At 70.4% G+C, this 195,032-nt stretch carries 179 protein-coding genes and 1 other RNA gene; 113 read left to right on the top strand and 67 right to left on the bottom strand.

The genetic code is table 11. From position 1 onward, the window contains the following. Positions 1-244 precede the first annotated feature (244 nt). On the bottom strand, positions 245-466 hold the full coding sequence (locus AC1ROY_RS25785; protein WP_493151779.1) for a hypothetical protein: 222 nt from the start codon (positions 464-466) through the stop codon (positions 245-247). A 196-nt stretch (positions 467-662) separates the two neighbouring features. After that, entirely contained in the window at positions 663-1,505 is an 843-nt protein-coding gene (locus AC1ROY_RS25780) for a CatB-related O-acetyltransferase (RefSeq protein ID WP_493151778.1), read from the bottom strand. 512 nt (positions 1,506-2,017) lie between these two features. Here AC1ROY_RS25780 and AC1ROY_RS25775 point away from each other — a divergent pair. From AC1ROY_RS25775 to AC1ROY_RS25685, 19 genes are all read left to right on the top strand, one after another. Beyond that, the gene (locus tag AC1ROY_RS25775; RefSeq protein ID WP_493151777.1) at positions 2,018-3,094 is read left to right on the top strand and encodes an ABC transporter substrate-binding protein; all 1,077 of its coding nucleotides are present in this window, start codon (positions 2,018-2,020) and stop codon (positions 3,092-3,094) included. Between the two features lies 1 nt (position 3,095). After that, the gene (locus AC1ROY_RS25770; RefSeq protein ID WP_493151776.1) at positions 3,096-3,905 is read left to right on the top strand and encodes an ABC transporter permease; all 810 of its coding nucleotides are present in this window, start codon (positions 3,096-3,098) and stop codon (positions 3,903-3,905) included. Continuing rightward, positions 3,902-4,792 carry an ABC transporter permease gene (locus AC1ROY_RS25765; RefSeq protein WP_493151775.1) on the top strand — a complete coding sequence of 297 codons (891 nt, stop codon included), beginning with the start codon at positions 3,902-3,904 and terminating at the stop codon, positions 4,790-4,792. The genes AC1ROY_RS25770 and AC1ROY_RS25765 overlap by 4 nt, the downstream gene beginning before the upstream one ends. Before the next feature lie 3 nt (positions 4,793-4,795). Then, positions 4,796-6,889, top strand: a complete 2,094-nt coding sequence (locus tag AC1ROY_RS25760) for an acetate--CoA ligase family protein (RefSeq protein WP_493151774.1) — start codon at positions 4,796-4,798, stop codon at positions 6,887-6,889. Next, entirely contained in the window at positions 6,886-7,686 is an 801-nt protein-coding gene (locus AC1ROY_RS25755) for an enoyl-CoA hydratase/isomerase family protein (protein WP_493151773.1), read from the top strand. Before AC1ROY_RS25760 ends, AC1ROY_RS25755 begins: the two co-directional genes overlap by 4 nt. 4 nt (positions 7,687-7,690) lie before the next feature. Continuing rightward, complete coding sequence (locus AC1ROY_RS25750) at positions 7,691-8,767, top strand: ABC transporter ATP-binding protein (protein WP_493151772.1); 1,077 nt, start codon at positions 7,691-7,693, stop codon at positions 8,765-8,767. Then, a complete protein-coding gene (locus AC1ROY_RS25745; RefSeq protein WP_493151771.1) occupies positions 8,764-10,128 on the top strand; it encodes an LLM class flavin-dependent oxidoreductase in 1,365 nt (454 codons plus the stop codon). Before AC1ROY_RS25750 ends, AC1ROY_RS25745 begins: the two co-directional genes overlap by 4 nt. Next, the gene (locus AC1ROY_RS25740; protein WP_493151770.1) at positions 10,125-10,958 is read left to right on the top strand and encodes an alpha/beta hydrolase; all 834 of its coding nucleotides are present in this window, start codon (positions 10,125-10,127) and stop codon (positions 10,956-10,958) included. Before AC1ROY_RS25745 ends, AC1ROY_RS25740 begins: the two co-directional genes overlap by 4 nt. Before the next feature lie 11 nt (positions 10,959-10,969). Beyond that, on the top strand, positions 10,970-12,121 hold the full coding sequence (locus AC1ROY_RS25735) for an LLM class flavin-dependent oxidoreductase (protein WP_493151769.1): 1,152 nt from the start codon (positions 10,970-10,972) through the stop codon (positions 12,119-12,121). A 142-nt stretch (positions 12,122-12,263) separates the two neighbouring features. Continuing rightward, positions 12,264-13,613, top strand: coding sequence for an LLM class flavin-dependent oxidoreductase (locus AC1ROY_RS25730; RefSeq protein WP_493151768.1), 1,350 nt, complete (start codon positions 12,264-12,266; stop codon positions 13,611-13,613). A gap of 31 nt (positions 13,614-13,644) precedes the next feature. Next, positions 13,645-14,670, top strand: a complete 1,026-nt coding sequence (locus AC1ROY_RS25725) for an ABC transporter ATP-binding protein (RefSeq protein WP_493151767.1) — start codon at positions 13,645-13,647, stop codon at positions 14,668-14,670. Then, positions 14,667-15,737, top strand: a complete 1,071-nt coding sequence (locus AC1ROY_RS25720; protein WP_493151766.1) for an ABC transporter ATP-binding protein — start codon at positions 14,667-14,669, stop codon at positions 15,735-15,737. The genes AC1ROY_RS25725 and AC1ROY_RS25720 overlap by 4 nt, the downstream gene beginning before the upstream one ends. Positions 15,738-15,751: 14 nt before the next feature. After that, positions 15,752-17,257, top strand: a complete 1,506-nt coding sequence (locus tag AC1ROY_RS25715) for an ABC transporter substrate-binding protein (RefSeq protein WP_493151765.1) — start codon at positions 15,752-15,754, stop codon at positions 17,255-17,257. A gap of 21 nt (positions 17,258-17,278) precedes the next feature. Further along, the gene (locus AC1ROY_RS25710; protein ID WP_493151764.1) at positions 17,279-18,226 is read left to right on the top strand and encodes an ABC transporter permease; all 948 of its coding nucleotides are present in this window, start codon (positions 17,279-17,281) and stop codon (positions 18,224-18,226) included. Positions 18,227-18,228: 2 nt separating this feature from the next. Next, on the top strand, positions 18,229-19,104 hold the full coding sequence (locus tag AC1ROY_RS25705) for an ABC transporter permease (RefSeq protein ID WP_493151763.1): 876 nt from the start codon (positions 18,229-18,231) through the stop codon (positions 19,102-19,104). 68 nt (positions 19,105-19,172) lie between these two features. Next, positions 19,173-19,634, top strand: a complete 462-nt coding sequence (locus AC1ROY_RS25700; RefSeq protein WP_493151762.1) for a MarR family winged helix-turn-helix transcriptional regulator — start codon at positions 19,173-19,175, stop codon at positions 19,632-19,634. A 393-nt stretch (positions 19,635-20,027) separates the two neighbouring features. Further along, entirely contained in the window at positions 20,028-20,537 is a 510-nt protein-coding gene (locus AC1ROY_RS25695; protein WP_493151783.1) for a (2Fe-2S)-binding protein, read from the top strand. A 2-nt stretch (positions 20,538-20,539) separates the two neighbouring features. After that, entirely contained in the window at positions 20,540-21,517 is a 978-nt protein-coding gene (locus AC1ROY_RS25690; RefSeq protein ID WP_493151761.1) for an FAD binding domain-containing protein, read from the top strand. Continuing rightward, complete coding sequence (locus tag AC1ROY_RS25685) at positions 21,514-23,721, top strand: xanthine dehydrogenase family protein molybdopterin-binding subunit (protein WP_493151760.1); 2,208 nt, start codon at positions 21,514-21,516, stop codon at positions 23,719-23,721. The genes AC1ROY_RS25690 and AC1ROY_RS25685 overlap by 4 nt, the downstream gene beginning before the upstream one ends. A 33-nt stretch (positions 23,722-23,754) precedes the next feature. Here AC1ROY_RS25685 and AC1ROY_RS25680 read toward each other — a convergent pair whose 3' ends face one another. After that, a complete protein-coding gene (locus AC1ROY_RS25680; protein ID WP_493151759.1) occupies positions 23,755-24,606 on the bottom strand; it encodes a LysR family transcriptional regulator in 852 nt (283 codons plus the stop codon). 101 nt (positions 24,607-24,707) lie between these two features. On the opposite strand from AC1ROY_RS25680, the gene AC1ROY_RS25675 reads away from it, so the two are divergent. Beyond that, a complete protein-coding gene (locus tag AC1ROY_RS25675; protein WP_493151758.1) occupies positions 24,708-25,706 on the top strand; it encodes a zinc-dependent alcohol dehydrogenase family protein in 999 nt (332 codons plus the stop codon). An 85-nt stretch (positions 25,707-25,791) separates the two neighbouring features. Here the strand turns inward: AC1ROY_RS25675 and AC1ROY_RS25670 are convergent, their stop codons facing one another. Beyond that, positions 25,792-27,255: an ATP-binding protein gene (locus AC1ROY_RS25670; protein ID WP_493151757.1), complete on the bottom strand. Its 1,464-nt coding sequence runs from the start codon at positions 27,253-27,255 to the stop codon at positions 25,792-25,794. 236 nt (positions 27,256-27,491) lie between these two features. Between AC1ROY_RS25670 and AC1ROY_RS25665 the strand changes: the two genes are divergently transcribed. Next, on the top strand, positions 27,492-28,403 hold the full coding sequence (locus AC1ROY_RS25665) for a helix-turn-helix domain-containing protein (protein WP_493151756.1): 912 nt from the start codon (positions 27,492-27,494) through the stop codon (positions 28,401-28,403). An 11-nt stretch (positions 28,404-28,414) separates the two neighbouring features. Here the strand turns inward: AC1ROY_RS25665 and AC1ROY_RS25660 are convergent, their stop codons facing one another. Then, complete coding sequence (locus tag AC1ROY_RS25660) at positions 28,415-29,434, bottom strand: alpha-hydroxy acid oxidase (RefSeq protein ID WP_493151755.1); 1,020 nt, start codon at positions 29,432-29,434, stop codon at positions 28,415-28,417. Between the two features lie 270 nt (positions 29,435-29,704). Here AC1ROY_RS25660 and AC1ROY_RS25655 point away from each other — a divergent pair, with 270 nt between their 5' ends. From AC1ROY_RS25655 to AC1ROY_RS25645, 3 genes are all read left to right on the top strand, one after another. Continuing rightward, on the top strand, positions 29,705-31,966 hold the full coding sequence (locus AC1ROY_RS25655) for a TonB-dependent receptor (RefSeq protein WP_493151754.1): 2,262 nt from the start codon (positions 29,705-29,707) through the stop codon (positions 31,964-31,966). 144 nt (positions 31,967-32,110) lie between these two features. Then, complete coding sequence (locus tag AC1ROY_RS25650; protein WP_493151753.1) at positions 32,111-32,797, top strand: Fe2+-dependent dioxygenase; 687 nt, start codon at positions 32,111-32,113, stop codon at positions 32,795-32,797. Positions 32,798-32,845: 48 nt separating this feature from the next. Further along, the gene (locus AC1ROY_RS25645; protein ID WP_493151752.1) at positions 32,846-33,391 is read left to right on the top strand and encodes a recombinase family protein; all 546 of its coding nucleotides are present in this window, start codon (positions 32,846-32,848) and stop codon (positions 33,389-33,391) included. A gap of 34 nt (positions 33,392-33,425) precedes the next feature. On the opposite strand, the gene AC1ROY_RS25640 is transcribed toward AC1ROY_RS25645, so the two are convergent. Then, the gene (locus AC1ROY_RS25640; RefSeq protein WP_493151751.1) at positions 33,426-36,332 is read right to left on the bottom strand and encodes an ATP-binding protein; all 2,907 of its coding nucleotides are present in this window, start codon (positions 36,330-36,332) and stop codon (positions 33,426-33,428) included. A 137-nt stretch (positions 36,333-36,469) separates the two neighbouring features. On the opposite strand from AC1ROY_RS25640, the gene AC1ROY_RS25635 reads away from it, so the two are divergent. The 5 genes from AC1ROY_RS25635 (at position 36,470) to AC1ROY_RS25615 (ending at position 44,236) form a co-directional block, all read left to right on the top strand. Continuing rightward, on the top strand, positions 36,470-38,416 hold the full coding sequence (locus AC1ROY_RS25635; protein ID WP_493151750.1) for an alpha/beta hydrolase domain-containing protein: 1,947 nt from the start codon (positions 36,470-36,472) through the stop codon (positions 38,414-38,416). Between the two features lie 261 nt (positions 38,417-38,677). After that, positions 38,678-40,726 carry an ABC transporter ATP-binding protein gene (locus AC1ROY_RS25630; protein WP_493151749.1) on the top strand — a complete coding sequence of 683 codons (2,049 nt, stop codon included), beginning with the start codon at positions 38,678-38,680 and terminating at the stop codon, positions 40,724-40,726. A 13-nt stretch (positions 40,727-40,739) separates the two neighbouring features. Then, the gene (locus tag AC1ROY_RS25625; RefSeq protein ID WP_493151748.1) at positions 40,740-41,693 is read left to right on the top strand and encodes an ABC transporter permease; all 954 of its coding nucleotides are present in this window, start codon (positions 40,740-40,742) and stop codon (positions 41,691-41,693) included. Between the two features lie 11 nt (positions 41,694-41,704). Next, positions 41,705-42,604 carry an ABC transporter permease gene (locus AC1ROY_RS25620; RefSeq protein WP_493151747.1) on the top strand — a complete coding sequence of 300 codons (900 nt, stop codon included), beginning with the start codon at positions 41,705-41,707 and terminating at the stop codon, positions 42,602-42,604. Between the two features lie 36 nt (positions 42,605-42,640). Continuing rightward, complete coding sequence (locus tag AC1ROY_RS25615) at positions 42,641-44,236, top strand: ABC transporter substrate-binding protein (protein WP_493151746.1); 1,596 nt, start codon at positions 42,641-42,643, stop codon at positions 44,234-44,236. Between the two features lie 46 nt (positions 44,237-44,282). Here AC1ROY_RS25615 and AC1ROY_RS25610 read toward each other — a convergent pair whose 3' ends face one another. Further along, positions 44,283-44,930 (bottom strand): GntR family transcriptional regulator, encoded by a 648-nt coding sequence (locus AC1ROY_RS25610; protein WP_493151745.1) that lies wholly within the window; start codon positions 44,928-44,930, stop codon positions 44,283-44,285. A 161-nt stretch (positions 44,931-45,091) separates the two neighbouring features. On the opposite strand from AC1ROY_RS25610, the gene AC1ROY_RS25605 reads away from it, so the two are divergent. From AC1ROY_RS25605 to AC1ROY_RS25590, 4 genes are all read left to right on the top strand, one after another. Further along, entirely contained in the window at positions 45,092-46,213 is a 1,122-nt protein-coding gene (locus tag AC1ROY_RS25605) for a CaiB/BaiF CoA transferase family protein (RefSeq protein WP_493151744.1), read from the top strand. 178 nt (positions 46,214-46,391) lie between these two features. Continuing rightward, complete coding sequence (locus AC1ROY_RS25600; protein WP_493151743.1) at positions 46,392-47,612, top strand: CaiB/BaiF CoA transferase family protein; 1,221 nt, start codon at positions 46,392-46,394, stop codon at positions 47,610-47,612. Next, positions 47,609-48,805 carry a thiolase family protein gene (locus tag AC1ROY_RS25595; RefSeq protein WP_493151742.1) on the top strand — a complete coding sequence of 399 codons (1,197 nt, stop codon included), beginning with the start codon at positions 47,609-47,611 and terminating at the stop codon, positions 48,803-48,805. The genes AC1ROY_RS25600 and AC1ROY_RS25595 overlap by 4 nt, the downstream gene beginning before the upstream one ends. Before the next feature lie 5 nt (positions 48,806-48,810). Beyond that, positions 48,811-49,221: a Zn-ribbon domain-containing OB-fold protein gene (locus AC1ROY_RS25590; protein WP_493151741.1), complete on the top strand. Its 411-nt coding sequence runs from the start codon at positions 48,811-48,813 to the stop codon at positions 49,219-49,221. 1 nt (position 49,222) lies between these two features. Here the strand turns inward: AC1ROY_RS25590 and AC1ROY_RS25585 are convergent, their stop codons facing one another. From AC1ROY_RS25585 to AC1ROY_RS25560, 6 genes are all read right to left on the bottom strand, one after another. Further along, on the bottom strand, positions 49,223-50,185 hold the full coding sequence (locus AC1ROY_RS25585; protein ID WP_493151740.1) for an antibiotic biosynthesis monooxygenase: 963 nt from the start codon (positions 50,183-50,185) through the stop codon (positions 49,223-49,225). Then, positions 50,182-52,902: a molybdopterin-dependent oxidoreductase gene (locus tag AC1ROY_RS25580; RefSeq protein WP_493151739.1), complete on the bottom strand. Its 2,721-nt coding sequence runs from the start codon at positions 52,900-52,902 to the stop codon at positions 50,182-50,184. Before AC1ROY_RS25580 ends, AC1ROY_RS25585 begins: the two co-directional genes overlap by 4 nt. After that, positions 52,899-53,714, bottom strand: a complete 816-nt coding sequence (locus tag AC1ROY_RS25575) for an FAD binding domain-containing protein (protein WP_493151738.1) — start codon at positions 53,712-53,714, stop codon at positions 52,899-52,901. Before AC1ROY_RS25575 ends, AC1ROY_RS25580 begins: the two co-directional genes overlap by 4 nt. A gap of 10 nt (positions 53,715-53,724) precedes the next feature. Continuing rightward, positions 53,725-54,825 carry a hypothetical protein gene (locus AC1ROY_RS25570; protein WP_493151737.1) on the bottom strand — a complete coding sequence of 367 codons (1,101 nt, stop codon included), beginning with the start codon at positions 54,823-54,825 and terminating at the stop codon, positions 53,725-53,727. A gap of 189 nt (positions 54,826-55,014) precedes the next feature. Continuing rightward, positions 55,015-55,875 (bottom strand): alpha/beta fold hydrolase, encoded by an 861-nt coding sequence (locus tag AC1ROY_RS25565; protein WP_493151736.1) that lies wholly within the window; start codon positions 55,873-55,875, stop codon positions 55,015-55,017. Further along, positions 55,872-56,846 carry a Bug family tripartite tricarboxylate transporter substrate binding protein gene (locus AC1ROY_RS25560; protein ID WP_493151735.1) on the bottom strand — a complete coding sequence of 325 codons (975 nt, stop codon included), beginning with the start codon at positions 56,844-56,846 and terminating at the stop codon, positions 55,872-55,874. Before AC1ROY_RS25560 ends, AC1ROY_RS25565 begins: the two co-directional genes overlap by 4 nt. A 224-nt stretch (positions 56,847-57,070) precedes the next feature. On the opposite strand from AC1ROY_RS25560, the gene AC1ROY_RS25555 reads away from it, so the two are divergent. The 5 genes from AC1ROY_RS25555 (at position 57,071) to AC1ROY_RS25535 (ending at position 62,148) form a co-directional block, all read left to right on the top strand. Further along, a complete protein-coding gene (locus AC1ROY_RS25555; protein ID WP_493151734.1) occupies positions 57,071-57,880 on the top strand; it encodes an aspartate/glutamate racemase family protein in 810 nt (269 codons plus the stop codon). A 2-nt stretch (positions 57,881-57,882) separates the two neighbouring features. Then, on the top strand, positions 57,883-58,848 hold the full coding sequence (locus AC1ROY_RS25550; RefSeq protein WP_493151733.1) for a Bug family tripartite tricarboxylate transporter substrate binding protein: 966 nt from the start codon (positions 57,883-57,885) through the stop codon (positions 58,846-58,848). A 288-nt stretch (positions 58,849-59,136) separates the two neighbouring features. Further along, positions 59,137-60,303, top strand: a complete 1,167-nt coding sequence (locus AC1ROY_RS25545) for an aminotransferase class V-fold PLP-dependent enzyme (protein WP_493151732.1) — start codon at positions 59,137-59,139, stop codon at positions 60,301-60,303. 16 nt (positions 60,304-60,319) lie between these two features. Next, a complete protein-coding gene (locus AC1ROY_RS25540; RefSeq protein WP_493151731.1) occupies positions 60,320-61,132 on the top strand; it encodes an IclR family transcriptional regulator in 813 nt (270 codons plus the stop codon). Beyond that, a complete protein-coding gene (locus AC1ROY_RS25535; protein WP_493151730.1) occupies positions 61,129-62,148 on the top strand; it encodes an amino acid ABC transporter substrate-binding protein in 1,020 nt (339 codons plus the stop codon). The genes AC1ROY_RS25540 and AC1ROY_RS25535 overlap by 4 nt, the downstream gene beginning before the upstream one ends. Before the next feature lie 101 nt (positions 62,149-62,249). Here the strand turns inward: AC1ROY_RS25535 and AC1ROY_RS25530 are convergent, their stop codons facing one another. After that, positions 62,250-63,164: a LysR family transcriptional regulator gene (locus AC1ROY_RS25530; protein ID WP_493151729.1), complete on the bottom strand. Its 915-nt coding sequence runs from the start codon at positions 63,162-63,164 to the stop codon at positions 62,250-62,252. A gap of 180 nt (positions 63,165-63,344) precedes the next feature. Between AC1ROY_RS25530 and AC1ROY_RS25525 the strand changes: the two genes are divergently transcribed. From AC1ROY_RS25525 to AC1ROY_RS25515, 3 genes are all read left to right on the top strand, one after another. After that, positions 63,345-64,793, top strand: a complete 1,449-nt coding sequence (locus AC1ROY_RS25525) for an FAD-dependent oxidoreductase (RefSeq protein ID WP_493151728.1) — start codon at positions 63,345-63,347, stop codon at positions 64,791-64,793. Next, positions 64,793-65,557 (top strand): SDR family oxidoreductase, encoded by a 765-nt coding sequence (locus tag AC1ROY_RS25520; RefSeq protein WP_493151727.1) that lies wholly within the window; start codon positions 64,793-64,795, stop codon positions 65,555-65,557. Before AC1ROY_RS25525 ends, AC1ROY_RS25520 begins: the two co-directional genes overlap by 1 nt. A gap of 86 nt (positions 65,558-65,643) precedes the next feature. Beyond that, positions 65,644-66,561, top strand: coding sequence for a LysR family transcriptional regulator (locus AC1ROY_RS25515; RefSeq protein ID WP_493151726.1), 918 nt, complete (start codon positions 65,644-65,646; stop codon positions 66,559-66,561). A 165-nt stretch (positions 66,562-66,726) separates the two neighbouring features. Here AC1ROY_RS25515 and AC1ROY_RS25510 read toward each other — a convergent pair whose 3' ends face one another. The 13 genes from AC1ROY_RS25510 to AC1ROY_RS25450 form a co-directional block, all read right to left on the bottom strand. Continuing rightward, positions 66,727-67,707 carry a Bug family tripartite tricarboxylate transporter substrate binding protein gene (locus AC1ROY_RS25510; protein WP_493151725.1) on the bottom strand — a complete coding sequence of 327 codons (981 nt, stop codon included), beginning with the start codon at positions 67,705-67,707 and terminating at the stop codon, positions 66,727-66,729. 145 nt (positions 67,708-67,852) lie between these two features. After that, complete coding sequence (locus AC1ROY_RS25505; RefSeq protein WP_493151724.1) at positions 67,853-69,247, bottom strand: MmgE/PrpD family protein; 1,395 nt, start codon at positions 69,245-69,247, stop codon at positions 67,853-67,855. Positions 69,248-69,252: 5 nt separating this feature from the next. Continuing rightward, positions 69,253-70,236: a Bug family tripartite tricarboxylate transporter substrate binding protein gene (locus tag AC1ROY_RS25500; RefSeq protein ID WP_493151723.1), complete on the bottom strand. Its 984-nt coding sequence runs from the start codon at positions 70,234-70,236 to the stop codon at positions 69,253-69,255. Positions 70,237-70,265: 29 nt separating this feature from the next. After that, positions 70,266-71,237 carry an electron transfer flavoprotein subunit alpha/FixB family protein gene (locus AC1ROY_RS25495; RefSeq protein ID WP_493151722.1) on the bottom strand — a complete coding sequence of 324 codons (972 nt, stop codon included), beginning with the start codon at positions 71,235-71,237 and terminating at the stop codon, positions 70,266-70,268. Beyond that, the gene (locus tag AC1ROY_RS25490) at positions 71,234-72,034 is read right to left on the bottom strand and encodes an electron transfer flavoprotein subunit beta/FixA family protein (RefSeq protein WP_493151721.1); all 801 of its coding nucleotides are present in this window, start codon (positions 72,032-72,034) and stop codon (positions 71,234-71,236) included. Before AC1ROY_RS25490 ends, AC1ROY_RS25495 begins: the two co-directional genes overlap by 4 nt. 12 nt (positions 72,035-72,046) lie before the next feature. Then, positions 72,047-73,417 carry an FAD-dependent oxidoreductase gene (locus AC1ROY_RS25485; RefSeq protein WP_493151782.1) on the bottom strand — a complete coding sequence of 457 codons (1,371 nt, stop codon included), beginning with the start codon at positions 73,415-73,417 and terminating at the stop codon, positions 72,047-72,049. Continuing rightward, positions 73,417-74,931: an FAD-dependent tricarballylate dehydrogenase TcuA gene (gene tcuA / locus AC1ROY_RS25480; RefSeq protein ID WP_493151720.1), complete on the bottom strand. Its 1,515-nt coding sequence runs from the start codon at positions 74,929-74,931 to the stop codon at positions 73,417-73,419. Before tcuA ends, AC1ROY_RS25485 begins: the two co-directional genes overlap by 1 nt. Positions 74,932-75,127: 196 nt before the next feature. Then, positions 75,128-75,709, bottom strand: a complete 582-nt coding sequence (locus AC1ROY_RS25475) for a cysteine hydrolase family protein (protein ID WP_493151719.1) — start codon at positions 75,707-75,709, stop codon at positions 75,128-75,130. 29 nt (positions 75,710-75,738) lie between these two features. After that, positions 75,739-76,716: a Bug family tripartite tricarboxylate transporter substrate binding protein gene (locus AC1ROY_RS25470; RefSeq protein ID WP_493151718.1), complete on the bottom strand. Its 978-nt coding sequence runs from the start codon at positions 76,714-76,716 to the stop codon at positions 75,739-75,741. A gap of 15 nt (positions 76,717-76,731) precedes the next feature. Next, on the bottom strand, positions 76,732-77,691 hold the full coding sequence (locus tag AC1ROY_RS25465) for a Bug family tripartite tricarboxylate transporter substrate binding protein (protein ID WP_493151717.1): 960 nt from the start codon (positions 77,689-77,691) through the stop codon (positions 76,732-76,734). A gap of 20 nt (positions 77,692-77,711) precedes the next feature. Next, a complete protein-coding gene (locus AC1ROY_RS25460) occupies positions 77,712-78,527 on the bottom strand; it encodes an aspartate/glutamate racemase family protein (RefSeq protein WP_493151716.1) in 816 nt (271 codons plus the stop codon). Between the two features lie 194 nt (positions 78,528-78,721). After that, complete coding sequence (locus tag AC1ROY_RS25455) at positions 78,722-79,315, bottom strand: RNA polymerase sigma factor (protein WP_493151715.1); 594 nt, start codon at positions 79,313-79,315, stop codon at positions 78,722-78,724. A gap of 108 nt (positions 79,316-79,423) precedes the next feature. Beyond that, entirely contained in the window at positions 79,424-80,338 is a 915-nt protein-coding gene (locus tag AC1ROY_RS25450) for a LysR family transcriptional regulator (protein WP_493151714.1), read from the bottom strand. A 164-nt stretch (positions 80,339-80,502) separates the two neighbouring features. Here AC1ROY_RS25450 and AC1ROY_RS25445 point away from each other — a divergent pair, with 164 nt between their 5' ends. From AC1ROY_RS25445 to AC1ROY_RS25390, 12 genes are all read left to right on the top strand, one after another. Continuing rightward, entirely contained in the window at positions 80,503-80,979 is a 477-nt protein-coding gene (locus AC1ROY_RS25445) for a Cif family virulence factor (RefSeq protein WP_493151713.1), read from the top strand. A gap of 70 nt (positions 80,980-81,049) precedes the next feature. Further along, positions 81,050-81,529, top strand: coding sequence for a hypothetical protein (locus AC1ROY_RS25440; RefSeq protein WP_493151712.1), 480 nt, complete (start codon positions 81,050-81,052; stop codon positions 81,527-81,529). Positions 81,530-81,660: 131 nt separating this feature from the next. Beyond that, positions 81,661-82,491: a 3-hydroxybutyrate dehydrogenase gene (locus AC1ROY_RS25435; RefSeq protein WP_493151711.1), complete on the top strand. Its 831-nt coding sequence runs from the start codon at positions 81,661-81,663 to the stop codon at positions 82,489-82,491. Between the two features lie 22 nt (positions 82,492-82,513). Next, entirely contained in the window at positions 82,514-83,659 is a 1,146-nt protein-coding gene (locus AC1ROY_RS25430; protein WP_493151710.1) for a patatin-like phospholipase family protein, read from the top strand. 4 nt (positions 83,660-83,663) lie between these two features. Beyond that, positions 83,664-84,935, top strand: a complete 1,272-nt coding sequence (locus AC1ROY_RS25425; RefSeq protein WP_493151709.1) for an NAD(P)/FAD-dependent oxidoreductase — start codon at positions 83,664-83,666, stop codon at positions 84,933-84,935. After that, positions 84,932-85,837 (top strand): YeeE/YedE thiosulfate transporter family protein, encoded by a 906-nt coding sequence (locus AC1ROY_RS25420; protein ID WP_493151708.1) that lies wholly within the window; start codon positions 84,932-84,934, stop codon positions 85,835-85,837. Before AC1ROY_RS25425 ends, AC1ROY_RS25420 begins: the two co-directional genes overlap by 4 nt. Before the next feature lie 145 nt (positions 85,838-85,982). Continuing rightward, a complete protein-coding gene (locus tag AC1ROY_RS25415; protein WP_493151707.1) occupies positions 85,983-86,300 on the top strand; it encodes a hypothetical protein in 318 nt (105 codons plus the stop codon). Positions 86,301-86,502: 202 nt separating this feature from the next. Next, positions 86,503-87,384, top strand: coding sequence for an FAD binding domain-containing protein (locus AC1ROY_RS25410; RefSeq protein ID WP_493151706.1), 882 nt, complete (start codon positions 86,503-86,505; stop codon positions 87,382-87,384). 14 nt (positions 87,385-87,398) lie between these two features. Further along, entirely contained in the window at positions 87,399-87,887 is a 489-nt protein-coding gene (locus tag AC1ROY_RS25405; protein WP_493151705.1) for a (2Fe-2S)-binding protein, read from the top strand. Beyond that, positions 87,880-90,288, top strand: a complete 2,409-nt coding sequence (locus AC1ROY_RS25400; protein ID WP_493151704.1) for a xanthine dehydrogenase family protein molybdopterin-binding subunit — start codon at positions 87,880-87,882, stop codon at positions 90,286-90,288. Before AC1ROY_RS25405 ends, AC1ROY_RS25400 begins: the two co-directional genes overlap by 8 nt. 14 nt (positions 90,289-90,302) lie before the next feature. Next, positions 90,303-91,034: an enoyl-CoA hydratase/isomerase family protein gene (locus AC1ROY_RS25395; protein WP_493151703.1), complete on the top strand. Its 732-nt coding sequence runs from the start codon at positions 90,303-90,305 to the stop codon at positions 91,032-91,034. 25 nt (positions 91,035-91,059) lie between these two features. Beyond that, positions 91,060-92,037 (top strand): Bug family tripartite tricarboxylate transporter substrate binding protein, encoded by a 978-nt coding sequence (locus AC1ROY_RS25390; RefSeq protein WP_493151702.1) that lies wholly within the window; start codon positions 91,060-91,062, stop codon positions 92,035-92,037. Here AC1ROY_RS25390 and AC1ROY_RS25385 read toward each other — a convergent pair. Beyond that, positions 92,027-92,953: a LysR substrate-binding domain-containing protein gene (locus AC1ROY_RS25385; protein WP_493151701.1), complete on the bottom strand. Its 927-nt coding sequence runs from the start codon at positions 92,951-92,953 to the stop codon at positions 92,027-92,029. The genes AC1ROY_RS25390 and AC1ROY_RS25385 overlap by 11 nt on opposite strands. A gap of 129 nt (positions 92,954-93,082) precedes the next feature. Between AC1ROY_RS25385 and AC1ROY_RS25380 the strand changes: the two genes are divergently transcribed. The 9 genes from AC1ROY_RS25380 to AC1ROY_RS25340 all read left to right on the top strand — a co-directional run bounded on the left by AC1ROY_RS25380 (position 93,083) and on the right by AC1ROY_RS25340 (position 102,754). After that, complete coding sequence (locus AC1ROY_RS25380) at positions 93,083-93,997, top strand: LysR substrate-binding domain-containing protein (protein WP_493151700.1); 915 nt, start codon at positions 93,083-93,085, stop codon at positions 93,995-93,997. Between the two features lie 69 nt (positions 93,998-94,066). Next, a complete protein-coding gene (locus AC1ROY_RS25375; protein WP_493151699.1) occupies positions 94,067-95,386 on the top strand; it encodes an NAD(P)/FAD-dependent oxidoreductase in 1,320 nt (439 codons plus the stop codon). A 3-nt stretch (positions 95,387-95,389) separates the two neighbouring features. Further along, positions 95,390-96,526, top strand: coding sequence for a M24 family metallopeptidase (locus tag AC1ROY_RS25370; RefSeq protein ID WP_493151698.1), 1,137 nt, complete (start codon positions 95,390-95,392; stop codon positions 96,524-96,526). A gap of 10 nt (positions 96,527-96,536) precedes the next feature. Continuing rightward, positions 96,537-97,778, top strand: a complete 1,242-nt coding sequence (locus AC1ROY_RS25365) for an NAD(P)/FAD-dependent oxidoreductase (protein ID WP_493151697.1) — start codon at positions 96,537-96,539, stop codon at positions 97,776-97,778. A gap of 38 nt (positions 97,779-97,816) precedes the next feature. After that, the gene (locus AC1ROY_RS25360; RefSeq protein WP_493151696.1) at positions 97,817-98,878 is read left to right on the top strand and encodes an ABC transporter substrate-binding protein; all 1,062 of its coding nucleotides are present in this window, start codon (positions 97,817-97,819) and stop codon (positions 98,876-98,878) included. Positions 98,879-98,880: 2 nt separating this feature from the next. Then, positions 98,881-99,945, top strand: coding sequence for an ABC transporter ATP-binding protein (locus AC1ROY_RS25355; RefSeq protein ID WP_493151695.1), 1,065 nt, complete (start codon positions 98,881-98,883; stop codon positions 99,943-99,945). Between the two features lie 4 nt (positions 99,946-99,949). Next, positions 99,950-100,783, top strand: coding sequence for an ABC transporter permease (locus AC1ROY_RS25350; RefSeq protein ID WP_493151694.1), 834 nt, complete (start codon positions 99,950-99,952; stop codon positions 100,781-100,783). Further along, entirely contained in the window at positions 100,780-101,586 is an 807-nt protein-coding gene (locus AC1ROY_RS25345; protein ID WP_493151693.1) for an ABC transporter permease, read from the top strand. The genes AC1ROY_RS25350 and AC1ROY_RS25345 overlap by 4 nt, the downstream gene beginning before the upstream one ends. A 121-nt stretch (positions 101,587-101,707) precedes the next feature. Then, on the top strand, positions 101,708-102,754 hold the full coding sequence (locus AC1ROY_RS25340; protein ID WP_493151692.1) for an ABC transporter substrate-binding protein: 1,047 nt from the start codon (positions 101,708-101,710) through the stop codon (positions 102,752-102,754). 12 nt (positions 102,755-102,766) lie between these two features. Here the strand turns inward: AC1ROY_RS25340 and AC1ROY_RS25335 are convergent, their stop codons facing one another. The 3 genes from AC1ROY_RS25335 to AC1ROY_RS25325 form a co-directional block, all read right to left on the bottom strand. Continuing rightward, entirely contained in the window at positions 102,767-103,741 is a 975-nt protein-coding gene (locus AC1ROY_RS25335; protein ID WP_493151691.1) for a Bug family tripartite tricarboxylate transporter substrate binding protein, read from the bottom strand. 102 nt (positions 103,742-103,843) lie between these two features. Next, positions 103,844-105,163, bottom strand: coding sequence for an NtaA/DmoA family FMN-dependent monooxygenase (locus AC1ROY_RS25330; RefSeq protein WP_493151690.1), 1,320 nt, complete (start codon positions 105,161-105,163; stop codon positions 103,844-103,846). A 27-nt stretch (positions 105,164-105,190) separates the two neighbouring features. Then, positions 105,191-106,495, bottom strand: coding sequence for an LLM class flavin-dependent oxidoreductase (locus tag AC1ROY_RS25325; protein WP_493151689.1), 1,305 nt, complete (start codon positions 106,493-106,495; stop codon positions 105,191-105,193). Between the two features lie 306 nt (positions 106,496-106,801). On the opposite strand from AC1ROY_RS25325, the gene AC1ROY_RS25320 reads away from it, so the two are divergent. The 7 genes from AC1ROY_RS25320 (at position 106,802) to AC1ROY_RS25290 (ending at position 114,016) form a co-directional block, all read left to right on the top strand. After that, positions 106,802-107,911, top strand: a complete 1,110-nt coding sequence (locus AC1ROY_RS25320) for an extracellular solute-binding protein (protein WP_493151688.1) — start codon at positions 106,802-106,804, stop codon at positions 107,909-107,911. 7 nt (positions 107,912-107,918) lie between these two features. Further along, entirely contained in the window at positions 107,919-108,857 is a 939-nt protein-coding gene (locus AC1ROY_RS25315; protein ID WP_493151687.1) for a 2-hydroxyacid dehydrogenase, read from the top strand. A 1-nt stretch (position 108,858) separates the two neighbouring features. Next, positions 108,859-109,641 (top strand): class II aldolase/adducin family protein, encoded by a 783-nt coding sequence (locus AC1ROY_RS25310; RefSeq protein WP_493151686.1) that lies wholly within the window; start codon positions 108,859-108,861, stop codon positions 109,639-109,641. Continuing rightward, on the top strand, positions 109,638-110,738 hold the full coding sequence (locus tag AC1ROY_RS25305; protein WP_493151685.1) for an ABC transporter ATP-binding protein: 1,101 nt from the start codon (positions 109,638-109,640) through the stop codon (positions 110,736-110,738). Before AC1ROY_RS25310 ends, AC1ROY_RS25305 begins: the two co-directional genes overlap by 4 nt. After that, positions 110,735-111,571 (top strand): ABC transporter permease, encoded by an 837-nt coding sequence (locus AC1ROY_RS25300; protein ID WP_493151684.1) that lies wholly within the window; start codon positions 110,735-110,737, stop codon positions 111,569-111,571. The genes AC1ROY_RS25305 and AC1ROY_RS25300 overlap by 4 nt, the downstream gene beginning before the upstream one ends. Then, positions 111,571-112,362, top strand: coding sequence for an ABC transporter permease (locus AC1ROY_RS25295; RefSeq protein ID WP_493151683.1), 792 nt, complete (start codon positions 111,571-111,573; stop codon positions 112,360-112,362). Before AC1ROY_RS25300 ends, AC1ROY_RS25295 begins: the two co-directional genes overlap by 1 nt. 154 nt (positions 112,363-112,516) lie before the next feature. Continuing rightward, positions 112,517-114,016: an ABC transporter substrate-binding protein gene (locus AC1ROY_RS25290; protein WP_493151682.1), complete on the top strand. Its 1,500-nt coding sequence runs from the start codon at positions 112,517-112,519 to the stop codon at positions 114,014-114,016. Between the two features lie 21 nt (positions 114,017-114,037). On the opposite strand, the gene modD is transcribed toward AC1ROY_RS25290, so the two are convergent. From modD to ubiG, 12 genes are all read right to left on the bottom strand, one after another. Then, positions 114,038-114,886, bottom strand: a complete 849-nt coding sequence (modD, locus tag AC1ROY_RS25285) for a ModD protein (protein WP_493151681.1) — start codon at positions 114,884-114,886, stop codon at positions 114,038-114,040. A gap of 131 nt (positions 114,887-115,017) precedes the next feature. After that, entirely contained in the window at positions 115,018-116,247 is a 1,230-nt protein-coding gene (locus tag AC1ROY_RS25280; RefSeq protein WP_493151680.1) for a DUF2325 domain-containing protein, read from the bottom strand. Continuing rightward, the gene (locus tag AC1ROY_RS25275; protein WP_493151679.1) at positions 116,244-117,677 is read right to left on the bottom strand and encodes an NAD-dependent succinate-semialdehyde dehydrogenase; all 1,434 of its coding nucleotides are present in this window, start codon (positions 117,675-117,677) and stop codon (positions 116,244-116,246) included. The genes AC1ROY_RS25280 and AC1ROY_RS25275 overlap by 4 nt, the downstream gene beginning before the upstream one ends. 592 nt (positions 117,678-118,269) lie before the next feature. Beyond that, positions 118,270-119,850: an ABC transporter substrate-binding protein gene (locus AC1ROY_RS25270; RefSeq protein ID WP_493151678.1), complete on the bottom strand. Its 1,581-nt coding sequence runs from the start codon at positions 119,848-119,850 to the stop codon at positions 118,270-118,272. 212 nt (positions 119,851-120,062) lie between these two features. After that, positions 120,063-120,461, bottom strand: a complete 399-nt coding sequence (msrB, locus tag AC1ROY_RS25265; RefSeq protein WP_493151677.1) for a peptide-methionine (R)-S-oxide reductase MsrB — start codon at positions 120,459-120,461, stop codon at positions 120,063-120,065. 130 nt (positions 120,462-120,591) lie between these two features. Continuing rightward, positions 120,592-121,152, bottom strand: a complete 561-nt coding sequence (locus AC1ROY_RS25260; RefSeq protein WP_493151676.1) for a M24 family metallopeptidase — start codon at positions 121,150-121,152, stop codon at positions 120,592-120,594. Between the two features lie 61 nt (positions 121,153-121,213). Beyond that, positions 121,214-122,209 (bottom strand): aldo/keto reductase, encoded by a 996-nt coding sequence (locus AC1ROY_RS25255; RefSeq protein WP_493151675.1) that lies wholly within the window; start codon positions 122,207-122,209, stop codon positions 121,214-121,216. 76 nt (positions 122,210-122,285) lie between these two features. Next, on the bottom strand, positions 122,286-123,140 hold the full coding sequence (locus AC1ROY_RS25250; protein WP_493151674.1) for a class I SAM-dependent methyltransferase: 855 nt from the start codon (positions 123,138-123,140) through the stop codon (positions 122,286-122,288). 68 nt (positions 123,141-123,208) lie between these two features. Then, positions 123,209-124,186 carry a Bug family tripartite tricarboxylate transporter substrate binding protein gene (locus AC1ROY_RS25245; RefSeq protein WP_493151673.1) on the bottom strand — a complete coding sequence of 326 codons (978 nt, stop codon included), beginning with the start codon at positions 124,184-124,186 and terminating at the stop codon, positions 123,209-123,211. A gap of 8 nt (positions 124,187-124,194) precedes the next feature. Then, positions 124,195-125,439: a metallophosphoesterase family protein gene (locus AC1ROY_RS25240; RefSeq protein WP_493151672.1), complete on the bottom strand. Its 1,245-nt coding sequence runs from the start codon at positions 125,437-125,439 to the stop codon at positions 124,195-124,197. A 31-nt stretch (positions 125,440-125,470) separates the two neighbouring features. Continuing rightward, positions 125,471-126,457, bottom strand: a complete 987-nt coding sequence (locus AC1ROY_RS25235; RefSeq protein WP_493151671.1) for a Bug family tripartite tricarboxylate transporter substrate binding protein — start codon at positions 126,455-126,457, stop codon at positions 125,471-125,473. A 207-nt stretch (positions 126,458-126,664) separates the two neighbouring features. After that, positions 126,665-127,381 carry a bifunctional 2-polyprenyl-6-hydroxyphenol methylase/3-demethylubiquinol 3-O-methyltransferase UbiG gene (gene ubiG, locus AC1ROY_RS25230; protein ID WP_493151670.1) on the bottom strand — a complete coding sequence of 239 codons (717 nt, stop codon included), beginning with the start codon at positions 127,379-127,381 and terminating at the stop codon, positions 126,665-126,667. Between the two features lie 62 nt (positions 127,382-127,443). On the opposite strand from ubiG, the gene AC1ROY_RS25225 reads away from it, so the two are divergent. From AC1ROY_RS25225 to AC1ROY_RS25180, 10 genes are all read left to right on the top strand, one after another. Then, on the top strand, positions 127,444-128,664 hold the full coding sequence (locus tag AC1ROY_RS25225; RefSeq protein WP_493151669.1) for an aspartate kinase: 1,221 nt from the start codon (positions 127,444-127,446) through the stop codon (positions 128,662-128,664). 56 nt (positions 128,665-128,720) lie between these two features. After that, positions 128,721-129,710: an NAD(P)H-dependent flavin oxidoreductase gene (locus tag AC1ROY_RS25220; RefSeq protein WP_493151781.1), complete on the top strand. Its 990-nt coding sequence runs from the start codon at positions 128,721-128,723 to the stop codon at positions 129,708-129,710. Positions 129,711-129,803: 93 nt separating this feature from the next. Continuing rightward, positions 129,804-130,820, top strand: coding sequence for a helix-turn-helix domain-containing protein (locus AC1ROY_RS25215; RefSeq protein WP_493151668.1), 1,017 nt, complete (start codon positions 129,804-129,806; stop codon positions 130,818-130,820). 76 nt (positions 130,821-130,896) lie between these two features. Further along, entirely contained in the window at positions 130,897-132,051 is a 1,155-nt protein-coding gene (gene ispG / locus AC1ROY_RS25210) for a flavodoxin-dependent (E)-4-hydroxy-3-methylbut-2-enyl-diphosphate synthase (protein WP_493151667.1), read from the top strand. Positions 132,052-132,120: 69 nt separating this feature from the next. Continuing rightward, positions 132,121-132,369, top strand: coding sequence for an AbrB/MazE/SpoVT family DNA-binding domain-containing protein (locus AC1ROY_RS25205; RefSeq protein WP_493151666.1), 249 nt, complete (start codon positions 132,121-132,123; stop codon positions 132,367-132,369). Then, the gene (locus AC1ROY_RS25200; protein ID WP_493151665.1) at positions 132,366-132,764 is read left to right on the top strand and encodes a type II toxin-antitoxin system VapC family toxin; all 399 of its coding nucleotides are present in this window, start codon (positions 132,366-132,368) and stop codon (positions 132,762-132,764) included. The genes AC1ROY_RS25205 and AC1ROY_RS25200 overlap by 4 nt, the downstream gene beginning before the upstream one ends. Before the next feature lie 54 nt (positions 132,765-132,818). Further along, a complete protein-coding gene (gene hisS / locus AC1ROY_RS25195; RefSeq protein ID WP_493151664.1) occupies positions 132,819-134,075 on the top strand; it encodes a histidine--tRNA ligase in 1,257 nt (418 codons plus the stop codon). Then, complete coding sequence (gene prfA, locus AC1ROY_RS25190; protein ID WP_493151663.1) at positions 134,072-135,124, top strand: peptide chain release factor 1; 1,053 nt, start codon at positions 134,072-134,074, stop codon at positions 135,122-135,124. The genes hisS and prfA overlap by 4 nt, the downstream gene beginning before the upstream one ends. A gap of 153 nt (positions 135,125-135,277) precedes the next feature. Beyond that, positions 135,278-136,165 (top strand): peptide chain release factor N(5)-glutamine methyltransferase, encoded by an 888-nt coding sequence (gene prmC / locus AC1ROY_RS25185; RefSeq protein ID WP_493151662.1) that lies wholly within the window; start codon positions 135,278-135,280, stop codon positions 136,163-136,165. 165 nt (positions 136,166-136,330) lie between these two features. Next, on the top strand, positions 136,331-136,864 hold the full coding sequence (locus AC1ROY_RS25180) for a DUF4167 domain-containing protein (protein WP_493151661.1): 534 nt from the start codon (positions 136,331-136,333) through the stop codon (positions 136,862-136,864). A gap of 3 nt (positions 136,865-136,867) precedes the next feature. Here the strand turns inward: AC1ROY_RS25180 and AC1ROY_RS25175 are convergent, their stop codons facing one another. Continuing rightward, complete coding sequence (locus tag AC1ROY_RS25175) at positions 136,868-137,092, bottom strand: ribbon-helix-helix domain-containing protein (RefSeq protein WP_493151660.1); 225 nt, start codon at positions 137,090-137,092, stop codon at positions 136,868-136,870. Between the two features lie 49 nt (positions 137,093-137,141). Continuing rightward, on the bottom strand, positions 137,142-138,548 hold the full coding sequence (locus AC1ROY_RS25170) for a class II fumarate hydratase (protein WP_493151659.1): 1,407 nt from the start codon (positions 138,546-138,548) through the stop codon (positions 137,142-137,144). Positions 138,549-138,778: 230 nt separating this feature from the next. On the opposite strand from AC1ROY_RS25170, the gene AC1ROY_RS25165 reads away from it, so the two are divergent. Continuing rightward, positions 138,779-139,036 (top strand): DUF1272 domain-containing protein, encoded by a 258-nt coding sequence (locus AC1ROY_RS25165; RefSeq protein ID WP_493151658.1) that lies wholly within the window; start codon positions 138,779-138,781, stop codon positions 139,034-139,036. A gap of 7 nt (positions 139,037-139,043) precedes the next feature. Here the strand turns inward: AC1ROY_RS25165 and AC1ROY_RS25160 are convergent, their stop codons facing one another. The 3 genes from AC1ROY_RS25160 to AC1ROY_RS25150 all read right to left on the bottom strand — a co-directional run bounded on the left by AC1ROY_RS25160 (position 139,044) and on the right by AC1ROY_RS25150 (position 141,589). Beyond that, positions 139,044-139,442: a VOC family protein gene (locus AC1ROY_RS25160; RefSeq protein WP_493151657.1), complete on the bottom strand. Its 399-nt coding sequence runs from the start codon at positions 139,440-139,442 to the stop codon at positions 139,044-139,046. A gap of 67 nt (positions 139,443-139,509) precedes the next feature. Next, entirely contained in the window at positions 139,510-139,902 is a 393-nt protein-coding gene (locus AC1ROY_RS25155) for a RidA family protein (protein WP_493151656.1), read from the bottom strand. A 37-nt stretch (positions 139,903-139,939) separates the two neighbouring features. Continuing rightward, positions 139,940-141,589 (bottom strand): fumarate hydratase, encoded by a 1,650-nt coding sequence (locus AC1ROY_RS25150; RefSeq protein ID WP_493151655.1) that lies wholly within the window; start codon positions 141,587-141,589, stop codon positions 139,940-139,942. A gap of 97 nt (positions 141,590-141,686) precedes the next feature. On the opposite strand from AC1ROY_RS25150, the gene AC1ROY_RS25145 reads away from it, so the two are divergent. After that, complete coding sequence (locus tag AC1ROY_RS25145; protein ID WP_493151654.1) at positions 141,687-143,963, top strand: DUF3604 domain-containing protein; 2,277 nt, start codon at positions 141,687-141,689, stop codon at positions 143,961-143,963. Positions 143,964-144,049: 86 nt separating this feature from the next. Then, positions 144,050-144,928 carry a Bug family tripartite tricarboxylate transporter substrate binding protein gene (locus tag AC1ROY_RS25140; RefSeq protein WP_493151653.1) on the top strand — a complete coding sequence of 293 codons (879 nt, stop codon included), beginning with the start codon at positions 144,050-144,052 and terminating at the stop codon, positions 144,926-144,928. A gap of 6 nt (positions 144,929-144,934) precedes the next feature. Here the strand turns inward: AC1ROY_RS25140 and AC1ROY_RS25135 are convergent, their stop codons facing one another. Beyond that, a complete protein-coding gene (locus AC1ROY_RS25135; protein ID WP_493151652.1) occupies positions 144,935-145,423 on the bottom strand; it encodes an SspB family protein in 489 nt (162 codons plus the stop codon). A 152-nt stretch (positions 145,424-145,575) separates the two neighbouring features. On the opposite strand from AC1ROY_RS25135, the gene AC1ROY_RS25130 reads away from it, so the two are divergent. Then, complete coding sequence (locus AC1ROY_RS25130; RefSeq protein WP_493151651.1) at positions 145,576-146,730, top strand: NADH:flavin oxidoreductase/NADH oxidase; 1,155 nt, start codon at positions 145,576-145,578, stop codon at positions 146,728-146,730. 152 nt (positions 146,731-146,882) lie between these two features. Here AC1ROY_RS25130 and ssrA read toward each other — a convergent pair. Further along, positions 146,883-147,231: a transfer-messenger RNA gene (gene ssrA / locus AC1ROY_RS25125) on the bottom strand. 114 nt (positions 147,232-147,345) lie between these two features. Between ssrA and thyX the strand changes: the two genes are divergently transcribed. The 4 genes from thyX to AC1ROY_RS25105 all read left to right on the top strand — a co-directional run bounded on the left by thyX (position 147,346) and on the right by AC1ROY_RS25105 (position 150,270). Then, positions 147,346-148,284, top strand: a complete 939-nt coding sequence (gene thyX, locus AC1ROY_RS25120) for an FAD-dependent thymidylate synthase (protein WP_493151650.1) — start codon at positions 147,346-147,348, stop codon at positions 148,282-148,284. Between the two features lie 37 nt (positions 148,285-148,321). Then, entirely contained in the window at positions 148,322-148,909 is a 588-nt protein-coding gene (locus AC1ROY_RS25115; RefSeq protein WP_493151649.1) for an HD domain-containing protein, read from the top strand. Positions 148,910-148,976: 67 nt separating this feature from the next. After that, a complete protein-coding gene (locus AC1ROY_RS25110; protein ID WP_493151648.1) occupies positions 148,977-149,381 on the top strand; it encodes a nuclear transport factor 2 family protein in 405 nt (134 codons plus the stop codon). A 4-nt stretch (positions 149,382-149,385) separates the two neighbouring features. Further along, positions 149,386-150,270 (top strand): ribokinase, encoded by an 885-nt coding sequence (locus AC1ROY_RS25105; protein WP_493151647.1) that lies wholly within the window; start codon positions 149,386-149,388, stop codon positions 150,268-150,270. Here AC1ROY_RS25105 and AC1ROY_RS25100 read toward each other — a convergent pair. Both AC1ROY_RS25100 and AC1ROY_RS25095 read right to left on the bottom strand, forming a co-directional pair. Beyond that, positions 150,257-150,592, bottom strand: a complete 336-nt coding sequence (locus AC1ROY_RS25100; RefSeq protein ID WP_493151646.1) for an MmcQ/YjbR family DNA-binding protein — start codon at positions 150,590-150,592, stop codon at positions 150,257-150,259. The genes AC1ROY_RS25105 and AC1ROY_RS25100 overlap by 14 nt on opposite strands. After that, positions 150,589-151,707 carry an Mrp/NBP35 family ATP-binding protein gene (locus tag AC1ROY_RS25095; protein ID WP_493151645.1) on the bottom strand — a complete coding sequence of 373 codons (1,119 nt, stop codon included), beginning with the start codon at positions 151,705-151,707 and terminating at the stop codon, positions 150,589-150,591. Before AC1ROY_RS25095 ends, AC1ROY_RS25100 begins: the two co-directional genes overlap by 4 nt. 154 nt (positions 151,708-151,861) lie before the next feature. Here AC1ROY_RS25095 and hflK point away from each other — a divergent pair, with 154 nt between their 5' ends. The 3 genes from hflK (at position 151,862) to AC1ROY_RS25080 (ending at position 155,800) form a co-directional block, all read left to right on the top strand. Beyond that, positions 151,862-153,091, top strand: coding sequence for an FtsH protease activity modulator HflK (gene hflK / locus AC1ROY_RS25090; RefSeq protein ID WP_493151644.1), 1,230 nt, complete (start codon positions 151,862-151,864; stop codon positions 153,089-153,091). Further along, positions 153,088-154,080 (top strand): protease modulator HflC, encoded by a 993-nt coding sequence (hflC, locus tag AC1ROY_RS25085; RefSeq protein WP_493151643.1) that lies wholly within the window; start codon positions 153,088-153,090, stop codon positions 154,078-154,080. Before hflK ends, hflC begins: the two co-directional genes overlap by 4 nt. A gap of 106 nt (positions 154,081-154,186) precedes the next feature. Continuing rightward, positions 154,187-155,800, top strand: coding sequence for a Do family serine endopeptidase (locus AC1ROY_RS25080; protein WP_493151642.1), 1,614 nt, complete (start codon positions 154,187-154,189; stop codon positions 155,798-155,800). A 210-nt stretch (positions 155,801-156,010) separates the two neighbouring features. On the opposite strand, the gene serB is transcribed toward AC1ROY_RS25080, so the two are convergent. Beyond that, positions 156,011-156,907, bottom strand: a complete 897-nt coding sequence (gene serB / locus AC1ROY_RS25075; protein WP_493151641.1) for a phosphoserine phosphatase SerB — start codon at positions 156,905-156,907, stop codon at positions 156,011-156,013. A 29-nt stretch (positions 156,908-156,936) separates the two neighbouring features. On the opposite strand from serB, the gene miaA reads away from it, so the two are divergent. The 5 genes from miaA (at position 156,937) to AC1ROY_RS25050 (ending at position 162,471) form a co-directional block, all read left to right on the top strand. After that, the gene (gene miaA / locus AC1ROY_RS25070; protein ID WP_493151640.1) at positions 156,937-157,893 is read left to right on the top strand and encodes a tRNA (adenosine(37)-N6)-dimethylallyltransferase MiaA; all 957 of its coding nucleotides are present in this window, start codon (positions 156,937-156,939) and stop codon (positions 157,891-157,893) included. A gap of 36 nt (positions 157,894-157,929) precedes the next feature. After that, on the top strand, positions 157,930-159,726 hold the full coding sequence (locus AC1ROY_RS25065; protein WP_493151639.1) for an acetolactate synthase 3 large subunit: 1,797 nt from the start codon (positions 157,930-157,932) through the stop codon (positions 159,724-159,726). 4 nt (positions 159,727-159,730) lie between these two features. Further along, positions 159,731-160,246, top strand: coding sequence for an acetolactate synthase small subunit (gene ilvN / locus AC1ROY_RS25060; RefSeq protein WP_493151638.1), 516 nt, complete (start codon positions 159,731-159,733; stop codon positions 160,244-160,246). A 47-nt stretch (positions 160,247-160,293) separates the two neighbouring features. Continuing rightward, the gene (ilvC, locus tag AC1ROY_RS25055) at positions 160,294-161,310 is read left to right on the top strand and encodes a ketol-acid reductoisomerase (RefSeq protein WP_493151637.1); all 1,017 of its coding nucleotides are present in this window, start codon (positions 160,294-160,296) and stop codon (positions 161,308-161,310) included. 93 nt (positions 161,311-161,403) lie between these two features. Beyond that, a complete protein-coding gene (locus AC1ROY_RS25050) occupies positions 161,404-162,471 on the top strand; it encodes a zinc-binding metallopeptidase family protein (protein ID WP_493151636.1) in 1,068 nt (355 codons plus the stop codon). A gap of 7 nt (positions 162,472-162,478) precedes the next feature. Here the strand turns inward: AC1ROY_RS25050 and AC1ROY_RS25045 are convergent, their stop codons facing one another. Beyond that, positions 162,479-163,108, bottom strand: a complete 630-nt coding sequence (locus tag AC1ROY_RS25045) for a TetR/AcrR family transcriptional regulator (protein ID WP_493151635.1) — start codon at positions 163,106-163,108, stop codon at positions 162,479-162,481. A gap of 183 nt (positions 163,109-163,291) precedes the next feature. Here AC1ROY_RS25045 and AC1ROY_RS25040 point away from each other — a divergent pair, with 183 nt between their 5' ends. Further along, complete coding sequence (locus AC1ROY_RS25040) at positions 163,292-164,638, top strand: tetratricopeptide repeat protein (RefSeq protein ID WP_493151634.1); 1,347 nt, start codon at positions 163,292-163,294, stop codon at positions 164,636-164,638. A gap of 1 nt (position 164,639) precedes the next feature. Here the strand turns inward: AC1ROY_RS25040 and AC1ROY_RS25035 are convergent, their stop codons facing one another. Beyond that, the gene (locus AC1ROY_RS25035) at positions 164,640-165,092 is read right to left on the bottom strand and encodes an OmpA family protein (protein WP_493151633.1); all 453 of its coding nucleotides are present in this window, start codon (positions 165,090-165,092) and stop codon (positions 164,640-164,642) included. A gap of 71 nt (positions 165,093-165,163) precedes the next feature. After that, the gene (locus AC1ROY_RS25030; RefSeq protein ID WP_493151632.1) at positions 165,164-165,655 is read right to left on the bottom strand and encodes an OmpA family protein; all 492 of its coding nucleotides are present in this window, start codon (positions 165,653-165,655) and stop codon (positions 165,164-165,166) included. 104 nt (positions 165,656-165,759) lie between these two features. On the opposite strand from AC1ROY_RS25030, the gene AC1ROY_RS25025 reads away from it, so the two are divergent. The 9 genes from AC1ROY_RS25025 (at position 165,760) to AC1ROY_RS24985 (ending at position 178,633) form a co-directional block, all read left to right on the top strand. Continuing rightward, positions 165,760-167,577 (top strand): hypothetical protein, encoded by a 1,818-nt coding sequence (locus AC1ROY_RS25025; RefSeq protein ID WP_493151631.1) that lies wholly within the window; start codon positions 165,760-165,762, stop codon positions 167,575-167,577. Positions 167,578-167,806: 229 nt separating this feature from the next. Continuing rightward, the gene (locus AC1ROY_RS25020) at positions 167,807-169,390 is read left to right on the top strand and encodes a 2-isopropylmalate synthase (RefSeq protein WP_493151630.1); all 1,584 of its coding nucleotides are present in this window, start codon (positions 167,807-167,809) and stop codon (positions 169,388-169,390) included. Positions 169,391-169,643: 253 nt separating this feature from the next. After that, positions 169,644-170,687 carry a rod shape-determining protein gene (locus AC1ROY_RS25015; protein WP_493151629.1) on the top strand — a complete coding sequence of 348 codons (1,044 nt, stop codon included), beginning with the start codon at positions 169,644-169,646 and terminating at the stop codon, positions 170,685-170,687. A 44-nt stretch (positions 170,688-170,731) separates the two neighbouring features. Next, entirely contained in the window at positions 170,732-171,601 is an 870-nt protein-coding gene (gene mreC, locus AC1ROY_RS25010; protein WP_493151628.1) for a rod shape-determining protein MreC, read from the top strand. Between the two features lie 4 nt (positions 171,602-171,605). Beyond that, positions 171,606-172,145 carry a rod shape-determining protein MreD gene (gene mreD, locus AC1ROY_RS25005; protein WP_493151627.1) on the top strand — a complete coding sequence of 180 codons (540 nt, stop codon included), beginning with the start codon at positions 171,606-171,608 and terminating at the stop codon, positions 172,143-172,145. Positions 172,146-172,201: 56 nt separating this feature from the next. Then, positions 172,202-174,067: a penicillin-binding protein 2 gene (mrdA, locus tag AC1ROY_RS25000; RefSeq protein WP_493151780.1), complete on the top strand. Its 1,866-nt coding sequence runs from the start codon at positions 172,202-172,204 to the stop codon at positions 174,065-174,067. A 233-nt stretch (positions 174,068-174,300) separates the two neighbouring features. After that, entirely contained in the window at positions 174,301-175,458 is a 1,158-nt protein-coding gene (gene rodA, locus AC1ROY_RS24995) for a rod shape-determining protein RodA (RefSeq protein WP_493151626.1), read from the top strand. A gap of 150 nt (positions 175,459-175,608) precedes the next feature. Beyond that, entirely contained in the window at positions 175,609-177,027 is a 1,419-nt protein-coding gene (locus AC1ROY_RS24990) for an amidase (protein WP_493151625.1), read from the top strand. Positions 177,028-177,058: 31 nt separating this feature from the next. Then, positions 177,059-178,633 (top strand): ABC transporter substrate-binding protein, encoded by a 1,575-nt coding sequence (locus AC1ROY_RS24985; RefSeq protein WP_493151624.1) that lies wholly within the window; start codon positions 177,059-177,061, stop codon positions 178,631-178,633. Here AC1ROY_RS24985 and AC1ROY_RS24980 read toward each other — a convergent pair. From AC1ROY_RS24980 to AC1ROY_RS24965, 4 genes are read right to left on the bottom strand one after another with little or no spacing between them, the layout of a single operon-like run. Continuing rightward, positions 178,630-179,574 carry an N-carbamoyl-D-amino-acid hydrolase gene (locus AC1ROY_RS24980; protein ID WP_493151623.1) on the bottom strand — a complete coding sequence of 315 codons (945 nt, stop codon included), beginning with the start codon at positions 179,572-179,574 and terminating at the stop codon, positions 178,630-178,632. The two genes, AC1ROY_RS24985 and AC1ROY_RS24980, sit on opposite strands and share 4 nt — an antisense overlap. Before the next feature lie 45 nt (positions 179,575-179,619). Then, positions 179,620-180,021 (bottom strand): type II toxin-antitoxin system VapC family toxin, encoded by a 402-nt coding sequence (locus AC1ROY_RS24975; protein ID WP_493151622.1) that lies wholly within the window; start codon positions 180,019-180,021, stop codon positions 179,620-179,622. After that, complete coding sequence (locus AC1ROY_RS24970) at positions 180,018-180,236, bottom strand: hypothetical protein (RefSeq protein WP_493151621.1); 219 nt, start codon at positions 180,234-180,236, stop codon at positions 180,018-180,020. The genes AC1ROY_RS24975 and AC1ROY_RS24970 overlap by 4 nt, the downstream gene beginning before the upstream one ends. 26 nt (positions 180,237-180,262) lie before the next feature. Further along, a complete protein-coding gene (locus AC1ROY_RS24965; RefSeq protein ID WP_493151620.1) occupies positions 180,263-181,636 on the bottom strand; it encodes a dihydroorotase in 1,374 nt (457 codons plus the stop codon). 132 nt (positions 181,637-181,768) lie between these two features. On the opposite strand from AC1ROY_RS24965, the gene AC1ROY_RS24960 reads away from it, so the two are divergent. Continuing rightward, a complete protein-coding gene (locus AC1ROY_RS24960; protein ID WP_493151619.1) occupies positions 181,769-183,307 on the top strand; it encodes an MmgE/PrpD family protein in 1,539 nt (512 codons plus the stop codon). A 79-nt stretch (positions 183,308-183,386) separates the two neighbouring features. Then, the gene (locus tag AC1ROY_RS24955; protein WP_493151618.1) at positions 183,387-183,794 is read left to right on the top strand and encodes a GNAT family N-acetyltransferase; all 408 of its coding nucleotides are present in this window, start codon (positions 183,387-183,389) and stop codon (positions 183,792-183,794) included. Here the strand turns inward: AC1ROY_RS24955 and AC1ROY_RS24950 are convergent. Next, entirely contained in the window at positions 183,791-184,162 is a 372-nt protein-coding gene (locus AC1ROY_RS24950) for a hypothetical protein (protein WP_493151617.1), read from the bottom strand. The genes AC1ROY_RS24955 and AC1ROY_RS24950 overlap by 4 nt on opposite strands. 152 nt (positions 184,163-184,314) lie before the next feature. On the opposite strand from AC1ROY_RS24950, the gene AC1ROY_RS24945 reads away from it, so the two are divergent. Continuing rightward, the gene (locus AC1ROY_RS24945; RefSeq protein ID WP_493151616.1) at positions 184,315-185,448 is read left to right on the top strand and encodes a bifunctional 2-methylcitrate synthase/citrate synthase; all 1,134 of its coding nucleotides are present in this window, start codon (positions 184,315-184,317) and stop codon (positions 185,446-185,448) included. Positions 185,449-185,854: 406 nt separating this feature from the next. Then, the gene (locus tag AC1ROY_RS24940; protein ID WP_493151615.1) at positions 185,855-186,502 is read left to right on the top strand and encodes a histone H1-like repetitive region-containing protein; all 648 of its coding nucleotides are present in this window, start codon (positions 185,855-185,857) and stop codon (positions 186,500-186,502) included. A gap of 68 nt (positions 186,503-186,570) precedes the next feature. Here AC1ROY_RS24940 and otnC read toward each other — a convergent pair whose 3' ends face one another. Continuing rightward, on the bottom strand, positions 186,571-187,191 hold the full coding sequence (otnC, locus tag AC1ROY_RS24935; protein WP_493151614.1) for a 3-oxo-tetronate 4-phosphate decarboxylase: 621 nt from the start codon (positions 187,189-187,191) through the stop codon (positions 186,571-186,573). Continuing rightward, positions 187,188-188,456 (bottom strand): 3-oxo-tetronate kinase, encoded by a 1,269-nt coding sequence (gene otnK / locus AC1ROY_RS24930; RefSeq protein ID WP_493151613.1) that lies wholly within the window; start codon positions 188,454-188,456, stop codon positions 187,188-187,190. The genes otnC and otnK overlap by 4 nt, the downstream gene beginning before the upstream one ends. A 108-nt stretch (positions 188,457-188,564) precedes the next feature. Here otnK and AC1ROY_RS24925 point away from each other — a divergent pair, with 108 nt between their 5' ends. Together AC1ROY_RS24925 and AC1ROY_RS24920 are read left to right on the top strand one after the other, a co-directional pair. Further along, positions 188,565-188,855 (top strand): hypothetical protein, encoded by a 291-nt coding sequence (locus tag AC1ROY_RS24925; protein ID WP_493151612.1) that lies wholly within the window; start codon positions 188,565-188,567, stop codon positions 188,853-188,855. A gap of 47 nt (positions 188,856-188,902) precedes the next feature. Next, the gene (locus tag AC1ROY_RS24920) at positions 188,903-189,226 is read left to right on the top strand and encodes a hypothetical protein (RefSeq protein WP_493151611.1); all 324 of its coding nucleotides are present in this window, start codon (positions 188,903-188,905) and stop codon (positions 189,224-189,226) included. Here the strand turns inward: AC1ROY_RS24920 and serA are convergent. Together serA and AC1ROY_RS24910 are read right to left on the bottom strand one after the other, a co-directional pair. After that, positions 189,211-190,455 carry a phosphoglycerate dehydrogenase gene (gene serA / locus AC1ROY_RS24915; RefSeq protein WP_493151610.1) on the bottom strand — a complete coding sequence of 415 codons (1,245 nt, stop codon included), beginning with the start codon at positions 190,453-190,455 and terminating at the stop codon, positions 189,211-189,213. The two genes, AC1ROY_RS24920 and serA, sit on opposite strands and share 16 nt — an antisense overlap. A gap of 10 nt (positions 190,456-190,465) precedes the next feature. After that, positions 190,466-191,746: a hydantoinase/carbamoylase family amidase gene (locus AC1ROY_RS24910; RefSeq protein WP_493151609.1), complete on the bottom strand. Its 1,281-nt coding sequence runs from the start codon at positions 191,744-191,746 to the stop codon at positions 190,466-190,468. Between the two features lie 94 nt (positions 191,747-191,840). Here AC1ROY_RS24910 and uraH point away from each other — a divergent pair, with 94 nt between their 5' ends. Next, entirely contained in the window at positions 191,841-192,191 is a 351-nt protein-coding gene (uraH, locus tag AC1ROY_RS24905; RefSeq protein ID WP_493151608.1) for a hydroxyisourate hydrolase, read from the top strand. Between the two features lie 61 nt (positions 192,192-192,252). After that, positions 192,253-192,576, top strand: a complete 324-nt coding sequence (locus tag AC1ROY_RS24900; protein WP_493151607.1) for a hypothetical protein — start codon at positions 192,253-192,255, stop codon at positions 192,574-192,576. 9 nt (positions 192,577-192,585) lie between these two features. On the opposite strand, the gene AC1ROY_RS24895 is transcribed toward AC1ROY_RS24900, so the two are convergent. Continuing rightward, the gene (locus tag AC1ROY_RS24895) at positions 192,586-193,779 is read right to left on the bottom strand and encodes a DUF1501 domain-containing protein (RefSeq protein WP_493151606.1); all 1,194 of its coding nucleotides are present in this window, start codon (positions 193,777-193,779) and stop codon (positions 192,586-192,588) included. Then, positions 193,776-195,032: DUF1800 domain-containing protein (locus AC1ROY_RS24890; RefSeq protein ID WP_493151605.1), on the bottom strand; the 1,257-nt coding region annotated here is incomplete at its 5' end. The genes AC1ROY_RS24890 and AC1ROY_RS24895, both read right to left, overlap by 4 nt.

Below are 195,032 nucleotides of genomic sequence, written 5' to 3'. Positions count from 1 at the left end.
CTTCTCAGCCATCTGCATCGCAGCAGCCGTCATCTTCTGGATCTAATCAATGAGTCCTGAGCCTAGCCGCCCGCGCCCAGCCGACCACGGTCTTGTCGTGCTGGCCCTCAAGCCGCCGGGAGCGGTGGTGCGTCGACACGGCTTAGAGCCGCTCCGGCTTTGCCTCGCTCAGGACCTTGGGTGGAGACCCGCGTCGGGCCATTGCCGTGTCCACCCTCCGTAGGAGCGACCCCTTGCGCTGTCGCTAAAATTCAGGAGGGGCATCTTCGCTTCCGCGCTTTCGCAGCGCTGCAATGAGCATGGCCGCTTCCCCGTCATCCCTCTTCTCGACGACCTCTTGAGCCGCGTTGAGCACACGCTCAAACCCTGGAACGTAGAGAGGTCCTTCCCGCCGCAATTCCAGCATCAGTGCTGCGACGATTTGCATTGCCGCGAAGCCAGCGGGACTGTCGTTCTCTGAAGCCATATCGGAGTTCCTGTTCGCGGAGACACTCCAACTCTGAAACGTTCAGCGCAACTCGTTATTCCTCATCGATTTCTCATTTGCCAGAAAGGCATCGAGGTCGCTTGTGCGGTTGTCGGCACGCTCCCAGATTTCGAGCACGCGTCGACATGGGAGCGGCTTCGATGGTCATGTCGATAAGGGCCAGTGGCTGCCCTGCCTAGACCGCCGAGGTTTGGTCTGGGGCCTTCGAGACATGGCCAGTTATGATCGCATCCTTGATGGTTTCCCAGGAAATGGGCCCGGGATCGTATAAATTCAGATGGCCCTTGGCCTCGTTATCCTCGAATTTTCCAACAAATTTCGCCGGGTTGTGAAGATCGAGTCGCACGAGATCCGTCCAATTATAGCGCCACCATTGCGATGTCAGGAGACGCTCGCAAATGGTATCGTCAAAGCGTTGGCGGATGGCGCGTGCTGGATTTCCACCTACAATCATGTACGGAGGTACATTTTTTGTCACCACGGAGTTTGCTGCAACAATAGATCCCGTTCCTATGTTAATTCCTCTGGCTAAAGTTACGTTTCCTCCGATCCACACATCGTGCTCTATAGTCGGGATTTTCTTTTGTTCCGGAAACGGAAAATCGACATTCGATACACCACTGTCCATCATCGAAATCTGCACGAAAGGAGATCGCGAATCATACGTGATGATTGATGTAGAGACGTGTGTGATCGGATGCTGTCGGCCAAAAATTTGTAAACCTGCTGCTATGGAGCAGTATCTTCCAACACTCATCTCCGAATTTAATTGGGAATAGCTGTAAGAATACGAACCTAAAGTATGCGGATAGGAGAAATTACGAGAAAATGCTGTGTAGGGTTCTATTTTCCCGGCCTTTAACCAGCTAATAACCTGCCGTTCATCTTTAAATGGCTCCCTTTTGATCCGGCGAAAAATCCGAAGATCCTCGAGGGTGCGGGCTAAATTTGCGGTGATCCGAAAATGTAGGAATTTTTCGTCTTCCCTAAAATTTGCCTCTTTAGCGGGATCGTCCATCAAAAGCTCCCAAGCCCAAAATAAATTTCAGTTTAGAGTGAGGCAGAAAGTGGCCATCCAGTCCATATAATAGTTGCGAATATAAAATGTTGGGCACCCAACTCGTGCCCGCCAGCGAGATGCATCGTGACGCCGAGCGCGAGCCGGTCATGCGGAGGAGCCATCGCATGGTGGCTCACCTCCGCGTCAACGACATAACACAGGCGTTCGGCAATCCTCATAAGGACCTGCAGCGCCGCGCAGCGTGGGCCGTAAGCATTCTCCATCGAGGAATGCATCAAAAGCGGACAGCGCGACAGCGGATGACGCCTCTCGATGCAGGGACGCGCACGGGCCGGGCGCCGCTCGCCCGCATGCGGCGTATCGCTTGTGGCTTCGCACTGTCTCGGGATCACTGGCACGCCGATTGCTGAGCCGTTTATCACGCATGCTTGATATCTGGCCTGGCCATGCGTCCCCAGGCCGGCGATCGCCGCAGCGACAGTGAAGCCGCCGACAGGGAGTGTTTCGGGATGTCATCCGCCGCAGACCAAGACCTCGAATCCGGTGCGGTGCGCCCCATGCGCCGCCAGGTGATGGCGGCCGCCGCCGGCCTCGCAACGCTGGCGGCACCGCGGCTGCTGCGGGCACAGGGACGCGTGCTCTACATCAATTCCCAGGGCGGCTCCTGGGAGGCCGCGGCGCGCAAGAACCTCTTCGATCCTTTCACGCAGCGCACCGGCATCGAGATCCGGACCGCACCCGGAGCCTCCTTCGCGAAGCTCGCGATGCAGGCCCGCACCGGCTCCTACGAGTTCGACATCGCCACCATCAACGCGCCCAACGTCGTGCAGGCCATGGCGTCGAACCTGTTGGAGCCGATCGACTTCAACCTCTTCGACCGCAGCGCCGTGCCCGCCGAGCTCGTCTTCGAGAACGCCGTCGGCAACCACGCCTATTCCACGAACATCTGCATCAACACCTCGAAGGTGCCGGCCGGCAGCATGCAGAGCTGGCAGGATTTCTGGGACGTCCAGAAATATCCCGGCCCGCGCTCGCTCGGCCGGACGCTCTCGCAGACCATCGTCTTCGCCCTGCTCGCCGACGGCGTGCCGCGCGACAAGCTCTACCCGATCGACGTGGACCGCGTGTTCCGCAGCCTGGACAGGATCAAGCAGCAGGTGCGCGTCTGGTGGACCACCGGCCCGCAGATCCGCCAGCTCCTCGGCGACGGCGAGGTCGGCGCGGCGGCGATCTGGCACGCCCATGGCGTGGCGCTGGCCCGCACCGGCGCGCCGGTCGAGATCATCTGGAACGACTTCACGCTGGACCGCACCTACTGGATCGTCTCGAAGGGCACGCCGCGCGCCTCCTTCGCCTGGCAGTTCATCAACTTCGCCCTGGAGCCGCGCAACAATGCCGGCTTCTGCATCGACGGCTTCTACGGCCCGCTCAACCCGCGCGCCTTCGAGTTCATCGACGCCGCCGCGGCCGAGACCATGCCCACCAACGAGCGCTACATGCCGCGCGCCATCGAATACGACGGCGCCGAGATGGGCCGCGTCCTGACGCCGATCTCGCGGCGCTTCGACCGGTGGCTGCAGCAGTAGCATGAGCGCGCGCAGCCTGGAGGCGCCGAGCCTCGGCACTGCCGTCGCCGCCTTCGCGGTGGCGGCCTTCATCCTTGCGCCGATCGTCATCATCGTGCCCATGTCCTTCAGCGCGGCGAATTCCTTCGAGTTCCCGCCGCCGAGCTACTGGCTGGGCCATTACCGCACCTACTTCACCGAGCTCGACTGGTTGCGGCCGACCTTCAACAGCTTCCTGGTCGGGCTGATCTCCAGCGCGCTCACGCTGGCAGTCGCCACGCCGGCCGCCTTCGCGGTCAACCGGCGCGAGTTCGCCGCGCGTCGCGCGCTGCAGATCCTGCTGCTGGTGCCGATGCTGGTGCCCAGCATCATCATGGCGATCAGCTACTACGCCGTCTTCGGCCGGCTGAACCTGAACCAGACCTACACGGGCATCATCCTCGCCCACACCTGCGTCTCGATCCCGGTCGTGCTCATCGCGATGTCCGCCTCGCTGCGGAACTTCGACCGCAACCTGGAGCGCGCGGCCATCATCTGCGGCGCGACGCCGGCGCAGACCTTCATCCATGTCACGCTGCCGCTGCTGCGGCCGGCCTTCCTGCTCGCCGGCTTCTTCGCCTTCATCCACTCCTTCGACGAGGCGACCATCTCGCTCTTCATCTCCAGCCGCGAGGCCTCGACCCTGCCGCGGCGGATGTTCTCCAGCATGCATCTGGAGGCCGACCCGGTGGTGGCGGTGGTGTCCACGCTGATGATCGGCATCGCGCTGGCCGTCATGGTGGGCGCCGCACTGCTGCGCCATCGCCAGGCGGCCGTGGAGGCCCGGCGATGAACGCCTCCACCGAAGCGGTCCTGCCCGCGATGATGGGTGCCGCCAGCGAGGCGGCACCGCGCCGGGCCTGGCGCGGCGTGCCGACCTGGGTGCTGCTGTTGCCTGCCATCATCTACCTGATCGTGGTCTTCGGCGTGCCGCTGGCGAACACCTTCTGGATGAGCGTCTCCGAGCCGGAGCTCGGGCCGCAGAACTACGAGCTGATCGCGACCGACCCGATCTACCTGCGCGTCTACCTCCGCACGGTGATCGTCGCCGCGACGGTCACGGTCTTCTGCCTGCTGCTCGGCTATCCGCTCGCCTACTATATGGCGCGCAAGGGCGGGCTGGTGGGCGCGCTGCTGCTGGCCGTCTGCGGGCTGTGCTTCTGGATCAGTTTTCTCGTCCGTACCTATGCCTGGCAGGTGATCCTGGGCAGCCGCGGGCCGGTGACGGCGATCGCGCGCTGGCTGGGCATCGAGCCGCCGCCGGTGCTGCTCTTCACCACGTCAGCCTCGCTCATCGCCATGACGCATATCCTGCTGCCCTACATGGTGCTGACGCTCTACGTCGTGCTGGCGCGGATCGACCCCAACCTGGTCCGCGCCGCGCACAGCCTGGGCGCCAGCCGGCAGCAGACTTTTTGCCGCGTGATCCTGCCGCTCTCGCTGCCGGCGGTGGTGAGCGGCTGCCTGCTGGTCTTTATCTTCTGCGTGGGCTTCTACGTGACGCCGACGCTGCTCGGCTCGCCGCGCGACATGATGATCGCGAGCCTCATCGCCAACGAGGTGGAGAGCACGCTCGACTTCGGCAGCGCCTCGGCGCTGTCCATGGTGCTGCTCGCCGCCATCCTGGTCCTGCTGACGCTCTACGACCGGCTCGTCGGCCTCGACCGGATCGTCCGCTAGCGCATGACCTTCTCCCCCGATCTCCGCTCGCTGCTGGCGCCCCGCAGCATCGCCATCGTCGGCGCCTCGGACCGACCGGGGCCCTCGGGGCGCATCTTCGCCTCGCTCCAGGCGATGGGCTTCGAGGGACCGGTCCATCCGGTGAATCCGGGCCGCGATCGCGTCTTCGGGCTGGCCTGTGCGCCCTCGCTCTCGGCGCTGGGCACGCCGCCCGAGGCCGCGGCGCTCTGCGTGGCGCCGGAGCGCGTGGCCGAGGCGGTGGTCGATGCCGCCGCCGCCGGGGTGAAGGCGGTCGTCTCCTATGCCAGCGGTGTCCAGCGCACGCTGTACCAGGGGCGGCCCTCCATCGAGGTGATCCAGGAGGTCTGCGCCAGCGCGAATATCGCCTTCGGCGGGCCCGACTGCATGGGCGTGCTCAATCCCGCCTCGCACTCGACGCTCTACCTCGGCCAGCTGCTGGACGCGGCGCCGGTGAAGGGCGATGTCGGCCTGATCACGCAGAGCGGCTCCATGGCGATCGGCCTGCTCACGGATTGCCGGCGCTACGGCTACAGCCACGTGATCTCCACCGGCGCCGAGGCGGTGCTGGGCGCCGCGCAGTACCTCGCCGCGCTGGCGGAGGATCCGGACACAAGCGTCATCGCGCTGTTCCTGGAGGCGGTGCGGGACATGGCGGGCTTCACCGCCGCGCTCGACCTCGCCCGCATCAGCGGCAAGCCGGTGGTCGTGCTGAAGGTCGGCAAGGTAGAGGCGAGCCGGCAGGCGGCGCTCGGCCATACCGGCGGCATCGCCGGCGACGCGCGCGTCTTCTCCGCGCTGCTGCGCCGCCACGGCGCGATCGAGGTCGCGACGCTGGAGGAGCTGACCGAGACCATCGTCTGCCTGCGCGCGGCGCGGCTGCCGCGCGGCCGGGGGATCGGCATCGTCAGCCCCTCGGGCGGGCATGTGGAATACGCGCTCGACACGGCGGGCCGCAGCCAGGTCGCGCTGCCGCCGATGCCCGAGGCGGCGCGCGAGGCGCTGACCGGCGTGATCGGGCCCTTCACGGGACCGGGCAATCCGATCGACGCCTGGGGCAACGGCGATTTCGAGACGAACCTCCGCGCCGGCCTCGCCGCCTTCGCGGGCTCCGAGGCGCATGGCGCCGTCGCGCTGATCACCGACACCATGGACGGCCAGCCGACGCGGCCCACGCGCTACGTGGACGCGCTGCTCGACATCTCCGCGGCCTGCGACAAGCCGTTTTTCCTGTTGAGCTCCCGCTTCGGCTTGTTCCGTCAGGAGAATGTGGACCGGCTCTCCGCGAACGGTGCCGCACAGCTCAGCGGCATCGAGCCGGCCCTGCGCGCCATCTCCAAGGCAGCGGCGTGGCGCGAGGCGAGGGCCATGGCACCCCGCCCGGCGGCCGTCTTCCTGCCGGAGCTGGCCGCGCCGGGGTGGCAGCACGAGGTCGCGGCCAAGACCCTCCTGCAACGCCACGGCTTCGCCGTCCCACCGGGCGATCTGGTCGCTCCGGACGGCGATCCCGCGGCGGTGGCAGCCGAGCTGGGCTTCCCGGTCGCGCTGAAGGTGATCGAGGACCGCATCCCGCACCGCACGCCCTATGGCCTCGTCGCGCTCGACCTCGCGGACGCCGATGCCGTGCGCCAGGCCGCCGCGCGCATCCGCGCGAAGCTGCTCGAGCACTTCCCCGACTGCGCCGCCGCTCCTCTCCTCGTCGAGCGCATGACGCCGGCCGGAATCGATCTCTTCCTGGCCGCGAGCACCGATCCCGAAAGCGGCCCCATGCTCACCCTAGGCCTCGGCGGCTTCCTGCTGGAGGCGGTGCGCGACGTCGTCGCGATCCCGCTGCCCTCGCGCGAGGGCGAGGTCGCCTCCCTGCTGGAGGAAAGCGCCGTCGGCCGCTTCCTCGCCTCGGCCTCCGGCGCGATGTTCGGCGGCGTCGGACCCGTGGTCCGCTTCGCCGAGTCGCTGGGTGATTTTTACGCCACCGGCCGCTTCTCCCTGATCGAGCTCAACCCCGTCCGGCTCGTCCCCGGACAGGCGGAGCCCGTCATCCTCGACGCGCTGCTGGCCGTGCAGGCAGGAACCCCATGACCGACACCCTCCTCGCCGAGCCCCATGGCCGGATTCTCGTCCTCACCCTGAACAAGCCCGAGAAGCTGAACGCGCTCGATGCCGGCATGCTGGCGGCGATCGCGACACGCCTGCGCGCCGCCGACGAGGATGACGGTATCTCCGCCACCGTCATCACCGGCGCTGGCGGCCGCGCCTTCTCCACCGGCTTTGACATGACCGGCGGCGGCAGCGCCAGCACCGCGCCGGTGCAGGAACGTCTGCGCGCCAATCTCGAGAGCTTCCTCGCCGTCTGGCACGCGCGAAAGCCCGTGATCGCGGCGGTGGACGGCTATGCGCTCGGCGCGGGCTGCATCCTGGCGAGCCTTTGCGACCTCGTGATCGCCTCCGAGCGGTCGAGCTTCGGCGAGCCGGAAATCCGCTACTGGAACCCCGCCTCCGTCACCATCCTGCCCTGGATCATCGGCATCCGCCGCGCGAAGGAGCTGCTCTTCTTCGGCCGCAAGCTCGATGCGAAGGCTGCGTTCGACTGCGGCCTCGTGAACGAGGTGCTGCCCGCTGAGGGCTTTTTCGATGCCGCACTCGCCGCCGTCCGCCCGCTAACGCATCTCCACCCGGCCGCGCTCGCCGCGGTGAAGCGAGCGGTGAACGGCGGGATGGAGCGCGCCGGCTTCCTGGACGCGCTGCGCGACGGCGTGGATGCCATCGCGCCCCTCTACGGCCAGGACTCGCCCACCGCGAAGGTCTACCGCGCCGAGGTCCTGGCGCGCGGCTTCCGGGACTACATCCGCCACCGCGATGCGCTGCTCGGGAGCTGAAGCGATGTCCCATCTCCACCTGGTGGACGTGTCCAAGCGCTACGGCGGCGTGCAGGCCGTGATCGGCGCCTCGCTGGAGGTGCAGGCCGGCGAGTTCGTCAGCCTTCTCGGCCCCAGCGGCTCGGGCAAGACGACCACGCTGATGATGATCGCGGGCTTCGAGGAGCCGAGCGGCGGCAGCATCCTGCTCGCCGGCCGCCATGTGGAGCACGTGCCGCCCAACCAGCGCGACATCGGCATGGTGTTCCAGAACTACGCGCTCTTCCCGCACCTCACGATTGCCGAGAATGTCGCCTTCCCGCTGAAGGTCCGCCGCCGCCCGAAGGCCGAGGTCGGCGCCGCGGTCGGCCGCGCACTGGCGCTGGTCGGACTCGCGGACAAGGCGGACCGGCTGCCGAAGCAGCTCTCCGGCGGGCAGCAGCAGCGCGTGGCCCTGGCCCGCGCCCTGGTCTACGAGCCGAAGCTGCTGCTGCTCGACGAGCCGCTCTCCGCGCTGGACAAGAACCTGCGCGAGCAGATGCAGATCGAGCTGCGTCGCATCCACCGCCAGGTCGGCATCACCACGCTCTACGTGACGCACGACCAGACCGAGGCGATGACGCTCTCCGACCGCATCGTTGTGTTCAACCGCGGGCGGATCGAGCAGGTCGGCGCGCCGCTCGACGTCTATGCCCGCCCGGCGAGCCGCTTCGCCGCCAGCTTCATCGGCGACAGCAACATCCTGGAGGGCCGCCTCGGCGAGGCGCCGACCGAGCTGCGCGGCGGCGACGGCCTGCGCGTCCTCGCCGGTAATCCCATCCTGCCCGACGGCCAGGGCGAGGCCTGCGTCCTGGTGCGGCCCGAGGACATCGAGCTCGGCGAGCCGCCCGACGGGCGCCCGGCGAACCGGATGACCGTGCAGGTCACCGGCGTGCTGAACATGGGCGCAGGCATTCTGATCCTGGCGCAGCATGGCGGCCGCGAGATCCGCATCCGCTCTGCCACCTCGGCGCTGTCAGCCGCGCGCGAGGGCGCGCCGCTGCCGGTCTGGTGGGCGCCGGAAAAATCCTGGCCCATCCCGCCGACCGGAGTTCCGTCATGAACCGCAACCGCCCGGACCAGATGCATCTCGGGGCCTTCTTCCATCCGACCGGCCACCACGTGGCGGCCTGGCTGCATCCCGGCTCGCAGATCGATGCGGGCACCAACTTCCGGCACTACGTCAGCCTCGCGCAGACGGCTGAGCGCGGAAAGTTCGACCTGATGTTCCTGGCCGACGGTGCCGCGGTCCGCGAGGGCGACATGGAGGCGTTGAGCCGCTGGCCGCAATACCTCGTCTATTTCGAGCCGCTGACCCTGCTCTCCGGCATCGCGGCGATGACAAGCCGCATCGGCCTGGTCGCAACGGCCTCCACCAGCTTCAATGAGCCCTACAACGTCGCCAGAAAATTCGCCTCGCTCGACCACATCAGCGGCGGGCGCGCGGGCTGGAATGTCGTCACGTCAGCGGGCGGCGCGGGCGCGCTCAACTTCAGCCGCGACAGCCACTACGGCCATGACGAGCGCTACGACCGCGCCGTCGAATTCGCCGCGGTGGTCCGCGGGCTCTGGGACAGTTGGGAGGACGACGCGTTCCTCCGCGATCGCGCGACGCAGCGCTACTTCGACCCGGCGAAGCTGCACACGCTGGACCACCGCGGCGAGCATTTTTCCGTGCGCGGGCCGCTGAACGCCGCGCGGCCGCCGCAGGGCCATCCGGTGCTGTTCCAGGCGGGCGGCTCCGAGCCGGGACGCGAGCTCGCGGCCGGCACCTGCGAGGCCGTCTTCACGCCGCTGCACACGCTGGAGATGGCGCAGTCCTTCTACAAGGACGTGAAGGGCCGCATGGCGAAGTACGGCCGGAACCCGGACCAGCTGAAGATCATGCCCGGCCTCAACCCGGTGATCGGCCGCACGACCGCGGAAGCCCACGAGAAGCACCGCTACCTGCAGTCGCTGATCCATCCGAGTGTGGGGCTGGAGCTGCTGTCCAACGCGCTCGGCGGTTACAACCTGAAAAACTGCGACCTCGACGGCCCGCTGCCCGCCGAGCTGGACGGGATGAGCACCGAGGGCGGGCAGACGCAGATGCGCAACGTCCTGGCCTGGGCGCGCAAGGACAACCTCACCATCCGGCAGCTCTACGAGCGATACGCCGGCGCGCGCGGCCAGCGCACCATCCTCGGCAATCCCGAGGAGATCGCGGACCAGATGCAGTCCTGGTTCGAGGCCCATGGCGTGGACGGCTACCTGATCCAGCCGCCCTATCTGCCGGAAGGGCTGGACGAGTTCGTGGACCTCGTCATCCCCGTGCTGCAGGAGCGCGGCGTGTTCCGCGCCGATTACGAGGGCACGACGCTGCGCGAACATCTCGGCCTCGCGCGGCCGGAGAACCGCTACGCGGCGGCGCGGAAGTCGGCATGACCATGGACTGGCGCGACATGACTCCCGAGGCGCTGAGCGCCGCCTACGACAATGCCGGCGCGGTTGAGGGCGCGCGCGCCATCGTCACCGGCTGGGCCGCCGATTCCGCCCTGCGCCGCGAGGAGGCGCCGGCCGGGATGGACCAGCCCTATGGGCCGGGCGAGCGGCAGGCCTGGGACCTCTTCCCCGCCGCCGATCCCAAGGCGCCGTGCTTCGTCTTCATCCATGGCGGCTACTGGCAGATGAACAGCCGCCAGGGCTTTTCCTGCATGGCGGACGGGCTGCGCGCGGCCGGCTGGTCTGCCGCGCTGCCGAGCCACACGCTGGCGCCGCAGGCCAGCCTGACCGCCATCGCCGCCGAGATGCGCCAGGCCATGGACTGGCTCGCCGCCGAAGGCCCGGCGCACGGCATCGCGGGGCCGGTGCTGCTCTCCGGTTGGTCGGCCGGCGGGCACCTGGCGGCGCTGCTGGCTGAGCATCCGCTGGTGACGGCCGTGCTCGCCATCTCCGGCGTCTTCGACCTGGAGCCGATCGCCGGCACCCGCCTGAACACCGCGCTCTCGCTTCTGCCGGAGGAGATCGAGATCCTCTCGCCGATCCGCCGCCCCTCCGTCGCGAAGCCGATCGCGATCGCCTACGGCACCGCCGAGCTGCCGGAGCTGCAACGGCAGTCGCGCGACTTCCACGCCAAGCGCGCCGCCGCCGGACTGCCCGGGCCGCTGCTGCCGGTCGCCGGTGCGGATCATTTCAGCGTGCTCGCCGCACTGCGCCAGCCGGAGGGCGAGCTGGCGCGCGCCGCGCGTGACCTCATGGCAGCCCAAGCCCGATGACGGACCACCCCATGCACCTCACGACATCCCTGAACGGCCATGGCGCGCATCCCGCCGCCTGGCGCGTCGCCTCGCTCCAGGCCGCCCCGGGCCGCGCGCCCGACTACCGGCCGCTGGTCCGGCAGGCGGAGGCGGGCCTGCTCGACGCGGTGTTCTTCGGCCCCTCGGGCGCCACGCCGGCCCACACGCTAGGCGGCGCGGCCGATACGCTCCAGCTCGACCCGCTGCCGCTCATCGCCTCGCTCATCGGGCACACTTCGCGCATCGGCCTCGGTGCCTCGGTCTATCTGCGGCACACCGAGCCCTTCCACACGGCCCGGGCCTTCGCGGTGACGGACCGCTTCTCCGGTGGGCGGACGGCCTTTCTCGTGGACCTCGAGGGCATGGACCAGCAGGAGGCCGACTTCGCGCATCGGCCGCCGCTGACCGAGGCGGAGCAATACGAGCGCGCGGCCGAGTACATTGAGGTCGCGACCAAGCTCTGGGGCAGCTGGGGCGAAGGCGCCATCCTGGCCGACAAGGAGACCGGCTGGTTCGCTGATTCCAGCGTGATCAATCCGATCAACCATGCGGGCCGCCACTTCTCGGTGCGCGGTCCGCTCGTCGCCATGCACCCGCGCCAGGGATGGCCGGTGATCGCGATGCGCGACGCCTCGCCGCCCGGCCTGCGCCTGGCCGCCGCGACGGCCGATGTCTTCCTCGCCTCCTGCCGCACGCTCGACGAGGCACGCGCTCTCTCGGCCAGCCTGCGGCAGCAGGTGGTGGAGGCCGGTCGGGCCGCCGGGGATCTGCGCATCCTGATGTCCGTGATGCCCATCCTCGCGGCATCGCCGGCGGAAGCGCAGCGCCGCGCGGCCTCGCTCGACGTCGAGATCACGCCCGAGCTGGCGCGCTCGCTCGCCGCCCTGCCGGCGGACGCGGCGCCGCGCCGCTTCGTCGGCAGCGTCGACGCCTTTTGCGACGAGCTTGCGGCCTGGCATGCGGCGGGCGTCTGCGATGGCTTCAACATCCTGCCGCCGGTGCTGACCGACGACCTCGCCCTGCTGACGGGCCGCGTCGTGCCGGAGCTGCAGCGGCGCGGGCTTTTCCGCACGCAGCCCGCCGCCGGCACGCTGCGCGAGACGCTGGGCCTGAAGCGCCCGCAGGTCGCGGTGGCGGCATGATGCGCTGGGCACGGGGCATCCGGCCGCATAGCGGCCGGCGCCGCCCAACTCACCTTCCGGCCGGGTGCGCCAGCGGCGCGGCGAAGCCAAGCGCGCGGAGCGCGCGCCCGGCGTCTGAGGGCATAGAAAGGGAGAGCGTGTGATGGCGCAACGCAGGCAGCTTCACCTCGGCCTGTTCACCTATCCGGGCGGGCACCACATCGCGGGCTGGCGGCATCCCTCCACGCCGGCCTCCGGCGTCGCGGAATTCGCCTTCTACAAGGAGATGGCGCAGCTCGCCGAGCGCGGGAAACTCGACCTGCTCTTCGTCGGCGACACGCTCTTCACCCGCGAGAAGGACGGCCGCTTCTTCGGGCGGCAGGCCATCTCCAACCCCGATCCGGTCTCGCTGCTCTCGGCGGTCTCCTCGGTGACGGAGCATCTCGGGCTGGTCGGCACGCTCTCCACGACCTACCACGAGCCCTACGCCATTGCCTCCAAGTTCGCGACGCTCGACCATGTCAGCAACGGCCGCGCCGGGTGGAACATCGTGACCACCTGGGAGGACCGGGCCTCGATGAACTTCAGCCGCGACAAGGCGATGGAGAAGGCCGACCGCTACATCCGCGGCAAGGAGTTCGTGGACGCCTGCACCGCCCTCTGGGACAGCTGGGAGGACGGCGCCCTGCTCGACGACCGCGCCGGCGGGCGCTACCTCGATCCCGCGCGCATCCATGCCGCGAACCACCGCAGCCCGAGCTTTTCCGTGCAGGGCCCGCTGCGGCAGCCGCGGCCGGTCCAGGGCTGGCCGGTGATGGTGCAGGCCGGCGGCTCGCCGCCCGGGCTGGAATTCGCGGCCCAGGTGGCCGAGGCGATCTTCACCGCGCAGACCCGGCTGCCCGAGGCGCAGGCCTTTCGCTCCGGCACCCATGCGCGCATGCGCAAGTACGGGCGCGATCCGGACCAGCTGGTGATCATGCCCGGCCTCTCGCCGCTGCTCGGCTCGACGGAGGAGGAAGCGCAGAAGCTGGAGAAGGAACTGGCCGAGCTGGTGCACCCGGAGGTCGCGATCTGGATGCTGAGCGAGAACCTGAATTTTCCTCTCTATGACCGCGACCCCGGCGATCCCATGCCGATCGCCGAGGTGCGCGCCTGGAAGCGGCCCACGGCCAACACCGACGTGCTGCTCACCACGGCCGAGCAGCAGGGGCTCACCATCGAGCAGACCGCGCGCGTCATCGCCCGCTCGCGCTCGCACCAGAGCTTCGTCGGCACGCCGGAGCAGCTGGCCGACCTCATGCAGCAATGGTTCACGGAGGGCGGCTGCGACGGCTTCAACCTCATGCCGCCCTACTTCCCCCTGCAGCTCCAGGTCTTCGTGGAGCAGGTGGTGCCGATCCTGCAGCGGCGCGGCCTGTTCCGCCTCGACTACGAGGGCAAGACCCTGCGCGAGAACATGGGCCTGAAGCGACCGCCCGGGCGCCACGCCACCGCCGCCGCCTCCGCCGCGTGAGGGCCGGCCTCCACATCACGGCGGAGGTCCGATGCCGGACATGACGGCGCCGGAGGGTCTGATCGGCGTGCCGCAGGCGGAGCCCGTGCTGCAGGTCCGCGACCTCGCCATCGAGTTCGCCTCGCGCGGGCATGTCGTGCCGGCGTTGCAAGGCGTCAGCTTCGACGTGCCGGCAGGCGGCTGCCTTGGCATCGTGGGCGAGTCCGGCAGCGGCAAGAGCGTCAGCTCGCTGGCCGTCATGGGCCTCCTGCCGAAGCCAGCCGCGCGCATCACGCGGGGGAGCATCCGCTTCGAGGGCGAGGACCTGCTGACCCTGGCGCCGGCCGCGCTGCGCGCCATGCGCGGCCGCGCCTTCTCGATGATCTTCCAGGAGCCGATGAGCTCGCTGAACCCCGCCTTCACCGTGGGCGACCAGATCGCCGAGGCGATCCGCGCACATGAGCGCATTGGCAAGCGCGAGGCGCGCGACCGCGCGATCGCGCTGCTGCGCCAGGTGCGCATCCCGTCGCCGGAAAAGCGCTTCGACGAGTATCCGCACCGGCTCTCCGGCGGCATGCGCCAGCGCGTGATGATCGCCATGGCGCTGGCCGGCGACCCGCGCCTGCTCATCGCCGACGAGCCGACCACCGCGCTCGACGTCACGGTGCAGGCGCAGATCATGGAGCTGCTGCGCAGCATCCAGCAGGAGCGCGGCACGGCGATCCTGCTCATCTCGCACAATCTCGGCCTGATCGCCGGCCTCGCGGACCGGATCGCCGTCATGTATGCCGGCCGCGTCGTGGAGCAGGGGCCGGCGGCGCGCCTTCTGACCGAACCCGAGCATCCCTACACGATCGGCCTGCTCGGGGCCGTGCCGCGGGCGGAGCCGGGGGACCGGCCGCTGGTCGGCATCGAGGGCAGCGTGCCCGACCTGCGGCGGCTGCCGCCCGGCTGCGTCTTCGAGCCGCGCTGCCCCTTCGCGGAAGCCGTCTGCCGCGAGAGAGAGCCGGTGCTGCGCGAGCTCGGTCCCGGCCATGCGGCGGCCTGCCACCTGGCCCCGCTGGAGCTGGCCGCATGAGCGCGCCCATGCTCAGCGTGCGCGGATTGCGCAAGCACTTCCCCGTCGGCGGACCCTTCCGTCGCAGCCGCGTCGCGGCGGTGGACGGCGTGAGCTTCGACATCGCCGAAGGGGAGACGCTCGGCCTTGTCGGCGAGAGCGGCTGCGGCAAGTCCACCACCGGGCGGCTGGTGCTGCGGCTGCTGGAGCCGACCTCCGGCAGCGTCGCCTTCCGCGGCGAGGAGCTGATGGCGCTGAGCCCCGCACAGATGATCTCGCGCCGGCGGAACTTGCAGCTCATCTTCCAGGACCCGTTCAGCTCGCTGAATCCGAGCATGACCGTGCGGGAGATCATCGGCGAGCCGCTGGTCGTGCACCGCGTGGACGTGAGGTCGGGTATCGACCAGCGCGTGGCGGAGCTGCTGACCATGGTGGGCCTCAGCCCCGCCCATATGCGCCGCCACCCGCACGAGTTCTCCGGCGGCCAGCGCCAGCGCATCGGCATCGCGCGCGCCCTGGCGCTGGAGCCGCAGCTCATCGTCTGCGACGAGCCGGTCTCGGCGCTCGACGTCTCGGTGCAGGCGCAGATCCTGAACCTGCTGCGCCGGGTTCAGCGGGAGCTCGGCGTGGCGCTGCTGTTCATCTCGCATGACCTGATGGCCGTGCGCTACATCGCCCACCGGGTGGCGGTGATGTATCTCGGACGCCTGGTCGAGGCGGCCCCGACGGAGGCGATCTTCGACCGGCCGCGCCATCCCTACACGCGCGCTCTGCTCGACGCCGTGCCCGCGCCGGAGATCGGCGGCACGCCGCGTCCGGTGCTGGAGGGCGACCCGCCGAGCCCGCTCGATCCGCCCTCCGGCTGTCACTTCCACCCCCGCTGCCCCTACGCCACCGAACTCTGCCGCGCGCAGGCGCCGGAGCTCACCGAGGCCGACGGCCAGGCGGTCGCCTGCCACCATTGGCGGACCCTTCCGCCCTGGCCCGGGCTGAGCCCGGCGCTGACCCGCCCCGTCGGCCCGCGCCTCGCGAGGCTGCTGGAACGGTTCCGCCAACCCGCGGCGCCCCAGGGCGCCCTCACCGAATGATCAAGGAGGCGCGGATGCGCAGCTTACGGACACTGGCCCTCGCGGCGCTTGCCGCCACCTGGGCCCTCGGCGCGGCAGCACAGGGCACGATGCGCATCGGCATCGCCGAGGACCCCGACACGCTCGACCCCACGCTGAACCGCACCGCCGCCGGCCGCCAGCCGATGACGGCCATCTGCGACAAGCTCTTCGACGTGGACACCAATCTCCAGCTCGTGCCGCAGCTCGCCGAGGGCTACGAGGTCGCGGCGGGCAGAATGTCCGTGACCCTCAAGCTGCGCCCCAACCTGCGGTTCCATGACGGCGAGCCGCTGGACGCCGAGGCGGTGCGCTTCAACTTCGAGCGCCACATGACGCTGACCGGCACGATCCGGCGCAGCGAGCTCGCGGCCGTGGCCTCGGTCGAGGTGGTCGATCCGCTCACCGTCCGGATCGCGCTGAAGCAGCCGCAGAGCAACCTCCTGCTCATCGTCCTGGCCGAGCGCGCCGGTATGATGGTCTCGCCCAAGGCGGCGCGCGAGCTCGGCGACCGCTTCGGCTCGCGTCCCGTCTGCGCCGGGCCCTTCCGCTTCGTCGAGCGCGTGCCGCAGGGCCGCATCGTCGTGCAGCGCTTCGACGGCTACTGGAACCGCGAGAACGTGCTGCTCGACCGCATCGACTACATGCCGATCAGCGATTCGACGGTGCGCCTCGCGGCACTCCGCTCGGGCGAGCTGCAGATCGCCGAGCGCCTGACGCCGACCGACATCCCGCAGCTGCGCGGCGATTCCCGCGTCACCGTCGTCTCGGCGCCGGACCTCGGCTACCACAACATCCGCCTCAACTCGAACAACGGCCCGCGCGGGCGGATTTTTCGCGACGTGCGCGTGCGCCGTGCGGTCAGCCTCGCCATCGACCGGCAGGCGCTGGTGCAGGCACTGTTCAACGGCGACTACCTGGCCGGCAACCAGTTCGTGAATCCGCAGAGTCCCTACTACGCGCCCGATCGCCCCGTGCCGGCGCGCGACCTCCCCACCGCGCGGCGCCTGCTGCGCGAGGCGGGCGCGAGCAACCTCACCTTCACGCTCCTCGTCCCCGCCGAGCGCGAGCGGCAGGAGGCGGCGCAGTTCCTCCAGGCGATGCTGGCCGAGGCCGGCATCACCATGAACATCGAGACGCAGGACAATGCCTCGCTGCTGCAGACTGCCCGCCGCGGGCAGTTCGACGCGGCCTTCGCCTTCTGGAGCGGCAGGCCGCATCCGGACGGCAACATCTACTCGCACTACGCCTGCAACGCGCCGCTGAACGATTCGCGCTACTGCAACGAGGAGCTGGACCGCATCCTCAACCGCGCGCGCGAGGCCACCGAGGAGGAGGAGCGCCGCACGTTGTACCGCCAGGCCAACGTGATCCTGGCCGACGACGTGCCGAGCGTTGTGCTATGGCACCGCCGCACCTTCACGGGCGTCAGCACCCGCGTGCAGGGCTTCATCGTGCATCCCGACGCCACGATCCGCGTGATCGGGCTGCGGCTGCCATAGGCGGGCGGGCAGGGCGGGCCGGTGCGTTTCCTCCTCTTCGGCGGCCAGCGCCTGGCGCTGGCCGTGCCGACGCTGCTGATCCTCTCCGTCTTCGTCTTCCTGCTGCAGCACCTGCTGCCGGGCGACCCGGCTGAGGCCATGGCCGGCGAGGATCTCGATCCCCAGGCGCTGGAGGAGGTCCGGCGCAAGTACGGCCTCGATCTGCCGGTCTACGTTCAATATCTGCGCTGGTTCGGCAATGCGCTGCGGGGCGACCTCGGCATGTCGATGCGCAACGACATGCCGGTATTGGACCTGCTCCTCTCGAAGCTGGAGATCACGGCCCAGCTCGCCGTGGTCTCGATGCTGATCGCGGTGGTGATCGGCATCCCGCTCGGCATCCTCGCCGCCTCGCGCAAGGGCACGATCCTGGACGGTCTCGCCAGCCTCTTCGCGCTGACCGGCATCTCGATCCCGCATTTCTGGCTCGGCATCATGCTGGTGCTGGCCTTCTCGGTGAACCTCAACTGGTTCCCCGCCTCGGGCTATGTGCCCTTCTCCGAGGACCCGCAGCGCTACGTGCTCAGCATGGTGCTGCCTTCCATCGTGCTCGGCACGGGCATCGCCGGCGTGCTGATGCGGCACATGCGCAGCGCCATGCTGCAGTCGCTCGGCGCCGACTACATCCGCACCGCCCGGGCCAAGGGGCTGAGCGAGCGCCGTGTCGTCTTCCGCCACGCCTTCCGCAACGCGCTGATGCCGGTGGTGACGCTGGGCGCCATCGAGTTCGGCCAGCTCCTCGCCGGCGCCGTGCTGACCGAGCAGATCTTCTCGATCCCCGGCTTCGGCAAGCTTCTGGTAGATGGCGTGCTCTATCGCGACTACCTGGTGGTGCAGGGGCTGGTGCTGGTCTCGGCGGTGATCTTCGTCGCCGTGAACCTGGTGGCGGACATGCTCTACTTCCTCATCAACCCCCGGCTGCGGAGCTGATCATGTCGCTCACCCTGACGGCCGAGCTGGATACGCCCGAGGAGGGCCGGCTGCGGCGCATCCTCGGCGCCCTGCTGCGCCAGCCCTCCGCGGTGATCTCCGGCCTCGTGATCCTCGCCTATGTGGCGGTCGCCCTGGCCGCGCCGCTGCTGTCGCCCTACGACCCCATGACCTCCAGCTTCCTGCTCGTGCGCAAGCCGCCCTCGGCGCTGCACTGGCTCGGCACCGACGAGGTGGGGCGCGACGTGCTGGCCCGGCTCATCTGGGGCACGCGGTCCTCGCTGCTCGCGGCCGCGGTGCCCGTGGTGATCGCGCTGACCATCAGCGTTCCCGTCGGCGTCGTCAGCGGCTATGCGGGCGGCTGGCTCGACATGGTGATCATGCGCGTCACCGACGCGCTGCTGGCCGTGCCCTTCCTGATCGTGGCGATCGCGATGGCCGCCTTCCTCGGGCCCAACCTCGTCAACGCGCTGATCGCGATCGGCATCGCGGCGCTGCCCATCTTCGTGCGGCTCTCGCGCGCCACTGCGCTCGCCGTCCGGGCCGAGGATTATGTCGAGGCGGCGCGCGCCGTCGGCAGTTCGGCGATGCGCATCGCCTTCCGCCACATGATGCCGAACATGCTGCCGCCGCTGCTGGTGCAGGCCAGCGTGATGGCGGCCTCCGCGGTCATCGCCGAGGCCTCGCTGTCCTTCCTCGGCCTCGGCCAGCAGCCGCCCGCGCCCTCCTGGGGCAGCATGCTCAACGCGGCGCAGCGGCACATGGTGGCCGCGCCCTGGATGGCCATCGCGCCGGGCTGCGCGATCTTCACGCTGGTGATCGCGCTCAACGTCTTCGGCGACGGGCTGCGCGAGGCGCTCGATCCGCGGCGCCGCTGAGGAACGCAGGGGATTTCCTGAACTTGCCATGCCGGCCGGGTCGCGCCGGCTCTTCTGGATGAGGCATCATGAGCGTTCCGCTTTCCCGACCGGCGCCGCCGCCCTGGCCCGTGACGCGGCGTCCGGGCTACCTGATCCGGCGGCTGCATCAGATCCATATCGCGCTCTTCATGCAGATCTGCGGCCGGTTCAACATCACGCCCGTGCAGTACAGCCTGCTGAGCGCCCTCGCCGCGCGCGGCGAGGCGGACCAGACCGTGCTCGCGGGCGATGTCGCGCTCGACCGGACCACGACCGCAGGCGCGCTGCGCCGCCTCGAGGTGAGCCGGCTGGTCCGGCGCTCGGTGGCGGCCAGCGACCGGCGTGCCCGGGTCTGCACCTGCACCGAGGCCGGCGTCGCGTTGCTGCAGGCCATGGAGGGCTCCGCCCGCCTTGCCCATGAGGAGACGGTGGCTCCCCTCGATCCGGAGGACCGGCAGACCTTCGAGCGGCTCCTCCAGCGCCTGGTGGCGGCGCATGCGAGGGCGTGAGGCCGTCCGGGCGGCAGCTTCTCGGGCGGTCGGGCAGGGCGGGTACCGGCCTCCCGCATAGGACGGTGCGGCTCGACGGCGAGGCCGCGCGTCGCCGGAGGTTCCGGTCCCCGTCGCGATATGGCGTCGGCGGGATCCCACGGAACCCGCCCCCCGGGGGATGACGCGCCGGACGATTCCGACAGGCGCCGGAACCCGCCGACAGCATGGGAACGCTCCGCCCGCCTAGGGTCGGCTCCGGACTGCGCGCCGCCCTCCGGCGCGCCCAGCAAGGGAGTGCATCCGATGGACGAGCCGAGCCAGGGTTCGGAGGCGCGCGGCGACGTGGGGGATGACGGATCCTCCGCCGGTTGGTCGCGCCGGGCGTCGCTGCAGATCACGGCGGCCGGGGCGATGCTGGCCGCGGGGGCGCCCCCGGCGCAGGCCCAGCCCGCGCCCGAGGCCGTCACCCTGCGGCTGACCGTCAACGGCCGGCCGCGGGAGCTCGCCGTGGATCCGCGGCTGTCGCTCCTGGACCTGCTGCGCGAGCGGCTGGAGCTCACCGGCACCAAGAAGGGCTGCAACCAGGGCGCCTGCGGCGCCTGCACCGTGCTGCTGGACGGGCAGCGGGTGAATTCCTGCCTGACGCTGGCCGTCATGCAGGACGGCGCCGAGGTCACCACGATCGAGGGCCTCGCGCGCGGCGAGGAACTGCATCCGCTGCAGGCCGCCTTCATCGAGCACGAGGCGCTGCAATGCGGCTACTGTACGGCCGGGCAGATCATGTCCGGCGTCGCCTGCATCGCCGAGGGCCATGCCGGCTCGCCGGAGGAGATCCGTGCCTGGATGAGCGGCAACATCTGCCGCTGCGGCGCCTATCCCGGGATCGTGGCCGCGGTGGCCGACGCGGCAGGGAGGGCCTGAGCATGCTGCCCTTCGCCTATGGCAAGGCCCGGACCGAGGCCGAGGCCTTCGCCGCCGCCCAGGCCGGCGCCCGCTACATCGCCGGCGGCACCACGCTGGTGGACCTGATGCGCGAGGAGGTGGAGCGACCCTCGCGCCTCGTCGACATCAATGCGCTGCCGATGCGCGGCATCCGAGCCGATGGGCAGAACCTCGTGATCGGCGCGCTGGCGCGCATGGGCGAGGTCGCCGCACATCCGGAGACGAAGCGCCTGCAGCCGCTGATCTCGGAGACGCTGGTGGAGGGCGCCTCGCCGCAGCTGCGCAACATGGCCTCGATCGGCGGCAACCTGCTGCAGCGCGTGCGCTGCCCGTATTTCCGCATGCTCGACGCGGCCTGCAACAAGCGCGATCCGGGCACGGGCTGCGCGGCGATCGAGGGGCTGAATGCGGGGAATGCGATCCTCGGCACCAGCGACCACTGCGTCGCGACACATCCGTCGGACCTCGCCGTCTCGCTGGTCGCGCTGGACGCGACGATCCGCCTGCGCGGCCCGGCCGGCGAGCGCGTCCTCCCCGTGGAAGCGCTGTACCGCCTGCCCGGCGACACGCCGCATCTGGAGCACACGCTGCTGCCGGGCGAGCTCATCACCGAGCTGCGCATCCCCGGCGGCCCCCATGCGCGCAAGGCCCGCTACCTGAAGGTGCGCGACCGGTCGTCCTACGAGTTCGCGCTGGTCGCGATCGCGGCGGCGCTGGACATCCAGGGCGGCGTGATCCGCGAGGTGCGGCTGGCCGCCGGCGGCGTCGGCACCATGCCCTGGCGCCTGGGCGCCTGCGAGCGCGCGCTGGCCGGCAGGCCGCCGACCCGCGAGGCGTTCCGACAGGCGGCCGAGCTGGCGCTGGAGGGCGTCCGGCCGCTCGCCCACAACCGATACAAGGCGGAGCTGCTGCCGCGGACCATCGTCCGCGCGTTGGAGATGGCGGGAGAGGTGGCATGAACGTTCCCCTGATCGGCGCGCCGCTGGCGCGCCTCGACGGCCGCGCCAAGGTGACGGGCGCGGCGCGCTACGCCGCCGAGTTCAACCGGCCCGGCCAGGCCCATGCCGTGATCGTTCCCAGCACCGTGGGCCTCGGCCGCGTGGTCGGGCTGCACGAGGCCCCGGTGCTGGCCATGCCCGGCGTGCTCGCGGTGCTCAGCCACCGCAACGCGCCTCGCCTCGCCTACGGCCCGCACAAGGGGCCGATCGACCCGCAATCGGGCGAGCGGCTGCATGTGCTGCAGGACGGTGCGGTGCGCTTCCACGGCCAGCCCGTCGCGGTGGTGGTCGCCGAGACCCTGGACCAGGCCGAGCGCGCCGCCGCGGCGCTGCGCATCGACTATGCGGCGGAGCCGCCGCTGACGGAGCTGCACAAGGGCCAGGCCGTGGAGCCCGACGGCGCCGGCGGCATGCATGGGGACAAGGCGCGCGGCGAGGCGGACGCGGCGCTGGCCGCCGCGCCGGTGAAGGTGGATGCGACCTACGGCATCGCGCGCGAGAACCACAATCCGATGGAGCCGCACGCGACCGTCGCCGCCTGGGAGGGCGACCGGCTGACGCTCTGGAGCAAGAGCCAGTACGTGGTGAACGAGCAGGGCGAGATCGCCGCCATCTTCGGTCTCCCGCCGGAGAACGTGCAGGTGATCTGCCCCTTCGTCGGCGGCGCCTTCGGCACCAGTCTGCGCACCTGGCCGCATGTCACGCTAGCGGCGATCGCGGCGCGGCATGTCGCGCGGCCGGTGAAGCTGGTGCTGACGCGCAAGCAGATGTTCTTCATCACCGGCTACCGCCCGCAGACCACGCAGCGCCTGGCGCTCGGCGCGACGCCGGACGGCAGGCTCACCGCCATCGTCCACGAGGGCATCGGCGAGACGAGCCGCTACGAGCAGTTCGTCGAGCCGCTGACCACGGTCTCCGGCTACATGTACGCCTGCCCGAACCTGCGGCAGCGCTACCGGCTGGCGCCGATGGACGTCTCCACGCCCACCTACATGCGCGGCCCCGGCGAGGCCAGCGGCATCTTCGCGCTGGAATGCGCCATGGACGAGCTGGCGATCCGGCTCGGCATGGACCCGGTGGCGCTGCGCCGGCTGAACGAGCCGGCGATCGACGAGGGGGAGGGAAAGCCCTTCTCCAGCCGCTCGGTCCCGGCCTGCCTGGATCTCGCCGCCGAGCGCTTCGGCTGGGCGCGGCGCGATCCGCGCCCGGGTTCCATGCGCGACGGCCGGCTGCTCCTCGGCTGGGGCATGGCGCTCGCCACCTATCCGGCCTTCCTCTTCCCCGCGAGCGCACGCGCCCGGCTGCTGGCCGACGGCACGGCGGAGGTCGAGGCCTCGGCCGCCGACATGGGGCCCGGGACCTACACCTCGATCACCCAGGTCGCGGCGGAGACGCTCGGCCTGCCGATGGGCCGGGTGCGCTTCAGCCTCGGCCGCTCGGACTTCCCGGTGGCGCCGCCGCATGGGGGGTCGACGACCATGGCCTCGGTCGGCTCCGCGGTGCGCGCCGCCTGCCTGGAGGCGCTGGCCGAGGCGGCGCGGCGCGCGGTGGCCGACCAGCGCTCGCCCGTCTTCGGCGCGGCGCCGGAGGCGGTGGAGTGGCACGAGGGTCGGCTGCGCCGCCGCGGCGACGCCTCGCCGGGACAGGCGCTGGGCGACGTCCTCGCGGGCGGGCCGCCGGTGGACGGCGCGGGCTCCGTCGCGCGCAGCCCGGAGGTGGCCGGGCGCTTCTCCATGCACAGCTTCGGCGCGGTCTTCACGGAGATCGCGATCGACCCGGACGTCGCGACCATGCAGGTGCGGCGCGTGGTCGGCGCCTATGGCGCGGGACGCATCGTCAATCCGCGGCTGGCGACCAGCCAGTGCACGGGCGGCATGGTCGGCGGCATCGGCATGGCGCTGATGGAGCGCACCGCGCTCGACCCGCGCGACGGGCGGCCGGTGAACGCGCATATGGCCGACTACCTCGTGCCGGTGAACCTGGATATCGGCCATCTGGAGGCGCATTTCGTCGAGGAGCACGACCCGCATGTGAACCCGCTCGGCGTGAAGGGCCTGGGCGAGATCGCCATGATCGGCGTGGCGCCGGCGATCGCGAACGCGGTCTTCCACGCCACGGGCAAGCGCGTGCGCGAGCTGCCGATCCGCATCGAGAACCTGCTCTGACCCTTTCGAGGGCGCCAGGCCGTCGCCTCCCGCTCAATTGGCCAGCCGCTCGATCACGAGGTCGAGCAGCCGGCGCAACCGGCGCAGCCGTCGCAGGTCGCGGTGGTAGCCGACATGGGTGTCGCGGCCCGGCGGGGCTTCGCCGAGGTCGATCGCCGTGAGGCCCGGCGTCGCGTCGCCGATTGGCCTGGGCAGCACCGCCAGCCCGGCGCCTTCTTCGCACAGCCGCGCCTGCACCTGCCGGTTGCTGCTGCGCATCGCGACCTCCGCCCGGGGCAGCGCCCGGAGCAGCCAGACGGCGTCGGGCATCTCGGCGAAGGCCGTGTCCATGGTGACGAGGCGCGCGCCCGCGCCGTCGCCGAACCGGGGCGCCGGCATGCCGGGCGGGCCATAGAGCGCATAGGGGATGTGCAGCAGCCGCCGCGAGATCACGTCCGGCTCGTCGAAGGGCCGGATGCGGAAGACCATGTCCGCCTCGCGCCGCGGCAGGCTGTAGAGCCGCGCATCGGTCAGCAGCTCGACGCAGACCTTCGGGTGCCGCCGGCCGAACTCGGCCAGCACCAGCGCCAGCAGCACGGTGCCGAACCACTCGGAGGAGGAGAGGCGCAGCATGCCGTCGAGCTGCGCGTCCGCGCCGGCGAGCTGCCGCGCCAGCGCCAGCGCCTCCTCCTCCATGCGCTCGGCATGGCCGAGGATGGCCTGGCCCTCGTCGGTGAGGACGAAGCCCTGGGCGGTGCGCTGGAACAGCGCCTGGCCGACCGCCGCCTCCAGTGCGCGCAGGCGGCGGCCCATGGTGGGCTGGGTCTGGCCGAGCCGACGCGCGGCGGCGCCGAGCGTGCCCTCGCGCGCGACGGCCAGGAAGATGCGCAGGTCGTCCCAGTCCAAGGTCGGCTCCCTCAAACGAAAATGCATGGAGACCGTGCAGTCTCTTCGATTTCCATGCGGAATGGAAAAGACCATCTCCGCCGCATCAAGGAGCCAGACCCATGACCCATATGATGCAGGCCGCCATCCTCGAAGCGCATGGCGCCCCATTTTACCTCACCGACATCGCCCGCCCGGAGCCCGGCCCGGGGCAGGTCCTCGTCCGTATCGCGGCGAGCGGCGTGAACCCGCTCGACACGAAGATCCACGCCGGTGCCGCGGCGCATGCGCGCCATCCGCTGCCGGCCATCCTCGGCATCGACCTTGCCGGCACGGTGGAGGCGGTCGGCGAGGACGTCGCGCGCTTCCGCCCGGGCGAGGAGGTCTACGGCATGACGGGTGGCGTCGGCGGCGTGCCCGGTTCGCTCGCGGAGTACGCCGTGGTGGAGGCCGACCTGCTGGCGCCGAAGCCCGCCAACCTCTCCATGCGCGAGGCCGCGGCGCTGCCGCTGGTGGCCGTCACGGCCTGGGAGGGGCTCGTGGACCGCATGGAGGCCAGGCCCGGCCAGACCCTGCTGGTGCTGGGCGCGGGCGGCGTCGGCCTGACCGTGCTGCAGGTCGCGCGCGCCCTCGGCCTCACGACCTTCGCCGCGGACGGCGCCTCCAGCCGCGCGGCCGTGGAGCAACTCGGCGCAACCTTCATCGACCGCGACGAGCCCGTGGCGGACTACGTGGCACGGCTGACCGGCGGGCACGGCTTCGACCTCGTCTTCGACACGGCGGGCGGCGCGGCGCTGGACGCCGCCTTCCAGGCGGTGCGCCGCTTCGGACGCGTGACGAGCGCGCTGGGCTGGGGCACGCATGCGCTGGCGCCGCTCTCTTTCAAGGGCGCAAGCTATTCGGGCGTCTTCACCCTGATGCCGCTGCTCACGGGCGAGGAGCGCCGGCACCACGGCGAGATCCTGGAGCGCGTGGGTCGGATGGTCGAGGCGGGGCAGATCGTCCCTCGCCTGGATCCTGCCCGGTTCACGCTGGAGACGGTCTGCGATGCGTACCGGGCGATCAAGGCCGGCACGGCGCGGGGCAAGCTCGTCGTCGAAATCCAGGGCGCGACGGGCTGAGGTGGAAGCGCCTCCCGGCAGTCTGCCCGCGAAGTCTGCCGCGCCGGCGGCGAATGAAGCGGGCGGGCCACGGCTTCCGCTTCGCTCACGCCCACCGCTTCAACTCCTCGGCCAGGCGCATGTTCCGGACCGTGTAGGGCCGCCATCCCGGCGGCCAGGCCTCCGGCTTCTCCACGTGGCCGGCCTCCGCCCCGTCGTGCTCCCGCTGCTTCTCCAGGGCGTAGGCCCGCGTCGTCTCGAGCATGCGCCAGCGCGCGCCGCCCTCAGCCTCTTCCATGATGAGGAGGGACTTCTCCACGAGACCTGACAGCGCGCCCGGCAGGTCGGCCCTGGCCCGGTCCGCGACGACGGCCGCTGCGGCCTGCAGCGAGAAGCTCGCCACGAAGACCGCCACGCGGCGCAGCAGGCACTGCTCGAACTCCTCCAGCAGCCCGTAGCTCCAGTCGAGCGCCGCCCGCAGGGTCTGGTGCCGCGCCGGGGCCGTGCGGCGGCCGCTCGTGAGCAGGTCGAAGCGGCGGTCCAGCCGGGCCAGAACCTCGGCGGTCCCCAGCGTCACCACCCGGGCTGCCGCGAATTCGAGGGCGAGCGGCAGGCCGTCGAGCCGCCGGCTGATGGCCGACAGCGCGCGCAGGCTGTCCTCGGAGGCCTCGAAGCCCGGCCGCAGGGCCTCCGCGCGGGCTATCATCAGCTGGATCGCGCTGTGCCGGAGGATGTCCTCGCGCGCCGTCGACAGGATGGGGGGCATCTCCAGCTGCGCGACGCGGAAGAGGTGCTCGCCTTCGAAGCGCAGCACTTCGCGGCTCGTTGCGATCAGGTTCGCCCGGGGGCAGCGCTGCGCGACCGTCTCGGCGAGCGCGGCGGCGCCCGCGGCGACATGCTCGCAATTGTCGAGGATCAGGATGGGATCGGCATCGGCCAGTACCTTCGCCACCGTCTCCGCGTCGGTCCGCTCGCCCGCGGGTTCCAGGCCGAGGGCTGCCGCCGCGGCGGCAGCAACCCGCGCGGGATCGGTCACGGGAGCGAGGTCGATGAACCAGGCCGCGCGCCCGGAGGCGGCCGACAGCTCCGCCGCCGCCTCCAGCGCCAGCCGCGTCTTGCCGATCCCGCCCGGGCCGATGAGCGTGACGGCGCGGTGCGCGGCGGCGAACTCGCCGAGGCGCTGCAGCGCGGTGGCGCGGCCGATCAGGCCCGAGACGGGGACAGGCAGGTTGCCGGCTCGGCCCTTCCGCAGCGCCGGGCCGTCGAGCAGGCGATACCCCCGCCCCGGCTCCGTCCTCAGCAGTCCTCGGTCCTCGCCGAGCGCCTTGCGGATCGCCGAGACCTGCGCCTGGAGCGCGTTCTCCTCGACGATGACCGGACCCCAGACCCGGGTCATCAGCTCGTCCTTGGTGACCAGGGCGCCTGGCGTTTCGCCGAGGACCCTCAGAATCTGGAAGGCCCGGGCGCCGAGCGGGACCGCGGTTCCACCGCGCCGCAGCTCCTGCCGGTCCCCGTCGATCGTCCAGGGCCCCAGGACCAGGGCCTTCGCGCTGGGTGCGACGGGGCGCATCAGGAGACGGGCATCCGTGCAGTCCTCTCGCCGGGGCGGTCGCCCGGCCGGTCGGGACACTAGGCACGCCCGGCACGGCTCCAAAGTTAAGTATGGTGAATCGGGGAAGGGGCCTCATTCAGCCGCCGGAGTCCGGCTTCACCGGCCGAGCATCCGTTTCAGCAGTTTTCAGCTTCGGCCCAAGGAACTGTGCTCCGGAATCCGGTTGCATGCGCCCTTCGCAGGAGGAGCGTGACATGATCCGCGTCCAGGTGCCGGACGTCATGGTGCCGGCCGCTGTCCGGGCCGGTGGGCTGTCGGAGGAGATCGTGCCGTCCGAGCGCGAATGGCGCCGCCTGCCCGCGGCGGTGCCTCTTCCGGCCGCGCGCATGCTCGCCACGCGCTGGCGCTCCGCCAGCGACGGCGGGTGCGAGGCCGAGGCGGTGAATCCCGGTGAGCGGTTCCTCATCGCGATCGCCCTGCGGCCGCTGGAATGGCGCCTCTCGCTGGACGGCCGCATGGTGCAGGACGGCCTCGCCTCGGCCGGCACCTGCCACCTCACGCCACCCTCGGTCCTGGCCAGCGCCGCCTTCCGCGGGCCCTACGACATGCTGCACCTTCACGTGCCGGGCGAGGTGATCGCCGAGTACGGCGCGGACGGATTGTGGACCGGTCTTCCGCCGGCCCGCGACCCCGTCGTCGAGCGGCTGGGGCGTGCCCTGCTGGAGGCCGGGACGCTCGGCGGGGGCCTGGGGCCGGCCTATGCCGAACATCTCGGCCTGGCCATCTTGGTCCGGCTCGCCGCCGGGGCCGGCGTGCCGGAACGGGAGGGGCCGGGCCTGCCGAAATGGCGCCTGAAGCGCGTCAGGGACTATGTCGAGGCCCATCTGGCGGAGCCGCTGACGCTGGCCGAGATCGCTTCGGTCTGCGGCCTCACGCGGGTGCACTTCGCCACGCAGTTCCGCGTCGCCACAGGCCTTCCGCCGCACGAGTTCGTGCTGCGCCGGCGCATCGAGCGCGCCCAGGAGCTGCTGGGGCGGACCGAGCTCTCCATCCTCGAGGTCGCGCTGTCCGTCGGCTTCCACACGCATTCGCACTTCACCAGCGTCTTCCGGCGCATCGTGGGATGGACACCCAGCGAATGGCGCAGGGCGCAGGCGGCGCTGTAGGCGGGCCTCCCCTATGCTTCCCAGATCACGGAGCGGTCAATCGCGTCCAGGCGGGCGCAGCCCGTCAGCGCCATGGCGATCTCCAGCTCCGTGCGCAGGATCTTCATCACATGCGCCACGCCCACGGCGCCGCCCACCGCGAGCCCGTAGACATAGGGCCGCCCGACCAGCACGGCCTTCGCTCCCAGCGCCAGGGCCTTCAGCACGTCGCTCCCGCGGCGGATGCCGCCGTCCATGAGCACGGGGATGCGCCCCGCCACGGCCTCGGCGACGCGCGGCAGCGCCTCGATGCTGGCCGGCGCCGTGTCCAGCGCGCGGCCGCCGTGGTTGGAGACGATGATGCCGTCCACGCCCTCCGCGACGGCGCGTGCCGCATCGTCCGATGACAGGATGCCCTTCAGCAGCAGCGGCAGCTTCGAGATGGAGCGCAGCCACGCGATGTCCTTCCAGGTGGCCGCCGTGTCGAGCACGCCGCGGAACACCTCGCTCTCATGCGGCTCGGCCCGTGGCGGCGGCGGCGGGGCCATGCCGCGCAGGTTCACCGCCTGGATTCCAGGGGGCAGGCCGAAGCCCGCGCGCTGCTCCCGGTTGCGCAGCGTGACCGGCGCATCGACGGTCAGGACGAGGGCGCGGTAGCCGGCATTCGCGGCGCGCTGGACCAGGGATTTGCTAAACTCTCTGTCATGTTGAAGGTAGAGCTGGAACCAGAGCGGCGAGGTCGCCTGGCGCGCCACCTCCTCCAGCGCGACGCTCGCCTGGGTGCTGACGACCATGCCGGCGCGGATGGCGCCGGCGCCGAAGGCGGTCGCGAGTTCGCCCTCGGGATGCACGAGGCGATGGAAGGCCACGGGCGCCAGCAGCATCGGATAGTCGAAGCTGTCGCCGAAGAGGGTGAGGCGGGTCTCCGCGCCGGCCATATCGGCCAGGACGCGGTTCTGAAGTTTAAGTCTTTCGAAAGCCTCGCGATTCGCGCGCAGCGTCAGCTCGTCGGCCGAGCCGGTGGAGATATAGGCCCAGGCGTTCTCGCCCATGCGCTGGCGCGCGACGGGCTCGTAATCGGCAAGGCTGATGATCCCGGGCGGGATCGGCGAAGACTGGGAAATGGGGATTTTCCTTCGATCGGCGAGCCGCGCCGCGGCGGCGGGACGCTAACGACGAAGGCGGCCCTTCGCAACTTCTGTGGCTTTTTCGGCACGGCTGAGCGGTCATTCATTCTTCGGGAACGTAACGGCGTGTTGCCAATGATTGATTGTGCGTCACAATGAAATTAAGAATCACTTGCAACAAAACCGGAGAGTCGCATGTCCCGTCGAGCCCTGCTGCAATGCAGCGTCTCCCAGGCCGCCTTCACCGCCAGCTTGGCCGTGGCCATCTCTGCCGGGGTGCAGACCCAGGCCCGGGCGCAGACGCCGGCCGCGCCCGTCGAGGTCTCGCCCTCCGTCAACCTTCCCGTCATGGACGTCTCGGGACAGGCGCCGGAGCCGGCCAACACCCTGCAGCGCCCGACCGGCATCAACCGCATGCCCGGCACGGTCCAGGACACGCCGCAGACCATCAACGTCATCCCCCGCGCCCTCATGGAGCAGCAGGGCGTCACCAGCGTGGAGCAGGCGCTGCGCAACGTCCCCGGCATCACCTCCTCGATCGGCGAGGGCAATGGCGGCGTGAACGGCGACCAGTTTCGCATCCGCGGCTTCTCGGCCCAGAACGACGTCTACACCGACGGCCTGCGCGACTTCGGCACCTATCGGCGCGACGCCTTCAACCTGGAGAGCGTCTCGGTGCTGAAGGGCCCCTCGGGCACCGCGTTCGGCCAGAACTCGGTCGGCGGCACGATCAACCTGCAGACCCGCACGCCCTTCCTCGGCAACGCCTACAGCGGCACGCTGACCACCGGCATGGGCCCGATGGGCCGCGGCACCATCGACCTCAACCGGCAGGTCGGCGAGACCTCGGCGATCCGCCTCAACATCATGGGCGACCACACCCAGCAGGTGGACCGCGACGGCGTCTCCTCGGGCCGGTGGGGCGTCGCGCCCTCCTTCGCCATCGGCCTCGGCACGCCCACCACGCTGACCGTGGACTACCTGCACATGCAGGACAACCGCGTCCCCGACTACGGCATCCCGACCGTGACGGCGCCGGGCGCGACCATCGCGCGCCCCGTGACGAGCTACGGCGTGAACCGCCGCACCTGGTACGGCTGGGGCCTCGACCGCGACGACACGACGGTGGACCGCCTCACGGCCCGGCTCCAGCACCGCGCCAGCGACTGGCTCACCATCTACAACGACACCCGTGTGGGCTTCGTGAACCGCAACTTCGCGACCTCGGTGATCGGTTGCAGCACGAGCCCCAACTGCGTCGGCGCGCTCTTCGACGGCAATCCGCGCACCGTTCCGATGGTGCAGGCGGGCGGCGCCGGCAATCCCTTCCACCAGGAGACCTGGGGCGTCCAGAACGTGACCACCGCCGTGGCGCGCTTCACCACCGGGCCCTTCCGGCACGAGGCGACGGCAGGCCTCGACGTCTGGGCGCAGAACGACCAGCGCACGGGCTACGGCATCAACCCCGGAACGCGGCCGACCGTCAGCCTCTTCCAGGGCCGGTACTCCTCTGCGGGCTACAGCGTCGTGCCGGGCACGGGCGCCAATGTCCGCGAGACCGACCAGCGCTACATCGGCGGCTTCCTGACCGAGCGGATGTGGCTGCTGCCGACGCTCTCGGTCCTCGGCGGCGTGCGCGTCAGCAACTATGACATCGAGTACAAGACCTACGGCAACAACGCGGCCGCAACCGTGCTCTCCACCAACCAGACCTTCGCCGACCCGCGCGCGGCCCTGATCTTCGAACCGACGCCGCAGCAGAGCTACTACTTCTCCTACGGCCGCTCCACGAGCCCGGCCGGCTCCTTCATCACCACGCAGCCGGGCTCCTTCAGCGCGGCCAACCAGAGCCTCGATCCGGAACGGAGCACGATCTATGAGCTCGGCGCCAAGTTCAGCCTGCTGAACAACCGCCTCGGCCTCTACGGCGCGCTGTTCCGCGTCGAGAAGGACGGCGCCTTCGTCACCGACCCGATCCTGGGCACGACGACGCAGTCCGGCGACTCGCAGCGCAACCAGGGCGTGGAGATCGGCGTGACCGGCCAGATCACCGACGTCTGGGCGATCAACGCCAACTACACCTACATGGACAGCGAGACGACGCGCTCCTCCACGGCGGCCAATGTCGGGCGCCGGGTGCAGTTCGTGCCGGAGCACGCCGCCGCCATGTGGACCACCTACGAGGCCTTCCGCGGCACGCCCTACAACGTCACGGCCGGCGGCGGCTTCACCTGGCGCAGCCAGGTCTTCCTCAACCCGGCCAACACCGCCGAAGTGGGCGCGAACTTCTCGCTCGATGCCGTGCTGTCGCACACCTTCGGCTCGCGGAACCAGTGGCGGGTGGCGGTGAACGGCTACAACCTCTCCAACGAGCTGAACTTCGACCAGCTCTGGACGAACCGCGTCATTCCCTCCTCGGGGCGGACGGTGCTGTTCAGCCTCTCGGCGGCCTACTAAGGAAGAAGGCCAGGGGGCTCCGCCCCCTGGACCCCCGCCAGGGCTTTATGCCCTGGACCCCAAAACTGATCGAAGGTGCAGGAAACTGAGTTTCCTGCCGGGGTGCTCGAGGGGCGGAGCCCCTCGAAGACAGAGGAAGTTCCCATGCTCGTCACCATCCCCGAGGTCCTCACGCTGGAGGAGGTCCTGCATTGCCGCCGGGCCCTGGAGGCCGCCGCCTGGGCCGACGGCCGCGCCACCGCCGGCGAGCAGTCCGCCCTCGTCAAGTTCAACCTGCAGATTCCCGAGGGCAGCCCCGTCGCGCGCGAGCTCAGCGAGCTGGTCCTGCGCGCTCTCGGGCGGAACGCCATGTTCACCTCGGCCGCGCTGCCCTTTCGCGTCTATCCGCCGATGTTCAACCGCTACGACCTCGGCATGAAGTTCGGCGCACATGTGGACAACGCCATCCGCGTGGTGCCGAACGCCGGCGGCTTCCGCATGCGGGCCGACGTCTCCTCCACGCTCTTCCTCACCGATCCCTCCGAATACGACGGCGGCGAGCTGGTGGTGGAGGACACCTACGGCCACCAGAAGGTGAAGCTGGAGGCGGGCAGCATGGTCGTCTATCCCGCGACCAGCCTGCACCACGTGACCGAGATCACCCGCGGCAGCCGCTGGTCCTCCTTCTTCTGGTCGCAGTCGCTGGTGAAGGACGACGGGCAGCGCGCCTTCCTGCACGAGATGGACCTTGCGATCATCCGCCTGCGCCAGGAGCTGCCGGACGACCATCCGAGCGTGCTCTCGCTGACCGGCTGCTACCACAACCTGCTGCGGCGCTGGTCGGAGATGTGACCTTCGATGGGGAAAGGACGCAGCATCGCCACGCCCCGGAATCGCCGCATGGGCTATGCTCGCGTCGGCATTGCAGGGGAGGAGCTCGACGCCCAGCTCGCCCAGCTCCGTGCGGAGGGCTGCGAGCGCATCTACAGCGAAAGCACGAGCGGTGCCCGGCCCAGCCGGAACGAGCTGCCAAGGATGCTCAGGGCCCTGCAGGCGGGCGACCAGGTCGTGGTGACGCGCATCGATCGTCTCGCCCGTTCCACCGTCGAGCTCTTCGCCATCGTGAAGCAGATCGTGGAGGCCGGGGCATCCTTCCGGTCCCTGGCCGAACCCTGGGCCGACACCAACAGCGACGCGGGCCGGCTCATGCTGGCCATGCTGGGCGCACTCGTCGATGCGGATCGCGACCTGCTTCGCACGCGGATGGCCGAGGGCAAGAGCCGCGCGAGGGCGCGCGGGCAGCACATGGGACGCTATCCCTCCCTCACCCGCGAGCAGCAGCAGGAGGCGCGCCAGCGGCGCTCCCAGGGGGCGACCCTCGCCGAGCTGGCGGAGTGCTACAACGTGTCCAAGGCGACCATCTCCCGGCTCGGCAGAGACACGTGATCCGCCCGCAAGCTGGAGCGGCTCTTCCCGACAGTCAGGCCAGCCTGACCCGCGTCCCCGAGGTGCGGCGCAGCTCCGCCAGCAGCCCCGTCGCGCGACGCAGGTCGGCGGTGCCGTGGCCCTCGCGGAACCGCGCCTGGATCGGGGCCAGGATGTCCAGCGCCCGGGCCGCGTGGCCCTCGCGGCGGAGCAGCGCCGCGAGGCTCGTCGCCGTCCGCAGCGCCCAGGCCAGCGCGCCGCTGCTTCCGGCCAGCTCCAGCGAGCGCCGGAAAAGCTCTTCCGCCTCGTCGGCGCGGGCGGAGTCCCGTCGGAGCAGCACCTCCCCCTGGACCCGCAGCAGCTCGGGCCGGCACCAGCCTTCCCCGCTGCGCGCGGAGAGCACGAGGGCCTGGCCGATCGCCGCCTCCGCCTGGTCGATGTCGCCGAGCTCGGCCAGGGCCATCGCCAGCTCGGCGAGCGCGTTCAGGGTCACCGCGGCCGCGCGGATTCGGCCCAGCATGTCGAGCGCCTCGCGCAGGGCCTCCGCCGCGCCCCGGCCTCCGCCGCGCCGGACGCGCAGCAGGCCCGAGAAGCAGCGCGCGGCCAGGCTCCACCCCTCCAGCCCATGTCCCGCCGACCGCTGGAGCGCGAGGCCGACCATGCGCTCCAGCAGGTCCAGCTCGCCGGCGAAGAGCGACACCGGGCAGCCGCCGAGCACCACCGCGTAGGAGAGCGAGCCCGGGTGGTTGAGCGCGACCGCCTCCTCGACATTCTCCGCGGCCAGGGCCAGGGCCTGGTCAGGATGCCCGCGCAGCCAGAGGGTCTGGGCGAGGGTGCAGCGCGCGGAGATCCGCTGGTCGAACTGGAAGTCGGGGATGTCGGTGCGCGCGACCAGGCCGCCCCCGCCCGCCAGCATCGTCCGGATGTGGCGCTCCGCCTCCTCCAGGCGTCCATAGTAGAAGCAGCTCACGCCCATCAACCGGTGGCTGATCCGGCTGTGGCTCGGATCGCGGGTCACGGCGGAGAGCCGTTCGAAGGCCTCGGCCGTCGCCATCGCCTCGGCGTATTCCGCGTTGTTGCGGTGGCCGGCCCAGAGGCCCCAGAGGCCGCGGGCCTCGTGCCCGGCATCGCCGAGATCGCGCGCGATCCGGACCACCTCCGCCCAGGCCTCGCGCTGCTCGCGGCCGGAGCCGTGGATGTTCACCAGCGCGCCGCCGAGCGCCGCGTGCAGCCGCATGGCCGCGTCCGAAGAGAGCTCCTCCTCCTCCAGCGCGCCGATGGCCCGCTGGGCCCGCATGCGGCACTCGCCGACGAAGGAAAGGTGAAACCACAGCGGGACCGCGGCCACGGTCAGCGCGATTCCCATCACGCGATCGCCTCCGGTGGAGAACGCCCAGTCGAGCGCCGCGCGGACATCGTCGATCATGCGGCCGTGCACTTCCTGCCATTCCGCGGGCGGCGCGGCATCGCCGCGCCGGCCCGCCTCGGACAGCCGCTCCAGGCAATGTTCGGCATGCCGGCGGAAGACGATCTCCGCCTCCGCCTCCGCCATCAGCTTCTCGATCGCGTAGGAGCGCGCCGTGTCGAGCAGCCGGTAGCGCCTGGCGTCCTCCCCTGCCGGAAGGCCCAGCAGGGATTTGGCGACGAGGCCCGCAAGGCCCTCCATGACCGCGGCAGGCGCGAGATCGGGCGCCGAGGCCACACGCTGGGCGGCCTCCAGGTCGAAATGGCTGCGGAAGACGCCGAGCGCGCGGAAGATCCGCTGCTCCTCCGCTGTCAGCAGCCCGTAGCTCCAGTCCAGCGTCGCGCGCAGCGTGCGCTGCCGCGGCGTCGCGGTGCGGAAGCCCTGGCTCAGGAGGGAGAGCCCGTCGTCGAAGCGGGTCAGCAGCTCCGCGAGGTCGAACTGCCCGAGCCGCGCCGCCGCGAGCTCGATCGCCAGGGGGATGCCCTCGAGCCGGAGGCAGAGCTCCGCCGCCTGCCGGGCGCGGCCGGCGTCGAGGACGAAGGTCTCGTCGACCGCCGCCGCGCGCTCCGCCAGCAGCTGGACCGAGGGGCAGCGCAGCAGCTTCTCGATATCGCCGACGGCCCCGGCGTCCGGGAGCTCCAGCGGCGGCACGCGGGTTACCGTCTCGCCGGGGATGCGCAGCGGCTCGCGGCTGGTCGCCAGCAGGCGCAGGTCCGGCGCGGCGCTGAGCAGCTCCGCCGCCAGCCGCGCCGCTTCCTCGACGACGTGCTCGCAGGTGTCGAGCACGATCAGGCATTCCCGCCCCGCGAGGTAGCGCGCGACCTCGCGCCTGGGATCGCCGGAGCTGATGGCGAGGCCGAGCGCCTGGGCCAGCGCCACCGGCGCCAGCATCGGCTCGGACAGGGGCGAGAGGTCGACGAAACAGGCGCCGTCCGCGAAGCGGTCCTGCGCCGCCTGCGCGGCGGCGAGCGCCACCGTCGTCTTGCCGATCCCGCCCGGCCCGACGACGGAAACCAGGCGGCTCTGCCGGAGCTGGGCGTCCAGCCGCGCGATCACCCGGGCGCGGCCGATGATCCGGGCCGGGACGGCGGGGAGGCGGCCCGCCGCCGCCCTATCCGCGGAAGGCGGCGCGGTCACGAGGGGGGCGACGAAGGAATAGCCGCGGCCCTTGGCAGTCGCGATGTAGCGCGCGCCGTTCCGGCCGTCGCCGAGCGCCTTGCGCAGCGCCGTCATGTGGACGCGCAGCGTGTTCTCCTCGACCAGGGTGTCGGGCCAGACGAGCGCCATGAGCTCGGACCGGCCGACGGTTCGTCCGGCCCGCTGCGCGAGCGCGATCAGGATGTCGAGCGCACGGGCGCCGAGCTTGAGCGGCTGCCCGGCGTGCAGCAGCAGCTTCTGCCGGGGCAGCAAGCGGAAGGAGCCGAAGAGCAGGGTGTCATTGGCCTGCGCATCGCCCGCCGCGGATGTCGCGCCCTTGACTGTTCCGATGTCGGCCATGTCTAGGCCCCGAAAACAGCGGAACTTTCCGGCGAGGGCAAGTCTTGCGCGCTGTTCTGCCGCCAGCCGGGGGATCGCAACATTTCTTCCCCCGCAGCGTGCGCCCGGTCTAGCCTGTCCGGAGGAGGAACGATCCAATGCGCATACCTGCCACTGCCCTGGCTGTGGCCGGCGCCTGCATGCTCGCCATGCCGGCCGCGGCCGAGGTCACCCGCTTCGAGCTGACCGGTGCTCCGCAGCCGGCCTTCGAGGGCCGTTCCTTCGGGGATGCGGGCCGCTACGAGCGGCTGACCGCCCGGGCCACCATCGCGCTCGATCCCACCGATCCGCGCAACGCCGTCATCGCCGATATCGCCCTTGCGCCGCGCAACGCGCAGGGCCGGGTGGAGGCCGTGGCCGAGGTGGTGCTGCTGCGCCCGGCCGAGGCTTTCCGGGGTAGCGGCACGCTGCTGGTCGAGGTGCCGAACCGCGGCCGCGAGCTGGCCGGGCAGCTCTATGACGAGGGGCCGGCCAACGGGCTGCTGAGCGGGCAGAACCCCGGCAACGGCTTCCTGCTGCGCCGGGGCCTCACCCTCGCCTGGGTCGGCTGGCAGGCGGACATCGCGCCGGGTACCGCCCTTCGGCTGGAGGCGCCGGTGGTGCCCAACGTCACTGGCCTCTCGCGCGAGGAGTTCCTGTTCGATCACACGACCAGCCCGGTCACGGTGCGGCTGACCTATCCGGCGGCGGGCGAGCAGGGCGCGACGCTCACCGTGCGCGGCCGCTTCGAGGATAACAGGCAGACCCCGGCCGGCCTCTCCTTCCGCTTCCTCGAACCGAGCCGCATCGAGATCACGCGGCCGGCCGGCTTCGACGCCGGCGCGCTCTACGAGTTCACCTACACGGCGAAGGATCCCGTGGTGCAGGGCGCGGCCTTCGCCGCCATGCGCGACGTCGCGGCCTTCCTGACGCGAGAGCGCGGGGAGTCCAACCCCCTCGCGACGAACGGGCGCGTCACGGTGAACCGCGCCATCCTGCATGGCGTCTCCCAGTCCGGCCGCTTCGTGCGGGACTTCCTGTATCTCGGCTTCAACGAGGACGAGCGTGGCCGCCGCGTCTACGACGCGATGCTGCCGCATATCCCGGGCACGCGCCGCACCTTCACCAATGCGCGCTTCGCCCAGCCCGGCCGCAACCCCACGCCGCATGGCGACCGGCTCTACCCGGCCGACCAGTTCCCCTTCACCTACGCGATGACGGAGGACCACCTGACCGGCCGGCGCGACGGGCTGCTGCTGCGCTGCCGCCTGTCCAGCACCTGCCCGCTCATCATGCAGACGGACAGCGAGTACGAGTTCTGGGGCGCCCGGGCCTCGCTGCTGGTGACGGACACGCGCGGCAACCACGTCGAGCTGCCGCCCGAGGTGCGGGCCTATGCCATGACCGGCCATCCGCATTTCTCCGCGGCCAATGCGGTGGCGGCACGGATCGACCGCTGCGCCCTGCCGGTGAACCCGCTGCATGCGGGGGCGCCGATGCGCGCGCTGCTCGTGGCCATGGAGGAGTGGATGCGCGAAGGCGTGGAGCCGCCCTCGACCCGCTACCCGATGCGAAGCCAGGGCACGCTGGTGCCGGCGGCTGGGCTCTATACGGGGATCTCCGCGCTCGGCTACCGCGGCGCCTATGGCCCGGCGCAGCTCGTGGACAACAGCGTCATGCCGCCGGCCGTGCGCGGCGAGTACACGGTGCTGCTGCCGCGCGTGGATGCGGACGGCAATGCCATCGGCGGCGTGCGGAATGTGATGCTGGAGGCGCCGAAGGCGACCTACACCGGCTGGAATCCGCGTGCGGAAGGCTTCGCGCCCGGCGCGCTCTGCTACAACACCGGCGCCGTGCTGCCCTTCGCCGCCACGCGCGCCGAGCGCGAGGCTGTCAGCGATCCCCGGCCCTCGATCGAGGAGCGCTACGCCACCTCCGAAGGCTATGTCGCCGCGGTCCGCGCCGCGGCCGAGCGGCTGGCGGCGGAACGCCTGCTGCTGGCCGAGGATGTCGAGGCGGTGGCCGCCGCGGCGACGGCCGATACCCTGGCGCGGCTGCGCCGCTAGCGTCCAGGACACGACACAGCCGCCGGCCTGTTCGCGCCGGCGGAGCAACTGGCTTTCCAGGCTCCCGAACATGATGCGGGCGCCCGGGTCGTTTGGGTCATCGCCAGCCTCGCACCGACACTGGAGGGAAGAAGGTCGTCAGCGGCCCGGCCGGGGCCGGTGGACCCTCGGTTTCTTCCGTTTCATCCCGGCATGCGCACCCTTGCGCCGCCTGCCGGGCAATGCATTATATAAATTATAAAAACGGGAGGAGCGCGGGGCATGAACCTTCTGCCGCGCCCGGCGGATGTGTCGGTGTCGCCAGCCCCTGAAGGCGGGGAGGCCCCGCTTCTTTCCGTCGAGGAGCTGAGGATCGAGTTCGCCACCGGCCGGGGCACCCTCCGCGCCGTGGACGGCGTGAGCTGGTCCGTGCTTCCGGGCGAGACGCTGGCCCTGGTGGGCGAATCCGGCTGCGGCAAGTCCGTCTCCGCGCTGGCGGTCATGCGGCTGCTGACGAAGCCGGCGGGTCGCATCACCGGCGGCCGCGTGATGTTCCAAGGCCGCAACCTGCTCGACCTCTCGGAGAACGAGATGCGGGAGATCCGCGGCCGCGACATCTCCATGATCTTCCAGGAGCCGATGACGAGCCTGAACCCGGTGCTCACCATCGGGATGCAGATCGCCGAGCCCTTGAAGATCCATCTCGGCATGACCGACGCCGAGGCCCGCGCCCGCTCCATCGAGCTGCTGGGCCTGGTCGGCATCGCCGATGCCGAGCGCCGGCTCGGCCAGTACCCGCACCAGTTCTCCGGCGGCATGCGCCAGCGCGTGATGATCGCGATCGGCCTGGCCTGCGACCCCCGCCTCATCATCGCCGACGAGCCCACCACCGCGCTCGACGTCACGATACAGGCGCAGATCCTGGAGCTGATGAAGGACCTGTCCCGGCGCCTCGGCATCACGCTGGTCATCATCACGCACAATCTCGGCGTGGTGGCGCGCTACGCCGACCGCCTCGCGGTCATGTATGCGGGCCGCATCGTCGAGCAGGGCAGGGCGGAGGAGGTGTTCCGCGCCCCGCGCCACCCCTACACGGTGGGGCTGCTGCGCTCCGTGCCGCGCCTGGACGAGGCGCGCCACGGTCGCCTCGAGACCATCGAGGGCCTGCCGCCCAGCCTCTTCAACCCGCCCACGGGCTGCCGCTTCGCCCCGCGCTGTCGCTGGCGCCAGGACATCTGCGCGACGGACCCGGCCCTGCGCGATCTCGGCGGCGGCCAGCGCTCGGCCTGCCACTTTGCCGAGCAGATGCCGCCGCCGCCCGCGGCCGAGACGCGCGGGGCCGCGCTCCACCGCATCGGCGGCGATGCGCCGCTGGTGCAGCTGCGCGGGCTGACCAAGCATTTCGACGTCCGCCTGCCGGGCCTCTTCGGCGGCAAGGCGGTGGTCCGCGCGGCCGAAGACGTCACCTTCTCCATCGGTCGCGGCGAGACGCTGGGGCTGGTGGGCGAGAGCGGCTGCGGCAAGACCACGGTGGGCCGCCTCGTGCTGCGGCTGGAGGATCCGACGGCCGGGCAGATCATCTACGACGGCGAGGACCTCGCCACCGCCTCTGCCTCTCGGATGAAGGAGCTGCGCACGCGGATCCAGGTCATTTTCCAGGACCCCTTCAGCTCGCTCAACCCGCGCATGAGCGTCGGCGACACCATCGCCGAGCCGCTGGTGAAGCGGCGGGGATTCAAGCGCTTCGCCGCGCGCGACCGCGTGGCGGAGCTGCTCGACCAGGTCGGCCTCCTGCCCGACATGGCCGAGCGCTTCCCGCACCAGCTCTCCGGCGGGCAGCGGCAGCGCGTCGGCATCGCGCGCGCGCTCGCCATGGAGCCCGACTTCATCGTCTGCGACGAGCCCGTCTCGGCGCTGGACGTCTCGATCCAGGGGCAGATCGTCAACCTGCTCTCCGAGCTCCAGGCGAAGCTCGGCATCGCCTACCTCTTCATCGCGCACGACCTCGCGGTGGTGCGGCACCTCTCGCACCGCATCGTCGTCATGTACCTGGGCCGGGTGATGGAGATCGCGGACCGCGACACGCTCTACGCCCAGCCGCTGCACCCCTATACGCGCGCCCTGCTGGACGCGGCGCCCATCCCCGACCCGGTCATTGAGCGCGCCCGCGCCCCGCGCGCGCTGGGCGGCGAGCTGCCCTCGCCGCTGTCGCCGCCGACCGGCTGCGTCTTCCACACCCGCTGCCCCATAGCCGGGCCCGAATGCGCGCAGACCGTGCCCGCCCTGCGCGAGATCCACACCGGCCATATGGCCGCCTGCATCAAGCTCTGAGGAGGCACGCCGGATGTTCCGCTACGCCGCCCGCCGCATCGCCCTGATGATCCCCACGCTGCTGGGCGTGGCGCTGCTCACCTTCTTCATGCTCCGCGTCATCCCCGGCGACGTCGTCGAGGTGAAACTGCGCGCCGATGGCGGCCACGTCACCGAGGAGATTCTTCAACGCGAGCGCGCGCGCCTCGGCCTCGACAAGCCGCTGCCCGTGCAGTTCGCCGCATGGATGAAGGGGCTCGTCACGCTGGACCTCGGCAATTCCATGTGGACCGGCCGCCCCGTGGCCGAGGAGATCGGCACGCGCATCGGCCTGACGCTGCAGGTCTCGATCATGGCCGCCATCATCTCCGTGCTGATCGCCATCCCGCTGGGGACGATCTCCGCGCTCTTCCGGGACACCTGGATCGACTACGCAGTACGGATATTCACCATCGCGGGGCTGGCCGTGCCCTCCTTCTGGCTCGGCATGCTGGTGATCCTGCTGCTGCTGAACGTCTTCCACTGGTCGCCGCCGGTCACCTACACCTCCTTCTTCGAGGACCCCGTGCAGAACCTGGCGCAGCTCATCTGGCCGGCGCTGGCCGTGGGCTACCGCTACGCGGCCGTGGTGGCGCGCATGGTGCGCTCCTCCATCGTCGAGGTGATGCGCGAGGACTATATCCGCACCGCCCGCGCCAAGGGCGTGTTCGAGCGGCTGGTGGTCTCGCGCCACGCCATGCGCAACGCGCTGCTGCCGGCCATCACCGTCATCGGCCTGGAATTCGCCTTCCTGATCGGCGGGCTCGTCGTGACCGAGCAGGTGTTCAACCTGAACGGCATCGGCCGGCTCTTCGTGGACGCGGTCTCGCGCAACGACTTCATCCTGATCCAGGCGCTGGTGATGCTGCTGGCCTTGGTCTTCGTCTGCATGAACCTGGTGATCGACATGCTCTACGGCGTGCTCGACCCCCGGGTCCGCTACGGCTGAGGGGCGCTGCCATGTCCGCCACCATCCTGCGCGTCACGGCAGTCCCGGCCCGGCCGCGCCGCCGCAACCCCGTGCTGGCCTTCGTCGTCGCGCAGCCGCTCGGCGCCGCGGGCCTCTTCGTCATCCTCGCCATGAGTACAGCCGCGATCCTCGCCGAGGTGATCTCCCCCTTCGATCCGGAGACGGTCGACTTCGTCGCCATGCTGGAGGCGCCGTCCTGGACGCATCCCTTCGGCACCGATGCCTTTGGCCGCGACATCCTGACGCGCATCATCTACGGCGCGCGCACGGCTCTTACCATCGGCTTCTTCTCCTCCTTCATCGGCTGCACGCTGGGCGGGCTGCTCGGCACGGCCTCGGCCTATTTCGGCGGGCTGACGGACCTGATCATCCAGCGCTTCGTGGACGTGATCCTTTCCTTCCCGATCATCGTGCTCGCGCTGGTCGTCGTGGCCGTGATGGGCAAGACCTCGCTGGCCGGCATCGACCTCAACCTGATCTTCGCCATCGCCATCCCGATCATCCCGCGCGCGGCCCGCGTGGTGCGCTCGGCAGCGCTGTCCGTGCGGGCGATGCCCTATATCGATGCGGCGCGGGCAGGGGGCTATTCCTCCGCCTACATCATCCTGCGCCACATGGCGCCGAACGTGCTGGCGCCTTTCCTGATCCTGCTGACGGCCTATGTCGCGCAGGCGATCCTGCTGGAGGCGTCGCTCTCCTTCCTCGGCCTCGGCGTCTCCGAGCCGAAGCCGGCCTGGGGGCTCATGCTCGCCGGCGACAGCTCGAATTTCTACCAGGAGGCCCCCTGGATGATTCTCTTCCCGGGCCTCGCCATCTCGCTCGCGGTCTTCGCCTTCAACCTTTTCGGCGATTCCCTGCGCGACTGGCTCGATCCCAAGTTCCGCGCCTGATCCACCAAGAATAAAAAATCTCAAGGGAGTCCGACCATGACCCAGCAAGACCTGTCCCGCCGCGCAGTGCTCGCCATTCCCGGCCTCGGCGCCCTGTCCAGCGTGGCCCATGCGCAGGGTACGCCGCAGCGCGGCGGCACGCTGAGCTTTGCCGTCGCGGCCGAGCCGCCGACCTACGACCTGCACCAGTCCGCCACCTTCGCCGTGATGCATCGCGTGGCCCCGCACTACTCCACGCTGCTCCGCTACGAGCCCGGCAACTACCCCAACATTGTGGGCGACCTGGCCGTGAGCTGGGAGGCCGCGCCCGACCTGCTGACCTACACCTTTCGCCTGCACCCGAACGTGCGCTTCCACGACGGCACGATCCTCACCTCCGAGGACGTGCGCGCAAGCTACCAGCGCATGATGGCGCCCCCGCCGGGCGTCACCTCAAGCCGGCAGCCGTCCTTCTCGCAGATCGCTGCGATCGAGACGCCCGATCCGCTGACCGTCGTCTTCAGGATGAAGAAGGTCGACGCGGCCATCATGGACAACTTCGTCTCGCCCTGGAATTCGATCTTCAGCGCGGCGCGGCTGGCACAGGATCCGAGCTTTCCTGTCCGCAACATCATGGGCACCGGGCCGTTCCGCTTCGTCGAGCATGTCGCGGGCTCGCACTGGGTGGGCCAGCGGTTCGACGGCTACTTCAAGGAGGGGCTCCCCTATCTCGACGGCTTCCGCGCCATCACCATGTCGCCCTCGGCGATGGTCAACGCGCTTTCCGGCCGGCAGATCCTGGCGGAGTTCCGCGGCTTCACGCCGAACGAGCGCGACCGCATCGTGCGCGCGCTCGGCCAGGACGCGCGGGTGCAGGAAAGCAGCTGGATGCTGCATATGGGGCTCAGCATCAACAACCAGAAGCCGCCCTTCGACGACGTGCGCGTCCGCCGCGCGCTCACGCTGGCGCTGGACCGCTGGGGCGGCTCGGACTCGCTCATGCGCATCTCGCAGCTCGGCGAGGTCGGCGGCATGATGCGGCCGGGCAGTGAATGGTCCGCCACGCGCCAGGAGATGGAGCAGTGGCCGGGTTATGGCCGCGACATGGCGGCCAACCGCGCGGAGGCGCGGCGCCTGCTCAAGGAGGCGGGCCAGGAGAACCTTTCCTTCACGCTGATGAACCGCAACCACCAGCCCTATGTCACGACCGGCATCTTCGTGGTGGACCAGCTGCGCCAGATCGGCGTGCGGGCCGAGCACCAGCAGGTCGAGCTCGCCGCCTGGTACGCGGCCCAGGGCAGCGGGAACTTCCAGGTGATGATCGACAGCTTCACCCAGCTCAGCGACGACCCGACCAACACGCTGGTGAAGTACATCTCCTTCGATCGCGCCGAGGTGGCCATCTCGCGCGCCACCGACCGCGAGCTGGACCGGCTCTTCGACGCCCAGGCGGAGGAGGTCGACAAGGCCAAGCGCAAGCAGCTCGTCCGCCAGTTCGAGGCGCGCGCCATGTCCCAGGCCTATGGCGTGCCGATCTTCTGGTGGCAGCGCATCGTGGTGATGAACAGCCGTGTCCAGGGCTGGTCGATCTCGCCCACCCACATGATCTACCAGGACCTGCGCGATGTCTGGATCGCGCCGGAGCGGCGCTGAGGCCGTGATGCTGCTGCACGCCAGGAACGGCGAAAGAACCGGGGCGCTATTGCGCGGCGGTTCGTGTGGCGAAGTCGGCGCGGAGGTCGTTCCAGCCGCTCTGGATGTGGGCGACCATGGCCTCGACCGCGAGGTCCATCTCGCCGGCCTCGATGTGGCGCAGGAAGACCTCGTGTTCGTCGACATGCTTCATGCGCCGCCCGCCGAGCTCCTGGCTGATGAAGGGGTACTTCGCCCACAGCACGCGGGCGAACTGCAGTGTCTGCGGTCGCTCGGCAAGCGCGTAGAGGCGGAAGTGGAAGCGGTAGTTCTCGGTCCGGCTGGCGAGGCGGTCCTGCCCGCCGGCGATGGCGGCGATGATGACCTGGCGGCGCCGCAGCTCCGCCAGCATGGCCGCATCCATCCGCTGCAGTGCGCGGGCGGTCAGGTCGCGCTCCAGCAGCAGCCGGAGGTCGAAGATCTCGCGAGCGGATTCCGGCGCGACGAGCGGCACGGTCAGCCCCTTGTGCGAGGCGCCCTCGACGAAGCCCTCGGCCTCCAGGATGTGCAGCGCCTCGCGGACGGGGGTGATGGAGACGCCCAGCTCCTGGGCGATGTCGAACTGCTTCAGCTTCATCCCGCGGGGATAGGCCCCCGCGATGATCCTTTCCCGCAGGATCTCGGCCACCTGATCCTGCTTGGTCTCGAACGCCATTCCCACCGTCTCCGATTCGTCGCGAAATCCGCGGTACGCCTAAGCCAGACCGCCGGTGCCTCCAATCTCACGAATTCGGTGTGCGGGCTAAATATAAATTATATAGGCACACGGAAATCGTGGCGCCCGATCGGTCCATCCCACGCCAACGGAGCCGCCGCATGACGGAGTCCTTCCGCCCCTATTCGGGCATCCGCATCCTCGACATGACGCACGACCTCGGCCGCTACGCCACGCGCCTCTTCGCGGATCTGGGCGCCGAGGTGATCCGGATCGAGCCGCCGGGCGGCCTGCCCGACCGCGCCCGCGACACCGCCGCCCGCCCGGGGGGGGCGGAGGCCTTCGCCTTCTTCAACGCCAGCAAGCAGAGCCTCGTGCTCGACCTGGCCGGCAACGAGGGCCGCGCGCGCCTCGCAGACCTCGCGCGCGAGGCTGCCATCGTGGTGATGGAGCGCGGCGGGCCGCTCTCCGCGGCGGAAATTCCCTGGCTGCGCGAGCTGAATCCCACCTCGGTCATCGCCTATGTCTCGCCCTATGGCCTCAGCGGCCCATGGGAGGACGCGCCGGCCTCGGACCTCACCATCCAGTCGGCGGGCGGCATCGCCTGGATGACCGGCCGCGGCGACGAGCCGCCGCTGCGCCTGCCCGGCGGACAGTCCGCGATGGTGACCTCGGTCTATGCGGGGGCGGCCATCGCCGTCTCGCTCTTCGATGCGGAGACGCGCGGCCGCGGCCACATCATCGACGTCTCCGGGCAGGAGTGCATCGCCCATTCCCTGCAGAACGCCATCCAGGTCTGGGACCTGGAGCGCCGCGTCTCGCACCGCGCCGGCGAGGGCACGCGCGACGCCAGCGAGAACATCTACGCCTGCCGCGACGGTCATGTCTTCCTGGCGTCGCCGCCCACCACGGGCGTCTCCTGGAAGTCGCTGGTGGCCTGGATGGGCGAGGTGAACCACCCCTCCTTCGTGCCGTTCAGCGATCCGAAGTGGCTCAGCCGCGCCTATCGCTCCACGCCGGAGGCACGCGCCGAGTTCCAGCCGATCTTCGAGGCCTTCACGCGCGATTTCACCCGGCAGGAGCTGGTCGAGAACGCGCTGAAGCGCCGGATCGTCATGGCCCCCGTCGCCCGCGTCCGCGACGTGCTGGACGACGAGCAACTCGCCTGGCGCGACTACTTCGTGCCGATGGGGGAGGGCGGTGCCCGCTTCCCCGGCGCGCCCTACAAGCTGTCCGAGCCGGTCTGGTCCGTCTCGCCGGCGCCGGCGCTCGGGCAGCGCTAGCGATGGGGGCGCTGTCGATGCGAGGGGCCCTGCCCCTCGCGCTCCCCGCCAGGGATTACAAATCCCTGGACCCTTTAACTGATCGAAGGTGCAGGAAACTGAGTTTCCTGCCGGGGTGCTCGAGGGGCGGAGCCCCTCGAAGTCGCTCCCCCCATCACTCGGCAAGGAGTCCCAGGGCATGAAACCCGACTTCCTCAACGGCATCCGCTTCACCGACCTGACCTGGGCCGGCGCGGGGCCCTTCGGCACCAAGGTGTTTTCCGACTTCGGCGCGGAGGTGCTCAAGATCGAGAGCATGTCGCGCCCCGATCCGGTGCGCCGCGGCGGGCCGTTCCGCGACGGCGTGGCCGGCACCAACCGCAGCGGCTACTTCGCCTCGCGCAACACCGGCAAGAAGTCGATCTCGCTCGACCTGAAGAGCCCGGAAGGCCATGCGATCGCGCTGAAGCTTATCGCCCAGTCGGACGTGGTGAGCAACAATTTCGGCCCCGGCGCCATGGAGCGGCTGGGCCTCACCTATGACGAGGTGCGGGCGGTGAAGCCCGATATCATCTACCTCTCCATGCCGATGTACGGCGAGGCGGGGCCGCTCTCCACGCTGCTCGGCGTGGGCATGACCATCGCCGCCGTCACCGGGATGATGTGGATGACCGGCTACGGCAATGGCGAGAAGCCGCTCGGCCCGGGCACGCATTACCCGGACCATGCGGCCAATCCCTATCACGCGGCCTTCGCCGTGCTCGCGGCGCTGCGCCACCGGCGCCACACGGGGCGGGGGATGAAGATCGACCTCAGTCAGGTGGAATCCACGGCGAATTTCGTAGGGGCTTCCCTGCTCGAAGCTTCGCAGACCAACGCCGAGCCCGAGCATACGGGCAACCGCTCGCGCGCGGACGCCCCGCACAATGTCTTCCGCTGCCAGGGCGAGGACGACTGGTGCGCCGTGGCGGTGGAGGCGGATGGCGAGTGGATCGCGCTGGCCGCGGCCATCGGACGGCAGGATCTGGCGGTGCGTGCGGACCTCTGCACCTCCGCCGGCCGCCTCGCGGCGCGGGCCGAGCTGGAGGAAGCGGTGGCCGCCTGGTGCGCGGGCCGCTCCGCGACGGAGGCGGCGGGCATTCTGCAGAATGCCGGCGTGCCGGCGGCACGCGTCGCCTCCTCGCGCGACCTGGTGGAGGACGACGCGCAGCTCGCCACGCGGGGCTTCTGGCAGCAGGTGGACCATCCGGAGATGGGTCCGGCGCTCTTCACCTCGCCGCCCTTCGTCATTGACGGTGAGCGGGTCGAGCTCGGGCGTCCGCCGCTCTTCGGCGAGCACACGGAGGAGGTGCTGATCGGGTTGCTCGGCATGAAACACGAAGAGATCGCGGCGCTCGCGGAGAGGAAGATCCTGGCATGAACCACGTGCAGCCCGACTACGCGCGCAAGCACCCCAGCCCACGCAACAGGCGCGCGGCCGCCGTGGTCGGCATCGGCCACACCGACTGGGTGGGCGACTGGGCCCGTTGCCGCGCCGGCGAGCAGCCGACAGATTCCTACGGCTACGGCATCCGCGCCTTCAACAACGCGCTGAAGGATGCCGGCATCTCCCGCGACGAGGTGGACGGCCTGATCGCCGGTCCCACCACGGCCTATGAGCGGCTGGGTGAGCTGACCGGCATCAATCCGCGCTGGGGCGACCAGGCGGATGCCGTGCTCGCCGTGGCGCAGGCGGTGATGGCGATCGAGGCCGGCTATGCCGAGGTGGTCGCGCTGGTCTACGGCAACGACCAGCGCAGCGTCGGCACGCAGTATGGCGGGCCAGAGGCGATGGGCGGCAACGCCTTCCTCTCCTACGTCTACCATTCGCCTTGGGGACTGACCTCGCAGGGCGCGCTCTATGCGCTGACCTTGCAGAGCTACAAGCATGCGCGCGGCTTCACCGAGGCGGAGATGGGCGAGGTGGCGGTCGCGCAGCGCGGCTGGTCCTCGATGAATCCCAACGCGATCATGCGCAAGCGCATCTCGATTGAGGACTACATGGCCTCGCCCTTCGTCTGCGAGCCGCTGCACCTCTTCGACTACTGCCTCATCAACGACGGCGGCGTGGCGCTCATCCTGGCCGAGGCCGAGCGGGCGAAGCGCATCACCGACAAGCCCGTCTTCATCGAGGGCGTGGGTCGCTTCGACCTCAACCGCGGCGCGACCAGCTTGGAGCCGCGCATCGACGATTTTTACCTGCCCGCGCAGCAGGCGGCGGCGGCGCAGTCCTACGATCTCTCGGGGCTAGGGCCGAAGGACATGGACGTCCTCCAGGTCTACGACAGCTTCTCCGTGCACGTGCCGCTGGCTTTGGAAGGCTACGGCTACTGCGGCGTCGGCGAGGTGGGAAAATTCCTGCGCGAGCAGGGCGTCGGCCCTGGCCAAAGGCAGCCGGTGAACACCAGCGGCGGGCATCTCTCGGAGACCTACATGCAGGGCTGGGCGCACCAGATCGAATGCGTGCGGCAGGTGCGCGGCGAATGCGGGGAGCGGCAGGTCGCGGATGCGCGCCATGCCCACTACACCTCAGACGTCGCGGGAAAATGCTTCTCGATCATCTACGGGCGGTGACGGACATGAACGCGATCGAAGCCAAGACCCCGAAGCCCGTCATGGGCCTCTACGACAAGCCGATGTGGGAGAGCATCTCGTCGCGGGCCATGCGCCTGCAACGCTGCCGCGCCTGCTCCTCCTGGCAGTACCCGCCGGGACCGGCCTGCCCGCAATGCCTCTCCTGCGACCTGGAATGGACGGAGGTCTCCGGGCGGGGGAGGATCCTGTCCTGGGTGGTGTTCCACCGGCAGTACCTGGCGGCCTATCCCGCGCCCTACAACTCCATCGCCGTGCGCCTGGAGGAGGGGCCGACGATGATCACCAACCTCGAGGGCGCCATGCCCGGACCGGACAGCATCGGGCGGGCCGTCCGGCTGATCTATGTCACGATGCCCGACGGGATGGTCCTGCCCCGCTTCGAGTTGGCGGATTGATCTAAGCCGCGCTCATGCGGGCGAAGAGCAGCAGGCACGCCGCGTAGAAGGCGGCGAGCAGCGCCGCCCCGGCGGGGTCGGCCCATCCTCGCCGCTCGGGCCCGGGGTGCAGCCACCAGCCCAACCCGCGCCCCGCCCACGGCACGAGCCGGCTCAGCAGCAGCACGCTGACGGCATTTCCCAGGAACAGCGCGAACCAGAAGGGCCAGCCGAAGCGGGCCACGAACAGCGGCGTCTGGACCCAATGGCCGAACAGGAACACCACCGGATAGAGCAGCGCCAGCACCACCATGTTCTGCTTCCAGGCCGGCGGCGCCGCGCCTGGCCTGGTTCCTCCATCGAACCACTGGTCGAAGCCCGTCCGCGCGATGCGCGCGCGATAGGTTTCGGTGAAGGCTTCGGCCTCCTTCACCAGCGCCAGGCGCACGGGCGAGGCGAGCCAGAGCTGCAGGTTCTCCTCGCTGTCGAAGCGCAGGATTCCGAGCCAGTCCTCCTGCACGCCGGGCACCGGCGGCTCGAAGCGGTAGCCCTGGAAGCCGGGCGCGCCCGCCTGCGCCGCGCCGACGCGCTGCTGCCAGGCCCGGAACGCCGCCTCGCCGCCCGGCTTCAGCCGCGTGGAGAAGACGACCGACACGGGCGCTGGTCGGGCGCCGCCCTCGAGGTCGGTGACGAGATGGACGTCGTCGCCGCCGGCGAGCAGCGGGGCGCCCTCCGCCAGCAGCGCGAGGCGCGCGGCGGAGTTCAGCCAGGCCAGGGCCGAGGGGGAATCCTGGAATCTCTGCAGCACCACCCAGTCCATCTGGCCCGGCGGATGAGGCGGCAGCAGCGACTGGTCGAGGAAGCCCGGCTGGTCCGCGACCACAGCGCTGATCCTGGCCTGCCAGCGCCCGAAGCCCTGCTCCTCGCCAGGCTGCGCGCGGGTCTGGGTGATGACCGTGACGGGTTGTAGAGGGGCAGCGCTCATGCGGATGCGTCGAGGCCTTCGAAGATGTGGTCCGGCGTCAGCGGCAGGTGGGCGAAGCGCCGTCCGGTTGCTTTCGCCAGCGCATTCGCGATGGCCGGCGCGATGGGGTTGATGGCGCATTCGCCCTGCGACTTCGCGCCGAGCGGGCCGATGCGGTCATAGGTGTCCGCGAACATCACCTCGCTCGCGGGGACGTCGGCGAAGGAGGGGATGCGGTAGTTGCGCAGGCTCGGATTGACCACGTTTCCCCCGGCGCCATGGACGAAGTTCTCGGTCAGGGCCCAGCCGAATCCCATCCCGATCGAGCCGTCGATCTGGCCGCGGCACTGCTCCGGGTTGATGGGACGACCGATGTCGGCCGCATGGACGCTGTGCAGGATGCGGATCTCGCCGGTGACGCGGTGCACCGCGAGCCGCACGCCATGCACGTTGAACGCGACCGTGCGCGGCGCGAGGTAGCTCTTGCGCTTGGCCTGGAAGCGGTGGCCGGCGGCCATCCCTGCCGGGAACAGCTGGGAGAGCGGGGTCCGGCGGTTGCCGTGATGCACGCCGCCCGCGACGAGCGCGCAATGCGCACGCTCCGTGCCGGTGTGCCGGCTGGCGAAGTCCAGGATGTTCTCGCGCAGCGCGATCGCAGTGAGCTCCACCGCCTTGCCGGCCACTACGGTGCCGGTGCTGGCGAAGGTGCCGGTGTCGTAGGGCGCGAGGTCGGTGTCGGCATTGACGATGGCGATGTCGGCCGCGCGGCAGCCCAGGACCTCGGCTGCGATCTGCCGGTGGGAGGTGACCGAGCCGTTGCCCATTTCCGTCGAGCCCACGGCCAGGTGGTAGCTGCCGTCCGCCAGCAGCCGCATCTGGGCGGAGGAGCGGTGCTCGGTCGGCGGGCCGCATTCCAGCATGGCCAGCGCGGCCCCGGAGCCCTCCAGCCAGTCCGCGTCCTCCGGACAGGCCGCTCCGCGCCCGCTCGCGAGCGCCTGCTCCACGAGGTCCAGGCACTGGTCCAGCCCGTAGCTGCCGAAGTCGATGTCGGAGGTCTCCGGCCAGATCGCCTCCATCCAGTCGCCCGGACGGATCATGTTGAGCCGGCGTAGCGCCAGCGGGTCGAGGCCCAGCTTCCGCGCGAGGTCGTCCATCGCGCATTCGACGGCGAAGGTCGTCTGCGACGCGCCATAGCCGCGGAAGCCGCCGCCCGGCACGAGGTTGGTGTAGACGGCCGAGCCCTCGGCCTTCTTGTTGGCGCAGCGGTAGACCATCACCGGCCCGGAGAGCGAGGCCGCCAGCGTCTCGCTGGCGTGGCCGCCATAGGCGCCCGTGTTGGAGACCACGCCGATCTCGATGGCCGTCAGCCTGCCGTCCCGCCGCGCGCCGAGCTTCACCCGCGTGGTCATCTGGTGGCGCGTGGTGGCCGCGGTGAACTGCTCCTCGCGCGTGTACTCCCAGGCGACGGGGCGGCCGGTCAGGAGGGTCGCGAGGACGCAGAGATCCTCGGTGACCATCTCCTGCTTGCCGCCGAAGCCGCCGCCGACGCGCTCGGTGAAGACGTGCAGGTCGCGCGCTCTGAGGCCGAAGAGATACGACAGCTTCTGCTGGACGATGAAGGGCGCCTGCGAGCTGGTGCGCACATGGACGCGGCCGTCCGGCCCGCGCCAGGCGATGGTGCCGTGGGTCTCCAGATGGACGTGCTGCACGCGGGAGGTGGAGTAGCTGCCCTCGTGCATCACCTCGGCTTCGGCGAAGCCCTCGGCCACGCTGCCAACCTCGCTGCGGATGTCGACATAGACGTTGCCGCGCGCGCCGTAGCCGGGCTTGTCGTGCAGCATGGGCGCGTCCGGCCGCATGGCCGCCACGGGGTCGAAGACCGCGGGCAGCAACTCGTACTCGACTTCGATGAGCCCTATGGCGGCCTCGGCGACGGCCTCGCTCTCGGCGACCACGGCGGCCACCCGTTGGCCGGCGAAGCGCACGACGTCGTCCAGCATGTAGGTGTCGTCGGGGTCGACGAGATGGTCCTCATGCGTCGCCGTGCTGTAGAGCCGGCGCGGCACGTCCTCCCAGGTCAGGACGGCGGCGACGCCGGCCATCGCCTGGGCGCGCGCCCGCTCGATCCTGATGATGCGGGCGTGGGCGTGCGGCGAGCGCAGCACCTTGATGTGCAGCAGGCCCTCGACGGCCACATCCATGGTGTAGCGGGCCGTGCCGGTGACGATCGCCTCGCCGAAGGGATTGCCGAGGCTGGCCCCGCAGGCGGAGCCGGCGACATCGGCGTCGGGCCGGCCGAGGCCAAGCACCGCATCCGCGACGGAGCGGTAGCCGGTGCAGCGGCAGAGATTGCCCTTGAGCGCATGCGGCAGGTCCTGCCGCTGCGCCTCGTCCAGCGCGGCGGCGGTCATGATCATGCCGGCCGTGCAGAAGCCGCACTGGAAGCCGGCCGCATCGAGGAAGGCCTGCTGCATGGGGTGAAGGTGCCCCGGCTGCCCCAGGCCGCGGATGGTGGTGACGGCGCGACCCTCGGCGCGGAAGGCAGGTGTGATGCAGGAATGCACGGGCATGCCGTCGAGCCAGACGGTGCAGGCGCCGCAATCCCCGGCGTCGCACCCCTTCTTAACGCCGAAGGACCTCTGCTCGCGCAGGAAGGTGCGGAGGCATTGCCCTGGCCGCGGCGCCGCGTCGACCGGCTGGCCGTCGACGGTGAACAGGGAGGCGGCGACGTCGTTCATGCCGCTAGTTCCTCGCGGATCTGCTCGGCGAAGTGGCAGGCGACGTGCCGCTTGTAGGCGGCCGAGCCGTGCACGTCCGGAAACCAATGGTCGGGCGCGACGGCGCGGTCGATGGCCTCGCGCAGCTCCGTGGCCGTCGGCGTGGCGGGAAAGCGGAGCTGCATCGGCCGGCGGGTGGCGGCCGTGATGGTGAGCAGAAGGTCCGCCGACGCCCCGCGCGTGCCGATGACGAGGGCCGCCGAGCGGCCGAGCTTCGTCAGCGACATGTGCCGCATCGCATAGGCCTTAGTCAGCGTGGCCGCCGGCAGGTGGATGCTGCGCAGCAGGTCGCCCGGCTGCAGCACGTTCGTGTGGTTGCCGGTGACGAAGTCGGCGACGGGGATCGTCCATGGTGCGCCGGCGCGGGGCCAGATCGTGCAGACTCCCTCCAGCGCGGCGGTCAGCGAGATCATCGGTCCCGCCGGCAGCGACATGCAGACATTTCCGCCGACCGTCGAGGCATTCCAGATCTTGAAGGAGGCGAGGAAGGCCTCGCAGCATTCGCGCGCCAGCGGAAGGGCCGTCCAGCTCTCCGGCCCCGTGAAGTCGTAGAGCTCGGTGATGCGGCAGGTCGCCGCAATGGTCAGCCCGTCGTCGCCGATTTCCAGCGCCGGCCAGCGGAGGCCGGCGAGATCCACGAGCGTGTCGGTCCGCGGCTGCGGCTCGGAGAAGAGCCAGGTCCCGCCGGCGAGCCAGGCATGGCCCTCGCCCCAGCCGGCGATCTCCTCCACACGGCTGGGCCGGAGCAGCGTCCGGACGACGTTGAGGTCCATGGCGGCGGGCTCAGGGCAGCTCGGCGAGGGAGGTCGGCCCCGGCCCGGTCGTGATGAGCATCGGCCATTGGTTCGAGCCGAAGGGCACGGCCGGCGGCAGCACCGGCTGCATGCCGCGGCGCGTGGTCTCGGCGATGATCGCGGCGCGGGCGTCGCCGCCCATGAGCTCGTAGTCCATGAGACGGTAGTTGCCGAAGAAGACGGAGCCCACCGTACGGTCCGCGATGATCCGCGTCAGCGATTCCAGCAGGTCCGCCTGGGTGGAGGTGAAGGAGATGGTCTCGATCAGCAGCAGCCGGTCGTTGATGGCCTCGGCCCCGAAGAACTGCGCGAGCACGCTGAAGAGGATGTTGTTCTGCCGCGCCACGTAGATGGTGTTGCTGGCGGCATAGGCCTTGTCCCAGTCGCCGCCGAGCATGGCCTTCCACTGCTCCAGGACGCCCATCCAATGCGCGACCTGGGTCTGCGCCGCCCAGGCGATCGCATGGGCCAGGAAGGGCCGCTGCCGCGCGCCATAGGCCTCGAGGTCGGCGGTGGTGATGACGCCCTTCCCCGCCGCGGCGTCCATGAAGGCGATGTTGTTCTGGAGGATCGCCCGGCTGTTGGCGCGCCAAGCCTCAGGCACTCCGGACTGGTCGAGCGTCTCGAGCGCCGAGGCCATGCGCGAGCGGAAGGCCAGCATGGGCGCGCGCCAGGCCTGGTTGGCGGGATTGTCGAGATAGGGGCCGACCACCTGGGTGATCGCCAGCGTGCTGTGGCCCAGGGACTTGAGCAGCTGGTAGACGGCGGGCACCTGCGGCGCCTCGAGCGGCTCCTGGCCCGGCCGGTACAGGATCAGCCGCCCCCCGGCGCCGGAGAACATGCCGAGGATGACGGGATGCCGGTTGAGGATGTTGCGCTGGAACACCCGTGCCGCGTCGCCGTAGAGCTCGAACATGGCCGTGTTCAGCGCGAGGATGTTCCGGTCGGCAACCGCCTGGGGCGGCGTGTCGAGCGTTCCCGCGATGGGGCGCAAGGCCGTCGATAGATCTGCCGCCCCGGACGGCGATGCTGTCGCGATCCAGCCGAGGGCGGCGATGGCGAAGCGCAACCGCGCGATACGTAGGGCCATGGGTATCCTCTTATCGGTCAGGGATTTGCCATCGGCCAAACGGGCCGGCGGGTGCTCAGGCTGTTGGGGGAGTTTGAACCGAAGGAGGCGCGCGTTCAACAAAGGCGAGTCCCGAGCGACCCGCCGGCGCGCTCGCTTTGAGCATCGGAGAACAGGAACCGGGTCGCAACGGCCGCGATCCGCTCGAGGCTACCCCGCCGACAGGAACCGACGGAGAAGCACGGCCAGCCCGGGGTACTGCGCAGCGAGGGTGACGGCGTGGCTCGGCCCGTCCTCCTCCTGCAGCACTACCAGCTCGGTTCCGGGCATGATCTCCAGCAGCCGCTGTCCCTGCCGGCCGATCGTCTTGTCCTCGGTCGGCGTCACGACCTCGATCAGCAGGGTCGGGGCCGCGATGCGCCGGAGGTCGGTGCCGAGGTCGTAGGCGAAGTTCGCCTCGTAGGTCCTGGCCGCGTCGGGCAGCGCCTGCACCCGGTCGATGGTGGCGGCCCGCGCGCGCTCGAATTCCGCTGGATTGTGCGGCGGCGAGAAGAGCGAGCCGTGCCACCAGATGTCCGAGATCCGGCGGAACCCCGTGGCCCAGAGCTTCAGCAGCTCCGCCGCCTCGCTGCCCCGCTCCCCGAAGTAGTGCGAGACATTGCCCAGGATCACGGCGTCCCGGTGCGCCTTGTCCGGCACGAGGCTATGCGACTGTCCCGCGAGCACGACGCGGTCCACGCGGTCGGGCCAGCGCGCCGCGAGCGCGGCCCCGATCTTGTTGCCGGTCTGGAAGCCGTAGAAATGCGCCCGCTCGATGCCGAGCGCATCCAGCACGCTCACGACATTGCCGGCGAGCGCCTCGATCCCGGCGCCATCAGGCAGCGGGTCCGAATTGCCGCAGCCCATCACGTCGATGGCCAGGACGCGGAAATCCGGTGACAGAAGCTGGATCAGCCCGTCGAAGACGCGGGCGGATCGGCCGGCCGAGCCGATCAGGACCAGGGGCGGGCCCTCGCCCTCGGTGACGTAGTGGATCTGGCCCTGCGGAGCGTCGACGTAGCCGCGCTTCAAGGCGTCAGCCCCGCCGCGGCCGCCGCTTCGCGCGTGCGGGACAATTCACCGCGGATGAATTCGGCGAAGCCGGCGGAGGTCTGTTCCGCCTCGGCCGAGACCTCGCCCCCGGCCTCGGTGATGCGGCTCTGGAAGACTGGCTCCGCGATCGATGCGATCATGGCCCTGCGCAGGCTCTCCATGATGTCCACGGGCATGCCGACCGGCGCCAGCAGCCCGACGAAGCTCCCGGCCGTGAAGTTGGGCACTCCGCCCTCGATGAAGGTCGGCACGTCCGGCAGCTGGGGCGAGCGATGGGTGGAGGCGATGGCCAGGATGCGGACGTCGCCCGAGCGGTGCATGGGCAGGGCGGTGTTCAGCTCGAAGACGGCGCCATCCACCACGCCGGAGATGACGTCGGCGCCGACCGAGCCGCCGCCCCGATAGGGCACGTGCAGCAGGTTCGCGCCGGTCGCCGCCTTGAAGCGCTCCAGCGTCAGATGCGTCACCGTCCCGGTGCCGGTCGAGGCGAAGCCCAGCCCGTCGGGGCGCGACTTCGACAGCGCCACGAGCTCCGCCAGGCTGCGCGCCGGCAGGTCGCGCTTCGCCACCAGCGCCAGCGGCACGCGGCTCGCCATGGCGATCGGCGCGAGGTCGCGCAGCGGGTCGTAGGTGAGGTTGGCCTGGAGAACCGGATTGACCGTCAGCGGTCCGTTGGAACCGGCGAGCAGCGTGTAGCCGTCCGGCCGCGCGCGCACGACGGCATCCGCGCCCACGCCGCCGCCGGCGCCCTGCCGGTTCTCCACCACGACGGGCTGACCGAGCCGGGCGGAGAGCCCGGGCCCCAGCAGCCGCGCCACGATGTCCACATTGCCGCCGGGGGCGTAGGGCACGATCACGCGGATCGGCCGGTCGGGGAAGGCGGCCTGGGCCGTGCCGGCGGCGAAGAGAGCCGGAAGACCGGACAGCAAGGCCCGGCGCATCGTCTTCATGGGATCCTCCTGTGCCTCCGGACGCGTTGCAGGATCCGGTTCGACGCGGGGACTATAAGCGCGCCGGGAAGCCCGCCGTTATTCAGCGATACCGAATGGTGTTTTTGGACGGCGAGGGCCGTCGAACTTCCCACAGCGCGGCTATGCTCGCGTCAAGCGCCCGAAGGGGCGAGGGCATGCGGCGATCCTCCCTTCGCGCGGCCCGTATGAGGGAATGTTGTCGCATGCGCCTCTGGTACCAATCCCTGACGCGGCCAGACGCCTGGCCGGCCTACAATGCCGCGCTCCGGCGCCTCCTCGACCAGGCCGCGGATCCCGGCACGACCATCGACGTGCACGGCATCGAGCAGCGCGGCGGCATCGGCGACCAGTACCGCTACCTGGAATTCATCGAGACCATCGAGGTGCTGGAGAACGTCCGCCGCGCCGAGGCCGAGGGCTATGACGCCGTGTTGCTCGGCAACATCGCCGATCCTGGCCTGCAGCAGGCGCGCGAGCTGGCCGGCATCCCTGTGCTGGGTCTCTGCGAGACCGTCGTGCACCTCTCTTGCATGATGGGCTCGCGCTTCGGCATCGTCGCCTCCAACGACAAGCACCGCGTGAAGGTCGAGGAGAACATCACCGCCTACGGGCTGCGCAGCCGCCTCGTGGCGAGCGGCCGGATGCAGGTCGTGCGGCTGGTCGACCTCGATCTCGGCTTTCGCGATCCCGCTGCGCGGGACGACCTGCTCGCCCGCTTCATCGCGGCGGCCGAGGAGGTCTCGGCCGCCGGGGCCGAGGTGGTGATCCCGGCCGTGGGCGTGGTGATGACGCTGGTCGCGGAAGCCGGGATCACCAGGCTCCCCGGCGGCGCCATCATCCCCAACGGCGTCGCCGCGCTCGTGAAGGCCGGCGAGATGGCCGTGAAGCTCCGCGCGCTGCAGGGCGGCAACTTCACCAGCCGGCGCCTCGCCTATGCCCGCCCGCCCGAGGCGCAGATGGACGAGCTGACCAAGGCCTATGGCGGCATCTACGCCAGCGGCCAGGAGGAATGACCATGATCGATCGGCGCCTCCTCCTCGGGGCGGGCCTGCCCCTTGCGCTGCCCGGGACGCTGCGGGCGCAGGGCGCCTATCCCGACCGGCCGGTCCGGCTGATCGTCTCCTTCTCCGCCGGCGGGTTCAACGACATCCTCGCGCGCTTCATGGCGCAGGGCGCGAGCTCCGTCCTGGGCCAGCCCGTGGTGGTCGAGAACCGGCCCGGCGGTGCCGGCATGCTGGGCAGCGAGCTCGTCGCGCGGGCGCCGGCGGATGGCTACGTGCTGCTCATGGCCTCGGTGCCGCATGTGGTGAGCCCCCTCATGTCGGTCCGCCCCGCCTATGACCCGGTCCGCGACTTCGCCGGGGTCATCCTGGCGGCCGAGGTCCCCAATGTGCTGGTGGTGCATCCGAGCGTGCCGGCGCGGACGCTGCCGGAGCTCATCGCGCTGATCCGGGCCAATCCCGGCCAGTACAGCTACGCGTCCAACAGCGTCGGCGGCAGCTCGCATCTCGGCATGGAGCTGTTCAAGCTGCGGACCGGCGGACTGGACATCACCCACGTGCCCTATCGCGGCAGCGCGCCCGCCATGGCGGACCTGCTGGCCGGCCGGGTGCAGATGACGATCGATAACCTGAACTTCCAGCTCCCCTCCATCCAGGAGGGCAAGCTGCGGGCCATCGCGGTCACGACGCTGGAGCGTGTGCCGGCCCTGCCCGACGTGCCGACCGCGAGCGAGTCCGGCCTTCCCGGCTTCGTGGCGGGCCCTTGGTTCGGGGTCCTGGCGCCCGCCGGCACCCCGGTGCCGGTGGTCGCCCGGCTGAACGAGGTCTTCACGCGCGTGCTGCGGGCACCCGATGTGGCGGCCCGGCTGCCCGGCGCGCGCATCATCGCGGCCGGGCCCGAGGAGACGATCCGCTTCATGGCCGAGGAGCAGACGCGCTGGGCCGAGGTGGTCCGGGCAGCGAATATTCGGATCGAGTGAGGCGAGGGCTCTGCCCCTTCTGTCATGCCTTCACCTGCGCCTTCGGAGCCAACCGATGGCCCAATGCCGGCCGCTCCAAGCGAGCCATTGGGTGCCGAATGCTCTCCCAGGGCCGAGCAACGTCCCACTTGCGGAGCGGCCATATTTTCTCATTTTTCGGAATAATTCTACTCGATTTTCGAAAATACGGTTGAGCGCGCGGAAGCGGCTTGGCAAACCCTGGCCACCCGCAACCGCAAGCCCGGTGGCCGTCAAAGCCACCGGCCGCGTAGCAGAGAGCCGCCCCGCATGTCTCAAGGGTTCGACGTCGACCAGATCCGCGCGCTGTTCCCCGTGACCGAGCGGATGCTTTACCTGGACAGCGCGCATCAGGCGCCGCTCTCAACCCCTGTCCGCGCCGCGCTGCTCCGTTTCTACGACGAGGGTCTCGACGCGGCTGGCCCTAAGCCCGTGTGGCTGGCGCGGGTGGAACAGATCCGTGCGCGCGTGGCTCGCCTCATTGGCGCCGAGCCCGGAGAGGTCGCCTTCACCAAGAACACATCGGAAGGCCTCAACATCGCCGCCAACGCCCTGCCGCTCCGCGAGGGCGACGAGGTGCTGATGGTGCACGGCGACCATCCCAACAATGCCTACGCCTTTCTCAACCTTCGCCGGCGCGGCGTGGTGGTGCGCTTCCTGCCGCTTGAGGGCGAGACGGCGACGGCGGAGACCTTCGCGCCGCACATCACGCCTCGCACCCGCGCCATTTCGCTGTCTCACGTCACCTTTCACGCCGGCCACCGCTTCGATCTCGAGGGGATCGGAGCGCTTTGCCGACAGCACGGCCTGTTTCTGGTGGTGGACGCCATGCAGTCGCTCGGAGTGCTGCCCTTCGACGTCAAGCGCATCGGAGCCTCCATGGTCGCGGCCGGCTGCCACAAGGGCCTGCTCGTGCCGCAGGGCCTCGGCCTGCTCTACGTCGACGGGGCGCTCTCGCACCTGCAGCCGGCCTACCTCGCCGCCTCCAGCCTCGCCGACCCGCCGGCCGACCTCGTCGCGCGGCCGGACGACATCGCGCTCAGAGCCGGCGCGGGCCGGTTCGAGATGGGCAACCTGAACCTGCCCGACATCCACGCCCTCGACGCGGCGCTCGATCTGATCGAGGGCGCGGGCGTCGCCCCTATCGAGCAGCATGTTCTCGACCTGGGCGAGCGGCTGATCGCCGGATTGGACGCGCTGGGGATCGGCATCGTCGGGCCGCGCGCCCGGCGCTGGCGGTCGCACATCATAGTCCTCGACCTGCCCGTGGAGGCCTGGCTGGAGCATCTCGCGTCCCATGACGTGCGCATCTCGCCCGAGCGCGACGGCATCCGCGTCTCCTTCGCTCTGTTCAACACCGAGGTCGATGTCGATCGGCTGCTGAGCATCATCCGCGCCAAGCTGGCGACGAAGCATCCGGCCCGGCAGGTGGCTTGACGACGCGGCTCCGCCCGTGACTCAGACGCCAAGACACGCGGAAGGGCCGACCGGAAAGGCGCTGGCCGTCCTGTCGTCGGTGGCGGACAAGCGTCGCCCGGTCGCAATCGCCGACCTCGCCACGACGTTGGATCTGCCCCTGCCCACGGCCCACCGCATCGTCGCGCAACTGCTGGAAACCGGCTGGCTCCAGCGCGCCGCGACATCCCGGCGCGTCTCGGTCGGGCCACGATTGATCGAGATGGCCTGGTCGGTCGCCGCGGCGGCCTTCGGTGACGCGGCGCGGGATGCCATCCTGCGGGACCTTGCCGAGGAACTCGGCGAGCAGGTGGAGGTCGGCACGGTGCGTGCGGGGCAGGTGGTCTATCTGGCCACCGCGCGTGCCGTCCGCCCTGCCAGCCTGCAGTTCGAGCCGGGGCGCCGGGCGCCGCTTCACTGCACCTCCACCGGCAAGCTGCATTTGGCCGAGATGTCGTCGGCCGCGCGGGAGCGCCTCGTGCGCAGCCTCGTGCTGGAACGCCACACGCCGAAGACCGTCACCGACGCCGACGCCCTGCTCGCCGAGCTCGAGACGGTGCGCGCGGAGGGCTTCGCCCTGACTTCGGAGGAGCTCGTGGAGGGCGTGGCTGGCGGCGCCGTTCCCATCCGCGACACCCAGGGCCGCATGGTCGCGGCCCTGGGCCTGACCGTGCCGCTGGCCCGCCTGGGCGAGGGCGGCCTGCGCGCGCTGATTCCCACCCTGCGGCGTACGGCCGCCGCCCTGTCCGCCAGCCTCGAATCCGACGAACCGGACGACTCGTTTCCCACCGCAGAGGAGCCAACCCCATGAAGCTTTCCCTCCTGGCCGCAATGGCCGCGCTTCCGCTTGTCCTCCCCAGCCTCGCCCAGGCCGGACCCACGCGCGACGCCGTGCGGGCCCGAGGGCAGCTGGTGTGCGGCGTCAATCAAGGCGTGGCGGGCTTCTCGGCCCCCGACAGCCGCGGCAACTATCAGGGGCTGGACGCGGATTTCTGCCGCGCCGTGGCCGCCGCCGTGCTGGGTGACAGCGAGCGCGTGCGCTTCGTGCCGACTTCCTACCAGACGCGCTTCACCGCGCTGCAATCGGGCGAACTGGACCTGCTGGCGCGCAACGTCACCCAGACCCTGACGCGCGACACGGCCTTGGGGTTCAACTTCGCCGGCGTGAATTTCTATGACGGGCAGGCCTTCATGGTGACGCGCCAGTCCGGCGTGACGGCGGCGCGGCAGCTGGACGGCGCCACCGTCTGCGTGCTTCCGGGCTCGACTACCGAGCTGAACCTCGCGGACTTCAACCGCCGCGAGAACATCCAGCTGCGCCCCGTGGTGCTCTCCTCGATGGACGAGATGACCGCCGCCTACCAGGCTGGGCGGTGCGATGCCATCACGACCGATTCCTCGCAGCTCGCGGCGCTGCGGAGCTCGGCGCTGCGCAACCCGAACGACCACGTCATCCTGCCGGACCGCATCAGCAAGGAGCCGCTGGGCCCGATGGTCCGGCACGGCGACGAGGAGTGGCGCGACATCGTCGCCTGGACGCTCATGCTGCTGATCGAGGCGGAGGAAGTCGGGCTGACGCGGGAGAACGTCGAGGCGATGCGCCGGTCGCCCGATCCCAACATCCAGCGCATCCTGGGCGTCACGCCGGGCTTCGGGCGGGCGCTGGGCCTGTCGGAGGATTGGGCTTTCCAGGTGCTGCGCCGTGTCGGCAACTACGGCGAGATCTTCGAGCGCAACCTCGGCCGGGGCTCCCCGGTCGGATTGGAGCGCGGCCTGAACAATCTGTGGACCCGCGGCGGGCTGCTCTACGCCATCCCGTTCCGCTGAGCTGGACCCTTCAACTGATCGGAGATGCAAGAACCTGAGGTTCCTGCTGGGGTTGGCCGCGAAGCGGAGACAACGAGGGCCGAAGCCCCTCGATCTTCTCCTCAGGACTGCCCCCGGATCGGCACCGGCCCGCGTGGCATCAGCTCCGACGGAAACAGGCCGGACAGAAACTCGATGATCGCGTGCACCTTGGGCGGGGTGAAGCGCGTCTTCGGGTAGATCGCATAAAAGCTCTGCCCGTCCGTCTCCCAGTCGGGCAGCAGCCGCACCAGCTCGCCGCGGCGCAGGTACTGCTCGGCCAGCACGTCCAGCACGTAGACCATGCCGGCGCCGCGCGCGGCGGTCTGCATCAGCGCGTCGCTGCTGTTGAAGAAGAGGTTGGCGTCCGGCACCAGCTCGACGCTCTCCTCGCCCTGGCGGAAGCGCCAGGGGCGCACGGCGCCGCTCGGCTGCTCCGCGAAGCCGAGGCAGCGCCGGGCGTCGATCTCGCGCGGATGCGGCGGCGCCAGAAAGCCGGGCGCGGCACAGAGCACATGGTTCCCATGGTAGAGCGGCCGGGCCACCAGGTCGCCCGTGTCCACCTCGTCGAAGCGGATCGCCACGTCGATCCCGCGGCGGACCAGGCTGTCCACGATGTTGTTGAGGCTGATGACGACCCGCAGCTCCGGATGCTGTTCCGCGAAGCGCGCCAGGGAGGGCGCGATGATGAGGTGGCCGAAGGCGATCGGCGCCTCCAGCCGCAGCACGCCCTTCAGCCCGCCTCCACCGAAATTGGATTCCGCCTCGTCGATGGCGCCCAGGATGGCCTTGCAGCGCTCGTAATAGGCGGCGCCGTCCTCGGTCAGGCGGATGTGGCGGGTGGAGCGGTGCAGCAGCGTGACGCCCAGATGCGCTTCCAGGTGATGCAGCATCGTGGTGACGGAGGCATTGGCGATGTCGAGCTGCGCGGCCGCGCCCGACAGGCTGCCGGCCTCCACCGCCTTGACGAACACCTCCATCGCCCGCAGCCGGTCCATGGCCTCCTGTCCCGCTTCCATCCCGCCGCGTGAGCCCGCAGCTTGTTTTTGATCTGTCACCGATCGCGGGGTGCGGCAAGCACCCTTCGAGGAACGCGAAAACTGTCTTCGCGGCCAGGGCCGGGACATGGCAGGGCCGGCGCTCCATAGTTCCGCAGGGCGGAAATGGAGCTGCACAACATGCGGGAAGAACGCTTTGACGTGGTCGTCGCCGGATCCGGCGTGGCGGGGCTTTCGGCTGCCGTGGCCGCCGCCGAGGCCGGCGCAAAGGTGGTGGTGCTGGAGCGCGCGCCGCGAGAGGAACGGGGTGGGCAGAGCCGCTACACCGAGGCCTATCTCCGCATGAAGAGCCATGACGAGGTCACCGACGATTTCGAGACCCACCTCGCGACCAACGGCAGTGGCGCGATCGACCCCGATCTGATCCAGGAGCTCGCCCGCCCGCCCGCCGACCGCGCGGCCTATGCCCGCGCCCTGGGCGTGGTGGACCCGGACGTGGTGGGGACCTTCGCCGACCGCGCGGGGCCGACCATCGCCTGGATGAAGGGTTTTGGGGTCCGCTTCGACTTCCTGCCCACGCAGTTCCTCACCAAATCGCAGCCGCGGCTGCTGCCGGTGGGCGGCGGGCTGGCGCTGGTGGAGGCACTGGCCGCCCGGGCCGAGGCCCTCGGCGTCGCCTTCCGCTACGAGACGACGGCGCTCCGGCTGGAGCAGGACGGCGACGGCCGCGTCTGCGCGCTGGTCGCGCGTGACAAGGAAGGGCAGGTGCGCCTTGCGGGGCAGGTGGTGCTCGCCTGCGGCGGCTTCGAGGGCAATCTGGAGATGATGACGCGCTATGTCGGCCCCCGCGCCGTGCATCTGCGCCCCATCTGCAAGGGCGGCTACTTCAACCGCGGCGAGGGCATCCGCATGGCGCTGGACATCGGTGCCTCGGGCGCCGGGGAGTTCGGCAGCTTCCATGCGGAGCCGGTCGATCCGCGCTCCGGCGTCTCCGAGCCGTCCGTCTTCATCTTTCCCTACGGCATCCTCGTGAACAAGGACGGCCGCCGCTTCACCGACGAGGCGCCCGGCACGGTGGACGCCCATTACGAGCGCGTGACGCGGCGCATCTACGAGCAGCGCGACGGCATCGCCTGGGTGATCCTCGACGCGCGGCATATGCGCATCCCGAATTATCGGCTGGGCATCCGCACGGACAAGCCGCCCATCGTGGCGGATTCCGTCGCTGATATCGCCGCGGCGCTTGACCTGCCGGCCGAGGCGCTGCAGGCCACGGTCGCCGAATACAACGCCGCCTGTGTGTCAGGCGAATGGAAGCCGCTGGAGCTGGACGGGCTGGCGACGCAGGGCCTGACGCCCGGAAAATCCAACTGGGCCACGCCGCTCGACGAGGGGCCCTACCACGCCTACCCGATCATGTCGGCGAACGTCTTCACCTTCGGCGGCCTGCAGGTGGACGCCTCCGCGCGCGTGGTGGACGGCGACGGCCGGCCGATCCCAGGCCTCTACGCCGCGGGCGAGATCATCGGCATGTACTACGCCACCTACACCGGCGCGACCTCGGTGCTGAAGGGGATGGTCTTCGGGCGCCTCGCCGGCGAGGACGCGGCGCAGCGCCGGAACTTCTGATGCGGCTGCGGGACCGGGTCGCGCTCGTCACGGGCGCTGCCGGCGCGATCGGCGGCGCGGTGGCCAAGGCCTTCGCGCAGGAAGGCGCGGCGCTCTGCCTGGCTGATCGGGCCGGGACGAGCGCCATCGCGGGCGAGGTGGCGGCGCTGGGCGGAAGGGCGATCGAGGCCGCGCTGGACGTGACGCGCCGCGCCGAGATCGACGCGGCGGTGGCGGCCACACTCGCTGCCTTCGGGCGGCTGGACATCCTGGTGAACGTCGCGGGCATCGTCTCGATGGGACCGGCGGCGACGCTGGACGAGGCGGAGTGGGACCGCGTCCTCGGCATCAACCTCAAGGGCAGTTTTCTCGCCTGCCAGGCGGTGATCCCGGCCATGCGCGCGCAGCGCTACGGGCGGATCGTCAATCTCGGCTCCATCATCGGCAAGAACGGCGGCAATCCGCGGCCCTGGATCGATCCCGGAGAGCAGGCGCGGGCCAGCAACGTGGCCTATGGCGCTTCCAAGGCCGGCGTGCACGCGATGACCTTCTTCCTCGCGCGCGAGCTGGCGGCGGACGGCATCACCGTGAACGCCGTGGCGCCTGGCCCTATCGCCACGGCCATGACGACCTCCTTCCCGGCGACGCTCGCGGCGCTGATTCCGGTCGGCCGCATGGGCCGCGCCGAGGAGGTGGCCGAAGCGGTGCTGTTCCTCGCGGGCGAAACCTCCGGCTTCATCACCGGCGAGATTCTCGACGTGAACGGTGGCATGTGGGCCGATTGAAGGCGCCGCCTTGCCCGGCCCGCCGCATCGGCGGAAGCTGCCCGGCGCCGCCTCACGGCTGAATGGGGCGCGGGAGGAAGGAAGGAATGGACCGGCTCCTGGCCATGGAGGCCTTCGTGCGCACGGTCGACACCGGCAGCATGTCGGGCGCCGCGGCGCAGCTCGGCATCGCCAATGCCTCGGTCACCGCGCTCACGCGCCGGCTGGAGGCACATCTCGGCGTTACGCTGCTCCAGCGATCGAGCCGCTACATCCGGCTGACCGAGGAGGGCGCGCGCTACTACGAGCGCTGCCGCTCCATCCTGGAGCAGATCGGTGAGGCGGATTCCGAAATGAGCGGCGGCGAGGGCGGCGTCGTGCGGCTGGAGACGCCGATCGCCGTCGGGCATCTGGTGCTGGGTCCCGCGCTGGCAAAGTTCGGCGCGCTGCATCCGGAGCTGCGCGTGGCAACGACGCTGAGCAACGAGGTGGGCGACCTCATCAAGCGCGGCGTGGATGTCGCGATCCGCATGGAAGGCGTGGAATCGGGCGACCTCGTCGCGCGGCTCATCTACCGCGCCTGCTACGGCCTCTACGCCGCGCCGGGTTATCTCCAGAGGAATGGCGAGCCGGCCTCGCCCGCCGAGATCGTGCCCCGGCAATGCCTCGGCTTCTCGGGCTCGCCCAGCGGCGACCTGCGCATCTGGCACTTTTCGCGCGGCGAGGAGCGCCATGAGGTCCGGCCCGACGGCAACCTCTTCTTCAACAGCACGGATGCGCTGTTGCAGGCGGCCTCGCACGGCGCCGGGCTGATCTACGTGCTGGACGTGCTTGCCGAGGGCGCCTGCCGAAGGGGGGAGCTGGTGCGCCTGCTGCCCGACTGGGAGACCGACCAGCAGACCTTCTATGCGGTGTACCGCCACACGCGCTTCACGCCGCCGAAGGTGCGCGCGCTGGTGGATTTCCTGGCGTCGCATTTCGGCATGAAGGGAGACAGCGCGCCGGTGCCGATCCGGGGAAGATAATGCGAGGGACTCTGCCCTCGTTCTTTCCTTCACCGACACATGGACGACGTGGTGACATTTGCGACGCCCTCAGGCAGATCGCGCTAAGCCATGCCGGGCCCTCCCAGCCAAGTGGCCCTCCACGGTGATGCCTGGCGGCCTTTTCGGCCGCGAGCCTCGCCATCGTCACTCCGCCTGCAATGCCCCGCGCGCGCCCATGTCGGCCCAGCGGGCGATCTCCCGACGGATCAGCGACGCGAAATCGGCCCGGCTGCCGCCGACCAGCTCATAGTTCAGCGCACGCAGCCGCTCTGCCACCGCCGGCGCATGCACGCCGGCCACCAGCAGCGCGTGCAGCCGGTCCAGCACGGCCTCCGGCACGCCCGCCGGCGCCACCATGCCCCACCAGCCCACCTGGTCCACCGCCGGCAGGCCAGCCTCGCGGAAGGTGGGCACCTCCGGCAGCAGCGCGCTGCGCGCTGGCGAGGTGATGGCCAGCGCCTTCACCCGCCCGGCCTGCAGCTGCGTCAGCGAGGACGGCACGGAAATGAAGCCATACTGGACCTCGCCGCCCACCAGCGCGGCGATCTGTGGTCCGCCGCCGCGATAGCCGACCGGCGTCATCTCCAGGCCGCTCGCCACCCGGAACTGCACCACCGCCAGATGGGTCGGGCTGCCGATGCCGGCATGCGCGAGACTGACCGCGCCCGGCTGCTGCCGCGCCTGCGCCAGGACGTCGGCGACGCTTTCCGCCGGTGCCCCTGGGTGCTTCACCAGCACCGCCGGCGCCTGCACCAGCACGCCGAGCGGCGCCAGGTCCTTTTCGGTGTCGAATGGCAGCTGGCCGCGCAGCACGGTCGGATTCACCGACAGCGCGTTGTCAACGGTGCTGATGGTGTAGCCGTCGGGCGGCGCGATCGCCACCGCCTGCGTGCCGGGCACCGTGGCGCCGCCGGCGCGGTTCTCGACGATGAAGCTCTGGCCGGTTTCCCGGGTGGCGTGCTGCGCCACCAGCCGGCCGACGATGTCGCTGGCGCCGCCGGGGGCATAGGGCACGATGATGCGCACCGGCCGCGCCGGAAAGCCGGCCTGGGCCAGGGCCGGGGCGGGCAGCGGCGCGACGGCCAGCGTGGCCAGCAGGGTACGGCGGCGAGTCGGGCGATGCATGTGGGCGGACCTCCTATTGCTTGTTTCCGCCGTGATTAGCAGCTTTCCGTCTTGGTCAGCAGTCCTGTCGGTCAAGGAAGGCGCAGGCCCTTGCGCTTTCCGCCAGGCTTGGGGCGAAGGGCAGACTAAGAGAGGGCAACGCCCCTCAATTCGCGGTCCGCGGCAGCATCGCCAGCAGGTCTTCCGCCGTGCCTTGCGTCAACGTCCGCAGGAGCCGGTCCCACAGCACCGCCGCCGCCGCGCCATGGCCGGCGTGGCGCAGGCAGCCCTCGAACTTCGCGCGCACGCCGGCCACGTCGAGCACCGGCGCGGCCGTGCGGCGTACGGTCACGCCTTCGGCCGTGATCTCCGCCGGCGGGTGTCCGGGCTTGTCCGGCATGGTCTCGACGATGTCGATGCGCTGCGCCAGCGCCAGGGCAGCGGCGTCTCGTGTGATCTGCGGGCCGAGCGTCTCCAGGTCCACGTGGCCATGGGCAAGGGTGAAGGCGGTCATGAAGGGGATGCTGTACTTGGCGTCCTGCAGCGTCTCCGGCACGCGCCGCCCCTCGATCGGATGGCAGAGCTTGGCGGCCGAGGCATTGACCGCGACGGTGATGCGTCCCTCCTTCGGTGCGCCGCCCAGTCGCTCGCGCAGCGCGAGCGCGGCGGCGACATAGGGATGGGAGAGGCGGCAGCTCGGCCAGGGCTTCACCTCGGTGGCGAGCCAGATCCAGCCGGGCGCCTCCAGCAGGCGGGCCCGCAGCGCGTCACTGGGCGCGCCGCCGAGGTAGATGCGGAACATCCCCGCCGCGCCGTCCAGCGCCGTCTCCGGCCCGGTCACGCCGGCCTGCGCCAGCAGCGCCGCCTGGACGCCGCCCATGGAAGCGAAGGCCGGGTAGATCGAGCGCGCCGTGGAGCCCACGCCGAAGCCCGCCTCCTTCCCGCCGGCGAGTTGCATGTAGGCGAGGCCGAGGGCCGAGACGAGCCGGTCCTCGTCCAGCCCAAGCACGATCCCGGCCGCGACGGCGCCGCCGAGATAGCCGAAGACCTGGGTGAGGAACCAGTCGGAGCCCGGCCCGCCGCCGCTCGGCGCGCAGGCCTCGCCGAGGCGGCACATCACCTCGTTGCCGAGGGCCATGGCGGAGAGCACGCGCGGCATGTCGGCGCCTGCGGGCTCGGCGACCGCGAGCGCCGCATGCAGCGTGACCGTGGTCGGATGCAGGCGAGCGTTGTCGTGGATGTCGTCATAGTCCAGCGCGTGGGCGAGGGCGGAATTCGCGAAGGCCGCGGCAGCGGGCGGGAGGCGCTCTGTTCCGCCGATCACGGTGCTCGCGCCGCCGGTGGTGCCGAAGGACATGGCCGCGATGACCTGGTCGCAGATCGGCAGTACGGGCCGCGCGGCCAGGGCGATGCCTAGACTGTCGAGCACGTGCAACTGCGCCCGCGCCAGCACGTCGGCGGGAAGGCCACGCTTATGGCGGTCCAGCACCAAGCGTGCCAGCTCGCGGCTCAGCGAGGCGGCGAGGGATGCGCGCGGCGCCTCGACGGTCATGGACGACATGGCGGCTACTCGTCCGCCCGGGCGCCGGTGGCGCGCGCGACGGCGCCCCACCTGTCCCATTCCGAGCGGAGAAAAGCCTGCGTCGCGGCGGGCGAGGCGAGCGTCATGCTCTCCAGCCCCTGCGCGGCAAAGCGCTCCTTCACCGGCACCGCGGAGGCCGTCTCGGTCAGTGCCGCATGCAGCCGGTTCAGGATGGGCCCAGGCGTCTGCGGCGGCGCGAGCACCATGACCCAGTTCACCGCGACGACGCCGGGCACGCCGGCCTCGGTGAAGGTGGGCACGTCCGGCAGCAGCGAGGTGCGCGTGTCGGACATCACCGCCAGCGCGCGCAGCTTGCCGTCGCGGATCAGGCCATAGACCGCGGCGAGATCCACGATCACGCCCTGCACGTTGCCGGCCATGGTGTCCGTCGCGGCGGGGCCGCCGCCGCGATAGGGCACGTGGGTGATGTTCGAGCTGACCTCGCGGCGCAGGATCTCGATGGCGAGATGCGCAAGCCCGCCCGCGCCGGAGGAGGCGATGTTCACGGGACCGCCGCGCGCCTCTGTCAGGAATTCCTGCAACGTGTGGGCCCGGCTGCCTGGCCCCACGGCCAGCACCGAGGGCGTGGCGGCAACGGTCGCGATGGCGGCGAAATCCGTGCCGGAGTTGTAGGAGATGTTGCGGCTGGTGTGCGGTGCGATCACCAGCGGGCTCGAGCTCGCGAGGTAGAGCGTATAGCCGTCCGGCGTCGACTTGCTGACGTAATCAGCGGCGAGGGTGGCGTTGGCGCCGGGCCGGTTCTCGATGACGATGGGCTGGCCCAGGCTCTCCTGCAGGTTCGGCTGCAGGATGCGGGCGGCAACGTCGTTGGAGCCGCCGGGAGGAAAGCCGATGACGATGCGCACGGGCTTGTTGGGATAGGCCTGAGCCCGGGCGGGCAACGCGGGAAGAGCCAGGGCGGCGGTGGCGCCGAGCAGGAGCCGGCGTGTCGGGGTGATCTGCGGCATTCTTGTCCTCCGTGTTTGTTCTTGTGGATTCAGCCGGCGCGGATTCTCTCGATCAGCCGTGGCAGGACCTCCTGCCAGGGTGCGACGAGGCCGATCTCGGCGACACGGAAGATGTCGGCCTCCGGATCGGAATTGATGGCGGCGATGCGGCTGCGCAGCGCGATGCCGGCGAGGTGCTGCGGCGTGCCGGAGATGCCGACGGCGAGGTAGAGGTCCGGCGCGACGAAGGCGCCGGACTGCCCGACCTGCTGCGCGACGCTGGCCCAGCCGGCATCCACGGCGGGAAGGCTCGCGCCCGCGGCGGCATCGAGCAGCGCGGCGAGCTCGCGGAGCTGGGAGAATCCCTCCGGCCCGGTCATGCCGCGCCCGCCCGAGACCACCAGCCGGGTCCCGTCCACGCGCTTCGGGCGATCGGGCGGGGCCGGCTCGATCACGGGGCGAGGCGCATCCGTGGGCAGGGCGATGCCGAGCGCGAGATGCGTGACGGCGGCATCGGCCACCGGTGCCGGAGCGGTGGCGGGGCGGCGCAGCGCGGCGAGGCAGCGCTGCGCCTCGGTCGTCAGCGCCAGCTCGGCGCGGCCGCCATGGGTCGGGCGATGCGCGGTGAGGGTCGCGCCGTCGAGAGCGATGGCGCCGCAGCGGCCGAGCGGCACGGCGTTCAGTCGCGGGGCCAGCCGCGCCGCCAGCTCCTCGCCGATCGCGCCGGCCGGAAGGACCAGCAGCAGCGGCCCGGGCTCCTCCGCAGGAAGATGGGCGAGGAGCGCCAGTTGCTCCTCCACCAGCGGCGGATCGCTCAGGCCGGGATGCGTGACCAACCGGATCTCCGCGGCGCCCTCGCGTGCGGCCTGCGCAGCATCCATGTGCTCCGGACGGCCGAGCAGGAGGGCGCCGGCCTGCATGCCGTGGCGCACGGCGAGGTCCGCGGCGGCGGCCACGGCGGCGAAGGGATCGGAGAGCGCCGGATCGCCCAGGGGCACCAGGGCCAGGATGCGGCGGATCATCGCACGGCTCCGTCGCGCCAGGCGTGCAGATAGTCGGCGAATTCGCCCACCTGCGCCTCCAGCGGGCCGCTCAGCAGGCGGCAGGCGCCCGCTCCGCGCTGCGGCGGCGGCACCACGGTGAGCGATACAGCGTGCAATCGGCGCGGCAGGTCCGGAGCGGACACCGCCGGCACCTCGACCGGCTCGCGCTTGGCGAGCACGACGTTCTTCATCAGCGGATGGCGCAGCCGGTTGCCGCGGTCGTTGGTGAGGCTGACCAGCGCGGGCGAGGGGAGGAGCACGGACTCCTCGCGCTGCCCGCGCATGCGCTGCGCGCGGAAGCCGCCCTCTGCGAGCGTGACCCCATGCGCCTGCCCCCAGAAGGTCCAGCCGCGCGTCTCCGCCAGCAGGGGCGGCAGGACGCCGTCATCGGCATCGCCGAACTCACGGCCCATTAGCACGAGATCCGGGGCCTCCGTCGCGAGGTCCACGCCTGCGGCCAAAACCTGCGTCGCGACGCTCGGGTCCCACAGCGGCACCGCGGAAGTATCGAGGCGAAAGGCACGGTGTGGCCGGAAGGCCATGACCGCGCGCAGCAATGCATCGCCCGCCGCATCGCCGGGCAGCACGGCCGTCACGCGCACCGCGGGATCAGTGTCGCGCAGCTTCAGCGCAGTCTCCAGCGCGGCCTCATCGAAGGGGCTCAGCCGGCGCGGCAGGCCGCTCTCCTCGGCGAGCTCCGTGCTCGCGCGGAGACCGAGCCCGGCCAGCCGCCACTTCGGATCCACCACGCCCGCCAACAGCACGACAACCTGCATGACGGCGCCCCCTCAGCCGAGCGCGCTGCGCGCCGCGAGGCGGCCGAAGATCAGCGCCTTGCCCAGCGCAGAGCCGGTCATGTAGGCGGCGCCATGAAAGCCGCCCACCACCTCGCCGGCGGCGAAAAGCCCCTCGATGCGCTCGCCGAAGACGTCCAGCACGTGCATCCCGGGATCGATGCGCAGCCCGCAATAGGTGCCGTAGACGGCGGCGGTGGAGGGATAGGCGTAGAATGGCCCCGTCTCGATCCGCTGCAGCACGCCGTGGTTGTGCACCAGGTGCCGGCGGCCGAATTCCGGGTCCTCGCCGGCATCCACGAAGCCGTTGTAGTCGGCGACGGTCTTGAGCAGCGCGTCCTCGGGCACCTCGATCTGCCGCGCCAGCTCCTCCAGCGTCGGGGCCTCGATGAACAGCCCTTCTTCCAGCCGCCGCTCGAAGTCGAGGATGCGCACGTCGTTGTCGCCGCTGCGCAGGATCGGCTCGTCGAGGATCTGGAAGGTCGCGCCATAGGGCTGCCGCAGGCAGGCCGCGCCGAGCAGCTTGTAGGACAGGGATTCGTCCACGAAGCGGCGGCCGTCCTGGTTCACCGCGATCGCGCCTTTGTAGACGCAGAGGCAGCTATGGTCGTTCTGCTCGTCGGTTGGGTGCTTGCCGAAGGTGCCCTTGATCTGGCCCATGTCCCTGACGTCGGCGCCCAGCGCCCAGGCCATGCGCAGCCCGTCGCCCTGGTTGCCCAGGCCCCCAAGGAAGACGGCGTGCTCGCAACCCGGCGCGAACTGGCAGACCAGCTCCGGGTTGCGGCTGAAGCCGCCGGCGGCGAGCACCACGCCACGGCGCGCTTCGATGGCGAGGCTGCCCTCCGGCCCCTCCGCGAGCAGGCCGGTGACGCGGCCATCAGCGGGATCGCGCTGCAGCCGCGTCGCAGCCGTCTCCATTCGCACTGTCACGCGCCCGGTCGCGCGGCTGCGCGCCGCGAGCAGCCGCACCATGTCGGCCGGGTCCACCGTGTGCACGCGCGGCACGGACTGACCGGAGGAAGCCTCCAGCACCGGGCTGAAGGCCTGGCCCAGCGCCTTCAGCCAGTCATAGGTCTCCAGCTGATGCGCGGCATAGACGCCGATCAGCGCTTCATCGGCCGTGCCGCCGCCGAGCTCGACGAGGTCGCTGGCCAGCAGCTCCGCGCTGTCCTCGATGCCCTGCGCCTGCTGCATGTCGGTGCCGGCGAAGGCGAGGCAGCCGCCGCTCATCGCGGAGGAGCCGCCGGTCTCGGCCAGCTTCTCCAGCAGCAGCACCTCGGCGCCGCGCCCGGCGGCCTCCAGCGCCGTGGCGAAGCCGGCGGCTCCGCCGCCGACGACCACGAGGTCCGTCTGCACACGCTCCATCACGCCACCTTCCGCGCGGGTTGCTGCGCGTAGGCGGCGGCACCCGCGCCCGCGAGCCGGCCGAAGACCGAGCCCGACATCAGCCCTGCCCCACCGGGATAGCCTGTGTAGTAGAGCCCGCCGACCATCTCGCCGGTCGCGAAGAGGCCGGGAATCACAGGCCCGTCCTCGCTGACCACATGCGCCGTCTCGTCCACGCGGATGCCGCCATAGGTGCAGGTGACGCCGCAGGTGATGCCGATCGCGATGAAGGGCGGCTTGTCGAGCGGATTGGCCCAGTTGGTCTTCGGCACCTCCAGCCCGACCGTGCCGCGGCCGTCGCGGATGTTGGGGTTGAAGGGCACGTCCTGTCGCACCGCGGCATTCCACTCGCGCACCGTGCGGAAGAAGCCCTCGCGGTCCACGTCGCCCATCTTCTCGGCCAGTTCCTCGACGGTGTCGGCCTGGACCTTGGTGATCTGGCGGATGCGGTACTCGTCCGAAAGCAGGTGCGCGGCGTGCTGGTCGAAGATCTGCCAGGCGAGGCCGGAGGGCTGCCGCAGCACCGCCTTGCCGAGCGTGGCGTAGATGTAGTTGCGGAAGTCGGCGCCCTCGTTGAAGAAGCGCTCGCCGCGCAGGTTCACCATGATGCCCATGGGGAAGCCGTTCTTCTGCTGCCCGACGAGGCCAAGCTCGCCGAATTCCGGGGCGCAGCGGTCATAGGCGACGGAATGGCAGCCGGACCAATGTCCGTAGGAGAGCGCCCCGGCCTCGCGCGCCATGGCGATGCCGTCGCCGGTGTTGAATCGCGTGCCGCGCGGCTTGGCGAGGTCCCAGTCGGGGCCGAGGTAGCGCGCGCGCCATTCGGCGTTCGCGTGAAAACCGCCGGCGCCGAGCACGATCGCCCTGGCGTGCAGGATCCGGCGCCGGCCGTCCTGGATGATCTCGACGCCGGTGATGCGGTCCGCTTCTTCCACGAGCCGCACGGCGCGGGCGCCGTAGAGCACGCGGACGCCGCGCTTCTCCGCGGAGGCGAAGAGCATGTCCATCAGCCCGCGGCCACCGCCCACGGCCTCCACGGTCAGCCCGCCCCAGAACTTGAACCTGCCCTCCACCTTGAAGGCCTGGCGTCCGTAGATGGGCACGAAGCGCACGCCCTTCTCGCGCATCCAGGCCATGGTCGGCAGGCTCTGGTCCACCAGCACCTGGATCAGGTCGGCATTGGCGCGCCAGTTCGAGAGGCGCATGCAGTCGTCGAAGAAGGTGTCGCGCGTATAGGTGCCGAAATCGGTCATGGCGATCTCGGATTCCGTGAGGTCCGGCACGATGCGCTTCAGATCCTCCACCCCGTCATAGACGGTGCGGAAGGCGCCGCCGCTATGCGCGCTGTTGCCGCCGCGGTCGCCTTCCGGCGCGCGCTCCAGCACGAGCACCCGCGCGCCGGCTTCCTGCGCCGACAGGGCGGCGCACATGGCCGCATTGCCGGCGCCGACCACGATGACGTCGATGGCCCCGAGGGCCTCCTCCCCAATCATTGGCGTACCTTGTGACGTTGATTCCTTGATGCGGAGGTTACCGGCGCGGGACAGCCGGAACCAGCAACGACAGGCACGCCATCCGTGAAAACTCCATTCGCGCCGGCGCATGACGCAGTGCGGCATGGACTCATGAAAACGCCTCGAACCCGGCGGGATTCGAGGCGTCACAGGTGATTATAAGGAGAGGGGAAATTCAGGCAGCGAAGTCGACCGCCTCGGAGGCGGTGAAGGTGGCGAAGCGCTGCAGCGTGCGGATCGCAGCCTCGTGATCCTCGGCAGTGGGGCAGGCGCAGCAATCCTCGAGCACGGTGACCACGTAGTCGCGGTCATGCGCGTCGCGGACGGTGCCCTGCACGACGGCCACGGTGGAGACGCCGGAGCAGAAGATGCGCTCGATGCGGTGCGCCCGCAGGATGGGCTCCAGGTTGGTGCCATAGAAGGGGCTGACGCGATGCTTCACGATGTCGAAGTCGCCCGGCTGCGGTGCCAGCGCCTCATGCACCTCGGTGCCCCAGGTCCCGAGCTTGAACAGGCCGTGCTGCTTCGCGCCGTTGAAGATGGCCGAGGTATCCGGCGCCTCGCGGTAGTCGGGCGAGAAGCCCACGCGGACATAGCCGATGGGCAGGCCCGCCGTGCGCGCCTTGGCGATGGCATTCTTCGTCTTGCCAATGATGCCGCGGCCCTGCACCTGCTGCCCCAGCGGCCCTTTCCCGTTGGGTCCCGTCTCCGCGACCAGGTCGTTTTCCATATCGAGCACCAGGTAGATCGAGCGCATGCAAGCTCCTTGCTTGGTTGGCGAAAGGGTCAGTCGTCGAGGCGGACGTTCAGGCGCGCGACGCGCTCCCGCCAGATCAGGTCCTCCTCCTGCAGATAGGCGATGAAGCGCTGCCGGTCCGCGATGTCGGCGATCAGCCCGTTCTGCGTGAGGAAGGCCAGCGCCTCCGGCGTGCGCACGAAGGCCTGGGTTTCCTCGGCGATGCGGTCGGCGATGGCCGCCGGCGTGCCGGGTGGCGCCAGGATGGAGAGCCAGAGGTCGCCCGTCAGCGCCACGCCCTGCTCGGTCAGCGTCGGCACCTGCGGGATCGCCGGGAAGCGCTGCGCCGTGGCGACGCCGAGGATGGGCAGCCGCCCGCCCTGACCGAGCGCGACAGCGACCGGCAGCATCATGGAATCCACCTGATCGGCCAGCAGGGCCGCGACGGCCGGAGAGGCGCCCTGGAAGGGCACGTGCTGCATCTCGGTCTGCGTCTGGAACTTGAAGGTCTCCATCATGACCTGCGACGTGCTGGCCACGCCCCAGGACGCGAAGGTGAGGGGAGTCGCCGCCCGCTGCTTCGCGAGCGCCACGAAGCCAGGGATGTCGGTGACGCCGAGCCCGGGGCGCGTGACGACGGAAAAGATCAGCTTCGCCACCGCCGAGACGGGCACGAAGCTCTGTGGCTGGTAGGGCAGCCGGCGGTAGACGACGGGGTTGACCGAATGCGTGTCGGCCGTGGTGAAGATCAGCGTGTGCCCGTCCGGCGCGGCCTGCTGCGTCGCCTGGGAGCCGAGGGTGCCGTTCGCGCCCGGGCGGTTCTCCACCACGACGGTCTGGCCGAGCCGCGGCGTCAGCTCGCGCGCCACCCAGCGTGCCACGAGGTCTGTCGCGCCGCCCGGCGGATAGGCGACGATGAGGCGCACCGTGCGCGTCGGCGCCCAGGCCTGCGCGCGGCCGATCCGCGGCGCGAGGGGAAGGCCGGTCGCGGCCAGCAGGGCCGTGCGGCGTGTGGTGCGGGCGGTCATGGGAGTTTTCTCCTTCTATCCGGCGGTGATGCCGGCGGCGCGGATCAGCGCGCCGGTTTCCTCGAAGCGGCGGGTGACGTAGCTGCGGAAGGCGTCCGGCGTGCCGCCCACGGGCTCGACGCCCATGCCGGCCAGCCGCGCGGCCATCGCCGGGTCGCGCAGCGCCTCGTTGACCGCGGCATTGATGGCGAGGATCGCCGCGGCCGGCGCGCCGGCCCGCACGAAGAGCCCGAACCAGGAGGTGGAATCGTAGTCCGGCACGCCCTCCTCGATCAGCGTCGGCAGGCTGGGCACCAGGGCGGAGCGCCGCGCGGCGCCGATCGCCAGTGGCCGCAGGTCGCCGGAGGTGATGAAGGACTGCACGGAGGGATAATTCTCGAACATCACCTCGACATGGCCGGCGATCATGTCCGTCGCCGCCGGGGTGGTGCCGCGATAGGGCACATGGGTCATGTCCACCCCGGCGCGCACCCGGAAGAGCTCGCCGCTGAGATGCGCGAAGGAGCCGACGCCGGCGGAGGCGAAGGTCATCCCCGGCGCGGCCTTCGCCCGCGCCACCAGATCGCGCACCGAGCGGATGGGGCTGTCGCGCCGCACCACCACCACGGCCGGGCTGTCGCCGACGAAGGCCACCGGGTCGAAGTCGCGCAGCGGGTCGTAGGGCATGCGCGGCGCGAGATGCGGGTTGATGGTGACCGGCCCCGGCGTGCCGGCCATCAGCGTGTGGCCGTCGGCCGGCGCGTCCAGCACGCGCTGCGCGCCGATCATCCCGCCGGCGCCGGTGATGTTGTCCGACACGACCGGCTGGCCGAGGCGGTCGCTCAGGATCTGGGCGCAGAGCCGCGCCATGATGTCGGTGCTGCCGCCCGCGGCGAAGGGGACGACCATGCGCATCGGGCGCGCCGGAAAGTGCTCCTGCGCCGCCGCGGCGCCCGGCAGCGCGGCCAGCGCCGCGAGCAGGCCTCGTCTGTTCATGCGCGCCCTCCCTCTCCGTTTCAGGCCGGGCGGTCCGACACCTGGTCGAGCCCGTAGAAGGCCAGCAACTCCTTCACGCGCTCGCGGGGCGGCTTGGCCTGGAAGTAGCCGCGGCGGCAGGGCGAGACGCCGGTGACCTGCTGCAGGCCGACCATCATCTCCGCGGCCTTGATCGTGGCCGCGAGGGAATCCACCACCGGCACGCCGTCCACCTCGTTCACGCCGGCGCGGGCCAGCAGCAGGCAGAGCGGCGCCTCGCCGGGAATGATCACGTCCGCGCCTCGGGCGATCAGCGCGCGGGCGTCGGCCCGGAAGCGCTCCACCAGCGGCGCGGGGTCGCCGGCATAGGCGGTGAGCACGTCGTTGAAGCCGAAGCTCACGTCATGTGCGCCCACGAAGCGGGAGGAGAGGCCCATCCGCTCGACGTTGCGCTCCACCGTGCCGCCCATGCCACGGATGAAGAGCAGCACGCCGATCCGCTGGCCCAGCATCGAGGCCGCGAGCATCGCGCTCTCGCCGTAGCCGACGACAGGGATGTCCACCAGGCTGCGGATCTCCTGCAGCGAGGGCTCGGGCAGGGTGGTCAGGGCGAAGGCGTCGAAGCCCTGCTCCTCGGCGGCGATCGCGCCCATCACGAACTGCTGGCTGTGCAGCGTCTGGAAATAGGCGAACTGGATGTCGTTGCCGGGATATTCGGTCAGGTAGGTGGCGGGATGCATGCCGTGCATCACCACCTCCGTCCCCGGCGCGGCAACGCGCGCGAGGTGCGCCTTCATCGCCTCCGCATAGGGCGGCAGGTTCTGCAGCACGGTGAAGCTGTGGTGCCAGATTCGCATGGTCGCTCCGCTCAATCGGCCCGGATGCGGCCATTCATGTCGGGCGCCTCGGAGCTGTCGCGCCCTCCGCCGCCGTCATCCCGCCGTTTCCTCGCCCTCTGCGTGGAGCATTCCCTTCCGCCTGCAGCAAGGCAATGACGGCCGATGTCGTGGCTGCGAAAACAGTCTTTCGTCTGGCTGAAAGGTGGGCGCGCTCAGCCGGCGACGGCCAGCCGCGACCGGAGGCGCCGGACTGCGCGATGCATCCCGATCTTGAGGCTCGCGACCGTCAGCCCGCTCTGCGCGGAGGCCTCGGCGAGGCTCAGCTCCTGGAAGCGCGACAGGGTCACGGCGACCTGCTGCACCCGCGGCAGCTCGCGGATCGCGGCGCGCACCTGGTCGCGCAGGATGCCGCCGAGCGCCGCCGCCTCGCCATCGGCCGCGAGATGGGCCTCGGACAGGTCGTCGATCCGTGCCTCGCGCCGCTGCCGGCGCATGCTGCGCCGCAGGCGGTCGATGCAGCGCCGCTCGCAGATCGCGGCGATCCAGGGGCGGATGGGCCGCTGCGGGTCGTAGGCGGCGCGCAGTCTGTGGATCGTGAGCAGCGTGTCCTGCACCGCATCCTCCGCCTCCGCCGCATCGGCGATGCGGCGGCGCGCGATGGCGCGCAGCATCGGCAGCATCGCGCGGAGCAGGCGGTCATAGGCGCTGGCGTCGCCTGCCATCGCCGCGGCCATCCAGTCCTCCCAGGCACCGTCGGAGGAGACGGCGTTTCGTTTCAGTGCGGCTATGGTGGATGGGTGCGGCACGGGAAGCCCTCCTGGGCCCGGGCGGGAGGCCGGGCGACGGCCGGGTTATCCCGCCGCGGGAGGGGCCGCCGCCAATTCCCTTCGGGCATCGGTGCGATGCCCGGCGTGTCAGGAGGCGGCGGGCTCGTCCTTCGGCATCGCGTCCGTCTCCGGCCAGCGATGGCGGCGGATGGCCTGCACGAAGGTCGCAAGCGGGGTGGACCAGCGCCGCCCTGCCACCGTCACGAGGTTCACCTCGCGCCAGACCTCCGCATCCTCGACCGGCCGCAGGGCCAGTGCCGGATGGGCGGCGGAGTATTCGGGGATGAAGCACACGCCCATGCCAGCGGCGACCATGGTCTGGATCCAGTCCTCCTTCTCGCTGCGGTAGGAGCGGATGATCTCGGCGCCGGCGGCCTCGCAGAGCTCGCGCAGCACGTCGCGGAACTCGCAGTTCTGCCGCTGCAGGTAGATCTGCCCGTGCATGTCGCGGATCACGATGGAGGCGCGCGCGGTGAAGGGATGGCCCATCGGGCAGGCGAGGACGAAGCGCTCCTTGTAGAGCGGATCCGGCCGCAGCCGCTCCTCATAGGCCTCGGGCTGGGCCATGACCGCGACGTCGATCTCGCCGGACAGGAGAAGTTCCGCCAGCCGTCGCGGCGTCGCCTCGCTCAGCGAGAGCTCGATGCCCGGGAAGTCCATGCGGAAGCGGTTGAGGAAGCCCACGAAGCGCATGGGCCCGATCGTGCTCATCACGCCGAGGCGCAGATGCGCGCTCTCCAGCCGGAGGAAGCGCGAGGCATTGTCCTTCGCCTCCATCGCGCGGGCCATCACCTCCTCGAGATGCGGCTGCACCAGCCGGCCGAGCGGGGTGAGATGCGTGTTGCCCCGCTCGCGCGCGAAGAGCAGCCCGCCCATCTCGTCCTCCATCTTCTGGATGGCGCGGGTGAGCGCGGGCTGCGTCACGTGGCAGTGCTCGGCGGCGCGCGTGAAGTTGAGCGTCTGGCAGACGGCCAGGAAGTAGCGGATCTCGTGCATCTCCATCGGAACGGCCTCTCGTTTCCTGCACGTTCGATGCCGAGGGTGGGAAGGTTGCGCGGCCGCGGTCCTTCCGGTCACCGGATCGGGACATCGAAAGCATAAGCGCACGGCATTTCCGGACGCCATGACGGAATGGCTACCTCGCCGCATCCACGGTGGAGACCGTCATGTCCATCATTCCGCATGCTTCGCGGCGCGTTCTGGCCCTGCTGCCGCTCGGCGGTCTCGCCGCCGCGCCGGTCCAGCCCGGCCCGGCCGCCGAAGCCCGGCGGCTCTACGCGGCCTTCGTGGCGGCGCAGAACGCCCACGACTTCCCGGCCGTGCGTGGTCTGCTGCTGGAGAGCGAGGAATTCCTCTGGGTCAGCAACGGGCTGACGCTCTGGGGGCCGGACGCCTTCATCGCGCGCAACCGGCGCTTCCACGCCAACGAGGTCTGGCGGATCACGCCCGACGAGGCGCGCCTGCGGGCGGTCGTGGTCGATGGCGGATCGGCCCTCCTCCACGTGCCGCTGGAGCTGGAGGTCGGCCCGCGCGCCAGGCCGCAGCGCTACCGCATCCTGGTGACCGCGCTCTGCGCCGGCACGCCGGCCGGCTGGCGCATCGCCGCCCTCCTCACCACCGACGCCAATCCCGAGCAGGGCTGAGGCCCGCGAACCCGCTTCCACCGGGCGGGCCGCGATCCCCGCGCCCGCCGCAACCCAAGGGAGAGTTGAGATGACCAGGATATCCTTCACCCGCTTCGGGGTCCCGCTCGCCGGCCTGATGGCGGTCTTCGGCATGGCCTCGGCGGAGGCCGGGAGCTGCCCGCGCCAGCACGTGCTGACGCAGCCGCGCCAAATCCGCGACGCGCCGGATGTCGGCGTCACGCGCGAGATCCTCTCCGTGGTGGATCTGCGCGGCTGGCGTGGCCTCGGAGACTTTCAGCTTCGCACGCGGCGGCTGATCGTGGCGCCGGGCGGCATCGTCCCGACGCACCAGCATGACGACCGGCCCTCCATCGTCTTCGTGGTGAGCGGCGAGATCTGGGAGAACAGCGCCTTCTGCGCCGTGCCGATCCGCCACCGCGCCGGTGAGTGGACGCCCGAGTTCGGCGCCGGGCACGCGCATTGGTGGGAGAACCGCACGCGCCGCCCGGTGGTGCTCACCTCCTCGGACATCGTGCCGACGGAGATGATCGACGATCCCGACATGTGAGGCCGTGCCCGGGGGGACGCGCCGCCCCCCGGACCCAGCATCGAAAGCATAAGCGCACGGCATTTCACGCGGCGGGCGCCGGGCGCGGAACCTCACCGCATCCACAGCGAAGTCCCTCACGGAGCATCCCCATGTCCATCCAGGCCACCCTCGACGCCCCCAGGGCCGCCGCCCTCCCGCCGCTCGCCGGCAAGGTGGCGCTCGTCACCGGCTCCACCAGCGGCATCGGCCTCGGCATCGCCCGCGCGCTCGCTGCGGCCGGCGCCGACCTCGTGCTGAACGGCTTCGGTCGCGCCGAGGAGATCAGCGAGGCGCAGGCGGCCATCGGCTGCGACTTCGGGGTGAGCTCCAGCTACTCGCCGGCCGACATGTCCGACCCCACGGCCATCGAGGCCATGATGCGGACGATCCAGGACGAGCACGGGCGGCTCGACATCCTCGTGAACAATGCCGGCATCCAGCATGTCGCGCCGGTGGCGGATTTTCCTCCGGCGAAATGGGACCAGATCCTCGCCATCAACCTGAGCGCCGCCTTCCACACCACGCGCCTCGCGCTGCCGATGATGCGTGCCGGCGGCTATGGCCGCATCGTCAACATCGCCTCGGCGCACGGACTCGTCGGCTCGCCCTTCAAGTCGGCCTATGTGGCCGCGAAGCACGGCATTGTCGGGCTCACCAGGACCGTCGCGCTGGAGGTGGCGGAGGAGCCGATCACCTGCAACGCCGTCTGCCCCGGCTATGTCTTCACGCCGCTGGTCGAGGCGCAGATCGGCCAGCAGGCCGCGGCGCACGGCATCCCGCGCGAGGCGGTGATCCGCGACGTGCTGCTCGCGCAGCAGCCCAACAAGCGCTTCGCGACGGTCGAGGAGATCGGGGCCATCGCCACCTTCCTGGCCGGCCCGCTCGCCGCCTCCATCACCGGCACGGCCATTCCGGTCGACGGCGGATGGACGGCGCATTGAATCCCCCAAGGAGATCCCCGTCATGACCGACACCCTCGAAGCCCCCGCCGCCGCCTTCGATCGGGAGGGGCTCGGCCAGATCGTCCTCGTCCTGCAGGGCGGCGGCGCCCTCGGCGCCTACCAGGCCGGCGTCTATCAGGCGCTGGACGAGGCCGGCATCGAGCCGGACTGGGTGATCGGCACCTCCATCGGCGCGATCAACGCCGGGATCATCGCCGGCAACCGGCGCGAGCACCGGCTGGCGCGCCTCGCCGCCTTCTGGGAGCGGATGCGCCATGACCCCGTTACGCAGATGCTGCGCGGCATGCCCGGCTGGGGCCCGCTCGCGGCCAATGCGCTGACGATGATGGGCGGCCTGAAGAGCTTCTTCGAGCCGAACCCCTGGGCCTCTCTGGGCTTCGGCCTGACGGCGGAGTCCGCCGGCTACTACTCGACCAGCCCGCTCGAGGCGACCTTGCGCGAGCTCATCGACCCCGAGGTGATGGCCGCCGGCGCCACGCGCCTCACCGTCGGCGCGGCGAATGTGCGGACGGCGGAGATGCGCTACTTCGACAGCCGCGACGAACCCGTCTCCATCCGCCACGTCATGGCCTCGGGCGCGCTGCCGCCGGCCTTCCCCGCCGTGCGCATCGACGGCGAGCTCTACTGGGATGGCGGCATCCTCTCGAACACGCCGGTGGAGGCCGTCTTCGACGATAATCCGCGGCGGAGCGGCCTCGTCATCACCGTGAACATCTGGCATCCCAAGGGCAGCGAGCCGGACGACATGATCAAGGTCCTGGCTCGCCAGAAGGACGTGCAGTTCGCCAGCCGAGCCACCGTCCAGATGCAGCGGCAGAAGGAGCTGCACCGGCTGCGCCACATCATCAGCGAGCTCGCGCACACGCTCCCGCCCGAGCTGCGCGACCGGCCCGAGGTGCGCCGGCTGAAGGGCTATGGCTGCGACACCGTGATGCATGTCGTGAGCCTGCAGGCACCCGTCCTGGCCGGCGAGGACCACACCAAGGACATCGACTTCAGCGCGACCGGCATCGCCGGGCGCTGGAATGCCGGCCATGAGGACACGCGGCGCGTGCTGGAGCAACGGCCCTGGACCCGCCCCTTCGACCCGCTGGAGGGCTTCGTGCTCCACGAGGCCGAGGCGGGCACGATCGTCCGCGAGGGCTGAGCCCGTGCAACGCGTCGTGATCCTGGGCGGCGGCTTCGCGGGCGCCACGCTCGTCGGCCGGCTGGCGCGCGGCCTGCCCGAGGGCTGGGAGGTGCTGCTGATCAGCGAGGAGAGCTACACCACCTGCCACCCGCTGCTGCCCGACGTGGTCGGTGCCACCGTCTTCCCCGAGCATGTGGTGACGCCGCTGCGCCAGGTGATCCGCGGCGGGCGCTTCGTCATGGGGCGGGTCACGGGCGTGGAGCCCGCGCAGCGCCGCGTGCATTGCGAGACGCTCTCCGGCGCGCGGAGCTTCGCCTACGACCAGCTGGTGCTGGCCTGCGGCAACCGCGCCCGGCTCGACCTCATCCCCGGCATGGCCGAGCATGCCGAGCCCCTGAAGACGATCGGCGACGCGCTGCACCTGCGCAACACGGTGCTGCGCCAGCTCGCGCGGATGGAACTGGCCGCCGACCCCGCGATGCGCGCGCGGCTGGGACGCTTCGCGGTGATCGGCGGCGGCTTCTCCGGGGTGGAGGTCGCCGCCGCGCTGGCCGATGCGCTGCGGGGCGCGCGGCCCTTCTACCGCGTGGAGGTGGAGGAGCTCTCCATCGCCGTCATCCAGAACATCGGGCGCCTGCTGCCGGAGCTGCCGGAATCCCTCGGCCTGGCGGCCGAGCGGGCGCTGCGGCGGCTCGGCGTGGCCATCCATCTCGACACCTCCGCGCAGGCCGTCACCGAGGAGGGCGTGCAGCTCGCCGACGGCACGCTGGTCGCGGCGGGCACGGTGGTCGGCACCATCGGCACGCGGCCCAATCCACTCGTCGAGGCGATGGGGCTGCCGCTGGACCGTGGGCGCGTCGCTGTGGATCCCGCGATGAACGTCACGGGCCATGCGAACCTCTGGGCCCTCGGCGACTGCGCGCGCGTGGTGAACGCGCTGGACGGGCAGCCCTCGCCGCCGACCGCGCAGTTCGCGGTACGCCAGGCGCATGCGCTGGCGGAGAACCTCATCGCCGCCGCGCAAGGCAAAGAGGGCCGGCCCTTCCGCTACAGGCCGCGCGGGATGATGGCCGCCATCGGGCACCGCAACGGCGTGGCGCAGGTCCTGGGGATCCAGCTCTCGGGCCTGCCGGCCTGGTTGCTGTGGCGCGCCTATTACCTCGGCCAGGTGCCGACGCTGCTGCGCAAGCTGCGCATCTGGGTGGAATGGACCTGGGGCATGCTCTTCTCCTCCGACATCACCCATATCCGCTTCACGCGCAGCGCGGAGGCCGACGCGCGGCCCGGCGAATGACGGGCGGGCTGGGTTTCGCGGCGGCCCTGGCGGCGGCCGCGCTGATGGGCTTCGCCATCCAGCGAGGCGCCACCTGCCTCGTCGCGGCGGTGGAGGAGCTCCTCGCGCAGCGGCGCGCGACCCGGCTGCTGGCGCTGCTCGAGGGCGGTGCCTGGGTCGCGGCTGGGCTGCTGGTCGTGCAGGCGGCGGGCGGGCTCAGCATGCCGCCCTCGCCCTATCCGGCGACGGGCTGGACGGTGCTGGGCGGCGCGCTGCTTGGCCTCGGCGCCTGGGTGAACCGCGGCTGCCTCTTCGGCACGGTGGCGCGGCTCGGCAACGGCGAATGGGCCTATCTGGCGACGCCCTTCGGCTTCTTCCTGGGCTGCCTGAGCTTCGGGCGGCTGCTGCCGCTGCCACCGCCGCATGTCGCGATGGCGCGGTCCTCGGTGCTCTTGGCACCGGGCTGGGTCGCGATCCTGTGCCTGCTGCTGCTGGCATGGCGGATCGCCCTCCATCTCCGCCGCCGGCAATGGTCGCCGCATCTGGCCACCCTCGTGATCGCCGCGACCTTCCTCGTGACGCTGCTGCTCGTGGGCAGCTGGAGCTACGCCGACGTGCTCGCCGAGGCGGCGCGCGGCATGTCGCGCGAGGTGGCGGCGCGCCTGCTCCTGCTGCTCGCGCTGCTGTCGGGCGCGATGCTGGGCGGGCGGCTGGCGGGCGTCGCCGTCGCGCCGCCGCCGGGGATCTCGGGCGTGTTGCGCTGCCTCGCGGGCGGCTGGATCATGGCTTGGGGCGGCATGCTGGTGCCTGGCCAGAATGACGGGCTGATCCTGCTCGGCGTGCCGCTGCTCTGGCTGCATGCGTGGCTCGGCGTGCTGGCGATGTCCGGCGCGATCGCGCTGGCGCGAGGCCTGTCCCGCTGAGGCGCCAGCCCAGCAATTCGGCCGGATTCGCGACATGGTTACATAAGAAACAGGTTTATTTCCCAGCCGAAGGGTGATTGGCGGAGCCGCTCTTCCGGTTGCTATCTCCCGCAGCGGCGATCACGCCAGACAAAGGAGAAAACCCATGGCTTTCAACATCCGCAACACCCTTCGCGCCGCCAGCCTCGCGCTTCCGCTCGCCGCCGGCGCCATCGCCTTCAGCCCCGCGGCGCGCGCCGAGGGCGAGGGCGGCGGCGCCTTCATGGTGGACCGCGTCGCCGAGGTCCTGATGCAGCAGGCCACCGCGGCCGGCATGGCCACCTGCGAGGGTGTGCTCACGCCGGTCAGCAATGACGGCACCTATCGCCTGACCTACCGGATCGTGCGGCCCGGCGACACGATGATCCCGCGTCCGGCCAACAGCATGACGGCCGTCATCGTGACGGACGCCTGCCGCCGCTGACCGCCTCCCGCGAGGTGTGGTGCAAAGTGCCGGGCAGGGGAACCTGCCCGGCATTTTCTTGTGCCGGGAGCGTGAGTTTTCCTCATGCAACGTGAGGTAAACTCGTTTGCCTGCCGGTCTTTGATCCGTCTACGCCAGTCCCGGAAAATAATGCGGGCGGGGAAACGATCGTGGGCGGTGCCGAGAATGGCGGGAATGCGCGATGAAGGCGGCGCCCTTCACCTATCTCCGCGCTGAAAGCCTCGACCATGCGCTGGAGCAGCTCGCGCGTTACGGCGGGGACTGCAAGCCGATCGCCGGCGGCCAGAGCCTCGTTCCCATGATGGCCATGCGGCTCGCACGGCCCGCCGTGCTGCTCGACATCAACCGGCTGGATGAGCTGAAGGGCCTGGACCTCGACGCGGCCCGCGCCGCCACGGGCGCGACCTTCCGGCAGCGGGATGTCGAGGCGCATGCCGGCCTGCTCGCCGCCGTGCCGCTGCTGGGCGAGGCGCTGCGCTGGGTCGGCCATGTACAGACGCGCAACCGGGGGACGGTGGGCGGCAGCCTCGTCCATGCCGATCCCTCGGCCGAGCTGCCGCTGGCCGCCGCCATCCTGGACGCCACGCTGATTCTGCGCAGCCAGGGCACCGGCGAGCGCCGCGTCGCCGCGCGCGACTTCTTCATCGCCCCGATGTTCACCGCGACCGCCGAGGCCGAGTGCCTGACCGCCGTGGAATGGCCCATCTGGCCGGGCGCCTCCTGCGCCTTCGAGGAGGTGGCGATCCGCCATGGCGACTTCGCCATGGCCTCCGCCGCCTGCCAGCTCCAGCTCGACGATGCCGGCCTGTGCCGGCGCGCGGCCTTCGGGCTTGGCGGCGTCGCTGGCACGCCGCTGGCCTTCCCGGACCTCGCGGACGAGCTGCTGGGCCGGCGCGTCACGCCGGCGCTGGCGCGGGATATCGCCGAGGCGGCGGCCGCGCGGGCGGAGCCCGGCTCCGACACCCATGCCGACGCCGCCTATCGCCGCCATCTCGCCGCCGTGCTGCTGCGCCGGGCCCTGCTGCGGGCGGCCTTGCCGGCCGCGCCGGCGCTGGCCGCCTGAGGGAAGGGACCGCCATGACCGCCGCCATCCCCGTCGAGATCACCGTGAACGGCGCGCCCCGCCGGGCCCTCATCGAGCCGCGCACCACGCTGGTGGATTTTCTACGCGATCATGTCGGCCTCACCGGCACGCATGTCGGCTGCGAGCACGGCATCTGCGGTGCCTGCTCGGTTCTGCTCGACGGCGATCCCGTGCGCGCCTGCTGCCTCTTCGCCGTCCAGGCGGAGGGGATGTCCGTCACGACGGTCGAGGGGCTGGCGCCGTCGCGCGGCGAGCTTTCCGCCCTGCAGGATGCCTTCCTGGAATGCCACGCGATGCAGTGCGGCTACTGTACGCCCGGCATGCTGGTCGCCTGCACCGACCTGCTCGCACGCGTCCCGCATCCCAGCGAGGCGGAGATCCGGGACGCCATCGGCGGGAACATCTGTCGCTGCACCGGCTACCAGCAGATCGTGGACGCAGTGAAGCTCGCCAGCGGTCAGGGCGCGCCGGGCCATGACTGAGTTCCGCTACATCGGCAAGCGGCGCCGCGCGGTGGAGCATCGCCGCTTCGTGCGCGGGCAGGGGAATTTCGCGGCCGACATCGTGCCGGCGGGCCTGCTGCACGTGGCCATCGTCGCGAGCCCGCATGCCGCCGCGCGCATCCTTTCCATCGACACGGCGGCGGCGCTTGCCATGCCCGGCGTCCACGCGGTCATCACCGGCGAGGAGATGCAGCCGGAGCTCGACCCCATGCTGCCCGGCGTGGACGCGCCCGCCGTCACGCGCTTCCCGCTCGCGCGCGGCGTGGTGCGCTATGCCGGGGAGTGGGTCGTCGCCGTGGTGGCGGAAAGCCGTGCGCTCGCCGAGGACGCCTCCGAACTGGTGGAGGTGGAGTACGAGGCGACGCCGCACGTCGTGGACCCCGAGGCCGCGCTGCTTCCCGATGCGCCGCTGGTGCATCCCGCGCATGGCTCCAACCTCATCTGGCGCCGCGTCTTCCACTGGGGCCCGGTGGAGGAGGATTTTTCCGCCTCCGAGCATCGGCTCTCCTACCGCGTGCGCTGGGCGCGCTCTTCCACCGTGCCCATTGAGACCTTCGTCGCCACCTGTTCCTGGAACGATTCCACGGGGCTGCTCGACGTCTGGGCCTCGATCCAGATGCCGAAATTCCCCGACCAGATCGCGCGCTGCCTGCGGCTGCCGGGCAATGCCGTGCGCGTGCATTACGACGTGGATGTCGGCGGCTCCTATGGGGTGAAGCGGGGCCTGAAGCACACCCTCCTCGCGGGTTGGCTGGCGAAGCGGCTGGGGCGGCCGGTGCGGTTCCTCGAGGACCGGCTGGAGAACATGCGCGGCGGCGACATGCAGGGGCCGGACCGCATCTTCGACGTGACGCTGGCCTTCGGCGGCGACGGCATCATCCGCTCGATGAAGATGCGCGCGCTGGACGACATCGGCGCCTATTCCGGCCGCGCGCCGCTGCAGCTCGGCAAGCCCGTGGGCGCCATCGTCGGGCCCTACACGATCCACAGCGTCCTCTACGACGCCGGCGCCGTCATGACGAACAAGACGCCGCAGGAGGCCGTGCGCGGCTTCGGCCAGGCGCCGACGAACTATGCGATCGAGACCGGCATGGACAAGGTCGCGCGCTTCCTCGGCCTCGACCGGATCGAGCTGCGCCGGCGCAACCTGATTCCGAGCGACCGCTTTCCGTACCTCATCCCCTCGGGCACGCGCTACGACAGCGGCGACTACGAGGCGGTGCTGGACAAGGCGCTGGCCGGCGCGGAATACGCCGCGCTGCTGCGGCAGCGGGACGCGCTGCGGGCGGAAGGAAAGCTGGCCGGCATCGGCATCTCCACCTGCCTGGAGCCATCCGGCGGCAATTCCTCCTTCGAGCCGCTGTTCAACCCGAAGAACACCACCACGACCTGGATGGATTCCTGCCTCGTCCGCGTGGACCTGAACGGCGCCGTCACAGCCGTCATGGGCACCACCACCTCCGGCCAGGCGCATGAGACGATGGTCTCCACCGTGGTTGGCGAGGTGCTGCGGCGCGAGCCGGATTCCATCCGCGTCATCCATGCGGATTCGCTGAACGCGCTGCCCTCCAACAGCCCGGTCGGCTCGCGCATGGCGATCATGCTGGGCGGCGCGGCGGCCGGCGCGGCGAAGAGAATCCGCGCAAAGATGACGGCGATCGCGGCGCATGATCTCGGCGTCGAGGTCCAGGCGATGGGCTGGGAGGATGGCGACGCCTTCGTCGCGGCCGACCCCTCGCGCCGCCGTTCCTGGGCGCGGCTGGTCGAGATCGCCCATCGCGAGTTCCACAACCTGCCGCCCGGCATGGAGCCGGGCCTGCAGGAAAAATTCGTCTGGGAGGTGCCGACCGGCGGCGAGCTGCCCACGCCCGATGGCCGCGTACAGATGTACCCCTGCCACTCCTTCGAGTGCCACGTCATCCTCGCCTCGATCGACGCCGAGACCGGCAAGGTCACGCTGCACCGCTACGCCGTCGGCCATGACTGCGGCGTGATGATCAGCCCGGACGTGGTGCACGGCATGACCTATGGCGGCGTCGCGCACGGCATCGGCGCGGCACTGATGGAAAAGTTCTCCTTCTCGCCGGAAGGGCAGCTGCTCTCCGGCTCCTTCATGGACTACCTGCTGCCCTCCGCCATGGAGGTGCCGTCCATCGCGATCATGGACCACTGCACGCCCTCGCCCTTCACCGAGTTCGGCCAGAAGGGCTCGGGTGAGGCGGGCTATCTCGGCGGCCCTGCCGCCATCGCCAGCGCCATCAACGACGCGCTCGCGCCCGAGGGCGCCCAGATCGACGCCCTGCCCATGACGCCCGCCGCCATCTGGCGCGCGCTGCGGGCCGCCATCCCCGCCGTATCAGTGCCCGAGCCGGCGAAATGAAGAGGACTTGCTGAATGAGTGAAGCCCTGAAGACCGTTCAGGATGGCCGTCTGCTGCGCGTGATTCTCTCGCGCGAGGATTGCGGCGTCACCGACAGCATGGCTGCCGCGATGGCCGAGCTGCTGCTGCGGGCGCACGAGACCTCGGACGCCGTGCTGCTCACCAGCGCGGGTGCCGATTTCTGCACCGGCCGCGTGCGCGACGTACCGGGCCCGCCGGCCGCCGAGGCCTATTCCCGGCGCCCCGAGTACAATGGCGTCTTCGACAGCTACAAGGCGATCCGCAACGCGCAGATCCCGGTCATCGGGGCGATGCGCGGGAAGGTGATGGGCTACGGCCTCGCGGTGGCGGCGCTCTGCGACGTCTCCTTCGCCGCGGACAGCGCCACCTTCAACATTCCCGAGATCAACCACAACGTCATGCCGACGATGGTGATGTCCGCCGTCTACGACCGCATGAGCCGCAACGCGATCCTGCGCCTCGCCTATTCGGCCGACTTCATCCCCGCGAGCCGCGCGCTGGACTACGGCATCGTCTCCGACGTCGTGCTCGAGGCGCAGCTGGACGCGGAGGCCGAGCGCTTCTGCCAGGTGGTGCTGAGTCGGCCGCGCCCGGCGGTGCTTGGGCTCAAGGAATATCTCCGCGTGGCGCCGCGCATGGATGACCAGGGCGCCGTCGACTACGCGCGCAGCCTGCACTCGATGGTGAACACCGCCGCGGCGATGAAGAAGCCCGCGCACCACTGACCACGACAACAGGGAGAGGACGGAGATGACGCTCGAAACCATCCGCCGACGCGGTCTTCTGGCGGCTTCCGCCAGCCTGCTCGCCGCGCCGGCCCTAGCGCAGCCGGCCGGGCGGACAATCCGTATCCTTGTGGGCTTCCCGGCAGGTCAGGCCACCGACACGGTGGCCCGGCTTTGGACCGAGCGCCTCGGCGCGGGCTCGCGCGACAGCTTCATCGTGGACAACCGGCCGGGGCAGGGAGGCAGTCTTGCCCTCGGCGCCCTGGCGCGCTCTGCGCCGGACGGGACGACGATGATGCTGGCCCACATGTCCGCGCTCTGCACCAACCCGCATCTCTACCGCTCCGTCCCCGCCGACACGCTGCGCGACTTCGACGCGGCCGGGCTGATGGCGGACCTGCCCTTCGTTCTGGTCTGCAACCCCGCGCTGCCTGTGCACAACCTTGAGGAGCTGGCCCGCTACGCCCAGGCGAACCCGGATCGGCTGTCCAACGCCTCCTCCGGCAATGGCACGGTCTCCCACCTCGCGATGGAGGAGATCAAGCGGCTCAAGGACATGCGCATCACCCACGTGCCTTATCGCGGCAGCGCACTCGGCGTGACGGATGTGATCTCGGGCAATGTGCAGATCGCGCTGGAGACGGCGACCGCCACCATCCCCCATGTCCAGTCCGGTCGGCTGCGCGCGCTGGCGGCGGGGACGGCGCAACGGCTGGTCGCGCTGCCGGATCTGCCGACGCTGCAGGAGCAGGGGCTGCAGGGCTTCACCGCCGTGACCTGGCTGATGGCGCTCTACCCGACCGGCGTGGGGGCCGAGACCCTGAACGCGACCCATGCGGCGATCGACCGCACCATGCGCGTGCCGGAGGTGGAGCAGCGGCTGCTCACGATCGGCGCAGTGCCCCGCTACAGCGCCAATCCCGACGAGGCGCAGGCCTATATGCGCGCAGAATACGCGCGCTGGGGCGAGGTGGTGCGGCGCAGCGGCGCCGTCATGGAGTAGGGCCCAGCCTGGCCGCCCAGCCCTGCATCATGGCCTCGGTGTCGCGGCCCTCGCCCTGGAGCCACTCGACGAAGGCGGCCACGGCCGGCGCCCGCCCTGCCGCATTGGCGAAGTAGCGCCGCCGCTTCGCGCCCAGCGTGCCGAAGGGCGCGACCAGCCGACCGGCGATGATGTCGTCCATCACGAGGAAGGCGGGCACCAGCACCACGCCGAGCCCCTCGGAAGCGGCCTGAAGTGCGAAGAACATCTGCTCGAAACGCTGCGTCCGCGCCGGCCGCAGCTCGGGGATTCCGGCGGCTGCGAGCCAGTCCGCCCAGGCATAGGGTTCGGTCCCGTAGCCGATCAGCACCTGCCGCGCGAGATCGGCCGGCCGCGCCAGCCGCCCGCCCTCGGCGAGGCTCGGGTGGCAGACCGGCAGGATCAGCTCCGTCATGAAGGGGAGGGAGACGCAGCCCGGCAGCGGCGCCTGCGCGCCCCGGATGGCGATGTCGTAGCCGCCCGGCTGGAAGCGTACCGGGTCGAGCGAGGCCGTCATCCGCACCTCGATCCCCGGCCGCCGGCGCTGGAAGCCCGAGAGGCGCGGGATCAGCCAGCGCATGGTGAAGGTGGGCGGCGCGCTGACCTGCAGCGCGCTGGGGGTTGCGTGCTCCATCACGCCGAGGGAGGCGACCGCCAGCCGGTCCAGCGCCGCCGTCGCCTCGGCGAGGAAGACGCGCCCCGCTTCGGTCAGCGTGAGCTGCGATGGGCCACGGAGGAAGAGCGGCGCGCCCAGCCACACCTCGAGCTGCGCGACTTGCCGGCTGATGGCGCCGTGCGTGACATGGAGCTCCGCGGCGGCCTTGGTGAAGCTCACATGCCGCCCGGCCGCCTCGAAGGCGCGGATCCCGTTGAGGGGGAGAGCTCGGCGGCTGGCCATGTTTCCTCGTTGCTTTCTGGGCTTTGCCGGGAGATTAGGCCGGGCCGGCGATCAAGGCATCAGCGGGCATCTTCCAAGTTGACCGCCCCCCATCCAACGGCGAGGCTGCCGGCGATGTCGCGAAAATCCTTGGAATTCCGCCACCTGGAGGCCTTCCGCGCCATCATGCGCAGCGGGACCGCCACGGGCGCCGGCGCCATGCTCGGCGTCTCCCAGCCGGCGGTGAGCCGGCTCCTCTCCCAGGCGGAGGCCCTGGTGGGCTTTCCGCTGTTCGAGCGCCTGCACGGCCGCCTGGTGCCCACCGCCACGGCCCAGGCGCTCTACGAGGAGACGGAGCGCATCTTCACCGGCATCGAGGAGATCGCGGCGCTGACGGAGCGGCTGCGCGTGCAGTCGCCGCGGCGCGTGGTCATCGCCTCCCTGCCGACGCTGACCCTTTCGGTCCTGCCCGGCGCGGTCATGGCCTGGCGCGCGGCGGGGCGGCGCGAGACGCTGTCGATCCATTCCCGCACGGCCGGCGGCGTGCTGGGGCTGGTGGCCTCGCGGCAGGCCGATATCGGGATCGCGGTCGGCGTGCCGGCCATCCCGGGCGTGCGCTCAACGCCGCTGGCCCGCACCCGCGCCTGGTGCGTGATGGCGCCGGGACATGCGCTGTCCGCGAAGCCCGTGGTGCGGGCGGCGGACCTCGACGGGGAATCCTTCATCGCGCTCTCCCGCGAGGAGGGCCGGCAGGCGCTGATCGACGAGGCGCTGCGCGGCACCGGCGCCCGCTTCCTCGAGACGGTGGAATGCCGGATGACGGCCGGCGCGGTGGGCATGGTGGCGGCGGGCGTGGGCATCACCATTGCCGATGCCTTCTCCATCTCGGTCTATCTGGAGCGCGGCCTTGTGCTGCGGCCATTCGAGCCCACAGTCACCTTCGAATACCGCCTGATCTGGCCCGAGGAGGTGCGCGACAGCTTCGGCCGCGCGGCCCTGGCCCAGGCCATCCGCGCCCAGGCCCGCCGGGTGGTGGAGCGGGTGGCAGAGGCCGCCGCGTCATAACTCCGGGGTCGCCCGTATAACGGATTGGTATGGTGCACCGGGCAACCGGCGTGCGAGCGTGACGGCTGCATGACAGACCCTTTCGCCCTTGGCTTCGTCGAGCGCCCCTATTGGTGGGACGCGGCCCCGCCCACCATCGACACCGCGCCGCCCCTGCCGGACGAGGTGGAGGTCGCGATCATCGGCGGCGGCATCGCCGGGCTTTCCACCGCGCTGGAGCTCGGCCGCAATGGCGTGAAGGCCCTGGTGCTGGACCGCGAGATGATCGGCTGGGGCGCCTCCTCGCGGAACGGCGGCGCGCTGGCCGGGGCGGGGAGCCTGGGCAAGGTACGCTCGGACCTCGCCGACGTGTTGGGCAAGAAGTTTCTCCAGGAGCTCTCCGAGGAGAGCGAGGGCGCCTTCGAGAGCTTCGAGGCGCTCGTCGTGCGCGAGAACCTGGACTGCGACTTCGTCCGCTGCGGCCGTTTCGTCGGCGCCCATGCGCCCAAGGCCATGGACGCGCTGAAGCGGCGTGCCGAGCTGATCAACGCGGCCGCCGGCGAGCAGGCCTTCATCATCCCCAAGGAGCGCGTCGCCGAGGAGATCGCGACCGACCGCTTCTACGGCGGCATGGTGCTGCATCGCGCGGGCTCGCTGCATCCGGCGAAATATGTCCGCTCGCTTGGCCAGGCCGCGGAGCGCAACGGCGCGATCCTCGCCGGCGGGACCGAGGTGAAGGGCTATCGGCGCCAGCCGGATGGCAGCTTCCTCGTCGAGACGAGCCGCGGCACCGTCCGCGCCGGGCACGTGATGGCCGCGACCAACGGCTACACCGGCAAGGCCACGCCCTGGCACCGCCGCCGCCTCATCCCCGTCGCGAGCTACATGATCGCGACCGAGGAGCTCGGCGAGGAGCGCGTGCGGAAGGCACTGCCGAAGCTGCGCGTCTATGGCGACACGAAGAAGGTCCTCTACTACTTTCGGCCCTCGCCGGATTATCGCCGCATCCTCTTTGGGGGGCGCGCGAGCTTCGTCGATGCCGATACGAAGCGCTCCGGCGCGACGCTCTACCGCTTCCTGACGGATCTCATCCCCGAGCTGGGAGGGGTGAAGGTCACGCACAGCTGGAAGGGCAACGTCGCCTTCGCCTTCGATATGATGCCGCATGTCGGCTGCGAGGACGGGGTGCACTACGCCATGGCGTGCAACGGCAGTGGCGTCACGACCATGACGCATCTCGGCGCGGTCGTGGCGCAGCAGATCCTGGGCGGCGGCAACAGCATCTCCGCCTTCGCGCGGCTGCCCTTCCCGACCAAGCCGCTCTACACCGGCGATCCCTGGTTCCTTCCCATCGTCGGCACCGCCTATCAGCTACAGGACCGGCTCGATGGCTGGAAGTTGCGGAACTAGGCGATGGGACAGCACCCCTATTTCACCCGCGCCGAATACGAAGACCGCCTCGCGCGCCTGAAGGCGCGGATGCGCGCCGCGCAGGTCGATGCCGCGCTCTTCGACGAGATCGAAGCGATGATCTGGGTGACGGGCTTCGGCAGCTCGGCCAACCGCTGGCGCTGCGCCGTGATCCCGATGGCGGCGGAACCCTTCTTCCTCATCCGCGCGCTGGACGGTGGCATCTGCCGCGACCGTGCCTGGATCGAGGACGTGCCGACCTATCGCGATTGGGAGGACCCGATCCCGGTTCTGGCCGCCGCCTTCGCCGAGCGCGGGCTGTCCGAGGCGCGCATCGGGCTGGATTTCGAGAGCTACGGCATGTCCGTCGGCCGCTTCGCCGCCATCCGCAAGGCGATGCCGAAGGCCGAGTTCGTGGACATCGGCCCGGTCATCGCGGAGCTGCGGCTCATCAAGTCCCCGGCGGAGATCGAGCTGCTGCGCCGCGCCGCCGCCATCGCCGACCAGGCGACGCTGGACGCCGCCGCCGTCTGCGTGGTGGGCGGCTACCAGCGCGATGCCTCGAAGCGCGCGCAGATGACCTTCGTGGAGATGGGCGGCGACCCCTACCGTCCCGGCCCCATCACCGCCGGCCGCGGCTGGAATTTTCTGCACGCGCCCTCCGGTGACGAGCCGCTGGAGAAGGGCGACGTGGTGCATATCGAGCTCACGCCGCGCATCCATGGCTACAGCTCCCGCATCATGCGCAACGTCGTGCTCGGCAGGCCGGAGCCCGAGCGCCAGCGCGCCATGGACATCCTGATCGAGCTGCAGGACCATCAGATCGCGGCGATGAAGCCGGGGGCCATCGCCTCCGAGGTGGACGCCATCCTGCGGCAGGGCGTGATCGCATCCGGCCTGCGCGACAGCTACGACAACATCACCGCCTATACGCTCGGCCTCTATGGCGATGCTGGCCCGCGCACGAGCGACTTCACCCGCATCTTCCACCCCGAGGCGCATTGGCCGTTGGAGGCGGGAATGGTCTTTCACGTGTACGCCTCGGCCGGCGGTGCCGCGATCAGCGAGTCCGTGCTCGTCACCGAGACCGGCTCCGAACGCCTCACGCGCCTGCCGCGCGGCTTCATCCTCAACGCATGAGCCCAAACGCATGACAGAGGGCCGCATCATCGTCCTGGGGGCAGGGGTCGCAGGGCTGGCGACGGCGCTGCCCCTGGCCCGCGCCGGCCGCTCGGTGACGGTGATCGACCCGCTGCCCCCGGCCGGCGGCAGCTCCTTCGGCAATGCGGGGCTGCTGAGCCCGGACACCTGCGTGCCCGTCGCGCTGCCGGGCATGCTGCGCAAGGTGCCGGGCTGGCTGACCGATCCCCTCGGCCCGCTGGCGATCCGGCCCTCCTACCTGCCGCGCGCTGCGCCCTGGCTGCTGCGCTGGATCCGCGCCGGACGGATGGACCGCGTGCTGGCCATCTCCGATGCCATGCGGGCGCTGCACGTCAGCACTTTCGACGTCTGGCGCGACCTGCTCGGCGCCGGCGGCTTTTCGGAGTTCGTGCGCCAGTCCGGCCAGGTGCAGGTCTGGGACCAGGCCGAGGAAACCCCCGCCGCCGCGCTGGAGCGCAGCCTGCGCGACCGCCAGGGCATCCCGACCCAGGTCCTCGGTGCCGACGACATCAGGCAGATGTTCCCCGGCATCGCCCGCCATGTCTCGCGCGGCGTGCTGATCCCGGGCAACGGCAACACGGTGAATCCCGGCCGCATGGTGCAGCGGCTGGGCGAGCTCTTCCTGGCCGAGGGCGGGGAGATCCTGGCGGAGCGCGCGCTCAAGCTCATCCCGCGCGAGGGTCATTGGATGGTGATGACCAACATCGCCAATCACGAGGCCGACACCGTCGTGGTCGCCGGCGGCGCCTGGTCGCGCAGCCTGCTCGATCCGCTGGGCCTCCGCATCCCGTTGGAGACCGAGCGCGGCTACCACCTCTTCCTGCCGGACTCGAACGTGATGCCGCGCTCGCCGCTGCTCTACAAGTCGCGCAGCTTCAGCATCACGCCGATGGAGGGCGGGCTGCGCGCCGCCGGGACGGTGGAGATCGCCGGGCTGGAGGCAGCCCCCAACGAGCAGCGAGCGGAGCAGCTCTTCGGCCTGGTGCGTGGCCTGTTCCCCGACCTCGAGGGCGGCAAGCCGCGGCTCTGGATGGGCTATCGCCCCTCGACGCCGGATAGCCTGCCGGTCCTCGGCCCCGTGGCCGGCCATCCTGGGCTGCATCTCTGCCTCGGCCACGGGCATTTCGGCATGACGGGTGGCCCGCCGAGCGGCAAGCTCGTCTCAGACCTCATTCTCGGCGCCGCGCCGCGCATCGACGCCGCGCCTTACTCGGCTAAACGCTTCCACTGAGGCGTCGCTATCAGCGACATGAGACCAAGGGGCCCGACATGACCATGACGCCTGATTCCATCCGCCGGCGCCTGCTGCTGGGCGCCGCGCTCGCCGCTCCAGCCCTGGGCACCGCTCGGGCCCAGGCCCAGGGCGAGGTGATCGTCCGCACGCCGGGCGGCGCCTATGACGACATCATGCGCCGTTTCGTCTACGACCCCTTCACGGCCGAGACGGGCATCCGCGTGACGGTGGTCGCCGCGACCGCCGCCAAGCTCATCGCCATGTTCCGCGCCAACAATGTCGAGCTCGACCTGATCGACACGGGCGACTCCCAGCTGATGACGCTGGAGCGCATGGGCGCGCTGGCGCCGATCGCCTATGACCGCTGGCGCTGGACCAAGCCCGACGACATCACGCGCGAGGTCCGGCTGCCCCACCGCGTCGGCAACTTCACCTATGCCACGGTGCTCGCCTACAACACGGACAGCTTCCCGGGCGACAACCATCCCAAGAGCTGGGCGGACTTCTGGGATGCGGGAAAATTCCCCGGTCCACGCATGCTGTCCGACATCGCCAGCGCCTCGGTGAACTTCGAGTTCGCGCTGCTCGCCGACGGCGTGCCGAAGGACCAGATCTACCCGATGGACATCGACCGCTGCCTGCGGATCATGTCGCGCATCCGCCCGCAGATCCGCCGCTTCTGGGACACGGGCGCGCTCTCGGCCCAGATGCTCTCCGACAAGGAGGTGGTGCTGGGTTCCATCTGGAACGGCCGCCTGCAGACGCTGATCGATCGCAACGCGCCACTCGGCTACACCTGGAACGAGCACATGATCCAGGTGCAGGCGCTGGGCATCTTCAAGGATGCGCGCAACGTGGAGGGGGCCCAGAAGCTCACCGACTTCATGATGCAGCCGCAGGTACAGGCGCAATACGCCAAGGCGCTGATCTACGGACCTACCAACGAGCGCGCCTTCGCCCTGCTGACACCCGAGGAGATCGCCCGCATGCCCGGCGGCGAGAACTCCCGCCGCACTGGCTTCTACCAGGACATCGCCTGGTGGGACGCGAACCGCGAGCGCGTGAGCCGCGCCTGGTCGCGCTGGCTGCTGCGGTGACCATGGCTTCTGAAGGCGGGGCGGTCGACCTCGAGGCGGTCACCAAGCGCTACGGCACCGAGACGGTGGTGGCGGGGGTTTCCCTCGCCATCCCGCAGGGCGAGTTCTTCACCCTGCTCGGCCCGTCCGGCAGCGGCAAGACGACGACGCTCTCGATGCTCGCGGGCTTCGTCGTGCCCGACGAGGGGCGCGTGGTGCTGGGCGGGCGCGACATGACGCGCGTGCCGCCGCGCGGCCGCGGCCTCGGCATGGTCTTCCAGAACTACGCGATCTTCCCGCATCTCAACGTCGCGGAGAATGTGGCCTTCCCGCTGACGGTGAAGGGCGCGCCCAAAGCGGAGATCAACGCGCGGGTCGCCGAGGCGCTGGCCATGGTAAAGCTGACCGGCTTTGAGACGCGCTATGCGCGGCAGCTCTCGGGCGGGCAGCAGCAGCGCGTGGCGCTGGCCCGCGCCATCGTGGGGCATCCCAAGGTGGTGCTGATGGATGAACCGCTCGGCGCGCTCGACAAGAACCTCCGCTACCACATGCAGGTCGAGATCAAGGAGATCCAGCAGCGCCTCGGCATGACGGTGATCTACGTCACCCATGACCAGGAGGAGGCGCTGACCATGTCGGACCGCATCGCCATCATGAACCACGGCCGGATCGCGCAGATGGGCCCGCCGCGCGAGGTCTACGAGAATCCGGAGAGCAGCTTCGTCGCGGCCTTCCTCGGCGAGGCGAACCTGCTGAAGGTCCGGCGCGACGGCGATTCCGTGCAGGGCCCCGGCGGCGCGCGCATGGTCGCGCGCGGTTCGCTGGCCTCGCCGGAGGGCCTGGTCTTCGTCCGGCCCGAGAAGGTCAGCGTCGCCGCCGGCATGGCCGAGCCCGCGCCCAACAACCTGCCGGGCCAGATTCTGCACGCCTCCTTCCTCGGCAATATCGTGCGCTACGCCGTGACGGCTGCGGACGGCGCCACGCTGCTCTGCGACGTCGCCAACGGCGCCGGCACCGAGATCCATCGGCCCGGCGACGCGGTGACGCTGAGCTGGCGCGCCGAGGACAGCCGGCTGCTGGCGGGCTGAGGCGATGCCGCTCGGACGCCTCGCCGGATGGCTCATGCTGGCGCCCGCGCTGGTCCTGCTCTTCGGCGTCTTCCTTCTGCCGATCGGTTGGTTCCTCGTGGGCTCGCTGCAGGAGCTCGGCTCGCTCGCCGAGATCTGGGCGGAGGCGGAGGACGTGCTCTTCTCCGGCACCGTCATGCGCGTGCTGCTGAACACCAACCTCGTCGGCGCGATGGTGACGCTGCTGGTGCTGGTGATCGGCTATCCCGTCTCCTACGCGCTGTCGCGCGCGAAGGGCTTCGCCTTCACGGCGATCCTGCTCTGCATCGTGCTGCCCTACTTCACCAGCACCATCGTGCGCACCTATGCCTGGATGGTGCTGCTGGGACGGAACGGGCTGATCAACCAGATCCTGCTCGGGCTCGGGCTGGTCGATGCGCCGCTCCAGCTGATGTACAACCGCGCCGGCGTGGTCATCGGCATGACCTATGTGCTGCTGCCCTACATGGTGCTCACCCTCTATGCCGCGATGAAGGCCGTGGATCCGCGGCTTCTCCAGGCGGCCGAAGGCATGGGCGCCTCGCCGGCCACCGTCTTCCTCAAGGTCTTCATGCCGCTGACCCTGCACGGGGTGATCGCGGGCGTGCTGATCACCTTCATCCTCGCCATCGGCTTCTTCATCACGCCGGCGCTGATGGGCGGGCCCGGCGACATCATGATCGCCATGCTGATAGAGCGCGAGGTGGAGCTGACGCAGAACTGGCCGACCGCCGCCATGATGACCATCGTGCTGCTGGCCGTGACGCTCATCCTCTACGGCGTCTACAGCCGCTTCGCCGAGAAGGAGGCGCCGCGATGATGGGTCCCGTCCTGCGCGCCACCCTGCTGAAGGCGCTGGTGGTGCTGCTCTGCTTCGGGCTGGTGGCGCCGATCGTCATCGTGGCCATCGCCTCCTTCAGCGGCGACGGCTACCTGAAGTTCCCGCCGGAGACTTTTTCGACACGCTGGTACGAGCGGTTCCTGGGCGATCATCGCTGGCGCGCAGCCATCGCCAACTCGGTCTTCATCGGGCTGCTGACCTCGGTCTTCTCGACCGCCATCGGCTTCCTGGCCGCCTATGCGCTGGTGCGCGGCCAGTTCCGCTTCAAATCCGTCATCGCCTCGCTGCTGCTGATGCCGGTGATCGTCCCGCATGTGATCACGGCGGTGGCGGTGTACTTCCTCTCGGCCCGCGCGGGGCTGGTAGGCGTGCGCCCCTGGATCTCCGTCGCGCATACGGTCGTGGCGCTGCCGGTGGTGCTGGTCATCCTGCAATCGGCGCTGAAGACGGTCGATCCGGCGCTGGAGCGCGCGGCGATGGTCTGCGGCTGCTCGCAATTCGGCGTGTTCCGCCGCGTGGTGCTGCCGCTGGCCCTGCCGGGCATCGTCTCGGGGGCGCTCTTCTCCTTCCTCACCTCCTTCGACGAGCTGGTGATCTCGCTCTTCCTCGCGGGCGTCCGGGCCGAGACGCTGCCGGTGCGCATCTGGAACAGCCTGCTGCTGGAGGTGGAGCCGACCATCGCGGCCGTCAGCACGCTGCTGATCGCCGTGACGGCGCTGGCGCTGGCCATCGACGCGACGATCCGCAAGATCAGGGGCGGGCCGGCGGCGGCGCTGCGGTAAAGGATCGCTTGCGCCGCCCGGCGCGGCATCTCATAGTTTTTGCAGGACGGAAGCCCCGGAGAACGCACGGCCCCTTTTTGGAATGGGCCTCGATCCGATGCGTGCTATCCCCTCCCGAGCGATGTCCCGCCGCCTGCTGCTGGCGGCCTCCGGCGCTACCCTCTCCGCACCCTGGATCGGCGATGCCCAGGCCCAGGCGGGCGAGGTGATCATCCGCAATCCCGGCGGCGTCTACGAGGACGTCATGCGGAAATACGTCTACGAGCCCTTCACGCAGCAGACCGGCATCCGCGTGACGACGGTGGCCTCCACGGCGGCGCGGCTGCTGGCCATGTTCCGCGCGAACAACGTCGAGCTCGACGTCATCGACACCGGCGACAATGTGCTGGAGCAGCTGCGGCGCCAGGGCGCGTTGGCGCCCATCGCCTACGACAGGTGGCGCTGGGCCAAGCCCGAGGACATCAGCGCCGAGGTGCGGCTGCCCACCCGGGTCGCGAACCTGCTCTATGCCTCGGTGCTCGCCTATGGGACGGAAGCCTTCCCGAACGGCACGCATCCGAAGAGCTGGGCGGATTTCTGGGATGCGGGACGCTTCCCTGGGGCGCGCATGCTGGCCGACATGGCCACCGGCAACCCCAATCTGGAATTCGCGCTGATGGCCGACGGTGTGCCGATGGCGAATCTGTACCCGATGGACGTCGACCGCGCCTTCCGCGCGATGGGGCGGCTTCGCCCGCATATCCGCAAGTTCTGGGACACGGGCGCGCTCTCCGCGCAGATGATGGCGGACAAGGAGGTGGTGCTGGGCTCCGTGTGGAACGGCCGCGTCCAGGTGCTCATCGACCGCGGCGCGCCGCTGGGGATCGAGTGGAACCAGAACATGATCGAGGTCCAGGCGGTCGGCCTCTTCAAGGACGCGCGCAACCTGGAGAACGGGCAGAAGCTGATCGACTTCATGCTGCAGCCGGAGTTGCAGAAGGACTATTGCCGCGAGCTCACCTACGGGCCCACGAACACCAAGACCTTCGCGCTGCTGCCGCCGGAGCAGATCGCGCGCATGCCGGGCGGGCCGTCCTTCCGCAGCATCGGCTTCTTCAAGGACATCAACTGGTGGGAGGACAACCGCAACCTCGTGAACCGCACCTGGTCGCGTTGGATCCTGGGCTGAGCGTCGTCACCGTCAGCCGGGCGTGATCCGCGCCTCCCGGACCACGGTGCCCCAGCGCTGCATCTCCTCCGCGATGAAGGCGCGGCACTCGGCGGGCGTGTTCGCGCGCACCGTCATGTTCAAGCCGCCGATCCGCGCCAGGAAGTCGCGGTCCTGGATCATTGTGTTCAGCTCCCGGTTGAGGCGGGCGACGATCGGCTCCGGTGTGCCGGCGGGGGCGATCAGGGCGTTCCAGACCACCGCCTCGAAGTCCGGGATGTATTCGTTCATGGCGGGCAGGTCCGGGAAGGCCGGAAGCCGGCCATCGCCGTTATGGGCGAGAATCCGGACCTGGCCGGCGCGGAGGAAGGGCAGCACGGAGGCGCCGTCCACGAAGGCGTATTTGATCTGGCCGCCGATGAGATCGGTGAAGGCTGGGGCGCCGCCGCGATAGGGCACGTGATTGAGCGGCGCGCCCGTCCGCAGGCGGAACAGCTCCAGCGCGAGGTGCTGCAGGGTGCCATTGCCGGGGCTGGCGCATTCCACGCCGCCGGGCGCGCGCTTCACCAGCTCGATCAGCTCGGGGACCGTGCGCGCCTCCACGGAGGGGTGGATGGCGAGCATGGTGGGCACCATGGCGGAGAGGAAGACCGGGTCGAAATCCTTCACGGTGTCATAGGGCAGGCTGGGCAGGAGGGTGGGGTTCACCCCGAAGGCCGCGGTGTCGTGCAGCAGGGTGTAGCCGTCGTTCGGCGCCCGGGCGACGACGGCGGCGCCGATCGTGCCGCCGCCGCCCCCGCGATTCTCGATGACCATGGGCTGGCCGAGGATTTCGGAGAGCCGGTTGTAGAAGAGCCGACCCACGGTGTCGCCGCCGCCGCCGGCGGCATAGGGGATCACGACGCGGATGGGGCGCGTCGGATAGGCGGGCTGGGCGCGCGCCGCGACCGGAGCGGCGAGGGTGGCAAGGCCTGCAAGGGTCGCGCGGCGACCGGGCGTGAGCGGCATGACGTTGTTCTCCCGTGGCCCCCGCTCTTGGTGGCGTGGGGCATCACGGGGATCGTCAGGGAGGCGGAAGCCGGCGTCAACGGAATGACGCCGGCGCCCTGTTCAGAAGTCCAGCAGGTTCTGCCGGAACTGCTCGTGGGCATAGGCCTTGCGCGCCAGCCCGCGCGCCTGGAGCGCCGGGACCAGCCCGTCCGCCACCTCGGCCACGGCGCGCCGGCTGACGTCGTTGGTGGAGATGAGGAAGCCGTCGCCGCCGACCTCCTCCATCACCTCGCCCATGCGCGCCGCCACGCTGTCAGGCGTGCCGACCAGCGGCACGGAGCCGGAGGTGCCGCGATAGCTCAGCATGGCCTCGCGGAGGGACTTCTTGCCGACCGTCTTCTTGAAGTCGTCCAGCGTGGCTTGGTGCCCGTTGGTGTGCAGGTCCAGCGTGTCCACCGGCGCGTCGAGATCGTACTGGGAAAAGTCGATGTTGGTGATCTTGCCGAAGAAGGCGAGCAGGATCGGCAGCTGCGCCTCCGTCCGCGCCTGCTTCTGCTTCAGCCGCAGCTCCGCCTCCTCCTGCGTGTCGCCGAGGATGGGCGAGACCAGGAACAGCACCTTGATGTCGTCGGGATTGCGGCCCTGCGCCGCCGCCCGGGCGCGCACGTCGTCGCGATAGGCCTTCATGGCGGCCGTGCCCTTGATGCTGGCGACGATGGTGTCGGCATATTGTGCGGCGAACTGCCGGCCGCGCGGGCTGCCGCCGGCCTGGGCGATCACCGGGCGCCCCTGGGGGCAGGGGCCGGAGTTCAACGGCCCGCGGCAGCTGTACCACTTGCCCTCGAAGTCGACGCTGTGGACCTTGGTGTGGTCCACCAGCACGCCGGTCTCGGTGTTGGCGAGGATGGCGCCGGGCTCCCAGCTGTCCCAGAGCCCGTTCACCACCTGCATGTACTCGTCGGCCATGTCGTAGCGCAGGTCGTGCTCGGGCAGGCCGTCCTTGAAGCCGTAGTTCCTCGCTGCGTAGTCGCTGCTGCCGGTGACCATGTTCCAGCCGATGCGGCCGGAGGAGGCCTGGTCCATCGAGGCGATCATGCGCGCCAGCAGGTAGGGCGGGTGGGTGAAGGTCGCGAAGGTCGGCACGATGCCGATGCGCTTGGTGGCCGCGCTCATCAGCGTCGCCGTCACGGCCGGGTCCTGCCGCGGCACGGCGAGGCCGTTGGTCAGGTAGACCTCGCGCGAGCCGCCATAGCTCTCGCCGACATAGGAGCTGTCTTCGATCAGCACGTAGTCGAAGCAGGCGCGCTCCAGCGCGCGGGCCATGTCGCAGAAGAGCTCGGGCACCATCCAATCGCGGCCGATGGCGCCGGTCCAGGGCTCGGCCCAGGCCTGCACGGAAGAACCCTGGAGAAACCAGCCCAGGTGGAAGGGACGTGTCATTCGGTAGTGGCCTTTCAGGCGTGTTGATCAGGGATTGGCGAGGTTCTCGCGCAGCGTCGCGCCGGTGTATTCGCGGCGGAACAGCCCGCGCCGCTGGAGCTCCGGTACCACGTAGGTGCAGAAATCCTCCATCATGCTCGGGAAGATGGTGGGCCAGACGATGAAGCCGTCGCAGGCGCGGGAGGTGAAGAAGTCTTCCAGATGGTCGGCGATGCTCTTGGCCGTGCCCACCAGCAGGTCGCGCGGCTTGGCCACGGCGTCCTGAAAACCGATCTTCTCCTGCTCCATGAGCTGCATCACGCGGTCGATCGAGCCGCTGATGCCCTGGTTGCCCTTTGCGGCGGCGTAGGATTCCACGTCGCGGTGCTTCGAGAGGTCCGCGCCCATCAGCGAGGAATTCAGCATGCGCTGCGCCTCGGGATCGATCAGCGACTGGAGGTAGGCGTATTTCTCCTGCGCGATCTCCTCCGTCTCCCCGACGACGACGGCGAAGCTCGGCAGGACCTTGCAGTCCTCGGGGCGGCGGCCGTAGCGGTCCATGCGAGACTTCACGTCGTCGTAGAAGGCGATGGTGTCGGCCTTGCTGTGCGGCGTGCAGAAGATCATCTCAGCCCAGCGCGCGGCGAATTCCCGCCCGCGGTCCGAAGCGCCGGCCTGCAGGAAGACCGGGCGGCCCTGCGGGGTCCGCGGGATGGTGAGCGGCCCATAGTTCTTGAACCACTTCCCGGCATGCACGGGGTAGCGGACCTTGGCGGGGTCGATGAAGACGCCCGTTTCCCGGTCCATCACGAAGGCGTCGGGCTGCCAGCAGTCCCAGAGGTCGCTGCAGGCCTCCAGCACCTCGTCGGCGCGGTCGTAGCGCTCGTCCTTGGAGGGGATCTGCTCCATGCCGAAGTTGCGCGCCTCGAGATTGGTGGCCGAGGTCACCACGTTCCAGGCCGCCCGCCCCCTGGTCAGCATGTCGAGCGAGGCCAGGGTGCGCGCCAGGTGATAGGGCGGCATCAGGGTGGTCGAGAGCGTGGCGCCGAGGCCCAGATGCTTCGTCGCCCGCGCCATGACCGGCAGGATCATCAGCGGGTCGAGATAGGTGATCTGCCCGCCATAGCGAAGATAGGCGTCGAAATTGCCCCCGTGGATGTCCGGCAGGCCGAAGGTGTCGGCGTAGAAGCAGGCGTCGAAGCACCCGGCCTCCAGCACGCGGGCGATGTGCTCGTAGCGCTCGGGCGTGAAGACGTCGTTCAGCGTCGCCTCCGGGTGCCGCCAGGCGCCGGGGTGGTTCGCGGTCGGTCCCGTCTTCAGATAGGCGACCAGATGCATCCGGCGCTGGGTCACGGGGCGGCAGCCCTGCGGCGAGCGGACGGGCAAGGACGGACCATGCAGCCTCCAGGAGGGGTGCGGGGACGACCGTGATGTTATCGACTGGCGCTTTCCGAAATTATGCGGGAGGGGGCGCCCGCATGCAATCGAGGCCGTGCTCCGTGTCATCCCCGATTGCAGGATGGGCACGGCTATGGTCATGTCCCCGCGGGAAGATTTCACGCCGGCACTGCGGCGACCACAAGGTCGCGCCTCGAATCCGATGACGTCGCGCGGCATGGATCGCGCGCGCATCCTTCGGGCACGTCGAGGAGAGACGATATGCAGAGCTTCCAGCAGGATTGCGTCGAACTGGCGCACGAGAAATTCCGCCGGGGCGAGGTGGACCGCCGCACGCTGCTGGCCGGCTTGGCCGCCCTCGGCGCGGCGCCGCTCATGACCGGCGAGGCCAGCGCCCAGACGGCGCGCCAGCTCGTGATGGTGAACTGGGGCGGCCTCGCCAACCAGGGCTTCGGCGCCAATTACGGCGACCCCTTCGTCGCCGCCAATCCCGGCTGGCGCGTGGTGCAGGACAGCACGGGTCCGTCGACCGGGCGCATCCGGTCCATGGTGGAGAGCGGCCGCGTCACCTGGGACCTCTGCGACAGCTCGGCGACCGCAGCCGTGCTGCTCGGCGGGCTGAACCTGCTGAACCGCATGGACTACAGCATCCTCAAGCGCGAGGACGTGCTCGGCCCGACCTTCGCGATGGACTACGGCGCGGCGCCCTATTCCTTCAGCAGCGTGCTGGTCTACGACAGCAGCAAGTTCCCCAATGGCGGCCCGACGAGCTGGGCGGATTTCTGGGACCTCCAGAAATTCCCCGGCACGCGGCTGCTGCGCCGCGACGCCTCCTGCGTGCTGGAGGCGGCGGCGATGGCGGCCGGCAAGGATCCGGCCAACCTCTATCCGCTCGACGTCAGGGCCGCCATGGCCAAGGTGCGGGAGATCCGCCGCAACCTGGTCTTCTGGACCGGCGGCGCGGAATCCGAGCAGTTCATCCGCACCGGCGAGGCGGTGATGGGCCAGATCTGGCACACCCGCGCCTCGGTGCTGGAGAAGGAGAGCAACGGCCGCTTCAAGTTCATCTGGAACCAGGGAATCCTGCAGCCGGGCATCATGGTCAGCCCGCGCGGCAATCCCGGCGGGGAGATGGTGCAGCGGCTGCTGGCCTCGATGCTCGCAGGCGCCGAGAAGCAGGTGGAGCTGCTGAAGTTCCTGGGCAACGGCCCGACCAATCCGCGCGCCGCCGCCGTGGTGCCCGAGGAGTTCAAGCGCTTCAATCCGACCGATCCCGCCAACGCCCGCCTCCAGGTGCCGATGGACGGCAACTGGTGGGGCGCTAACTATCAGCGCGTGAACGCCGACTACATCGACATGGTGACCGGCTGACGGGCGCATGGTCCTTGTCGTGCAATCCGGCGGCGCCGCGGCGGTGCCGGAGTGGCGGAGCTGCTTCGCCGAGCTCGTGCCCGACCTCGAAGTGCTGGGCTGGGACGATCCCGCCCTCCGCCCTGATACGGTGGACTACGCCCTGGTCTGGGATCCCGATCCCGGCCGCCTGGCCGCGCTGACCTCGCTGCGCGCGGTCTTCTGCTCCGGCGCCGGGGTGGAGCATCTCGTCGCCAATCCCGGCCTGAAGGCCGGCATTCCCGTCGTGCGCTGCGTGCCGCCCGAGGCGGGGCAGCGCATGGGCGAATATGTCTGCTGGGCCGTGCTCGCGCTGGCCAAGGATATCAGGCGCGCGGCGATCCTGCAGGCCGAGCGCCGCTGGGAGTATTACGAGCCCTATCTTTCCGCGGCCGACCGTCGCGTCGGCATCATGGGCATGGGCGCCATGGGCCAGCGCACGGCCGAGATGCTGCGCGGCCTGGGCATCCAGGTGCATGGCTGGTCGCGCTCGAGAAAATCCATCCCGGGCGTGCAGAGCTTCGCCGGCGCGGCTGAGTTCGACGAGTTCCTGGCCTTGACCGACGTGCTGGTCTGCCTGCTGCCCTCCACGCCGGAGACGGACGGGCTGATCGCCGCGCCGCTGCTGGCGAAGCTGCCTGTCGGCGCGGGGCTGGTGCAGGCTGGGCGCGGCGCGCAGCACGTGCTGCCCGACATCCTGGCCGCGCTGGATTCCGGCCAGCTCTCCGGCGCGGTCATCGACGTCTTCGCGCCGGAGCCGGTGCCGGCGGAGGATCCCGTCTGGACGCATCCCGGCGTCATCGTCACGCCGCACATCGCCAGCATTCCCAACCGCCCCGAGCGGGCCCGCTACATCGCCGCCGCCATCCACGCCTTCCGGCGCGGCGAGGCCCTGCCCAACCTCTACGACCATGCACGAGGCTACTGACATGTCCCAGATCGTCACCTTGCCGCCGCCGCCGGTGAAGCCGGATCCCTCCCACATTCAGACCGAGCAGGAGATCCGCGAGGACCTCGCTGCCGCCTATCGCTTGATCGCGCTCTTCGGCATGACGGACCTGGTCTTCACCCATCTCTCCGCGCGCCTGCCGGGCGAGGGGCACCGCTTCCTGGTGAACCCCTACGGCCTGCTCTTCGAGGAGATCACCGCCTCCAGCCTCGTCGAGGTGGATGCCGAGGGCGAGCCGAAGCAGGCCACCACCTGGCCGGTGAACCCGGCCGGCTTCGTCATCCACTCCGCCGTGCACCGCGAGCGGCACGACGCCATGTGCGTCATGCACACGCACACGCTGGCCGGCATGGCGGTGGCCGCCCAGAAGGGCGCGCTGCTGCCGCTCAATCAGATGAGCATGGAGTTCGACGGCCGCGTCGCGATCCACGGTTACGAGGGCGTCGCGGCCGACGACAACCTTTCCGAGCGCGAGCGCCTCGTGCGCGACCTCGAGGACAAGCCCTGCATGATCCTGCGCCACCACGGGCTGCTGACCGTGGGGCAGACGGTCGCCGAGGCCTTCTACTGGATGTACTACCTGGAGCAGGCCTGCCGCATCCAGCTTGCCGCGCAATCCTCGGGCGCGGAGCTCGACCTGCCCTCCGCCCACACCGTCGAGCGCACGCGCGCGCAGTTCTCCGTCGGCCCGACGAAGGGCTGGCTGCCGTGGCAGGCGCTGCGCCGCAAGCTCGACCGCGAGCAGCCGGACTATCGCCATTGAGCCAGGCCGGCCACGCCCTCGCGATCCGTGGGCTGACCAAGCGCTATGGCGGCTTCACCGCGGTGGACGACGTCTCGCTGGAGGTGGGGAGCGGGCAGTTCCTGACGCTGCTCGGCCCCAGCGGCTCGGGCAAGACGACCATCCTCATGGCGGTGGCGGGCTTCGTGGAGCCCAGCGCCGGCGCCGTGCTGCTGGACGGGCGCGATATCACGCCGCTCCCGCCGGAGCGGCGTGATTTCGGCATGGTCTTCCAGGGCTATGCGCTCTTCCCGCATATGAGCGTGGCCGACAACGTGGCCTTCCCGCTGCGCGTGCGCGGGATGTCGCGCGCCGACCGCGACGCGAAGGTGCGCGCGGCCCTCGACCTCGTGCAGCTGGAGAAATTCGCCGACCGCCTGCCGCGCCAGCTCTCGGGCGGTCAGCAGCAGCGCGTGGCGCTGGCGCGCGCGCTGGTCTTCGACCCCATGCTGCTGCTGCTGGACGAGCCGCTCTCCGCGCTGGACAAGAAGCTGCGCGCCGAACTCCAGGAGGAGCTGAAGGCGCTGCACCGCCGCATCGGCCGCACCTTCGTCAATGTCACGCACGACCAGGAGGAGGCGCTGTCGCTCTCCGACACCATCGCCATCCTCAACCATGGCAAGCTGGTGCAGGTCGGCGGCCCGACGGCGCTCTATGAGCGGCCGCGTACGCGCTTCGTCGCCGACTTTCTGGGGAAGTCGAACTTCCTGCAGGGCACCGTGCAGGAATCGACGCTGGACAGGTTCGTGCTGGAGGCCGGCGCCGCGCAGCTGCAGGTGAAGCTGGTGGCGCCCGCCTTTCCGCCGCCGGCCGGCTCGCGCGTCCTGCTCTCGCTGCGGCCGGAGAAGCTCGTGCTGCTGGCCGACGGCGAGACGGCCGACAATGCCGTCGAGGGCGCCATCCGTGCCTGGTCGTATCTCGGCGCCGGCTTTTCCCTCGTCGTCGCGACCGAGCATCTCGGCGAGATCCGGGCCGTGCTGCCCGCCTGGAAGGCCGCCATCGCGCCGGCCGAGGGTCTGCGCATCCGGCTCGGCTGGGCCGCCGACGCCGCCGCCCCGGTCGAGGAGGATGCGCCATGACGCGCACTGGCCTCGGCTGGTGGCTGCTGATCCTGCCGGCGGTGCTGCTGCTGCTGGCCTTCTACATCGCGCCGATCGCGCAGGTGCTGGCCATCAGCTTCTCTGAGCCCGAGCCGGGCCTCGGCAATTACGAGCGCCTGCTCACTTCGGAGAGCATGCAGCGCGTCATCCTCACCACGTTGCGCATCTGCCTCATCACCACGGCGCTGGCGCTGCTGCTCGGCTATGCCGTCGCTTATGCCATCACCCTGGCCAGCCCGCGCGCGCGGGGCTGGTGGATGCTGGCGGTGCTGGTGCCGCTCTGGATCTCCGTGCTCGTCCGTGCCTTCGCCTGGGTCACGCTGCTGCGCCGGCAGGGGCTGGTGAACGACACGCTGATGGGCTGGGGCCTCATCTCCGAGCCGTTGCCGCTGGTCTGGAACGAGTTCGGCATCCTCGTCGGCATGGTGCACTACATGGTGCCCTTCGCCGTGCTGCCGATGCTTTCCGCCATGCGCGAGATCGACCCGCGCCTGCTGGCTGCCGCGCGCGGCCTCGGCGCCACGCGAGGCCAGGTGTTCCGGCAGGTCTTCCTGCCGCTTTCCCTGCCCGGCGTGATCGCGGCGGGCGTGCTGGTCTTCATCTTCTCCCTGGGCTTCTACATCACCCCAGCGATCCTCGGCGGCGGCAAGACGCTGATGGTCGCGGAGTGGATCAGCCTGCAGATCCTCGACCTCATCCGCTGGGGCCTCGGCACGATGATGGCGACCATGCTGATCGTCGCCATCCTGGTGACGATGGCGGTCTTCTCCCGCGTCGTGGACCTGCGGCGCATGTTCGGGGCGGGCGGCTGATGCACGGGACCTACGGAGCCGGCCCGGCCGGCCGTGGACTGGCCTGGATCACGGCCATGTATCTCGTGCTGCCGATCTTGATCGTGATTCCGGTGGCGCTGACCGACCAGCGCTACCTGTCCCTGCCGCACGATGGCATCAGCTTCCGGCACTTCGCGACGGTGCTGACCTCGCCGGAGTGGCTCGGCTCCATCTGGCAGTCCTTCACCATCGCGGTCGCGGCGACGGTGCTGGCCGTGACGGCCGGGACGCTCTGCGCCATCGGCTGCTGGCGCATCTCCCGCCGCTCGACGGACCTGATCCGCGTGCTGATGCTGCTGCCGCTGATCATCCCGTCCATCGTCTATGCAATCGGCCTCTACCGCTACTTCGGCCCGCTCGGGCTGCTCGACCGCTTCCTCGGCGTGGTGATCGCGCATGGCGTCACCGGCATCCCCTATGTCGTCATCACCGTCTCGACGGCGCTGGCCGGCTTCGACCCGCGGCTGGAGCAGGCGGCGCGGGGCATGGGCGCCTCCCTCTCGCAGACGCTGCGCTGGGTGATCCTGCCCCGCATCATGCCGGGCATCGTCTCGGGGGCGATCTTCGCCTTCATCCACTCCTGGGACGAACTGGTGATGGTGCTCTTCATCGCGAGCCGCGAGGTCTTCACCCTGCCGCGCCGCATCTGGGACGGCATCAACGAGAACCTGGACCCCGCCATGGCCGCCGTCGCGGTGCTGCTGATCGTCTTCACGCTACTGCTGCTGCTGGCCGACCGTGCGCTGCGCCGGCGATCCGAGGCGGGGTGACCGGCGGCCTTTCCGAGTCCAGGCCATGATGCGTTCGCTTCCGCTCACGCATCGTTGCCCAGCCTCTGCTTGCCGCGGAATTCAGACCTACGGCGCATTCGCGCCTCCGATCATCCCGCTATAGGCTGCCGCCAACCCGGAAAGGCCGTCCCCGATGCGCTTCCTCCCCGCCGCCCTGCTGGCCCTCGGCCTGCTTGCCGTCCCGGCCGGCGCCCAGACCATCAGCATCGGCATCGCCTCCGATCCCGACGTGCTGGACCCGACCCTCTCGCGCTCGGTGGCCGCGCGGCAGGTCTTCATGGCGATGTGCGACAAGCTCATCGAGCTGGACGACCAGGGCGGCCTCGTGCCGCAGCTCGCCACTGCCTGGGAATGGCAGGAGGACGGTCGTGCGCTGCTGCTGACGCTGCGCGAGGGCGTGCGCTTCCACGACGGCGCCGTGCTGGATGCCGAGGCCGCGGTGGCCAGCCTCAACCGTCACATGACCGCGCCGGGCTCCACCCGCCGCGGCGAGCTGGGGCCGGTGACCGCCATCGAGGTCGCCGGGCCCATGCAGGTCCGCATCCGCCTCTCCGAGCCCTTCGCGCCGCTGCTGGCGGCGCTGTCGGACCGCGCAGGCATGCTGGTCTCGCCGCGCCAGGCGAATGTGCTTGGCGCGGACTTCCAGGCCGCGCCCGCCTGCGCCGGCCCTTTCCGCCTGACCCGCCGCGTGGCGCTCGACCGCATCGAGCTGGAGCGCTTCGACGGCTACTGGAACCGCGACGCCATCCACGCCGAGCGCGTCATCTACCGTCCCATCCCCGACACCACCGTCCGCTCCGCCAACCTGCGCGCCGGCTCGCTGGACGTGATCGAGCGCGTGAACCCCTCCGACGTCGGCACACTGCGCGGCGACCGGCGCGTGCGGCTGCTGGAGGGCCCGTCGCTCGCCTCGGTCTATATCGCGATCAACGTGGCGAACGGCCCGAAAGCCGACACGCCGCTCGGCCGCGACCCGCGGGTGCGCGAGGCGCTGGAGGCCTCGATCGACCGCGAGATCCTGAACCGCGTGGCCTTCGAGGGCCTCTTCCGCCCCGGCAACCAGTCCACACCGCCGGGCCATCCCCAGCACATTGCGGGGCTGCCCATCCCAGGCCGCGACATCGCCCGCGCCCGCGCGCTCCTGCGCGAGGCCGGGCAGGAGCGCGTGCGGATCAAGCTCTCGGTGCCCAACACCACGGAATACGTGCAGGCCTCGGAGGTGCTGCAATCCATGGCGGCCGAAGCCGGCATCGCGCTCGAGCTCCAGGTCACCGAGACCGCGACCCTGCTGCGGCAATGGACGGCTGGCGATTTCGAGGCGCTGATCATCGCCTGGTCGGGCCGGACGGACATCGACGGCAATCTCTGGGGCTTCAACGCCTGCCGGGAATCCCTGAATGGCGGCCGCTACTGCAGCGAGGCGGCAGATGCGGCGATGCGCGAGGGCCGCACCAGCGTGGACCCGGCGGCGCGGCTCGCGGCCTATGGGCGGGCGATGGAGATCCTGCTGCGCGACCGGCCCTATATCTACCTCTGGCACCCGACCTGGTTCTTCGGGACGGGCGCGGCGGTGCAGGGCCTGCGGATGGTGCCGGACGGGCTGATCCGGCTGCAGGGGCTCCGGGTCAGGTAGCGTGCGATCGCGCGCGAGGCCTTAAGCCACGGCCATCCGGACGGACACATCCGCCGGCGGGGCCGCATAGGGCGCCGAGGTGACCAGCAGGTCCGCCCCGGCCTCGGCATAGGCCCGGGCGTTGCTCTCGTTCACGCCGCCGGTCGCCGCGATCATCGGCCGCTTCGCCATGCCAGACATGGCGCGGATCGCCTCGGCCACCTGCTCCGGCGAGAGCTTGTCCACCTGCACGCAGTCCACCCCGGCCGAGGCGAACCAGGTCACCTCGTCCACGCTCTCCGCCTCGACGGAAATCTTCCGTTCCGGCTGGGCGGCGCGCAGCTCCGCGACCCAGAGATAGGGCGGCTTGCGGCCCAGGAAGGCACGATGCTGCGCGAAGACGAGCACGCTGTCCGACAGCCCCAGCCGATGCGGCGCGCAGCCGCCGGCCATGATGGCCTTCAGCATCACGTCCTTGGCGCCCGGCAGGTGTTTTCGGGTGCAGGCGACGGAGATGTTGGGCTTTCCCTCGCGCGCGGCCAGCAGGATGCGCCGCGCCCGTGTGGCGACGCCGGAGGCGATCTCCATCAGCGTCTGCGCGACCTTGGCGCCACGATGCAGCGTGGCCGCGCTCCCCTCGGCGAGCAGAAGCTCCGACCCCGCTTCGACCTGCGCGCCCGATGAGTGAAAGCGCTGCACCGAGCGGCAACCGGCCAGCAGCATGATCCGTTCGGCCTCCTCGACGCAGCAGGCGACCATGGTCGCGCGGGTCACGAACACCGCCTGGCCGGGCTGCTCGCCGATGCCGAGGCCCTGGGTGGTCGCGTCGCCATAGGGCACGTCCTCACGCAGCATCGCGAGGAGGCGGTCGTCGGGCAGGGGGAAGGGCATGCCGGGAATCCTTCATCGGCGCGGCGGCCCCGAAGAGCCCCGCGCTTCAACGGCACGCAGATCAGCAGGAACCGTGCCAGACGGCCAGTGCGCCAGCCCCTGGACAGGGCCGCAAGCCGGGCATGGCGGGATCAGCCCTCCGCCAGGGCGGCCAGGAAGCTGGTAACGCCGGAGGAGCGGAGCGGCCGATAGGGCCGGCCCGCGGCGCGGCAGAGGCGCTTCACCGCCCAGGCGGCCTCGTGGCTCACGCAGTCCACGGGGAAGACCACCAGCTCGGCGCGGCTGACGAGGCCGGGAAGCTGGCTGCCGTTCTCCTCCACGCCGCCGTCATGGTGCAGCAGCGCGACGCCGAGCCGCGCGGCGCCCTCGCGCAGGGCAGGAATCTGGCCAGGCCGGCCGCCGACATAGAGCACGGTGCCGGGCAGGGGGGCGGCCGGGGCTTCGGAGGCATCGGCAGGCGCCAGCACCGCCAGGCCGGCCTCGGCCTCGGCGACGCGGAGCAGGGCCTCCTCGGCCCGGGCCTGGGCCGCCACAGCGCGGCGGTCGGCGGCTTCGGCGGCAGCCTCGGCCTCTGCGCGACGGGCTTCCAGCGCCGCCGCGCGCTGCTCGGCCGCCTCCAGCCGGCGCTGGAGGTCCGAGGCGGGCTCGGCTGACGGGGCAGGGACTGCGACCTGGGCGAGGCGCAGCGCGGCCAGAGCCTCCTGCGCCGCCACCCGCTCCTCGACCAGTTCCTGCAGCCGGGCCTGCTGGCGCGCGATGGTCTCGCGCTGCTCGGCGAGCTCGCGGTCCTGCGCGACCAGCCGGCGGATGTCGGCCCGGTTCGCCGCGCCCACGAGGTGCGAGAGCATGTGCACCGCGCCGAAGGCCTCGCGCGTGAGCGTGTCGTCCAGCGCCGGATGCGTCAGCACGGCCCAATAGGCGCCGGGGATGTCGCCGGCATCGAGCGCCTCGCGCCAGAGCGTGCGCAGCGCCGTGGCGTCGCGCGCCACCGCGAAGCGGTGGATCGCGCCGGCATGCCGCTCGTCCAGCGCCTTGTTGAGCAGCTTGCCGGCCTGGTCCTCGCGCGAGGCGAGCCCGACGCCGCGCCCGTGCAGGTCGTGGTCGGTCGCGCCCGCGGGCACCAGGTCGAGCTTGCGCAGCAGCCGGCGCAGCTCGTCGGCGGTGAGGCAGGTGCCCACGATGGAGCAGTGGAAGGTGCTGGCCAGATCCCAGATCCGGCGGCGGCGCATCGGCGCGGCCGGCATGGGCGCGCTCGCCAGGAAGGCGGCCAGTCCCGGCAGGCCGGGCGCGGGCCGGCCGGGCAGGCGGATCGCGCAGTCGCACGCCTCCTGCAGGACCCGGCGGGCGCCCGCGCCGCTCATGCGGCGGCGACCAGGTGGGAGACGTTCTTGGTCACGGTGTAGCAGGCCAGCCCCTCGCTGCCGCCCTCACGGCCGTAGCCGCTGTCCTTCACGCCGCCGAAGGGCGTCTCGGCGATCGAGGCGGTGAGGTGGTTGATCGAGAGGTTGCCGCACTCCACCCCGTCCGACAGCGCCTCGACGTTCGGCGCCGAATGGGTGAAGGCATAGGCGGCGAGGCCGAAGGGCAGGGAGTTCGCCTTGGTGATCGCCTGCCCGATATCCTGCGTCCGGCTGATGAGCGCGAGTGGGCCGAAGGGCTCCTCGTGCATGGCCAGCGCGTCGTCCGGCACGTCGGAGAGCACCGTCAGCGGAAAGAGGTTGCCCTGGTTGCCCACGCGCGTGCCACCCGCCAGCACCTTGGCGCCGCGCGAGACGGCATCGGCGATCAGCCGCTCCATCGCCTCGACGCGACGGGGATTGGCGAGCGGGCCCATCTGCGTGTCGGCATCGAGACCGTTGCCGATCTTCACGCCGGCCGCCGTCTCGCCGAAGGCGGTGGCGAAGCGGTCGTGGATCGCGTCGTCCACGAAGAAGCGCGTGGGCGAGACGCAGACCTGCCCGGCATTGCGCGATTTCCCCAGCGCCGAGGTCGCGGCCGTGGGGACCGGATCCACGTCGCTGCAGACGATCACCGGCGCATGGCCGCCGAGCTCCATGATGGCCGGCTTCATATGCGTGCCCGCCAGCCCCGCGAGCTTCTTGCCCACCGGCACCGAGCCGGTGAAGGTCACGAGACGGATGCCCGGCTGCGGGATGAGATACTCGGAGATCTCGCCCGGCACGCCGAAGAGCAGGCTCAGCGCCCCCTTCGGCACGCCCGCGTCGATGAAGGCCTGCACCAGGAAATAGGCGCCGGCCGGCGTCTCCTCCGAGGCTTTCAGGATGATCGCGCAGCCCGCCGCCAGCGCGCCCGCCAGCTTGCGCGTCGGCGAGCTGATCGGAAAATTCCAGGGCGAGAAGCCGGCGACGATGCCGATCGGCTCTCGGATCACGATGTGGCGCATGCCCGGCTCGGCGGGGATGACTCGGCCATAGGCGCGGCGGCCCTCCTCGGCGTCCCATTCGATGATCTCGCAGGCGCGCATCACCTCGACCTTCGCCTGGGCCCTCGGCTTGCCCTGTTCGAGCGTGATGGCCTCGGCGATCGTGTCCGCGCGCTCGCGCAGCAGCTGGGCGGCGCGCTGCATGATCTGCGCGCGCTTCGCGGGCGCGGTGCGGCGCCAGGCGCGGTGGCCGGCCTCCGCGGCCTCCAGCGCGTCGTCCAGGTCCTGGCGGGTGACGTGCGGCAGCTCGCCGACCACGCTGTCGTCAAAGGGGTTGTAGACGGGCTGGCCGGAACGGGCGCGCCAGTCACCGGCGATGCAGAGCTTCAGTTCGGGATAGGCAGCCATGATTTCCTCCAGCCCGTGACCGGGCATGTTCGCTATAAATGATTGGATATAGCGATGGCTGCCTTGTCAACGTCCTTGCGCATCCACGCCTGACGCCGATCGATTCCAGCGCCGGCCACCGCCGGAGGAGGGGCTCGGGGGGCATCCCTTCGGCTTCCGGCTGAGGGGACGAGCCATCGACATCCCGGATGTGAGGGCACCGGCGTGCCCATTCTGCGTATCGAGGGCCTTCCGCGACGTTCACCAGGCAAGCTTTGCGGTGCCGCGCTATGGAATCGTGATCGCCAGGCCCTGCCGGGCTACGGCCGTCATCATCCCGTGGGATTCGGACGGTCCTGCCAGTTATCGATGGGCCGGCTGATCGGGCGGAACGTCTTGAGGGACATCATCCCCATGACACGGGATTCTTTGTCGCGCGCTTATCCACGGGAGCATCTGCGACCGCTCATGGCGCGGGCCTTCGAGCAAGTCGGAAGAATCGTCCAAGGCAATCCGCTGGACAGCGCGACGTGGTCGGCGCGCAGGCCTCATCGGCGGCAAGCTGGAGGGCCGCTTCTACATGCAGCCCACCGTGCTGGCGATCGAAGTCGCCCTAATTCTTCTGCGCGTTCCAGAACACCGGCACCGCGCCCTTCAGCAGGCCCGTGATGTTCCGCCGGAAGGCCGCCGGCGGCAGGTACTGGCCGAGCGGGATGAAGGGCACCATCTCGAAGGCCCGCTGCTGGATCCGGCGATCCAGGCGCTGCTGCTCCGCCTCGTCGGTGCTGTCCATCCAGGTGTTGCGCATCGCCTCGATCTGCGGGTCGTCCGGCCAGCCGAACCACGCCGCCCGCCCGTTGCCACGGACGTTGGAAGCGTTGATCGGATCCCGATACTCCGCTGCCGGGAAGCCGGAGGGAAACATCGACCAGCCGCCCTTGTCGAGCGGCTCCATGCTGGCGCGCCGCTGGACGACCGTGCCCCAGTCCATCGACTGCTCGTCGAGGTTGAAGCCGACCTCCCGGAGGCTCGCCGCCACCACGCTGGTCATGGCGTGGTAGAAGCTCTGGTCGGTCGGGTGCATCAGCACGACCCGCTCCCCGCCATAGCCGGATGCGGCCAGCCTGCGCTTCAGCTCGGTCAGGCTGGGACGGTTGCGCACCGCCTCCATGCCGGCATCACTGGCCGAGGGCGTGCCCGGCAGGAAATAGCCGACCGGAGCGCGGAACAGCGACCGGTCCTCGCCCATCGCCGCCGTCATGCAGGCGACCTGGTCGATCGCCGCCAGCATCACCCGGCGGATCGCGGGGTTGGCGGTCGGCCCCTGCAGGCAGTTCGGCCGCATCGCGCCGAAGGTCCCGTAGCTGTCCAGCACCTCGACGCTGACGCCGCGGGAGCGGCGCAGCAGCGGCAGCAGATCCGGCAGCGGCTGGTCGAGCCAATCAACCTCGCCGTTGATCAAGGCGCTGCTGGCGGTCGCCGGATCCGGGATGAAGCGCCATTCGACGCGGTCGACCATCACGCGATAGCCGCCGGCGCAGAAGCTCGCCGGCTCGTTGCGCGGGCTGTACCGCTCGAACTTCGCGAAGACCGCGCGGCTGCCGGGCACGTATTCATCGGCGACCCAGCGGAAGGGACCGCTGCCGATGAATTCCGGCACCTGGCGATAGGGATCGGTCAGGGCCAGCCGTTCCGGCATGATCACCGGCGTCGGCTGCGTCTTCGCCAGCGCGTAGGGCAGCGAGGAGAAGGGCTTGCTCAGCCGGAACACCAGGGTCCGGTCGTCGGTCGCCTCCAGCGCGTCGAGCCGGGCCTCGACGGTCTGGCCGACCGGGTCGCGCTTCATCCAGCGGCGGATGGAGGCGACGCAATCGCGCGCCCGCACCGGCTCGCCGTCATGGAACAGCAGCCCCTCGCGGAGCCGCAAGGTCCAGCGCTTGCCGTTGTCCTCGACGGTATGGCCTTCGACCATCTGCGGCTGGGCGTTCAGGCGCTCGTCGCGGCCGTAGAGGGTCTCCCAGAGCATGGCGCCGGCGTTGCGGGTGACGACGGCGGTGGTCCAGACCGGATCGAGCGTGGCCATGCTGGCCTGCGGCACGTGGATCAGGATCTTGGGCTCGGCACCGAGCGCGGGGGAGGCGAGACGGCCACCGGCCGTCGCCGCCGCTCCGAGGAGCAGTTGACGACGTTGCATGAGACATTTCCTCGCAGAGCCCTCGTTGATGACCGGGGCCTTGACGGGAGGAGCTTATCACGCAGCACCGTCGCGCAAAGCATTATGGCGCGACGCGGCGCCGGCCTTACGGCATCTTCAGGTTCCGGTCGCGCCGCCGGACAGTTGATCCGGCGATCGCCTCATGCCCTCTCCAAGACGACCGAGAGGCAGAGCCCCTCGCAGGCGCCGCCTCACTCCGGCTTGAAGTCCATTGCCACGCCGTTGATGCAATAGCGCAGGTGCGAGGGCGGCGGCCCGTCCGGGAAGACGTGGCCGAGATGGCTGCCGCAGGTCGCGCAATGCACCTCGGTCCGCACCATGCCGTAGCTGTGGTCGGTCGACGTCTCGACCGAGCCGGGGAGGGGATCGTCGAAGCTCGGCCAGCCCGTACCGCTCTCGAACTTCCGGCCGGACTTGAAGAGCGGCGTCCCGCAGCCGGCGCAGGAGAAGGCGCCCTGCCGCTTCTCGTGCAGCAGGGCACAGCTGCCCGGGGCCTCGGTGCCGTGGCGGCGCATCACCTGGTATTGCTCGGGGGTCAGCAGGGCGCGCCATTCGGCGTCGCTGCGCGAGACGGGGTAGGTCTTTTCCATCAATTCGGCTCCGGCAGGAGGAGGCGCTCGTAGAAGCCGCCCCATCTTCGATTCTGATTCACCGGATGCACCTCCAGGATCCAGTATTTCTGATCCCCCGAGGCATCCGGGTCACGCATCCGAGATGGGTTCAGCGGGCTGATCCGGTAGAGGTCCTTGTCGCCGGGGATGCGGTAATGGGGGAACTCACCGACCAGGTGCCCGCGATCTGCCCGCCCCAGAGCCAGCCATCCTCGATCGCCAGCCGCTCCGCCTCGGCGAAGAGCTCGGCGCCGGTGATGTCCGGATGGGTGTCGAAATGTGCGCGCAGCTTGGCGAAGTGGCGCGGCAGGTCGGCGTTGAGGCGGTGCTTCTCAGGGTCGTCGCCCATGACGTAGGTGCGGCCGACATCGGCCTCCCATTCCTCGAAGACCGGCCCGAGGTCGACGAGGACCATGTCGTCCGCCTGGATGTCGATGACATCAGGATTGTCGGCCGCGATGGTGAGCGTGTTGATCCCGGCGCGGACGATGCGCTTGTGCCATTGCTTCTCCACGTCGAAGTCCTGGGATGCCAGCGCGAAGATGTCCTGCTCGACTTCGCGCTCGCTGCGGCCCGGCGCGATGAGGCCCTTCGCCTCGATGGCATCGAAGAGCTGCCGGGCCTTGTCCTCCGCCCATCGCAGGGCGGTGAGGCGCTGGTTCTCTTCCAAGATGGGGCCTCCGTTACGCTATATCTGTTTGAATATAACGTCACGGCCTGCAAGGCGCCCGTTACCGCTCGGCGTCGACCGCCCGCCATTCGTGGGTGAGGTCGTCCAGCTTCGCCTTGAGGTCGGCGGGCAGGGGACCGGCCTCGGCGGCGGCCAGGGTGTCCTTGAGCTGCTCGGGCCGACTCGCGCCCACGATCGGCGCCGTGATGGCGGGGTTGGAGATGACCCAGCGCATGGCCATGGTTGCCATGCTCATCCCGGCCTCGGCCGCGACGGGCTTCAGCGCCTCGACCGTCTCGAACTCACGGCGGTTCCAGTAGCGCTCCTGGTAGCGCGCGGCGGCCTCGCCGAGGGTGAAGCGCGAGCCGGGCGTCGGCGGCGCGTCGGCCACGTGCTTGCCGGTGAGCATGCCGCCGGCCAGCGGGTTGTAGGGGATGACGGCGATCCCCTCCTCCTGGCACATCGGCAGCAGGTCGCGCTCGTAGGGGCGGAAGAGCATGTTGTAGCGGGGCTGGCAGGAGACGATGCGCACGAGGTGCCGGAGCTCGCTGTAGCCGAGCGCGCGCGTGATCTTGTGCGCCAGCCAGTTGGACACGCCGACATAGCGGACCTTGCCCTGGCGCCAGATCGTATCGAGCGCCTCCATCACCTCCAGGACGGAGGTGTGCGGGTCCCAGTGATGGATCTGGTAGAGGTCGATGTAGTCGGTCTGGAGGCGCTTCAGCGAGGCGTCGATCGCGTCCAGCACGTGCTTGCGCGACATGCCGCCGTCCCAGGGCTTCGGCCCCATGGAGCCCACGCATTTCGTGGCGAGGATGAAGCTGTGGCGCTTGCCCTTCATCCAGCCGCCGATGATCTCCTCGGTGCGGCCCAGCGTCGGCTTGCCGCCGCCCAGCGGATAGGTGTCGGCGGTGTCGAAGAAGTCGATGCCGCCCTCGGCCGCGGCGTCCATGATGGCGTGGCTGGCCGGCACGTCGCATTGCAGGCCGAAGGTCATGGTGCCGAGGCAGAGAGGCGAGACGCGCAGCCCCGTCCCGCCGAATTTCACATGCTTCATGGTTGCGTCCCCGCCTGTCGTTGCGGGCGCGAGTTCACATCCGTTCGGCACGGAAGGGAACGGGGTCGCTATAAAATTATGAGGATAACCGGGCGCCCAGGAAATGGATCGGCCCGGCGGGGGCGAGCCCGTCGGCGCGGCCGGCGAAATGGCGCGCGGCCATCGCCGCGCTGTCGAGGTCCTCGATCTCGCCGAAGCCGAGGGAGCGGAGGTTCTCCGCCATCTCCGCCGGGGCAAAATAGCTCTTCCAGGGCTCGCCGCCCGCGGCCACTTCCTTGCCCAGCGAGGTGAAGCCCGGCCGGTCCGCGGCGGCGTAGTTCTGGGTGGGCTCGAAATAGTCGAAGACGACCTCGCTGCCCGGCGCCCAGGCGCCGATCTGGCGCAGCGTCTCGAGCACCGTCCCGGCCGGCAGGTAATAGGCCACGCCGAGCCAGGAGAAGAAGGTGGGCTTGGCCGGATCGACCTGGCCCGCGCGCAGCCCTTCCGTCAGCGTCGTACGCTCGAAGTCGATGGGCACGAAGGCGAGGGAAGCCGGCATGGCGATGCCCGCGGCCGCCAGCTGCTCCTTCTTCCAGGCCTGCGTCGCCGGATGGTCGACTTCGAAGACCTTCACGTCGGACGGCCAGCTGCTGCGATAGGCCAGCGTGTCGAGCCCGGCCCCGAGCAGGACGATCTGGCGCACGCCCCGCGCGACGGAATCGGCGAGCCGGTCCTCGCAATAGCGGCTGCGCGCGACCACGCCGCCGCGGAAGGCGAGGGCGAAGGGCGTCCGGAACCCGGCCTCTTTCGCGCGCAATCCGGCCTCGGCCCCGGCGCCGAGGATCGGCAGGGCGAGCGGGTCGCGGAAGACGACCGGCGTATCGAAGAGCTGATGCGCCGCGCGCTGCTCCGCGACCCGCAGCGCCGTGGCGCTCGCCTTTCCGTCCTGCATGAACTTCTCCTCCGGCGGGACCCTATGGACGGTGCGCGACGACGGCAATCGGTGTTGTTACGTGGTGCTCAGCCGCTCGTGATGTTGTTCGCGCGCGCCACCGCGCCGAAGCGCGCATGGTCCGCGCGGACGCGGGCGTCGAAGGCCTCGGCCGTGCCGCCGCCGACCACGGCGCCCTGCGCGGTGATGCGCTCGCGCACCGTGGCATCGGCCAGCACCTCGTTCAGCGCGGCGTTGACCCTGCGCACGACCTCGGCCGGCGTGCCTGATGGAGCGGAGATTCCCGTCCAGGCGCCGACGACGAAATCCGCGATGCCCTGCTCGCCGCCGGTGGGCACGTCCGGGAAGGCGGGCACGCGGGCCTCGCTCGACATCAGGATGCCGCGCGCCTGGCCGCCGTTCAGCGCCGGCGCCATCACCGACAGCGAGTCCGTCATGATCGGGAAGCGGCCGGCGATGAAATCCTGCAGGGCCGGCCCGCTCCCCCGATAGGGAATGGACTGCATCTCCGGCAGCCGCAGGCGCTCGCGGAACATCTCCATGGCGAGATGCGGCAGGCTGCCCGAGGCGGGAATGCCGTAGTCGATCATGGCCGGCTGGGCCTTGAGCCAAGCCTCGAACTCGCGCGCGTTGCGGGCGGGGATCGAGGGATGCACGCAGAAGGCCAGCGGCGCGTCCAGGATCATGCCGATGCTGACGAGGTCGAGCGGGTTGAAGCCCGCCGCCGGGAAGGTGTGCGGGTTGATGACCATCGGGCTGGAGTTGGAGGCGAGCAGCGTGTGGCCGTCGGGCCGGGCGCGGATGACGGCCTCGGTGCCGATATTGCCGCCAGCGCCGCCGCGGTTCTCGATGACCACCGGCTGGCCGAGGGCGCGGCTCAGCCCGGGCTGCACGATGCGCGCGGCGAAGTCGGTCTGCCCGCCCGGCGGATAGCCGACCACCAGCGCGATCGCCCGGCTCGGCCAGGATTGCGCGAGAGCGAGGCTGGGCGCGGCGAGGGCGGCGGCGCCGAGGAGAGCGCGGCGCGGGACGATGTACGGGGGCATGGCGTGTCCTATGAAGCAGCGGCAAGGATTTCGGTGGCGGACGGCTCGGCGCCGTGGAGGTCCGGGCAGCGCGCGCCGGACTGCCGGGCGATGGCGCGCCGCGCCGCGTTCGTGGTCAGGAAGGTGACCTTGCCGGGCGCGACGCCGAAGAGCTCGGCCATCCGCTCGATCAGGTCGGCTTCGGTGGTGATCCGCTCGGCCGGCAGTTTTCTGCCGCCGGCACCCTCGGCGGGCAGGTAGATGCAGAGGGCATCCGCCTGGTTCTTCGAGGCGCCGAAGGCTTCGAAGAAGGCGTCGTGCAGGTGCTGCACGCCGCGCCAGGTGGCGGCCGTGCTCTCGGGCTCGTGCCAGGCCGAGGCGATGGCGACATACGCACTCGCGGAAAGCCCGTCCAGGATCGCCGCCGCGTCCTCGCGGAGCGCGAAGCCGCCGGGATGGGTCAGCAGCCCCGCGCGGTCGATCAGGACCAGGTGCCGATCCGGCGCGAAGGAACGGCCCAGCTCCTCCTCCCGCATGGCGACGGCGCCGTCGGCGGCGATCTCGAAGACGCGGTAGGGGTGAGGGGGCTCGCAAAAGGCCGGGCAGACGGCCGATTGCGCGTGGCCGATCGTCACCATGGGCGTCCCGCCATGCCAGTGCCCCGAGAGCAGCAACCGGCGTCCGGGCGCCTGGGCCGCGCGGGCGGCGATGTCATCCGAATCTCCGTAGAGGAGGGGATAGTTGTAATCGACATACGGGCGGACGACGAAGTGCTGGAGATGAACCTCCCGCGACATTTCCGTGGCGTTTTCAAGGAGATGCTCGAAGCGGGCGCGTGAGGGGCCAATCCGCAGCGCCTGGTTGCCGGCCTGCTCCCAGTCGCGGAAGGCATGGACCGCGAACTTGCCGAACTGCATCACCTCCGGCGAAGTGCCGAAGGCGACGTCGAAGGCCGGGCCATAGTCATGGTTGCCGGGCAGCACCATCCAGGGCCGGCCGAGCCCTTCCAGCCAGCGTCGCACCAGCCCGTAATCGGCCAACGACTGCTGCACGATGGTCTTGAGGTCGTAGGTCCTGTCGCCGTCGAGCAGCGCGTGCGGCACGTCCAACAGGTCGCCGGTGACGGCGACGAGGTCGGGCGCCTCGTCGCGGATGCGCGGCGCCAGCGCCTCCAGCAGCTTCGGCACATGGCGCGAGAGGCGGTGCACATGGCCGTTATGGCCCGCCAGGGCGTGGCGCAGGTGGAAGTCGGTGACCTGGAGGATCTTGAGCATGGTGCCGCGATAGCGGCGCTTGCTCCGCGCGTCACTCCACCGAGATGTTCGCCGCCCGGATCACCGGCCCCCACAGCGCCGCCTCCGCCGCGATGAAGCGCGAGGCCGCCTCCGGCCTGGAATCCGTCACCGGCAGGAAGGCGATGGGCTCCAGGTCCCGCGCCATCTCCGGGCTCGCCATCACCTGGCGCGAGGCCGCGGCGAGGACCTGCAGCCGGTCCTCCGGCGTGCCGGGCGGGGCGGAGAGGTAGTAGACGATGCGCGCCACCACATCGAAGCCCTCCTCCTTCGCGGTCGGGACCTCCGGCAGCGCCGCCACGCGGTCCGTGCCGAAGACGGAGACGATCTTCACGCGGCCGTCGCGGTGCTGCGGGATCAGCAGGGGGAAGGTGTCCACCATGAAGGCCAGGTTTCCGGCCACGATGTCCTGCAGCGCCGGCGCCCCGCCGCGATAGGGGACATGCACCATGTCGAGGTTGCCCGCCCTCATCCGCAGCAGCTCGACCGAGAGGTGCGGCGCGCCGCCGATGCCCGAGCTGCCGTAGTTGACCCGCCCCGGCGCCTCGCGGATGCGCGCCACCAGCTCGGTGAGGCTGTTCACGCGCAGGTGGTTGCCCACGGCCAGCGCCAGCGGTGAGACGGTCAGGATCGAGACGGGCGCGAAGCCGGTCACGGGATCGAAGGGCGGCGGGTTGCGGGCGAGCGGCCCGGTGATGCCGGAGGTGGGGCTGTGGAAGATGAGGGTGTATCCGTCCGGCCGGGCCCGCGAGACCTCGCCGGCCGCGATCAGCCCGCCCGCGCCGCCGCGGTTCTCGACCACGATGGGCTGGCGCAGCGCCCGGCCGAGCCGGTCGGCGAAGAGGCGCGCGAAGGTGTCGGCGCCGCCACCCGGCGCGAAGGGGACGACGAGGCGGAGGCCGGCATTGGGATAGGCGCTCTGGGCCAGGACGGGCGCGGTGAATGCGGGCAGGGCGAGCCCCGCCGCAGCCGGCAGGAGCTGGCGCTTCTTCAGGATCATCGGATCGTTTCCTCGTGCCGTGTGTCCGGCATGACGGAAATTATGTGGCCCGCTCCCGAACCTGTCCATTCGTGGAAACCTGCGCGGGCTCTGCGTGTTCCCTTGCCGGACACAGGAGAAGCGGGATGAACAGCATCATTTATATCGTGGGGCTCGTCGTGGTCGTGGTGGCCGTGCTGAGCTTCTTCGGCCTGCGCTGAGGGCGGGTCAGGCCGGCCGGCGCGCGGCCATCAGGTAGTTCACGGCCATGTCGCGTGAGATGCGGAAGTCGCCAAGCGCGCCGGGCACCATCCCGGCCGTGTCCGTCACCGCGAGCCCGGCCCCGCGCAGCAGCGCACCCAGCTCGGAGGGGGCGAGGAACAGCTTCCAGTCATGCGTGCCCACGGGCAGCCAGCGCAGCAGCCGCTCGGCGCCGAGGATGGCGAAGAGCCAGGAGCGCCGCGTCCGGTTGAGCGTGGAAAGGACCACCCAGCCGCCCGGCCGCACCAGCCGGGCCAGGGCCGCGCAGAAGGCCGGGCGCTCGGCGACGGGCACATGCTCGATCACCTCCAGCGCGATCACGGCGTCGAAGCCGCCTTCCTCCAGGCTTTCGGGCGTCCCCTCGCGGTAGTCCACCGCCACGCCGGAGCCTGCCGCATGCGCCCGTGCCGCCTCCAGCGCCGCGCCCGCCGCATCCAGGCCCGTGACGGCGGCTTGGCGCCGCGCCAGCCATTCCGAGGACAGCCCGGCGCCGCAGCCCACATCCAGGATCCGCAGCCCCTCCAGTGGCCCGAGCCGCCCGGCGATCCATGCCATCCGCACCGGATTCATCGCGTGGAGTGGCGCCATGGGGCCCCGCGGGTTCCACCAATCGCCCGCCAGCGCGTCGAACTTGGCGATTTCCGCCGCATCCGCGGAGCCGGCCGTGTTGCCCATCTGCGTCATGCCCGGTATCTGACGCGCCCCCACTCCCACCGCAAGGCCCGCAAACGGGGCCAGGAACCACGATGTCCCGTATCGTCATGAAGTTCGGCGGCACCTCCGTCGCCGATCTGGACCGGATCCGCAACGTCGCGGCCCGCGTGAAGCGCGAGGTCGATGCCGGCCACCAGGTGGCCGTGGTGGTCTCGGCCATGTCGGGGACGACGAACCAGCTGGTCAAATGGTGCCAGGATCTCTCGCCGCTGCACGACGCGCGGGAATACGACGTGGTGGTCGCGACCGGCGAGCAGGTGACCATCGGCCTCACCGCCATCGCGCTGCAGGCGATCGGCGTCGAGGCGCGCTCCTGGCAGGGCTGGCAGGTCCCGATCCTGACCGACAACGCTCATGGCAAGGCCCGCGTGGACCGCATCGTCGGCGACGAGCTCATCAAGCGGATGGAGCAGGGCCAGGTGCCCGTGGTCGCCGGCTTCCAGGGGCTGGAGCCCAACCGCAACCGGGTGACCACCCTCGGCCGTGGCGGCTCGGACCTCTCCGCCGTGGCCCTGGCGGCGGCGCTGCATGCCGACCGCTGCGACATCTACACCGATGTGGACGGCATCTACACGACCGATCCGCGCATCGTGCCCAAGGCCCGCAAGCTGGACCGCATCTCCTACGAAGAGATGCTGGAGCTGGCCTCCGTTGGTGCCAAGGTGCTGCAGACCCGCTCCGTCGAGCTCGCCATGAAGGCGAATGTGCGGGTGCAGGTTCTTTCCAGTTTCGAGGATAAGCCAGGCTCCCTGGTCGTGGATGAGGACGAGATCATGGAGAAGCCGATCGTTTCCGGCATCGCCTATTCGAGGGACGAGGCGAAGGTCACGCTCCGCCGCGTGCCGGACCGGCCGGGCGTGGCCGCCCGGATCTTCGGGCCGCTGTCGGACGCCAACGTCAACGTGGACATGATCGTCCAGAACATCGGCGAGGACGGCAACACGGACATGACCTTCACGGTCGGCCGCGCCGACCTGCCGCGGGCGCGCGACATCCTGGAGAAGGCGAAGGAGGAGCTGAACTACGGCTCGCTCATCGCCGATCCCGATGTGACCAAGATCAGTGTCGTCGGCATCGGCATGCGCACCCATGCAGGCGTGGCCTCGACGATGTTCAAGGCGCTGTCCGAGAAGGGGATCAACATCCAGGTGATCTCGACCTCGGAGATCAAGGTGAGCGTGCTGGTGGCGGCCGACTACACCGAGCTGGCCGTGCGCGCGCTGCACACGGCCTACGGGCTGGACGCGGCGTGACGGACGCAGCCCCTCCCGTCATCCCAGAAGGCGCTTTCGCGGAGGTCGACCGGCTGATGGCCCGGGGCGCGGCCTTCCTGGGCACGCGCTACGCGCTGCTCGCCGGCGCCATGTCCTGGGTGAGCGAGCGGCACCTCGTGGCCGCGATCTCCAATGCCGGCGCCTTCGGCGTGATCGCCTGCGGGGCGATGGAGCCGGATCGCCTCGATCAGGAGATCGCCGGCACCAAGGCGCTCACGCAAAAACCCTTCGGCGTGAACCTGATCACCATGCATCCGCGGCTGGAGCAGCTCGTGGACACGTGCCTGAGCCATGGCGTCACGCACATCGTCTTCGCCGGCGGCATCCCGCCAGGCGCGGCGATCAAGCGCGCCAAGGAGGGCGGTGCGAAGATCGTCTGCTTCGCCCCGGCGCTGGCGCTTGCGAAAAAGCTGATCCGCTCCGGCGCCGACGCACTGGTCATCGAAGGCAGCGAGGCGGGCGGGCATATCGGCCCCGTCAGCCTCAACGTGCTGGCGCAGGAGATCCTGCCGCACATCACGGAAGTGCCGGTCTTCGTGGCCGGCGGCATCGGGCGAGGGGAGGCCATCCTCTCCTACCTGGAGATGGGGGCGGCCGGCGCGCAGCTCGGCACGCGCTTCGTCTGCGCGACCGAGTGCATCGCCCACCCTAACTTCAAGAAGGCCTTCCTCCGCGGTGCCGCGCGCGACGCACTGCCCACGGTGCAGATCGACGAGCGCTTCCCGGTCATCCCTGTCCGCGCGCTCCAGAACGCCGGCACCAAGCGCTTCATGGAGCACCAGGCCGCCGTGCTGAAGCGCTTCCAGGCGGGCGAGCTGACCAAGGAGGCGGCCCAGCTCGACATCGAGCATTTCTGGGCCGGCGCGCTCCGCCGTGCCGTGATCGACGGCGACGTGGAGAACGGCTCCCTCATGGCGGGGCAGAGCGTCGGGATGGTCACGCGCGAGCAGCCGGCGGCCGAGATCGTGGCCGAGCTGGTGGGCCAGGCGGCCGCGGCCTGGGCCGCCCGCCACAAATCCACCTGAAGATTTGGCCCGCATGAAGATTCGCACGGACGCCCTTTTCGGGTCTTTTGCCCCCGGCCTGGACGGTCTAACCATGGCCCCGTGTTCGACGACATGAAACGCTTCCGCCCCCAGGAGGCCCCCGCGGTGGACGCCGCCCGGCTCGGTGAGGAACTGCGCGATGCGCGCCTCGCCCTCGGTCTTGCGATCGAGGATGTGGCCGCCCAGCTGCGCATCCGCCGGGTCTATCTGGTGGCGCTCGAGGAAGGGCGAGTGAAGGACCTGCCGTCCCCCGCCTATGCCATTGGATTCGTGCGGAACTATTCCGGCTTCCTCGGCCTCGACCCCGGCGACATGGTGCGCCGGCTGCGCGACGCTGTCTCCGGCGCCACCCGCAAGGCCGATCTCGTCTTCCCGGAGCCGGTGCCCGAGCGCGGTTTTCCGGCCGGCGTGGTGGTCCTGGTGGGCGCCGTGATCGCCATCGGCGCCTATGTCGCCTGGTACAACTGGACCGGCACGCGCAACCGCAGCGTGGACGCCGTCCCGCCCGTGCCGGCTCGGCTCGAGACGGCGGCCCGCAGCGGCGAGGCCCTCCGGCCCGCCACGCCGGCGCCCGCCGCGAACACGCCCGCGGCGCCGGGCGCCCCGTCCACCACTGCGGCCGCGCCGCAGGCGACGACCCCCGGCATGCCGCCGCTGCCTGTCCCGACGCCGGTCCCGGTCCAGATTCCGCCGCCGGTCGTGACGCCCGCCGCCCCGGCGCCCGCGCCGAGCGCCGACCAGTCGCGCATCACCATTCGCGCCAAGGCCGACGTCTGGACCCAGGTGCGCGACACCAGGAACAACCAGCAGCTCCTCGCCCGGACCATGCGGGCCGGCGAGACCTTCGCGGTCCCCAATCGCGACGGGCTGGTGCTGTCCACCGGCAATGCCCAGGCGATGGACATCCTGGTCGAGGGCACCCCCTCGCCGGTCTTCTCCGAGCTGCGCGGCGTCCGGCGGGACATGCCGCTGACCGTGGCGCATCTCCGCCCGGCCGCGACGCCCCCGGCCGCGAACGCGCCCACCCCGGCGGCGCAGCCGCCCGCCCCCGCGAGGGCCAACCCGACGGTCCCGCGTCCCGCGCAATAGCGGGCGGCTCCCAACGCCCTTTGGCATCGGCTGCCAGGGGCCTATATTGGGGGCGAAACGGGATTCCGAGGACCGCATGAGCTATCGGCCTTACCAGCACATCGACCGCCGCAAGTCGCGCCAGATCCGGGTGGGCAAGGTGCTGGTCGGCGGCGACGCGCCGGTCTCCGTCCAGACCATGACCAACACGCTGACCTCGGACGCTGCGGCGACGATCGCGCAGATCCGCCTCTCCGAGGTGGCCGGCGTGGACATCGTCCGCGTGAGCTGCCCGGACGAGGACAGCACCAGGGCGCTGGCGGAGATCGTGCGCGAGGTGAACGTCCCCATCGTCGCCGACATCCACTTCCATTACCGCCGCGCCATCGAGGCGGCGAAGGCCGGCGCGGCCTGCCTGCGCATCAACCCCGGCAATATCGGCTCGGCCGAGCGGGTGAAGGAGGTCGTGAAGGCGGCCAAGGACTACGGCTGCTCCATCCGCATCGGCGTGAACGCCGGCTCGCTGGAGAAGCACCTGCTGGAGAAGTACGGCGAGCCCAACCCGGAGGCCCTGGTCGAGAGCGCGCTGTGGCACGCCGACCACCTGCTCCAGAACGACTTCCACGAGTTCAAGATCAGCGTGAAGGCGTCGGACGTCTTCCTCGCCGTCGCCGCCTATCAGCAGCTGGCGGACGCCTGCGACCATCCGCTGCACATCGGCATCACCGAGGCGGGCGGCAAGCGCACGGGCACGGTGAAGTCGGCCGTGGGGCTGGGCTCCCTGCTCTGGGCCGGCATCGGCGACACGATGCGTGTCTCGCTCTCGGCCGAGCCGGCCGAGGAGGTCGCGGTCGGCTGGGACATCCTGAAGTCGCTGCACCTGCGGCACCGCGGCGTGAAGATCATCTCCTGCCCCTCCTGCGCGCGGCAGGGCTTCGACGTGATCCGCACGGTGGAGAAGCTGGAGGAGCGGCTGGCCCATGTGGTGCAGCCGATCAGCCTCTCCATCATCGGCTGCGTGGTGAACGGGCCGGGCGAGGCACTGATGACCGATATCGGCCTGACCGGCGGCGGCGCGGGGCGGCACATGGTCTACTCGACCGGCAAGCAGGACCATACGACCGACACGGACGCCATGGTGGATCACCTGGTGGGCCTGGTGGAGGCCCGGGCGGCGAAGCTTCAGGCCGAGGCGGACGCGCAGAAGGCGGCCGAGGCCGCGGAGAAGCAGGCGACCATGGCGGCGGAGTGACCGCCGCGCTTGAATTCGCGTCTCGGAAAGTCTAGGTAATACTTTTGTCTAAGAGGTATTACCGTGGGGATGCCCGTCACCGTGAAAGGGCAGGTCACCATCCCGAAGCCTATGCGGGATCGTCTGGGCCTCAAGCCGGGCAGCCGCGTGGAATTCGAAGCGCTGCCGGATGGGCGCGTGGCCATGCGCAAGGCGCCATCCCCGGATAGCGACTATGCCGAACGCCTTCGCAGGGCGCGTGGCGCGGCGACGGAGCTTGCCGGCATATCCACCGACGAGATCATGCGCCTTCTGCGCGGCGATGACGACGAAGCGTGACCTTTCTCGACGCCAATGTCCTGCTCGACATCGCCCAGACGCAGTCGGAATGGTTCGAATGGTCCAGCGCTCGATTGCAGGAGCGGGTCGGCTTCGGTCCGCTTCTGATCAACGATGTGGCCTACGCCGAGATCTCGGTGGGCTTCGCGACGCTTGAACGGCTCGACGCTTTCCTGAGCCTGATCGGGGTGACGCTGGAACGCACACCGAAGGAAGCCCTTCTCCTCGCCGCCCGTGCCCATTTGAACTATCGCCGCCAGGGCGGCACCCGCCTCGGCTTGCTGCCGGATTTCTTCATCGGCGCCCACGCCGTCCATCTGGAATCGCCGCTCATCACCCGCAATCCGCGCCGCTATCGCACTTATTTCCCGAGGCTCGCGCTCATCTCGCCCTGACCATCTGCCCTGAACCCTTGCCCCGCGCCCGCGCCGGGGCTACCCCCGCACGCCATGTCCAGCCAGAAATTCCAGCCCCCGCGCGGCCTGCGTGACCTCATCGGCGACGAGTTCCGCCGGCATCATCGCGTCATCAAGACCGCGCGCCGGATCTCCGCGCTCTACGGCTTCGAGGAATGGGCGCCGCCGATCTTCGAGGACACGCGCGTCTTCGCCCGCGGGTTGGGCGAGACCTCGGATGTGGTCAGCAAGGAGATGTACACCTTCACCGACCGCGGCGGTGAATCCGTGACGCTCCGGCCGGAGGCGACGGCGGGCCTCTGCCGCGCGCTGGTGAGCAACGGCCTCGCCCAGGCCAACCTGCCGCGCAAGATCTTCTGCGCCGGCCCCATGTTCCGCTACGAGCGGCCGCAGAAGGGCCGCTACCGCCAGTTCCACCAGATCGACATCGAGGTGATGGGCGCGGCCGAGCCGCTCGCCGACGCCGAGGTCATCGCCTGCGGCTGGCACATCCTCAACGAGCTCGGCATCGCCGAGGGCACGGTGCTGGAGGTGAACACGCTGGGCGACGCGGAAAGCCGCGATGCCTATCGCGCCGCGCTCATCCTGCACTTCTCTGCGCATCGCGAGGCCCTCAGCGAGGACAGCCAGCGCCGGCTCGAGAAGAATCCGCTGCGCATCATCGACAGCAAGGACGAGGCCGACCGCCGCCTCGTGGCCGACGCGCCGACCATCGAGGCCTACCTCACCCCCGCCGCGCGCGCCCATTGGGACGCGCTGCGCCGCCACCTCGACGGCTTCGGCGTGCCGTTCCGGGAGAACCCGCGCATCGTCCGCGGCCTCGACTACTACAGCCACACCGCCTTCGAATTCGTGACCGACCGGCTGGGCGCGCAGGGCACGGTGATGGGCGGCGGCCGCTATGACGGGCTCGTCGAGGAAATGGGCGGCCCGGCCACGCCCTCCGTCGGCTGGGCCGCCGGCGTCGAGCGGCTCTCCATGCTGCTGGAGGCGGGCGACCTCACGCCGCCGGCATACCGGCTGGTGAACGTGATCCCGGTCTCGGAAGCCGAGGAGGGGGTGGCGCTCGTCGTCCTCCAGGCGCTGCGCGCCGGCGGCATTGCGGCCGAGATGGGCTATCGCGGCAATCTCAAGCGCCGGATGGAGCGTGCCAACCGGCAGAACGCCCGCGCCGCCCTCATCATCGGCGAGACCGAGGCGGCCAAGAGCGTGGTGCAGCTGCGCGACCTCGACGCCGGCACGCAGGAGGAGGTCCCGCTCGCCGAGATCGTGGGGCGCCTGCGCGGATGAGCCTGCCCGTCTCGCTCGACCGGGTGATGATCCGCGCCGCCGAGCTGCGCGCGCAGCTCGAGACCGCCGATGGCGCCCAGGTCGGCACGCTCTCCAAGGAGCTCTCGACGCTGGAGCCGCTGGTCGAGAAGGTCGGCGAATACCGCGCGCTGGAGACGGCCCAGGCGGAGGCCGAGGCGATGCTCGCCGATCCGGAGATGCGAGAGCTGGCCGAGGCAGAGCTCGCCGAGACGAAGCGGAGCCTGCCCAGGCTGGAGCGCGAGATCCGCCTCATGCTCCTGCCGCGCGACGAGGCCGACGCGCGCAGCGCCATCCTGGAGATCCGCCCCGCCGCCGGCGGCGACGAAGCCGGCCTCTTCGCCGGCGAGCTCTTCGCCGCCTACCGGAAATACGCGGAATCCCGTGGCTGGCGCTTCACCACCCTCGATTACGACGAGAACGAGCTCGGCGGCATCAAGGGCGCCTCGGCGGAGATCGAGGGCAAGGACGTCTTCGCGCGGCTGAAGTTCGAGAGCGGCGTGCACCGCGTCCAGCGCGTGCCCGCGACCGAGACGCAGGGCCGCATCCACACCTCGACGGTTACCGTCGCCGTGCTGCCGGAGGCCGAGGAGGTCGACGTCCAGATCGACGACAAGGACCTCCGCATCGACACCTACCGCGCGCAGGGCGCGGGCGGGCAGCACGTCAACAAGACGGACAGCGCCGTCCGCATCACCCACATCCCGACGGGCACCGTGGTGGCGATGCAGGAGGAGAAGAGCCAGCACAAGAACAAGGCCAAGGCCATGAAGATGCTGCGCGCCAAGATCTACGACGCGCAGCGCACGGCGCTGGATTCGGCCCGCGCGGCCGATCGCAGGGGCCAGGTCGGCTCCGGCGACCGCAGCGAGCGCATCCGCACCTACAACTTCCCCCAGGGCCGCGTGACGGATCACCGCATCGGGCTGACGCTCCATAAGATCGACCGCATCATGATGGGCGAGATGGACGAGATCTTCGACGCGCTCGTCAGCGAGGACGAGGCGCGCAGGCTGGCGGAGGAAGGTTAGCGCCGTGCGCTCGAGGGCATCGCGCGCCAGCCTTTTTTTCTGTGCCATCAAACGCCGGGCGCCGCCTTCTGCGGCCTGGCTTCGCCGCGCCACCGGAACGCACGGCCGGCAACTCGGTTTGGCGGCCGCGACGCGGCTGGCGCCGAGAACGGCATGACCGGCGCTTTGAACGTGACCGTCGGCGCCCTGCTCTGCCAGGGCGGCCAGGCGCTGCGCGAGGCCGGGATCGGGGATTCGCGGCGTGAGGCGCGGACGCTCCTGGCCCATGCGCTGGCCTCCACCACCGAGGCCCTGCTGCGCGAACCCCGGGCGGAGGTGGCGCCCGAGGCGGCCAACCGCTTCCGCGCCGCGCTGGACCGCCGGGCGGCCCGCGAGCCCATGGCGCAGATCACCGGCCATGCGGGCTTCTGGACCCTCGACCTGGAGGTCGGCCCGCAGACCCTCGTCCCGCGCGCCGACTCGGAGGCGCTGATCGAGGCGCTGGTCACGTCCGGCGTCGCCCCGCGCCGCATCCTGGATCTCGGCACGGGCACGGGCTGCCTGCTTCTCGCGGCCCTGGCCGAGTTTCCGGAGGCGCAGGGGACCGGCGTCGACCTGATCCCGGAAGCCGCGGCCCTCGCAGCCCGCAACGCCGCCCGCAACGGGCTGGAGAACCGGGGAAGATTCTTCGCCGGCCATTGGGCGGACGCGATTTCCGGCCGCTTCGATGCAATCCTCTCCAACCCTCCCTATATCGGGAGCGGCGCGATCGCCGGGCTGATGCCCGAAGTCTCGCGGCACGAGCCCGCCTCCGCCCTCGATGGGGGCACTGACGGGCTCGACGCCTATCGCGCCATCCTGAGCCAGCTGCCCCACCTCCTGACCCCCGACGGCATCGCCGTGCTGGAGCTGGGCGAGGGGCAGGGGCCTGCCGTCTCGGCCCTGGCCGAAACGGCCGGGCTCCGGGTCCTGGGCGGGCGCGAGGACCTCGGCGGGATCACCCGGGCGTTGATATTGGCGCTGCAACAGAAACCGGTTGGCGGAACGCCCGATCCCGTCTAGAGTCCCAGTGTCAGCAAGGCCTCAGGCCGGCAGACGGGCGCCACGGCCCTAGGGACCAGACCCCCAGGGGACAGCTCAGGGGGCGGCGGCGCCAAGCAACCGACAGCTCGCGCGGAGACGAGACCTGCGCGGCATCAAGACAGCGAAGCACAGCAACGAATGAACATGAAGCGCATGCGCCGTGGCCATCGCCATGGCGGCGGTGGTGGCGGCGGCGGTGGTGGCGGTCAGTATCGCAACGCCGGCGGTGGCGGCGGCGGGAATGGCAATCAGCCCCTCAATCGCAACCACGTTTTCGACTCCAGCGGCCCGGATGTCCGGCTCCGCGGCACGGCCCAGCAGCTCTTCGAGAAGTATCTCCAGCTCGGGCGTGACGCGACAGGCGGCGGCGACCGCGTGGCGGCCGAGGGTTATTTCCAGCATGCCGAGCATTATTTCCGCATCCTGGGCGCCATGAACGCGGCGCAGCAGCAGCCTCCGCCCCAGGGCCAGCAGGACCGCCGCTACCGCGAGCCGGGCGACGGCTACCGCGACCAGGATGGCTATGGCCAGGACGGCGGGCCGAACCAGGAGCAGGGCGAGGCCGGCGAGGCCAATGGCCATCCGAGCCTGGAGGCCGAGCTGGCCGGCGAGGCGGAGACCCTGCCCATGCCGCAGCTTCGCCGCCCGGTGCCGAATCCGGAAGAGCCCGCCCAGTAAAGGTCAGGCCTCTCCCGAGGCCTCCTTCAGGGCGAAGACGCGCAGCCGGCTGGCCAGGGGCTCCTCGGCTCCGGCCCGCGCCGCGTCCTGTTCGGCAATGAGCGCGGCGAGGGTGGTGCCCCGCCGCGCGGCCGCCTGTTCCAGCACCGCCCAGAATTCCGGCTCCAGCGCGATCGAGGTCGCGTGGCCCGCGAGGCGCACGCTGCGCTTGGCCAGATGGCGTGTCATCTGAGGGAATGATTCACGTCTGCGGCCTTCGGCCTGCGACGATCATGCCCTAGCTCCCCGGCAGGCTGACGCCCGGCTTCAGCATCGCCTCCGGCTTCACCCAGTTGTCGAAATCCTCCGCGCTGACGGCGCCGAGGCGCAGCGCTGCCTGGCGCAGCGTCAGGTCCTCATGCAGCGCGAGCTTGGCGATGGCCACCGCCCGGTCGTAGCCGATATGCGGGTTCAGTGCCGTCGCCAGCATGAGCGACTTGGCGAGGTTGTCGGCGATCTTCGCCAGGTTCGGCTCCAGCTTGTCCACCATGTTGTGAGCGAAGCTTTCGGCGGCGTCGGCGAGCAGCGTGGCCGATTGCAGCACGGCATTGATGATCACCGGCTTGTAGACGTTGAGCTCCAGATGGCCCTGGCTCGCGCCGATGGTCACCGTGACCTGGTTTCCCATCACCTGGGCGCAGACCATGGTCAGCGCCTCGCTCTGAGTCGGGTTGGTCTTGCCCGGCATGATGCTGCTGGAGAGCCCGTCCTCCGGGATCACCAGCTCCGAGATGCCGGCGCGCGGCCCGCTGCCCATGAGGCGCACATCATTCGCGATCTTCATGAGCGAGGCGGCGATGGTGTTCATCTGCCCGTGCAGCTCCAGCAGCGCGTCATGTGCCGCCATGCCTTCGGACTTGTCGGGATTGGGCGTGAAGGGCAGCCCGATGCGGGTGGCCGCGACCTCACAGAAGGCGCGGTCGAAGTCGGGGTGCCGGTTCAGTCCGGTGCCCGCCGCCGTGCCGCCCTGCGGGAGCTGCAGCAGCCGCGGCATGCTCGAATCCAGCCGCGCGATTCCCAGAAGCACCTGCCGCGCATAGGTCGCGAACTCGCCGCCCAGCGTGACCGGCACGGCGTCCATCAGATGGGTGCGGCCGATCTTGGTGATCTCCGCCCATTGCGAGGCGCGCGCGCCCAGGCTGTCCGCCAGCACCTTCAGCGCGGGCTTCAGCCGGAACTCCACCGCCTGCGCTGCTGCGAGGTGCATCACCGTCGGGAAGCTGTCGTTGGAGGACTGCCCGCGATTCACATGGTCGTTCGGATGCACCGGCTGCCGGGCGCCCAGCGGATGGCCCAGGATCTGGTTCGCCCGGTTCGAGATCACCTCGTTGGCGTTCATGTTGGTCTGCGTGCCGGAGCCCGTCTGCCAGATGGGCAGCGGAAACTCCTCGTCGCGCTGTCCCGCGATGATCTCGTTGGCCGCCTGCCGGATCGGGTCGGCGATGTGCATCGGCAACTCGCCGAGGTTGGCGTTGGCCTCGGCCGCCGCCCATTTCTGCAGCCCCACGGATTTGATGAGCAGGGGCGAAAAACGCTCGGTGCCGATGGCGAAGAGGCGCCGGGCCCGCTCCGTCTGCGGTCCCCAGAGGCGCTCCTCGGGAATCTCGATGGTGCCGAGGCTGTCGGTTTCGGTGCGGGTGGTCATGCCGGCTCCTGTGCGTCGCAGGAAGAAAGCGCGGGCGCGGGGAAGGTTACAACCCTCTCCAGGTCGGCCCGCCGCGATCCTTCCCCTTTGCAGGGAGATCGGGGCGGCCGGCGGAAAATCCAGCTTCGCGGACGCGGCCCGGGCCGGAAGAATGCATCGGCCTGTCGTCCCGGTTGACGTGTCGCCGCCCGCGCCGCCATGACTCGCGAAACGTCCAGGGACACCAAGCCATGCTGAGCCTGCGCCCCAATTGCGAATGCTGCGGCCGCGACCTGCTGCCCGAGAGCCGCGACGCGCTCATCTGCTCTTTCGAATGCACCTGGTGCACCGATTGCGCGGCGACGAAGCTGCCGGGCGGGCTCTGCCCCAATTGCGGCGGCGAGCTGGTACGGCGGCCCGTCCGGCCGGCGGCCAAGCTGGCGGCCTTCCCGGCCTCAACGGAGCGGAAGCACCGGCCGGAGAAGTGCGGTGGGCCCATCGCGGCCTGAGCCGCGCTCAATCGCCGTAGTTGGCGATCTCGATCAGGTTCCCATCCGGATCCCGGCAATACACCGAGGTGATCGGCCCCAGCGCCCCGTCCTTCGGCGTCGGCCCCATCTCCACCGTCACGCCGCAGCTGTGCAGGTGCTCGACGACCTGCGCGGCGGTGACGGTGACGATGAAGCAGAGGTCCTGCCCGCCCGGGGCCGTGGCCGGCCCGCTCCACCACTCGGCCTGGGTGGCCTCAACGGGGCGGAGGTTGATCTTCTGCCCGCCGAAGCGGACCGCGGTGCGGTTGTGCGGGCCGAAATCCGCGCGCTCCATGCCCAGCACGCGCTGGTACCAGGCGGCGCTGATCTCCACGTCCTTCACGGTCATCACGAGGTGGTCCAGCCGGTCGACGGCGAAGCGCATGGGCTACTGCTCTCCTTGAAGCGTGATGACCGAAGGCGCGAAGGCGCCGGAGGTCTGGATCAGGCGCTCAGACAGTCTGGCGGCGGCGCCGCGCGGTGACCTGGATCTCGATGCGCATCGCATCGGTCTGCAGATTGGCATGGATCAGCGTCGAAGCGGGCTTCGCCACCCCGAAATACCTTTTGACGACCGGCCAGCAGGGCTCCCAGTCCTCGCGCCGCGGCACGATGAAGAGCGCGCGCACCACGTCATCGAGGGTCGCGTCCGCCTGCGCCAAAGCCGCAGCGATATTGCGAAACGTCTGGTCGCACTGGCCGACCACGTCGTCGACGATGGTCATGGTCGAATAGTCATAGCCGGTGGTGCCCGAGACGAAGATGTCGTCCCCGTCCACCACGGCGCGCGAATAACCGATCTCCTCCTCGAAGCGGGAGCCGGAGGAGATGAGACGTCGGGTCATCGGGTCACCTGTGCGGCAGAGGGTGCGAATCCAGGAACTATTCGAGGCCTTCGTAGAAATCGTTGCCCTTGTCGTCCATCACGATGAACGCCGGAAAATCCTCGACCTCGATGCGCCAGACCGCTTCCATGCCGAGCTCCGGATATTCCAGCACCTCGACCTTGCGGATGCAGTCCTGCGCCAGCCGCGCCGCCGGGCCGCCGACCGAACCGAGGTAGAAGCCGCCATAGGTCTTGCAGGCGTTCAGCACGGCCTTGCTGCGGTTGCCCTTGGCGAGCATCACCAGCGAGCCGCCGGCGCGCTGGAAGGCCTCGACATAGCTGTCCATGCGCCCGGCCGTGGTGGGGCCGAAGCTGCCGGTCGCCATGCCGGCCGGCGTCTTGGCCGGGCCCGCGTAATAGACGGGATGGTTCTTGAGGTAGTCGGGCAGGCCCTGGCCGGCCTCGATCCGCTCCTGCAGCTTGGCATGCGCGATGTCGCGCGCGACCACGATGGTGCCGGTCAGCGAGACGCGCGTCTTCACCGGGTGCCTGCTGAGCTCGGCGCGGATGGCGTCCATGGGCTGGTTGAGGTCGATCTTCACGACCTCGCCGCCGAGGATGTCTTCGGTGTGCTCGGGCAGGTAGTGCGCGGGATCGTGCTCCAACTCCTCGAGGAACACGCCCTCGGCCGTGATCTTCGCCTTGATCTGCCGGTCCGCGCTGCAGGAGACGCCGATGCCGATGGGCAGCGAGGCGCCATGCCGCGGCAGCCGCACCACCCGCACGTCATGGCAGAAGTATTTGCCCCCGAACTGCGCGCCGATGCCGAGGTTCTGGGTCAGCTTGTGGACCTCCACCTCCAACTCCGGATCGCGGATCGCGTGGCCCGACTTGCCGCCCGAGGTCGGCAGCGCGTCCAGATACTTGGTGGAGGCCAGCTTCACCGCCTTCAGCGTCGTCTCGGCGCTGGTGCCGCCGATCACCACCGCGAGGTGGTAGGGCGGGCAGGCGGAGGTGCCGAGCGTCTTCACCTTCTCCTCGATGAAGGCGAGCAGCTTCGCCTTGTTCAGCACCGCGCGGGTCTGCTGGTACAGGAAGGTCTTGTTGGCCGAGCCGCCGCCCTTCAGCACGAACATCAGGTGCAGCTCGTCGGCCTTGTAGTCGCCGGGATTGGCCAGGATGGTGAAGTCCACGGGCAGGTTGTTGCCGGTGTTCACCTCCTCGAACATGGAGAGCGGCGCCATCTGGCTGTAGCGCAGGTTGGTCTCGGTGTAGGTGCGGGCGACGCCGTAGCTGATCGCCTCCTCCTCGTCGCCCTCGACCCAGACGCGCTGGCCCTTCTTGCCAAAGACGATGGCCGTGCCGGTGTCCTGGCACATGGGCAGCGCGCCGCCGGCGGCGATGTTCGCGTTCTTCAGCAGGTCGAGCGCCACGAAGCGGTCGTTCGCGCTGGCCTCGGGATCGTCCAGGATTTTTCTCAGCTGCGCGAGATGCGCGGGACGCAGCAGGTGGGACACCTCATGGCAGGCGGTGAAGGCCAGCTCCTCCAGCACCTTGGGCGGGATGCGCAGCACGCGCTTGCCGTCCACCTCGACGGTCGTCACGCCCTCGATGGGCAGCTTGCGGTATGGCGTCGTGTCCGCGCCGAGCGGGAACATCGTGCTGAAGGAGTAGCCGGGCGGCCGGGGAGGAGCGTCGAGGGGCATCGGAACCATCCACAAGTCTTCGTAACAACCCATAGCGCAGGCGGAATGCGGCGTCAGCCCGCTTGCGGGCACATGCCCGCTCTGCGACGCTTCGCGGATGGACCGTCCGCTGCATCTCGACCTCCCCGACGCGCATTCCGGGCACACCGCCCATTTCACGGATTATCGCGCCGCGGAGATCGGCACGGTCACGCTCTCGCCCGATGGGCCGGTGGAGGCGGGGAGCTACGCCAGCTTCACCCTGACCTTCACGGCCGGCCGCTTCGGCATGGACGACACGGGCAGCCTGCGCGTCAGCCTGCGCCAGGTCAGCGACGTGGGCCGGCCGCAATTCGCCGATCCCGCGGCGCCGAACTACGTCACCGCCGAGGCCTCGAACGGGGCGAAGCTGGTGCTGGAATACAGCCCCAAGCTCAATATGCGCCCCTGGTCCCGCACCCTGACAGTGACCGTCGCGCGCGGTTTCCTGGCCCCGGGCGACACCATCACCATCCGGCTGGGCGACACGCGTGGCGGCTCGCCCGGCCTGCGGATGCAGACCTATTGCGAGGCACGGTTCCACTTCCTGGTGCTGGCCGACGTCTTCGCCACCTGCAATTGGGCGCTGCTGCCGGTGCAGCCCTGGATGCCGGTGATTCCGGGCCGGGGCGTGCGGCCGCTCGCGATCCTCCCGACGCTGCGGCGGCCGGGCGAGACGTTTGCCCTGCATCTCCGCTCGGATGACCGCTGGGGCAATCCGGCGGCGCTGCCGGCCGGGACGCATCGGCTGAGGGCGAGCGCCCTCGTGAAGGGCCTGCCCGAAAGCTTCGAATGGCCGGAAGGCGCGCGCTCGCACCGCATCGAGGGGCTGAGCGCCGGGGCGGCCGAGGCGCTGGTCATCACCTGGGACGAGACGCCGTCGAACCCCATGCGCGTGGCCGAGACGGCGCTGCTGCCCTTCTGGGCCGACCTGCACGGCCAGTCCGGCGAGACAGTCGGCACCGGCCGCATCGACGCGCTGGCCGCCTATGCGCGCGACCTCGCCGGCGTCGACGCCATCTGCCACCAGGGCAACGACTTCCAGATCACCCAGGAAGGCTGGGCCGACTTCAACCGCTGCTTCGAGGCCTTCGACCAGCCTGGCCGCTTCGTCTTCCTGCCCGGCTACGAGTGGTCGGGGAATACGGCGCTGGGCGGCGACCGCAACGTGCTCTACCCCGAGCCGAACCGGACCATCCACCGCTCCTGCCACGCGCTCATCGAGAATCTCTCCGACGAGGCGACCGACGCGCTCGATGCGCGTGAGCTGCACGCCATGCTGAAGGCCGAGGGGCGGCCGGTGCTCTGCATCCCGCATGTCGGCGGCCGCTATGCCAACCTCTTCTTCACGCACGACAAGCTTCTGGAGCGCGCGGTCGAGACGCATTCCGACTGGGGCACCTTCGACTGGCTGCTGGAGGATGCCTTCGCCGTCGGCGCGCGCGTGGGCATCGTCGCCAATTCGGACGGGCACAAGGGGCGCCAGGGCGCCTCGCATCCCGGCGCCTCGCAATTCGGATCCTATGGCGGGCTGACCTGTCTGCTGACGACCGAGCTTTCCCGCGCCGGGATCTTCGAGGCGCTGCGCCGCCGGCACCACTACGCCACGACCAATGCCGCGCGCATCCACGCCGATGTGAAGGTGACGCTGGCCCATCCGGCGCAGCTGTACATCGACGATCCCGCCCTCGGCGGCGCGCCGGACGGCAAGACCTCCGCGGCCATGATGGGCGACATCCTCGCCGGCGTGCAGGACGAGACGGCGCTCTTCTCGGCGGAGATCATGGGTTCCTCGCCGATCGAGCGGATCGAGCTGCGCAACCGCACGGAGCTGCTCGAGGTGATCCGCCCCGAGGGGAAGCCGGGCCTGCGCCTGCGCGTCGTCTGGGAGGGAAGCGAATATCGCGGTCGCGGCCGCGAGACCTTCTGGGTCGGCGAGATTGGGCTGGCGGGCGGCACCACCTGGTCCGGCGTGAAGCCCATCAACAAGTTCAACCTGGACCACCGCTTCCAGGCCGACGACACTTCGCTGAAGCTGCAGGGCGTCACCACCGGCGGCTTCCAGGCGTTGGAGGCCACGCTGTCCGACCTCGACGGCACGCTGAAGATCGAGACCGCGCTGGTGAAGGCCGAGATCCCGCTGCGCGACCTGCTGCAGGGCGAGGCGCGCTGGGAGGCGGGGGGCCTCGGCCGCCGCATGCGCGCCTTCCTGCTGCCGGACGAGCCGCCGGCCTCGCATCTGACATTCGAGCACAGCATCAAGCTGCGCCAGAGAGAGGACAACGCCCTGTTCCTTCGGGCCACCTTCGAGGATGGGAGCGTGCTTTGGACAAGTCCCGTGTATCTGTTGCGCTGACTCGGCGAGGTCTTCTCGCGGCCGGCGTTGCGCTGCCGGCCGCCGCCCACGCCCACGCCCAGGCCTGGCCGACGCGACCCATCCTGATGGTCGCGCCGCTCGCCGCCGGCAGCACGGTGGACATCCTCGCCCGCCTCGTGGCGGAGCAATGGACGCAGCGGCTCGGCCAGGTCGTCACCGTCGAGAACCGGCCGGCCGCCAACGGCACCGTCGCGCTGAGCCAGGTCGCCCGCGCGGCGCCCGACGGCTACACGGTGGTGCTGACGGGCCAGACCTCGGTGGCCTTCAACCCCTACCTCTATCCGCACCTGCCCTACGACCCGTTCCGCGACTTCACCTACGTCACGCGGCTGGCCGGCGTGTCGAACGCGCTGATCGTGCGGACGGCCTCGCCCTTCCAGTCCGTCGCGGACATCGTGGCGGCAGCGAAGGCCAATCCGGGCAAGCTGACCTATTCCTCCGGCGGCGTCGGCTCCACGCACCATGTCTCCTCGGCGATGCTGGCGCAGCAGGCGGGGATCGAGGTCGTCCATGTGCCCTATCGCGGCGCGCCGCAGGGCATCCTGGCCGCGCAGACCGGCGAGGTGGACTTCGCCTACTACAACATCTCGACCCTGCTGACCGGCATCCGCGCCGGGGCGCTGCGGGCGCTGGCGGTGACCTCGGCCGAGCGCTCGCCCTTCCTGCCCGACGTGCCGACGATGAAGGAGCAGGGATATCCCGACTACCGGATGACGACCTGGATGGGCGTGGGCGCCCCCGCCGGCGTCCCGGCACCGATCCTGGCGCGGATGTACGAGGCGACACGGGCGGCTCTGGACGATCCGGCGGTGCGGCGGCGCATGGTGGAGATCGGCTTCGAGATGCAGCCGACCATCACGCCGGCCGAGATGCCGGCGCTGATCCGTGCGGAATACGAGCATTGGGGTCCGGTGATCCGGGCCACGGGCGCGCGGCTCGAATAGCCGGGTTCAGTCCCGCTTGCGCCGGAAGGCGTCGAGGCTGACCACCTGCGGCTGGCTCGGTGCCGCCTCGGGTTCCGGCGCCGGCTCCGGCAGGGCGACCGGCTCCTCCATGGGGGCATCGAGCTCCGGCTCGAAGCGCAGGCCGAACTGGGCGTGCGGATCCTGGAAGGCGGTCAGCGCCGCGAAGGGCACGGACAGCACCGAGGCCACGCCCGAGAAGGACAGCCCCACCGAGAAGCGCTGCGCCGCCCGGTCCACCACCAGGTCCCAGAAGCGGTGCTGGAGCACGATGGTCATCTCGTGCGGGTAGCGCGCCTTGAGGTGGCCCGGGATGACCGTGCCGGGATGGTCGGTGCGGAAGGAGATGTAGAAATGGTGCTCGCCCGGCAGGCCCTCGCGCGCGGCGTGCTCCAGCGCGTCAATGGCGACGGCGCGTAGCGCGCGCGACGCCCAGGCTTCATAGGGGAGGAGGCTCTGGGGGGTGGCTTCGTTCATCAACATACCTTCCTGCGGCCGCACCATATGGCGGGACGTGCGGGGAGGGAAGGAAGCCGCGCGCGGGATGGGAGCGCGCCGTGTGGCGGGGGCGTTCCGTCGGGGCCGGACCCGCTGCTAGGCTCCCCGAAAATCAGGAGAGACGACCGACCATGCCCAAGCTGTTCGAGCCCTTCGCCCTGCGCGGGATCACCCTGCCGAACCGCATCGTGATCTCGCCCATGTGCCAGTATTCCGCCGAGGATGGCTTCGCCGGCGCCTGGCACATGGTGCAGTACGGCCGCTTCGCCGTGGGCGGCGCGGGCACGGTGATGATCGAGGCGAGCGCTGTCCTGCCGGAAGGGCGGATCACCCATGGCGATGTCGGCATCTGGTCGGATGCGCATGCGGCGAGGCTGGCGCCGATCGCCGATTTCCTCCGCAGCCAGGGCTCGGTGCCGGCGATCCAGCTCGGCCATGCGGGCCGGAAGGCCTCGACGCAGCGGCCCTGGTACGGCAACGGCGCGCTGACGCCGGCGGATATCGAACGGGGCGACAAGCCCTGGGAGACCGTGGCGCCCAGCGCCGTGCCGCTCGGCGAGGGCCACCTGATGCCCACGGCGCTGGACGAGGCGGGGCTGGCCCGCATCCGCGATGCCTTCGCCGCGGCGGCGAAGCGGGCCGATGCGGCGGGCTTCGACATCGTCGAGCTGCACAATGCGCACGGCTACCTGCTGCACCAGTTTCTCTCCCCGCTCTCCAACTTGCGCAACGACGCGTATGGTGGCGATGCGGAGGGGCGGATGCGCTTCCCGCTCGAGGTGGCGCGCGCGGTGCGCGAGGCCTTTCCGGCTGATAAGCCGGTCTTCCTGCGGCTTTCCGTCGTCGACGGCGCCGAGGGCGGACGGCCGGAGGAGGAGAGCCTCGCCTATGCCGTTGCGCTGAAGGCGGCGGGGATCGACGTGGTGGATTGCTCCTCGGGCGGCATCGCGGGCTCGGCGACGGGTGCGCGCGGGCCGCGGCGCGACTACGGCTTCCAGGTGCCCTTCGCCGAGCGCATCCGGAGCGAGGCCGGCATCGCGACCATGGCGGTCGGGCTGATCGTCGATCCACACCAGGCCGAGGCGGTGGTGGCTGATGGCCGCGCGGACCTGGTCGCGATCGGCCGCGAGGCGTTGGAGGACCCGAACTGGCCGCTGCACGCGCGCCTCGCGCTGACCGGCAAGAATGGGCATGCGGACCATTGGCCGAAGCAGCATGGCTGGTGGCTGAACGTGCGCGACAACGCGCTGGCGCAACTCGGGCCCTACGCAAAGGCGGCGGAGTGACGGGGGAGGAGACAACCTCCAGGAACGGTCACGCCAACGCAGAATCCGCGCCGAATAGGGCGGCGGATCGCTCCAGCGATCCGGAGCCAAGGCCGCGGATGCGGCCGCCCGGCGTTTGAGGGCACAAAAAGACTCCACTTTTGCTTCGCAAAAGTGGGGGGCTTCTGTTGCCCGGCGCCCCCCGAACCGCGCTTACCTATTCCTAGGCAGCGAGCGCCATGTCCTCACGGACATTGTCATTGGCACTTGTGATTTAGCCCGATAACGGCGGTACAATGCCGGGCAAAAGCTACGTCTTTACCACGCACGTCGAGCCTGTTTCGTCCCCACAATTCGCCCCCGACAAAAGGGACGGTTCCTGCCGGCAGGACCGGCAGCGAAAAATGGTGGAGACGCCGGGCACTGCCCCCGGGTCCGTAACGATTATTCCACGCAACGTTTATCGCCATAGCCGCAAGCGGCAGGCGTCATATAGCGATCCCGGAGGCGCGATGCGAGGGGGGGGAGGCCTCCGAATCGTGTGGACAAAATCCGAGCCTGTGCCGGGGCTTAGGCGCTGGTCTGGCCCCGCCCGCCGGTGAAGGATAAAGCGGGGCGATCAGGAAGGGGCACCCCGTGGCACTCACCGGCGCGCAGCAGAGCGAAATCGCAGAGGCCCAGAACATCAGGGCCGAGACCCGCCGCGCCACCGTGCCGGCGCTAGAGGCGATGCTCTTCGAGGCGCTGCCGGTGCTCGACCACGGCTTCGTCCGCGTCGTGGACTACATGGGCGACGACGGCGCGGTGGTGCAGGCGGCCCGCGTCTCCTACGGGCGCGGCACGAAGGCGGTCAGCGAGGATCGCGGCCTGATCCGCTACCTCATGCGGCACCGCCACTCCACGCCCTTCGAGATGTGCGAGATCAAGTACCACGTGAAGCTGCCCATCTTCGTGGCGCGGCAGTGGATCCGGCACCGCACCGCCAATGTGAACGAGTATTCCGCGCGCTACTCGGTGATGGACCGTGAGTTCTACATCCCCGAGCCGGAGCAGCTCGCCGCGCAATCCGCGGTGAACCGCCAGGGCCGCGGCGAGGTGCTGGAGGGCGAGGACGCCGCCCTGGTCCTCGACATGCTGCGCGAGGACGCGACCCGCAACTACGACCACTACGCCTGGATGCTGAACGAGGACGAGGAGGGCCAACCCGTCGAGAAGGGCCGCAGCGGCCTGGCGCGCGAGCTCGCGCGGATGAACCTCACCCTCAACACCTACACGCAGTGGTACTGGAAGACCGACCTGCACAACCTGCTGCACTTCCTGTCCCTGCGCGCGGACGCGCATGCGCAGTACGAGATCCGCGTCTATGCCGAGGCGATGCTCAAGACCGTCGAGGCCTGGGTGCCGCATTGCTTCGAGGCCTTCCGCGACTACCGCATGGGGGCCGCGCTCCTCTCGGCGCAGATGCTCTCCATCGTGAAGCGCATGCTGGCCGGCGAGAACGTGACTCAGGAGACGAGCGGCCTCTCCAAGCGCGAATGGCGCGAGCTGATGGAGACCCTTGGCCGTGCCGCCTGATGACCGTGGCGCCGAAGGTCGGAACCAGCCGGCCGGCATGGCTCCCGGGAGGCGCGACGCGCTTCTCGCCTTCATCGCTCTCGCCGATCGCCTGAAGCACACGCTGCGCGCGGCCCATACCGGCGACCGGCGCGAGAATTCCGCCGAGCACGCCTGGCACGTCGCTCTCATCGCGGTGGCGCTGGCCGAGGAGGTCTCGCCCCGGCCCGACCTCGCCGAGATCCTCGCCATGATCGCCATCCACGACGTGGTGGAGATCGAGGCCGGCGACACCTTCGCCTTCGACGACGCAGGCCTGCTCACCCAGCTCGACCGCGAGCGCGCGGCGGCCGGGCGCATCTTCGGCCTCCTCCCGCCCGAAGTCGGCGACCGCCTTCGCTCCTCCTGGGAGGCCTTCGAGGCGCAGGAGACGCCGGAGGCGCGCTTCGCCATGGGCTGCGACCGCCTCCAGGGCTTCCTCCAGCAGATCGAATGCGGCGCGCCGGCCTGGAAGGAGATCGGGCTGACCAAGGCCCGCAGCCTCGTCCGGATGCAGCCGGCGATCGACCTCGGCCCGCCCTTCGCGCCGATGATCGAGGCGCTCTACGAGCGGGCCATGGCCGAGGGGCTGCTGAGGGGCTCGTAGGGGCCGGATTGCCACCCGCCGTCGTGCTCCGCACACTCGGTCCGTTCTTGGCGCAGATGGGACGAAGATGACCGACGAGACCGCGATGCGCGACCTGGCCCGGCGCTTCTTCGACGCCATCGAGCAGGGCGACGTGGACGGCATCCGCGCCGCCTACGCGCCGCACGCCCGGATCTGGTACAACACCGATCGGCGCGACAAGGACGTCGAGGAGAATGTGGCACGGCTGGTGCGGGCGCGCGGCCTGCTCCGGGACCGGCTCTACAAGGAGCGCCGCGTGCAGGTGTTTCCCGGCGGCTTCCTGCACCAGCATGTGCTGCACGGCATCCGCGCCGATGGCGAGAATTGCACCATGCCCGCCTGCTGCGTCTGCTTCGTGGAGAACGGCCGCATCACCCGCTTGGAGGAATACATGGACAGCGCCGACCAGCAGCGCCTCTGGGCCGTGGTGACGCCGGGCGCCGCCGGGTAGGACCATGACGGTCATTGTCTTCGGCTCCGCCATCGCGGACATCATCTTCCGCCTGCCGCGGCTGCCGCGCCCGGGCGAGACCCTGCTGGGCGAGGCCGGCGCGGCCCTGCCCGGCGGCAAGGGGCTCAACCAGGCCATCGCCGCTGCGCGCGACGGAGCCCAGGTGCGCTTCGCGGGATGCGTGGGCCAGGACGCGAATGGCGCGCTGCTGCGCGGAACGCTGGAGGCCTCCGGCGTCGATGTCGCGGCGCTGCGCGAGGTCGCGGAGCCCAGCGGGCTCGCCTGCGTCTGCGTGGATGCCGAGGGGCACAATCAGATCGCGGTCTCGCCCGGGGCGAACATGCGCGCCGGCGCCGGCCAGCTCGCGAAGCTTCCGGCCGGCGCCACGCTGCTGATGCAGATGGAGGTGCCGCCGGCGGAGAATGCGGCGCTCATCCAACGCGGCCGTGCCACGGGCGCGCGGATCCTGCTCAACCTGGCGCCCGCGGCCGGACTGGATCCGGAGGTGTTGCGGGCGCTCGATCTCCTGATCCTGAACGAGAGCGAGGCCGCCTGGCTCGGCGCGCAGCTCGGCCAGGCGGCCGATGCTCGCGCGCTGCACGGGGCGCTCGGCATCGGCATCGCGGTGACGGAGGGCGAGCGCGGCGTCACCGCTGCCACGGAGGCGGGCGTGCTGCACCTGCCGGCCCATCGCGTCGAGGTGATCGACACGGTCGGCGCCGGCGACGCCTGGTGCGGCGTCCTCGCCGGTGCGCTCGATCGCGGCCTGCCGCTGGAGGCTGCGATCCGCCGCGCGAATGCCGCCGGCGCGCTCGCCTGCACGAAGGCCGGCGCCGCGCCCGCCATGCCCTACGCCGCTGAGATCGACGCGCTGCTCAATCGGTCATGACCCGCCGCACCAGGATCTTCGGCGCGATCAGTGAGTAGCTGCGGCGCACGAAGGCCTCGACCTCCTGCCAGTCGGGCCGGCCGTCCAGCCTCATCCCCACCCAGCCCTTGTGGCCGAGATAGGGCGGCCGGAAGAAGCGGTCGGCATCGGCCTCGATCAGCAGCTCCTGGCTGCCGCGGGGCGCCTTGAACCAGCAGGCCGGCTGGTCGGGGAAGCCCATGCAGAAGATTTTCTCCCGGACCCGGAAGGTCGGGCGCTCCCAGGTCTCGCGCTCCTCCGCCTCGGGCAGGGTGAGACAGATCTTCCGGAGCCGCGCGATCATTCCATCACGATCCGCGGTCCGGCCTTGGCCGGCGCTTCCACCTTCTCCCAGATGCGCGCGGCGATGCGGCGGTAGCTCGCGGCCTCGTGGCTGTCCGGCGCCGCCGTCACGACCGGCGTGCCGGCATCCGCCATCTCGCGGATGGAGAGCTTCAGCGGCAGCTCGCCCAGGAACTCCGTCCCCATCCGCTCCGCCTCGGCCTTCGCGCCGCCGTGGCCAAAAATGTCGGTCCGATGGCCGCATTCGGGGCAGCAGAAATAGGACATGTTCTCGATCAGCCCGAGCACGGGCACGTTCACCTTCTCGAACATCTTCACGCCGCGCCGCGCGTCGATCAGCGCCACGTCCTGCGGCGTCGAGACGATCACCGCGCCGGCCAGTGCCACCTTCTGCGAGATGGTGAGCTGCGCATCGCCCGTGCCCGGCGGCATGTCGATCACCATGATGTCGAGCGCGCCCCACTCCACCTGGCCCATCATCTGCTCGAGCGCCCCCATCACCATGGGACCGCGCCAAATCATCGCTGTCTCGGGGTCCACCAGGAAGCCGATGGACATGGCCTTCAGGCCCCATTTCTCGATGGGGATCACGCGCTGGCCGGTGGTCAGCGGCTTCTCGCTCGTCCCCAGCATCTGGGGCAGGGAGGGCCCGTAGATGTCGGCGTCCAGCAGCCCCACCCGCAGCCCCTGCTGCGCCAGGGCCACCGCGAGGTTCACCGCCGTGGTGGATTTTCCCACGCCCCCCTTGCCCGAGGCGACCGCGACGATGCGCCGCACCTCCGGCATCAGCATCTGCTGGCCCTGGCCCCCACCTTGGCCCGGCGGCGGCCGGATCGCGCGGGCCGGGCCTTGCTCGGCCGCCACGTCGCGATGCGCCGTCAGCACCACCGTCGCCGAGATCACCCCCGGCACCGCGGCCGCGGCCTTCTCGCAGGCCGCCCGCAGCGGCTCCATCGCCCGCGCCTTCTCCCGCGGCACGGCGAGGCCGAACTGCACCATGCCGTCGCGCGCCGAGATCGCGCCCACCATGCCGGCGCTCACCACGTCGCGGCCCGTCGCGGGATCCTTCACCGCCGAAAGCGCGGCGCGGACGGAATCCGCGAGTGACTCAGACATGGCTTCACCTTTCCTTGACCCGACGGAGCAGACATATGCATCTGTCGGGCCCGCGGCACACCCCTCCCCAGGAGGTGCCGCGCACCATATGTTGACGGAAGTTCATCTTTGGCCGGCGCCATCTGGCCCGGCGGCACGGGAGAGTTCGGTACACATGTCGTGGAACAACGGCGGAAACAGCCCCTGGGGCAATCCGCGTCCCCCCGGTGGGGGCGGACCCTGGGGCGGCCCGCCTTCGGGTGGCCCTCCCGGCGGCGGCAACAACCGCGGCTCGGGCCCTGGCCCGGATGTCGAGGAGATGATCCGCAACGCCCAGGCCGCGGTCCGGCGCTTCCTGCCGCGCGGCGGCGGGGGCGGGAAGGGACTGGCGCTGGCCGCCGTGCTGCTGGTCGGCATCTGGGGCGCCTCGGGCTTCTACCGGGTACAGCCGGACGAGCTCGGCGTCGTCATGCGCTTCGGCGCCTTCGAGCGCACCGCGCCCCCGGGCCTGAACTACCGCATCCCCTGGCCGGTCGAGAGCGTCACCACGCCGCGCGTCACGCGCATCAACCGCGTGGATGTCGGCTTCCGCGCCGGCGCCGATGCGGTCCCTGGCGCCCGCGTCATCGCGAGCCGGGACGTGCTGCCCGAGTCGCTGATGCTGACCGGCGACGAGAACATCATCGACGTCGACTTCGCGGTGTTCTGGCGCATCCGCGATGCGAGCGACTTCCTCTTCAACACCCGCAATCCGGAGGACACGGTGAAGTCTGCCGCCGAATCCGTGATGCGCGAGGTGATCGGCCGCACGCCGATCCAGCAGGCGCTCACCGAGGCGCGCGCGCAGATCGAGCAGGACGTCCGCCGCGGCCTGCAGGCCATCATGGACCAGTACCATGCGGGCGTGGAGATCACGCAGGTCCAGATGCAGAAGTCGGACCCGCCGGCGGCCGTGGTGGAATCCTTCCGCGACGTGCAGCGCGCCAATGCCGACCGCGAACGCACCCGCAACGAGGCGGAGAGCTTCCGCAACGACATCATCCCCCGCGCCCGCGGCGACGCCGAGCGCATGCTCCAGGAGGCCCAGGGCTTCCGCGACGCGCAGATCGCCCGCGCCCGCGGCGAGGCCGGCCGCTTCACCGCCGTGCTTTCCGCCTATTCCCAGGCGCAGGACATCACCGTGCGCCGCATCTACCTGGAAACCATGGAAGAGATCCTCAAGCGCAACGGCATGACGCTGATCGACGACCGGCTGCAGGGCCTCGTGCCCTTCCTGCCCCTCGGCGACGCCGCCCATCGTCCGGCCCAGGGGAGCGGCCAGGGCGGCGCCCAGCCGCCAGCGGCGCCGCAGCGGACCATGCCGTCGGTCCCGGCACTGCCGCAGCGTGGAGGAGTGCCGCGATGAACCGCCTTGTCATCGCCGGCGCGGTCCTCGTCGCGCTGCTCTTCATCGCCGCCTCCAGCTTCTTCACGGTTCAGCAGACCCAGCAGGTGCTGATCACCCAGTTCGGCCAGCCGATCCGCGTGATCGACAAGCCGGGCCTGCACGTGAAGGTGCCGCTGATCCAGAACATCATCAGCTTCGACCGTCGCCTGCTCGACTTCGACACGGCGGGCGAGGAGGTGATCCTCGGCGACCAGCGCCGCCTCATCGTGGACAGCTTCACCCGCTACATGATCACCAACCCGCTGCTCTTCTTCCAGACGGTGGGCGCGGCGGAGCAGGGCATCCGCGGGCGGCTGAACTCGATCGTGACCTCCTCGCTGCGCCGCGTATTGGCCAGCGAGACCCTGATCGCCGTGCTCAGCGCCGAGCGCGGACGGATCATGGGCGAGATCCGCAACCAGGTGAACGAGGAGGGGCAGCGCTTCGGCATCGAGATCGTCGACGTCCGCATCCGCCGCGCCGACCTGCCGGAGGAGAACACACAAGCCATCCTCAGCCGGATGCAGTCCGAGCGCGAGCGAATCGCCCGCGAGGCCCGCGCGGAGGGCTTCGAGGTCGCGGCCCGCATCCGTGCCCAGGCCGAGCGCGACCGCACGGTCCTGCTCGCCGAGGCGGAGGCGAACGCGGCCATCCTGCGCGGCACCGGCGAGCAGGAGGCCATCCGCGTCTTTGCCGAGGCCTTCTCGAAGGATCCGGAATTCTTCCAGTTCTGGCGGACCATGCAGGCCTATCGCGACGTCTTCTCGACCGGCGAATCCCGCCTGGTGCTGACCCCGGAGAGCGATTTCTTCCGCTATTTCCGGGACATGCCGGCGCGGACGGCCGCGCCGAATCCGGCCGCCGCCATTCAGGCGGCGCAGCCTCCGGCCACCGCGGCCGCTCCTGCTCCGCCTGCGCCTGTGCCGGCCGTTCCGGCACCGGCGGAGGCCCCGGCGGCGCCGCGCTGACGGAGGGGATAAGGCTGGCGTGCTTGGCAGGCCGGCCTTAGCCTCCACATATCCATGCCGGGCGGTGCTTTGCCGCCCGGCCTATATCCTTCCCCCGGGGTGACCCATGCGCCTTGCCGCCACCGCCTTGCTCCTCGCCTTTTCACTGCCGGCCCTGGCGCAACAGCCTGCCTCTCCCCCTGGCCCGCCCGCCGACGCCCCGCCCGCCGCGGCGCCGCCTGCCGGTCAGGTCGCGCCCCTGCCGGTGCCGATGCCCGGTGCGCCCGAGAGCTTCGCGCCCCTGGTCCGGCGCCTGCTGCCGGCGGTCGTGAACATCTCCACCTCGCAGGGCGCGGCCGCTGGTCCGCGCCCCGGCCGGCCCGACGCGCCTGAGACCCCGCAGGCGCCGCCGGGCTCGCCCTTCGAGGAATTCTTCCGCGACTTCTTCAATCGCAACCGCCCGCCCGGAGCCCCCGGCACGCCTCCGGGCACGCCCGGCCAGCAGGGCGAGGGCCCGCGCCAGGCGCCGACGCCGCGCCGCGCCCAGTCGCTTGGCTCGGGCTTCATCGTCGACCCCTCGGGCATCGTCATCACCAACAACCACGTGATCGACGGCGCCGACGAGATCAACGTCATCCTGCAGGACAACACCTCGCTCCGCGCGACGCTGATCGGCACCGATCCGCGCACCGACATCGCGGTCCTGCGCGTCCAGCACAGCGCACCGCTGCCCGCCGTGCCCTGGGGTGATTCCGACACGGCCCTGGTCGGCGACTGGGTGCTGGCGATCGGCAATCCCTTCGGCCTCGGCGGCACCGTGACCGCCGGCATCGTCTCGGCCCGCGGCCGTGATATCCGCCAGGGGCCCTTCGACGACTTCATCCAGACCGACGCCGCCATCAACCGCGGCAACTCCGGCGGCCCGCTCTTCAACATGCGGGGCGAGATCGTCGGCATCAACACGGCCATCTATTCGCCGACCGGCGGCTCCATCGGCATCGGCTTCTCCATCCCGTCCAACCTGGCGCGCGGCGTGGCGCGCCAGCTTGCCGATGGCGGTCGCGTCCGCCGCGGCTGGCTTGGCGTGAACATCCAGCAGGTCACGGACGAGATCGCCGAATCCCTGGGCATGCGGGGTGGTGCGCGCGGCGCGCTGATCGCCCGCGCGCAGGAGGGGGCGCCCGCCGCCGCCGCCGGCATCCGCAACGGCGACGTCGTGCTGCGCTTCAACAACCAGGAGGTGCGCGAGATGCGCACCCTGCCGCGCATCGTCGCCGAGACCGCCGTGGGCTCCCAGGTGCCCGTCGTCGTCTGGCGCGACGGCCGCGAGGAGACGCTCACCGTCACCCTCGGCGAGCTGCCGGCCGAGGCGACGCCCGCCGCGGCCACGCCCCAGCAGACCCCGCGCGGCGACCGGCCGATCGAGCTCTCGGGCCTCGGCCTGAAGGTGACCGCCCTCACCGCCGAGACGCGCGAGCGCTTCCGCCTGCGCCCCGAGCAGCGCGGCGTCGTGGTGACCGAGGTGGAGCCGAACTCGCCCGGCGCCGAGCGCGAGATCCGGGCCGGCGACCTGATCCTGGAAATCCAGCAGGAGCGCGTCACCACGCCGCAGGAGGTGCAGGAGCGCATCGAGCGCCTGCGCCGCCAGGGGCGCGCGACGGCGCTCTTCCTGATCGAAAGCCAGCAAGGCCAGCGCTTCGTGCCGCTGCGGCTGTCCCCGCCGCGGGGCGCGCCGGGGTGAGGTGGCGCCGCGAGGGGCTCTGCCCCTCGCGCTCCCCGCCAGGGGCCACGAGCCCCTGGACCCGCGGACTGGGGACAAAAGAAGAGGGGCACGAAGCGACCGCCTGATCCGCGGTCCCGCCGTGCCCCTCTTCTTTTGTCCCTAACTCATGATTTCCAAAGGCCTCTCGGCCTTTGGTAGGGAGTGCGGGGGACAAAGTCCCCCGCGGTGCTACCTCACCCCGGCGAACTCCGCTGCGTGGTAGCCCTGCGCGTAGAGCAGCGCGGTCAGGTCGGTGTGGTTGATGCGGTGGCGCGCCGCGGCGGCCACGGTGGGCTTCGCGTGGTAGGCGATGCCAAGGCCGGCGGCCTGGATCATGGCGAGGTCGTTCGCGCCGTCGCCGACGGTGGCGGTCTCGGCGAGGCTGAGGCCAAGCTGTGCGGCGAGGCGCTTCAGCGTAGCGAGCTTGGCGTCGCGGTCCAGGATGGGCTCGCCCACGGTGCCGAGCAGCTTGCCGTCTTCCAGCAGGAGCGTATTGGCGTGGTGCTCATGGAAGCCGCAGCGTTCCGCGACCTTGCTGGTGAAGAAGGTGAAGCCGCCCGAGACGAGCGCGGTGTGGGCCCCGTTCGCGCGCATGGTGGCGATGAGGGTGGCGGCGCCGGAGGTCAGTTCGGTGGCCTTCCAGGTCTCGTCCAGCGCGGAGGCGTCGAGGCCCTTCAGCATGCCGACGCGCTCGATGAGCGCCTGGCGGAAGTCGAGCTCGCCATTCATCGAGCGCGCGGTGATCTCGGCGATCTGCTCCTTGAGGCCGGCGAAGGCGGCGATCTCGTCGAGCGTCTCGCTGGTGACGATGGTGCTGTCCATGTCGGCCAGCAGGAGCTTTTTCCGGCGGCCCTCGGCGAGCTGGGCGATGAGGTCGATCGGCGCCTCGCCCAGCGCGGATTTCGCCGCCGCGATGGCCTGCTCGGGCGCGAGGGCGGCGAAGGGCAGGTCCACCGCCTCGTGCTCGGCCAGCCAGTCGGGCGCGTCGCAATCCGCGCCGAGCGCGGCGAGGGCGGCTTTCGCGGCGTGGAGTTGCGCGGGCGCGAGCGCGCCGGGCGCGGCGATGAGGGTCAGGACATGCGGCATGGCGGCCGGACCATGCCGGGGCTGATGGCATGACACAACCCGCGCTCATCGTGGCCGGGCCGACGACATCCGGAAAATCGGCGCTGGCGCTGGCGCTGGCCGAGCGCTTCAGCGGAACGGTCATCAATGCCGACGCCATGCAGTGCTACCGCGAGCTGCGCGTGATCACCGCGCGGCCGACGCCGGAGGACGAGGCGCGCGTGCCGCATGCGCTCTACGGCGTGCTGCCGGCGGCGCAGGCGGGGCATGTCGCGTGGTGGCGCGAGGCGGCGCTGGCGGAGATGGCGCGGGCGAAGCTCCCGATCCTCTGCGGCGGGACCGGAATGTACCTGCGGGCGCTGACGCAGGGGATTTCCGCGTTGCCCGAGGTCACGGCGGAGGCACGCGACGAAGCGCGCGCGCTGCTCGCCGAGCTTGGCCCCGGAGGACTGCACGCGAAGCTGCATCCCGAGGATTCCGCGCTGCGCTCCTCCGACAGCCAGCGCATCGCGCGCGCCTACGAGGTCTGGCGCAGCACGGGGCGCAGTCTCGCCTCCTGGCAGCGCGAGGCGCCGGTCCTGCCACCCGCGCCCTACCGCTTCCGCGCGATCCTTCTCGACCCGCCGCGCGATACGCTGCGCGCCGCCATCAACGCGCGCTGGTCCTCGATGATGGCGACCGGCGCGATCGAGGAAGTCGCCGCGCTGCTCGAGCAACGCCTGGATCCCGCGCTTCCCGCCATGCGCGCGCACGGCGTTCCCGAGCTGGCAGCCATGCTCCGCGGGGAGATCGGCGAGGCCGAGGCCAGCCGCCGCGCGATCGCCCACACCGTGGCCTACACCAAGCGGCAGGCCACCTGGTTCCGCTACCAGACCCTGGTGGAGCCGCAGGTGACGCATAGGATCAATGCGCGGATCGCGGGTCTGAAGCAATTTTCGGAAAGAAATTTTCCCAACTTCTTCGCATTTCTTCACGAGGCGGTTGACGGGGGAAAACGCCGCCCGTAAGCCTGCCCCGCCAGCAACACGAAAGACAGTCGAATCATGTCCGCCGCCATCATGTCCTCCACCGCAACGACGGATCAGCGCCCGGGCGCTGAAGTCGTCCTCCGTGCGCTGAAGGAACAGGGCGTCGACGTCATCTTCGGCTATCCCGGGGGCGCGGTCCTTCCGATCTACGACGCGCTGTTCCAGCAGAACGCCATCCGCCACATCCTGGTGCGGCACGAGCAGGCCGCGGTGCACGCCGCCGAGGGCTATGCCCGCTCCACCGGCAAGGTGGGCGTGGTGCTCGTGACCTCGGGCCCCGGCGCCACCAATGCCGTGACCGGCCTGGTGGACGCGCTGATGGACAGCATCCCCGTGGTCTGCCTGACGGGGCAAGTGCCCACGCACCTCATCGGCAACGACGCCTTCCAGGAGGCCGACACCACCGGCATCACGCGCCCCGCCACCAAGCACAACTACCTGGTGAAGCGCAGCGAGGACCTCGCGAAGGTCGTGCACGAGGCCTTCTACGTCGCGCGCAGCGGCCGGCCCGGCCCGGTGGTGATCGACCTGCCGAAGGACATCCTCATCCTGCCCGCGCCCTACACCGAGGCGCCGAAGGTCGAGCACCGCAGCTACCGCCCGGTGATGGCGCCCGATCCCGCGCGCATCCAGGAGGCCGTGCGCCTGCTGAAGCGCAGCGAGCGGCCGATCGTCTATGCCGGCGGCGGCGTGATCAATTCCGGCCCCGGGGCCTCGCGCCTGCTCGCGGAATTCGTGCACCTCACGGGCTTCCCCTGTACCAACACGCTGATGGGCCTCGGCTCCTTCCCGGCGAGCGACCCGCAGTTCCTGGGCATGCTGGGCATGCACGGGACCTACGAGGCCAACCTCGCTATGCACGGCTGCGACGTGATGCTGAACATCGGCGCGCGCTTCGACGACCGCATCACCGGGCGCCTCGATGCCTTCAGCCCGGGCTCGAAGAAGATCCACGCCGACATCGATCCCTCCTCGATCAACAAGAACGTCGAGGTGCAGGTGCCGATCGTGGGCGATGCCACCCAGGTGCTCGCCGCGCTGATCGAGTGCTGGAAGCAGGATCCGACGCCGGTCGCGAAGGCGGAGCAGCTCGCTTGGTGGAAGCGCATCGACGAATGGCGCGCGAAGAACTGCCTCGCCTATGTGCAGCAGGGCCCGATCATCAAGCCGCAGCACGCGGTGAAGCGCCTCTTCGAGATGACGAAGGCGACGGGGCGCGAGACCTTCATCTCCACCGAGGTCGGCCAGCACCAGATGTGGGCCGCGCAGTATTTCGGCTTCGAGAAGCCGAACCACTGGATGACCTCGGGCGGGCTCGGCACCATGGGCTACGGCCTGCCGGCGGCGATGGGCGTGCAGATCGCGCATCCCGACGCTCTCTGCATCGACATCGCCGGCGAGGCCTCGATCCTGATGAACATCCAGGAGATGGGCACGCTCGCGCAGTACCGCCTGCCGGTGAAGGTCTTCATCCTGAACAACGAGTACATGGGGATGGTGCGCCAGTGGCAGGAGCTGCTGCATGGCGGCCGCTACTCGGAGAGCTATTCCGACGCGCTGCCCGACTTCGTGAAGCTGGCCGAGGCCTTCCACGCCAAGGGCCTGCGCGCGACGACGGCCGACCAGCTCGACGATGTCATCCGCGAGATGCTGGCCCATCCCGGCCCGGTCATCGCCGACATCTGCGTCGCCAAGGATGAGAACTGCTTTCCCATGATACCTTCGGGCGCCGCGCATAACGAGATGATCATGGGCCCCGACCAGGAGCAGAACGCAAAGTCCGTCACGGACGAGGGCAAGGTCCTGGTATAAGCCGATGTCGGACAACATGACGCGCACGGCGACCATCGCCGTGCTGGTGGAGAACGAGGCCGGGATCCTGGCCCGTGTGGTGGGGCTCTTCTCGGGCCGCGGCTACAACATCGAGAGCCTGACCGTGGCGCCCGTGGACGAGGAGAAGCGCCTCTCGCGCATCACCGTCGTCACCACGGGGACGGACATGGTGATCGAGCAGATCAAGGCGCAGCTCGACCGCCTCGTGCCGGTGCATCGCGTGGCCGACCTCTCGCGGGAGGGGCCGCACCTCGTGCGGGAGCTCGCGCTGATCAAGGTGATCGGCCAGGGCGACCACCGCGTCGAGGCGCTCCGGCTGGCCGACGCCTTCCGCGCCCGCGTGGTCGACGCGACGACGGAGAGCTTCGTCTTCGAGATGACCGGCGCGGGCGAGAAGATCGATGCCTTCTGCGCGCTGATGCGCCCGCTGGGCCTCGCCGAGATCAGCCGGACGGGTGCCGTCGCCATCGCGCGCGGCACCTCGCATATGGCCGCCTGAACCCACGTAACCCTTTCGACTGACAGCCAAAGAGGAGCGCCAACGAGATGCGCGTCTATTACGATCGTGATGCCGATGTGAACCTGATCAAGGCGAAGAAGGTCGCCGTGATCGGCTTCGGCTCCCAGGGCCACGCCCATGCCATGAACATGCGCGACAGCGGCGTGAAGGACGTCGTCATCGGCCTGCGTCCGGGCGGCTCCGCCAAGAAGGCCGAGGCCGCCGGCTTCAAGGTCATGTCGCCCGCCGAGGCGGCCAAGTGGGCCGACCTCGTGATGGTGCTGACCCCCGACGAGGGCCAGGGCGACCTCTACCGCGAGTCGCTGGACGCCAACATGAAGCCGGGCGCCGCGCTCGCCTTCGCGCATGGGTTGAACGTCCACTTCAACCTGCTCGACCCGCGCTCGGACATCGACGTGTTCATGATCGCGCCGAAGGGCCCCGGCCACACGGTCCGCGGCGAGTACCAGAAGGGCGGCGGCGTGCCCTGCCTCGTGGCGGTGCAGCAGAACCCCTCGGGCAATGCGCTGGAGATCGCGCTCTCCTACGCCTCGGCCATCGGCGGCGGGCGCTCGGGCGTCATCGAGACGACCTTCAAGGAGGAGTGCGAGACCGACCTCTTCGGCGAGCAGGTCGTGCTCTGCGGCGGCCTGGTCGAGCTCATCAAGGCCGGCTTCGAGACGCTGGTCGAGGCGGGCTACGCCCCCGAGATGGCCTATTTCGAGTGCCTGCACGAGGTGAAGCTGATCGTCGACCTCATCTACGAGGGCGGCATTGCCAACATGAACTACTCGATCTCCAACACGGCGGAGTATGGCGAGTACGTCACGGGCCCCCGCATCGTCACCTCGGAGACGAAGGCCGAGATGAAGCGCGTCCTCGCCGACATCCAGAGCGGCAAGTTCGCGCGCGACTGGATGCTCGAGAACAAGGTGAACCAGGCAAGCTTCAAGGCCACCCGCCGCCGCCTCGCCGAGCACCCGATCGAGGAGGTGGGCGCCAAGCTCCGCGCCATGATGCCCTGGATCACCAAGGGCGCCCTTGTCGACAAGGCCAAGAACTGAGCATAGCTGCTCCGCCGCGGGGTGACGAAACCCCGCGGCGTCTGCCGCATTGAGCCGGAACCCGGGCCCATGCCCGGGACCGGGAACAAGCGAATGCGGCTCTACAAATGTCAGAACTGCGGCCAGGTGCTGCACTTCGAAAACACCTTCTGCGTCAAATGCCAGGCGACGCTCGGCTACCTGCCCGAGCCGAACATGCTCTCGGCACTGGATCCGACGGGGGAGGAGCGCGTTTTCACCGCCAAGGCCCAGCCCGGCACTTTCCGCTTCTGCGACAATGTGGTGAACGGTGCCTGCAATTGGCTCGTTCCCGCCGAAGGCCCGGAGCGCTTCTGCCTCGCCTGCCGGCACAACCGCACCATCCCCGATCTCACCGATCCCGTGAACGGTGAGCGATGGCAGAAGATCGAGGTGGCCAAGCGGCGCGCCTTCTACAGCTTCATCCGCCTCGGCCTGCCGCTCGCGAACCGCGACGAGGACCCGCAGGGCCTGGCCTTCGACTTCCTGGCCGATGCGCCGGCGGCCGAGCATCCCGTGATGACCGGCCACGACAACGGCCTGATCACCCTGGCTCTCATTGAGGCCGACGACGCCGAGCGTGTGAGGCGCCGCAGCGCCATGGGCGAGCCCTACCGCACGCTCCTTGGCCATTTCCGCCATGAATCCGGCCACTACTTCTGGGATCGCCTCGTGCGCGACGGCGGGCGGCTGGAGGACTGCCGCGCCGTCTTCGGCGACGACAGCCAGGATTACGAGGCTGCCCTGCAGCGCCACTACGACCAGGGCCCGCCCGGCGACTGGCAGGAGAAATTCGTCAGCACCTACGCCACCGCGCATCCCTGGGAGGACTTCGCCGAGACCTGGGCGCACTATCTCCACATCGTCGACACGCTGGAGATGGCGCGCTCGCTCGGCATGGAGATCGCGCCGCGCGCCGACCAGACCGGCGACCTCTCGACCGAGGTGGGTTTCGATCCCTACCGCAGCACGGACATCGAGGTGCTGATGGACGCCTGGGTGCCGCTGACGGTGGCGGTGAACAGCCTGAACCGCAGCATGGGCATCCCCGACCTCTACCCCTTCGTGCTCTCGCCGGCGGTGGTGGCGAAGCTCGGCTTCATCCAATCGCTGACGCATGGCGCCGTGCCCCGGGAGGGCTAGGGAGTCCTCAGGCGCCGAGGAAGACCACGCGGATCAGGGCGCGGTAGAGCAGGATTTGCCGCGACAGGAGCAGCGGCTCGCGCAGCGTCTTCGACAGGGTGATGCCGCCGTCCACGATGGCCGAGGCCATGTCGGCGAGGTCGTCCAGGTCGATCTCGATGCGCGGCGGATAGCTCCTGGTGATCCGGTCGAGGCGCTCCCGGAACCGCGCGCGCCAGGCCAGCACGGCATCGCGGTTGATGTCGCGGATCTCGCGATCGAACAGCTGCTCCTGGTAGCAGATCGCCGCGACCAGGCAGCCCGGATGCGCCTCCGGCAGGGAGGCTGCCATCTCCGCGAAGAGGCGAAGCCCTACCAGGAAGCCGTGCAGCGGATCGTCGTTCAGCGCGTCGCCGCGCGCGAAGATGTCGTCCAGGATGACGCGGTCACGCTCGACGTAGCGGAGCAGCAGCGCCTTCGCGAGCTGCCCCTTGTCGCGGAAGTGGTAGAAGAAGCCGCTGCGCGAGATCTCCGCCCCGGCCACCAGCTCCTCGATCGAGGTCGCGGCGAAGCCCTTCTGCAGCACAGCGGCCTCGGCGAGGTCGAGCAGCCGTTCGCGGGTCGAGAGGTTCTCGCGCGGGTGCAGGGTTGTGGACATGGCCGCGACTATACCGAAAGTACAGTTTCCCGGAGAAGGCTCATTCCGCGCCTGGCGGCGGACCAATGTCCTTCTTGATTTCGCTGGATATTCCGCCGGAAAGCTGCTGCACCATGTGACGACTGGCGGACCCGGCCCTCGATCGGCGATCTCTCCGCCACCTGATCACACGGAGAGAAAGCCATGACGACCGACCGCTGGGGCAACCCGCTATCCACCTCCGGTCCCGCCGCGACCGCGGGGTTGGAAGCCGCCATCCTGAAGTTCCACGCCTATGAGGCGGATCCGATCGCCGCGCTGGAAGAGGTCATTGCATCGGCGCCCGGCATGGTGATGCCGCATGCGGTCCGCGCCGCGATCATCGCCACCGCGACGGATCGCGCCTTCGACGCCGAGCTGCAGACGTCGCTCGCCGCCGCCGAGGCGCTGGCGCCGCGGGCCCTGCCGCGCGAGCAGGCGCATGTCGCCGCGGTGCGGCGCTGGGTGGATGGCGACCTCTCCGGCGCGACCGAGGCCTGGGGCCGCATCGCCATCGACCATCCGCGCGACCTCCTGGCGGTGCAACTCGGCCAGCTCGGCGACTTCTTCCTGGGACAGTCGCTGATGCTGCGCGACCGCGTGGCGCGCGTGCTGCCCGCCTGGGAGCGGGACGTGCCCGGCTACGGCTTCCTGCTCGGCATGCACGCCTTCGGGCTGGAGGAATGCGGCGAGCATGACCGCGCCGAGGCGAGGGGCCGCGAGGCCGCGGCGATGAACCCGCGCGACGGCTGGGCAGTGCACGCCGTCACGCATGTCCTGGAGATGACCGGCCGCGCCGCCGAAGGCGCCCGCTGGCTGGAAAGCACGGCGGAGGGCTGGTCGCCCGACAACCTCTTCGCCTTCCACAACTGGTGGCATCTTGCGCTCTTCCGCATCGAGCAAGGTGACATCGTCGGCGCGCTCACCCTGTTCGACGAACGCATCTCGGCCGGCGGCTTCGGCCAGGCGCTGGAGATGGTGGACGGCTCGGCGCTGCTGTGGCGGCTGATGGCGCTCGGCCACGATGTGGGTGACCGCTGGTCGAAGCTGGCGCAGCCCTGGGCCTCGCGCATCGGTGATCGCTACTACGCCTTCAACGACCTGCACGCGATGATGGCCTTCGTCGGCCTCGGCGACGAGCCTGCGCAGCGGGAGCTGATCGGCCATCTGGAAATCGCGGCGCGCGGCCCAGGCACCAACGGCATGATGACGCGCGACGTGGGATTGCCGGCCTGCCTCGGCTTCCAGGCCTTCGGCCGGGGCGACTACGTCGGGGCGATCGAGCGGCTGCTGCCGCTGCGGGCGGTGGCGCAGCGCTTCGGCGGCAGCCATGCCCAGCGCGACATCTTCGCCTGGACGCTGCTGGAGGCGGCGCTGCGGGCCGGCGAGGCCCGCCTCGCCGACGCCCTGCTCGGCGAGCGGCTGGCGGCGAAGCCGGACAGCCCGCTCAGCCGGGCCTGGCTGGCCCGGCGCCGGGAGCTGGACCTCGCCGAGGCCGGGGCGGCCGCTTAGGTCAGGCCCGCGGGTTGCGCGACGGCGAGGCCGGGCCCCGCACCTCGACCTGGACCACGTCCGGGTCGGCGTTCGGCATCATCCGCGCGTTCAGCACGCGGATGCGGGTGCTGGGCACGCCGCGCTCGGTGAGCGCCATGCGGATGGTCTGGGTGCGCTCGCGCGAGAGCGGCATGGCCTCGCGGGAGGAGTAGCTGGTGATCCGCACGGGCGTGCCGGGATTGGCCATCAGCCGGTCGAGCACCGGGCCGAGCTCGGCCCGGGCGAGGGGCGTCAGCACGCTCGACATCGGATCGAAGCGGACGGCGGCGACGCGGCCGTCGCCGGTCGGCACGGCCGGCGGCGGGGTGACGACGGCAGGGGCCTGGGCCACCGGGCGAGGCGGCGGCGGGCTCGCGCAGGCGCCGAGCAGCGCGACGGCGGCGAGGGCGCCGAGAAAAGGCTTGAGCAGCATGGACGTTGTCCTTCGGGTGAATGGCAATCGCCCAACACCCGAAGGATCACAAGGTTACGACGGCAGGAGGATTACCGCTGGCCGCGGTCCACCTGGACCTGGACGCGGCGGCTTTCCAGGCTCTCCATGCCCGGGGTCGCGCCGCGGTAGAGGATGCGGATGCGTCGGGCCGGCACGTGATTCTCGATCAGGAAGTCGGCCACGATCCGGGCGCGCAGGCGCGAGAGGATCAGGTTCGCCTCGCGCGAGCCCTGCGGGTCGGCATAGCCCACCACCAGGATGGGCACGTGCGGATGCTCCTGGGCGAGCTTGGCCACGTCTCGCAGCGCGGTCTCGGCGGGCTCGTCGAGCGCGGCGGACCAGGGCTCGAAGAAGAGCGGCAGCGTCTGCCTGGTGTCGCCGGGGTCCGATGCCGGCGCCGGAGTCGGCGGCGCGGCGGCCGGAGCTGGTGCGGGGGCGGCGGCGACCGGCTCGGGTGTCGGCAGCTCGGCGCAGGCGGCCGTGGCAAGCAGGGCCGCGCCGAGGGCGAGACGGGCCAGATAGGAGGTCACTGGGGCGGTCACTTGCGTCTCTCCGTGTGAGTCGGTCGTTGCGCCGTTGTGCCGCGTGGGAGGGTTCGTGTCACGGCGGTTCGTGGCAGAAAGCCTTCGGGTGCGGAGGAATTTCGATGGTTGGCCGGTTGATCCTCGTTCTGCTCGGCCTGTTCGCGGCGCTGCCGGCGCGTGCGCAGGGCGAAGCGGGCGCGGCGCTGCTGGCGGCGATCGAGGCGCGCGACCCGGCGGCGGTGGCCGCCGCCTTCGCCGCCGGCGCTCGGCCCGACCGCCCGCCGCACCGTCCGCCCGCCTTCGCCCTGGTGGACGCGCTGGCCGCCACGCCGGACGAGGCGACTCGGGCGACGGTCCGGGCCTTCGCGGAATCGGCGGCGGGGGCCGGCTTCGCGCCCGAGGCGCAGATCATGGGCCCGATGGGCAATACGGGCGGCTCGCTGGCCGCTCGCCTCGCCGCCGTGCCGGGCGAGAAGGCGGTGTTCCTGGATGTCGCCGGGCTGGTCGCGCCCGAGCGCCGCTGCGCCCTGCTGGGCCAGCTCGTCTTCGGCCGCGACGGCGCGAATTTCCCGGCCGCGGCGGCGATTCTGCCGCTGATCCCGCCGGAGCGCGCAGCGGAGCCGGCCTGCTCGCTGCCCTTCACCATGCTCGCGAACCCGTCGCGCCGGCCGCCGCCCGCGCTGGTCGAGGCCATGCTGGAGGCGGGGCTGCGGCCCTATCCCGACGTGCTGGCCGAGCTGGTCCGGCAGGTCCCGCCGGGCGAGGAGGGCGACGGCGCCTTCCGCCGGCTCATGGCGCTGGATCTCGGCGCCATCGCCACGGAGTCGCGTGACGGCGCGCGGCGGCGGCTTCCGGTCCTGGCGCAGCTCGGCGAGGACCTCCTGGCCGCGCGGGCCCCGCGCGCGGAGCCTCTGCTCGGCCGCTGGAGCGCACTGGTCGAGGCCGCGCCGGACGCCGTGCTTTGCGCCACCCTGCCGCGCCAGGCGGTGCAGGGCTGGCTCTCGATCGGCGGCGATCCGCGTCCGGACGCGCCCTGGATGGAGGCGCTGCGCGGCACCACCCGATCCCTGCTGCTCCGCTGCCCGCGCGATTCCTTCGACGAGGCTCTCGCCGAGGCGGCCGGCGACCGGCTCTGGACACGGCTGGTCGAGCAGCGCGAGCGCCCGACCTTCCGGCTGATGCTGGCGGCCGGACTGCGCCCCACGGATGTGCCCGGCCTCGCGGGAACCCTCGCCTGCGCCGCCGAGCCGCGGCTGCTGCAGGCGCTCAACGAGGCCGCCGCGCCGGAAGGTGCGGGCCTGCTGGCGCGCTTCATGGGCTGCCTCGGTGGGGTCGAGGCCCGGCGCGAGAGCGACATCGACACGCTCGGCCTGATCCTGGCCGGGGCATCCGCCGACGAATCCGTCGCCGGCGACGCACCCATCGCAGTCGCCATCGGGATCGACCGGCCCGACATCGCCGAGGTGCTCGCCGACCACGGCGCGGCCCGGGCCACGCTGACGCTCGAGCGGCAGGCCTTCTGGCGCCATCGCCGGCTGGCCGTCCTGGCCGGGACGCAGGGGCCGACGCTGCCCTGGGAGGAGGAGCGCGTGCCCGCCGCACCGGAGCTCATGCGGCTGGCGCCCGGGCTCGGCGCCTGGCTGATCCACGGCGATTGCGGCAACGTGAACTGCGGCTATTCCATCGCGGTCCGCGACGGGCGCGGCTACCGCCTCGTCCTGGAGGATTCGGGCTACGGTTTCCGGCTGGAGCCCGCCATCGGCCGCCGCGCGCGCGACGCCACGATCCAGGCGCGATCCAACGCCGCCACCCATGTCGTCACCACCTGGCGCTACGACGGCCGCGTCTATCGCCGCCACCGCTGCCGCGAGGTGGTGACGGAGGATGAGGAGGGCGGGGCCACCCGCCAGCGCGTGACCGAGGGCGCCTGCGCGGACTGAGCGCTTGATCCGGACCATTCCGGCGGCTAAAGCTTTCGCCATGGCGATGCGGACCGCAATTCCTGCGATGTCTGCCGGGCTTCGGCTCCGGGCGCTCTCGCTCGCCCTCCTTCCGCTTCGACTTTCCCGCCCCTGGGTGTGACGCCCGGCCGCTGATGGCCTGCGACGCTCAGGGGACCCCGGTCACGGGGATGTGCCACGGGAAACACCGAACCAACGAGAACGCGCCATGAGCATCGAACATCCTTCCTTCGGCAAGCTGGACAGCGGCCGCATCATCATCTTCGACACGACCCTGCGCGACGGCGAGCAGTCGCCCGGCTTCTCCATGAATCTCGACGAGAAGCTGCGCATGGCCGAGGCCCTGCATGAGCTCGGCGCCGACGTGCTCGAGGCCGGCTTCGCGATCGCCAGCCCCGGTGACTTCGAGAGCGTGCAGTCCATCGCCAGGCGCTTCTCCAAGGACGGGCCGGTCATCGCCAGCCTGTCGCGCGCCAACACCGCCGACATCCTCGCCTCCGCCGAGGCGACGAAGCCCGCCGCCCGCCCGCGCATCCACATCGTGCTCGCGACCTCCGACCTGCACATGCGCGTGAAGCTCCGCATGACGCGCGACGAGGTGCTGGAGCGCATCACCGAGAGCGTGAAGCTCGCCCGCAACCACGCGGCCGACGTCGAATGGTCGGCCGAGGACGGCTCGCGCTCCGACCTCGACTTCCTCTGCCGTTGCGTGGACACGGCCATCAAGGCGGGCGCCACGACGATCAACATCCCCGACACCGTCGGCTATTCGCTGCCGGCCGATATGGGCCTGATCTTCTCGACGCTCATGAACAAGGTGCCGGACGCGGACAAGGTCATCTTCTCCGCGCACAACCACAACGACCTGGGCCTCGCGGTGGCGAACACGCTGGCGGCGGTGCAGGCGGGCGTGCGGCAGATCGAGTGCACGATCAACGGCATCGGCGAGCGCGCGGGCAATGCGAGCCTGGAAGAGGTCGCGATGGCGCTGCGCACGCGGCACGACGCGCTGGGCCTGCGCACGGGCATCGAGACGAAGCGCATCCTGCGGACCTCCAAGCTGCTGGCCACCATCACTGGCTTCGACGTGCAGCCCAACAAGGCGATCGTCGGCCGCAACGCCTTCGCGCATGAGAGCGGCATCCACCAGGACGGCGTGCTGAAGGACGCCTCCACCTACGAGATCATGACGCCGGAGAGCGTGGGCTGGACCACCAACTCCCTGGTGCTCGGCAAGCATTCCGGCCGCGCGGCCTTCCGCGACCGGCTGAAGTCGCTGGGCTACGAGGTCGGCGACAACCAGCTCAACGACGCCTTCAAGCGCTTCAAGGACCTCGCCGACCGCAAGAAGGTCGTCTACGACGAGGACATCGCCGCCCTGGTCGACGACGAGGTCGGCCGTGCCAACGAGCGCATCCGGCTCACCGGCATGACCGTGGCCACCGGCATGGGCACGCGCCCGATGGCGACCGTGGTGCTGGAGGTCGATGGCGACCCCGTCGAGGGCATGTCGGGCGGCGACGGCGCTGTCGATGCGACCTTCAACGCCATCCGCCAGGCCTTCCCGCATGGCGGCAATTTAAAGCTGTATGCCGTGCAGAGCGTGACCGGCGGCACCGACGCCCAGGCGCGCGTGACCGTGCGCATCGAGGAGGAGGGCAAGCTCGTGGACGGGCAGGGGGCGGATACGGACACGATCGTGGCTTCTGCGCGAGCCTATGTCCACGCATTGAACAAGCTGCTCGTGAAGCGGGAGCGGACGGAGCCGCCGGCGGTCAGCGCGGCGGAGTGAGGTGAGATCGAGGGGCTCTGCCCCTCGGTTGTCTCCGCTTCGCGGCCAACCCCCGGCAGGGTGGACATGTATGTCCACCAGTTTCCTGCACCTTCGATCAATTTGATTTTCTTAATTTTAATAGGGACCTGGGCATAAAGCCCTGGCAGGAGAGCGCGAGAGGGCGGAGCCCTCTCGCATCCGCGCAGCTTGCCCCGTTCGGCATCTAGGGCTACGCCACCCCCCTCCCACCCTGCCTCGGAAGGCCTTCCGCATGTTCTCACGCCTGTTCGGCTTCCTCTCTGCCGACATGGCCATTGACCTCGGCACCGCCAACACGCTGGTTTACGTGAAGGGCCGGGGCATTGTGCTGAACGAGCCTTCCGTCGTCGCCATCTCCGACAATCGCGGCCGCAAGCAGGTCCTCGCCGTGGGCGAGGAGGCCAAGCAGATGCTCGGCCGCACGCCCGGCAACATCGCCGCCATCCGCCCGTTGCGCGACGGCGTGATCGCCGATTTCGAGGTGGCGGAGGAGATGATCAAGCACTTCATCCGCAAGGTTCACAACCGGCGCAGCTTCACCTCGCCGATGATCATCGTCTGCGTGCCCTCCGGCTCCACCGCCGTCGAGCGCCGCGCGATCCAGGAGAGCGCCGAGAGCGCCGGCGCCCGCAAGGTGCTGCTCATCGAGGAGCCGATGGCGGCCGCGATCGGCGCCGGGCTGCCGGTGACCGAGCCCTCGGGCTCCATGGTGGTCGACATCGGCGGCGGCACCACCGAGGTGGCGGTGATCTCGCTCGGCGGCATCGTCTATGCGCGCAGCGTGCGCGTCGGCGGCGACAAGATGGACGAGGCCGTCATCAGCTACATCCGCCGCACCCACAACCTGCTGATTGGCGAGAGCTCGGCCGAGCGCATCAAGATGGGCATCGGCGCCGCCGCCGCCCCCTTCGACGGCGAGGAGGGGCCGCTGATGGAGGTCAAGGGCCGCGACCTCATGAACGGCGTCCCCCGCGAGGTCATCGTCAGCCAGCGCGAGATCGCGACCTCCCTGATGGAGCCGGTGACGGCCATCGTGGACGCGGTGAAGGTCGCGCTGGAGAACACGCCGCCGGAGCTCGCCTCCGATATCGTGGACAAGGGAATCGTGCTGACGGGGGGTGGTGCGCTGCTCTATCGTCTGGACGAAGTGCTGCGGGATGCGACAGGCTTGCCCGTCGTGGTGGCAGAGGAGCCGCTGAACTGCGTGGCCCTCGGCACGGGACGGGCCCTGGAGGAGCTCAAGCGGCTTCGCCAGGTGCTGACTTCGATGTATTGATGGTGCTGAAGACCGGCTGACTGAACCCCCACGGCGGAGCGCTGATGATCCGTCTCAGTATCCCCCTGCGTCAGGCCCTCGCCCGGCTTTCCCTGCCGGTGCTGATCGCGGCCGCCTTCGGCGCCATGCTGCTCGGCAAGGCGGACGCCCTGCTGATCGAGCGCGCCCGCATGGCCCTGGCCGACGCGCTCTCGCCGATCTGGGGCGCGGTGCAGCAGCCCTTCTCCGCCGTGCGCGATGCCGTCTCCGAGGCGCAGACGCTGTGGAACATCCGCACCGAGAACGCCCGGCTGACCGAGGAGAACGAGCGCCTGCGCCGCTGGCAGGCGACGGCGCTGGCGCTGGAGGCCGAGAACGCCCTGCTGCGCCGCCAGCTCTCCTGGGTGCCCGAGCCCGCGCCGCAGTTCCGCACCGCCCGCGTGGTGGCCGATGCCGGCGGCACCTATGCCCGCGCCGTGCTGCTCGCCGCCGGGCCGCAGCACAATATCCGCAAGGGTCAGGTGGCGCTGGACGAGCGCGGCTTCGCCGGCCGCGTGACGGAGGTGGGCAGCCGCTCCGCCCGCGTCCTGCTCGCGACCGACATCAACAGCCGCATCCCGGTGACGCTGGAGGGCAGCCGGGCCCGGGCGATCATGGTCGGCAACAACACCGCCCGCCCGAGGCTGCAGCACTGGCCCGAGGGCGTGACCCCGCGCGAGGGCGACCGCGTGGTGACCAGCGCCCAGGCCGGGGCCTTCCCGGCGGGCCTGCCCGTCGGCGTGGTGCGCTGGAGCGAGAGCGGCGCGGCCGAGGTCGAGCTCTTCGCCCAGCTCGAGCGGCTCGACGTGCTGCGGCTCTTTGATTTCGGCCTCTCCGGCATCCTCCCGCCCGAGGCGGTGGCGCGGCCCGAGCCGCGGGCCCCCGGCAGGCGCTGACATCATGGACATCAAGGGCCGGCCCGAGCCGCCCATGGGCCTGTTGCGGCGGCTCGATGCCGGCGCGCGGGCGGGCTTTCCCGCCTGCTTCACCGCCTTCCTCATCGTCCTGGCGGCGGTTCCGGTGGGCGCGCCGGGGCTGATCGCGGCGCTGGCGCTGCCCGGCATTTTCTTCTGGACGATCTTCCGGCCGGCTGCCATGCCCGCGCCCGTGGTGTTCCTCCTGGGCCTGCTGCAGGACCTTTTGTCCTTTGCCCCGCTCGGCGCGGGGGTGCTGACGCTGCTCGTGGTGCACGGGGTGGCGCTGCGCTGGCGCGACGTGCTGGTCCGGCAGTCCTTCCTGGCGACCTGGCTGATCTTCTGCGCCTTCGCCGCCGGCGCGGCCGGGCTGGGCTGGGGGCTGGAGGCGGTGCTGGGCTGGCACATTCCGCCCACGACGCCGGGGATCACGCAGTTCGGCGTCTCGGTCGGGCTCTATCCCATGCTCGCCTGGGTGCTGACCCGGCTGCACACGGCCATGCGCCGGGCGGAGCTGGCGCTGTGAGGCTGCCGAAGCTCCTGCGCTTCCGCCGCGAGAAGGGCGGCATCGCCAACTTCACGATGCGCGGCATCAAGCGGGAGGAGGAGCAGCGCCGCTCCGTCTTCACCCGCCGCGCCCTGGTGCTGGCGACGGGGCAGCTCGGGCTCTTCGGCTTCCTCGGCTACCGGCTGCACACGCTCCAGGTCGAGCAGGGCGAGCGCTATGCGACCTTGGCCGAGGAGAACCGCCTCTCGGCGCGGCTGCTCTCGCCGCCGCGCGGCCGCGTGCTGGACCGCAACGGCGAGGTCATCGCCGGCAACCGGCTGAACTGGCGCGCGCTGCTGGTGGCCGAGCAGACCTCCGACGTCGGCGCCACGCTGGAGACCTTCAGCCGCATCGTGCCGCTGGCCGACCACGAGCGGGCCCGGGTGGAGCGCGAGATGCGGCGCCGTCGGCGCTTCGTGCCGGTCATCGTCCGCGAGTTCCTGGCCTGGGAGGAGATGGCGCGGATCGAGGTGAACGCGCCCGACCTGCCGGGCATCCTCATCGACGTCGGCACCACGCGCATCTACCCCGAGGCCGAGCACCTCGCCCATATCGTGGGCTATGTGGCGCCGCCCGCCGAGCGCGACATGGATGGCGACCCCCTGCTGCAGCTTCCCGGCATCCGGGTGGGCCGCTCGGGCATCGAGCGCTACCACGACCTCGCCATGCGCGGCCGCGCGGGCTCGGTGCAGCTGGAGGTGAACGCCGTCGGCCGCATCATCCGCGAGCTCGACCGGCGCGAGGGCCAGCCCGGCCAGGACATCGAGATCAGCGTCGACACGGAGCTGCAGAAGACCATCCGAGGCAAGATCGAGGAGGGCACCTCGATCGTCGTGATGAACGCCCGCAACGGCGAAGTGCTGGCCATGGCGAGCCAGCCGAGCTTCGACCCGAACGTCTTCAACGCCGGCGTGAGCAACGCCCAGTGGCGGCAGCTGACGGCCAACCGCGCGACGCCGCTCATTAACAAGGCGACCAACGGGCTCTACGCGCCAGGCTCCACCTTCAAGATGGTGGTGGCGCTGGCCGGGCTGGAGGCGCGGGTGATCAGCCCGGGCGAGCGCATCTCCTGCCCCGGGCATTTCGACCTCGGCGAGAGCCGCTTCCACTGTTGGAACCGCAGCGGCCATGGCGCGCTAGACATGCGCAGCGGCATCAAGCTCAGCTGCGACGTCTATTTCTACGAGCTGGCCAAGCGGCTCGGCATCAACCGCATCGCTGCGATGGCGCGGCGCTTCGGGCTGGGCGTGGACCTCGACATCGAGCTGCCGGGCACGCGGCGCGGCCTGGTGCCCACGCGCGAATGGCGCGAGGCGCAAGGCAAGGGATGGGCGCTGGGCGACACGGTGGTGCACGGCATCGGTCAGGGCTTCTATCAGCTGACCCCGCTCAGCCTTGCCACGATGACGGCGCGGCTGGCGACCGGGCGTGCGGTGCAGCCGCATCTGACGCGCAGCATCGGCGGCCGGCCCTCGCGGGGCGGGCGGCCGGAGGACTGGCCCCTGATGGGCATCGCCGACCGCGACATGCGGCTGGTCCGCGAGGCCATGTGGGCGGTGGTGAACGAGGGTGGCGGCACGGCGCAGATCGCGCGGCTGCCGGGCGGCTTCGGGCAGATGGCGGGCAAGACGGGGACGACCCAGGTGCGCCGCGTGACCCGCGAGCAGCGCGAGCGCGGCTTCCGGGTGGAGAGCCTGCCGCGCGAATATCGGCCGCACGCGCTCTTCGTCGGCTACGCACCGCACGACAACCCGCTCTATGCGGTGAGCGTGGTGGTGGAGCACGGCACCTCGGGTGCAGCGGCCGCGGGCCCGCTGGCGCGGGATGCCATGGTGGACACTTTCAACCGCTTCCGCGCGGCCCCGGGCCAGCGCGTGGCGGATGTGGTGCGCGGGACGTGATGGGCGAGGCGATGGCGCGGCAGGGCAGATGCCGGCCGCAAGGCCATCGCGGCCGCTGCCCTGGTGCGCGGAATGCGATGGGCGAGGCGATCATGCGTCTGGATGGGCACGGCCCGCATGGCTTCCGGCCGCGAGGCGGCCGGCGCCGCCCGACTGACCTCGTGTCCGGCGCACCGGCGGCGCGGCGAAGGAAAGCCGGCGGAGCCGGCGCCCGCCGTCTGAGGGCGCAATAAATGTCCGGCTCCACCGTCTTCGAGAAACGCCTTCTCACCCGCGATCGCGGATCGGGGATCCTGCAGAAGCTCTGGCAGATCCCCTGGATCTTCGTGCTGCTGCTCTGCGCGGTGGCCGCCGTCGGGTATGTCGCCCTCTATTCGGCAGGCAGCGGAAATCCGGATCTCTACGCGACCAAGCACGCGCTGCGCTTCGGCTTCTGCCTGGTGATGATGCTCTGCATCGGCTTCGTGGACATCCGGCTGATCGCGCGATCCGCCCCGGTCGCCTATGTCCTCGGCATCGGGCTGCTGGTGATGGTCGCCCTGCACGGCGAGGTCGGGAAGGGCGCGCAGCGCTGGGTGGATCTCGGGCCGCTGCAGCTCCAGCCCTCGGAGCTGATGAAGATCGTCCTGGTGCTGACGCTCGCCGCCTGGTTCCACCGGGCGAGCTGGGAGCGCGTGGGAAACCCCTTCTTCCTGGTGATCCCGGCAGCGCTGGTGTTGATCCCGGTGGGGCTGATCTTCAAGCAGCCCAACCTCGGCACCTCGCTCATCACGGCGCTGCTGGGGGGCGCCATGTTCTGGGCCGCCGGCGTGCGCTGGTGGAAGTTCGCGGCCATCATCGGGGCGGCGGCGGCGGCGGCGCCGATCGTCTACGAGAACCTGCGCGACTATCAGCGCGCCCGCATCACGACCTTCCTGGATCCGGAATCCGACCCGCTGGGCGCGGGCTACAACATCATCCAGTCGAAGATCGCGCTGGGCTCCGGCGGGCTCTGGGGAAAGGGCTTTCTCCAGGGCACGCAGGGCCACCTGAACTTCCTGCCGGAGAAGCAGACCGACTTCATCTTCACCATGATCGCCGAGGAGTTCGGGCTGGTCGGCGCGATGGGGACGCTGGCCCTGCTGATGCTGGTGGTGGGCTTCTGCTTCCTGGTGGCGCTGCGCTGCAAGCACCAGTTCGGCCGGCTGCTCGCGATCGGGCTGGGGACGAACTACTTCCTCTATATCTTCGTGAACGTGGCGATGGTGACGGGGAGCATCCCCGTGGGCGGGGTGCCGCTGCCGCTGATCTCGCACGGCGGCTCGGCCATGCTGACCACCATGATCGGCTTCGGGATGCTGATCAGCGCCTGGGTGCACCGCGACGCGGAGTTCGGGCCGGCGCGCGACTGAGCCGGCTGTCCGGTTCTCGGTTGTGGGGCCGGCCGCCTATGCAACCGGGCTTTCGTCTGGCCAAATACCGACAAGGCCTGGCACGGGCCGCGAGGAACCCAGCGGCCTGTTCCCAGGCTGACGCGGCCGGGCAGTGACCGGGGTAGGACCATGGATATCGACGAGATCGGCTTTCTGGGCGTGCGTGAGCTTCACGCCCTGTATCGGGCGCGCAAGCTGTCGCCCGTGGAGGTCGCCCAGGCGATCCTCGACCGCATGGAGCGCATCGAGCCCAAGGTGAACGCCATGATGCGGCTGACCCCGGACCATGCTCTGGAAGCGGCGCGGCGGTCCGAGGCGGTGTACCGGCAGCACGACACGCCCCGGCTGCTGGAGGGCATCCCCGTCACCATCAAGGACCTGCAGCACACCAAGGGCGTGCAGACCGACTTCGCCACCGTCATCCTGCAGGGCACCATTCCCGACGTGGATGCGCCCTGCGTCAGCCGGCTGCTCTCGGCGGGCGGGATGATGATGGGCAAGACGACCTCGGCCAGCGAATGGGGCTGGAAGGGCGTGAGCCAGGCGATGATCTCCGGCATCACCCACAATCCCTGGGGCAAGGGGCTGAATGCAGGGGCCTCCTCCTCGGGGGCGGGCGTCGCCGCGGCCTGCGGCTACGGGCCGTTGCACCAGGGCGGCGACGGGGCGGGCTCGATCCGCATGCCCGCGCATTTCTCTGGCGTCTATGGGCTGAAGCCGACCCATGGGCGCGTGCCGAACTGGCCGATGTCGAACAACGAGCTCGCCACCCATATCGGCCCGCTGACCCGCAGCGTGGAGGACGCCGCGCTGATGACCCAGGCGATGGCCGGGCCGCATGTGTGGGACTACACCTCGCTCGAGGCGCCGCCGCAGGACTATGCCTCGCAGCTCAGGGCGGTCTCGATGAAGGGCAAGCGCATCGCGTACACGCGGGACCTCGGCCATGCCCGCGTCGACCCTGAAATCGCCGAGGTGGTCGAGCGCGCCGTGAAGGCCTTCGAGGAGATGGGCGCCGAGGTCGAGGAGGTGACGCCGGAATGGGGGCCGCTCGGGCCGGAACTGGCGCGCTTCTTTTGGCCGGCGACCTTCTCCGGCCGCGCCGAGAGCCTGCCGGAATTCGAGAGCCGGATGGATCCGGCCTTCGTCGCGATGATCAAGTACGCCGCCGGCTTCACCGCGCCGCAATACATGCAGATGCGCCTGCGCCGCTTCGCCTATGTCCAGCAGATCCACGAGTTCATGGAGGCCTACGACTTCCTGCTCTCGCCGGCCGTGAGCGTGGCCGCCTTCCCGGCGGACCGGTTGCAGCCCGAGCATTGGCCGCAGCACGAATGGGACTGGCTGATGTGGGCGGAGTTCTCCTACCCCTTCAATTGGTCGGGCAGCCCGGCGGCGAGCATCCCCTGCGGCTTCACCCCGGCCGGGCTGCCCGTCGGCCTGCAGATCGTGGGACGGCGCTTCGACGATCTCGGCGTGCTGCAGGCCAGCGCGGCCTTCGAGGAGGCCCGGCCCTGGGCGCAGTTGAGGCCGCCCCTGGCGCAGTAGCTTCCACATCCCCGATCGGAGAGAGATTGCCATGAAGCGTCGTGACTTCCTCGCCTCCGCCGCCGGCGCGGCGTCCCTGTCCGCCCCGGCCGCCGCCCAGCGGCGCAGCGTGGTGCGGTTCGTGCCGCAGGCCGATCTCGCGCTGCTCGACCCGGTCTTCACCACTGGCCTGGTCACGCGCAACCACGGCTTCCTGGTCTACGACCAGCTCTACGGACTCGACGATTCCTTCACGCCGCAGCCGCAGATGGTCGAGGGCCATGTCCTCGAGGATGGCGGCCGGACCTGGAGGATCACCCTGCGCGAGGGGATGCGCTTCCACGACGGCACGCCGGTGCTGGCCCGCGACGCCGTGGCCAGCATAGACCGCTGGACCAGGATCGACGCCTTCGGGCAGACCCTGCGGGCGACGACGGACGAGCTCGTCGCCGTCTCGGACCGAGAGTTCCGGTTCCGCCTCAAAAAGCCCTTTCCGCTACTGCCGGCGGCACTGGCCAAGCCCTCCTCCTTCTGCCCCGTGCTGCCGGAGCGGCTGGCGAGCACCGCGCCCAATGTGCAGGTCACCGAGATGGTCGGCAGTGGGCCCTTCCGCTACCTCCCGGGCGAGCGCGTGGCGGGCTCGCGCAACGTCTACGAGAAGTTTGCCGGCTACGTGCCGCGCCCTTCCGGCACGCCGAGCTTCGCGGCCGGACCGAAGGTCGTCCATGTGGACCGCGTCGAATGGATCACCATCCCGGATGCGGCCACCGCGGCGGCCGCGCTGCAATCGGGTGAGGTGGACTGGTGGGAGCAGCCGCAGCCGGACCTGCTGCCGCTGCTGCGCCGGCACCGCGACATCCTGGTGGAGGCCAAGGAACGCGGCGGGCTCATGGGCATGATCCGCTTCAACCATCTGGTACCGCCCTTCGACAATCCGGCGATCCGCCGCGCCTTCCTCGCCGGCGTGAACCAGACCGAGTACATGCAGGCGGTGATGGGCGACGAGCGATCGCTGTGGAACGACCGCTGCGGTTTCTTCCTGCCGGGCAGTCCGCTCGCGACTGAGGCCGGGATCGAGGTGATGTCCAACCCACCCGACTTCGGAAAGGTGAAGCGGGACCTGGAGGCCGCCGGCTACAAGGGCGAGCGCGTGGTCTTCGTGGTCCCGACCGACCTGCCCTCGCTGAACGCGATGAGCCAGCTGGCCGCCGACATGTTCCGCAGGGTGGGGATCAACCTAGACTACCAGGCGCTGGACTGGGGTACCGTACTGCCGCGGCTCGCGAACCGGGAAGGGCTGGACCGTGGCGGCTGGAGCGTGTGGTGCAACTACATCCCCGGCGTCATCGCCCTGTCGCCCGCGACGCAATCCTATGTCCGAGGGCTCGGCCGCAGCGGCCCGTTCGGCTGGCCGGACTCGCCGCGTATCGAGGCGCTGCGCGATCAGTTCCTCGATGCCGCGACGCCGGAGGAGCAGCAGCGCATCTGCCGCGACATCCAGCTGCAGGCCTGGGAGGACGTGCCCTACATCCCCACCGGGGCCTGGATGCAGCCCTTCGCCTTCCGCCGGTCGATCACGGAGATGCTCAACGGCTTCCCGCTGTTCCACAACCTCCGGAAAGCCTAGTCGGGCACCACCGCGCCGACCTGCTCCACGATCCGACCGTACCATTGCGGCCGGCGGTGCTGGGCGAAGTTGAACATCTTCTCCTTGCCCTGGAGACAGTCGTCGAGGTCGATCTCAGCGGTGATCACCTCGTCCTCCAGCGTCTTCGCCTGCGCGACCACCAGCCCGTTGGGGCTGACGATGCAGGAGCCGCCGATCAGGCCCGAGCCGTCCTCGTTGCCCGCCTTGGCCACGCTCACCGCCCAGGTCGCGTTCATGTAGGCGTTGGACTGCGCGGCCATGGTGGAGTGGTAGGTGCGCAGTTCCGCGCTCTCGCTCTCGCCGCCATTGGGGTCGTAGGCGGCGGAGTTGTAGCCCATCACCATGAGCTCGACGCCCTGGAGGCCGTAGACGCGCCAGCCCTCGGGCCAGCGGCGGTCGTTGCAGATGAGCATGCCCATGACCGGACGGTGCCATTCCGGCGCGCCGCGGAAGGCGGGGAAGCCGAGATCGCCATATTCGAAGTAGCGCTTCTCCAGCTGCTGGAAGCGCGAGCCCGCGCGCGGCTCGACGGAGCCGGGGAGGTGGATCTTGCGGTACTTTTCGAGGATCTGGCCGTCCGGCCCGACGGTGATGGCGGTGTTGAAGTGGTGGCCGTCCTCAGTCAGCTCGGCATAGCCGAGGTAGAAGCCGACCTTCAGATCCCGCGCGCGGTCGAAGAGCGCCTGGCAGTGCGGGTTCGGCATCGCGCGCTCGAACCAAGTGTCGAGCTCCTGCCGGTTCTCGATGAACCAGCGCGGGAAGAAGGTGGTCAGTGCCAGCTCGGGGAAGACGACGAACTGGGCGCCGGATTTCGCGGCCTGCTCCAGCAGCGCGATGAGGCGGTCGAGCGTGTGCGCGCGGGTGTCGGCGCGCTGGATGGGGCCGGTCTGCGCGCCGGCGAGCGTCATGATGCGGGGCATAGGCGGAAGCTGCCCCGAGGGGGGTGGAATGGCAAGATTGGGGGGCTATGGCACGGCCATCTTGACGTCCGTGGCCAGAAAATCCTTGCCCTTGAACAGCAGCGGCGCATCGATCTGCCTAGCCAATGCATAGGCCGCGCAGTCGGCGATGTTTAGCTTTGCTTGTGGATGGAAGCCCTTGCCGAAGCGGGAATAGGCTTCTGCGGCCGCCTCCGCCATGCCGCCTCGAACGGAACGATGCGGGCACCGGTCTGATCGATGGAAACGCCGCGCTCGCTCCATGCCCAGAGGGCTGCGGCGGCCCAGCATGACGTCCAACGTCGCGTAGAGCGTCAGCGCCGAGATGACGCAGCCCTCCGCCGCGACGAGTGCGGCAGCCAGGACTTCCGCGTCCGGCTCCACTTCCATGATGGCGATGAGGGGGGAGGTATCGAGGACGAGCGTCACCCCTCCCAAAGCTCATCCCGGATCACTTCAACGGGCCGGGGATCGAGAAGCGGCAGCCGGGCGATGCTCTTTGCAATCTCCTGCATGGCAGCCGGGTCCGCGCGCCGTGCCGGCTCCACGCCGAGCAGCCGGCGCACCATCGCATCCGGCGTCTCGCCGCGCGCATTGGCCCGGCTCAGAAGGAGTGCCCCGGTGTCGTTGGACAGGATACCCATCGCCCGACCCTACACCTGCGGCGGCGTCAGCCCAAGAAGCTTTCCCCATGCTGCCGCGGCACGAAGCGGCCGGTGCCGGGCTTCGCCAGCACCTCCGTCCCGTTCCAGATGCAGCCGCCGCGCAGGTAGGTCGCGGCCACGCGGCCCTTCATCGCCATGCCGTCATAGGGCGACCAGCGGTTCTCCTCGCGGTCCTGGATCTTCGCCGCGTCATAGGTGAAGTCGCCGCGCTCCATCACCAGCAGGTCGGCGTCGCAGCCCGGGCGGATGGCACCCTTCTTCGGAAAGAGCCCATGGAACCTCGCCGGCCGCTCCGAGCACAGCGAGGCCATCAGCGTCACCGGCAGGCCGCGCTGCTCCAGCAGGGTCAGCATCAGCGGCGCGAAGCTCTGCAGCCCGACCAGCCCGGCGCCGGGCGCGAAGATGTCGCCGTGATATTCCTTCCGCGCCTTGGGCCAGGGCGCGTGGTCGGTCGAGACATAGGCGATCTTGCCCTCGGCCAGGCTCACCCACATCCGTTCCACCTCATCCGCTGTGCGGAACGGCGGGTTGCACTTGCCGAAGCCCTGCAGCCGGACGAGGTCCTCCTCGGTCATGCAGAGGTACTGGATGCAGGCCTCGCCCGAGGTCTTCGCGCCCTGCTTCCGGAACATCTCGGCCAGGTCGAAGCCGCGCGCCAGCGAGGAATGCGCGATATGCACATGCGCCCCCGTCTCCAACGCCATCTCGAAGATGGCGAGGTCGGCCATGGTCTCGCAGAGCGGCGGCCGCGTGCGCGCATGCATGATGGGATCGGTGCGCCCGGTCGCCTTGGCCGCGGCGATCGCGCCCTCGACGATCTCCTGGTCCTCGTTGTGGATGCCGACCATCAGCCCGGTCTTCGCGATCTCGCGGAAGGCCGCTTCCATGGTGGTGTGGTCGATGCGCGGGAAGCGCACCGCGTCGTATTCGTAGGTGGAGAGCTTGAAGGAGCAGACGCCCGCCGCCGCCAGCCCGGCGATCTCCTCCACGCCGCCATCCTTCCGGATAGTGCCGTAGAGCGCCATGTCCACATGGCTGGTCGTGTTCACCACCGCGATCTTCTCGGCGAGGATCTTCGCGTCGGTCACCGGCCGCGGGATGTCGTAGGGCATGTCCACGCAGGTGGTCACGCCGCCCGCCGCGGCCGTCCGCGAGGCGCCCTCGATGCCCGGCCAGCCCAGCGCACTGCTCGTGTGCATGTGACCGTCCACGAGGCCCGGGAAGACCAGCATGCCCCGATGGTCCGCGATATCAGCCGAGGCCGGCGGCACGCCCTGGCCGATCGCCGCGATCACCCCGCCGGAGACGCCGGCCCAGCCGCCCTCCAGCACTCGGTCGCCCAGCACCAGATCGCCCCGCACCACCAGATCGAACACCATCCCGCGGAAATCCCTCGCCCATGTTGCGCTGCATGCCGGGGCGCCTAGGATGCGACCCGTCACAGGAAGAAATCAGGCTAGGCGCGCGCGGATGGGCCGCCAAGCCGGGCATGAGGAAAGAGGAACGCGCGAATGCAGATGCACGCGGTCAAGGTTTACCCCTCCAAGGCGCTGCTGAAGCGCGAAGAGCAGCTCGCCTGGAAGATCGCCGGCGTCGCCGCGGACAAGGTACCCGTCCAGAAGGACGTGGCCGAGATGATCATCAACCGCATCATCGACAACGCCTCGGTGGCCATCGCCGCCATCAACCGCCGGCCGGTGGTATCGGCCCGCGGCATGGCCCTCGGTCATGCCAAGAAGGGCGGCGCCGCCGTCTTCGGCATGCCGGCCAGCTTCACCGCGAGCCCCGAATGGGCCGCCTGGGCGAACGGCACCGCGGTGCGCGAGCTCGACATGCACGACACCTTCCTCGCCGCCGACTACTCGCACCCCGGCGACAACATCCCGCCGATCCTGGCCGTCGCCCAGACCATGGAGCGCTCGGGCCGCGACCTGCTGCGCGGGCTCGCCACGGGCTACGAGATTCATATCGACCTGGTGCGCGCCATCTGCCTGCACGAGCACCGCATCGACCACATCGCCCATCTCTGCCCGGCCCAGGCGGCCGGCATCGGCGCGCTGCTCGGGCTGAAGCAGGAGGTCATCTTCCAGTCGGTGCAGCAGGCGCTGCACACCTCCGTCACCACGCGCCAGTCGCGCAAGGGCGAGATCAGCTCCTGGAAGGCCTATGCGCCCGCCCATGCCGGCAAGCTCGCCGTCGAGGCCGTGGACCGCTGCATGCGTGGCGAGGGCGCTCCCAGCCCGATCTACGAAGGCGAGGACAGCGTGATCGCCTGGATCCTCTCCGGCCGCACCCAGGCCGACAGCAAGGGCCGCAACACGGTCTTCGACCCCGTCTACTACGAGGTGCCGCTGCCCGGTGCCGGCGAGGCCAAGCGTGCCATCCTGGACAGCTACACCAAGGAGCACTCGGCCGAGTACCAGAGCCAGGCGCTGATCGACCTCGCCTTCCGCATGCGCGAGTCCATCACGGACATGGAGAAGATCGAGAAGATCATCATCCACACCAGCCACCACACCCACTACGTGATCGGCACCGGCGCCAACGATCCGCAGAAGATGGACCCCAAGGCGAGCCGCGAGACGCTCGACCACTCGATCATGTACATCTTCGCTGTCGCCCTGCAGGACGGCCGTTGGCACCACGTCGACAGCTACGCGCCCAAGCGCGCGGCCCGCGCCGACACGGTCCGCCTCTGGCACAAGATCGAGACCACCGAGGCGCCGGAGTGGACGGAGCGCTACCATTCGCGTGATCCGGACACGCTGGCCTTCGGCGGCCGCGTGGAGATCCTCTTCAAGGACGGCACGAAGCTGGTGGACGAGCTCGGCGTGGCGAACGCCCATCCGCGCGGCGCACGCCCCTTCGCCCGCGAGCAGTACATCAAAAAGTTCCGGGAGCTGACGGACGGGATCATCACCACGCGCGAGGCGAACCGCTTCATCGAAGCGGCGGAGAACCTGACCGGCCTCAAGGCCGGCGAGCTCGGCGCGCTGCATGTTGCGCTGCCGAAGGGCACGCTGACCGAGAGCAAGCCCGGCATCTTCTGAGGATGCCGCCGCTGAGGCCCGCGACCCCGGAGGATGCGCCTGATCTCGCGCGCATCAATCGCCGGGCGCGGCAGCGGCGATGCCCTGGCTCGGCGAGGTGCGCAGCGAGGCCGAGGTCGAGGGCTGGCTGCGCCGTTACCTGATCCCGCGCGAGCAGGTGCTCTGCGTCGGCAGCAAGCTGCCGCCTGGCCATGACGGCTTCGGCGAGCCGCCGCTCGGCTATATCGGCTTCGGTCGGGAAAGGGGCGGCTGGTCCGTCCACGACCTCTATATCGATCCCGACGCGCAGAGGCGGGGCCTCGGCACCGCCCTGCTGCAATGCGCCATCGGCGCTGCCGGAAGCGCGCCGCTCCGCCTTCGCTGCTTCGCCCGCAACACCGTCGCGCGGCTTCTACGAGCGCCACGGCTTCGTCGTGGAAGCGGAAGACGACGGCAGCGGCAACGAGGAAGGCGAGCCGGACGTGCTCTACCTCCGCTCCTGACCTAGGGCAGCATGCAGGTGACCCGCAGCCCCGCGCGGAGATCGGCGTCGCTGAGCACCGGTCCGGTCATCCTGCCGATGCGGACCATCGTCGGCTGGCCCGGCGGCAGCTCCACCTCCTGGCTGGCGGTCAACGGACGGCTGGCGACGGTCAGCCGCACCGTGACCATCCGGAAGGGGCGCGATCCCAGCAGGTTCGCGCTGTAGATCGTCGCCGCGGGGACGCGCCCCTCGCGCTCGGCAGGAGCGTAGGTGGTGCTGAAGCCGAGCACCTGGATCATCCCGTTCGCCACGCAGTCGCCCGAGCCCTGCGCCGCGGCAGGCAGGGCGGCGAGGCCGGTCAGGGCGAGGGCGGCGGCAAGCGGCTTGAGCATCTTCGAAGTCTTTCCTGGTTCGACGGCCAGCCTGCCATCCGTCGGTGCGCCACGCGAGGCGGCGGGCCCGATGGCGCGCATCGGCCCGCCCGATGGACAGCCCGGCGCGCGGGCGTAAGCTGCGCCGCACAATAAGCAGCATGAGGGATGCCATGAGTGAATCTGCCCCCGACCTCCGCAAGGGCCTGGTCGGCGTCTATGCCGACGTCTCCACCATCTCCAAGGTCATGCCGGAGACCAACAGCCTCACCTATCGCGGCTATGCCGTGCAGGATCTCTGCGAGCAGGCGAGCTTCGACGAGGTCGCCTACCTCCTGTGGAACGGCGAGTTGCCGGACGCCGCGCAGCTCGCCGCCTTCCAGGCCGAGGAGAAGGCCAACCGCGCGCTGAGCCCCGCGCTGCTCCGCGTCATCCGCGAATTCCCGAAGGATGCGCATCCGATGGATGCGATCCGCACGGCCGTCAGCTTCATGGGGATGGAGGACCCGGAATGGGCCGACATCTCCGACGCCGCGCAGCGCCGCAAGGCCATGCGCATCCTCGCCAAGGCGCCGACCGCCGTCGCCGCGGCCTTCCGCCTGTCGAAGGGCCTGGAGCCGGTGGCGCCCGATCCCTCGCTCTCCTACTGCGAGAACTTCTTCAAGGTGGTGTTCGACAAGGTGCCGGCGAAGGAGGTCATCAAGGCCTTCGACGTCTCGATGATCCTGTACGCCGAGCACACGTTCAACGCGTCCACCTTCACCGCCCGCACCATCAGCTCGACCATGGCAGACATCCACGGCGCGATCACCGGCGGCATCGCGGCGCTGAAGGGCCCGCTGCACGGCGGCGCCAACGAGGCGGTGATGCACATGCTCAAGGAGATCCCCTCGCCGGAGGAGGCGGAGGCCTGGCTGCGCCAGCGCTTCGACCACAAGGCGCTGGTGATGGGCTTCGGCCACCGCGTCTACAAGTCGGGCGACAGCCGCGTGCCGACGATGAAGAAATACGCCGAGATCATGGCGGAGGTCGTGGGCGACAAGCGGTGGATGAACACCTCCGCCGTGCTCGCGAAGGTGATGCTCGAGGAGAAGCGCATCCACCCGAACCTCGATTTCCCTGCAGGCCCCGCCTACTACCTCATGGGTTTCGACATCCCGCTCTTCACGCCGATCTTCGTCTGCAGCCGCATCGTCGGCTGGTCGGCGCACGTGTTCGAGCAGCTCGCGGACAACCGCCTCATCCGTCCGCTCTCTCTTTATACGGGGCTGGAGCAGCGGCCGGTGCCGCCGATGAGCGCGCGTTGACTCACTGAGGCCCGCGCTGAATCGCAGAGGCCGTCCGAGCGATCGGACGGCCTCTTTCGTTGATGCCGGTGATGCGTCGGCGATTCATCCTGCGCGAAAATGCATGTGCAAATGCAGAATGTGTTTGACACGCAACTCGCGCATTCCGATAGCGTTGCAAACGCGCGCATTGACGCGCGATTCGCTTGCATGAAGACGCCGGCGCGAGCATCGCGAGAGTGGCGAGCATCGAAGTGGATCGCGGAGCAGGGCGAGCGTCGAGCAGGAAGGATGATCCAAGATCGGATCCGCGGAATCCCGTTTTCCGGTCGCTGCGGAAGGAAGGCATGGGCCGTCGCCTGATGCCGGCGGAAGCGCAGATGGCGCGCCGAGCTTTCTTTCGCGGGGTGCGTCGCCTGTCGAGTGAATGTCTCTGCCATCCGCCGCGGCGTGGCGCCGCGGCGAAGTCACCATCCAGGTCTGGAGCGCCACGGCGCATAGGAGAAGAACAATGACCGATACGATCGACACCACCGAGACCAAGCCGCGCGCTCAGGCGATGGCGATGGCCACCGGCGCCCGCCGCACGGCCAAGAAGCCCGCCACCGCGCGCGGCCGCGTCGCTGCGGCGAAGAAGCCCGCCGCGAAGAAGGCCGCGCCTGCGAAGAAGGCCGCGCCGAAGAAGGCCGTTGCCGCGAAGAAGCCGGCTGCGAAGAAGGCTGCTCCGAAGAAGGCCGTCGCCGCGAAGAAGGCCGCTCCGAAGAAGGCCGTCGCCGCGAAGAAGCCGGCTGCGAAGAAGGCCGCTCCGAAGAAGGCCGCTGCCGCGAAGAAGCCGGCTGCGAAGAAGGCCGCGCCTGCGAAGAAGGCCGCTCCGAAGAAGGCCGCTGCCGCGAAGAAGCCGGCTGCGAAGAAGGCTGCTGCCCCGAAGAAGGCCGCTCCCGCGAAGAAGCCCGCCGTGAAGGCGAAGGATCCGAAGCGCGCCGAGGCCGCGAAGAAGGCCGCCGCGACGCGCGCCGCGAAGAAGGCTGCTGCCATGGCGCCGGCTCCGGCTCCGACCGAGACGCCGACGACCTGATCACGCCTGATATCGCGTGACACCGGTGCCGCCCCCGTCGGGGCGGCACTTTTTTTATGTACGCCGCGTCAGCCGAAGGTGGAGAGCAGGTCGTCCACCTGCGGCGGCGTCAGCAGCCGCGGCGACATCCCGCGCAGCATCAGCGCGAGCTTCGCGGCCTCCTCCAGCTCCTCGGCGGCGTTCACCGCGTCGGTGAGCGTGGCGCCGCAGATCACCGGACCGTGATTGGCGAGCAGCACGGCCTTCGCGCCCTTCGCCGCCTCGTGCACCGCCGGCTCCATCTCCGGATTGCCCGGCCGGTAGTAGGGGATGAGCGGCAGCGTGCGGCCGACGCGCATCACGAAATAGGGCGTGAGCGGCGGGATCACCGCCTCCTCGAAGCAGGAGATCGCGGTGGCATAGGTGCTGTGCAGGTGCACCACGGCGCCGGCCTCCGGCCGCGCGTCGAGGAAGGCGCGATGGAGGAAGACCTCCTTGGTCGGCTTGTCGCCGCCGACATGCTTCCACGCCAGGTCGAGCTTGCTGATGCGTCCCGCCTCGAGCCGGCCGAGGGCGGAGTTGGTCGGCGTCATCAGGTAGCCGTCCGCGAGCCGCACGCTGATGTTGCCTGCGCTGCCCACGGAGAACCCGCGCTGGAAGAGCGAGGCCCCGAGCTCGACCAGCAGCCGGCGCTGCGTCTCCTCGCTCACTGGAAGGCCTTGAGGAAGAAGTCGCGCGCTCCGAAATTGCCGCTCTTGAGCGCGAGCAGCATGCCCTCGGGCGCGCTGTCCGGCATCGCATGCGTCCAGGGCACGCCGGGATCGATCTCCGCGCCGATGCGCAGCGAGTGCACGCCGAGCCGCTGCACCACCGAGCCCGAGGTCTCGCCGCCCGCCACGACGAGGCGCCGCACGCCGGCCGCGACCAGCGCCTCGGCGATCTCCGCCATGGCTTCCTCGACCAGCGCGCCGGCGGCGTCGCGGCCGAGCTTCTTCTGCAGCGCCTCCACGCGGTCCGGCGGCGCGGAGGCGGCGATCACGATGGGGCGGCCGGCCTCCAGCTTGCCTTCCATCCACGCCTTCGCCTGGCCGGCCAGCGCGGCGGCGTCGGGCGTCGCCAGCGCGTCGAGCTCCAGCGTCGGCACATGGTCGCGCGCCACGCCGATCTGGCCGAGCGTCGCGCGCGAGCAGGAGCCGGCGAGCACCGCGGCGAGCCCACCAACCTCCGGCAGCGAGCCCGCATCCTGCCGCGCCGGCAGCAGCCCGGCGCGCCGAAAGTTCTCCGGCAGGCCCATCGCGATTCCGGAACCGCCCGTGATCAGCGCATGGCTCGCGCAGGCCTCGCCGAGCGCCATGAGATGCGCGTCGGTGATGGCGTCGGCGATGGCGAAGCGCCGGCCGGCCTCGCGCAGCTTCGTCACCTCGCGCCGGATCGCCGCCGCGCCCTGCTCGACCACGGTGAACGGCAGCAGGCCGACGCCGCCTTCCGTCTGCCGGCTCAGCACGCGCACCAGGTTGGCGTCGCGCATCGGCGTCAGCGGGTGGTTCTCCATCCCGCTCTCGTTCAGCAGGGCGCCGCCGACGAAAAGGTGGCCCTGGTAGATGGTGCGGCCGTTCGTCGGGAAGGCGGGGCAGGCGATGGCGAAGCCACCGTCGAGCCGCTTCAGCAGCGCCTCGGCGACGGGGCCGATATTGCCCTCGTCCGTGCTGTCGAAGGTGGAGCAGTACTTGAAGAGGAACTGCTTCGCGCCGGCGGCCAGCAGCGCCTCGCAGGCGGCCAGCGATTGCGCGACGGCCTCGGCGGCGGGGATGGTGCGCGACTTCAGCGCGACGATGACGGCATCGGCATCGGCCTCGGGCAGGGGGCCATCAGGCACGCCGATCACCTGGACGGCGCTCATCCCCTGGCGGACGAGGGTGCTGGCGAGGTCGGTGGCGCCGGTGAAGTCGTCCGCGATGCAGCCGAGAAGCGGCATGGTGTTTCTCTCCGTTGTCGCCTCCGATTTAGGCCGGGTGCGGAACATCAGCAAACGGGGCTTGAAGCGCGCGCCCGGAGGGGCAACATCTCCGGCATGAGCGACCACATGCATCGCCGTCCCGTCCTGGACATGACGCCCGAGGGCGAGTTCCGGGACCCGCCCCGCCCCAGCGGGCTCAACGCCCTGCTCGCGCGCACGAGCGGCCTCGCGATCCTCGTCGCGCTTGCCGCGGGCGGGCTTTTGATGGTGGCGCTGGCCATCTTCTTCATCGGCCTGCTGCTGCCGGTGGTGATCGGCGCGGCGGCCATCGCGAGCGTCTCGCTCTGGTGGCGCCGCCGCCGGATGCGGGCCATGGGCCTCGAGCCTGGACCCTTCTTCGTCGTGGTGCGACGCTAGCCCATCCCAGCGGCCGCGCGGTGCGGCCGTGACGCGAGGCTGCGGTCGTGCCGCCCGAATCCCCCTTCGGCCTTGATCCTTCCCGAACCTATGACGTCGGCCGCGACGGCGAGGCGCGCGAGACGCCCATGCCGCCGCCCGAATGGCTGTCGGGGCGCCATCGGCTGATCCTCGGAATTTTCGCGCTCGCTCTGCTGGTGGTGGGCGGATTCGCGGGCGTCACCGTGGCGGCCTTCGCCTCCGGCGCGCGCGGCGCCGCGGCGGTCTTCGCGCTCCTGACGCTGGCCGCCTCGCCGTTGCTGCTCCTGGGCCCCCTGCAGGACCGCTGGCGGCACCGGGCGAAGCGGATCCGACCTCAGTCCCGCTCGTAGAGCAGCCGCGCCCGGATCGTGTGGGGCAGCGCCCGCAGCTCGGCCAGGATGGCCTCGCCGTCCCGCGTGGCGCCGGCATCCACCACCACATAGCCGATCTCGCCGTCGGTCTGGAGATACTGGCCGGCGATGTTCACGCCGCGCTTCGCAAAAATCTGGTTCACGTTGCCCAGCACGCCCGGCGCGTTGCGGTGGACATGCATGAAGCGCGTTCCCGTCGGCCGTGCCGGTAGCGCGACCTGCGGGAAGTTGACCGCGCCCTCGGTGCTGCCCGTGTCGGAATAGTCGGCGAGCTTGCGCGCGACCTCCTCGCCGATGCGCGACTGCGCCTCCTCGGTGCTGCCGCCGATGTGCGGGGTCAGGATCACATTGTCGATGCCCTGCAGCGGCGAGACGAAGGGGTCGCCGTTGCGCTTGGGCTCCTCGGGGAAGACGTCGAGCGCCGCGCCCGCCAGATGGCCCGAGCGCAGCGCCGCGGCCAGCGCCGGCACGTCCACGATGGTCCCGCGGGCGTTGTTGATGAGGAAGCTGCCCGGCTTCATCTTCGCGATCTGCTCGGCGCTCATGAGGTTCATGGTCGCCGGCGTCTCCGGCAGGTGGACCGTCACCACGTCCGACCAGTGCAGCAGCTCGTCCAGCGAGCCACAGCGGCTGGCATTGCCGTGCGGCAGCTTGGCCGCCGTGTCGAAATAGATCACCCGCATGCCGAAGGCCTCGGCGAGCACGGAGAGCTGGCTGCCGATATTGCCGTAACCGACGATGCCGAGAGTGCGTCCACGCACCTCGCGGTAGCCGTCGGCCGACTTGTCCCACTGCCCCGCATGGGCGGCGGTGGACTTCGGGAAGATGCCGCGCAGCAGCATGACGATCTCGCCCAGGGTGAGCTCGGCGACGGAGCGCGTGTTGCTGAAGGGCGCGTTGAAGACGGGGATGCCGAGCGCGCGGGCGGCGGCGAGGTCCACCTGGTTGGTGCCGATGCAGAAGCAGCCGATGCTGATGAGACGGTCGGCATGGCTCAGCACCTCCTCCGTGATGTTGGTGCGGCTGCGGATGCCGAGCATGTGGACGCCGCGCACCGCCTCGTTCAGCGCGGCGCCTTCCAGCGCCTTCTTCTCGCGGCCGATATTGGTGTAGCCCTCATGGCCCAGCAGCTCGACGGCCGTGTCGGAGATGCCCTCCAGCAGCAGCGCGCGGATGCGGTCCTTCGGGAGGGAAAGCTGATCGCTCATGTGAGATGCCTTATCGGTTCGCCAGATCCGCCAGCACCTGCGCCAGCACCCGTGCTCCGGCGGCGAGCGCCGGAGGCTCCGCATATTCCGCAGGATGGTGCGAGACGCCGGCGCGGCAAGGCACGAAGATCATGCCCGTCGGACAGAGGGGGTGGATGAACTGCGCGTCGTGGAAGGCGCCGGAGGGCAGCCGCAGCGCGCGCAGGCCCTGGGCGCGGGCGGCGGTCTCCACTGCATCGGGCACCAGGGGCGCGAAATCGGTGGGGACGGCGTGGAAGCGCTCGGTGACCTCGGCGGTGCAGGTCTTCAGCGCCGACTGGATCACGCCCTCGATGGCGTTGCCGCGCGCCTGGAGGACAGCGTTGTCGGGGTGGCGGAAGTCGATGGTGAAGCGCGCGACGGCGGCCACGCTGTTGGAGGTGTTCGGCTCCACCTCGATATGAGCCACGGTGAAGCGCAGCACGTCGGTCGGGTCGTGCATCAGCGCGTTCAGCGCGGTGATGGCGCGTAGCATGTCCTGCACGGCGTCGCGGCGCAGGCCGAGCGGGGTGGTGCCGGCATGGTCCGACTTGCCGTTGATTTCCACCAGGAACCATCGGCTGCCCTGGATGCCCGTGACCACGCCGATGTCATACCCCTCGGCCTCGAGGCGCGGGCCCTGCTCGATATGCGCCTCGACATAGGCGAAGGGGGCAGGGCCCTCGACCACACCGAGCGGGCGGCGGGCGATATCGGCTTCCAGCACGAGATGCCCGGCCAACGCGTCGCCGAAGCGGATGCCGTCCTTGTCGGTCACGGCGTCCCAGGTCTGCGGCGAGCGGTAGCCGGCATAGGCCATGCTGCCCATGCAGCCCGGCGCGTAGCGGCCGCCCTCCTCGTTGGTCCAGGCGACGACCTCGATAGGCCGGCGCGTGGAGACGCCCGCCTCGCGCAGCGCCTGCACCGCTTCGAAGGCCGCGAGCACGCCCCAGATGCCGTCGAAGCGCCCGCCCTGCGGCTGGCTGTCCATGTGGCTGCCGGTGACGACGGGGGCCAGCGTCGCGTCCGTGCCCTCGTGCCGGAGGAAGAGGTTTCCGAGGATGTCGGTGCTGGCCGTCAGCCCCACGGCCTCAGCCCAGGAGATCAGCAGCCGCCGCGCCGTCCGGTCGAGATCCGTGAGGCACGCCCGGTTCACGCCCTCGTTGCCATCGGCGTCGGTGAATCCGCCGATCGCGCCCATCTCCATCAGGCGCTGCCACTGGCGCGCCTCGCTGACGGCGGCGACGAGATTAGGGGCGACGGTGTCGGGCATGCGGGCCTCCTGCCGCGGCATTAGAGCAAGTCCCAGGCCCTTGCCAGCGAGGCCTTCCGCGCGTCAGCCTTGCGTTTCCTTGAGAGGAACAAGAATGGACCGGCTTTCCACGCATGTTCTGGATACCGCGCAGGGCCGCCCCGGCGCCGGCATGGGCTTTTCGCTGTTCCGGCTGGAGGGGGAGGAGCGCGTCCTCCTCGCCGAGGGCATCACCACCGCCGACGGGCGCGCGCCGGCGGGACTGCTGCCCGAGGCGGCCTACCAGCCCGGCCGCTACCAGCTCGTCTATCGCGTCGCTGACTATTTCCGCGCGGAGGGCTTCGACCTGCCCGAGCCGCCCTTTCTCGATCGGGTGACGCTGAGCTTCGGGCTGGGCAACGACGCGCATTACCACGTTCCCCTGCTGGTCTCGCCGTACAGCTACACCACCTATCGCGGAAGCTAGAGGCAGACCCGACCGGAAGGGCTGTCTGGCTTCCGGGCCGTGCATCCAGCCACGCGGCCAGTTGCGCGCGCTCGATCTGGTAGCTGCCGATTTGCTGGTGCGGCACGAAGCCGATCTGGCTGTTGATCGACAGCATCGCGGCATTCACCTCGGCATTGCTGGCCGTCATCAGCGCCGCTGCCGGCTGCCGCTCGCGCACCATCCCGAGCATCGCGGCTTTCACGGCCTTGCCGAGGCCCCGGCCACGCCAGCCAGGTGCGACGGCCGTCAGGCCCTGGAAGACCCGGTCGGGGAAGCGCGCATCCCAGCTGGCATCGCACATGGCGGCCAACTCCTCGCCCTGCATCAGCAGGACCAGTGGCTGGACGGGAACCAAGGAAAGTAGGGTCTCCACCTAAGCCGAGATTTCGACCAGCCCTGGCAACGGCGTCGCGTCGCGGCTGTTCGGGAAGGCCCGCAGCAGCGCCGCTTCGTTCAGCCCGAGATGGTCGGCCAGCAGCCCCTTCGCCACCCGGCGGAGATCCAGCGTGGGCGCGAGGTCGCGATTCTCGAACAGCCGCCCCGGGCCGACGCCGGGCCAGTCCGCCGCCACCCGGCCCCCGCGCACCGCGCCGCCGAGCAGGAAGGCCACGCCCGCCGTGCCGTGATCCGTGCCCTGGGTGCCGTTGATGCGCGCCGTGCGGCCGAACTCGGTCATGACAAGCACGGCCGTCTGCGGCCAGGCCGCGCCGAGCCCCGCGCGCAGCGCCTCCAGCCCCTCGTCGAGCACGCGCAGCACGCCGGCCAGCCGCGGCCCCTGGGTCGCATGGGTGTCCCAGCCGCCGAGCTCCAGCGCCGCCACGCGCGGCCCGCGCGGCTCGGCCAGCAGCCGCGCCGCCGATCCGGCCAGGGTTACGAAGCCGCTGGTGCCCGGCGGCGGCGGCTCCAGCCCTGCCAGGACGCCGGAGGAAAAGCCGCGTGCGCGCAGCCCTTCGGCAAAGGCCGGGCCGAGCTCGCGGTCGCCACGATGCAGGCGGGCGAGGGCGGCGAGGATCTGCGTGTCCGGCCGCGCACGCGCCTGCGACGCGAAGCTGCCGACGCGCATGGGGCCGCGCAGCAGCAGCGGCACGTCGATGCCGAGCGCGAGGCCGCGCCGCGCCGTGCCGGCCGTCTCGGCGGGCATGGTGGCGAGCGCGCGGTTGAGCCAGCCGTCCGGGAGACGCTGGGTGGCGCCGCATTCGAGAAAATCCTGCGCCTCGAAATGGCTGCGGCTGCGCCAGGGGCCGGCGATGGCGTGCAGGATCAGCGCCCGGTCGGAGGTGTAGAGGTCGTGCAGCCGGGGCAAGGCCGGATGCAGGCCGAAGAAGCCGCCGAGGTCGAGCGTGCCGCCCTCCTGGCCAGGCTCGGGGGGCGCGTGCGGGCCGCGCAGCGCGGCGAAGCCCGGATCGCCATAGGGCGCCACCGCGGCGAGCCCGTCCAGCGCGCCGCGCAGCAGCACGACGACGAGGCGCTTGTCGCCCGCCGGCCCCTGGGCGAGGGCCAGGCGCGTGCCGCCCAGCGCCATCGCGCCGCCGAGGCCGAGGAGGAAGGAGCGGCGTTCGAGGTTCATCGGCGTTGCGCCTCCGGGCTGGCGAGCAGCACCACGATCGCGTCCCGCGCCGAGCCGGCGCGGCGCACCACGTTCAGGGTCTCCGTGCGGGCGAGGGGGCCGAGCACGGTCTCCGCCAGGGTCTCGGGATCGGTGCCGCCGCCCGTCGCGGCCCGCCCGGCCAGCTCGGTTGCCCAGTCGAGACGGCGCATGAGCTGCTCCGGCGCGGCCCATTCGCTCGCCGCGTCGGACCATCCGTCCGGCGCCGGCGCGTTCCAGAGCGACTGGTTCAGCCGCGTCAGCGTGGCAAGCAGCATGGGCGCCGCCTCCGCGCCCAGTCCGAGGGCGCGCAGCACGGCGATGGCGTAGTCCTCCCCGCTGCGGAGCTTGCGCAGCGGGACCTGGGCGTCGGGTTCGGCGAGGACCGCGCGCGCGACGGCGGCGAGGTCGCCGCGGCTGTCGCGGAACGCGCCCTCGATCCAGGTCAGCGAGGCACGCGAGGGCACGTCGGCCACGAAATGCCGGGCGAGCTTCGCCGCCAGGGCGCGGTAGGTGGAAGGGTGGTTCGCAAGGAAGCGCAGCGCCTCGGCGCCACCCTGCTCGCCCTCCGGGAACTCGCGGCCCAGCAGGCGCTTCGTCCCCGGCTCGTGCGCATCCGCGCGGAACAGGAAGCCGTCGACCTCGGAAAACTGCTCGCCACGGCCGGCGGACCAGCCGGTGAGGATGCGCGCCAGTGCGGTCACGTCCTGCTGGGTGTAGCGCGCGGCCGGCGTGACGGTGTGCAGCTCCAGGCACTCGCGCGCCAGGTTCTCGTTCAGCCCGCGGCCGCGCCGGCCGACGGGGCTCGTGGGGCCGGTCGAGTTGGTCTGGTCGAGGTAGCCCAGCATGGCGGGATGCCGGTAGGCGGCGAGCAGCAGGTCCTCGAAGCGGCCGAAGGCCTTCGCGCGGATGGCCGCGCGCTGGTAGTGCCCGAGCCAGGCCGTGGTCTGGAAGGCACGGCGGCTGACGGTGAGGTGGTTGGTCCAGAAATTCGCCCAGCGTTCGGCGAAGGGGCTTCGCGTGGCGATCATCCGCGTGGCCCAGGCGGTGGATTCCACCCGGAAGATGTCGCCGACGCCCGGATGCCGGATGTCGCGCCGCTGCGCGCGCAGGGCGACCTGGATATCGTTGAGGCTGGGCCCGGGCAGCTCGGGCATGGGCGCGACCTGGGCCGAGAGCCAGGCCGAGGGGTCGGCCGGCAGGGGTGCTTCGGGGCGGGCCCCGAGGCCGAAGCG

This window comes from Roseococcus sp. GW821-FHT12F05 (assembly GCF_058806835.1).
This window is presented reverse-complemented; position numbering and strand designations above follow the sequence as displayed.

Coding starts and splice junctions, on each gene's coding strand:
- AC1ROY_RS25785 (WP_493151779.1), bottom strand. CDS start 466: ATGGCTTCAGAGAACGACAGTCCCGCTGGCTTCGCGGCAATGCAAATC.
- AC1ROY_RS25780 (WP_493151778.1), bottom strand. CDS start 1,505: ATGGACGATCCCGCTAAAGAGGCAAATTTTAGGGAAGACGAAAAATTC.
- AC1ROY_RS25775 (WP_493151777.1), top strand. CDS start 2,018: ATGTCATCCGCCGCAGACCAAGACCTCGAATCCGGTGCGGTGCGCCCC.
- AC1ROY_RS25770 (WP_493151776.1), top strand. CDS start 3,096: ATGAGCGCGCGCAGCCTGGAGGCGCCGAGCCTCGGCACTGCCGTCGCC.
- AC1ROY_RS25765 (WP_493151775.1), top strand. CDS start 3,902: ATGAACGCCTCCACCGAAGCGGTCCTGCCCGCGATGATGGGTGCCGCC.
- AC1ROY_RS25760 (WP_493151774.1), top strand. CDS start 4,796: ATGACCTTCTCCCCCGATCTCCGCTCGCTGCTGGCGCCCCGCAGCATC.
- AC1ROY_RS25755 (WP_493151773.1), top strand. CDS start 6,886: ATGACCGACACCCTCCTCGCCGAGCCCCATGGCCGGATTCTCGTCCTC.
- AC1ROY_RS25750 (WP_493151772.1), top strand. CDS start 7,691: ATGTCCCATCTCCACCTGGTGGACGTGTCCAAGCGCTACGGCGGCGTG.
- AC1ROY_RS25745 (WP_493151771.1), top strand. CDS start 8,764: ATGAACCGCAACCGCCCGGACCAGATGCATCTCGGGGCCTTCTTCCAT.
- AC1ROY_RS25740 (WP_493151770.1), top strand. CDS start 10,125: ATGACCATGGACTGGCGCGACATGACTCCCGAGGCGCTGAGCGCCGCC.
- AC1ROY_RS25735 (WP_493151769.1), top strand. CDS start 10,970: ATGCACCTCACGACATCCCTGAACGGCCATGGCGCGCATCCCGCCGCC.
- AC1ROY_RS25730 (WP_493151768.1), top strand. CDS start 12,264: ATGGCGCAACGCAGGCAGCTTCACCTCGGCCTGTTCACCTATCCGGGC.
- AC1ROY_RS25725 (WP_493151767.1), top strand. CDS start 13,645: ATGCCGGACATGACGGCGCCGGAGGGTCTGATCGGCGTGCCGCAGGCG.
- AC1ROY_RS25720 (WP_493151766.1), top strand. CDS start 14,667: ATGAGCGCGCCCATGCTCAGCGTGCGCGGATTGCGCAAGCACTTCCCC.
- AC1ROY_RS25715 (WP_493151765.1), top strand. CDS start 15,752: ATGCGCAGCTTACGGACACTGGCCCTCGCGGCGCTTGCCGCCACCTGG.
- AC1ROY_RS25705 (WP_493151763.1), top strand. CDS start 18,229: ATGTCGCTCACCCTGACGGCCGAGCTGGATACGCCCGAGGAGGGCCGG.
- AC1ROY_RS25700 (WP_493151762.1), top strand. CDS start 19,173: ATGAGCGTTCCGCTTTCCCGACCGGCGCCGCCGCCCTGGCCCGTGACG.
- AC1ROY_RS25695 (WP_493151783.1), top strand. CDS start 20,028: ATGCTGGCCGCGGGGGCGCCCCCGGCGCAGGCCCAGCCCGCGCCCGAG.
- AC1ROY_RS25690 (WP_493151761.1), top strand. CDS start 20,540: ATGCTGCCCTTCGCCTATGGCAAGGCCCGGACCGAGGCCGAGGCCTTC.
- AC1ROY_RS25685 (WP_493151760.1), top strand. CDS start 21,514: ATGAACGTTCCCCTGATCGGCGCGCCGCTGGCGCGCCTCGACGGCCGC.
- AC1ROY_RS25675 (WP_493151758.1), top strand. CDS start 24,708: ATGACCCATATGATGCAGGCCGCCATCCTCGAAGCGCATGGCGCCCCA.
- AC1ROY_RS25670 (WP_493151757.1), bottom strand. CDS start 27,255: ATGCGCCCCGTCGCACCCAGCGCGAAGGCCCTGGTCCTGGGGCCCTGG.
- AC1ROY_RS25665 (WP_493151756.1), top strand. CDS start 27,492: ATGATCCGCGTCCAGGTGCCGGACGTCATGGTGCCGGCCGCTGTCCGG.
- AC1ROY_RS25660 (WP_493151755.1), bottom strand. CDS start 29,434: ATGGGCGAGAACGCCTGGGCCTATATCTCCACCGGCTCGGCCGACGAG.
- AC1ROY_RS25655 (WP_493151754.1), top strand. CDS start 29,705: ATGTCCCGTCGAGCCCTGCTGCAATGCAGCGTCTCCCAGGCCGCCTTC.
- AC1ROY_RS25650 (WP_493151753.1), top strand. CDS start 32,111: ATGCTCGTCACCATCCCCGAGGTCCTCACGCTGGAGGAGGTCCTGCAT.
- AC1ROY_RS25645 (WP_493151752.1), top strand. CDS start 32,846: ATGGGCTATGCTCGCGTCGGCATTGCAGGGGAGGAGCTCGACGCCCAG.
- AC1ROY_RS25640 (WP_493151751.1), bottom strand. CDS start 36,332: ATGGCCGACATCGGAACAGTCAAGGGCGCGACATCCGCGGCGGGCGAT.
- AC1ROY_RS25635 (WP_493151750.1), top strand. CDS start 36,470: ATGCGCATACCTGCCACTGCCCTGGCTGTGGCCGGCGCCTGCATGCTC.
- AC1ROY_RS25630 (WP_493151749.1), top strand. CDS start 38,678: ATGAACCTTCTGCCGCGCCCGGCGGATGTGTCGGTGTCGCCAGCCCCT.
- AC1ROY_RS25625 (WP_493151748.1), top strand. CDS start 40,740: ATGTTCCGCTACGCCGCCCGCCGCATCGCCCTGATGATCCCCACGCTG.
- AC1ROY_RS25620 (WP_493151747.1), top strand. CDS start 41,705: ATGTCCGCCACCATCCTGCGCGTCACGGCAGTCCCGGCCCGGCCGCGC.
- AC1ROY_RS25615 (WP_493151746.1), top strand. CDS start 42,641: ATGACCCAGCAAGACCTGTCCCGCCGCGCAGTGCTCGCCATTCCCGGC.
- AC1ROY_RS25610 (WP_493151745.1), bottom strand. CDS start 44,930: ATGGCGTTCGAGACCAAGCAGGATCAGGTGGCCGAGATCCTGCGGGAA.
- AC1ROY_RS25605 (WP_493151744.1), top strand. CDS start 45,092: ATGACGGAGTCCTTCCGCCCCTATTCGGGCATCCGCATCCTCGACATG.
- AC1ROY_RS25600 (WP_493151743.1), top strand. CDS start 46,392: ATGAAACCCGACTTCCTCAACGGCATCCGCTTCACCGACCTGACCTGG.
- AC1ROY_RS25595 (WP_493151742.1), top strand. CDS start 47,609: ATGAACCACGTGCAGCCCGACTACGCGCGCAAGCACCCCAGCCCACGC.
- AC1ROY_RS25590 (WP_493151741.1), top strand. CDS start 48,811: ATGAACGCGATCGAAGCCAAGACCCCGAAGCCCGTCATGGGCCTCTAC.
- AC1ROY_RS25585 (WP_493151740.1), bottom strand. CDS start 50,185: ATGAGCGCTGCCCCTCTACAACCCGTCACGGTCATCACCCAGACCCGC.
- AC1ROY_RS25580 (WP_493151739.1), bottom strand. CDS start 52,902: ATGAACGACGTCGCCGCCTCCCTGTTCACCGTCGACGGCCAGCCGGTC.
- AC1ROY_RS25575 (WP_493151738.1), bottom strand. CDS start 53,714: ATGGACCTCAACGTCGTCCGGACGCTGCTCCGGCCCAGCCGTGTGGAG.
- AC1ROY_RS25570 (WP_493151737.1), bottom strand. CDS start 54,825: ATGGCCCTACGTATCGCGCGGTTGCGCTTCGCCATCGCCGCCCTCGGC.
- AC1ROY_RS25560 (WP_493151735.1), bottom strand. CDS start 56,846: ATGAAGACGATGCGCCGGGCCTTGCTGTCCGGTCTTCCGGCTCTCTTC.
- AC1ROY_RS25555 (WP_493151734.1), top strand. CDS start 57,071: ATGCGCCTCTGGTACCAATCCCTGACGCGGCCAGACGCCTGGCCGGCC.
- AC1ROY_RS25550 (WP_493151733.1), top strand. CDS start 57,883: ATGATCGATCGGCGCCTCCTCCTCGGGGCGGGCCTGCCCCTTGCGCTG.
- AC1ROY_RS25545 (WP_493151732.1), top strand. CDS start 59,137: ATGTCTCAAGGGTTCGACGTCGACCAGATCCGCGCGCTGTTCCCCGTG.
- AC1ROY_RS25535 (WP_493151730.1), top strand. CDS start 61,129: ATGAAGCTTTCCCTCCTGGCCGCAATGGCCGCGCTTCCGCTTGTCCTC.
- AC1ROY_RS25530 (WP_493151729.1), bottom strand. CDS start 63,164: ATGGACCGGCTGCGGGCGATGGAGGTGTTCGTCAAGGCGGTGGAGGCC.
- AC1ROY_RS25525 (WP_493151728.1), top strand. CDS start 63,345: ATGCGGGAAGAACGCTTTGACGTGGTCGTCGCCGGATCCGGCGTGGCG.
- AC1ROY_RS25520 (WP_493151727.1), top strand. CDS start 64,793: ATGCGGCTGCGGGACCGGGTCGCGCTCGTCACGGGCGCTGCCGGCGCG.
- AC1ROY_RS25515 (WP_493151726.1), top strand. CDS start 65,644: ATGGACCGGCTCCTGGCCATGGAGGCCTTCGTGCGCACGGTCGACACC.
- AC1ROY_RS25510 (WP_493151725.1), bottom strand. CDS start 67,707: ATGCATCGCCCGACTCGCCGCCGTACCCTGCTGGCCACGCTGGCCGTC.
- AC1ROY_RS25505 (WP_493151724.1), bottom strand. CDS start 69,247: ATGTCGTCCATGACCGTCGAGGCGCCGCGCGCATCCCTCGCCGCCTCG.
- AC1ROY_RS25500 (WP_493151723.1), bottom strand. CDS start 70,236: ATGCCGCAGATCACCCCGACACGCCGGCTCCTGCTCGGCGCCACCGCC.
- AC1ROY_RS25495 (WP_493151722.1), bottom strand. CDS start 71,237: ATGATCCGCCGCATCCTGGCCCTGGTGCCCCTGGGCGATCCGGCGCTC.
- AC1ROY_RS25490 (WP_493151721.1), bottom strand. CDS start 72,034: ATGCAGGTTGTCGTGCTGTTGGCGGGCGTGGTGGATCCGAAGTGGCGG.
- AC1ROY_RS25485 (WP_493151782.1), bottom strand. CDS start 73,417: ATGGAGCGTGTGCAGACGGACCTCGTGGTCGTCGGCGGCGGAGCCGCC.
- tcuA (WP_493151720.1), bottom strand. CDS start 74,931: ATGATTGGGGAGGAGGCCCTCGGGGCCATCGACGTCATCGTGGTCGGC.
- AC1ROY_RS25475 (WP_493151719.1), bottom strand. CDS start 75,709: ATGCGCTCGATCTACCTGGTGCTCGATATGGAAAACGACCTGGTCGCG.
- AC1ROY_RS25470 (WP_493151718.1), bottom strand. CDS start 76,716: ATGACCGCCCGCACCACACGCCGCACGGCCCTGCTGGCCGCGACCGGC.
- AC1ROY_RS25465 (WP_493151717.1), bottom strand. CDS start 77,691: ATGAACAGACGAGGCCTGCTCGCGGCGCTGGCCGCGCTGCCGGGCGCC.
- AC1ROY_RS25460 (WP_493151716.1), bottom strand. CDS start 78,527: ATGCGAATCTGGCACCACAGCTTCACCGTGCTGCAGAACCTGCCGCCC.
- AC1ROY_RS25450 (WP_493151714.1), bottom strand. CDS start 80,338: ATGGAGATGCACGAGATCCGCTACTTCCTGGCCGTCTGCCAGACGCTC.
- AC1ROY_RS25445 (WP_493151713.1), top strand. CDS start 80,503: ATGTCCATCATTCCGCATGCTTCGCGGCGCGTTCTGGCCCTGCTGCCG.
- AC1ROY_RS25440 (WP_493151712.1), top strand. CDS start 81,050: ATGACCAGGATATCCTTCACCCGCTTCGGGGTCCCGCTCGCCGGCCTG.
- AC1ROY_RS25435 (WP_493151711.1), top strand. CDS start 81,661: ATGTCCATCCAGGCCACCCTCGACGCCCCCAGGGCCGCCGCCCTCCCG.
- AC1ROY_RS25430 (WP_493151710.1), top strand. CDS start 82,514: ATGACCGACACCCTCGAAGCCCCCGCCGCCGCCTTCGATCGGGAGGGG.
- AC1ROY_RS25420 (WP_493151708.1), top strand. CDS start 84,932: ATGACGGGCGGGCTGGGTTTCGCGGCGGCCCTGGCGGCGGCCGCGCTG.
- AC1ROY_RS25415 (WP_493151707.1), top strand. CDS start 85,983: ATGGCTTTCAACATCCGCAACACCCTTCGCGCCGCCAGCCTCGCGCTT.
- AC1ROY_RS25410 (WP_493151706.1), top strand. CDS start 86,503: ATGAAGGCGGCGCCCTTCACCTATCTCCGCGCTGAAAGCCTCGACCAT.
- AC1ROY_RS25405 (WP_493151705.1), top strand. CDS start 87,399: ATGACCGCCGCCATCCCCGTCGAGATCACCGTGAACGGCGCGCCCCGC.
- AC1ROY_RS25400 (WP_493151704.1), top strand. CDS start 87,880: ATGACTGAGTTCCGCTACATCGGCAAGCGGCGCCGCGCGGTGGAGCAT.
- AC1ROY_RS25395 (WP_493151703.1), top strand. CDS start 90,303: ATGAGTGAAGCCCTGAAGACCGTTCAGGATGGCCGTCTGCTGCGCGTG.
- AC1ROY_RS25390 (WP_493151702.1), top strand. CDS start 91,060: ATGACGCTCGAAACCATCCGCCGACGCGGTCTTCTGGCGGCTTCCGCC.
- AC1ROY_RS25385 (WP_493151701.1), bottom strand. CDS start 92,953: ATGGCCAGCCGCCGAGCTCTCCCCCTCAACGGGATCCGCGCCTTCGAG.
- AC1ROY_RS25375 (WP_493151699.1), top strand. CDS start 94,067: ATGACAGACCCTTTCGCCCTTGGCTTCGTCGAGCGCCCCTATTGGTGG.
- AC1ROY_RS25370 (WP_493151698.1), top strand. CDS start 95,390: ATGGGACAGCACCCCTATTTCACCCGCGCCGAATACGAAGACCGCCTC.
- AC1ROY_RS25365 (WP_493151697.1), top strand. CDS start 96,537: ATGACAGAGGGCCGCATCATCGTCCTGGGGGCAGGGGTCGCAGGGCTG.
- AC1ROY_RS25360 (WP_493151696.1), top strand. CDS start 97,817: ATGACCATGACGCCTGATTCCATCCGCCGGCGCCTGCTGCTGGGCGCC.
- AC1ROY_RS25355 (WP_493151695.1), top strand. CDS start 98,881: ATGGCTTCTGAAGGCGGGGCGGTCGACCTCGAGGCGGTCACCAAGCGC.
- AC1ROY_RS25350 (WP_493151694.1), top strand. CDS start 99,950: ATGCCGCTCGGACGCCTCGCCGGATGGCTCATGCTGGCGCCCGCGCTG.
- AC1ROY_RS25345 (WP_493151693.1), top strand. CDS start 100,780: ATGATGGGTCCCGTCCTGCGCGCCACCCTGCTGAAGGCGCTGGTGGTG.
- AC1ROY_RS25340 (WP_493151692.1), top strand. CDS start 101,708: ATGTCCCGCCGCCTGCTGCTGGCGGCCTCCGGCGCTACCCTCTCCGCA.
- AC1ROY_RS25335 (WP_493151691.1), bottom strand. CDS start 103,741: ATGCCGCTCACGCCCGGTCGCCGCGCGACCCTTGCAGGCCTTGCCACC.
- AC1ROY_RS25330 (WP_493151690.1), bottom strand. CDS start 105,163: ATGACACGTCCCTTCCACCTGGGCTGGTTTCTCCAGGGTTCTTCCGTG.
- AC1ROY_RS25320 (WP_493151688.1), top strand. CDS start 106,802: ATGCAGAGCTTCCAGCAGGATTGCGTCGAACTGGCGCACGAGAAATTC.
- AC1ROY_RS25315 (WP_493151687.1), top strand. CDS start 107,919: ATGGTCCTTGTCGTGCAATCCGGCGGCGCCGCGGCGGTGCCGGAGTGG.
- AC1ROY_RS25310 (WP_493151686.1), top strand. CDS start 108,859: ATGTCCCAGATCGTCACCTTGCCGCCGCCGCCGGTGAAGCCGGATCCC.
- AC1ROY_RS25300 (WP_493151684.1), top strand. CDS start 110,735: ATGACGCGCACTGGCCTCGGCTGGTGGCTGCTGATCCTGCCGGCGGTG.
- AC1ROY_RS25295 (WP_493151683.1), top strand. CDS start 111,571: ATGCACGGGACCTACGGAGCCGGCCCGGCCGGCCGTGGACTGGCCTGG.
- AC1ROY_RS25290 (WP_493151682.1), top strand. CDS start 112,517: ATGCGCTTCCTCCCCGCCGCCCTGCTGGCCCTCGGCCTGCTTGCCGTC.
- modD (WP_493151681.1), bottom strand. CDS start 114,886: ATGCCCTTCCCCCTGCCCGACGACCGCCTCCTCGCGATGCTGCGTGAG.
- AC1ROY_RS25280 (WP_493151680.1), bottom strand. CDS start 116,247: ATGAGCGGCGCGGGCGCCCGCCGGGTCCTGCAGGAGGCGTGCGACTGC.
- AC1ROY_RS25275 (WP_493151679.1), bottom strand. CDS start 117,677: ATGGCTGCCTATCCCGAACTGAAGCTCTGCATCGCCGGTGACTGGCGC.
- AC1ROY_RS25270 (WP_493151678.1), bottom strand. CDS start 119,850: ATGCAACGTCGTCAACTGCTCCTCGGAGCGGCGGCGACGGCCGGTGGC.
- msrB (WP_493151677.1), bottom strand. CDS start 120,461: ATGGAAAAGACCTACCCCGTCTCGCGCAGCGACGCCGAATGGCGCGCC.
- AC1ROY_RS25255 (WP_493151675.1), bottom strand. CDS start 122,209: ATGAAGCATGTGAAATTCGGCGGGACGGGGCTGCGCGTCTCGCCTCTC.
- AC1ROY_RS25250 (WP_493151674.1), bottom strand. CDS start 123,140: ATGCAGGACGGAAAGGCGAGCGCCACGGCGCTGCGGGTCGCGGAGCAG.
- AC1ROY_RS25245 (WP_493151673.1), bottom strand. CDS start 124,186: ATGCCCCCGTACATCGTCCCGCGCCGCGCTCTCCTCGGCGCCGCCGCC.
- AC1ROY_RS25240 (WP_493151672.1), bottom strand. CDS start 125,439: ATGCTCAAGATCCTCCAGGTCACCGACTTCCACCTGCGCCACGCCCTG.
- AC1ROY_RS25235 (WP_493151671.1), bottom strand. CDS start 126,457: ATGATCCTGAAGAAGCGCCAGCTCCTGCCGGCTGCGGCGGGGCTCGCC.
- ubiG (WP_493151670.1), bottom strand. CDS start 127,381: ATGACGCAGATGGGCAACACGGCCGGCTCCGCGGATGCGGCGGAAATC.
- AC1ROY_RS25225 (WP_493151669.1), top strand. CDS start 127,444: ATGTCCCGTATCGTCATGAAGTTCGGCGGCACCTCCGTCGCCGATCTG.
- AC1ROY_RS25220 (WP_493151781.1), top strand. CDS start 128,721: ATGGCCCGGGGCGCGGCCTTCCTGGGCACGCGCTACGCGCTGCTCGCC.
- AC1ROY_RS25215 (WP_493151668.1), top strand. CDS start 129,804: ATGAAACGCTTCCGCCCCCAGGAGGCCCCCGCGGTGGACGCCGCCCGG.
- ispG (WP_493151667.1), top strand. CDS start 130,897: ATGAGCTATCGGCCTTACCAGCACATCGACCGCCGCAAGTCGCGCCAG.
- AC1ROY_RS25205 (WP_493151666.1), top strand. CDS start 132,121: ATGCCCGTCACCGTGAAAGGGCAGGTCACCATCCCGAAGCCTATGCGG.
- hisS (WP_493151664.1), top strand. CDS start 132,819: ATGTCCAGCCAGAAATTCCAGCCCCCGCGCGGCCTGCGTGACCTCATC.
- prfA (WP_493151663.1), top strand. CDS start 134,072: ATGAGCCTGCCCGTCTCGCTCGACCGGGTGATGATCCGCGCCGCCGAG.
- prmC (WP_493151662.1), top strand. CDS start 135,278: ATGACCGGCGCTTTGAACGTGACCGTCGGCGCCCTGCTCTGCCAGGGC.
- AC1ROY_RS25180 (WP_493151661.1), top strand. CDS start 136,331: ATGAAGCGCATGCGCCGTGGCCATCGCCATGGCGGCGGTGGTGGCGGC.
- AC1ROY_RS25175 (WP_493151660.1), bottom strand. CDS start 137,092: ATGACACGCCATCTGGCCAAGCGCAGCGTGCGCCTCGCGGGCCACGCG.
- AC1ROY_RS25170 (WP_493151659.1), bottom strand. CDS start 138,548: ATGACCACCCGCACCGAAACCGACAGCCTCGGCACCATCGAGATTCCC.
- AC1ROY_RS25165 (WP_493151658.1), top strand. CDS start 138,779: ATGCTGAGCCTGCGCCCCAATTGCGAATGCTGCGGCCGCGACCTGCTG.
- AC1ROY_RS25160 (WP_493151657.1), bottom strand. CDS start 139,442: ATGCGCTTCGCCGTCGACCGGCTGGACCACCTCGTGATGACCGTGAAG.
- AC1ROY_RS25155 (WP_493151656.1), bottom strand. CDS start 139,902: ATGACCCGACGTCTCATCTCCTCCGGCTCCCGCTTCGAGGAGGAGATC.
- AC1ROY_RS25150 (WP_493151655.1), bottom strand. CDS start 141,589: ATGCCCCTCGACGCTCCTCCCCGGCCGCCCGGCTACTCCTTCAGCACG.
- AC1ROY_RS25145 (WP_493151654.1), top strand. CDS start 141,687: ATGGACCGTCCGCTGCATCTCGACCTCCCCGACGCGCATTCCGGGCAC.
- AC1ROY_RS25140 (WP_493151653.1), top strand. CDS start 144,050: ATGGTCGCGCCGCTCGCCGCCGGCAGCACGGTGGACATCCTCGCCCGC.
- AC1ROY_RS25135 (WP_493151652.1), bottom strand. CDS start 145,423: ATGAACGAAGCCACCCCCCAGAGCCTCCTCCCCTATGAAGCCTGGGCG.
- AC1ROY_RS25130 (WP_493151651.1), top strand. CDS start 145,576: ATGCCCAAGCTGTTCGAGCCCTTCGCCCTGCGCGGGATCACCCTGCCG.
- AC1ROY_RS25115 (WP_493151649.1), top strand. CDS start 148,322: ATGGCTCCCGGGAGGCGCGACGCGCTTCTCGCCTTCATCGCTCTCGCC.
- AC1ROY_RS25110 (WP_493151648.1), top strand. CDS start 148,977: ATGACCGACGAGACCGCGATGCGCGACCTGGCCCGGCGCTTCTTCGAC.
- AC1ROY_RS25105 (WP_493151647.1), top strand. CDS start 149,386: ATGACGGTCATTGTCTTCGGCTCCGCCATCGCGGACATCATCTTCCGC.
- AC1ROY_RS25100 (WP_493151646.1), bottom strand. CDS start 150,592: ATGATCGCGCGGCTCCGGAAGATCTGTCTCACCCTGCCCGAGGCGGAG.
- AC1ROY_RS25095 (WP_493151645.1), bottom strand. CDS start 151,707: ATGTCTGAGTCACTCGCGGATTCCGTCCGCGCCGCGCTTTCGGCGGTG.
- hflK (WP_493151644.1), top strand. CDS start 151,862: ATGTCGTGGAACAACGGCGGAAACAGCCCCTGGGGCAATCCGCGTCCC.
- hflC (WP_493151643.1), top strand. CDS start 153,088: ATGAACCGCCTTGTCATCGCCGGCGCGGTCCTCGTCGCGCTGCTCTTC.
- AC1ROY_RS25080 (WP_493151642.1), top strand. CDS start 154,187: ATGCGCCTTGCCGCCACCGCCTTGCTCCTCGCCTTTTCACTGCCGGCC.
- serB (WP_493151641.1), bottom strand. CDS start 156,907: ATGCCGCATGTCCTGACCCTCATCGCCGCGCCCGGCGCGCTCGCGCCC.
- miaA (WP_493151640.1), top strand. CDS start 156,937: ATGACACAACCCGCGCTCATCGTGGCCGGGCCGACGACATCCGGAAAA.
- AC1ROY_RS25065 (WP_493151639.1), top strand. CDS start 157,930: ATGTCCGCCGCCATCATGTCCTCCACCGCAACGACGGATCAGCGCCCG.
- ilvN (WP_493151638.1), top strand. CDS start 159,731: ATGTCGGACAACATGACGCGCACGGCGACCATCGCCGTGCTGGTGGAG.
- ilvC (WP_493151637.1), top strand. CDS start 160,294: ATGCGCGTCTATTACGATCGTGATGCCGATGTGAACCTGATCAAGGCG.
- AC1ROY_RS25050 (WP_493151636.1), top strand. CDS start 161,404: ATGCGGCTCTACAAATGTCAGAACTGCGGCCAGGTGCTGCACTTCGAA.
- AC1ROY_RS25045 (WP_493151635.1), bottom strand. CDS start 163,108: ATGTCCACAACCCTGCACCCGCGCGAGAACCTCTCGACCCGCGAACGG.
- AC1ROY_RS25040 (WP_493151634.1), top strand. CDS start 163,292: ATGACGACCGACCGCTGGGGCAACCCGCTATCCACCTCCGGTCCCGCC.
- AC1ROY_RS25035 (WP_493151633.1), bottom strand. CDS start 165,092: ATGCTGCTCAAGCCTTTTCTCGGCGCCCTCGCCGCCGTCGCGCTGCTC.
- AC1ROY_RS25025 (WP_493151631.1), top strand. CDS start 165,760: ATGGTTGGCCGGTTGATCCTCGTTCTGCTCGGCCTGTTCGCGGCGCTG.
- AC1ROY_RS25020 (WP_493151630.1), top strand. CDS start 167,807: ATGAGCATCGAACATCCTTCCTTCGGCAAGCTGGACAGCGGCCGCATC.
- AC1ROY_RS25015 (WP_493151629.1), top strand. CDS start 169,644: ATGTTCTCACGCCTGTTCGGCTTCCTCTCTGCCGACATGGCCATTGAC.
- mreC (WP_493151628.1), top strand. CDS start 170,732: ATGATCCGTCTCAGTATCCCCCTGCGTCAGGCCCTCGCCCGGCTTTCC.
- mreD (WP_493151627.1), top strand. CDS start 171,606: ATGGACATCAAGGGCCGGCCCGAGCCGCCCATGGGCCTGTTGCGGCGG.
- mrdA (WP_493151780.1), top strand. CDS start 172,202: ATGCGCGGCATCAAGCGGGAGGAGGAGCAGCGCCGCTCCGTCTTCACC.
- rodA (WP_493151626.1), top strand. CDS start 174,301: ATGTCCGGCTCCACCGTCTTCGAGAAACGCCTTCTCACCCGCGATCGC.
- AC1ROY_RS24990 (WP_493151625.1), top strand. CDS start 175,609: ATGGATATCGACGAGATCGGCTTTCTGGGCGTGCGTGAGCTTCACGCC.
- AC1ROY_RS24985 (WP_493151624.1), top strand. CDS start 177,059: ATGAAGCGTCGTGACTTCCTCGCCTCCGCCGCCGGCGCGGCGTCCCTG.
- AC1ROY_RS24980 (WP_493151623.1), bottom strand. CDS start 179,574: ATGCCCCGCATCATGACGCTCGCCGGCGCGCAGACCGGCCCCATCCAG.
- AC1ROY_RS24970 (WP_493151621.1), bottom strand. CDS start 180,236: ATGGGTATCCTGTCCAACGACACCGGGGCACTCCTTCTGAGCCGGGCC.
- AC1ROY_RS24965 (WP_493151620.1), bottom strand. CDS start 181,636: ATGGTGTTCGATCTGGTGGTGCGGGGCGATCTGGTGCTGGGCGACCGA.
- AC1ROY_RS24960 (WP_493151619.1), top strand. CDS start 181,769: ATGCAGATGCACGCGGTCAAGGTTTACCCCTCCAAGGCGCTGCTGAAG.
- AC1ROY_RS24955 (WP_493151618.1), top strand. CDS start 183,387: ATGCCCTGGCTCGGCGAGGTGCGCAGCGAGGCCGAGGTCGAGGGCTGG.
- AC1ROY_RS24950 (WP_493151617.1), bottom strand. CDS start 184,162: ATGCTCAAGCCGCTTGCCGCCGCCCTCGCCCTGACCGGCCTCGCCGCC.
- AC1ROY_RS24945 (WP_493151616.1), top strand. CDS start 184,315: ATGAGTGAATCTGCCCCCGACCTCCGCAAGGGCCTGGTCGGCGTCTAT.
- AC1ROY_RS24940 (WP_493151615.1), top strand. CDS start 185,855: ATGTCTCTGCCATCCGCCGCGGCGTGGCGCCGCGGCGAAGTCACCATC.
- otnK (WP_493151613.1), bottom strand. CDS start 188,456: ATGCCGCTTCTCGGCTGCATCGCGGACGACTTCACCGGCGCCACCGAC.
- AC1ROY_RS24925 (WP_493151612.1), top strand. CDS start 188,565: ATGCATCGCCGTCCCGTCCTGGACATGACGCCCGAGGGCGAGTTCCGG.
- serA (WP_493151610.1), bottom strand. CDS start 190,455: ATGAGCGATCAGCTTTCCCTCCCGAAGGACCGCATCCGCGCGCTGCTG.
- AC1ROY_RS24910 (WP_493151609.1), bottom strand. CDS start 191,746: ATGCCCGACACCGTCGCCCCTAATCTCGTCGCCGCCGTCAGCGAGGCG.
- uraH (WP_493151608.1), top strand. CDS start 191,841: ATGGACCGGCTTTCCACGCATGTTCTGGATACCGCGCAGGGCCGCCCC.
- AC1ROY_RS24895 (WP_493151606.1), bottom strand. CDS start 193,779: ATGAACCTCGAACGCCGCTCCTTCCTCCTCGGCCTCGGCGGCGCGATG.